Annotated in this window: 213 protein-coding genes (2 of these 213 cut by a window edge); 113 read left to right on the top strand and 100 right to left on the bottom strand. The window is 72.9% G+C overall.

Features of this window, described 5'->3' with window-relative positions; genetic code table 11:
• The 3 genes in view from AB0J46_RS27135 to AB0J46_RS27125 are tightly spaced (at most 26 nt apart) and all read right to left on the bottom strand, a layout consistent with a single transcriptional unit that may run on beyond the window.
• A protein-coding gene (locus tag AB0J46_RS27135) for a M56 family metallopeptidase (RefSeq protein WP_364336627.1) crosses the window boundary here: on the bottom strand, positions 1-103 show its 5' end (the start). 848 nt of this gene lie to the left of the window's left edge; 103 of the gene's 951 nt are visible here — the first part of the coding sequence; it begins with the start codon at positions 101-103; its stop codon lies off the left edge, out of view.
• Positions 100-474 carry a BlaI/MecI/CopY family transcriptional regulator gene (locus tag AB0J46_RS27130; RefSeq protein WP_357972372.1) on the bottom strand — a complete coding sequence of 125 codons (375 nt, stop codon included), beginning with the start codon at positions 472-474 and terminating at the stop codon, positions 100-102. Before AB0J46_RS27130 ends, AB0J46_RS27135 begins: the two co-directional genes overlap by 4 nt.
• 26 nt (positions 475-500) lie before the next feature.
• The gene (locus AB0J46_RS27125; protein WP_364336625.1) at positions 501-1,643 is read right to left on the bottom strand and encodes an FAD-dependent oxidoreductase; all 1,143 of its coding nucleotides are present in this window, start codon (positions 1,641-1,643) and stop codon (positions 501-503) included.
• 149 nt (positions 1,644-1,792) lie between these two features.
• Between AB0J46_RS27125 and AB0J46_RS27120 the strand changes: the two genes are divergently transcribed.
• The gene (locus tag AB0J46_RS27120; RefSeq protein ID WP_358301112.1) at positions 1,793-2,002 is read left to right on the top strand and encodes a heavy-metal-associated domain-containing protein; all 210 of its coding nucleotides are present in this window, start codon (positions 1,793-1,795) and stop codon (positions 2,000-2,002) included.
• A gap of 233 nt (positions 2,003-2,235) precedes the next feature.
• Here AB0J46_RS27120 and AB0J46_RS27115 read toward each other — a convergent pair whose 3' ends face one another.
• From AB0J46_RS27115 to AB0J46_RS27105, 3 genes are read right to left on the bottom strand one after another with little or no spacing between them, the layout of a single operon-like run.
• A complete protein-coding gene (locus tag AB0J46_RS27115; RefSeq protein ID WP_364336623.1) occupies positions 2,236-4,995 on the bottom strand; it encodes a hypothetical protein in 2,760 nt (919 codons plus the stop codon).
• Positions 4,992-8,153 (bottom strand): hypothetical protein, encoded by a 3,162-nt coding sequence (locus AB0J46_RS27110; protein ID WP_364336621.1) that lies wholly within the window; start codon positions 8,151-8,153, stop codon positions 4,992-4,994. Before AB0J46_RS27110 ends, AB0J46_RS27115 begins: the two co-directional genes overlap by 4 nt.
• Positions 8,150-9,478 (bottom strand): SWIM zinc finger family protein, encoded by a 1,329-nt coding sequence (locus tag AB0J46_RS27105; RefSeq protein ID WP_364336619.1) that lies wholly within the window; start codon positions 9,476-9,478, stop codon positions 8,150-8,152. Before AB0J46_RS27105 ends, AB0J46_RS27110 begins: the two co-directional genes overlap by 4 nt.
• A 298-nt stretch (positions 9,479-9,776) precedes the next feature.
• Here AB0J46_RS27105 and AB0J46_RS27100 point away from each other — a divergent pair, with 298 nt between their 5' ends.
• Positions 9,777-11,462 (top strand): tetratricopeptide repeat protein, encoded by a 1,686-nt coding sequence (locus AB0J46_RS27100; protein ID WP_364336617.1) that lies wholly within the window; start codon positions 9,777-9,779, stop codon positions 11,460-11,462.
• A 41-nt stretch (positions 11,463-11,503) separates the two neighbouring features.
• Here the strand turns inward: AB0J46_RS27100 and AB0J46_RS27095 are convergent, their stop codons facing one another.
• The gene (locus tag AB0J46_RS27095; protein WP_364336615.1) at positions 11,504-13,054 is read right to left on the bottom strand and encodes an alpha/beta hydrolase; all 1,551 of its coding nucleotides are present in this window, start codon (positions 13,052-13,054) and stop codon (positions 11,504-11,506) included.
• Positions 13,055-13,304: 250 nt separating this feature from the next.
• A complete protein-coding gene (locus AB0J46_RS27090; RefSeq protein WP_364336613.1) occupies positions 13,305-16,475 on the bottom strand; it encodes an amidohydrolase family protein in 3,171 nt (1,056 codons plus the stop codon).
• A gap of 305 nt (positions 16,476-16,780) precedes the next feature.
• Here AB0J46_RS27090 and AB0J46_RS27085 point away from each other — a divergent pair, with 305 nt between their 5' ends.
• Complete coding sequence (locus AB0J46_RS27085; RefSeq protein WP_364336611.1) at positions 16,781-17,221, top strand: hypothetical protein; 441 nt, start codon at positions 16,781-16,783, stop codon at positions 17,219-17,221.
• Positions 17,222-17,237: 16 nt separating this feature from the next.
• Here the strand turns inward: AB0J46_RS27085 and AB0J46_RS27080 are convergent, their stop codons facing one another.
• Positions 17,238-17,885: a TetR/AcrR family transcriptional regulator gene (locus AB0J46_RS27080; RefSeq protein WP_364336775.1), complete on the bottom strand. Its 648-nt coding sequence runs from the start codon at positions 17,883-17,885 to the stop codon at positions 17,238-17,240.
• 289 nt (positions 17,886-18,174) lie between these two features.
• Here AB0J46_RS27080 and AB0J46_RS27075 point away from each other — a divergent pair, with 289 nt between their 5' ends.
• The 4 genes from AB0J46_RS27075 to AB0J46_RS27060 all read left to right on the top strand — a co-directional run bounded on the left by AB0J46_RS27075 (position 18,175) and on the right by AB0J46_RS27060 (position 22,295).
• The gene (locus AB0J46_RS27075; RefSeq protein ID WP_364336609.1) at positions 18,175-19,398 is read left to right on the top strand and encodes an oxygenase MpaB family protein; all 1,224 of its coding nucleotides are present in this window, start codon (positions 18,175-18,177) and stop codon (positions 19,396-19,398) included.
• Between the two features lie 277 nt (positions 19,399-19,675).
• Positions 19,676-20,575 carry an aminoglycoside phosphotransferase family protein gene (locus AB0J46_RS27070; protein ID WP_364336607.1) on the top strand — a complete coding sequence of 300 codons (900 nt, stop codon included), beginning with the start codon at positions 19,676-19,678 and terminating at the stop codon, positions 20,573-20,575.
• Positions 20,576-20,670: 95 nt separating this feature from the next.
• Positions 20,671-21,210 carry an RNA polymerase sigma factor gene (locus tag AB0J46_RS27065; RefSeq protein ID WP_364336605.1) on the top strand — a complete coding sequence of 180 codons (540 nt, stop codon included), beginning with the start codon at positions 20,671-20,673 and terminating at the stop codon, positions 21,208-21,210.
• A complete protein-coding gene (locus AB0J46_RS27060) occupies positions 21,207-22,295 on the top strand; it encodes a CU044_5270 family protein (RefSeq protein WP_364336603.1) in 1,089 nt (362 codons plus the stop codon). Before AB0J46_RS27065 ends, AB0J46_RS27060 begins: the two co-directional genes overlap by 4 nt.
• Positions 22,296-22,355: 60 nt before the next feature.
• Here the strand turns inward: AB0J46_RS27060 and AB0J46_RS27055 are convergent, their stop codons facing one another.
• The 3 genes from AB0J46_RS27055 to AB0J46_RS27045 are packed head-to-tail and all read right to left on the bottom strand — an operon-like array spanning position 22,356 to position 25,284.
• On the bottom strand, positions 22,356-23,588 hold the full coding sequence (locus AB0J46_RS27055) for an epoxide hydrolase family protein (RefSeq protein WP_364336601.1): 1,233 nt from the start codon (positions 23,586-23,588) through the stop codon (positions 22,356-22,358).
• 13 nt (positions 23,589-23,601) lie between these two features.
• Entirely contained in the window at positions 23,602-24,060 is a 459-nt protein-coding gene (locus tag AB0J46_RS27050; protein ID WP_364336599.1) for a MarR family transcriptional regulator, read from the bottom strand.
• Between the two features lie 48 nt (positions 24,061-24,108).
• A complete protein-coding gene (locus tag AB0J46_RS27045) occupies positions 24,109-25,284 on the bottom strand; it encodes an ROK family protein (protein ID WP_364336597.1) in 1,176 nt (391 codons plus the stop codon).
• 131 nt (positions 25,285-25,415) lie between these two features.
• Here AB0J46_RS27045 and AB0J46_RS27040 point away from each other — a divergent pair, with 131 nt between their 5' ends.
• From AB0J46_RS27040 to AB0J46_RS27005, 8 genes are all read left to right on the top strand, one after another.
• Complete coding sequence (locus tag AB0J46_RS27040) at positions 25,416-27,125, top strand: beta-N-acetylhexosaminidase (RefSeq protein ID WP_364336595.1); 1,710 nt, start codon at positions 25,416-25,418, stop codon at positions 27,123-27,125.
• Positions 27,122-29,494 carry a phospholipase D-like domain-containing protein gene (locus tag AB0J46_RS27035; protein ID WP_364336593.1) on the top strand — a complete coding sequence of 791 codons (2,373 nt, stop codon included), beginning with the start codon at positions 27,122-27,124 and terminating at the stop codon, positions 29,492-29,494. Before AB0J46_RS27040 ends, AB0J46_RS27035 begins: the two co-directional genes overlap by 4 nt.
• A gap of 69 nt (positions 29,495-29,563) precedes the next feature.
• Entirely contained in the window at positions 29,564-30,811 is a 1,248-nt protein-coding gene (locus AB0J46_RS27030; RefSeq protein ID WP_364336591.1) for a sugar ABC transporter substrate-binding protein, read from the top strand.
• Between the two features lie 3 nt (positions 30,812-30,814).
• Complete coding sequence (locus AB0J46_RS27025) at positions 30,815-31,747, top strand: sugar ABC transporter permease (protein ID WP_358295034.1); 933 nt, start codon at positions 30,815-30,817, stop codon at positions 31,745-31,747.
• The gene (locus tag AB0J46_RS27020; RefSeq protein ID WP_364336589.1) at positions 31,740-32,549 is read left to right on the top strand and encodes a carbohydrate ABC transporter permease; all 810 of its coding nucleotides are present in this window, start codon (positions 31,740-31,742) and stop codon (positions 32,547-32,549) included. Before AB0J46_RS27025 ends, AB0J46_RS27020 begins: the two co-directional genes overlap by 8 nt.
• 46 nt (positions 32,550-32,595) lie before the next feature.
• Positions 32,596-34,344: a bifunctional metallophosphatase/5'-nucleotidase gene (locus AB0J46_RS27015; RefSeq protein WP_364336587.1), complete on the top strand. Its 1,749-nt coding sequence runs from the start codon at positions 32,596-32,598 to the stop codon at positions 34,342-34,344.
• Positions 34,345-34,595: 251 nt separating this feature from the next.
• A complete protein-coding gene (locus AB0J46_RS27010) occupies positions 34,596-35,342 on the top strand; it encodes an alpha/beta hydrolase (RefSeq protein ID WP_364336585.1) in 747 nt (248 codons plus the stop codon).
• Positions 35,343-35,366: 24 nt separating this feature from the next.
• On the top strand, positions 35,367-35,780 hold the full coding sequence (locus tag AB0J46_RS27005) for a cytidine deaminase (RefSeq protein ID WP_364336583.1): 414 nt from the start codon (positions 35,367-35,369) through the stop codon (positions 35,778-35,780).
• Between the two features lie 67 nt (positions 35,781-35,847).
• On the opposite strand, the gene gdhA is transcribed toward AB0J46_RS27005, so the two are convergent.
• The gene (gdhA, locus tag AB0J46_RS27000; protein WP_364336581.1) at positions 35,848-37,191 is read right to left on the bottom strand and encodes an NADP-specific glutamate dehydrogenase; all 1,344 of its coding nucleotides are present in this window, start codon (positions 37,189-37,191) and stop codon (positions 35,848-35,850) included.
• 168 nt (positions 37,192-37,359) lie between these two features.
• Between gdhA and AB0J46_RS26995 the strand changes: the two genes are divergently transcribed.
• Both AB0J46_RS26995 and AB0J46_RS26990 read left to right on the top strand, forming a co-directional pair.
• Positions 37,360-37,599 carry a DUF2945 domain-containing protein gene (locus tag AB0J46_RS26995; RefSeq protein ID WP_357972288.1) on the top strand — a complete coding sequence of 80 codons (240 nt, stop codon included), beginning with the start codon at positions 37,360-37,362 and terminating at the stop codon, positions 37,597-37,599.
• Positions 37,596-37,925: a DUF3140 domain-containing protein gene (locus AB0J46_RS26990; RefSeq protein ID WP_364336579.1), complete on the top strand. Its 330-nt coding sequence runs from the start codon at positions 37,596-37,598 to the stop codon at positions 37,923-37,925. The genes AB0J46_RS26995 and AB0J46_RS26990 overlap by 4 nt, the downstream gene beginning before the upstream one ends.
• A 30-nt stretch (positions 37,926-37,955) precedes the next feature.
• Here AB0J46_RS26990 and AB0J46_RS26985 read toward each other — a convergent pair whose 3' ends face one another.
• Together AB0J46_RS26985 and AB0J46_RS26980 are read right to left on the bottom strand one after the other, a co-directional pair.
• Positions 37,956-38,318 (bottom strand): hypothetical protein, encoded by a 363-nt coding sequence (locus AB0J46_RS26985; RefSeq protein ID WP_364336577.1) that lies wholly within the window; start codon positions 38,316-38,318, stop codon positions 37,956-37,958.
• Between the two features lie 240 nt (positions 38,319-38,558).
• Entirely contained in the window at positions 38,559-38,777 is a 219-nt protein-coding gene (locus AB0J46_RS26980; protein WP_364336575.1) for a hypothetical protein, read from the bottom strand.
• A gap of 80 nt (positions 38,778-38,857) precedes the next feature.
• On the opposite strand from AB0J46_RS26980, the gene AB0J46_RS26975 reads away from it, so the two are divergent.
• Positions 38,858-39,364: a helix-turn-helix domain-containing protein gene (locus AB0J46_RS26975; protein ID WP_364336573.1), complete on the top strand. Its 507-nt coding sequence runs from the start codon at positions 38,858-38,860 to the stop codon at positions 39,362-39,364.
• A 39-nt stretch (positions 39,365-39,403) separates the two neighbouring features.
• A complete protein-coding gene (locus tag AB0J46_RS26970; RefSeq protein ID WP_364336572.1) occupies positions 39,404-40,414 on the top strand; it encodes a saccharopine dehydrogenase NADP-binding domain-containing protein in 1,011 nt (336 codons plus the stop codon).
• A 17-nt stretch (positions 40,415-40,431) separates the two neighbouring features.
• On the opposite strand, the gene AB0J46_RS26965 is transcribed toward AB0J46_RS26970, so the two are convergent.
• The 4 genes from AB0J46_RS26965 to AB0J46_RS26950 form a co-directional block, all read right to left on the bottom strand.
• Positions 40,432-41,658 (bottom strand): MFS transporter, encoded by a 1,227-nt coding sequence (locus AB0J46_RS26965; protein ID WP_364336570.1) that lies wholly within the window; start codon positions 41,656-41,658, stop codon positions 40,432-40,434.
• A gap of 272 nt (positions 41,659-41,930) precedes the next feature.
• Positions 41,931-42,623, bottom strand: coding sequence for a GNAT family N-acetyltransferase (locus tag AB0J46_RS26960; RefSeq protein WP_364336568.1), 693 nt, complete (start codon positions 42,621-42,623; stop codon positions 41,931-41,933).
• A 181-nt stretch (positions 42,624-42,804) separates the two neighbouring features.
• Positions 42,805-43,218, bottom strand: a complete 414-nt coding sequence (locus AB0J46_RS26955; protein ID WP_364336566.1) for an SRPBCC family protein — start codon at positions 43,216-43,218, stop codon at positions 42,805-42,807.
• Between the two features lie 46 nt (positions 43,219-43,264).
• Positions 43,265-44,449, bottom strand: a complete 1,185-nt coding sequence (locus AB0J46_RS26950) for a hypothetical protein (RefSeq protein ID WP_364336564.1) — start codon at positions 44,447-44,449, stop codon at positions 43,265-43,267.
• Positions 44,450-44,574: 125 nt separating this feature from the next.
• Here AB0J46_RS26950 and AB0J46_RS26945 point away from each other — a divergent pair, with 125 nt between their 5' ends.
• Positions 44,575-45,564, top strand: a complete 990-nt coding sequence (locus AB0J46_RS26945) for a pyridoxal-phosphate dependent enzyme (protein ID WP_364336563.1) — start codon at positions 44,575-44,577, stop codon at positions 45,562-45,564.
• Between the two features lie 46 nt (positions 45,565-45,610).
• Here the strand turns inward: AB0J46_RS26945 and AB0J46_RS26940 are convergent, their stop codons facing one another.
• Positions 45,611-47,377, bottom strand: a complete 1,767-nt coding sequence (locus tag AB0J46_RS26940; RefSeq protein ID WP_364336561.1) for an AAA family ATPase — start codon at positions 47,375-47,377, stop codon at positions 45,611-45,613.
• Between the two features lie 59 nt (positions 47,378-47,436).
• Between AB0J46_RS26940 and AB0J46_RS26935 the strand changes: the two genes are divergently transcribed.
• Positions 47,437-48,732: an SDR family NAD(P)-dependent oxidoreductase gene (locus AB0J46_RS26935; protein WP_364336559.1), complete on the top strand. Its 1,296-nt coding sequence runs from the start codon at positions 47,437-47,439 to the stop codon at positions 48,730-48,732.
• A gap of 4 nt (positions 48,733-48,736) precedes the next feature.
• On the opposite strand, the gene AB0J46_RS26930 is transcribed toward AB0J46_RS26935, so the two are convergent.
• Genes AB0J46_RS26930 through AB0J46_RS26920 form a run of 3 tightly spaced genes read right to left on the bottom strand, consistent with a single transcriptional unit; the run spans position 48,737 to position 52,685 of the window.
• Positions 48,737-50,296, bottom strand: a complete 1,560-nt coding sequence (locus AB0J46_RS26930; RefSeq protein ID WP_364336557.1) for a hypothetical protein — start codon at positions 50,294-50,296, stop codon at positions 48,737-48,739.
• 11 nt (positions 50,297-50,307) lie between these two features.
• Positions 50,308-51,726, bottom strand: coding sequence for a hypothetical protein (locus tag AB0J46_RS26925; protein ID WP_364336555.1), 1,419 nt, complete (start codon positions 51,724-51,726; stop codon positions 50,308-50,310).
• Positions 51,727-51,785: 59 nt separating this feature from the next.
• Positions 51,786-52,685, bottom strand: a complete 900-nt coding sequence (locus AB0J46_RS26920; protein WP_364336553.1) for a LysR family transcriptional regulator — start codon at positions 52,683-52,685, stop codon at positions 51,786-51,788.
• Positions 52,686-52,790: 105 nt separating this feature from the next.
• Between AB0J46_RS26920 and AB0J46_RS26915 the strand changes: the two genes are divergently transcribed.
• The 3 genes from AB0J46_RS26915 to AB0J46_RS26905 all read left to right on the top strand — a co-directional run bounded on the left by AB0J46_RS26915 (position 52,791) and on the right by AB0J46_RS26905 (position 56,151).
• A complete protein-coding gene (locus AB0J46_RS26915; RefSeq protein WP_364336551.1) occupies positions 52,791-53,219 on the top strand; it encodes a hypothetical protein in 429 nt (142 codons plus the stop codon).
• Entirely contained in the window at positions 53,212-54,822 is a 1,611-nt protein-coding gene (locus AB0J46_RS26910) for a multicopper oxidase family protein (protein WP_364336549.1), read from the top strand. The genes AB0J46_RS26915 and AB0J46_RS26910 overlap by 8 nt, the downstream gene beginning before the upstream one ends.
• Positions 54,823-54,891: 69 nt before the next feature.
• Entirely contained in the window at positions 54,892-56,151 is a 1,260-nt protein-coding gene (locus AB0J46_RS26905) for an FAD-dependent oxidoreductase (RefSeq protein WP_364336547.1), read from the top strand.
• Positions 56,152-56,167: 16 nt separating this feature from the next.
• On the opposite strand, the gene AB0J46_RS26900 is transcribed toward AB0J46_RS26905, so the two are convergent.
• Positions 56,168-58,456 (bottom strand): polysaccharide lyase 8 family protein, encoded by a 2,289-nt coding sequence (locus AB0J46_RS26900; RefSeq protein ID WP_364336545.1) that lies wholly within the window; start codon positions 58,454-58,456, stop codon positions 56,168-56,170.
• 191 nt (positions 58,457-58,647) lie between these two features.
• On the opposite strand from AB0J46_RS26900, the gene AB0J46_RS26895 reads away from it, so the two are divergent.
• Positions 58,648-58,878, top strand: a complete 231-nt coding sequence (locus AB0J46_RS26895) for a DUF6289 family protein (RefSeq protein ID WP_364336543.1) — start codon at positions 58,648-58,650, stop codon at positions 58,876-58,878.
• Positions 58,879-58,952: 74 nt separating this feature from the next.
• Here the strand turns inward: AB0J46_RS26895 and AB0J46_RS26890 are convergent, their stop codons facing one another.
• Together AB0J46_RS26890 and AB0J46_RS26885 are read right to left on the bottom strand one after the other, a co-directional pair.
• Complete coding sequence (locus AB0J46_RS26890) at positions 58,953-59,957, bottom strand: NAD(P)-dependent alcohol dehydrogenase (protein ID WP_364336541.1); 1,005 nt, start codon at positions 59,955-59,957, stop codon at positions 58,953-58,955.
• An 8-nt stretch (positions 59,958-59,965) separates the two neighbouring features.
• Positions 59,966-60,349 carry a nuclear transport factor 2 family protein gene (locus AB0J46_RS26885; RefSeq protein ID WP_364336539.1) on the bottom strand — a complete coding sequence of 128 codons (384 nt, stop codon included), beginning with the start codon at positions 60,347-60,349 and terminating at the stop codon, positions 59,966-59,968.
• Between the two features lie 91 nt (positions 60,350-60,440).
• Here AB0J46_RS26885 and AB0J46_RS26880 point away from each other — a divergent pair, with 91 nt between their 5' ends.
• Entirely contained in the window at positions 60,441-61,004 is a 564-nt protein-coding gene (locus AB0J46_RS26880; RefSeq protein ID WP_364336537.1) for a TetR/AcrR family transcriptional regulator, read from the top strand.
• Between the two features lie 32 nt (positions 61,005-61,036).
• On the opposite strand, the gene AB0J46_RS26875 is transcribed toward AB0J46_RS26880, so the two are convergent.
• From AB0J46_RS26875 to AB0J46_RS26850, 6 genes are all read right to left on the bottom strand, one after another.
• Positions 61,037-61,309 (bottom strand): hypothetical protein, encoded by a 273-nt coding sequence (locus tag AB0J46_RS26875; RefSeq protein WP_364336535.1) that lies wholly within the window; start codon positions 61,307-61,309, stop codon positions 61,037-61,039.
• A gap of 151 nt (positions 61,310-61,460) precedes the next feature.
• Entirely contained in the window at positions 61,461-61,667 is a 207-nt protein-coding gene (locus AB0J46_RS26870; protein WP_364336533.1) for a hypothetical protein, read from the bottom strand.
• Between the two features lie 81 nt (positions 61,668-61,748).
• Entirely contained in the window at positions 61,749-63,749 is a 2,001-nt protein-coding gene (locus tag AB0J46_RS26865; RefSeq protein WP_364336531.1) for a sensor histidine kinase, read from the bottom strand.
• A gap of 96 nt (positions 63,750-63,845) precedes the next feature.
• Complete coding sequence (locus AB0J46_RS26860; protein WP_364336529.1) at positions 63,846-64,211, bottom strand: hypothetical protein; 366 nt, start codon at positions 64,209-64,211, stop codon at positions 63,846-63,848.
• 79 nt (positions 64,212-64,290) lie between these two features.
• Positions 64,291-65,193, bottom strand: coding sequence for a TIGR03620 family F420-dependent LLM class oxidoreductase (locus tag AB0J46_RS26855; RefSeq protein WP_364336527.1), 903 nt, complete (start codon positions 65,191-65,193; stop codon positions 64,291-64,293).
• A 103-nt stretch (positions 65,194-65,296) separates the two neighbouring features.
• Positions 65,297-65,611, bottom strand: a complete 315-nt coding sequence (locus AB0J46_RS26850; RefSeq protein WP_364336525.1) for a metalloregulator ArsR/SmtB family transcription factor — start codon at positions 65,609-65,611, stop codon at positions 65,297-65,299.
• 216 nt (positions 65,612-65,827) lie between these two features.
• Between AB0J46_RS26850 and AB0J46_RS26845 the strand changes: the two genes are divergently transcribed.
• Together AB0J46_RS26845 and AB0J46_RS26840 are read left to right on the top strand one after the other, a co-directional pair.
• A complete protein-coding gene (locus AB0J46_RS26845; protein ID WP_364336523.1) occupies positions 65,828-67,051 on the top strand; it encodes a cytochrome P450 in 1,224 nt (407 codons plus the stop codon).
• A 71-nt stretch (positions 67,052-67,122) separates the two neighbouring features.
• Positions 67,123-67,788 (top strand): helix-turn-helix domain-containing protein, encoded by a 666-nt coding sequence (locus AB0J46_RS26840; RefSeq protein WP_364336521.1) that lies wholly within the window; start codon positions 67,123-67,125, stop codon positions 67,786-67,788.
• On the opposite strand, the gene AB0J46_RS26835 is transcribed toward AB0J46_RS26840, so the two are convergent.
• Both AB0J46_RS26835 and AB0J46_RS26830 read right to left on the bottom strand, forming a co-directional pair.
• Positions 67,708-68,292 (bottom strand): phospholipase, encoded by a 585-nt coding sequence (locus AB0J46_RS26835; protein WP_364336519.1) that lies wholly within the window; start codon positions 68,290-68,292, stop codon positions 67,708-67,710. The two genes, AB0J46_RS26840 and AB0J46_RS26835, sit on opposite strands and share 81 nt — an antisense overlap.
• A 161-nt stretch (positions 68,293-68,453) precedes the next feature.
• A complete protein-coding gene (locus AB0J46_RS26830) occupies positions 68,454-68,978 on the bottom strand; it encodes a hypothetical protein (RefSeq protein WP_364336518.1) in 525 nt (174 codons plus the stop codon).
• Between the two features lie 350 nt (positions 68,979-69,328).
• Between AB0J46_RS26830 and AB0J46_RS26825 the strand changes: the two genes are divergently transcribed.
• Together AB0J46_RS26825 and AB0J46_RS26820 are read left to right on the top strand one after the other, a co-directional pair.
• Positions 69,329-69,634, top strand: a complete 306-nt coding sequence (locus AB0J46_RS26825) for a hypothetical protein (protein WP_364336516.1) — start codon at positions 69,329-69,331, stop codon at positions 69,632-69,634.
• Positions 69,631-70,125, top strand: a complete 495-nt coding sequence (locus AB0J46_RS26820; RefSeq protein WP_364336514.1) for a hypothetical protein — start codon at positions 69,631-69,633, stop codon at positions 70,123-70,125. The genes AB0J46_RS26825 and AB0J46_RS26820 overlap by 4 nt, the downstream gene beginning before the upstream one ends.
• Before the next feature lie 24 nt (positions 70,126-70,149).
• Here the strand turns inward: AB0J46_RS26820 and AB0J46_RS26815 are convergent, their stop codons facing one another.
• The 4 genes from AB0J46_RS26815 to AB0J46_RS26800 all read right to left on the bottom strand — a co-directional run bounded on the left by AB0J46_RS26815 (position 70,150) and on the right by AB0J46_RS26800 (position 74,569).
• Complete coding sequence (locus AB0J46_RS26815; protein ID WP_364336512.1) at positions 70,150-70,584, bottom strand: hypothetical protein; 435 nt, start codon at positions 70,582-70,584, stop codon at positions 70,150-70,152.
• A 53-nt stretch (positions 70,585-70,637) separates the two neighbouring features.
• Entirely contained in the window at positions 70,638-71,891 is a 1,254-nt protein-coding gene (locus tag AB0J46_RS26810) for an alpha/beta hydrolase-fold protein (RefSeq protein ID WP_364336510.1), read from the bottom strand.
• Positions 71,892-72,030: 139 nt separating this feature from the next.
• Positions 72,031-73,596: a sulfatase gene (locus tag AB0J46_RS26805; protein WP_364336508.1), complete on the bottom strand. Its 1,566-nt coding sequence runs from the start codon at positions 73,594-73,596 to the stop codon at positions 72,031-72,033.
• Positions 73,597-73,996: 400 nt separating this feature from the next.
• Positions 73,997-74,569 (bottom strand): TetR/AcrR family transcriptional regulator, encoded by a 573-nt coding sequence (locus AB0J46_RS26800; protein ID WP_364336506.1) that lies wholly within the window; start codon positions 74,567-74,569, stop codon positions 73,997-73,999.
• A gap of 94 nt (positions 74,570-74,663) precedes the next feature.
• Between AB0J46_RS26800 and AB0J46_RS26795 the strand changes: the two genes are divergently transcribed.
• The 11 genes from AB0J46_RS26795 to AB0J46_RS26745 all read left to right on the top strand — a co-directional run bounded on the left by AB0J46_RS26795 (position 74,664) and on the right by AB0J46_RS26745 (position 87,945).
• The gene (locus AB0J46_RS26795; protein ID WP_364336504.1) at positions 74,664-75,074 is read left to right on the top strand and encodes an organic hydroperoxide resistance protein; all 411 of its coding nucleotides are present in this window, start codon (positions 74,664-74,666) and stop codon (positions 75,072-75,074) included.
• Between the two features lie 68 nt (positions 75,075-75,142).
• Positions 75,143-77,380 (top strand): immune inhibitor A domain-containing protein, encoded by a 2,238-nt coding sequence (locus AB0J46_RS26790; protein WP_364336502.1) that lies wholly within the window; start codon positions 75,143-75,145, stop codon positions 77,378-77,380.
• 114 nt (positions 77,381-77,494) lie between these two features.
• Entirely contained in the window at positions 77,495-78,154 is a 660-nt protein-coding gene (locus tag AB0J46_RS26785) for a hypothetical protein (RefSeq protein WP_364336500.1), read from the top strand.
• 66 nt (positions 78,155-78,220) lie between these two features.
• Positions 78,221-78,751 carry a PadR family transcriptional regulator gene (locus AB0J46_RS26780; RefSeq protein WP_352355886.1) on the top strand — a complete coding sequence of 177 codons (531 nt, stop codon included), beginning with the start codon at positions 78,221-78,223 and terminating at the stop codon, positions 78,749-78,751.
• Positions 78,748-79,428, top strand: coding sequence for an ABC transporter ATP-binding protein (locus AB0J46_RS26775; protein WP_364336498.1), 681 nt, complete (start codon positions 78,748-78,750; stop codon positions 79,426-79,428). Before AB0J46_RS26780 ends, AB0J46_RS26775 begins: the two co-directional genes overlap by 4 nt.
• Positions 79,425-81,644, top strand: coding sequence for an FtsX-like permease family protein (locus tag AB0J46_RS26770; RefSeq protein ID WP_364336496.1), 2,220 nt, complete (start codon positions 79,425-79,427; stop codon positions 81,642-81,644). Before AB0J46_RS26775 ends, AB0J46_RS26770 begins: the two co-directional genes overlap by 4 nt.
• Positions 81,645-81,651: 7 nt before the next feature.
• On the top strand, positions 81,652-83,952 hold the full coding sequence (locus tag AB0J46_RS26765; RefSeq protein ID WP_364336494.1) for a penicillin acylase family protein: 2,301 nt from the start codon (positions 81,652-81,654) through the stop codon (positions 83,950-83,952).
• Positions 83,953-84,006: 54 nt separating this feature from the next.
• Positions 84,007-84,777 (top strand): hypothetical protein, encoded by a 771-nt coding sequence (locus AB0J46_RS26760; protein ID WP_364336492.1) that lies wholly within the window; start codon positions 84,007-84,009, stop codon positions 84,775-84,777.
• 19 nt (positions 84,778-84,796) lie between these two features.
• Complete coding sequence (locus tag AB0J46_RS26755; protein WP_364336490.1) at positions 84,797-86,197, top strand: GAF domain-containing SpoIIE family protein phosphatase; 1,401 nt, start codon at positions 84,797-84,799, stop codon at positions 86,195-86,197.
• Between the two features lie 83 nt (positions 86,198-86,280).
• On the top strand, positions 86,281-87,264 hold the full coding sequence (locus AB0J46_RS26750; protein WP_364336488.1) for a GlxA family transcriptional regulator: 984 nt from the start codon (positions 86,281-86,283) through the stop codon (positions 87,262-87,264).
• A 72-nt stretch (positions 87,265-87,336) separates the two neighbouring features.
• Positions 87,337-87,945, top strand: coding sequence for an isochorismatase family protein (locus tag AB0J46_RS26745; RefSeq protein ID WP_364336486.1), 609 nt, complete (start codon positions 87,337-87,339; stop codon positions 87,943-87,945).
• A gap of 65 nt (positions 87,946-88,010) precedes the next feature.
• Here the strand turns inward: AB0J46_RS26745 and AB0J46_RS26740 are convergent, their stop codons facing one another.
• Positions 88,011-88,445, bottom strand: a complete 435-nt coding sequence (locus AB0J46_RS26740; protein ID WP_364336484.1) for a hypothetical protein — start codon at positions 88,443-88,445, stop codon at positions 88,011-88,013.
• 250 nt (positions 88,446-88,695) lie between these two features.
• On the opposite strand from AB0J46_RS26740, the gene AB0J46_RS26735 reads away from it, so the two are divergent.
• On the top strand, positions 88,696-89,067 hold the full coding sequence (locus AB0J46_RS26735; RefSeq protein ID WP_364336482.1) for an STAS domain-containing protein: 372 nt from the start codon (positions 88,696-88,698) through the stop codon (positions 89,065-89,067).
• A 28-nt stretch (positions 89,068-89,095) separates the two neighbouring features.
• Here AB0J46_RS26735 and AB0J46_RS26730 read toward each other — a convergent pair whose 3' ends face one another.
• Positions 89,096-89,458, bottom strand: coding sequence for a cupin domain-containing protein (locus AB0J46_RS26730; RefSeq protein WP_364336480.1), 363 nt, complete (start codon positions 89,456-89,458; stop codon positions 89,096-89,098).
• A gap of 124 nt (positions 89,459-89,582) precedes the next feature.
• Entirely contained in the window at positions 89,583-91,103 is a 1,521-nt protein-coding gene (locus AB0J46_RS26725; RefSeq protein ID WP_364336478.1) for an alpha/beta fold hydrolase, read from the bottom strand.
• 252 nt (positions 91,104-91,355) lie between these two features.
• Here AB0J46_RS26725 and AB0J46_RS26720 point away from each other — a divergent pair, with 252 nt between their 5' ends.
• Positions 91,356-92,015, top strand: a complete 660-nt coding sequence (locus tag AB0J46_RS26720) for a transglutaminase family protein (RefSeq protein ID WP_364336476.1) — start codon at positions 91,356-91,358, stop codon at positions 92,013-92,015.
• A 52-nt stretch (positions 92,016-92,067) separates the two neighbouring features.
• Here the strand turns inward: AB0J46_RS26720 and AB0J46_RS26715 are convergent, their stop codons facing one another.
• From AB0J46_RS26715 to AB0J46_RS26705, 3 genes are all read right to left on the bottom strand, one after another.
• On the bottom strand, positions 92,068-93,156 hold the full coding sequence (locus AB0J46_RS26715) for a serine hydrolase domain-containing protein (RefSeq protein ID WP_364336474.1): 1,089 nt from the start codon (positions 93,154-93,156) through the stop codon (positions 92,068-92,070).
• A 124-nt stretch (positions 93,157-93,280) separates the two neighbouring features.
• Positions 93,281-94,018, bottom strand: a complete 738-nt coding sequence (locus tag AB0J46_RS26710; RefSeq protein WP_364336472.1) for a 3-keto-5-aminohexanoate cleavage protein — start codon at positions 94,016-94,018, stop codon at positions 93,281-93,283.
• An 89-nt stretch (positions 94,019-94,107) separates the two neighbouring features.
• Positions 94,108-95,094, bottom strand: a complete 987-nt coding sequence (locus AB0J46_RS26705) for an aldo/keto reductase (RefSeq protein ID WP_364336470.1) — start codon at positions 95,092-95,094, stop codon at positions 94,108-94,110.
• A gap of 141 nt (positions 95,095-95,235) precedes the next feature.
• Between AB0J46_RS26705 and AB0J46_RS26700 the strand changes: the two genes are divergently transcribed.
• The 6 genes from AB0J46_RS26700 (at position 95,236) to AB0J46_RS26675 (ending at position 100,317) form a co-directional block, all read left to right on the top strand.
• Positions 95,236-96,015 (top strand): SDR family NAD(P)-dependent oxidoreductase, encoded by a 780-nt coding sequence (locus tag AB0J46_RS26700; protein ID WP_364336773.1) that lies wholly within the window; start codon positions 95,236-95,238, stop codon positions 96,013-96,015.
• A complete protein-coding gene (locus AB0J46_RS26695) occupies positions 96,012-96,590 on the top strand; it encodes a TetR/AcrR family transcriptional regulator (RefSeq protein ID WP_364336468.1) in 579 nt (192 codons plus the stop codon). Before AB0J46_RS26700 ends, AB0J46_RS26695 begins: the two co-directional genes overlap by 4 nt.
• Before the next feature lie 203 nt (positions 96,591-96,793).
• Positions 96,794-97,564 carry a CrcB family protein gene (locus tag AB0J46_RS26690; RefSeq protein WP_364336466.1) on the top strand — a complete coding sequence of 257 codons (771 nt, stop codon included), beginning with the start codon at positions 96,794-96,796 and terminating at the stop codon, positions 97,562-97,564.
• On the top strand, positions 97,561-97,926 hold the full coding sequence (gene crcB / locus AB0J46_RS26685) for a fluoride efflux transporter CrcB (RefSeq protein WP_364336465.1): 366 nt from the start codon (positions 97,561-97,563) through the stop codon (positions 97,924-97,926). The genes AB0J46_RS26690 and crcB overlap by 4 nt, the downstream gene beginning before the upstream one ends.
• A gap of 110 nt (positions 97,927-98,036) precedes the next feature.
• Positions 98,037-98,492, top strand: a complete 456-nt coding sequence (locus tag AB0J46_RS26680) for an ATP-binding protein (protein WP_364336463.1) — start codon at positions 98,037-98,039, stop codon at positions 98,490-98,492.
• A gap of 76 nt (positions 98,493-98,568) precedes the next feature.
• Positions 98,569-100,317 carry a SpoIIE family protein phosphatase gene (locus AB0J46_RS26675; RefSeq protein WP_364336461.1) on the top strand — a complete coding sequence of 583 codons (1,749 nt, stop codon included), beginning with the start codon at positions 98,569-98,571 and terminating at the stop codon, positions 100,315-100,317.
• A gap of 27 nt (positions 100,318-100,344) precedes the next feature.
• Here AB0J46_RS26675 and AB0J46_RS26670 read toward each other — a convergent pair whose 3' ends face one another.
• From AB0J46_RS26670 to AB0J46_RS26640, 7 genes are all read right to left on the bottom strand, one after another.
• On the bottom strand, positions 100,345-101,193 hold the full coding sequence (locus tag AB0J46_RS26670; protein ID WP_364336459.1) for a phosphotransferase: 849 nt from the start codon (positions 101,191-101,193) through the stop codon (positions 100,345-100,347).
• Positions 101,190-103,085, bottom strand: a complete 1,896-nt coding sequence (locus AB0J46_RS26665) for an alpha/beta fold hydrolase (RefSeq protein WP_364336457.1) — start codon at positions 103,083-103,085, stop codon at positions 101,190-101,192. The genes AB0J46_RS26670 and AB0J46_RS26665 overlap by 4 nt, the downstream gene beginning before the upstream one ends.
• A 55-nt stretch (positions 103,086-103,140) precedes the next feature.
• On the bottom strand, positions 103,141-103,761 hold the full coding sequence (locus AB0J46_RS26660) for a TetR family transcriptional regulator (RefSeq protein ID WP_364336455.1): 621 nt from the start codon (positions 103,759-103,761) through the stop codon (positions 103,141-103,143).
• A 97-nt stretch (positions 103,762-103,858) separates the two neighbouring features.
• Complete coding sequence (locus AB0J46_RS26655; protein ID WP_364336453.1) at positions 103,859-104,185, bottom strand: TraR/DksA C4-type zinc finger protein; 327 nt, start codon at positions 104,183-104,185, stop codon at positions 103,859-103,861.
• 34 nt (positions 104,186-104,219) lie between these two features.
• Positions 104,220-104,978, bottom strand: coding sequence for a rod shape-determining protein (locus AB0J46_RS26650; protein ID WP_364336451.1), 759 nt, complete (start codon positions 104,976-104,978; stop codon positions 104,220-104,222).
• 284 nt (positions 104,979-105,262) lie between these two features.
• Positions 105,263-105,583, bottom strand: a complete 321-nt coding sequence (locus tag AB0J46_RS26645) for a hypothetical protein (protein WP_364336449.1) — start codon at positions 105,581-105,583, stop codon at positions 105,263-105,265.
• 410 nt (positions 105,584-105,993) lie between these two features.
• Positions 105,994-106,431, bottom strand: coding sequence for a hypothetical protein (locus AB0J46_RS26640; protein ID WP_364336447.1), 438 nt, complete (start codon positions 106,429-106,431; stop codon positions 105,994-105,996).
• Positions 106,432-106,791: 360 nt separating this feature from the next.
• Here AB0J46_RS26640 and AB0J46_RS26635 point away from each other — a divergent pair, with 360 nt between their 5' ends.
• The 3 genes from AB0J46_RS26635 to AB0J46_RS26625 all read left to right on the top strand — a co-directional run bounded on the left by AB0J46_RS26635 (position 106,792) and on the right by AB0J46_RS26625 (position 110,217).
• The gene (locus AB0J46_RS26635; RefSeq protein ID WP_364336445.1) at positions 106,792-107,322 is read left to right on the top strand and encodes a GNAT family N-acetyltransferase; all 531 of its coding nucleotides are present in this window, start codon (positions 106,792-106,794) and stop codon (positions 107,320-107,322) included.
• A gap of 684 nt (positions 107,323-108,006) precedes the next feature.
• Positions 108,007-108,432 (top strand): carboxymuconolactone decarboxylase family protein, encoded by a 426-nt coding sequence (locus AB0J46_RS26630; protein WP_364336443.1) that lies wholly within the window; start codon positions 108,007-108,009, stop codon positions 108,430-108,432.
• Between the two features lie 78 nt (positions 108,433-108,510).
• Positions 108,511-110,217 (top strand): serine/threonine-protein kinase, encoded by a 1,707-nt coding sequence (locus AB0J46_RS26625; protein WP_364336441.1) that lies wholly within the window; start codon positions 108,511-108,513, stop codon positions 110,215-110,217.
• A gap of 22 nt (positions 110,218-110,239) precedes the next feature.
• Here AB0J46_RS26625 and AB0J46_RS26620 read toward each other — a convergent pair whose 3' ends face one another.
• The 4 genes from AB0J46_RS26620 to AB0J46_RS26605 are packed head-to-tail and all read right to left on the bottom strand — an operon-like array spanning position 110,240 to position 112,364.
• The gene (locus AB0J46_RS26620; protein ID WP_364336439.1) at positions 110,240-110,374 is read right to left on the bottom strand and encodes a hypothetical protein; all 135 of its coding nucleotides are present in this window, start codon (positions 110,372-110,374) and stop codon (positions 110,240-110,242) included.
• The gene (locus tag AB0J46_RS26615) at positions 110,371-111,069 is read right to left on the bottom strand and encodes a hypothetical protein (protein ID WP_364336437.1); all 699 of its coding nucleotides are present in this window, start codon (positions 111,067-111,069) and stop codon (positions 110,371-110,373) included. Before AB0J46_RS26615 ends, AB0J46_RS26620 begins: the two co-directional genes overlap by 4 nt.
• A gap of 9 nt (positions 111,070-111,078) precedes the next feature.
• Complete coding sequence (locus tag AB0J46_RS26610; protein ID WP_364336435.1) at positions 111,079-111,795, bottom strand: hypothetical protein; 717 nt, start codon at positions 111,793-111,795, stop codon at positions 111,079-111,081.
• A 14-nt stretch (positions 111,796-111,809) separates the two neighbouring features.
• Positions 111,810-112,364 (bottom strand): papain-like cysteine protease family protein, encoded by a 555-nt coding sequence (locus AB0J46_RS26605; protein ID WP_364336433.1) that lies wholly within the window; start codon positions 112,362-112,364, stop codon positions 111,810-111,812.
• Positions 112,365-112,525: 161 nt separating this feature from the next.
• Between AB0J46_RS26605 and AB0J46_RS26600 the strand changes: the two genes are divergently transcribed.
• The 5 genes from AB0J46_RS26600 (at position 112,526) to AB0J46_RS26580 (ending at position 120,102) form a co-directional block, all read left to right on the top strand.
• Positions 112,526-113,434 carry a hypothetical protein gene (locus AB0J46_RS26600; protein ID WP_358294890.1) on the top strand — a complete coding sequence of 303 codons (909 nt, stop codon included), beginning with the start codon at positions 112,526-112,528 and terminating at the stop codon, positions 113,432-113,434.
• Between the two features lie 78 nt (positions 113,435-113,512).
• On the top strand, positions 113,513-114,421 hold the full coding sequence (locus tag AB0J46_RS26595; protein WP_364336431.1) for an NADP-dependent oxidoreductase: 909 nt from the start codon (positions 113,513-113,515) through the stop codon (positions 114,419-114,421).
• Between the two features lie 141 nt (positions 114,422-114,562).
• A complete protein-coding gene (locus AB0J46_RS26590) occupies positions 114,563-114,715 on the top strand; it encodes a hypothetical protein (protein ID WP_364336429.1) in 153 nt (50 codons plus the stop codon).
• 232 nt (positions 114,716-114,947) lie between these two features.
• Positions 114,948-118,901 carry a metallophosphoesterase gene (locus AB0J46_RS26585; protein WP_364336427.1) on the top strand — a complete coding sequence of 1,318 codons (3,954 nt, stop codon included), beginning with the start codon at positions 114,948-114,950 and terminating at the stop codon, positions 118,899-118,901.
• Positions 118,902-118,974: 73 nt separating this feature from the next.
• Entirely contained in the window at positions 118,975-120,102 is a 1,128-nt protein-coding gene (locus AB0J46_RS26580; RefSeq protein ID WP_364336425.1) for a HupE/UreJ family protein, read from the top strand.
• On the opposite strand, the gene AB0J46_RS26575 is transcribed toward AB0J46_RS26580, so the two are convergent.
• Positions 120,059-121,033 carry a hypothetical protein gene (locus AB0J46_RS26575; RefSeq protein ID WP_364336423.1) on the bottom strand — a complete coding sequence of 325 codons (975 nt, stop codon included), beginning with the start codon at positions 121,031-121,033 and terminating at the stop codon, positions 120,059-120,061. The two genes, AB0J46_RS26580 and AB0J46_RS26575, sit on opposite strands and share 44 nt — an antisense overlap.
• Positions 121,034-121,123: 90 nt before the next feature.
• Between AB0J46_RS26575 and AB0J46_RS26570 the strand changes: the two genes are divergently transcribed.
• Both AB0J46_RS26570 and AB0J46_RS26565 read left to right on the top strand, forming a co-directional pair.
• Positions 121,124-121,576, top strand: coding sequence for a MarR family transcriptional regulator (locus AB0J46_RS26570; RefSeq protein WP_358294878.1), 453 nt, complete (start codon positions 121,124-121,126; stop codon positions 121,574-121,576).
• Positions 121,573-122,322: an SDR family oxidoreductase gene (locus AB0J46_RS26565; RefSeq protein WP_364336421.1), complete on the top strand. Its 750-nt coding sequence runs from the start codon at positions 121,573-121,575 to the stop codon at positions 122,320-122,322. The genes AB0J46_RS26570 and AB0J46_RS26565 overlap by 4 nt, the downstream gene beginning before the upstream one ends.
• A 12-nt stretch (positions 122,323-122,334) precedes the next feature.
• Here the strand turns inward: AB0J46_RS26565 and AB0J46_RS26560 are convergent, their stop codons facing one another.
• Entirely contained in the window at positions 122,335-122,799 is a 465-nt protein-coding gene (locus AB0J46_RS26560; protein WP_364336419.1) for an AAA family ATPase, read from the bottom strand.
• An 84-nt stretch (positions 122,800-122,883) separates the two neighbouring features.
• Here AB0J46_RS26560 and AB0J46_RS26555 point away from each other — a divergent pair, with 84 nt between their 5' ends.
• Positions 122,884-123,222, top strand: coding sequence for a hypothetical protein (locus tag AB0J46_RS26555; RefSeq protein ID WP_364336417.1), 339 nt, complete (start codon positions 122,884-122,886; stop codon positions 123,220-123,222).
• Complete coding sequence (locus AB0J46_RS26550) at positions 123,215-123,742, top strand: TetR/AcrR family transcriptional regulator (RefSeq protein ID WP_364336416.1); 528 nt, start codon at positions 123,215-123,217, stop codon at positions 123,740-123,742. The genes AB0J46_RS26555 and AB0J46_RS26550 overlap by 8 nt, the downstream gene beginning before the upstream one ends.
• Before the next feature lie 15 nt (positions 123,743-123,757).
• Here AB0J46_RS26550 and AB0J46_RS26545 read toward each other — a convergent pair whose 3' ends face one another.
• Positions 123,758-124,303, bottom strand: coding sequence for a helix-turn-helix domain-containing protein (locus AB0J46_RS26545; protein ID WP_364336414.1), 546 nt, complete (start codon positions 124,301-124,303; stop codon positions 123,758-123,760).
• Between the two features lie 92 nt (positions 124,304-124,395).
• Between AB0J46_RS26545 and AB0J46_RS26540 the strand changes: the two genes are divergently transcribed.
• Positions 124,396-125,304, top strand: coding sequence for a TIGR03620 family F420-dependent LLM class oxidoreductase (locus tag AB0J46_RS26540; protein ID WP_364336412.1), 909 nt, complete (start codon positions 124,396-124,398; stop codon positions 125,302-125,304).
• Positions 125,305-125,344: 40 nt separating this feature from the next.
• On the opposite strand, the gene AB0J46_RS26535 is transcribed toward AB0J46_RS26540, so the two are convergent.
• Positions 125,345-126,226 (bottom strand): hypothetical protein, encoded by an 882-nt coding sequence (locus AB0J46_RS26535; protein WP_364336410.1) that lies wholly within the window; start codon positions 126,224-126,226, stop codon positions 125,345-125,347.
• A gap of 99 nt (positions 126,227-126,325) precedes the next feature.
• Between AB0J46_RS26535 and AB0J46_RS26530 the strand changes: the two genes are divergently transcribed.
• The gene (locus tag AB0J46_RS26530; RefSeq protein WP_364336408.1) at positions 126,326-126,490 is read left to right on the top strand and encodes a DUF6203 family protein; all 165 of its coding nucleotides are present in this window, start codon (positions 126,326-126,328) and stop codon (positions 126,488-126,490) included.
• Here AB0J46_RS26530 and AB0J46_RS26525 read toward each other — a convergent pair.
• Genes AB0J46_RS26525 through AB0J46_RS26515 form a run of 3 tightly spaced genes read right to left on the bottom strand, consistent with a single transcriptional unit; the run spans position 126,487 to position 129,456 of the window.
• A complete protein-coding gene (locus AB0J46_RS26525; protein ID WP_364336406.1) occupies positions 126,487-127,185 on the bottom strand; it encodes a phosphatase PAP2 family protein in 699 nt (232 codons plus the stop codon). The genes AB0J46_RS26530 and AB0J46_RS26525 overlap by 4 nt on opposite strands.
• Complete coding sequence (locus AB0J46_RS26520; RefSeq protein WP_357980818.1) at positions 127,172-127,897, bottom strand: phosphatase PAP2 family protein; 726 nt, start codon at positions 127,895-127,897, stop codon at positions 127,172-127,174. The genes AB0J46_RS26525 and AB0J46_RS26520 overlap by 14 nt, the downstream gene beginning before the upstream one ends.
• Positions 127,897-129,456 (bottom strand): phospholipase D family protein, encoded by a 1,560-nt coding sequence (locus tag AB0J46_RS26515; RefSeq protein WP_364336404.1) that lies wholly within the window; start codon positions 129,454-129,456, stop codon positions 127,897-127,899. Before AB0J46_RS26515 ends, AB0J46_RS26520 begins: the two co-directional genes overlap by 1 nt.
• Before the next feature lie 64 nt (positions 129,457-129,520).
• Here AB0J46_RS26515 and AB0J46_RS26510 point away from each other — a divergent pair, with 64 nt between their 5' ends.
• Positions 129,521-130,399: a diacylglycerol kinase family protein gene (locus tag AB0J46_RS26510; protein WP_364336402.1), complete on the top strand. Its 879-nt coding sequence runs from the start codon at positions 129,521-129,523 to the stop codon at positions 130,397-130,399.
• Here AB0J46_RS26510 and AB0J46_RS26505 read toward each other — a convergent pair.
• On the bottom strand, positions 130,396-131,724 hold the full coding sequence (locus AB0J46_RS26505; protein WP_364336400.1) for an MFS transporter: 1,329 nt from the start codon (positions 131,722-131,724) through the stop codon (positions 130,396-130,398). The two genes, AB0J46_RS26510 and AB0J46_RS26505, sit on opposite strands and share 4 nt — an antisense overlap.
• Positions 131,725-131,859: 135 nt before the next feature.
• Between AB0J46_RS26505 and AB0J46_RS26500 the strand changes: the two genes are divergently transcribed.
• Positions 131,860-133,359, top strand: a complete 1,500-nt coding sequence (locus AB0J46_RS26500) for a cobyric acid synthase (protein ID WP_364336398.1) — start codon at positions 131,860-131,862, stop codon at positions 133,357-133,359.
• Here the strand turns inward: AB0J46_RS26500 and AB0J46_RS26495 are convergent.
• Together AB0J46_RS26495 and AB0J46_RS26490 are read right to left on the bottom strand one after the other, a co-directional pair.
• Positions 133,329-134,378 carry a 1-acyl-sn-glycerol-3-phosphate acyltransferase gene (locus tag AB0J46_RS26495; RefSeq protein WP_364336396.1) on the bottom strand — a complete coding sequence of 350 codons (1,050 nt, stop codon included), beginning with the start codon at positions 134,376-134,378 and terminating at the stop codon, positions 133,329-133,331. The two genes, AB0J46_RS26500 and AB0J46_RS26495, sit on opposite strands and share 31 nt — an antisense overlap.
• 40 nt (positions 134,379-134,418) lie before the next feature.
• Positions 134,419-135,240 (bottom strand): patatin-like phospholipase family protein, encoded by an 822-nt coding sequence (locus AB0J46_RS26490; RefSeq protein WP_364336394.1) that lies wholly within the window; start codon positions 135,238-135,240, stop codon positions 134,419-134,421.
• A 99-nt stretch (positions 135,241-135,339) separates the two neighbouring features.
• Here AB0J46_RS26490 and AB0J46_RS26485 point away from each other — a divergent pair, with 99 nt between their 5' ends.
• Genes AB0J46_RS26485 through AB0J46_RS26475 form a run of 3 tightly spaced genes read left to right on the top strand, consistent with a single transcriptional unit; the run spans position 135,340 to position 138,033 of the window.
• Entirely contained in the window at positions 135,340-136,251 is a 912-nt protein-coding gene (locus AB0J46_RS26485) for an ABC transporter ATP-binding protein (RefSeq protein ID WP_364336392.1), read from the top strand.
• Complete coding sequence (locus AB0J46_RS26480) at positions 136,229-137,020, top strand: ABC transporter permease subunit (protein WP_364336390.1); 792 nt, start codon at positions 136,229-136,231, stop codon at positions 137,018-137,020. The genes AB0J46_RS26485 and AB0J46_RS26480 overlap by 23 nt, the downstream gene beginning before the upstream one ends.
• Positions 137,020-138,033: a helix-turn-helix domain-containing protein gene (locus AB0J46_RS26475; RefSeq protein ID WP_364336388.1), complete on the top strand. Its 1,014-nt coding sequence runs from the start codon at positions 137,020-137,022 to the stop codon at positions 138,031-138,033. The genes AB0J46_RS26480 and AB0J46_RS26475 overlap by 1 nt, the downstream gene beginning before the upstream one ends.
• Here the strand turns inward: AB0J46_RS26475 and AB0J46_RS26470 are convergent.
• The 4 genes from AB0J46_RS26470 to AB0J46_RS26455 form a co-directional block, all read right to left on the bottom strand.
• Complete coding sequence (locus tag AB0J46_RS26470; RefSeq protein ID WP_364336386.1) at positions 138,024-138,644, bottom strand: LysE family translocator; 621 nt, start codon at positions 138,642-138,644, stop codon at positions 138,024-138,026. The two genes, AB0J46_RS26475 and AB0J46_RS26470, sit on opposite strands and share 10 nt — an antisense overlap.
• A gap of 17 nt (positions 138,645-138,661) precedes the next feature.
• Entirely contained in the window at positions 138,662-139,609 is a 948-nt protein-coding gene (locus tag AB0J46_RS26465; protein ID WP_364336384.1) for a quinone oxidoreductase, read from the bottom strand.
• A gap of 420 nt (positions 139,610-140,029) precedes the next feature.
• Positions 140,030-140,959 carry a virginiamycin B lyase gene (locus AB0J46_RS26460; RefSeq protein ID WP_364336382.1) on the bottom strand — a complete coding sequence of 310 codons (930 nt, stop codon included), beginning with the start codon at positions 140,957-140,959 and terminating at the stop codon, positions 140,030-140,032.
• Complete coding sequence (locus AB0J46_RS26455) at positions 140,953-142,515, bottom strand: ABC-F family ATP-binding cassette domain-containing protein (protein WP_364336380.1); 1,563 nt, start codon at positions 142,513-142,515, stop codon at positions 140,953-140,955. The genes AB0J46_RS26460 and AB0J46_RS26455 overlap by 7 nt, the downstream gene beginning before the upstream one ends.
• 170 nt (positions 142,516-142,685) lie before the next feature.
• Between AB0J46_RS26455 and AB0J46_RS26450 the strand changes: the two genes are divergently transcribed.
• The gene (locus AB0J46_RS26450) at positions 142,686-143,222 is read left to right on the top strand and encodes a TetR/AcrR family transcriptional regulator (RefSeq protein WP_358294836.1); all 537 of its coding nucleotides are present in this window, start codon (positions 142,686-142,688) and stop codon (positions 143,220-143,222) included.
• A gap of 76 nt (positions 143,223-143,298) precedes the next feature.
• Here the strand turns inward: AB0J46_RS26450 and AB0J46_RS26445 are convergent, their stop codons facing one another.
• From AB0J46_RS26445 to AB0J46_RS26410, 8 genes are all read right to left on the bottom strand, one after another.
• The gene (locus AB0J46_RS26445; RefSeq protein WP_358294834.1) at positions 143,299-143,448 is read right to left on the bottom strand and encodes a hypothetical protein; all 150 of its coding nucleotides are present in this window, start codon (positions 143,446-143,448) and stop codon (positions 143,299-143,301) included.
• Between the two features lie 43 nt (positions 143,449-143,491).
• Positions 143,492-145,159, bottom strand: a complete 1,668-nt coding sequence (locus AB0J46_RS26440) for a serine/threonine-protein kinase (RefSeq protein ID WP_364336378.1) — start codon at positions 145,157-145,159, stop codon at positions 143,492-143,494.
• Between the two features lie 24 nt (positions 145,160-145,183).
• Positions 145,184-146,122 carry a hypothetical protein gene (locus tag AB0J46_RS26435; protein ID WP_364336376.1) on the bottom strand — a complete coding sequence of 313 codons (939 nt, stop codon included), beginning with the start codon at positions 146,120-146,122 and terminating at the stop codon, positions 145,184-145,186.
• Positions 146,123-146,188: 66 nt separating this feature from the next.
• Positions 146,189-146,857 (bottom strand): HAD family phosphatase, encoded by a 669-nt coding sequence (locus AB0J46_RS26430; RefSeq protein ID WP_364336374.1) that lies wholly within the window; start codon positions 146,855-146,857, stop codon positions 146,189-146,191.
• Complete coding sequence (locus tag AB0J46_RS26425; protein ID WP_364336372.1) at positions 146,850-147,920, bottom strand: ABC transporter ATP-binding protein; 1,071 nt, start codon at positions 147,918-147,920, stop codon at positions 146,850-146,852. The genes AB0J46_RS26430 and AB0J46_RS26425 overlap by 8 nt, the downstream gene beginning before the upstream one ends.
• On the bottom strand, positions 147,917-148,771 hold the full coding sequence (locus tag AB0J46_RS26420; protein ID WP_364336370.1) for an ABC transporter permease subunit: 855 nt from the start codon (positions 148,769-148,771) through the stop codon (positions 147,917-147,919). Before AB0J46_RS26420 ends, AB0J46_RS26425 begins: the two co-directional genes overlap by 4 nt.
• Positions 148,759-149,583 (bottom strand): ABC transporter permease subunit, encoded by an 825-nt coding sequence (locus AB0J46_RS26415; protein ID WP_352360635.1) that lies wholly within the window; start codon positions 149,581-149,583, stop codon positions 148,759-148,761. The genes AB0J46_RS26420 and AB0J46_RS26415 overlap by 13 nt, the downstream gene beginning before the upstream one ends.
• Positions 149,580-150,734 carry an ABC transporter substrate-binding protein gene (locus AB0J46_RS26410; protein WP_364336368.1) on the bottom strand — a complete coding sequence of 385 codons (1,155 nt, stop codon included), beginning with the start codon at positions 150,732-150,734 and terminating at the stop codon, positions 149,580-149,582. The genes AB0J46_RS26415 and AB0J46_RS26410 overlap by 4 nt, the downstream gene beginning before the upstream one ends.
• Positions 150,735-150,846: 112 nt before the next feature.
• On the opposite strand from AB0J46_RS26410, the gene AB0J46_RS26405 reads away from it, so the two are divergent.
• The 3 genes from AB0J46_RS26405 to dnaE all read left to right on the top strand — a co-directional run bounded on the left by AB0J46_RS26405 (position 150,847) and on the right by dnaE (position 155,580).
• Positions 150,847-151,593 carry a GntR family transcriptional regulator gene (locus AB0J46_RS26405; protein WP_358294820.1) on the top strand — a complete coding sequence of 249 codons (747 nt, stop codon included), beginning with the start codon at positions 150,847-150,849 and terminating at the stop codon, positions 151,591-151,593.
• 79 nt (positions 151,594-151,672) lie between these two features.
• Positions 151,673-151,939: a DUF6504 family protein gene (locus tag AB0J46_RS26400; RefSeq protein WP_352323492.1), complete on the top strand. Its 267-nt coding sequence runs from the start codon at positions 151,673-151,675 to the stop codon at positions 151,937-151,939.
• The gene (dnaE, locus tag AB0J46_RS26395) at positions 151,939-155,580 is read left to right on the top strand and encodes a DNA polymerase III subunit alpha (protein ID WP_364336365.1); all 3,642 of its coding nucleotides are present in this window, start codon (positions 151,939-151,941) and stop codon (positions 155,578-155,580) included. The genes AB0J46_RS26400 and dnaE overlap by 1 nt, the downstream gene beginning before the upstream one ends.
• Before the next feature lie 22 nt (positions 155,581-155,602).
• On the opposite strand, the gene AB0J46_RS26390 is transcribed toward dnaE, so the two are convergent.
• Together AB0J46_RS26390 and AB0J46_RS26385 are read right to left on the bottom strand one after the other, a co-directional pair.
• Positions 155,603-156,274, bottom strand: a complete 672-nt coding sequence (locus tag AB0J46_RS26390) for a DUF4328 domain-containing protein (protein ID WP_364336364.1) — start codon at positions 156,272-156,274, stop codon at positions 155,603-155,605.
• Between the two features lie 115 nt (positions 156,275-156,389).
• On the bottom strand, positions 156,390-157,037 hold the full coding sequence (locus AB0J46_RS26385; RefSeq protein ID WP_352323489.1) for a response regulator transcription factor: 648 nt from the start codon (positions 157,035-157,037) through the stop codon (positions 156,390-156,392).
• Positions 157,038-157,128: 91 nt separating this feature from the next.
• Here AB0J46_RS26385 and AB0J46_RS26380 point away from each other — a divergent pair, with 91 nt between their 5' ends.
• Together AB0J46_RS26380 and AB0J46_RS26375 are read left to right on the top strand one after the other, a co-directional pair.
• Positions 157,129-157,806, top strand: a complete 678-nt coding sequence (locus AB0J46_RS26380) for an ABC transporter ATP-binding protein (protein ID WP_364336362.1) — start codon at positions 157,129-157,131, stop codon at positions 157,804-157,806.
• On the top strand, positions 157,803-159,740 hold the full coding sequence (locus AB0J46_RS26375; RefSeq protein ID WP_364336360.1) for an FtsX-like permease family protein: 1,938 nt from the start codon (positions 157,803-157,805) through the stop codon (positions 159,738-159,740). The genes AB0J46_RS26380 and AB0J46_RS26375 overlap by 4 nt, the downstream gene beginning before the upstream one ends.
• Before the next feature lie 34 nt (positions 159,741-159,774).
• Here the strand turns inward: AB0J46_RS26375 and AB0J46_RS26370 are convergent, their stop codons facing one another.
• Positions 159,775-160,776 (bottom strand): LLM class F420-dependent oxidoreductase, encoded by a 1,002-nt coding sequence (locus tag AB0J46_RS26370; protein WP_364336358.1) that lies wholly within the window; start codon positions 160,774-160,776, stop codon positions 159,775-159,777.
• 74 nt (positions 160,777-160,850) lie between these two features.
• Between AB0J46_RS26370 and AB0J46_RS26365 the strand changes: the two genes are divergently transcribed.
• Positions 160,851-162,281, top strand: coding sequence for a sulfatase (locus AB0J46_RS26365; protein WP_364336356.1), 1,431 nt, complete (start codon positions 160,851-160,853; stop codon positions 162,279-162,281).
• On the opposite strand, the gene AB0J46_RS26360 is transcribed toward AB0J46_RS26365, so the two are convergent.
• On the bottom strand, positions 162,275-162,955 hold the full coding sequence (locus AB0J46_RS26360; RefSeq protein WP_364336354.1) for an FCD domain-containing protein: 681 nt from the start codon (positions 162,953-162,955) through the stop codon (positions 162,275-162,277). The two genes, AB0J46_RS26365 and AB0J46_RS26360, sit on opposite strands and share 7 nt — an antisense overlap.
• Before the next feature lie 84 nt (positions 162,956-163,039).
• Here AB0J46_RS26360 and AB0J46_RS26355 point away from each other — a divergent pair, with 84 nt between their 5' ends.
• The 3 genes from AB0J46_RS26355 to AB0J46_RS26345 are packed head-to-tail and all read left to right on the top strand — an operon-like array spanning position 163,040 to position 165,739.
• Positions 163,040-163,771, top strand: coding sequence for a (Fe-S)-binding protein (locus AB0J46_RS26355; protein WP_352322455.1), 732 nt, complete (start codon positions 163,040-163,042; stop codon positions 163,769-163,771).
• Entirely contained in the window at positions 163,768-165,165 is a 1,398-nt protein-coding gene (locus tag AB0J46_RS26350) for a lactate utilization protein B (protein WP_364336352.1), read from the top strand. The genes AB0J46_RS26355 and AB0J46_RS26350 overlap by 4 nt, the downstream gene beginning before the upstream one ends.
• Positions 165,152-165,739 (top strand): LUD domain-containing protein, encoded by a 588-nt coding sequence (locus AB0J46_RS26345; RefSeq protein WP_364336350.1) that lies wholly within the window; start codon positions 165,152-165,154, stop codon positions 165,737-165,739. The genes AB0J46_RS26350 and AB0J46_RS26345 overlap by 14 nt, the downstream gene beginning before the upstream one ends.
• Positions 165,740-165,831: 92 nt before the next feature.
• On the opposite strand, the gene AB0J46_RS26340 is transcribed toward AB0J46_RS26345, so the two are convergent.
• Positions 165,832-166,842, bottom strand: a complete 1,011-nt coding sequence (locus AB0J46_RS26340; RefSeq protein WP_364336348.1) for a Vms1/Ankzf1 family peptidyl-tRNA hydrolase — start codon at positions 166,840-166,842, stop codon at positions 165,832-165,834.
• A 3-nt stretch (positions 166,843-166,845) separates the two neighbouring features.
• Positions 166,846-167,253, bottom strand: coding sequence for a DUF2795 domain-containing protein (locus tag AB0J46_RS26335; RefSeq protein WP_358294801.1), 408 nt, complete (start codon positions 167,251-167,253; stop codon positions 166,846-166,848).
• 76 nt (positions 167,254-167,329) lie between these two features.
• On the opposite strand from AB0J46_RS26335, the gene AB0J46_RS26330 reads away from it, so the two are divergent.
• The 10 genes from AB0J46_RS26330 (at position 167,330) to AB0J46_RS26285 (ending at position 182,478) form a co-directional block, all read left to right on the top strand.
• Positions 167,330-168,418, top strand: coding sequence for a GNAT family N-acetyltransferase (locus tag AB0J46_RS26330; protein WP_364336346.1), 1,089 nt, complete (start codon positions 167,330-167,332; stop codon positions 168,416-168,418).
• A gap of 81 nt (positions 168,419-168,499) precedes the next feature.
• Complete coding sequence (locus AB0J46_RS26325) at positions 168,500-169,675, top strand: SAM-dependent methyltransferase (protein ID WP_364336345.1); 1,176 nt, start codon at positions 168,500-168,502, stop codon at positions 169,673-169,675.
• Between the two features lie 66 nt (positions 169,676-169,741).
• Positions 169,742-170,587 carry a sirohydrochlorin chelatase gene (locus AB0J46_RS26320; protein ID WP_364336343.1) on the top strand — a complete coding sequence of 282 codons (846 nt, stop codon included), beginning with the start codon at positions 169,742-169,744 and terminating at the stop codon, positions 170,585-170,587.
• Positions 170,588-170,623: 36 nt separating this feature from the next.
• Positions 170,624-171,697 carry a nicotinate-nucleotide--dimethylbenzimidazole phosphoribosyltransferase gene (cobT, locus tag AB0J46_RS26315; RefSeq protein ID WP_364336341.1) on the top strand — a complete coding sequence of 358 codons (1,074 nt, stop codon included), beginning with the start codon at positions 170,624-170,626 and terminating at the stop codon, positions 171,695-171,697.
• A 55-nt stretch (positions 171,698-171,752) separates the two neighbouring features.
• Positions 171,753-172,748 carry an agmatinase gene (gene speB, locus AB0J46_RS26310; protein WP_358294793.1) on the top strand — a complete coding sequence of 332 codons (996 nt, stop codon included), beginning with the start codon at positions 171,753-171,755 and terminating at the stop codon, positions 172,746-172,748.
• A gap of 79 nt (positions 172,749-172,827) precedes the next feature.
• A complete protein-coding gene (gene cobA / locus AB0J46_RS26305; RefSeq protein ID WP_352322447.1) occupies positions 172,828-174,060 on the top strand; it encodes a uroporphyrinogen-III C-methyltransferase in 1,233 nt (410 codons plus the stop codon).
• A gap of 794 nt (positions 174,061-174,854) precedes the next feature.
• Complete coding sequence (locus tag AB0J46_RS26300; protein ID WP_364336339.1) at positions 174,855-177,395, top strand: GTPase; 2,541 nt, start codon at positions 174,855-174,857, stop codon at positions 177,393-177,395.
• Positions 177,392-179,017 (top strand): YfjP family GTPase, encoded by a 1,626-nt coding sequence (locus tag AB0J46_RS26295; RefSeq protein ID WP_364336337.1) that lies wholly within the window; start codon positions 177,392-177,394, stop codon positions 179,015-179,017. Before AB0J46_RS26300 ends, AB0J46_RS26295 begins: the two co-directional genes overlap by 4 nt.
• Positions 179,018-179,183: 166 nt before the next feature.
• Positions 179,184-179,996: a single-stranded DNA-binding protein gene (locus tag AB0J46_RS26290; RefSeq protein WP_364336335.1), complete on the top strand. Its 813-nt coding sequence runs from the start codon at positions 179,184-179,186 to the stop codon at positions 179,994-179,996.
• Positions 179,997-181,362: 1,366 nt separating this feature from the next.
• A complete protein-coding gene (locus AB0J46_RS26285) occupies positions 181,363-182,478 on the top strand; it encodes a GGDEF domain-containing protein (RefSeq protein ID WP_364336333.1) in 1,116 nt (371 codons plus the stop codon).
• 131 nt (positions 182,479-182,609) lie between these two features.
• Here AB0J46_RS26285 and AB0J46_RS26280 read toward each other — a convergent pair whose 3' ends face one another.
• Both AB0J46_RS26280 and AB0J46_RS26275 read right to left on the bottom strand, forming a co-directional pair.
• Entirely contained in the window at positions 182,610-182,822 is a 213-nt protein-coding gene (locus AB0J46_RS26280; RefSeq protein ID WP_364336331.1) for a hypothetical protein, read from the bottom strand.
• Positions 182,819-183,298 carry a carboxymuconolactone decarboxylase family protein gene (locus AB0J46_RS26275; RefSeq protein ID WP_364336329.1) on the bottom strand — a complete coding sequence of 160 codons (480 nt, stop codon included), beginning with the start codon at positions 183,296-183,298 and terminating at the stop codon, positions 182,819-182,821. Before AB0J46_RS26275 ends, AB0J46_RS26280 begins: the two co-directional genes overlap by 4 nt.
• A 129-nt stretch (positions 183,299-183,427) precedes the next feature.
• Here AB0J46_RS26275 and AB0J46_RS26270 point away from each other — a divergent pair, with 129 nt between their 5' ends.
• The gene (locus AB0J46_RS26270; protein ID WP_364336327.1) at positions 183,428-184,009 is read left to right on the top strand and encodes a helix-turn-helix domain-containing protein; all 582 of its coding nucleotides are present in this window, start codon (positions 183,428-183,430) and stop codon (positions 184,007-184,009) included.
• A 298-nt stretch (positions 184,010-184,307) separates the two neighbouring features.
• Positions 184,308-185,972 (top strand): energy-dependent translational throttle protein EttA, encoded by a 1,665-nt coding sequence (gene ettA, locus AB0J46_RS26265; protein ID WP_364336325.1) that lies wholly within the window; start codon positions 184,308-184,310, stop codon positions 185,970-185,972.
• Positions 185,973-186,123: 151 nt separating this feature from the next.
• Here the strand turns inward: ettA and AB0J46_RS26260 are convergent, their stop codons facing one another.
• Positions 186,124-187,440: an MFS transporter gene (locus AB0J46_RS26260; RefSeq protein ID WP_364336323.1), complete on the bottom strand. Its 1,317-nt coding sequence runs from the start codon at positions 187,438-187,440 to the stop codon at positions 186,124-186,126.
• 168 nt (positions 187,441-187,608) lie between these two features.
• Between AB0J46_RS26260 and AB0J46_RS26255 the strand changes: the two genes are divergently transcribed.
• The 5 genes from AB0J46_RS26255 to AB0J46_RS26235 all read left to right on the top strand — a co-directional run bounded on the left by AB0J46_RS26255 (position 187,609) and on the right by AB0J46_RS26235 (position 190,738).
• A complete protein-coding gene (locus tag AB0J46_RS26255; RefSeq protein WP_364336321.1) occupies positions 187,609-188,121 on the top strand; it encodes a VOC family protein in 513 nt (170 codons plus the stop codon).
• A gap of 69 nt (positions 188,122-188,190) precedes the next feature.
• Positions 188,191-188,598 (top strand): Zn-ribbon domain-containing OB-fold protein, encoded by a 408-nt coding sequence (locus tag AB0J46_RS26250; protein WP_358294769.1) that lies wholly within the window; start codon positions 188,191-188,193, stop codon positions 188,596-188,598.
• Positions 188,595-189,722, top strand: coding sequence for a thiolase (locus AB0J46_RS26245; protein WP_364336319.1), 1,128 nt, complete (start codon positions 188,595-188,597; stop codon positions 189,720-189,722). The genes AB0J46_RS26250 and AB0J46_RS26245 overlap by 4 nt, the downstream gene beginning before the upstream one ends.
• A 114-nt stretch (positions 189,723-189,836) precedes the next feature.
• Complete coding sequence (locus AB0J46_RS26240) at positions 189,837-190,088, top strand: SCO4226 family nickel-binding protein (RefSeq protein ID WP_125636368.1); 252 nt, start codon at positions 189,837-189,839, stop codon at positions 190,086-190,088.
• Positions 190,089-190,258: 170 nt separating this feature from the next.
• A complete protein-coding gene (locus AB0J46_RS26235) occupies positions 190,259-190,738 on the top strand; it encodes a hypothetical protein (RefSeq protein ID WP_364336317.1) in 480 nt (159 codons plus the stop codon).
• A 30-nt stretch (positions 190,739-190,768) separates the two neighbouring features.
• On the opposite strand, the gene AB0J46_RS26230 is transcribed toward AB0J46_RS26235, so the two are convergent.
• Both AB0J46_RS26230 and AB0J46_RS26225 read right to left on the bottom strand, forming a co-directional pair.
• Positions 190,769-192,889: an acetate--CoA ligase family protein gene (locus tag AB0J46_RS26230; protein WP_364336315.1), complete on the bottom strand. Its 2,121-nt coding sequence runs from the start codon at positions 192,887-192,889 to the stop codon at positions 190,769-190,771.
• Positions 192,890-192,892: 3 nt separating this feature from the next.
• Positions 192,893-194,074, bottom strand: coding sequence for an acyl-CoA dehydrogenase family protein (locus AB0J46_RS26225; RefSeq protein WP_364336313.1), 1,182 nt, complete (start codon positions 194,072-194,074; stop codon positions 192,893-192,895).
• 80 nt (positions 194,075-194,154) lie between these two features.
• Here AB0J46_RS26225 and AB0J46_RS26220 point away from each other — a divergent pair, with 80 nt between their 5' ends.
• On the top strand, positions 194,155-194,766 hold the full coding sequence (locus tag AB0J46_RS26220) for a TetR/AcrR family transcriptional regulator (RefSeq protein ID WP_352322431.1): 612 nt from the start codon (positions 194,155-194,157) through the stop codon (positions 194,764-194,766).
• Here AB0J46_RS26220 and AB0J46_RS26215 read toward each other — a convergent pair.
• Both AB0J46_RS26215 and AB0J46_RS26210 read right to left on the bottom strand, forming a co-directional pair.
• Positions 194,753-195,577, bottom strand: a complete 825-nt coding sequence (locus AB0J46_RS26215; protein ID WP_364336311.1) for a MaoC/PaaZ C-terminal domain-containing protein — start codon at positions 195,575-195,577, stop codon at positions 194,753-194,755. The two genes, AB0J46_RS26220 and AB0J46_RS26215, sit on opposite strands and share 14 nt — an antisense overlap.
• Position 195,578: 1 nt before the next feature.
• On the bottom strand, positions 195,579-196,478 hold the full coding sequence (locus AB0J46_RS26210) for an SDR family oxidoreductase (RefSeq protein WP_364336309.1): 900 nt from the start codon (positions 196,476-196,478) through the stop codon (positions 195,579-195,581).
• Positions 196,479-196,554: 76 nt separating this feature from the next.
• Between AB0J46_RS26210 and AB0J46_RS26205 the strand changes: the two genes are divergently transcribed.
• The 3 genes from AB0J46_RS26205 to AB0J46_RS26195 all read left to right on the top strand — a co-directional run bounded on the left by AB0J46_RS26205 (position 196,555) and on the right by AB0J46_RS26195 (position 199,651).
• Positions 196,555-197,985 carry an MFS transporter gene (locus AB0J46_RS26205; RefSeq protein ID WP_364336307.1) on the top strand — a complete coding sequence of 477 codons (1,431 nt, stop codon included), beginning with the start codon at positions 196,555-196,557 and terminating at the stop codon, positions 197,983-197,985.
• A 77-nt stretch (positions 197,986-198,062) separates the two neighbouring features.
• Positions 198,063-198,446 (top strand): thioesterase family protein, encoded by a 384-nt coding sequence (locus tag AB0J46_RS26200; protein WP_364336771.1) that lies wholly within the window; start codon positions 198,063-198,065, stop codon positions 198,444-198,446.
• A 50-nt stretch (positions 198,447-198,496) separates the two neighbouring features.
• Positions 198,497-199,651: an MFS transporter gene (locus AB0J46_RS26195; protein ID WP_364336305.1), complete on the top strand. Its 1,155-nt coding sequence runs from the start codon at positions 198,497-198,499 to the stop codon at positions 199,649-199,651.
• Here the strand turns inward: AB0J46_RS26195 and AB0J46_RS26190 are convergent.
• The 4 genes from AB0J46_RS26190 to AB0J46_RS26175 all read right to left on the bottom strand — a co-directional run bounded on the left by AB0J46_RS26190 (position 199,646) and on the right by AB0J46_RS26175 (position 203,277).
• Complete coding sequence (locus tag AB0J46_RS26190; RefSeq protein WP_364336303.1) at positions 199,646-201,154, bottom strand: alpha-amylase family glycosyl hydrolase; 1,509 nt, start codon at positions 201,152-201,154, stop codon at positions 199,646-199,648. The genes AB0J46_RS26195 and AB0J46_RS26190 overlap by 6 nt on opposite strands.
• Before the next feature lie 16 nt (positions 201,155-201,170).
• The gene (locus AB0J46_RS26185) at positions 201,171-201,551 is read right to left on the bottom strand and encodes a globin (RefSeq protein WP_352360551.1); all 381 of its coding nucleotides are present in this window, start codon (positions 201,549-201,551) and stop codon (positions 201,171-201,173) included.
• A gap of 9 nt (positions 201,552-201,560) precedes the next feature.
• Positions 201,561-202,448 carry a mechanosensitive ion channel family protein gene (locus AB0J46_RS26180; protein WP_364336301.1) on the bottom strand — a complete coding sequence of 296 codons (888 nt, stop codon included), beginning with the start codon at positions 202,446-202,448 and terminating at the stop codon, positions 201,561-201,563.
• A gap of 544 nt (positions 202,449-202,992) precedes the next feature.
• Complete coding sequence (locus AB0J46_RS26175; RefSeq protein WP_352360547.1) at positions 202,993-203,277, bottom strand: hypothetical protein; 285 nt, start codon at positions 203,275-203,277, stop codon at positions 202,993-202,995.
• A gap of 272 nt (positions 203,278-203,549) precedes the next feature.
• On the opposite strand from AB0J46_RS26175, the gene AB0J46_RS26170 reads away from it, so the two are divergent.
• The 5 genes from AB0J46_RS26170 (at position 203,550) to AB0J46_RS26150 (ending at position 209,616) form a co-directional block, all read left to right on the top strand.
• Complete coding sequence (locus tag AB0J46_RS26170) at positions 203,550-205,106, top strand: XRE family transcriptional regulator (protein WP_364336299.1); 1,557 nt, start codon at positions 203,550-203,552, stop codon at positions 205,104-205,106.
• A complete protein-coding gene (locus AB0J46_RS26165; protein ID WP_364336297.1) occupies positions 205,103-205,591 on the top strand; it encodes a GNAT family N-acetyltransferase in 489 nt (162 codons plus the stop codon). Before AB0J46_RS26170 ends, AB0J46_RS26165 begins: the two co-directional genes overlap by 4 nt.
• A 223-nt stretch (positions 205,592-205,814) precedes the next feature.
• Positions 205,815-207,248 (top strand): DMT family transporter, encoded by a 1,434-nt coding sequence (locus AB0J46_RS26160; RefSeq protein ID WP_364336295.1) that lies wholly within the window; start codon positions 205,815-205,817, stop codon positions 207,246-207,248.
• 196 nt (positions 207,249-207,444) lie between these two features.
• On the top strand, positions 207,445-209,145 hold the full coding sequence (locus tag AB0J46_RS26155) for a tetratricopeptide repeat protein (protein ID WP_364336293.1): 1,701 nt from the start codon (positions 207,445-207,447) through the stop codon (positions 209,143-209,145).
• An 18-nt stretch (positions 209,146-209,163) separates the two neighbouring features.
• The gene (locus AB0J46_RS26150; protein WP_364336291.1) at positions 209,164-209,616 is read left to right on the top strand and encodes a hypothetical protein; all 453 of its coding nucleotides are present in this window, start codon (positions 209,164-209,166) and stop codon (positions 209,614-209,616) included.
• A gap of 35 nt (positions 209,617-209,651) precedes the next feature.
• Here AB0J46_RS26150 and AB0J46_RS26145 read toward each other — a convergent pair whose 3' ends face one another.
• From AB0J46_RS26145 to AB0J46_RS26130, 4 genes are read right to left on the bottom strand one after another with little or no spacing between them, the layout of a single operon-like run.
• Positions 209,652-210,671 (bottom strand): ABC transporter ATP-binding protein, encoded by a 1,020-nt coding sequence (locus AB0J46_RS26145; protein ID WP_364336289.1) that lies wholly within the window; start codon positions 210,669-210,671, stop codon positions 209,652-209,654.
• The gene (locus AB0J46_RS26140; RefSeq protein ID WP_364336287.1) at positions 210,668-211,492 is read right to left on the bottom strand and encodes an ABC transporter permease subunit; all 825 of its coding nucleotides are present in this window, start codon (positions 211,490-211,492) and stop codon (positions 210,668-210,670) included. Before AB0J46_RS26140 ends, AB0J46_RS26145 begins: the two co-directional genes overlap by 4 nt.
• Complete coding sequence (locus tag AB0J46_RS26135) at positions 211,489-212,391, bottom strand: ABC transporter permease subunit (RefSeq protein WP_364336285.1); 903 nt, start codon at positions 212,389-212,391, stop codon at positions 211,489-211,491. Before AB0J46_RS26135 ends, AB0J46_RS26140 begins: the two co-directional genes overlap by 4 nt.
• Positions 212,388-213,473, bottom strand: coding sequence for an extracellular solute-binding protein (locus AB0J46_RS26130; RefSeq protein ID WP_364336283.1), 1,086 nt, complete (start codon positions 213,471-213,473; stop codon positions 212,388-212,390). The genes AB0J46_RS26135 and AB0J46_RS26130 overlap by 4 nt, the downstream gene beginning before the upstream one ends.
• Positions 213,474-213,703: 230 nt before the next feature.
• Between AB0J46_RS26130 and AB0J46_RS26125 the strand changes: the two genes are divergently transcribed.
• The 5 genes from AB0J46_RS26125 to AB0J46_RS26105 all read left to right on the top strand — a co-directional run bounded on the left by AB0J46_RS26125 (position 213,704) and on the right by AB0J46_RS26105 (position 218,897).
• Positions 213,704-215,161 carry an aldehyde dehydrogenase family protein gene (locus AB0J46_RS26125; protein WP_364336281.1) on the top strand — a complete coding sequence of 486 codons (1,458 nt, stop codon included), beginning with the start codon at positions 213,704-213,706 and terminating at the stop codon, positions 215,159-215,161.
• Positions 215,146-216,042 (top strand): CoA-transferase, encoded by an 897-nt coding sequence (locus AB0J46_RS26120; protein WP_364336279.1) that lies wholly within the window; start codon positions 215,146-215,148, stop codon positions 216,040-216,042. The genes AB0J46_RS26125 and AB0J46_RS26120 overlap by 16 nt, the downstream gene beginning before the upstream one ends.
• On the top strand, positions 216,039-216,818 hold the full coding sequence (locus tag AB0J46_RS26115) for a CoA-transferase (RefSeq protein ID WP_364336277.1): 780 nt from the start codon (positions 216,039-216,041) through the stop codon (positions 216,816-216,818). The genes AB0J46_RS26120 and AB0J46_RS26115 overlap by 4 nt, the downstream gene beginning before the upstream one ends.
• The gene (locus tag AB0J46_RS26110; protein ID WP_364336275.1) at positions 216,815-217,633 is read left to right on the top strand and encodes a citrate/2-methylcitrate synthase; all 819 of its coding nucleotides are present in this window, start codon (positions 216,815-216,817) and stop codon (positions 217,631-217,633) included. The genes AB0J46_RS26115 and AB0J46_RS26110 overlap by 4 nt, the downstream gene beginning before the upstream one ends.
• 112 nt (positions 217,634-217,745) lie before the next feature.
• Entirely contained in the window at positions 217,746-218,897 is a 1,152-nt protein-coding gene (locus AB0J46_RS26105) for a pyridoxal phosphate-dependent aminotransferase (protein ID WP_364336273.1), read from the top strand.
• Positions 218,898-218,904: 7 nt separating this feature from the next.
• On the opposite strand, the gene AB0J46_RS26100 is transcribed toward AB0J46_RS26105, so the two are convergent.
• Positions 218,905-220,650, bottom strand: coding sequence for an NmrA family NAD(P)-binding protein (locus AB0J46_RS26100; RefSeq protein ID WP_364336271.1), 1,746 nt, complete (start codon positions 220,648-220,650; stop codon positions 218,905-218,907).
• Positions 220,651-220,731: 81 nt separating this feature from the next.
• Here AB0J46_RS26100 and AB0J46_RS26095 point away from each other — a divergent pair, with 81 nt between their 5' ends.
• From AB0J46_RS26095 to AB0J46_RS26085, 3 genes are read left to right on the top strand one after another with little or no spacing between them, the layout of a single operon-like run.
• Positions 220,732-221,358, top strand: a complete 627-nt coding sequence (locus tag AB0J46_RS26095) for a helix-turn-helix domain-containing protein (protein WP_364336269.1) — start codon at positions 220,732-220,734, stop codon at positions 221,356-221,358.
• Between the two features lie 15 nt (positions 221,359-221,373).
• On the top strand, positions 221,374-222,153 hold the full coding sequence (locus AB0J46_RS26090) for a hypothetical protein (protein ID WP_364336267.1): 780 nt from the start codon (positions 221,374-221,376) through the stop codon (positions 222,151-222,153).
• A 10-nt stretch (positions 222,154-222,163) separates the two neighbouring features.
• Positions 222,164-222,904, top strand: a complete 741-nt coding sequence (locus AB0J46_RS26085) for an MBL fold metallo-hydrolase (RefSeq protein WP_364336265.1) — start codon at positions 222,164-222,166, stop codon at positions 222,902-222,904.
• Positions 222,905-222,915: 11 nt separating this feature from the next.
• Here AB0J46_RS26085 and AB0J46_RS26080 read toward each other — a convergent pair whose 3' ends face one another.
• A complete protein-coding gene (locus AB0J46_RS26080) occupies positions 222,916-223,359 on the bottom strand; it encodes an NUDIX domain-containing protein (protein ID WP_364336263.1) in 444 nt (147 codons plus the stop codon).
• Positions 223,360-223,472: 113 nt separating this feature from the next.
• Here AB0J46_RS26080 and AB0J46_RS26075 point away from each other — a divergent pair, with 113 nt between their 5' ends.
• A protein-coding gene (locus tag AB0J46_RS26075) for an alkaline phosphatase family protein (protein ID WP_364336261.1) crosses the window boundary here: on the top strand, positions 223,473-224,893 show its 5' portion. Its footprint extends 157 nt past the window's final position; only the first 1,421 of its 1,578 coding nucleotides appear in the window; the start codon lies at positions 223,473-223,475; its stop codon lies beyond the right edge, outside the window.

The following is a 224,893-nucleotide window of genomic DNA, read 5'->3' as shown; positions in this document are numbered from 1 at the left end:
GCCGCGGCGCCCGGTCGGACCACTTGGCGGCCCGCTGCCCCAGCACGGGCAGCCAGACGGCCGCCACCACCGTGTAACAGGCCAGGACGACGGCGGCGATCATGCGGGACGGCCCCGGTGCGGGTAGACCTGAAGGGCCGCCTCCAGCGCCGCGGCCTCCTCGGGGGTGAGCCGTTCGAGGAAGTGCACGAGGGTGGCCGCCTGGTTGCCGCTGCCCGCGAGCGCGCGGCGCATCAGGTCGGCGGTGTACGCCTCCTTGGAGGCGACCGGTTCGTAGACGTAGGCGCGGCCGACGGCCTCGCGCCGGAGCATGCCCTTGGTGTGCAGCTTGTCCATCACGGTCATCACCGTGGTGTAGGCGATGGTCCGCCGCTGCTTGAGGTCTTCGAAGACGTCGCGGACCGAGGCGGGACGCCGCCTGGCCCACATCCAGTCCATGATCGTGGATTCGAGCTCGCCAAGGCCACGCATCATGCCGGTCATGCTACCCGCGGTCGTAGTCAGATCGCCTCGCCCGCGGCGATGGACCGCTTGAGCCTGATCAGGTCCTTCGGCGCGTTGACGGCGACCGCGCCGACCAGCACGCCGTCGCGGGCGAAGGCCACGGCGAAGCGGTCCTCGTCCGGGTCGCCGGCGACGACGCGCGCCTCGTCGGCCAGGTGCGGCAGGCCGGCCGTCTGGATGCGGGCGCCGTGCACGTGGGTGGCGAAGTTGGGCACGTCCGCGAACGGCTGCGCGTCGTCGGGCCCGGCCAGCAGGTTGCGGGCGGCCACCGCGCCCTGCTCGTTGGCGTTGGACCAGTGCTCGACGCGGATCAGGGCGTCGCCGTACAGGCGGTGCGGCCAGCGGGCCACGTCGCCCGCCGCGACGACGTTCACCGAGCCGGTGGCGTACAGCGTCGGCTCGCACAGCACGCCGTCGTCCACGGCCAGGCCGCTGCCCGCCAGCCATTCGGTGTTGGGCGTCACGCCCATGCCGCCCACGACCAGGTCGGCGGACAGCACGCGGCCGTCGCCGAGCCGCACCTGGCCGCCGGTCACCTCGGTGACGCGGACACCGGTGACGAGTTCGACGCCGTTGCGCTCGTGGTGCCCGGCCAGCCAGCGCGCCGCCTGCGCGCCGAGGCCCGCGTGCATGGGATGCGGGCCGGAGTCGACCAGGGTCACCTTGCGGCCGAGCTGCCTGGCCGTGGTCGCCACCTCACCGCCGATGAACCCGCCGCCGATGACCAGCACGTGCTCGTGGCCGGAGTCCAGTTCGGCGCGCAGGGCCAGGGCGTCCTCAAGGGTGCGCAGGGTGTGCACGCCGTCGAGCCGCCTGGGACGGGCGCCGCTCGCGACGACCAGGCCGTCGTAGCCGAGCTCGGCGCCGTCGTCGAGGACGACCGTGCGGTTGCCGGCGTCCAGGCGTACCGCCTGCCTGCCGCGCAGCCAGTCGTCGCCGAGCTCTTCGGCGCCGGGGAGCGTGACGTCCTCGTCGCCGCGCAGGACGCTCTTGGACAGCGGCGGCCGGTTGTACGGCACGTGCGCCTCGGCGCCGACCAGCGTGAGCTCGCCGTCGAAGCCCTCCCGGCGCAGGGTCTGGACGGCCCGCAGCCCCGCCAGCGAGGCGCCGACCACAACGATCTTGTCAAGGGTTCTCATGCGAGGCAACGATACCGGTAGGGGGTATGGGAGAGGCAATGTGACGCACGTCTCATATACCCCACCGGCGTATGGCTTGCCTTTCCTCAAGATCGGGCGTACGTTCTCTTCGGCATACCCGGCCGGGGTATCAAGGGAGGAGCGAGGCGATGAGCACGAAGACCTACACGGTGTCCGGAATGACCTGCGGCGGCTGCGCGGGCACCGTCAAGACCGAGATCGGCAAGGTCGCCGGGGTCTCCTCGGTCGACGTCGAGCTGGCCACGGGGCAGGTGACCGTCACCTCGACCGACGCCCTCGACGACACGAAGATCAGGGACGTCGTCGAAGAGGCGGGCTACGAGCTGGTGGCCGGCTGAGCCGTCGAGACCACCGAAGCGGGGCGCGGGGGGGCCGCCGGCCCCCCCGCGGGTGCCCGTCCCCGCCACCCCCCCCCCCCACTCCACTTTCAGCTGGTCGGCCTCCCCCGCGGGGGGGACGTCGGGGGGGGGCGGCTGCGCCGTCCTCACCACCGTGGCGGCCCCGGGCCCCCCCCGGCCCCGCTTCGGCATGCCCGGCGCTGATCCCAGCGCCGGGCCGGTTCAGGGCCGGTTCAGGGCTCGCGGGTCAGCGCCTGGTGCAGGCCCCGGCAGGCGCGGGTGAGCGCGGTCGAGCCGCGTCTGCCCGCGTGGGCGGCCACCTCCGGGATCTCGCCGCGCGCCCCGGCCCACATGGCGACGTCCGTGGCCAGCACGACGGCGTCGGTGTGCGCACGCCGGGCCCGCTCGCCCCCGCGCGGCAGGAAGACGGCCAGGAAGTGGCGCAGGATCGTCCACACCTCGGCGTGCGCGCCCTGCTGGGCGGCCAGTTCCAGCGACGGCAGGGCGAGGTCGGCCCGCACGCCGCCGCGACGGCTGAGCATGCCCAGCAGCCGGCCCGTCTCGGCGCCGGGAAGCGCGCCCTTGGCCGCCAGTTCGAGCAGCGGGGGCACCGCGCCGTCGCCCTCCGCGGTGAGCACGAAGGCCAACACCAGGGCCGTGGCCGGACCGGACTCCCCTCCGGCCAGCGCCAGGCCGCGCAGGTCGTGGACGCCGGGCGGGACCGAGTAGTCGAGCAGGCAGAGCGCCAGATGGGCCGCCGCGAGCTCCCGGTGGTGGGGCGTCATGCCCGGCCAGAAGTCACGTGACCCGCGCCGGGAGAAGCCTCTGCCGGAGGGCGCGGCCAGCAGGGCGTCGACGGGGGCGAGGCCGGTGGGCTCGGCAGGCGGCCAGCTCACGGCGGCGATCCCGCGCCGGTCGGGGACATGCTCGTGGGGCGCCGAGCCGAGGTCGGGGGTCCAGGTCACCTCGACCCGCGGCGGCGGGGGCGCGCCGCGCCCGAGCCGGCGGGCCACCGCGGCGGCGGCCTCCGAGCCGATGCCCCGCGCCCGTTCGGCCAGGTCGGGGGCCGGATCGGGCGGCAGCCGCAGCAGGGCCTGTGCCAGGTCGAACGGCAGCGGTTCGCGGCCGGAGCGCGCGCACCCGGCCAGGCGGGTGAGCAGGGGCTCGGGGTCGAGGTGGCCGTCGGCGCGGGTGGGCGTGGCCAGCAGGACCGGGGGCAGGGCTCCGGCCTTCGCGGCGCGCAGCAGCTCGTCGAGGCGGGACAGCAGGAAGGCGTAGAGGCCGGCGCGTCCCTCCGGGCGGGGGAGGCGGCACCACTCGGCGGGCGCCGGTCGGGCGCCGGGGTCGTAGAGATCGGTCTCGACGTCGTCCGTCCGCAGCAGCTGCTCCTGCACGTCGTCGGGCAGGTCGTGCAGCGGGAGCATCGTGCGCAGGCCGGGGAGCAGCCGGAAGGCCGTGGCCGCGAGGTTCACCATGCCGTCGTACAGGGCCTGCCCGACGTCGCCGGGCGTGCTCCGGTACGGCGGCCACTCCCGCGGCGGACGCGAGCCGGGCGGCCCCGGATCCTCGCCCGGGTTGACCAGCTCCCTGGCCAGCGCGGTGCACCAGTCGCGCGGCGACTCCCACACCGGCATGTCGTAGAGCACCGGCCGCAGCTCCTCGCCGAACCGCCGGGCCAGCGTCTCGCGCAGGGAGCCGGGGTCCGCGTGGGTCTCCCGCACCACCGCCGCCAGCCACGCCTCGACGGCGATCCAGCCTGCCTCCGCCGGCGGGCCGGCCTCCGGGCCGCGGACCGGGAACGGGCCGGGCACGGTGACCTCGGGCAGCCGGCCAGGGGTGAAGTCGCCGGTCCGGCCCGCGCCGAAGCGCTCGTGGAGTCGCCGGGCCGAGGCCGGGGGCAGCAGCTCGGCCCCCTCCAGGAGCGCTGTGGGGTCGGTGACGTGACCGGCGTGCTTGAGTGTGAGGGCGACCGCGCGGTCGCGCACCTCGTGTGAGGCGTGCCCGTACGCGTTGGTCAGCGCCCTGACGTGGTCGTTCACCCGTTCCGGGTGGGGGCCGAGGGCACGGTCGAGCCAGGTCAGGCCCTTCACCGCGAGCCCGGCCTCCGGGCGGAAGGTCATCGACTCGACGGCCTCGGCGACGTCCGCCGGGTCGAGCCGGGCCGCGCGCGCCTGCCGCCAGGCCAGCTCGGCCACCGGGCCCGGCGCGGTGGCCAGCAGCCGCAGGTAGTCGCGCAGCCGTCCGGCCGACTCCGCCGGCGTGGGCGCCACCAGCGTGTGCAGCCGGACGAAGAAGCGCAGGTCACGCGGGTCGCCGCCGAGCAGGAAACGGCGCACGCAGCCCGCGATGACCTGCTCGCGCGGCAGCGCGCGGCCGGTCAGGGCCAGCCAGTGGGACGGCTCGGGGGTGAGCTGCTCGTCGGCCAGCGCCCGGCCCGCGCCGGCCGCCTCGAAGATCCGCGGAAGCAGGTGGGGCGTCAGCGGGTCGTCGGCCACGGTCGCCGCCGACAACCAGGCCGCCACCAGCGGCTCGTGGTCGGGCGGGGGAACCGGGCCGGCGCGCAGCAGCGCCAGCGCCAGCGGCACGACCCGGTCGTCGGGACGGCGGACGCGGCGCGCGAGCCGGACCGCCAGATCGGCCCGCCAGGCCGCCGGGCGGCCGGAGACCGCCCTGACCAGCCGGTGCGGGCTCGGCGCGCCGGACGTTCCCGGGTCGAGGTCGCGCTTCATCAGCCAGGTGGCCGCCCCGGCCGGGCCGGGAACGGTCGCCGCGCCCACCATCATCAGCGCCTCGGCGGGACCGGTGAGCTGGTCGAAGGCGTTCCAGCGGGCGGCGAGCAGCCGCGGGCGCAGCTCGGCGAGCAGGCCCGGCAGCTCGGCGGCGACGGCGGCCCGCTCCGCGCCGGTGAGGTCCGGCAACCGTGCGGCCAGCCGCTCGGTGTCGCGGGCGAGCACGAGGCGCCTGATCTCGGCGCGGACGTCGTCGGCGGTCATGACGTGGCTCCGGTGAGCTGGGCGTGCAGGCGGCGGCAGGCGTGGGCGAAGCGGGTCGTCCGGCGGCTGCCGGCGAACTCGGCGACGACCGGGATCTCCCCGCGCGCGCCGGTCCAGAGGGCCACGTCGGTGGCGAGGGCGACGAGCCGGGAGTGGCTCACGGTGAGGCGCCGCCCCTCGCCGGGCGACATCACGGGCAGCAGGGCCCGCATGACGCGCCACACCTCGTGGTGGCCGCCGGCCTCGGCCAGCCGGGTCAGGGCCGCGATGGCGGGGGTGGTCTCCTGCCAGGTGCGGCGCAGCACCAGCGCGAGCTGACGGCCCATCGCCTCGGCGGGCAGTTCACCTCTGGCGGCCATGCGCAGGACCAGCGGGATCATGCCGGGCACGCCGCCGGTCAGGAGGAAGGCGAGGACCAGCGCCGTGGACTCGCCCATCGGCCCCTGGGCGAGCTCCAGGCCGATGATCTCCGCCGGAGCGCGCCAGACGCCCCAGTGGCCCTGCAGCAGGTAGGGCAGGAAGTTGACGGCCACGACCTCGCGGTGGGAGGGCAGAACGGCGGGCCACGCCCCCAGAGTGTGGCCGGACTCGCTGCCCGCCCGGTCGGACGGCTCGCGCAGCACCACCTCGTCGATCAGCCGATGGCCGGTCGGGGCCGTCACCCGCAGCACGGGCCGCAGCCTGACCTCGGTGAAGTGCTCCGGGTCGCCGTCGCCGAACTCGACCATGGACGCGTGGACCATGTGCCGCCACCCGTGGCCGCACTCGGGGTCGGCCATGCCGGCACCGGCGAGCCAGCGGGCGGCCGACCGCGCCGCCTCCGACTCGACCTTGGCGGCCCGCTCGGCCGCCGCCGGATGGCGGCCCCGCGGCAGGCGCAGCAGCGCCTGCGCCAGGTCGGCGGGGAGCGGTTCCACCCCGGCGGCGGCGCACGTCTCCAACCGGCCGACCAGCACGTCGGGGTCGAGGTGGCCGCTCGTCCAGGTCGGGGTGGCCAGCAGCGCCGGCGGGAGGGCGTCCTCGCGGAGGGCCGCGGCGAGCTCGGCGTAGCGGTGCAGCAGGAAGTCGTGGAGCGGGGCGACCCGGCCGGTGCGGGGCAGGCGGTTGCGCCGCCGCCACTCGTCCTGCTCGGACAGCGCCACGGGCAGGTACGAACGCCGCCGCGGCGGGACGAACACGACGGTCACCCGCGCGAGCGGCTCGTCCGGGCCCGGCGGGGGCACCGGTTCCCCCAGCCGCATCGCCGCGATCCGGGTGGAGTCCACGCCGAGCGCGGTCATCGCGTCGTAGGCGCGGTCGAGGAGGTGGTACGGCATGGCCTCCACGGAGTCGTCGTACAGGACGCCGGGCCTCTTCCGCGCCGGGCGATCATCGGGTTCGTTCAGCCGGATCCGGCCTCTGGCGAAGGGGATCTCCTGGTCGCCCTCGCGGACCACCGCCTTGGCGGGACCTTCGTCGCTGGTCCAGGTGATGGAGAAGGCGCGCAGCGGGGCGTCGTCGTCGAGGAAGCGGCCGGGCCGGTGGCCGCCGCTCACCATGATCCGCCCGGTCGGCGGCTCCTGGCCGGGCTCCTGCCCGCGGGGGATGACGCGCACTCCCACGGAGTGGGCGGCGCGCTCCCAGAACGTCTCCGGCTGGATCGGCGGGAGCTCCGGCACGCTGCCGGGCGTGACGAGCTCGGCGGCCAGCGCCGCCCGCCATTCGCCGGGATCGAGGCACACGTCCTTGATCCGCCGGCGACCGTGGGCCTGCTCGACGTGTGCCTGCTCTGCGTGTGCCTGCCCGACGTGGGGCGCGAGCCTGCGGCGCAGCTCCGCCCGGTCGTCGGCGACGCCGGTGACGAAGGCCGCCAGCCAGCGCTCCTCGTCGATCCAGGGCTCGTGCCCGCCGGGGAAGATCGACGGCTCGGGGAAGGGCAGCGCCTGCGCGGGCTCGGGCAGCGGCGGGAACTCCTTGGGCTCCAGCAGCTCCTCGACCGGGGTCTCCCCGCCGAACCGCCCGGCCAGCTTCGCGCCCAGGTCGGCGGGGAGGTCGCGGACGGCGTCGAGGATCGCCTCGGCGTGCTCGGTGAGCAGGCCGGCGTGTTTGAGGGTCAGCTCGACCGCGCGGTTGCGCACGTCGAAGGACGTGTGCGCGTACGCCGTGGTCAGCGCGGCGACGAAGTCGGCGGCGGTCTCCGGCCTGGCCCGGATCGCCTGGTCGAGCCAGCGCAGCCCGGTGGCGGCGAGCTTGGCCTCGGCCCGGAAGGTGAGCGCGTCGACCGCCTCGACCAGGTCGGCGTGGTCGAGCGGCATCGCGGCCCGCACCCGCGCGGCGGCCGACTCGGCGACCGTGCCCGGCGCGGACGGCAACAACCGCAGGTAGTCGCGCAGGCGGGCAGCCGACTCCGCGGGCGTGGGGTCGAGCAGCGTGTGCAGCCGGACGAAGAACCGCAGGTCCTGCTGCTCGCCGCCGCGCAGGAACCGGCTCACGCACCCGTCGAGGGCCTGCTCCCTGGGGATCTCGCGGACGACGGCGGCCAGCCAGCGGGAGGGCCGGGGCTGCAGCGACTCCTCCCGCAGGACGCGGCCGGCGCCGTCGGCGTCGAAGATCCGGGGCAGCAGCACGGGGGCCAGCGGGTCGTCGGGCACGGTCGGCTGGGACAGCCAGGCGGCCACCAGCGGGTCGTGGTCGGGCGGCACCGCGCCGGACTGGCGCAGCAGCTCCAGGGCCAGCGGCGCGATGCGGTCGGTGGGACGGCGCACCCGCCGGGCCAGCCGGACCGCGACGTCCCGGCGCCATTCCGGCGGACGGGCCGCCGCCACCCGGCACACCTGATCGACCCTGACGTCCGGCGCCCAGCGGCGGTTGACGTCGCGGCCGGTCATCCACGTCACCGCGGCGGCCGGGCCGGTGATGAGCCCGACGCCGGCCACCAGCAGCGCCCTGGCCATGCCGGTGAACAGCTTCTCGACCTCCCAGGAGACCATCTCCCCGAAGTCGCCGGGGTACTCGGCGCGCACCTGCTCGGTGCGGACCCGGCGCAGCTCCTTGACCAGGCCGGGCAGCTGCCCGGCCAGCTCGGCGCGCTCCTGCTCGGTCAGCGTGACCAGCCGGTCGGCCAGGCGGCCGGCCTCCTTGCGGACGACGAGGTCGCGGATCTCCGTCCAGGTGGTCATCGGGAGACCTCCACGGCGGCGCGGGCGACGATCCGGGCGGCCAGCACGTGCTTGCACGGGCCGCGGGAGCCGCGGTGGTCCCACCACCACTCGCAGGTGCAGGAGCCGTCGGCCAGCGAGACCTGACGCGTGCCGCCCGAGGTGCGGACGGTGGCCGACTCGCCGTCGAGCCGCACGGCGCCCGCCTCGACGAGCCTGCGCGCCTTGGCCAGCCGCGGGTTGAGCACGGTCACGTTGTCCTTGTCGTAGGGCAGCTCGCGGTGGAAGTGGGCGGCCTCGGCCAGGTCGTAGCCGACCCGGCCGGCGACGCCGAGCTGCGTCAGCGCGGCCCGCACCCGGTCGGCGGGGATGCCGGCGCGGTCGGCCAGCAGGCCGATCTCGACCTCGGGCTCGAAGTTGAGCAGCATGCCGACCAGGTCGGCGTCGTTCTCGGCCTCGTCGGTGGCCAGGTCGTCGAGCACCGCGCCCTCGCCGGAGAAGCCGCGCCAGCGCTCGGGCGACAGGGTGAGCGTGTAGCGCATGCCCGGCAGCTCCAGCTCCCAGGCGCTGGAGGCGGCGTCGGACGGGCCGTACACCTGCAGGGCCTTGGCGAAGCGGAGCAGCGGCAGCAGGGTGGCGAGCCGGTTGGGGCCGGCGAGCTGGACGGATCCGGGAACCGGGCGGTCGGAGACCTTCAGGTCGCGCCCCGCCTGGGCCACCCACACCGTGCCCTTCCTGGGCAGCCCGCGCAGGAAGCGCACCGCCGCCATGCCGGCCAGCTCGCCGCGCTGGTCCATGCCCGAGGCGATGACCTGAACCTCGGCGAACCCGCGCAGCCAGCGCTCGGGCAGCGGCACCTTCTTCTCCACCACCGCGCCGTCCGTGGTGGTCACGACCAGCTCGTCGAGGCCCACTCCCAGGTGCAGCGGGTCGCGCGCGCCGATGCGCGCCAGCGCCTCCCGCAGCGGGGCGTTCACGTCGACGTTGGTGGTGCCCCGGTCGAAGACCTCGCCGTCGAGCGCGCCCTGCAGCAGGTCGAGCCGGGCGTACACGCCGCCGCAGGCGGAGAACGACTCGAAGCGCAGGCGGTCGCCGTTGCACGTCACCACCGGGTCGCGCACCCAGCCGGGCCGCTCCTGCGGCTGGTGGTAGCGGGCCAGCGCCACGTCGGCGACGCCGAGCAGGGCCGCCGCGGCGGGGGCGGCCTGGGTCACCGCGCCGCTGAAGAAGCGGGGGGCCACGGCGGGGCCGGACAGGGCACGGCCGCCGGAGGTCGCGAGCCCGAGGCGACCGTCGATGAGCGAGGAGGGCGCGGCGTACGTGTACGCCTGCGTCGCTGAAGTCATGGCCGGGACGATAGATCGCGCCACCGACAAGATCGCCGCTACGCGTTCCGCCGGTTTGGAGGCCAGATCATGTTTGATTCCGGATGGTCTACTCATTTCGGACAAGCCGGTTTATGCTCTGGACATCCTGAAGTGGATCACCCCCCCTGGGAGGCGCCCATGAAGAAGATGACCATCCGCCGCAAGAGCACGCAGCGCCTGATGTCCGGGGCCCGCCGGCTCTGGATCGAGTGGTGCTGGTAGGTGCCGAGACGGCGGGCGCTCTCGGGTGCCCGCCCCTGCGGTTCCCGGTGCGGCCGTGAACCGCTACGACTGCCATCGCGGCCACGGGCCCTACGCCGGGGTCGCCGGATTCCTCGCCACGATCGCCGCCGACCGCCCCCGCCTGGCCGCCCGCCATCGGGTCGAGCTGTACGCGATCGCCCCCTGGCTCGACCGCACGGCGCGGCCGGCCGCAGAGGAGGAGCCGATCAGGTTCCACCCCGCCCGCCGCACCGCCTGCCTGGCGTACGGCGCCGCCGAGTTCGCCGCCGCCTGGGCCGGCGCCCTCCGCCGCCCGGTCACCGTCACCTTCGACCACGTCGCGAACGCCGACGAGACCACCGCCGAACTGCTGGACGTCCTGGTCCCGCGGACCGCCGCCACCCCGCTGCGCCTGGACCTGCGTGCCGACGGTCCCGCCGAGCCGCCGCCGCTCCCCACGGCCCCGGACGCCGTCCGCGCCGCCCTCGGCGACGGCCTGGCCCGCGGCTTCTACCACCATGCGGCCCGCGTCGCCGCCCACGGACGCGCCCTCGTCACCCCGGACGGCGACCTGCGGCAATGGTGGGCCTGCACCACCGGCCTGGCCACCGCGCTGGCGGCGCTGGAGCGCGCCGAGGAGGCGCTCGAACTCTACGACGAGGCCCGCGCCGCCACCGGCGACCCGAAGATCAACATGTCCGCCGCGTACGCCACCGCCATGTTGTACGCCCGTCACCTCCCGGCCGCCCGCCAGGACCCCGCGCAGGCCCGGCACTGGCTGGAACAGGCGCTCGACCTGGCGCAGAGCGTGGACGACCCGCGCCACCAGGTGATCTCCACCGTCTTCTACGAGCAGGGCCTGGCGTTGCTGGACGCCAAGGCCGGCGCGCCCGACCAGGCGCTGCGGCTGGTCGACGACGGGCTGGCCAGGCTGACCGCGGTGCTGGCGCCGGGCGAGCACCCGCAGCACCTGGCCCGCCTGCGGCACAACCGCGCCCAGGTGCACCTGGCACTCGGCGACCCGGAGCGGGCCCTGGCCGACCTGGACAGCGTGATCGCCCACGACCCGGACAACAGCGAGTACTACGTGGACCGGGCCGCCCTGCACCGGGCGGCCGGTCGCGTCCAGGCCGCGATCAAGGACTACGGCGCCGCCATCAGCCTGGGGCCGCACCTGCCGGAGGCGTACTACAACCGTGCCGTGCTGCACCTGGAACGCGGCCGCGACGACCGGGCCCGCGAGGACCTGGAGCACGCGCTCGCCATCGACCCCGGCCACCTGGACGCCCGCATCGCCCTGGTCAACGCCCACCTGGAGCGCGGCGCGCTCGACGCCGCCGAACGGGACGCGCTGGCCGGCCTCGAACTGGCCCCCAAGGACCCCGCGCTGCTGTGCACGCTCGGCCTGATCCGCTCCGAGCGCGGTGAACCGGCCGAGGACCTGTTCACCCAGGCTCTGGAGGGCGACGAGACGCTGGTCGAGGCGTGGACCAATCGCGCCGCCGTCCGCTTCGAACGCGGTGAGGTGACCGCCGCCGTGGCCGACCTGGACCGGGCGGTGGCCCTGTCGTCCGCGCCCGAGCCGCGCTACAACCGGGGCACCGCGCTGGCCCGGCTCGGCCGCTGGGAGGAGGCGGCCCGCGACTTCACCGACGCGCTCGCCCAGCCCGGCCTGGACCGGGCGCTCCGCCGCGACCTGCGCGCCGAGCTGGACCGCTGCCGGCGCGCCCGCTCCGGCTGACCCGCGGCGGGGTCAGCCCGCCGCTCGATCCGCGGCCGCGTTCACCCCCGGCCGGTCCTGTCGCAGGTGGTGTCCTCGGCGGGCAGGACGCCGTCCACCAGGTACCGGTTGACGGTGGCGTCCACGCAGGCGTCGCCCGCGGCGAGGTAGGCGCCGTGGCGGTAGGCGCCGCGCAGGGTGATCATGCGCGAGCCGGTCAGCGCCCGGTGCATGGACCGCTGGCCGGGGAAGGGCGTGACGGGGTCGCCCTCGGCCCCGACGACCAGCAGCGGGACGTCGTTGCCGAGCGCGGTGGGCGCCTCCACCGGCGCGGCCGGCCAGAAGGAGCAGGGGCCGAGGTTGCGGGTCATCGGCCCGAACAGCGGCTCGTCCGCGCGGTGGGCCTGGATGTCGCGGTAGTAGGACTCCAGGTCGCGGGAGGCGGCCCGGTCCGCGCAGAGGATCGGGGTGCCCGCCCGGTCCTCGGCCGACCCCGACCCGGTGAACAGGCCGTCGAGCGTCTCCTTCAACGACGCCGGGACGGTGACCGCGTCGCCGCGGGCGGCGCCGGCCAGCGTCCGCACCTCCGTGGCGAAGCTCGCGTACGCCTTGGCGCTGTCGTCGTAGAGGCGGATGAACAGCAGGTAGGGGACGTGGTGGGCGTCGAGCCGGTACCCGCCGACGCGCAGCGGACGACGGGCCGCGGCCCGGTTCACCCGCTCCACGGTGGCCAGGACGTCGGCCTCGGTGGCGCCCAGGCCGTACTCGGCGTCGCGGGCGGCGGCCCAGGAGGCCCAGTGCCTCAGCGCGGCGTCGATCGCCGGGCCGGTCGCGGACAGCAGGTCGGGGCCGTAGACGTCCGGGTCCACCGCGCTGTCCAGCACGAACCGGTCGGCGCGGCCGCCGAACAGCTGCGTGTAGACGGCGCCCAGGTACGTGCCGTAGGAGTAGCCGAGGTAGGACAATCTGGGCTCGCCGAGCGCGGCGCGGATGACGTCCATGTCGCGGGCGGTGTTGCGGGTGGAGGCGTGCGGCAGCAGGTCACGGTTGCCCTGGACGCATCCGGCGGCCAACTCCTTCATGAGCGTGGCGCTCTCGTCGAACGTGCGGCGGGTCGGGCCGGCCGACCGGGTGGGGGTGTCGGTCGTCCACCGGCAGCGGATGGGCGTGCTGCGGCCGACGAAGCGCGGATCCATCCCGATCAGGTCGTAACGGGCCGCGACGGCGGGCATGAGCCTGCCGAGCAGCGGCTGTCGCAGCCCGCTCCCGCCCGGACCGCCGGGATTGATCAGCAGGACGCCCCGGCGTGCGCCGGGATCGGCCGCCTTGATCCGTGAGATCGCCACCGACACGGTCCGCCCCCGGGGCCTGCGGTAGTCCAGCGGAACGGTCACCTCGGCGCACTGGGCGCCCGCCGCGTCCAGAGCCGCGCCGACGTCGTCGCCCGGACCGGTCGCGCAGCGGTGCCAGGCGAGCGCCTGGCGGTGGAACCCCGCCAGGGCGTGGGTCCCGTTGTCACGCCTGACGTCCGCCGACGCCTGGCCGGTGACCGCCATCCCCGCCATCAGGGTCGCGCTCGCGGCGACGGCTGTGACGATCTTTCGAGCACGCACAGAAAGCCCCCTTTTCTGATGATGTCGGCACCGACGCTAGGTGGCCGCGCGATCGACCTTGATCGGCCGAACGGCCGACCGAGATCGGCCGTACGGCCATTCCGGCGCCCTGATCCGGACGGCCTGACCCGCAGCAGGTACGCCCCCCGACATCCGCGCCGACCCCCCCTGGACGCGGCTGGATGCGCAAGGGACCGCCCGGCGCGACGCGATGTTCCGACCTACGCGGACATGAGCGGCCGGGGCTCGTTCAGTGGCCGTCGCAGCAGGCGGTGCGGGCTTCGGCGAGGTGGGCGGGGTCGTTCCACCAGTGGCCCGCCGTGCTGGGATGGACGGGGACGCGGGCCTTGACCCGCCCGGCGGGCGCGGCCGCCCCCTGGTCGGTGGTGGTGGCGGCGGACGGGTAGGGCGCGAGAAGCTGCTCGACGGTGTGGTGCCTGCCGCCGACGACGACGGCGGTGACGTTGGCCGCGTCCTCGATGCGGGACAGCGGGTCGCCGTCGACGATGGCCAGGTCGGCGTACATGCCCGTGGCGATCCGGCCCAGCGGGAGGCCCAGGTAGGCCCCGGACGTGCTGGTCGCGGCGGTGAGCGTCTCGCGCGGGGTCAGGCCGTACCGGACCATGGCCCGCAGGTTCATGTGCAGGCTGAGCCCGAGGTGGTCGATCGGCGCGTCGGTGCCGGCGGTGACCACGCCGCCGCCGCGGATCATCGCCGTGAGCTGGGCGACCTGGTTGGCGAGGTTCGTCCGGACCACCTGGACCGCCGCCGGGTCGGCGGTCTGCGCCGCGGTGACCGTCGCCCGGAGCGCGGCCATCCGCCAGTTCGGGTAGAGCCGGCGCACCCGTTCGTCGGTGACCAGCGAGGTGTCCTCCCGGTACAGGGTCGAGGAGGCGAACAGGGTGGGGGTCCTGGCCATCTTCGAGGCGTTGAACATGGAGATGACGTCGGAGTAGGCCGAGCCGACGTTCGTGACGGTGCGCGAGTAGCCGAACCGGTTGGTGGCGCCGACGTGCTCGGTCTGGTCGCCGCCCATGGCGATCGCCGGGTAGTGGTAATGCGAGCTGACCGGCTTGCCCTGGCGGTGGGCCCAGTCGATGACCTCCCGGTGCCAGACGACCGGCAGCCGCACGTAGCACTTCAGCAGGTCGTAGTCGAGGGCGGCGGCCCGCCGCAGTTCGAGCCGCAGCTGCTCGTGCGAGTACGTCGGGCGCATGAAGTTGTAGTAGACGCGCGCCCCGTCGATGGCCTCGCCGGTGCCCAGGTAGCGCGGCGCGAGCCGGGCGCCCGACTGCACCGACTCCCGTTCCTCGACCATGTGGTATGCGGGCGAGCCCGGCGAGCGGGTGGTGGTGACGCCCAGCGCCAGCCACAGCGGACCCTGCCGCGACCCGTAGGCGTAGCCCTGCATCTCGCGGTGGTGGTGGATGTCGATCAGGCCGGGCATGACGAACCTGTCGCGGGCGTCGACCAGGTCGCCGGGCCGTCCGTCCCGGTGCGGCTCGATCGCGGCGATGCGCTGGCCCCGTACGACGATGTCGACGTCACGGACGACGCGGCCGGAGACGCCGTCCCACATGCGGCCCGCGTGAATGACGACCTGGTCGGGGCCGGGGTCGTTGCGCCAGGTCAGCCGCACCGGGACCGGCCGGGCGGGTCTCCCGTCGAGGCTCGCCCGCTTGAGACGTCCCTCGTTCAGGTAGAGGAGGGTGGCCGAGTCGCCGGCCCAGACGGGGGCGTCGGAGACCTCGCGGGTGACCTGACGGGCCGCGCCGGTGGGCCGGCCGGTCCGGTCGACGGGCAGCACCCACAGGACCGACTCCATGGCGAAGGCGAGCATCGTGCCGTCGGGCGACCAGACGGGGCCGTCGTCGCCGCGGGTCTGCAGGGACCGGTGGGGCGCGGGATCGACGTACGTGCCGGCGCCGGTGGCCCGGTCCACGAGCAGGATCTTGGACAGCCCCTCCCGGTAGCGCCGCGAGTACGGCACCACCGCGGCCATCGCCAGCGTCCTGCCGTCGGGGGACCAGGTCGGGCGGCCCGGCTCGAAGGTCGCGTCGTAGATCTTCTGGCGGTCGCCGGTGGAGACCTCCACGACCCACAGGGCGCCGTCCTGGTCCAGGTAGGCGATCTCGCTGCCGTCCGGCGACCAGCGGACCGACAGGGCGGCGGAGTCGGTCAGCCGGGTCACCTGCCGGTCGGCGCCGGTGTCCAGCTCGCGGACCCAGACGTTGAGCGTGCCGGTGCGGTCGGTGACGAATGCCAGCCGCCGCCCGTCGGGGGAGAAATCCGGGTCGGCTTTCCACCAGCGGTCCCGGAAAAGCGGTTCCGGGATGCCGCCGGCGCGCATGAGATAGATGTCGTTGAGCGCGCGGAAGGCGATGAGGGAGCCGTCCGGTGAAACGGCCGGGCTGCCGATTCCGACGACCGGGAACGAGCCCGGCCGGTCGAATACCCGGACCTTTTTCCGGTACTTCGGAGTGGTCGTCGTCAGCGCGGCGGTGAAGCCGACCGTGCCCGCGGTGGGGGAGCCGAGGCGGCGGACCTTGATGGTGCCGGCGGAGGTGTAGTAATAGCGTCCGTCCGGGGCGAATCGGGCGCGGAACGGGAACACCTCCTCGCCGGTGACGAGCGCGCCCGCGGTGCCGGCCAGGTCGTTGGCGCCCGAGTGGAAGTGGTGGTAGGCGAGGTCGGCGCCGTTCGGCAGCCAGGACGGCTGGTGGACGACCTGCCCGGCGGGCACCGTGACCGCGGTGGCGCGCGTGCCGGTGGCGACCTCGACGACGTCGATCCTGGTGTCGGCGACGACGAAGGCGATCTTGCTGCCGTCGGGCGACCAGGCCGGCTCGTACTCCTCGGCGGAGCCGTCGGTCAGGACGCGGCTCGCGCCGGTGGCGACGTCGAGCAGGTGGATGCCGTAGCTGCCGCCCGCGTCGGAGGAGTAGGCGATGGTGCGGCCGTCGGGGCTGTAGCGGGGCTCGCGGTGGTCGTACGGGCCGGTGGTCAGCTTCCTGATCGCGGATCCGTCGGGCCGGATCGTCCACAGGTCGAAGACGCCGTCGCGGTACGACTGGAACACGATCGTCCTGCCGTCGGGGGACCAGTCGGGCTGGGCTATGTCGTACAGGTCGCTGGTGAGCCTGCGGGCGGCGCCGCCGGAGGCCGAGCAGACCCACAGGACGCCGAGCAGGTCGAGGGCGAGCAGGCGGCCGTCGGGCGAGGGCGCGACGGCGAAGTCGGTGCCGGAGGCGACGGCCGTCCGGCCGGCCTCCCGCGCCACGCGGGCCCGCGCCGGTGCGGCCGGGGCCAGCGCGGCGGCGAGCGCGGCGCCGCCACCCGCCAGGACGGCCCGCCGGGACGGCCCTGACATCGATCCGGACGGAGCGGCGGAGGCGTCGGAGGGAACCGGTGCGTGAGACATCGCGAATTTCCATTCCACTGTTCAGATGGTCGGCGAAAGGCTGAACGTGACGACGCGCGATTCATGGTCCCAGACGAATTGCCTAATCGCCTCGGAGTTCATCTGATCGGCCACCATTGCGTGGCTGGAATATGCCTTCAGGAAAGTAGATATGTCGGTCAAAAGAATAAGTCAAGAGGGACGGGCGGGACGGGATCGCCGGCAGAAGTGGGGCCAGCCCCACCCACCCGTACGGCCAGCCCCATGTTCCGGCCCGGCGGGTGCTTCCTAAGCTCGCTGCCACAACGACACGGAGGAGACAGATCATGACGAACACCGGCGGCATCCCGACCGCGACGACGGCCCTCGGCGACGCCCGTGCCCAGGAGGCCCTCGCCACGGTGAAGAAGTGCGTCACGCTCTTCGGGGCCGTCGGTGTCATCGTCCTCGGCGTGGTCGCGGTGATGGCGTTCACCGGCGGCGAGGCGTCCGGTTTCATGTGGGTCCGGGGGGTCGTGCTGGTCGTGATGGCTCCGCTGATCCACCGGATGACCGTCCGCGCCGCGGAGGGGTCGTACAAGGCGTTCGGCCGGGTGCGCACCCTGTCCACCGTCATGCCGATCGCGATCATCGGCGTGGACCTGATCCCCGGCCTCTGCCCGGCCTGGTACGCCGTGCTCCAGGGCCTGTCGGCGCTGGCCCTGGCCGGCGTCGCCGTCATCACCCGCGGCGCCGCGCTGCGCGCCGCCTTCCCCGGCGGGAAGTGAGGCCCGGCCCCGCGGGTCAGGCGGGCGGCTGGAGCATGGGCACCAGGAAGCGCCTGGCCACCTCGGCGAGTTGCCCGTCGTCGTCGAGGTCGATGACGGCGCTGGGGATCGCCAGGAAGGAGGTTGAGATGCGCACCATCATCTCCGCCACGAGGTCGGCGTCGAGGCCGTCGGACACGTTGCCCGCGCGCTGCTCCCGGCGGAGCTGGCCGGCGACGAACTGCCGCACCGTGGCGAGCGTCTGGCCGCCGTCGGTCATCAGGGACGGCACGAGAAGGTCGGGCTCGGTGGCGATGAGACCGCCGATCAGCGGGTTGCCGCGGATGGCCCGCAACGAGCTGACGAAGCCGAGGACCACCCGGTCGGCCGGCGTGCGCGCCTGCTCGATGTCGATGAGGAACCGGTCGAAGTAGCGGCGGAACTCCCGGCGCACCACGTGCTCGACCAGCGTGTCCTTGGTGTCGAAGCGCCGGTAGACGGTGATCCGTGACACCTTCGCCAGGCGTGCGACGTCCTCCATGGTGGAGCGCCTGATGCCCATCCGGCAGAACTGCTCGTAGGCCGCGTCGAGGATGCGCGTCCGCAGCTCGTCGGGGTCGCCGACGCGTTCGACGGCGTCGACGAAGGCGCGCTCCAGCAACGACTCCGAGCCCGACGGCGCCATGAAGCCGGACAGCACGGATTCCACGATCACCTCCTGGATCGATTCTGCCTCAGGGGCGGGTCTTGTGATGTCCATCACAACGTGCTCTCATGATGATACACAGACTCATGGTTTGTTTCTCAGTATCACCCACTTCTCGGCCCCGGGCGAGAAGGAGGAAGCGGCGTGGGAGAACTCAGCAGGCGTGATTCCGGCGACGGCGCCGACACGCGCTCCCTGTTCGGTGGATCTCCGGCGAGCCGATCGAGACTGCCCTGAGCGGGACCCCCATCTCGAAGGAGTGCAGAGCATGGCAGAGCTGAGCAGGCGCGAGGTACTGATCTCGGGCACCGCCCTGGGAGCCCTCGGCGCGCTGGGGATCACCTCCCCGGCCCAGGCCAAGGCCCTCGCCGACGGCTGGGAGTGGCCGGCCGCCGGCTCGGTCGCGGGCTCCGGCACCGGCGCCGACCCTCGCTGGGTGTGGGACGACGTCGCCGACCCGCTCCTCGCCTCGCTGTTCGACCGCGGGGTCATCCCCGAGGTCAACCGGCTGCTCCACGACTGGAACCGCAACGACCAGCCGCTGCCCGCCGGGCTGCCGGCCGACCTGCGGGCCTTCATCGAGCAGGCGCGTCAGCTCCCGTCCTGGGCCGACCAGGGCAAGCTGGACGCCGCGTCGCGGTTCCACGCGCTCAAGGGCAACTACATCGTCGTGCTCACCATCGTCGGGGCCGGCATGCTGGCCACCGCCATCCCCAAGGAGGCCCGCGCGGTCTACTACTCCGCGGGCGGCGCCGACCTGAAGGACCGGGTCGCCAAGACGAACGTCCTGGCGTACGCGGTCAGGCCCCAGAACGCCTGGGGGCCCGGTGGGACGGCCGTGGTCGAGGCCGTCAAGACCCGGCTGGTGCACGCGGCCGTGCGGCACCTGCTCAAGTCGTCCCCCCACTGGCCGGGGCCCATCCCGATCAGCCAGGAGGACATGCTGGTCACGTGGCACACCCTGGCGACCTACTCCATGCGCGGGATGCGCGAGTGGAAGGTGCGCATCTCCGCCGCCGAGTCCGCGGCGTACCTGCACTCGTTGCAGCTGCTGGCGCACATGCTCGGCATCAGGGACGAGTTCATCCCCGCCACCTGGGACACCTCCTACGCCCAGTCGGACATCGTCCTGCCCAGGAACATGGGGCCGACGCCGGAGGGCGTGGAACTGAACGACATCCTGCGCGACATGCTCGCGGAGCTGACCAGCCCGGGCAGCATCGACAAGCCGCTGGTCAACGCGTTCTCCAGGTACCTCACCGGCAACCAGGCGGCCGACTGGAACGGCATCCCGCGCGAGCCGCTGTGGGACCCGGTCGTCAAGACCGCCTGGCCGCTGCTGGTGGCGTTCAGGGAAGGGGTGATCGGGCTGCCGCTGGTGCCGGCCGCGGCCTGGCTGCTCGACGAGATGATCAAGAAGTGGACCACGTTCTACCTGACCAAGGGCGCGCAGACCAAGATCGTGATCCCGACCGGCAACCGCCCCGGCTGACCCCGGGGCTCCGCCGCAGGAACGCGTGCAGGACGCGGGCGACACCCGTGGGGCAGGCGCAACCTGCCCCACGGGCGTGCCGGGTTCGATCAGGCTCCGGGCGGCTGCACCTCTCACGGGGCGTGCCGGGTTCGATCGGGCTTCGGGCGGCTGCACGCGCTCGCGGCCTCGCGCCGGGCGGCGGGCCTTCGATGATCGGGTCGACACGCGGGCTCGCGGTGCACTGTGATGGTCCGGCCGCCCGCCGCACGGAGCGGGCCCGTCGCTGGAGTCGTCCTTGGCAGTCCCGGGAACCGCGCCCGCCCGCCCCACGATCGACGCCGCCCTGATCAGGAGGCTGGTCGACACGCAGTTCCCGCAGTGGGCCGCGTTGCCGCTGCGGCTGCTCGACCCGGCGGGCTCGGACCACGTGATCTACCGGCTGGGCGACGAGTTGTCCGTCCGGCTGCCCCGCCACGCCGACGCCGTCGGGCAGGCCGACAAGGAACACGAGTGGCTGCCCAGGCTCGCGCCGTGGCTGCCGCTGGCCGTACCGGTGCCGGTGGAAGTGGGGGAGCCCGGCTTCGGCTACCCGTGGCGGTGGGCGGTGTCCCGCTGGCTGGCGGGCGAGGTGGCCACCGTCGAGGCGCTGGCCGGCTCGTCCGTGGCCGCCGAGGGGCTGGCGGAGTTCCTGGTCGCCCTGCAGCGGTTCGCGCCCGAGTCCGTCGCGTCCTTGAAGACCCGTCCCGACCTCGCGCAGGAGCCGCTGGCGGGCCGGGATCGCGCGACGCGGGCCGCCATCGCGGCGCTCGGCGGCGTGTTCGACCGCGCCGCCATGACCAGGCTGTGGGACGCGGCCATGAGCGCCCCCGGCTGGGACCGCGCGCCTGTCTGGTTCCACGGCGACTTCCACACCGGCAACGTGCTGACCGTCGGCGGCCGCGTCAGCGCGGTCATCGACTTCGGCGGGCTCGGCATCGGCGACCCGGCCGCCGACCTGATGATCGCCTTCACCCTGATGTCGGCCGGCAGCCGGGCCGCCTTCCGCGCCGCGCTCGGCGTGGACGAGGCCACCTGGACCCGGGGCCGCGGCTGGGCCCTGGCCACCGGCCTGAACGCGTACACCGCCTACGCCGCCGTCAGCCCGAGGGTCGCCGCGCAGACCACCCGGCAGATCACCCAGGCCCTCGCCGGCTAGCCCGGTTCGCCGGAGATACGAACCGGGATGTAAGAAAACCGTCCTTCGGACCACATGTTCTACGAACGAGTCATCCGCGACCGAAGGACACGGTTTTGCCCGACCCACACGAGCGCTTCACCGTGCTCTACGACACCTACCGGCCGCGGGTGTACGCCTACGCGGCCGGCCGCGCCGGGCATCAGCTCGCGGAGGAAGTGGTCAGCGAGACCTTCCTGGTGGCCTGGCGGCGGCTGGACGACATTCCGGCCCACGCCGAGTTGCCGTGGCTCTTCCGCGTCGCCCGCAACGTCCTGCGCGACGACTTCCGGCAGACCGTACGGCGTCAGGCCCTGGAGGCCGAGCTGCGGACCTGGGTCGAGGAGGCCGCCCTCGACGCGGGCGAACAGGCCACCGAGCGGGTCGCCGTCCTGCGGGCGCTGGCCTCCTTGTCCGAGTCCGACAAGGAGCTGCTGACCCTGACCACCTGGCACGGCCTGTCCACCGCGGAGGCGGCCGAGGTGCTCGGCTGCACCAAGGCCGTCTTCTTCGTCCGGCTGCACCGGGCGCGTCGCCGGCTGCGGACGGCGATGGAGGCCGGCGGCTCCGCCACGTCTCCGCAGTCCGTCACCGTTCCAGGAAGGAGGCTCGCATGAGCCGCAAGCCCGACCCGTTGGACCTGCTCGCCGAGGCCCGCCCGGCCGCGCTGGACCGCGCGTCGCGGCTCTCCGCCGACGACGTGCTCGTCATGGCCGCCCTCAACTCGCCCGGAGAGCCCGGTCGCCGGCGCTCGCGCCCGAGACGGAGCCTGCCGGCCACCCTGCGGTTCACCGCCGTCGCGGCGGTCGCGGTGGCGGCCGTCGTGCTCGTGCGGAGCGCGGACCACCGGCCCGCGGCGCCTGCCCCGATGTCCGCCCGTACCGTGCTGCTCGCCGCCGCGGAGCGGATCGAGACCGCGAGCCCGGTGACCGGCCGCTACTGGCACACCGTCGGGCAGAGCATGGCGCTGCAGGAGGCGGGCCAGGGGCCCCCAGGCGGCGGGACCCCCAGGAGCGTCCGGTACCGGGTGACGTGCGCCCACGAGCTCTGGATGGCGAAGGCGGCGCGCGAGCCCAGCTGGCTGGTGGTCACCGCCCAGTCGGGCGCGCCGCTCACCCCGGCCGACGAGGAGACCTGGCGCGGGCAGGGCGCGTGGCGGCTCGGCGACTGCGCGGGAGCCGCCGTGCCCGGGGTGGGCGGGGCGGTGCCCGCGCCGCCGTTCGCCAGCCGGCTCGACGACAGGCGCAACCCGGAGGTGGCCTACCCCCAGGTCGGGGCCGCGCACGTCACCACGGAACAGGTGATGGGCCTGCCGGCCGATCCGGCGGCGCTCAAGAAGATCCTCCAGCAGTGGACCGGGCCCAGCGGTCAGCCGTCCGACGAGTCGTTGTTCGCGCAGGCCACCAGCCTGCTGTCCCAGCTGCCGACCACGCCCAAGGTGCGGGCCGGGCTCTACCGGATGCTCGCGGGCCTGTCGGGCGTGCGGAACCTCGGCGCGACCGGCGATCCTCTGGGACGCGTGGGGACGGGCATCGAGCTGCTGGGCGGATTGCGACGGATCATCATCGACGACGCGTCCGGCCGGCTGCTGGCCGTGGAGGAACGCCTCTCCGACGGCGACCGGGCCGAGGTCACCGCGTGGACCGCGCTGACGGCGTCCGGCTGGACCGACGCGACCCCGGTGCTGCCCAGGAAGCTCTGATCCCGACCTCGGCGTGAGCCGGCGCGGCGACGGCAGCCGGACGGCGGCCCCGGGGGGCCGTCAGCGGTGGGGGCGGAAGGTGCGGCGGAGATCTGTGACCCATTCGTCGGGGAGCTCCCACGGGATGAAGTGCCCGCCGCGCTCGTGGCAGGTGATGTCGGCGTGGTTGTACCAGGCGGCCCGGTCGCCGTCGAGGAAGCTCCGGATCCGCTGTTCGCCGGTCGTGACGCCAGGCGGGTTCTCGAAGTCGACGAACGTGATGCCCGTGGGCGCCTCGACGACCGGCCACCGGTCGTGCGACGGCGTCCAGGGGTAGCGGTTGTTGTTGGCGTAGGTGCGGATCGAGCTGTCGATCGTGTTGCCCGCCCAGAAGATCGTCGCGTGGGTGAGCAGGTCGTCCTTGGTGAAGACGTTCTCGACGTCGCCGTGGTTGTCGGACCACTTCGTCCAGCGTTCCAGGATCCAGGCCAGCATGCCGGTGGGGGAGTCGGCCAGGCCGTGGCCGAGCGTGGACGGCGCGAGCATGTGCGCCGCCAGATGCACCGCGAACCGCCGGTCCAGCTCGACGAACCGGGCGTGCACGTCGGCGGGCAGGCCGTCCGGGATGGGCATGCCGCCGCTCAGGTCCCAGGCGCGGTCGCCGTTGAAGAAGGTGAGCTTCTGCGCCGAGCCGATGTGGATCGCGTACAGCTCGCCGGCGTACTTGTGGCCGAGCTGCCCGGTGACCAGCGCCCCGACGTCGCATCCGGCGGCGGCGTACCGGTCATGGCCGAGGACGCCGGTCATCAGCTCGTGCCACACGTCGGCGATCTTCCAGAAGTTCATGTCCGGCCGGCCGTCCAGCAGGGCCGAGAACCCGAAACCCGGCAGTGAGGGCACGATCACGTCGAACGCCTCCGCCGGATCCCCGCCGTGGGCGCCGGGGTCGGCGAGCGGGTCGATGACCTTCGACCAGTGCCAGAACGTCCAGGGCCAGCCGTGGCTGAGGATCAGCGGCACGGGGGCGGGGCCGACGCCGGGCTTGCGCATGAAGTGCACCGGCACGCCGCCGACGTCCACCCGGTAGTGCTCGTAGGCGTTGATCGCCCGCTCCGCCGCCCGCCAGTCGAAGCCGTCGGCCCAGTAGGCGACCAGCTCGCGCAGGTACTCGCCGCGCACGCCGTAGAAGCCGTCGTCGTTCCCCGCGGACGGCGCCCATCGGGTCATGGTGAGCCTGCGGCGCAGGTCGTCGAGCACCTCGTCCGGTACGTGCAGCGGCTCGGGGCGCAACGGGAAGGGAGTCGAGCGAGTCAAGGGAACCGTCCTCCTAGTCTTCGACACGCGCGGCGATCTCGGTCAGGCGGCCGAGGACGCCCGCGTACCGGGCCAGCTCCGCGCGCTCGTCCTCGCTCAGGTGCGCCACCAGGCGGGCGACCCGCGCCACCCGGTCGGCGCGCCGGGAGCGGACGATGTCCCTGCCCTCCTCGGTGAGGGCCAGCAGGACGGCGCGGCCGTCGCGCGGGTCGGGGCGGCGCGAGACCAGCCCGTCCCGTTCGAGCTTGGCGACCAGGCTGGTGAGCGCGGGCTGCTTGAGCTGTTCCGTCGCCGTCAGGTCGGTGAGCCGCATCGGACCCTTGCCCGCCAGCGTGTGCAGCACGGACAGGGTCGAGAAGCTGAGCCGCCTGACCGAGGGCAGCCGGATGAAGTACGCGTTGAAGTCCTCGATCGCGCCGACCAGCGCGTCGAGGTCGAGGGCGGGGCCGGGGTCCGCCTGAGAGGATGCCACGCCGCCATTTATATCGAACTTCGATGTAAATGAGCTACATTCGGTGAGCTACACCATTAATGAGGGCGGAGGCGCCGCGACCGACAGGTCGATCTCCGGGTCGAAGAGCACCTTGGCCAGATGCTCGACGCCGTGGCACACCGCCCCGATGGCCACGCACTCGTCGCCGAGCACGGAGGCCCGCAGCTCGGGCGTGCGCAGGCACATCGTCTCCAGCTCGATCCGCAGCGGCTCCATCAGCACGTCGGCCGAGCGCGAGAACCCCCCGCCGAGCACCACCAGGTCGGGATCCACGGTGAGGGCCATCGCGGTGGTGGCCAGCGCCAGCACCTTGACGTAGCGCAGGACGGCCCGGCGCGCCTCGACGTCACCCTGCCTGGCGGCCTCGAACACCGCCCCCGCGACCGCCTCCGGCGGCGTGCCGGGCTCGACCGACGGGACGGCCTGCAGCAGCTCGCCCACGTGACCGAGGTTGAACAGCGGATGCACGCCGATCTCCCCGGCGGCGCCGCCGCTGCCGCGCAGGGGGACCCCGTCGAGCACGACGGCGGCGCCGGCCCGGCGTCCGACGTGCAGGAAGATCAGGTTCCGCGCGTCGCGGGCGATGCCCCTGCGGCACTCGGCCAGCGCGGCGAGCCTGCTGTCGTTCTCCACCAGGACGGGGCAGCGCAGCCGGTCGCCGAGATGGTCGGCCAGCGGCACGTCCGACCAGTCCTGGATGGCCCGCGAGAGCACGACGCGCCCCTGCAGGTCGACATAGCCCGTGCTGCCCGCGACCGCGAGCCAGACGTCGGCGGCGGCGGTGCCCGAGCCGGTCAGGCAGCCGTCGATGGCCCGGTCGACGGCGGCCAGCCGCTCGCCGCGCGGCTGCTCGGGAGTGACCGGCTCGCGCGTGGTGTGCAGGACGTTGCCGTCGAGGTCGGCCACGACCGCGAGCACCTTGTGCGCCCCTATGTCGAGGCCGAGCACCCGGCCCGCCTCCGCGTGGAACCGGTAGCGGCGCGCGGGCCTGCCCTTCTCGCCGCCGCTCGGATCCATCTGGACCACCCAGCCCAGCTCCATGAGGTCCTTGACCACCACCTTGATGGTGGCCCTGGCCAGGTCGGCGCGCTCGGCGAGCTGGGTCAGCGTCGCCGGCCCGCCGGCGCGCAGGGCCGAGAGCGCGGCGAGCGCGTTGAGCCGCCGGAGCCGCTGGAGGTCGCCGCCGGTCACGGAGAGCGTCACTGATGACCCTTCTTGACGAATCTTAATGGTGAGCTCCATCATAAATCCTGATCGAGGAGCTCACCCAGAAAAAAGAGGCCAGATCACGGGCATGGCCGCGGGCGGCTCGCGGCGACCGGAAGCCGAGCGCCATGCTACGACCCGCCGCCCGCCCTGTCACCGACCGACGATCCCGCCCCCGAACCCCCCAGGGACCTGTCTTGCTGCTGCCACGACCCGTCCATGTGACCCCAGACGGCGGGGAACCCTTCGCCTTCACCGCGACCACAGTGATCGCCGCCCCTCCCGGCCTGTCGCGGGTGGAGGGCTGGCTGCGGGCCGCGTTGTCGCCCGCGACCGGCCTGCCGCTGCCCGCCGGAGGGCCGGGGCCGGGGGCGATCGAGTTCGCCCTGACGGCCGGGCTCGGCCCGGAGGGTTACCGCCTGACCGTACGTCCCGACGGGGTGCGCGTCGAGGCGGGCGACGCGGCCGGGGCGTTCTACGGCGCGCAGACCCTGCGCCAGCTCCTCCCGCCCGCGGCCTTCCGCAGGGGCGCGGTCGGCGAGCAGGACTGGCTGCTCGCCCCGGTCACCGTCGCCGACCGGCCGCGCTTCCGGTGGCGCGGCTGCCTGATCGACGTGGCCAGGCACTTCCTGCCGAAGCCCGACCTGCTGCGGTACATCGACCTGCTGGCCGCCCACAAGCTCAACGTGCTGCATCTGCATCTCACCGACGACCAGGGCTGGCGGCTGGAGGTCAAGGGGTATCCGAAGCTCACCGAGGTCGGCGCCTGGCGCAGGGAGAGCCCGCTCGGCGACCGCCGGCACGGCGTGTTCGACGGCCGCCCGCACGGCGGCTTCTACACCCAGGACGACCTGCGCGAGATCGTCTCGTACGCGGCCGACCGGTTCGTCACCGTCGTGCCGGAGATCGAGCTGCCCGGCCATTCGCAGGCGGCCATCGCGGCCTATCCGGAGCTGGGCAACCTCGACGAACGGCTGGAGGTCGCCACCGGGTGGGGCGTCTCGCCCCACGTGCTCAACGTCGAGGACGCCACGCTCGCCTTCTACCGGGACGTGCTCGACCAGGTCATGGAGATCTTCCCCGGCGAGTACGTCTGCGTGGGCGGCGACGAGTGCCCCAAGGAGCAGTGGCGGCAGAGCCCGTCGGCCCAGCGCCGCATCGCCGAGCTCGGCCTGCGCGACGAGGAGGAGCTGCAGAGCTGGTTCATCGGCCAGTTCTCCGACCACCTGGCGGCGCGCGGCCGTCGCCTGCTCGGCTGGGACGAGATCATCGAGGGCGGCCTGCCGCCGGGGGCGACGGTGGCGTCCTGGCGCGGGACGTACGGCGCGGTCGCGGCGGCGCGGGCCGGGCACGACGTGGTCACCTGCCCCTTCACCGAGCTCTACCTGGACTTCCGGCAGTCCGACCGGCCCGACGAGCCGGTCCCGATCGGCAACGTGATCTCGCTGCGCGACGTCCACGGCTTCGAGCCGGTGCCGCCGGAGCTGACCGAGGCCGAGGCCGCCCGGGTCCTCGGCGCGCAGGCCAACCTCTGGACCGAGCACATCGACTCGCCCCGCGGGCTCGACTACATGGCCTTCCCGCGGCTGTCGGCCTTCGCCGAGGTCGTGTGGAGCCCCGCCGGAGGCGACTTCGACGACTTCCTGACGCGGCTGCGGCACCACGAGCGCCGGCTCGCCGCGCTGGGCGTGGAGTACCGCAAGGAGACCGGCCCCGAACCGTGGCAGACCAGGCCGGACGTCCGCGGCCGGCCCCGGGAGCGGGCGGAGACCGAGGCCGAGGTGGCCGCCTGGACCCGCGGACTGCGGCGCAACCTCAGCGAAGGGAAGCGAGCATGATCAAGCGTCTGTCCGTCGTCCTCGTCGGCCTGTCCTGCCTGCTCGGCCTGGTCACCCCGGCCCAGGCGGCGGCTCCGGAGCTGTCGGCGTACTTCAGCAGGCCGAGCGTGGACGGCACGCTCGCCGACCCCCTGCCCGCGAAGGTGCTGGAGCTGATCGGGCTGGCCGCCCCGGACTCCACGCTGCGCGTGGCGACCTTCGTGCTGGAGATCAAGGCCGTCAAGGACGCGCTGGTGGCGGCGCACGCCCGGCGGGTCGACGTACGGGTGGTGGCCGAGGGATCGGGGCACAACGCGCTCCTGGACGAGCTGGCCGCGGCCGGCGTGCCCGTCACGCTCTGCGACAGGGGCTGCAACGGGCCGGACACCGACATCAGCCACCACAAGTTCCTCGTGTTCAGCCGGCTCACGGACGGCAGGACCGACGTGGTCGTGCAGAGCTCGCAGAACCTCGCCCCCGACACCGGCCTGCACCAGAACATGCTGATCAGCTCGGGCGACGCCGCGCTGGCCGACGGCTACCGGCAGGCGTTCGACACGCTGGCCTCCCAGGTGCGCACCTCCTGGCGGGCGCCGTTCAGCTCGGCCGGCGGCAAGGTCACGGTCTGGATGGAGCCCCGTGACACCGCCTACGACCAGAGCGCCTACGGCAGCGCCGACCTGGTCGCGGCCATGATCCGGGACGTGGGCTGCCCCGGCGCGATCCGCGTGGTGCAGTCGCAGTTCGCCACGGACCGGCCGCTGGTCATCGCCGAGCTCAAGGCCAAGAAGCAGCAGGGCTGCGACGTCCAGGTGCTCGTGGCCGAGGGCAACCAGACGGCCGCCACCGCCGCCGAGCTCGCCAAGGGCGGGATCGTGGTGCACACCTTCCGGCCCGGCGGCTGCCACTACCCGGCCGGCGACACCTGCGCGCCGGACAGCATTCACTCCAAGATCATCCTGGTGGACGGGCCGTCGGCGGCGGCGGGCGGCGCACGGCGCAGCTACGTCTACACCGGCTCCCACAACCTCAACGGCGGCTCCCTGACCGCCTCGGACGACTCCTTCGTCCGCGTCGACGACCCGGCCGTCTACGCGGCGTACGACGCCGACTTCACCTCGATGAAGGACGAGGTCGTCAAGATCGTCCCCAGGGCCTTCCCCGGGGCCGGACTGCAGATGACCGCCAACGGCCCCGACGACCAGCGCGCGCCCAGGGCCGCCGCCATGCGGTCCGGCTACACGGCCGTGGCCTGGGAGGACGACCGCGACCGCGCCTCGGTGGAGGGCACCGAGGTCTACGCGCGCATCTACCGCGACGGGCAGCCGGTGACCGGCCCCGTCAAGGTCTCGATGGGCGGCGTCGGCTGCGCCACCGGCTGGAACCACGTGCAGCCGTCGGCCGGCGTCGACGACGCGGGCAACGCCTACGTCGCCTGGGCCGAGGACGGCGACTGCCGGGGCGAGCACAACATCGCGGTGCGCAGGCTCTCGCCGTCGGGCACGCTGAGCGCGACGATCTGGGCCAACGACCCGCAGTGGAGCGGCGACCAGACCCGGCCGAGGATCGCGGTCCGCGGCGCCGGCGGGTTCACGGTGGCCTGGGAGGACGGGCCGACCAGGACCGTCCGCGCGGCCGGCTACGCCTCGCTGACCGCCCGTTCCTTCGCGCCGCTCCAGGTGGGCACGGGGGACCGGCCCGACGTGGCCGTCGACGGCGCGGGCACCGCGACCGTGGTCTGGCAGCAGGCGCCCGACGTGTACGGCAGGCGGATCTCGGCGACCGGCGCGACCGTCGCCGCCGCCACCCGGATCAACGCCAACGCCGCCACCCAGCACCTGGCCCCCGCCGTGGCGACGACCCCCGGCGGTGACAGCGTCGTGGTCTGGAGCGACAACGTGGCGGTCACCGGCGGCGACGTGACGACCGTCTGGCGGGTGCGGACGCGCGGCCTGACGCCCTCCCTGGGGCAGAGGTTCGCGGAGATCCCCGTCGCGTTCGGCAGGTACGCGCCGAACACGCCCTCCGACGGCGGCAAGGAGTACCCGCCGCTCTGCGGAAAGGTGGACCAGACCGACCGGTGCGCCGTCCAGGGGTCGCCGTCCGTGGCCGTCGAGGACACCGGGCGGTTCGTGGTCGGCTGGACCGAGTCCGACCTGTGGAACGCCGGCCGCTCCCACGAGGTGTACGCCCGCGGGTTCAACACCGACGGGACGACGACCGGCCGCTTCCCCTGCGAGCGCATGAACCCGAACACCGCCGGCGACCAGTCGGGCACCGCCGTCGCCGCCGACGGCAGCGGCTTCCACCTCTTCTACGTCGAGGACTTCGACGCCAACGGATACGGCGACGTCGTGGCCAGGACCGGCTTCACCAACACCGGACTCTGAGCCCGCCCCGCCGCGATCGAGACCCTGATCATCAACCCCCTGACGCCTTCTAGAGAAAAGGAACTGCCCGTGCGCCTGCGTATGGCACTCGCCGCCGCCCTGGCGATGACACTGGCCGGTTGTGGCTCCGGCTCCGACACCACCGCCACCAAGCCAGGAAAAGTCACGATCAGCTACGCGATCTGGGAGAAGAACGACCAGCCCAGCACCCAGAAGATCATCGACGCCTTCCAGAAGCAGCACCCCGACGTCACCGTCAAGCTTGAGATCACCCCGTGGGACCAGTACTGGACCAAGCTCCAGACCGCGGCCACCGGCGGCGCGGCCCCCGACGTCTTCTGGATGAACAGCCTCAACGTGCGCATGTACGCCAAGGGCGGCGTCATCGCCCCCTTCGAGAACGCCGACGTCAGCGCCTTCCCGCAGGCCATCGTGGACGGCTACCGCTACGACGGCAAGCTGTACGGCATGCCGCGCGACGTCGGCGTCCCCGTGCTCTGGTACGACAAGGAGCTGTTCGACAAGGGCGGCGTCGCGTACCCGACCGCCGACTGGACCTGGGACGACCTCAAGGCCGCCGCCAAGAAGCTGACCGACCCGGCCAAGAAGCAGTACGGCCTGCTGGCCCCCCTGTGGGACCAGGGCGGCTTCTACCCCACGATGATCCAGGCCGGCGGCCACGTCATCTCCGCCGACGGCAAGAAGTCGGGCTTCGACGAGCCCGGCTCCATCCAGGGCCTGGAGTTCTGGACCGACATGATCAACAAGGACAAGGTGGCCCCGCCCGCCCAGGCGACCACCGACACCAGCCCCGTGCAGCTGTTCATGACCGGCAAGTACGCCATGTACTACGGCGGCTCGTGGCTGGCCAGCACGTTCAAGACCAACACCGAGCGCGGCGGCAAGGTCGACGTGGCGCCGCTGCCCAAGGGGCCGGCGCAGGAGGCCGTCATCCTGCTCGGCCTGGCCAACTCCGTCTCGGCCAAGAGCGAGCACCCGGCCGAGGCCGCGCAGTTCGCCACGTTCCTGTCCTCCGACGAGGCCGAGAAGATCCTCAGCGACTCCGGCGGCGCCTCGGTCTCCTCGCGGGCCGGCACCCAGGACGGCTGGTTCGCCGCCTTCCCGGACTACCACCTGAAGGAGACCTTCGACGCCTCGATCCCGAACGGCGTGCCGTACCCCGTCTCGCTCAACACCGCCAAGTGGCAGGACGTGCAGAACAAGCTCCTGGCCGAGGCGTGGGCGGGCAAGCGGCCGACCGCGGAGGCGGCCAAGGAGATCGCCGCGCAGATGAACGAGATCCTGGCCAAGGAGTAGCCGATGGTGCTGACCGAGGAACGGGCCGCCGCCGTCAAGGCGGCGGCCCCGCCGGGGCGGCGGTCGCGACGCGACTGGCTGTGGGGTTACGGGCTGATCGCGCCCATGGCCCTCGGGCTGGCCGTGTTCTACCTGTGGCCGATCGTCCAGACGCTCTACCTCAGCTTCACCGAGTCGGGCGTGTTCGGCGGGCAGACGTGGGTGGGCCTGGACAACTTCATCGCCCTCCTCGGCGACGAGGAGATGGCCGGCGCGCTGCGCAACACGCTGCTCTACTCCGTGCTCGTGCTGGTCGGGGTGCCGCTGTCGATCGTGATCGCGGCGCTGCTGAACGTGCCGGGGCTGCGCGGGCTCGGCTTCTACCGCACGCTGTACTTCCTGCCGGTGGTCACCATGCCCGCGGCCGTCGGCCTGACCTGGCGCTACCTGTACAACGGCGACTTCGGGCCGATCAACTACCTGCTCGGCCTGGTCGGGATCGACGGGCCGTACTGGGTGTCCGACCCCGAGTTCGCCATCTACGCGGTCGCGGTGGTCGGGATCTGGACCTCGCTCGGGTACAACGCGGTGTTGTTCCTGGCCGGGTTGCAGGGCATCCCCAAGCACTACTACGAGGCCGCCTCGATCGACGGCGCGGGCCGGGTGCGGCAGTTCTTCCGCATCACGCTGCCGCTGCTCACGCCCACCACGTTCTTCGTCGTGGTGATCACGTTGATCAACACGCTGCAGGTCTTCGACCTGGTCTACCTCATGATCGACACCAAGAGCCCGGCGCTGGCGGGGAGCCGCACGATCGTCTACCTCTTCTACGAGCAGGGCTTCGTGCAGAACAGCCGCGGCTACGCCGCCGCGATCGCGGTCGTGCTGCTGGCCCTGATCCTCATGCTGACCGCCGTCCAGTTCCGGCTGCAGAGGCGGTGGGTGCACTATGAGTAGGCGCTGGATCGTGCACGCGGTCCTGCTCGCCGGCGGCCTGATCATGGTCATGCCGTTCGTCTGGCAGCTCGTGGTCTCGCTGCAGACCATGACCGAGTCGATGCGGGTGCCGCCCACGGCGGTCCCCTCCTGGCAGTGGCACAACTTCGCCGACGTGTTCCGGACCGTGCCGCTCGGGCGGCAGTTCCTCAACACGGTGGTCGTGACGGCCGCGGTGACGGCCGGGCAGCTGCTGCTGTGCTCGCTGGCGGCCTTCGCCTTCGCGCGGCTGGACTTCCCCGGGCGCGGGCCGGTCTTCATGTTGTTCCTGGCCGTGCTGATGGTGCCGGGGGAGCTGTTCCTGCTGCCCCGGTACGAGATCATGCAGGGCCTCGGCTGGCTCAACACCCTCCAGGCGCTCATCGCCCCCGGCGTCTTCGGCGCCTTCGGCACGTTCCTGCTGCGGCAGTTCTTCAAGACCCTGCCCAAGGAGCTGGACGAGGCGGCGCGGCTGGACGGCGCCAACCCGCTGCAGATCTACTGGTGGATCATGTTGCCGCTGGTCCGGCCCGGCCTGCTGGCGCTCGGGCTGCTGACCGTCATGTGGTCCTGGAGCAGCCTGCTCTGGCCGCTGGTGGTCAACACCGATCCGGAGATGATGACGCTCTCCGCCGGGCTGGCCTCGCTGCGCGGCCAGTACCTGACGAACTACCCCATCCTCTTCGCCGGGTCCGTCGTGGCCTCGCTGCCGGTGATCGTTCTCTTCGTGGTCATGCAACGGCAGCTGATCGCCGGGATCGCGTTCACCGGCTCGAAGGGCTGATCCGCAAGTCTTTTCTCCTGCTATATCCCCTTATTTAGGAGTCTGCATGTCTTCGTTCCGTAAGTGGATCATTGTCGCCTTAGGCGTCACTCTGGCCTCGTCCGCCTCACCGGCACTGGCCGCGCCCAGGCCCGTGGACGTGCAGTTGTTGTCGCTCACCGACTTCCACGGCTACATCACCCCGCAGAGCAACGCCGCCGACGGCACGATCAAGGATCCGCAGGGGAACACGCTGGTGGTGGGCGGCGCGCCGTACCTGGCCGCGCATCTCGACCGGCTCCGGCAGGGGCACGAGAACACGGTCACCTTCTCCAGCGGCGACAACTTCAGCGGCTGGCCCACCGAGGTGTCGTACCACGCCGACGAGCCCACGATCGAGTTCCTGAACAAGATCAAGGTGGAGTTCACCACGGTCGGGAACCACGAGCTGGACCGGTCCCTGGAGTTCCTGCGCGACCACATGGGCAAGGGGGAGTGCTTCGGCGAGGTCGGGCTCGACAGCTGCTTCACCGACTCCGACGGGCAGCCCTTCCAGGGCGCCGACTTCGACATCTCCACGGCCAACATCACCATGAAGGGCGACACCCGCCCGGTGCTCCCGCCGTACGTGATCAAGCGGTTCCAGGGCATCCCCGTCGGGTTCATCAACCTGACCACGCCCACCACCGTGGACGGCTCCACCTCCTACCAGCCGTCGCTGGACAACCTGCCGCTGGTGGAGACGGCCAACAAGTACGCCGAGATCCTCAAGCGCCGCGGCGTCAAGGCCATCGTCGCCAACGTGCACGAGGGCGGCAAGGCCGGCGAGGACTACAGCGGCTGCGGTGACCAGAAGGCCGGGCCCATCTGGGACTTCGCCAAGAACGCCTCGCCCGACATCGACGCCATCGTCACGGGCCACTGGCACTGGTACTTCAACTGCTCGATCCCCGATCCCGCGGGCAACCCCCGCCCGGTCGTCGAGGCCGCCAACCACGGCCGCCTCATCAGCGAGATCAACCTCAAGCTCGACCGCCGCACCCGCGACGTCATCAGGACCGCGACCACCGCGGCCAACCACCCGGTGACCCGCGACATCGCGCCCGACCCCGCCATGGTGAAGCTGGTCGACCACTGGAACGCCATGCAGAAGGAGACCTACGCCAAGCCGTACGGGACCATCACCGGCGACCTCACCAGGAGCCGCGACGTGACCGGGCAGAGCACGCTCGGCAACACCGTGGCCGACGTCGAGTACTTCGACTCCCAGCAGACCGAGGGCGGCAAGGCCGACCTGGCCATGGTGGCCGTGGCGCCGACCAAGGGCTCGAACTCGCTGCGCGGCGACCTGAGGTTCGCCAAGGGCGCCAACGCCGCCGACGCCGACGGCAAGGTGCTCATGGGCGAGTCGTGGGCCGCCTGGGGTTACGCCAACCCGGTGGTCACGGTGTCGGTCAAGGGCTCGCAGCTTGAGCAGGCCCTGGAGCAGCAGTGGCAGACGCAGGCCGACGGCACGGTGAAGTTCGCCCCGCTGGCCGTGTCGAAGAACGTGCGCTTCTCCTACTCCCCGAACCGGCCCGTGGGCGACCGGATCAACCCCGCCGACGTGGTCATCAACGGCCGGCCGCTCGACACCGGCCGGACCTACCGGCTCGCGGCGCTGGCGTACACGCTGCTCGGCGCCGACGGCTACACCGCCTTCGCCGGGTACACCGACGCGGTGCGCGGCAGCCGCGACTACGAGGCCATGCGGGCCTACCTGCGACAGGGCCCGCTGACCCCGCCCGCCCTGGACCGCGCGGTGGTCCTGCCGTAGTGCTCGCGGCGCGGGGGGCCGCGCGGCCCCCCGCGCCCCGGAGTTGCGGCAGAGCTCCGGCAGTTCCTGCGCATCCTCACCTTGTGGGCGGGCTGCCCGGAGCCGGCCACCTGCTGAACGCGGTGTTGCTCGGGGTGCCGGCGGCCGTGGTGCTGGGCGTGACGGCCTGGATGGCCAGGGTCGCCGGAAAAGCCCCGGCGCCGTCTCGCGTGGGACAAACCGGTCAGCGAATGACTGGTAACGTCTGCGCGATGACGATTTCCTATGACGTGGCAGGCGACGGACCGGCGCTGCTCCTCCTGCACGCGGGGGTCTGCGACCGGCGCATGTGGGACCCCCAGTGGGAGGCCCTGGTCGCCGCCGGCTTCCGGGTGGTCCGGTGCGACCTGCGCGGTTTCGGGCAGAGCCCGCTGCCCACCGAGCCGTACAGCAACTCCGGCGACGTGCTGGGCCTCCTCGACAGCCTGGGCATCGACCGGTTCTTCCTGGCCGGCTGCTCCTACGGCGGGAAGGTGGCGCTGGAGGTCGCCGCGAGCAGCCCCGAGCGGGTGGAGGCGCTGATCCTGCTCTCCGCCGCCCTGCCGTGGCGGGAGCCGAGCGCCGAGCTGCGCGCGGTCGGCGAGCGCGAGGACGCGCTGGTCGAGGCGGGCGACCTGGCGGGCGCCGCACAGCTGATGGTCGACCGCTGGCTGGGCCCCGACGCCGACGACAAGGCCGGGCGGGCCGTGCACGAGATGCAGCTGCGCGCCTACGAGCTCCAGCTCGCCGAGGGGGTCGTCGGCCCGGTCAAGGTCCAGGTGGACCCGGCGGCCGTGACGATGCCGTGCCTGGCCGTGTCGGGCGCGCACGACGTCGCCGACTTCCGGCACACCGAGGCCGACCTGCCCGCCGCCCGCAACGTCGAGCTGCCCTGGGCGGCCCACCTGGCGAGCATGGAACGGCCGGACGAGGTCACCGAACTGATCGTCGGGTTCCTGCGCGAGCAGACCCGCGCCTGACGCGCCAGGTCACGAGGAGGAGCAGTGAGCCGGCACGTCGACAGCGAACTCGTCCAGGCCGCCGCGGAGGTCGCCCGCACTCGGTGCCGGGGTGACAACCACACCATGGCGGCCGCCGCGCGCGCCCGAGACGGCCGGATCGTGACGGCGGTGAACGCCTACCACTTCACCGGCGGGCCCTGCGCCGAGCTGGTCCTCATCGGCGCGGCGGCCGCCCAGGGCGCGTACGAGCTGGACACCATCGTGGCGGTGGGGGACCGGGAGCGCGGGGTCGTCCCGCCGTGCGGCCGTTGCCGTCAGGTGCTGCTGGACTACTTCCCGGCCCTCCAGGTCATCGTGGGCGACGGCGACCGTCTCCGTACGGTCCCCGTCATCGACCTGCTGCCCGAGACCTACGTCTGGGCCGACCACCAGCTGCCTCCCGGCGACCCGGCCTGACCTCTCGCGCAGGCCGCGCCGGCGAGGGCGGGCCGGGGCGGAAGGGCAGGCCGGGTCGCCGGCGCGGTCAGATGAGGCCCAGCGCCAGCATGGCGTCGGCGACCCGGCGGAAGCCGTCGATGTTGGCGCCGGCCACGTAGTTGCCCGGCATGCCGTACTCGTCGGCGGTCTGCAGGCAGCGGCCGTGGATGTCCTGCATGATCTCCTGGAGGCGGCGCTCGGAGAACTCGAACGTCCAGGAGTCGCGGCTGGCGTTCTGCTGCATCTCCAGCGCGCTGGTGGCCACCCCGCCCGCGTTGGCCGCCTTGCCCGGCCCGAACGCGACGCCCGCCTCCAGGAACACCTTGATGCCCTCCGGCGTGGTCGGCATGTTGGCCCCCTCGCCGACCGCGACCAGGCCGTTGTCCACCAGGAACGCGGCGTCCCGGCCGGTGATCTCGTTCTGCGTGGCGGACGGCATCGCCACCTCGCAGGGCACCTCCCACACGCTGCGGTCCGGGACGAAGACGGCCTGCTCGCCCCGGCGCTCGGCGTACGTCTCCAGGCGGCCCCGCTCGACCTGCTTGACCTGCTTGAGCAGGTCGAGGTCGATGCCCTTCTCGTCGAGCACGTAGCCGGAGGAGTCGGAGCAGGCCACCACGACGCCGCCGAGCTGCTCGATCTTCTCGATCGTGTAGACGGCCACGTTGCCGGAGCCCGACACGACGACCCGCTTGCCGTCGAAGGACGTGCCGCGGGCCTTGAGCATCTCGTCCACGAAGAACGTGCAGCCGTAGCCGGTGGCCTCGGTGCGTACCTGGGCGCCGCCGTACACCAGGCCCTTGCCGGTGATCACGCCGGATTCGTAGCGGTTGGTGATGCGCTTGTACTGGCCGAACAGGTAGCCGATCTCGCGCCCGCCGACGCCGATGTCACCGGCCGGGACGTCGGTGTACTCGCCGATGTGCCGGTAGAGCTCGGTCATGAAGCTCTGGCAGAAGTTCATCACCTCGCGGTCGGAGCGGCCCTTGGGGTCGAAGTCCGAGCCGCCCTTGCCGCCGCCGATGGGCAGGCCGGTCAGCCCGTTCTTGAAGATCTGCTCGAACCCGAGGAACTTCACGATGCCCAGGTAGACCGACGGGTGGAAGCGCAGCCCGCCCTTGTACGGCCCGAGCGCGCTGTTGAACTCCACCCGGAAGCCGCGGTTGATCTGCACCTCGCCCCGGTCGTCCAGCCACGGCACGCGGAAGATGATCTGCCGCTCGGGCTCGCAGATCCGCTCGATGATCTTCGATTCGGCGTACTCGGGATGCTTGCCGAGAACTGGGCCGATGCTTTCGAGCACCTCGCGCACCGCCTGGTGGAACTCGACCTCGCCGGGGTTCCGGCGCAGGACGTTGTCGTAGGTCGACGACAGTTTCTCGTGCAACAAGGGCTCCCTACATCACTGGTGCGATCCTGCTCACTTTACGATTCGGCCACGCGTGAGCAGCAGCCGCCCCGCCCCGAGGACGCCGGCCCCGGCCCCGGGACGGCGCCGGTAAAGGAAGGTTTGCCCGCCTGACCGAGTGCGGGAGGGCGGTGGGGTAGCGCGGATCCCATGACCGGCAAGCGCAAGGACGATCCGTCCGTGGGTGACGAGGTCTCCTGGAAGAGCCATGGGTCCACGGCCCGCGGCAAGGTGGAGAAGAAGATCACCAAGAGGACGAAGGAGGCCGGCCGTACCGTGGCGGCCTCGCCCGACGACCCGCAGTACGTCGTGCGCAGCGACAAGAGCGGGCGCGAGGCCGTGCACAAGCCGTCCGCCCTGCGTAAGGGCAAGGACAAGGGCGCGAAGTGAGCGACGACCGGGACGTGGCGGCCGAGTTCGGCCAGGCCGTCAACATGACCGCGCACGAACTGGAACGCTGGCTGGACACCGAGGAGTCGAAGGAGGTCGGCCAGAAGCAGGACGGCGGCGGCGAGTCGACCGGCCACGCCTCCGGCCGCGAGATCGTCCGGCTCCTGCGCAAGGGCAGGTCCTCCTGGACCGGCCACGACTACGAGCACATGACCAAGGTGATCGGCTACATCCACCGGCACCTGGCGCAACGCCCGTCCGGTGACGTCCGGGATACCCGGTGGCGCTACTCGCTGATGAACTGGGGACACGACCCGCTCAAGTGAGACGGCCGCCGCGGGAGAGCCGGTGGGCGATCAGCCCTGAGCCGGGCGGTGGCGGCTGATCGCGCGGGCGATGCGCCGTGCTTCGAGGGGGAGCAGCCGCAGGGTCCCTTCGATCGCGGGGCGGAAGCCGGTGAACCAGAGCCCGGGGGCGGGCGCGTCCCGGCGCGGACGGCCGGCGTCGTCGAGAACGCCGAGGTGCCCGACCAGCCCGGCGAGACCGGGCCGGTAACCGGTGGCGGCCAGGATCACGTCGGGGCGCAGCCGGGAGCCGTCCCGCAGCACGGCGTCGCGGTCGTCCAGACGGACGACGGCCGGCACGACGCTCAGCCGGCCGGCGGTGAGATGACCGACGAACCCCTGGTCGACGGCCACGGTGACCCCCGTGGTGCGCATGCGCTCGAACGGGCCCTGCCACGGCGCGGGCAGCCCATGGGCGCGCAGGTCGCCGAAGGCCGGCGATCTCGACGGCGGAGTTGCCCGCGCCGACGAGGAGCACCCGCGACTCGGCGAGGTCGGTGGCGCGGCGCAGGCCGGCGACGTGCATGACCGGCTGGCGGAAGCTCGACCGTCCGGGCCAGCGGGGCATCTCGGGCACGCGGTCGTGGCCGGTGGCGACGATCACGACGTCGGCTCTCACGCGCGACGCCCGCGGGCGGGACGCGGCAGGGCGAGGGCGAGCAGGCAGCCGAGGAACGCGATGGCGGCCGCGGCCCCGAAACCGGCCGGCTGACCGTTCTGCTGACCGTTCTGCTGACCGGTCGGCTGACCGGTCGGCTGGCCGGGCGGCTCCATGCCGGTGATCAGCAGCCGGGCGGCCGTGCCCCGGGTGGGGGTGGCGGTGTGGTGGATCACGAATGCTGCCTTTCGCTGAAGTGGCACTCCAACGAAGGCTGCACTAGAGTGTCGCTCCAGTCAAGACGGGAAGATCGCTGATGACACGACCCAGGCCCGGCGTGCGGGCGGCCAAGGCGGCCCAGGCCCGGTCCCGCATGCTCACCGCCGCCCGAGAGCTGTTCACCGAGCGCGGCTACACGGCGACGAGCATGCGGGCCATCGCCGGCCGCGCCGGGGTGGCCGTGCAGACGCTCTACTTCACCTTCGAGACGAAACGGTCGATCCTGAAGGAGCTGCTCGACGTCGAGGTGGCCGGCGACGACGCCCCGCTCGCCACGCTGGAGCGGCCGTGGGTCGCCGAGGCGCTCGCCGCGCCCCCGTCCGACCTGCTGCGCAAGCTCGCCGAGGCCAACGCGGGCATCCATGAACGGGTGGCGCCAGCTGCGGACCGGCCTCAGCGCGCTGCGCGCCGCCGACGCGGCGCTGGCCGTCCTGGCGCCGGAGAGTTACGTCCTGCTCGTCCGGCACCGCGGGGGGAGCGGGTCGGCGTGGGCCGATTGGGCGGCCGGAGCACTGACCGACACGTTGCTTGCCCGCGAAAGTAGCTAGAGTCTTACTATAGTCAAAAATGTGGAGGAGGCCGGATGTCGGGGATTCTGGTGATCGGTGGCTACGGCGCGGTGGGCGGCCAGGTCTCGGCCGTTCTGGACGAGTGGTTCCCGGGCCGGGTCACGGCCGCCGGGCGTGCTCCTGACCGCGCCCGGCTGCCCGCCGGTGTCCGCCGGGTCCGGCTCGACCTGGCCGACGTCGCCGCTCTGGAGCGGCTGCTCGACGCCGGGAGCATCGGGGTGGTCGTCCTGTGCGTCGAGCCGGCGGACGCCGCCGTCGCCGAGGTCTGCCTGTCGCGGGGCGTCCACCTGGTCGACGTCGGCGCGTCCGACCATTTGCTGCGCCAGGTGGAGGGGCTGGCGGACCGGGCCGTGGCGGGTGGGGCGACCGCCGTCCTCAGCGTCGGCGTGGCGCCCGGGCTGACGAATCTGCTGGCCCGGCGCGCGTACGAACGCGTCGGCGGCGCGCGGCGCGTCGACCTCACCGTGCTGCTCGGCGCGGGCGAGCGCCACGGCGCGGACGCGGTGGCCTGGACCGTGGGCAGACTCGCCCAGCCCGCCACCGGCCGCCCGCGCCGCTGCGACCTGCCCGGCCACGGCCGCCGCACCGCCCACCCGCTCGACTTCTCCGACCAGCACAGCCTGCGCCGCACGCTCGGCGGCGGCCCGGAGGTCGTCACCCGCGTCTGCTTCGACTCGGCGTTCGCCACCGGGTTGCTGTTCGGGCTGCGGCGGATCGGGGTGTTCCGCGCCGCCCGGTCGCCCCTGGCCCGCCGCCTCGTCGCGGCCACGCTGTCGCGGGTGCACGTCGGGAGCGACGACTTCGCCGTCCGGGCCGACGCCGCCGACGGCGAGCGGCACGCGGCGCTCGCGCTCACCGGCAACTCCCAGAGCCGGATCACCGCCGTCGTCGCCGCGCACGTCGTGCGGGCAGTCGTCGGCGGCGTGCTGCCCGCCGGGGTGCACCACATCGACCTGCTACCGGCCCTGGCCGGCCTGCCCGAGGAACTGGCGCCCCACGGCGTCCGCCTGTACGACCTGCTCTGAGCGCCGGCCGCCGCTGCTCAGTCGTCGTGGGCGATGAGCATGAGCTGCCGCCACAGCAGCACCACGAACACCGCAGAACCGGCGAAGGCGAACCAGAAGGGCGCCGCGACGCCGAACCGGGTGGCCAGCACGCCGCCGATCAGCGAGCCGACCACCAGGCCGGCGTAGACGCAGACGGTGTTGACGCTCCCCACCCGTCCCTGCAGCTCCTGCGGCACCGCGCGCTGGCGGACGGTGCCCGAGGTGGTGCCCCAGATGAAGGCGTGCGCGCCGAACACCAGGAAGATGGCTCCGGCGACCCACGGCGAACGGGTCAGGGCCAGGCCCAGGTGGGTGAACGTCTCGATGATGAGCCCGATCCGCATCAGGGCGCCGAGGCTGACCCGGCGGGTGATGGTCCCGTACAGGCCGGTGCCGATCAGGCCGCCGATCCCGCCGATGGTGGTCATCAGGCCGAACCCCATCGCGCCGAGGCCGAGCTGCTCCTGGGTGTAGAGGACGAGCACCGACCAGGCCGCGCCGAAGGTGAAGTTGAAGATCAGGATGGTGAGCGCCAGCGTGCGGACCGCCGGGTGCCGCACCGTCCAGCTGAACCCGGCGACGAGCTCGCGCACGGTGTTCGGACGCGGCGCGCCGTCCGGCCGGACCGGCGCCGGCAGCGTGATGCGGGAGACCAGGACCATCCCCGCCAGCACCAGGAGCAGCTGGCTCGCGAACGGCCAGGTCAGGCCCAGCCCGAACAGCGCCGCGCCGATCGGTGGCCCGGCGAGCTGGTTGAGCGTGATGAACCCGGTGCCGAGGCGGGCGTTGGCGACGATCAGGTCATCCCTGGAGACCATCATCGGCGTCAGCGTGGACGTCGCGTTGTCGGCGAACACCTCGGCGATGGACCGGAGCGTGAGCGCCGCCAGCGCCGTCGCCACGGTCACGGTGCCGGTCGCCATGAGCACGACGAGCGCCGCCAGCACCACGGCGCGCACGGCGTTCGCGACCAGCACGATCCTGCGGCGGTCGTACCGGTCGGACAGGACGCCGGCGTACAGGCTGAACGCCAGCGGCGGCGCCCAGCTCACCAGGGCGGACAGCGAGATCATCAGCGGGTCGCGGGTCAGCGTCGCGATCAGCAGCGGGCCGGCGGCGGCCGCGATCCCGTCACCGAGATTCGTCAGCCAGCTCGACGCCAGCAACCATCGGAACCCTGTCCCCAAGCGGGCCGGCAGGACCCGTTCCACGACTGTGACCACGAGCGCAAAACCATACGTTTCGCCGAGCGCCCGAGGCAACGCGTTTTCCACCAGGACCGCAGCGCCCGCCCCGGGCCACTCAGGCAGCCCCGGCCGTTCCGAGCCGTCCCGGGGTCCGGGAGCTTCGTGCCCGCTTCCCCTGGGCTGTCACGGGGTGTCCGCCTCGTGAGGGCGTCGCAGGGTGCCCGAACCCGGGCCGTCACGGCATGGCCGGCCCGGGGGCGTCACGGGGCTGTCGCGGGGTGCGGGACTCGGGGGTGTCGCCGGGGCCGTCAGGGGGTGCGGAAGCCTCGGAAGGTCACGGGTCTGCGGGTGCGGAAGCCGAGCCGCTCGTAGAGGGCGATCGCGCCGGTGTTCGCCTCGGCCACGTGCAGGAACGGGCGCTCGCCGCGGGCCATGATCCGCGACACGAGCGCGCCGACCAGGCGGCCCGCGTGACCCTGGCCGCGCGCCTCGGGCGCGGTGCACACGGCGCTGATCTCGGTCCAGCCCGGCGGCCGCAGCCGCTCGCCCGCCATCGCGACCAGCTTCCCGCCGTCGAAGACGCCGAGGTAGGCGCCCATCTCGCGGGTACGCGCCCAGAACGGCCCCGGTCGCGTCCTGGCGACGAGGTCGAGCATGTGCGGGACGTCGTCCGCGCCCAGCTCGGTGACGTCGCCGGGCGCGGCGGGGACGCGGTCGCCGCCGTCCCAGATCAGCTGGCGGCCGTCGAGGGCGAACACCGGCTCCCAGCCGGGCGGCGGGGTCGCCGGGGAGCTGAACAGGTCGGCGAGCTCGCCCGGCCCGAGCAGCCGGGCCAGGTCGGCCCACGCCCGCTCGTCCGGCTCGGCCGGGACGGAGGAGAAGGTCGCCACCTCTGCCTGGTACGTGGCCGCCGCGCCGAGCCGCCGGGCGAGGTGCGCATGACGGCCGCGCAGTGACGCGCCTACCGGGTCGTCGAGCGGGGTGGCGTCGCGGTCCGCCATCGTGGTGTGCGCCTCTCGGGTGGTACGGGGGAGCCGGCTGGAGGGACGGGGGTCATCCGGCGCCGGTCATCCTAGTGACCTCGCCACGGTGCCCCTGTGGCCGGGCCTTGTGCCGCCCCTGTGCCGGGCCTTTGTGGCGGCGCAGCGGTGGGTCGGCGGTGGCGGGTGGGGGCCGGGTCGGTTAGTGGCGGGACGTGGCTTCGATCGCCTGTTTCATCTCCGCCGCGCCGTACCGCATCCGCAGGCCGACCTCGGCGGCTCGCGCGTCGGGCAGCACGTCGGTGATCCAGATCAGCCGACCGGCCCCCTCGCCCTCCGGACGGACCTCGAAGGAGGCGTGATGATGGGCCAGCGGCGGCCTCGCCCCTTCCACGACCGCGTAGGCCAGACGGCGGGCGTCGTCGTCGATCGCCACGATCAGCTCGCGGATCACGTGCCCGTCGGGGAACGTCAGGAACCGCTGATCGCCGTCCAGCCTGGTGTCCTCGACGCGGCCCGGGAGCAGCCGTTCGTGCACGGCTCCGACGTCACGCAGGACGTCCCAGATGTGGTCGGGGGAGGCGTCGATGACGACTTCGTGCCGGATGGAGGCCATGGGGAACCCTTTGTTTACGTACTTCATTATGAAGTACTTCGCTATATTAGCGAACGTCCCAGTCCTCCTTTCGTGGCGGGTAGGCGAAGGTCTGGTGGTGGGCCCAGTCGCCGCGCACGACGCGATAGTCGTGCGCCGCCTCGCTGGCGGGGTGGTCGGGGCCCACGTCGACCCGGTCGGCGACCGACCAGACGCCGTTGATCCGGTGCTCCACGGTGTAGAGGAACTCGTTGAACCCCGTCTCGGACACGCACGTGTTGACGACGGTGAGCGCCCGCCGGCCCGCCGTCAGCCCCGGCGGAAGATCGACGATCTGGTTCCGCCACTTGTGGACGGCGTCCTCCAGCAGCGGCCGCCACCTCGCCGCGGGCACGCCGTCCACGGTGATGGTCGCGTCCTGCAGGCCGACGCCGGCGTCGAGCCGGCGGATCAGCCGTACGCCGGTGTTGGCCGGGCTGACGCTCACGGTGAACCGGCTCGACCCGCCGCGGGGGAACGCGCGCCCGTCGTCGGTGACGATCTGGCCGGGGTCCACGGCCTGGCCGGACGCACCTGCGGGCCGCGGCTCGGGCCGTCCCGTCAGCCGCAGGGCGACGACGACGGCCAGGACCAGCGCGGCGGCCACCGGCACGGCGATCCCGGCGAACAGGACGGCCCGCCGCGGCCCGCCACCGCCCACGACCGCCACCACCCCACCCGGCAGCACCGCTCCCGCCGAGCCGACCGCGTCCGGCGGCACGCCCCCGGCCGCCTGCGAGCTGCCAGCCGCCTGCGGGCTGCTGGACGTCTGCGGATCGTCGGACGTCTGCGGATCATCGGACGTCTGCGGGCCGTCGGACGTCCGCGGGCTGCCGAACGTCTGCAGGCCGTCGGACGTCGGCGAGCCGCGATCGTCCCAGGACCCGGCGGGCAGCCGGCTGATCCGCACCCGGTCCCAGGCCCGCTCCCATGCGGGCAGCTGGTGGTCGGGCACGCGGCACCCCCGCAGGAACGCCACCATGACCGCCTTCTTGGGAAAGCGCCGACCGGCCAGCATGTCCGCGCACGTGCTGCGCGGCAACCGGGCGCCGCCCGACCTGTCGGCCCGCGCCTGCAACTCCCGCAGCGACACGTCGGCCCGGGCGAACTGCTCGGCCAGCAGCCTCACCAGGTCCTCGTGACAGGTCACCGACTCCGGCCCGGCGGCCTCCGCGGCGCCCGGCGGCGGCCCGCCGCCGTGGACCTCGCTCATCGCTCCCCACCCCGCCCTCTCTTGACCGGGCCGTAAGGCCACGCAGACCAGCGACAGAAAGTGTACGGACGGTCGCGCCGCGTGTCCGGGTTCTCGCGGCCCGGCCGTTGCTACGCTCCTGTGCCGTGCGGGAGACGCGGCTCGACACTGCTCGGATCCGGGCGGCACGTCCGATGATCGACCCCATGTTCCTCGACACGCCGCTGTTCCCCTGCCCGGCGCTGGAGCCCCACCTCGGGTGCGCGGTGAGCGTCAAGCTGGAGACGGCGAACCCGGTGCGCAGCTTCAAGGCCCGCGGCACGGAGCTGGTCGCGAGCCTGCTCGCCGACGGCGGCGCGCGGGCCGTGGTGTGCGCCAGCGCGGGCAACCTCGGCCAGGCCCTCGCCTGGTCCGGCCGCCGGCGGGGCCTCGACGTCACCGTCGTGGCCCCCCGCTCCGCGCCCGCCGCCAAGCTCGACCGCATCCGCGCCCTGGACGCCGGGCTGGAGCTCGTGGACGGCGACTTCGACCTGGCCCGCGAGCGGGCGGCGGCCATGGCCCGGCACCACGGCATCCGGCTGGTCGAGGACAGCCTCGACGTCGAGACCTGCGAGGGCGCCGCGACCATCGGCCTGGAACTGGCCGGGGCCGTGCCGCCGTACGACAGCGTGCCGCCGTACGATGCCGTGTTGATCGCCCTCGGCGGCGGGGCGCTGGCCAGCGGCGTGGGGCACGTGCTGAAGGAGCTCGCGCCCGGCGTCGAGGTGATCTGCGTCCAGCCGCTGGGCGCGCCCGCGATGACCCTCTCGTGGCGACGGCGGCGTATCGTCACCACCGGCCCGACCCGCACCATCGCCGACGGCGTCGCGGGCCGGCGTCCGATCCCGGCCGTCCTGGACGACCTCCTCGTGGTCGCCGACGACGCCGTCCTGGTGCGGGAGGAGTCGATCGTGGCCGGCATGCGGTTGCTCCTCGACCACGCGGGCCTGGTGGTGGAGCCGTCGGCCGCGCTGGGCGTCGCGGCGATCCTCGAAGACCGCGACCGCTTCGCCGGCCGGCGCGTGGTCATCATCGTCTGCGGCGCCAACGTCGACATGCACGCCTACCGCCGCTGGATCGGCGCACCCCCGCCGTAGACCACGACCGCTTCCCGGCGCGGACGGCGCGGACGGCGCCTCGGGGTCAGGGCCGGCCGGTGAAGACATCGATCCAGAAACGCTGGCGCTCGCCGTCCACCCCCACCAGGTAGGTGGCCTTGAGCTTGGGCGGAAGCAGGGGCGCCAGACGGGCGGCGGTGCCCCGGTGGGCGCGCAGCTGCGACAGCTCGGCGTTGGCCAGGACGCGGTGCACGACGTCGCTCGCGTCCGTGCCCTCGGGGCCCTCGTCCGCCGCCCGGCGCAGTCGCTCGGCCCAGCCGTCGAGGTCGTCGGTCAGCTCGCGAAGCCCGGTCACCCGCCGGTCGGCAAGCCTGGCCTCCAGGTCGGTGAGCGGGACGGGCGCATACTCCCCGTCGCCCAGATAGATCTTCGCCATCTCCAGCGGCAGCCCGCGGCCGTGCAGTTTGATCAGGCGTTCCAGGGTGCGCTTGGTGAGCCAGGCGCGACCTTCGTCGTCGATGTCGTTCTTCCACCACTCCAGGACGGTCTCGGCGACCGCGCCGTACCGCGCGATCAGCCACTCGTTCGCCGGGATGTCGTCCGGGCCGATGTCCAGGGAGACGGTGAAGCGGGAGGCCTGCGCGATCGTGTTGCGCGCGACCAGCAGCCTGCGGCCCAGATGGTACGGCGGGTTCTGCAGCGCGACCTGCGCCTGAAGCCCTTCGATGCGCCGCCCGGCCAGCGACCATTCCTGGGTGACCTCCATAAGCCTGGCGAAGGCCGACCGGTCCTTGGGCCGGTTGTACTCGTCCCAGACGATCGCCTTGGGCTCGGGGCCGACGAAGATCCCGGCGAGCAGGTTGTCGAGCGTGCCGTCGGCGGTGGGGAGCGGCACGCAGAGGTCCTCGACGTTGGTGACTGGCAGCGAGAAGTAGATCGGGTCGCGGCCCAGCTCCTCCCGGACGACCTCCTTGACCACCTCGGTCTTGCCGCACCCCGGCGGGCCCTGGACCAGCACGGCCCAGCGCCGCCGCAGCGCCTCGCGGACCACCCTGCGGACCGCGTCGGGCAGATGGCCGGGCGCGGGCACGTCCGCGCCCGCCCGGCGCAGTTCCGTGACGATCCGCGCCAGGATCTCCGGCGCCTGGTCCGGGCCGGGTGTGCCGTCGGGCCGGGGCACCGCCAGACGCAGCCGCTCGCCGTTGAGCAGTGGCAGGCCCCAATGCGGCGGCAACCCGGCCAGCGCGCAGTCGAGCACGTGCTCCAGCGTGCGCGGGGAGAACCGGTGGCGCAGTTCGGCCGGCAGGGAGGCCCACACGCGGAAGACCCCGGACAGGTCGGTGCCGCGGAACCTGCGGGAGAGCGCCTGCCGCCAGGCCGTGTCCGCCGCGGTGATCCGCAGCGTCGTCATGCGGTCCAGGATCGCGAGGTCGGTACGGCGTGCGGCGGTCTCCTCCACCGACTCGTTGTCGGTGAGGAAGACGCCCACGCAGCCGAGCGCGCGCAGGTCGTGCTCGCCCAGCGTCCAGGAGGACGCGATCTGCATGAGCTGCGCCTGGATGAGGTCGCCGGCCTGCAACGAGTCGTCGATCAGCAGGACGAAGGGGCGACCGGGCTTGAGCCGGCTCATGATGAGCTGGCGCAGGACGAGCCGGCCGTCCTGTCGTACCGGGGCGTTGACGAGCAGGTCGTCGGGGGTCAGGTTGGCGGCCGGCACGTACACCAGGCGGTAACGGTCCCTGAGGTGGGAGAAGAACGTCGAGGTCTTGCCGATGCCGTGCGGGCCGAAGACCTGGCCGGTCATGCCCAGTTCGATCATCGCGTCGATGAAGTCGGCCAGCTTCGACGTCACCCGTGTTCCTCCCATGGATCTCAGTAGAGCGGGACAGACCCAGCAATATCATCTGATTTGTGCGCGACGACGACCTGCAGGCGTGCCTGAGAGTGCTCTCCGAGCTGGCCGAGGCGCCCGAGGATGATCCCGATCTCGTCCGCGTCCGGGAAGCGGCCCGGGCCTTCCTCAGCAGGACGCGGCACCACGAACGGGCCGGGAAGCGGCGGCGGCTCGTCGAGCGGGACGCGGCCGCGCTCGCCGGTGTCCCCGCTCCGGCCGTCATGACCGGCGTCCCCGGCCCGGCCGCCGGGGCCGTCGCCCGCACGGCCGAGCCGTCCTCGCGCATCGACGGCCTGACCAGGTGTTACGTCTGCAAGGCCCATTTCCGTGCGGCCGACGAGCGGTACGAACGGCTCTGCCCGGTGTGCGCCGAGGAGAACGCGCGGCGGCGCACGGCCCGTACGGACCTCACCGGCAGGCGTGCCGTCGTCACCGGCGGCCGGGTGAAGGCCGGGTTCGAGCTGGTGCTGAAGCTGCTGCGGGACGGGGCCGCGGTGACCGCGCTGACCCGGTTCCCGCAGGAGGCGCGCCGCCGCTTCGCCGCCGTGCCCGGTCACGAGAAGTGGGCCGACCGGCTCACGGTCACCGGCATGGACCTGCGGGACGTCCCGGCGGTGGTGCGGTGGTGCGACGAGCAGGTGACCGCGGGAGAGCCGCTGGACATCCTGGTGAACCTGGCCGCCCAGACCGTGCGTCCGCCCGCCGCCTCCTACGAGGCGCTGCTCGCGGGCGAGCGGACGGCCGAGCTGACCGCCGGGCAGACGCCTCCGCCGGAGGAGGGAACGCCGGACACCGCCGTGGACGTCGCGGGACTGCTCCCCGACCCCGCGCCGGACAACTCCTGGACCCGGCTGGTCCACGAGGTCGACCCGGTGGAGCTGCTGGAGGTGCAGCTCATCAACGTGACCGCGCCCTTCCTGCTGATCGGCAGGCTGCGCCCGCTGCTCGTGGGCTCGCCGCGCCCGCGCAGGTACGTGGTGAACGTCTCGGCCGCCGAGGGCCAGTTCGGCCGGGTGTACAAGGGGCCCGAGCACCCGCACACCAACATGGCCAAGGCCGCGCTGAACATGCTGACCCTCACCAGCGCCGCCGAGCTGGCCGCCGCCGGGGTCTACGTCACCAGCGTGGACCCGGGCTGGTTCTCCGACCAGCAGCCGGACCCGGACCGGCGCCGCCGGGCCGCCGCCGGGTTCCGCCCGCCGCTGGACGCGGTGGACGCCGCCGCCCGCGTGTACGACCCGATCCTGCGCGGCGAGGCCGGCGACCCGCCGTACGGATGCCTGCTGAAGGACTACCGCGTCGCACCCTGGTGAGGTGTCAGCCGGCGACCGCGCCCGCCGTGGCCAGCAGCTCGGGCAGGGTGCCGACGAAGCCCTCCGTGAGCAGACGCAGCGCCACCATCCATGCCTCGGGACTGCCACCGAGGTGCCGGTGGACCAGCTCGGCCAGCCGGCGCAGCACACGCGGATCCGGCAGCACGCCGGGCGGGGGCGCGAGCACCGCTTCGGGCCTGACCATGGACAGCACCTCGTCGGCGGTCAGCTCGCCGAGCCGCCGCAGCTCGGCGGCGGCCAACTGGCCGTAGAGGGTCTCGGCGTCCCAGTGGGCCCGTACGCCGGGGGTCCGCAGGTGGCGGCGCGGGCCGGAACCGGTCTCGTCCACGACGAACGGGCGCAGCGGCACGTCGCCGTCCCGGCCGAGCAGCGTGCGGACCGCCGCCGTGCCGCGCAGGCCGGGCAGCCACAGCGACTCCGCGTACCGGTCGAGCGCCTCGGGCGGCAGGCCGGCGACGATCGCCTCGGCGGTCAGCGTGCCGGCGACGTAGCCGTTCCCGGCGACCTTCGCCACCGCGCCCGCGCCGACCGCCGGAAAACGGTCGCGGACCAGGGCGAGCAGCGCGGGTGACGGGCTGGGGACGAGCGGCGCCAGCTCGGGATGGTCGGCGACGGCCAGGAGCAGCAGCTCCTCAGGGACGTCCGCGCGCTGCGCCATGAGCCTGGCCGCCCGGTAGGGCAGCGGGCCTTCGCGTCGCCGCCGCTCCGGCTCGCCGTCGAGCACGGCGGCCCAGTCCACCCGGGGGATCGACGGGTGCCGCCGGTGGACGACCGGGCGGGACCGCGCGCCGCCGTACGGCGCGCGGGCGGCGGCGTCGGCCAGCTCGGCGGCCGAGCGCAGCCGTTCGGGACGCCGCAGGCGCTCGCTCACCTCACGCAGCCGCGCCGCGCCCTCCTCGCTGGTCAGGGCGGCCCGCGCGTACGCGCTCACGCTCGGCTCCGCCTCCCCGGCGCCCCAGCGGACATCGGGCAGCATGTCGTGCTGCACCAGCTCGGCGAGCTCGGCGGTGCGCCCGGCGTCCAGCAGGGTGCGGCAGGCCTGGATCGCGCCGTGCGGGTCAGCGCCCCTGCCCAGGGTCCGCAGGGCGCGGGCCGCGAGGCCGGGGTCGGCGGCGTGCAGCAGGAACGACTGGTGCCTATCGGTAACCGCCGCCTCCAGCACGTCCTGGGGAAAAGGCAGCGGGGTGCGGCCGTCGTGGCGGGAGGTCTGGTGCGCGAGCTGCCTGAGGAGGTTGCGCGGCATCCCGGGGGAGAGGAACAACTGGCCGTTGACCTGGGGGTCGTCCAGGTCGAGCAGCCGGCCGGGCAGGCACGTCCCGGGGTCGAGGAGCACGTCCGCGGGCGGGAGCCGCTTCGGGCCGGGACGGCGCAGCAGCGCCTCGGCGACGACCCGGTTGAGCATGCCGTGGCTGACGAAGGCGCCCTGCGTGATCGGATCGCCAAGGAGGGAGTCCACCTCGTACGGGGCCGCGAAGCGCAGCAGACCGGCGGCGCACCCGTGGATGTCGAGGGCCCTGACGGAGGTGACGGTCGTGGCATTCACGATCCGACACGCTAGGGGCTGAGATCTTCCGGCGCCAACGGGCGTACGCGGTGGCAGGCCATCGGCGGCCGGTGCCGGTCCGGCCAGTCGTCGCCGCCCGGCGTGATCAGCCAGATCCATTTGTCAGGCTCGTCGGGCGTGATCGGCGCGGCGTGGCCGTCGGTGAGCACGATCACCGCGTCGGGAGGTTCCTCGACCCGTTCGCCGTTCACCGCGTGCCGGCCTTCGACGTAGTCGCGGACGAGGCCGAAGTCCGTCCCGCCGCCTCCGTGCACGCGCTCGCCGGGACGGAACGGCATGATGGCGCCGTCGAAGCTCAGCCAGCGCGCCTCCACGCCGTCCACCTGTCCGACCAGGTCGGTCACCCATCGCACCACCGGGTCCGGCATCGACCCCGACGTGTCCAGGGCGATGACCAGCCTCTTCACCCGCTCGGGGCCACGCCGCGCGAGGACGGGATCGTGGCCGAGCGCGGCCAGCAGCGCTCCGCGCTTCTTCGGGTAGACCAGCCGATCGCCGGGACGGAGCCTGGAGGCCAGCACGTCCACCAGCCACTGTTGCCACCAGTGCACCCGGCGGGTGGCGACGGTCCGGCCGCGCAGGGCGTGCGCGCCGAGATCGCCCCAGATCCGGTCGGCGCGGTCGCCGCCGCCCCGGGTGCGGTCGAGCAGGTCGAGCAGTTCGCCGCGGGCGAGCGCGCCGCCGCGCCTGGCCGCGATCAGCACGCTGCGCAGCACGTCGGAGCCGACGCTGTCCACCGTCTCCTGGTCGAGCCCGGCGCCCTCCAGCAGCAGGTGCACGCAGAGCGGCCCCGGTACGGGCGGGTGCCGCATCCTGCGCAGCTCCCGGTAGACGTCCATGTCCGTGGCCACGAAGTCGTCGTAGGGCAGCCAGTCGAGCCCCTGCGCCGTCAGGTCGTCGCGGTAGGCGCGGTGGATCAGCGCGGGATCGACGCCCACCGGCTCGCCGCCGATCTCCGGCAGCCCGGTCTGGCGCAGCCGGACCATGGCGACGTGGTTGATCGCCACCTCGCAGGCCAGTGTGAAGACCGGGTCGTCGCGCAGGACGGGATCGGCGAACAGATGCCGCTGCACCAGGTGCCGGGCCTCGTGGAACAGCACGAAGCGCACGCCCTCCAGCCCCAGGGCGACGAAGAAGCCGGGGTTGTACAGCAGCAGGCAGGTGCCGTGCCCGGAGGCGAGCACGGCCGCGGTGTCCACGGCCGTGGTCGGGATCTGGTGCGAGCACTTGCTGTAGATCCAGGACGCGATCGCGCTGTGCGTCATGCCGAGATCGAGCAGCGCCTGCTCCTTCAGCCGCCGGGCCCGCGCCACCGTCTCCTCGTCGGCCGGCCGCCATCGTTCCAGGGCCCGGCGGTCGCCCAGCTCCACCACCGGGAGCCTGATCCTGGCCCGTTTCCCGTACACCACGTGCCCAGCGTGGCGGAACCGGCCACCGGGGATCAACCGGCCGGATCACGCCGAGCCGGTCAGGAGCGTTTTTCCTGGGGTTCGCCGGCCAGCCAGTCCCAGCTGGTGATGGTGGTGCGCATCAGGCGGGCGGCGGTGGACAGGTGGCTGTCGGCGCCCCAGAACAGGGTGAGCGTGCGGCGGCAGTCGGGGTCGTCGACGTCCACCCAGGCCAGCGGGGCGCGGGTGGTGGAGCGGCGGGCGAGGGACGGGACCAGCCCGATGCCGAGCCCCGTGCTGATCAGGTCGGCGATGGCGCTGGACTCGTCGCCCTCGCAGACGATCCGCGGCGTGCGGCCCCTGGCGGCGAAGAGCCGGTCGAGCAGCCGGCGTTGCCAGTGTCCCTTGCGGGCGGTGACGAAGGGCTGGTCGGCCAGGTCGTCGATGGTCACCGACGTACGGCCGGCCAGCGGGTGGTCGAGCGCGGTGGCCAGCCCGACCGGCTCGTCCAGCAGCTCGGCCGCCTCCAGCCCGTCGGCGTGGATCGGCTGGGAGGCGACGCACAGGTCGAACTCCTGGGCGCGCAGGCGGCGGGTCATGTCGTCGGCGGGGGCCCAGTGGAGCTCGATCTCGGCGGCGGGGTGGGCGCGCTTGTAGGCCGCGAGCGGCCCGGTGAGGGTCAGGAAGGTCTCCGAGGCCAGGCGTACGGTGCCGAACCCCTCGGCGGCCTCGGCGACGGCTCGGCGTCCGGCGTCGAGCTCGCCGAGCGCCCGTTCGACGAAGCCGCGGAACAGCGTGCCGGCGCCGTTCAGGCGGAGCCGGCCGCCGCGGTCGAACAGCGGCGTGCCCAGTTCGCCCTCCAGGCGGGCGATCGTCCGGCTCAGGGACGGCTGCGCGACGCGCAGCTCCTCGGCGGCGGCGCTGAGGTGTTCGAGCCGGGCCACCACCAGGAACTGGCGGAGGGCGTTCAGATCCATCATGCCTCCCAACACATAACACCATAGCAATATAGATCTTGGACAAGATAACTCGGGAGCCATAGCGTCGGAGGCGTTTCACCAGGACGGACATGAGGAGGACCCTCGATGCTCAGCGTGCTCGACGGGCCGCGAGCCGATGCCACGCGCCGCACGGCACCCGTGGGCTGGACGTTGCGGGCGACGGTCAGCGCCCACATGGTGGCGATCGCCGGGCAGCCGGTGTTCGCCGGCGTCTACCTGACCGGCGACTACGACAGCCTGCGCTGGCACTCCCTCGGCGCCGACGCGGTCACCTCCATCGGTTACCTGCAGCTGATCGTGACGATCGTGCTGTGGGCGCGCCTGCGCCGCAGCGGGCCGTTCCTGGCCACGGCGGCGGTGGTGGCGGCCGAGACGGCGCAGTACTTCGCCGGGCTCGACGGCGCGTTGTGGCTGCACATCCCGCTGGGGGTGGCGACCGTCGCCGCGCTCACGGTGCAGTTCATCGACGTCTGGCGCCGCCCCTTCCCGCGTCGGGCGGCCCGCGATGCCTGAGCACGACCGGCCGGCCCGCGGCGTGACCAGGCGGCAGGCGCTCGGCATCGGCGGCGCACTCGGGCTGATGGCGGCCACCGGGCTCGGCGCCTCGGCCGCGATGGCCCGGCGGCCCTCGATCACCGGCGCCGAGCTGCGCAGCGACCTGCCGCTGCCGCCGCCGTTCCAGGTGCCGCTGCCGATCCCCGCCGTGCTGGCGCCGTCCGGCACCGCGGGCGGCGCCGACCGTTACGAGATCGTCCAGCGCGAGACGACCCTGGAGATCCTGCCCGGCGTGCGCACCCGGGCCTGGACGTACGGGGGCACCTTCCCCGGGCCGACGATCGAGGCCCGCCGGGGCCGGCCGATCACCGTGACGCACCGCAACGACCTGCCCGTGCCGACCGTCGTCCACCTGCACGGCGGGCGCACCCCGGCCGCCTCCGACGGCTACCCGACCGACCTCGTGCTGCCCGAGGGCTGGACGGAGCCCACCATGCACATGGCGCACGGCTCCGGCATGGGGAACATGCGCGACCCCCGGGCCGTGCTGAGCAGGCGGACCAGGGACTACACCTTCCCGCTGGACCAGCGGCCGACGCTGCTGTGGTACCACGATCACCGGATGGACTTCACCGCCCCCGCGATCTGGCGCGGCCTGGCCGGGCTGCAGATCGTCCGCGACGACGCCGAGCAGGCGCTCGGCCTGCCCGCGGGGCCGCGCGAGCTGCCGCTCATGATCGCCGACCGGGCGTTCACCGCCGAGGGCGAGCTCGCCTACCCCGCCCTCGACCCCACCCTGCGGGAGCGGCCGGGCGTGCTCGAACCGTACATGGCCGGGGTGCTCGGCGACGTGATCCTGGTCAACGGCGCCCCCTGGCCGGTCCACGAGGTGGACGCGGTCCGCTACCGGCTGCGCCTGCTGAACGCCTCCAACGCCCGCCACTACGAGCTCGAAGCCGTGCTCGACGACGGGCGGCGGCTCGACCTCGTGCAGATCGGCGCCGACCAGGGGCTGCTCGCCGCCCCCGTCACCCACCGGGTCCTGCCGATCGCGCCGGCCGAGCGCTACGACGTGGTGGTGGACTTCGCCCGCGTCCCGGTCGGCGGGCGGGTCCGGATCGTCAACCGGCTCGGCTCGGGCCGCACCCGGGACGTGATGGCCTTCCGGGTGGCGCGCGCCGCGGCCGACGACAGCCGGGTCCCGCGCGTGTTGTCCACCGACCTGCCGGAGTGGCGGCGGGAGGACGCCGTACGGGTGCGCGAGCTGTCCTTCCGCGCCGGCCGGATGAACGACGGCCGCGGCTGGCTGATCGGCGGGCTGCCGTTCGACCCCGACCGGTCCGACGTCACCGTGGGCCTCGGCGACGTCGAGGTGTGGCGGATGGTCGCCGACGTCCACCACCCCGTCCACCTGCACCTGGTCGGCTTCCGGGTGCTCGCGCGCAGCGGCCGGCCGCCGTTGCCCCATGACGCGGGCCTGAAGGACACCGTCTCCCTGCGTCCGGGCGAGTCGGTGGAGATCATCACCCGGTTCGACGGCTACCGCGGCCGCTACCTCTTCCACTGCCACAACGCCGAGCACGAGGACATGGCCATGATGGCCAACCTCCAGGTCGTCTGACCCCCGCGCCGGCCTCCAGGCCGCCTGACCCCTCGCGCCACCCCGGTCCCGTTCACAAGGAGCGTCCCCATGCCCGCCGATCCCGGCATCGTCATCATCGGCGCCAGCCTCGCCGGCGCCCAGGCCGCGCGGGCCCTGCGGCTCGACCACGGCTACGACGGGCCGCTCACGCTCGTCGGCGCCGAGCACCACCTGCCCTACCAGCGTCCCGCGCTGTCGAAGGGCTACCTGCTGGGCACCACCGGGGCCGCCGAGCTCGACGTCCTGGACCCGCGGTTCTACGCCGCCCAGGACGTCGCCCTCGCCCTCGGCGCCCCCGCCACCCTGCTCGACCTCGACGGCCGGCGGGTGAAGCTGGGGCGCAACGTGGAGCTGCCGTTCGGGCAGGTGCTGATCGCCACCGGCGCCCGCCCGCGCCGCCTCCGGGTGCCGGGCGCCGACCTCGACGGCGTCCACCACCTGCGCGACCGCGAGGACAGCGAACGCCTCGGCGCGGCCCTGCGCGCGGCCTCCGCCGTCGTCGTGGTCGGCGCCGGCTGGCTCGGCTGCGAGGTCGCCGCCGCCGCCCGCGCGCTCGGCGTGCGCACGACCGTCGTCGACCCGCTGCCCACGCCGCTCTACCACGTGCTGGGCGACCGGATCGGCGGCGCCGTCGCCCGCCGGCACCTCGACCACGGCGTCGAGCTGCTCACCGGCGACGGCGTCGAGGCCGTGCTCGGGACGCGCTCGGTCGAGGCGGTGCGCACGGTCGCCGGGCGGCGCGTCCCGGCCGACCTCGTCGTGGTCGCCGTGGGCGCCGTCCCCCGCACCGAGCTGGCCGGGGCGGCCGGGCTGCGCGTGGACGGCGGCATCGTCACCGACGGTCACCTGCGCACCTCGCACCCGGCCGCGCTGGCCGCCGGCGACGTGGCCCGCCACCGGCACCCGCGCTACCTCAAACCGGTCCGGATCGAGCACTGGGACAACGCCGTCGTCCACGGGACCGCCGCCGCGGCCACGCTGGTGGGCGAGCCGGTCGTCATCGACCACGTCCCGTACTTCTTCTCCACGCAGTACGGTTCCACCCTCGAATACGTCGGCCTGCCCACCACCTCCGACCGCGTCGTCACCAGGGGCGAGCCGGGGGAGCCCGGGTTCACCGCCTTCTGGCTCGACCGCGGCGTCCCGGTGGCCGCCCTGACCATGGACGGCCAGACGGACGGCCAAGACGCCGCCGGCCACCTCCGGGCCCTGGTCGCCGCCGGGCACACCGCCGATCCGCGCCGCCTGGCCGACCCCGGCGTCCCGATGGCGGAGCTCCTGCCGCACACCCCCACCGGCGTCTCCTGAACGGCGACGCCCCCGCTCAGACGCGCAGGACCGCCGTGCGGGTGTGCCCGCGGCTGCCGCCGACCTCGACCTTGACCGCCCGCTTGGACCGGCGCACCCCCCGGTCGCCCTCCTTGACCGACCTGACCGGCCACGGCAGCTTGATCCGCACCTCGTCGGCGGTCCTGGACGGGTCCGAGACGGCCAGCCGGACCCGATGACGGTCGTGGCGGAGCAGCACGGCGCACGGCCCGTCGGCGGCCAGCGGCCCGTGCGGGGTCTCGACGGCTCCCGCGCGCCAGAACACGGCGGCGATCAGGTCGTCCCGGCTGACGGCCTGCACCGTGCGGGAGTTGGCCAGGATCTCGACCCGCCCGCGGTAGGCCGCGGTCTGCTCGGAGGTGGCGTCGGGCAGCACGGCGTAGGCGTAGCGGGCCCGGCGCGGATCGACGCCGTGGTCCACCAGGATCGTCGTGTAGTGCCGGGTGACGGGGGTCCGGTCGCCGCCGGTGGTGGCGCCGGCGTCGATGTCGCGCCAGCGGCCGGTGCGCCGCTCGCGGATCACCTTGGCCTCGGCGCCGTCGAGCAGCGCGTACCCGGCCACGCCGGACAGGTGGATCCAGCCGTCGCCGCGGGTCAGCGGGGGATGGGCGCCGTGGGTGTTGCGGTTCTCCACGACGGTCTCGACGCGGCGGCCGTCGGAGGCGGTGATGCCGGCCCCGAGGGCGATCACGCCGTCGTCGAGCAGGAACCACGCCTTCCTGGCCCGCAGCGAGGAGCCGTCGGCGATCAGTCTCATCGCCGCCACGCCGTACTCGCCGTCGAGCGCCGCGCCGCCCGCCCACGGGGTGGGCGGCAGGCGGCGCGCGCCGTGCGGGAGGTCGGCGCGCCCGCGGGTGTCGACCGTGGTGCCCGGCAGCCGGTACGGGTCGATCGTCGGCCACAGGTCGTCGTTCCAGTGGGTCAGGTCGGCGGTGTAGAGGTACGTCATGCCGTCGCCGGTGTACCAGCCGTGCAGGTTCTCCTGGTTCATGCCCTCGGCCGCGCCGATGCGCTCCGAGCTCATCGCGATCGCGTACGCCCAGGTGGGACGCCGGTGCACGACCCGGTCCATGTCGGCGAAGACGTACGTGCCGGTGGTGCGGGGGCCGACCGGCACGGACGCGTCCGCCAGCAGCGCCTCCGCCCGCGCGACGCTCGCCAGCGGGGCGACCGCGGCGTACGGGACGGCCTGGTTGCGGGTGAGCCAGCCCTTCACCATCGGCCGCCAGCGCCGGGCGTGGCGCTCGGGCGCCGTCTCCAGCAGAGTCAGGATGGCCTCGACCGCCTTCTGCCCGGAGTGGTGGTCGCGGTGGCCCTGCACCGAGATCTGCCGGCCGCGCACGCAGTCCATCATCAGCCCGTCGAAGATGAACGGCGTGAACGAGCGGTCGACGATGTCGTAGACGTTCCCGATGTCGCGGATCTCCCACGGTGACCTGGCCAGCATGGCGATCAGCTTGGCCACGCTCTCCAGGTAGTCCACGCCGTAGCTGCCGTTGTAGGGGAACACGCCGTGCTGGATGAAGGAGCCGTCGCGGTAGAAGCCGTCGCCCGGCCCGCCGGTGCGGCGCAGCAGGTCGGAGACGGCCTTCCTGGCCCGTTTGAGCAGGCGGGCGTCGTGGGTGAGCAGCCCGCGCATCGCCACCGCCATGGCCTTGCTCGCCCGGTTGGCGCCGGTCTCGACCACGCCGGGGTGGCTGACGCGGCGCTCGGGGTCGGGGCACCAGTGGCGCAGCGGGCGCAGCCAGCGGCGCAGGTCGTCCTTGGGCAGGCCGTCGTAGAGCAGGGCGCAGGTGTCGGTCAGCGCGCGCGGGACGCCGATCTCCCACCAGTACCAGTTGCTGCCGCGGCGGTCGAGGCCCTCGCGGTAGGCGTGCTCGTACAGGAAGTCCAGGGCGCTGGCCGCGGTCTCGGCGACCCGCTGATCGCGGTGCATGTCGGTGCCCGGCGTGGCCCAGCCGAGCGCCAGCGTGCGCATGCGGTTGTAGGCGCGGTTGAAGTTACCCGTACGGGGGTCGTCGAGCGGCAGGTCGGGCCACAGGCTCGGCCGGCCGGGAGCGGGGTCCATCTTGCGCAGCACCGCGTTGGCCGAACCCTCGACGGCCTGCGTCTTGTCCAGGTACGCCGGGTCGTACGTGGCGCCGGCCAGCAGGCTCACCCATCGCTCCCGGGCCGCGTCGAACGCGGCGGCGCCGGTCGCCTCGGCCGGCTTCTCCCACAGGGCGATTCCGGCCACGGCCGCGGCCCCCAGCAGGGCGGACCGGCGGCTGAGGGGGTGGGTCATGGAAGCCTTTCGACAATCGGCCATCTACCAGATGAAAAGATCCTATGTCGGTGACAGGGGCGATCATTTCGCCTTCGCGACGGGGTACCCGGCATCGGGGGCATTGAACTGTGATGAACCGTATTGAACTGTTCGCTCCGGCGATCGATCATCAGGGGCAGTAGCGCTTCCTCGCTTCAGAGAGGATCTCCATGATTCGTCGCGCATCGCTCGCCGTCCTGCTCGCCCTCGGCACGCTCACCGTCTTCGGCTCGCCCGCCCAGGCCCGCGCCTGCCAGATCGACTACCACTGCGAGACGTACTACTACAGCGACTCCACCCGGACCACGCTGGTCGGCGTCAAGTACGAGAACTGCGTGGGCGACGTGACGTGGGTGGGCACCCGCGGCTCGTACCCGGAGTTCTACGAGACCCCCTGCTAGGGGGCCGGCTCGGCGAGGTGTTCCGCGGGCACGCCTCGCCCGCCGCGTCCGGCCGGCGCCCGGGGCCGACCGGCTCACACGGTGATCACGACCTTGCCGAACGGCCCGCCCGACGTGTAGTGGCGGTAGGCGTCGGGCGCCTGGTCGAAGGGGAAGACGCGGTCGATGACCGGGCGCAGCCGGTGGGCCTCGATGAGCCGGTTCATGGCCAGGAACTGCGCGCGGCTGCCGACGGCGATGCCCCGCAGCGTGGCTCCGGCGCTGAAGACCGCCCGCGCGTCGAGGGGCGGCGGGTCGCCGAGGACGAACCCGACACTGGCCACCTGGCCCCCGATCGCGGTGGCCGCCAGCGACAGCCCGAGGTCGCCGGCGACGTCGATGACGTGTTCCGCGCCCTCGCCCCCGGTCAGCTCGCGCACCCGGGCCGGCCAGTCGGGGGTGGCCCGGTAGTCGACGACCTCGTCGGCGCCCAGCGCGTGCAGGCGTTCGGCCTTGGCCGGGCTGCTGGTCGTGGCGATCACCCGGGCGCCCAGCGCCTTGGCGAACTGCAGCGCGAACAGCGACACCCCGCCGGTGCCCTGGGTGACGACGGTCCGGCCGGGCAGCGGGCCGGTGCCGTCGCCGGTCAGGGCGTTCCAGGCGGTGACCGCGGCGCAGGGGAGCGTCGCGGCCTCCTCGTAGGACAGGTGGGCCGGGATCGGCACGAGCGCGTGCTCGTCGAGCAGCGCGTACTCGGTGAGCATGCCGTCCAGCGAGCCGCCGAGCTGCGGCAGGTGCCGCAGCGCGAACGGGCCGTCCTGCCAGCTCGGGAACAGGGTGGCGGTGACCCGGTCGCCGACGCCGACCGACTCGACGCCGGGGCCGGTCGCGACGACCTCGCCGGCGCCGTCGGAGACCGGCACCACGTCCGGTTTGACGGGGAGCACGTAGTCGCCGCGCAGGATCATCAGCTCGCGGAAGCTGAGGGAGGTGGCCCGCACCGCGACCACCACCTGCCCGGGGCCGGGAGTGGGGACGGGGTGTTCCTTGATCGACAGGCCCTCGATGCCGGCTCCGCTGTCGACGTGGTAGCTGCGCATGACGTTCATCAGGCGGTCGCCAGGGGAACTTCGCCGGCGGTCTTGCTGAAGCCGAGCGCCTCGACGATCTGCCCGTCGCGGACGCGCATGAGGTTGACGCCGCTGACCCAGTCGGAGGGGCCGGTGCCGTAGCGGTAGTGCCAGTGGATGGTGGCGCGGTCACCGGCGACGATGACCTCCTGCGGCTCGAACGCGCTGGTCAGGTCGTCCACGAGCGCGCCCCACCAGTCCAGGCACGCCTGGCGGCCGGTGACGCGTTCCCCGGTGGGGGCCGGCTGGACGGACTCCATCACGCAGTCCTCGGCGACCAGGTCGTCGAGCAGGTGACGGTCACGCTCGACGAAGGCCCGGTTGAAGCGCTCCATGACGTCGGCGGTGGTGGGGAAGGACACGGTTCCTCCAGAAGGAAGCGGGTAGATCGATCGGTCTATCTATGTATATCGACCGGTTGATCTACTCGTCAACCCGTGGCAACCTGAACCCATGACTGTTCGTACGGGACCGGGCCCCCGGGAGCGCCTGCTGACCGCCGCTGACCAGCTGATCTACAGCCAGGGCGTCAATGTCGGCGTCGACGCGCTGCTCAAGGCGGCCAACGTGGCCCGGCGCTCGCTCTACGAGCACTTCGGCGGCAAGGACGGCCTGATCGTCGAGGTGCTCAGGTCGGCCGCCGACGCCGACGCCGCCGACTACCGCCGCACCATGGACGCCGCCGGCCACGATCCGCGCGAGCGCCTGCTGGCCGTCTTCGACCGGATCGGCGAGATCGTCGCCATGCCCGGCTTCCACGGCTGCCGCTACCTGGCCGCCGACCTCGGCCTGACCGACCCCGCCCATCCCGCGCACGAGATCACCCGGGACTATCGCCGGCAGGTGCACGAGCTGCTGGCGCGCGAGCTGACCGCGCTCGGCCACCCGCACCCCGACCACGCCGCCGACCAGCTCCTCATCCTCATCGACGGCACCCTCGCCGTCGGCGCGACCCGCCCCGGCACGAACCCGGCCACCGCCGCCCGCGAGCTCGCCGAACACGTCATCGCCCCCTGACGGGCCGTCACGGCGTAGCCCCCGAGCGGCGCCTACCGGGCCGTCGCGGTCAGGGTGGCGTGCGGGACGGTCGTCGCGCCCACCGGGCCGGTCAGGTCGAGTGCGAAGCCGTCCGCCGTCCCGCGGCCGACCAGCCGTCCCGACCGCCCGGACTTCTCGGTGACCGACTCCACCGTGCTCTGCCTGCGTACGGTCCCGCCCACCCGCAGGGGCCCGTGGAACACGACCTCGGCGAACATCCGCAGCAGCAGGCCGACGGGCGGCAGGAACGAGCCGCGTACGGGAGGCCCGTCGCCCCCCGGCACGGACGAGACGGGCCAGCGCGCCAACGCCGCCCAATGCCACAGCGGCGGCAGCTCCGCGCCCGGCCCCGGCACACCGTCGTCGAACGGGGCCGCGAGCGCGGCGACCGGGCCCGCAGGGCAGTGCGCGGTCGCCCCGGGGGGAGGGCGAGCGTCAGCGGGCGGAGATGATGCCGCCGGGCAGCAGGGCGCCGAGGGTGGACGTGTCGTTGACCATGTTGAACACGTCAAGCACCGGCTGGAGCAGCGCGCCGACGGGCCCGCCGGCGGCCAGCGAGTCGGCCGCGGCCGGGGTGGTGAACGCGACGGTCAGCAGCGCGCCACCGGCCACGGCGCAGGTGAGACGGCCCTTGAGCTTCATGGACACCTCCATGGGAGTTACCGAGAGTGATCGTCCAGCACTCTACGTGACAGGAGGGTGTCCGGCCGGTAAGGCGCACGGTCAGGGCTGGACGGGGAGCATGACCTCCACCGTGGTGCCCGTCCCCGGCGCGCCGCCGACCAGGCAGATGCCGCCCAGCTCGGCCGTGCGCTCGCGCATCGAGGTCAGGCCGACGCCGGAACGGTGCTCAGGAGGCAGGCCGCGGCCGTCGTCGGAGACCAGCAGGCGCAGCGCGCCGGGCTCGCGGCGCAGCTCGACCCGGACGCGGGTGGCCCGCGCGTGCCGCCGCACGTTCGTCAGCGCCTCCTGCGCGATCCGGTAGACGGCCACCTCGACGGCGGCCGGCAGGCCGGTCAGGTCGCCCTCGGCGATCACCTCCGCGGCCGGGCCGTCCGGCGCGGCCAGCGCCCGCACGGCGGCGGCCAGGCCCAGGTCGTCCAGGGCGGGCGGGCGCAGGCCGTAGACGAGCTGCCGTAGGTCGCCGGTGACGGCGTCCATGCCGGTACGCAGCTCGCGCAGCAGCCCGTCGGCCGCCTCCGGCGAGCTCTTCAGGCTGAGACGGGCCATGTTGACGGTCATCGCCAGCCCGCTGAGCGTCTGGCCGAGGCCGTCGTGCAGGTCACGGCGCAGCCGGCGGCGCTCCTCCTCGCGGGCGGCCAGCATGCGTTCGCGAGAACGTTGCAGGTCGGCGGCCAGGCGGACCGCGTGGGCCACGTCGGCCGCGTACGGGACCAGCGTGTCCAGCACCCGCTCGTCGTGCGCGGCGGGGAAGCGGCGCGCGGCGGGCGGGCCGACCAGCAGCCGGCCCACCCATTCGCCGTGCCAGATCAGGGGCACCTCGCGCGGGGAGTCGCCGACCTGCCCGCGGTCCGTGCTCGCCACGCTGACCGGATGGCCTGGCTCGCCGCTGGTCACCTCGACGGCGACGCCGCGTACCGCCAGGCCTTCGCGCAGCACGCCGATCACTGCCGCCAGCGCCTGCGCCGGATCGCCCCGGCGCACCTCCTGCGCCAGCCGCTCGGCCAGGACGCGCGGATCGCCCACCGGCCCGTAGAGCAGGCGGTCGACCGCGCGTTGCAGCGCCCGTCGCAACGGCTGGAAGAACGCGCCCGTGAGCAGCGCGGAGGCGAGCCCGGCGACCTGGTGGTACCCCGACACCAGCAGGCTCGACAGCGTGGCCACCCCGAAGTAGACCCCGCCGACCACGGCCAGCAGCCCGGCGGCGACGAACGTCCGGCTGACGACGGTGTCGATGCCGTAGAGCCGGTAGCGGGTCACCGAGATCACCATCGACACGGGGATGACCGCCGCCCACCCGATCGACAACCAGTACAGCCCGGGCACGACGACGCCGGCGAGCATGAAGACGATGTACCCGCCGAAGGAGAACAGCGGCCAGCCGATCTGCCGCCGCACGACCGGGTCGGCCCGGCGGAAGCGCAGCAACATCGACCACGCCGCCAGCGGCAGCGTCGAGAGGATCCCGGTCCAGGCCACCACCGTGACCACCGGCCAGATCGGCGCCAGCTCCGGGACCTGTAACGGGTTGGGGATGACCGCGGGCAGCGGATAACCCTCGGCCGGCGGGTCGGGACGTAGAAACATGTGGGCCAGCTCCACCGCGGTCGACACCGCGCCGAGCAGCACCACCAGACGCCAGCGCCGCGACGGCAGCCTGCCGTCGGGGGAGTACAGCGGCAGCAACATCTCCAGCAGCAGCCCGGACACCGCCCAGCCGACCTGCGCGGGGAACCTCAGCAGCCCCGCCAGCGGGAGGTCCCCGCCCGCCGCGGCGGCCAGCATCGCCGACTGGCAGAACGTGTTGACCGCGCCGCCGAGACCGCCCGCGCACATCAGCCACGCCAGCCTGAGCCGCGGCCGGTGCACGATGAGGAACGCGCTGAAGGCCGGAAAGGTGACCCCGGCCGCGGCCAGCGGGCTGAAGATCTCCGGCAGCCGCCACTCCGGCGGCAGCGCCGCGTACATCAGGACCGCCGCGAGCACCAGCACCGGCGAGACCACGGCCAGGACGACGGCGACCACCCGGGCTGCCCACGCCATCCGTCCCCGCCTTCCGGCTGCCGTTCCCGCCCGACCCTAGCGTGCCCGCGGAACGGTCCGCCATGAGCGGGCCGGCCGGCCGGATCGACCGGCGGGTCAGCGCAGCGACCGCAGCAGGGCGCCGCGGTCGAGGGCGTCCACGGGCCACGTGCGGGAGCGCAGGGTGCCCCGGTCGCGGTAGGCGCGCATGATCGCGACGTGTTCCGGCAACCGGACGAACCCCCGCAGATCCTCCTCGCTCCGCCACACCGACAGCGAGCCGACCCGGCGGCCGGCGAGATCCGCCCAGAGCCACATGCCCACCGCACCCGGCAGGCCGGGCCAGTGGCGGCTCAGGGACCGGCCGTGCCGGGCGATGCCGGGCAGGTCGAGCAGCCGCCGCATCCGGAAGTCCGTCAGGGCGGCGATCAGCGGCCCCGGCCGGTCGCTCTCGGGGCCGGGGATCCAGCGTGAGGTCAGCATGCGGCGTACGGACCGGTCTCGAACGTCATGCCGCCAAACTATATTAACGACCGATCGTTTGTATATCTGAGGGTGGCGGTCAGCCGCGGCCGGGGGAGAGGGCGGCGGCCAGCTCGCGCCAGTGGGGCATCGCCGTCCGGCCCGGCTCGATCCCGATCACCTGCACGGCGACGTGGTCGGCGCCGGCGTCCACGTGGGCGCGCAGCTTGCCGACGACGGTGTCCAGATCGCCCCAGAAGACGAAGTCGTCCACCAGGCGGTCGCCGCCGCCGCCGGTGATCTCCTCCTCCGCGTACCCGAGCCGCCGGAACTTCGCCACGTTGTACGGCGTGCTCAGGTAGGGGCGCAGGTGTTCGCGGGCGGTGGCGCGGGCCTTGGCGGGGTCGGTCTCGAACAGCACCGGATGCTCGACGGCCAGGAACGCGTCCGGGCCGAGGAGCTGCCGTGACTCGGCGGTGTGCGCGACGTTGACGTGGTAGGTCTGGGCGCCCGCCGCGCGGTCGCGGGCCAGTTCGAGCATCTTGGGCCCGTACGCGGCCAGCAGGCGGCGCACGCCTGACTTCGGAGCCGGGTTGACGGTCTCCAGCTCGTCCAGCTCGTCAAGGTAGGTCCGCATGGCGGTCAGCGGGGTCGTGCCGGGGCGGGGGGCGCCGCCGAAGCCCAGGCCGAGGACGTGCCGGTCGGGGTAGGCGTCGGCCAGCAGCAGGGCGGCGCCGTACGTCCACCTGGCCTCGCGGGCCCAGATCTGGGCGATGCCGTTCACGATGTGCATCCGCCGCGTGCACGACAGCAGGAAGCCGGCGTGCGTGAGCGCCTCGCGCCCGAGCAGCTCGGGCATCCAGAACGCCCGCCACCCCTGCTCCTCCAGCTCCTGGATCGACTCGCGCATCTGCGCGGCCGGCACGTGCTCGAAGTCGAACGTGTAGATCCCGAACGTGCCGAGATCCAGGCCGTCGATGCTGCCCATGGGACGTCCCCTCATCGTGTGTCGATCCTCAGAACATAGACATATCGCTAAATGTCGATATGTGGAAGCCGGCCGGCCTCTCTCGCGGGAGGGTGCCGCCTCTACGGCGTGCGGTCTTCTACAGCGTGCGGCCGAGGGTGGCGACGAGCTGGGCGATGCGCCGTTCGTCACGCTTGTAGTGCGTCCACTTGCCCACGCGGGTGGCGCGCACCAGCCCCGCGCGCTGCAGCTCGCTCAGGTACGCCGACACCGTGGACTGCGCCAGCCCCACCCTGGCCTGGATGTGCGTCACGCACACCCCGACCTCCACCGGGTCGGCGATCGCCCCCTCCAGCGAGAAGTGGCGCTCCGGTTCCCGCAACCACGTCAGCAGTTGCAGCCGGGTCGGGTTCGCCAGCGCCCGCAACGCGTCGGACAGCTCGGAATCGGTCAACAGTGGAGCTTCCGCCATGGATGCCAGCATAGTGAGCCATCGACGTATCGCGGTAATCCGATGCGTTCCAGCTCGGCGCCCGGATGGTTCCTCAAGGGGAGGCAACACCTCGGTAGATTTCCCGCACTCGAAGTAATCCATCCAGTCAAGACGATTGCCTCAAATAAGTCGATCGACTTATATTTCGAAGTGTCGGGCTTTCAAGCTGGAGGACGCATGACCGCTGACGCGATCCCCGATTTCCCCTTCGACCGCCCCACGGCGCTGGAACCGCCGCCACAACTCGCCGACCTGCGGGAGAAATGCCCCGTGGCCCACGTACGCCTCCCCAGCGGCGACGTGGCGGCCCTGGTGACCAGGTACGACGACGCCCGCGCCGTCATGGCCGACCCCCGCTTCAGCCGCAACCTCGCCCGCGAGGGCGCCGCCCGGCTGTCCACCACCGAGGACGGCGGCCTGTTCAACCGAAGCAAGGACGGCGCCGGCGACATCGGCGAGGGCGAGGGCCACATGCGGTGGCGACGCCTGCTGAGCCGCTGGTTCACGGCCCGCAAGATGGAGGTCTGGCGCCCCCGCGTCCAGGCCATGGCCGAGGAACTCCTCGACTCCATGCTGGCCAAGGGCTCCCCGGGCAACCTGTCGTCCGGCCTGGCCCTGCCCCTGCCGGTACGGGTCATCTGCGCCCTGGTCGGCGCGCCGAGCTCGGACCAGGACAAGTTCGCGCACTGGTCGCGCACGATGCTGACCCTGACGCGCAACACGCAGGAGGAGGTCGACACGGCCTACCGGGAGTTCAACGCGTACGTGTCGGACCTGATCGACCGCAACCGCGCCGACCCCGGCGACGACCTGCTCAGCGAGCTGACCCAGATCACCGACGCCGAGGACGGCAGGCTCAGCCAGGACGAGCTCATCGCCACCGTGCGCGGGCTCCTGCTGGCCGGCCACGAGACCACGTCCAACATGATCGCCATCATGACGGCGATGCTGCTGTCCGACCGGCAGCGCTACGAGGCCGTGATCGACGACCCCGACCTGATCCCGGGCACCGTGGAGGAGGTCCTGCGACTGGACAGCACGTTGTCGGCCATCGGCGGCGTGCCCCGGTTCATCACCGAGGACGTCGAGCTGAGCGAGATCACCGTGCCCGCCGGCAGCACGCTGATCCCCAACATCCCGGCCGCCAACCGCGACCCGGCCAAGTTCGCCGACCCCGACCGGTTCGACCCGCGCCGGGAGAACAGCAGCCAGCACCTCACCTTCGGCGCCGGCCGCCACTACTGCCTCGGCCAGCCGCTGGCCAGGGTGGAGCTGCAGGTCGTCCTGGGCCTGCTGACGCGCCGGCTGCCCGGCCTGCGGCTCCGCGACGACCCCCGCGAGCTGCGGTTGCGCACGGGCGGCCTGTCCGGCGGCCTCCAGGACGTGTGGGTCACCTGGTGACCCGCTGACCTCAGCCGGCGGCATGGGATAGCGTTCGGGGACGGTGGTGGAAACGAGATCGAGGACCGGTCATGGACGTCAGTACGGCGGTCGCCGCGCCGTCTCCCCGCTCGATCCGGGCCAAGGACAGGATCATGCAGACCGCGGAGCGGCTCTACGCCGAGCACGGCTTCGCGCACGTGTCGATCAGGATGATCCGCGAGGCCGCGGGCCAGCGGAACAAGTCCGCCGTCCAATACCACTTCAGCACCCGTGACGAGCTGATCCACGCGATCCTGTCCCGTCACGCGGCCGCCGTCGACCGGCACCGCCTGCCGATGGTGGCCGCGCTGGAGACCTCGGGCGAGGTGTCGCTGCGCGACTGGATCACGTGCGCGATCGCGCCGAGCATCGAGCACCACATCGAGCTGGGCACCCCGTCCTGGTACGGGCGGTTCCTCGCCCAGGCCGTCGTGGAGCCGTCCCTGCGCGAGTACGCGGCGCGGGCGACGTTGAGCACGCCCTCGTTCCGCCGGCTGGAGCTGCTGCGCCCGCCGTCGATGCGCGACCGGGAGCACGAGCTGTCCGAGCGGCAGGCGGCGATGATCCGGCTGCTCGTCGTGCACATGAGCGCCGAGCTGGAGGCCGACCTGGCGGCCGGCCACGCCGCCGCCGGTTCAGTCGAAGAATCCTGGCGAGCTCTGGGCGAACATCTTGTCGCCGCCGTCTGCGGACTCAGCGGCGCCCTGCTGCCTTAGAGAGTCCCTGTCCGGTACGCGCACGATCTCCCCGCCGATGCCGCGAGGGGCGCCGTAGTGGCGGACCGCCTGGTAGTACAGCTTGGCCAGCGCGTTGCAGCTCGGCTGACGGAAGATCGAGTACTGGGTGCACACCTGCTTGAGGTCGAAGAAGAACGCCTTGTCGATGTGCTCCTTGTTCGCCGGGAAGTCGCCGACGGCCTGGTAGTTCCGGTAGCCGAAGTCGTGCCGCCGGCACGGGATCGAGAAGTCGAAGCCGAGCGGCTGGTCGGGGCTGCTCGTGCAGCCGTCGCTCGACCAGTCGAAGTCGAAGTCGGACCACGACCCCCGGTCGGCCCAGGCGTCCCGCCAGGCCGCGGCGCTGGACGCGGTGGGTTGCGTGAACCCCGAGAGCGCGGCGAGCTTCTCCTCCAGCGTCACGGCCTGGGCCGGCGGCGCGACCGCGAGAACGGCGACCAGCGAGAGAGCGAGCGGGACCGGCGCCCCGAGAGCCCGTCTGACCATGGGAACCTGCCTGTTTCGACCGGGACGGGAACATGTCATGGTCAGGTTCGCCCGCCGGCCCGCCGCGACCTGGGAATTCCGGGAAAACCCGTGGCAAAGGTCGTGTCCGGTTTCCGACGAGAGACGCCGCCGGCGGACCGTCCGGCCTTCAGGCTCGGGCGTCAGCCCGGGCCGTCGGCGTGGTTCATCTCCTCGGCCTGGGCCAGCGCCTCGGCCAGGGGCGGGACGTCCCAGACCGTGCGTTCGGCGTCCGTGGTGACGGGGTCGACGCGGTAGAGGGACCAGCGGCCGCCGATGTCGACGTACTGGGTCCCGTACCGCTGGGGCAGGCCCATCTGCAACAGCCACCGGTCGAGGGCCGAGGCCGCCAGCCTGCGGGCGGGCCGGCAACCGGCGTCGGCCGCCCGCCGCGCCAGCTCGAAGGCCAGGTGGTAGTGCTCGGCCAGCCCGCCGTGCTGCATCACCGCGGCCAGGTGGTAGTAGTCGCCCGGCGAGCGCACCTCTCCGGCCGCGAACTTCTCCATGCAGCGCGCCCGCCGGGCCAGGCCGCGCTCGCCGCCGTCGCCGGGCACGCCGTCGCGCCGGTCGTCCTGGTCGCGGTCGAACAAGTCACGCAGCTCCGGATCGCCGGGCGCCTCGAGGTCGGGGTCGGCGAGCTTGGCGAGGATTTCCGGAAGGCTGAACATTTGGCTGCGCGGCGCGGCCGACCATCTGCGCGCCGCTCGCGCGCGGCCCTTTCCAGTACGGTTATCCGCCACGTCTGCCAGCGTGCCGGGACAACCCGGGACGCGCAAGACGGCGCCACGCCGCAATATAGGGAAAATGTAGGGCCGTCGCCCGTTGACGCTTTATTGGGCCGGGGCGATGATGGCCGCGAAAGGGGCGCTCGCGCCTCCGCCGGAAATGAGGGAATGCGTGACCCTGCTTAAGGATGCGAATACTCGACACCCCGGGGCGCCCGCCGGCGTGCCCGCCGAGCGCCGGGACACGGCCGTGAGCTGCGGGTTCTTGGCGGGTGGTGGCAGGGGCTGAGTAGATGAAGCCCACGCCCGGCGCCACGGCGCTGCTGCGCGCCGGCCGGCCCGAGTTCGCCGTCGATTTCCGGGCGCATGAATTCATGCCCTTCGGTCCGGAGGCCCGGTCCATTGACTCCGGGCGGTGCAGAATTCTAGAACGGTCATCGCCGGGAAGCGTTTCAGGGGCGGCCGGTGATAACGCGCGGCGGATGCGGATCGCGATATTACGCACAAGCTGCGAGTGCAAATGGCCCGGCCGCGCCGAGTGGGCGTACGAGGAAGCGCATGGCATTCCGGGCCCGCCGCTCACCGGCGGCGCGGCATGAGCGATCTCGTCGCCTCCGCCGCGGACGCCCTGCGCGCGCTCGACGAGGCGCTGCTCGGCCTGCTGAAGGCGCTCCCGCCCGAGGACCCCGGCGCGCGGGCGGAGCTCCGGGCCGAACTCGAACGGGCGGGCGTCACGGACGAGGTCGCCGGCCGCTGCCTGCGCGTCCTGCGGATGGTGTTGTCCGGCGAGCGCGCGCGCCCGAGCGACTGGATCGGGGTGACGGCGGTGTTCCAGTGCGGTTTCTGCGGCTCGGCGCCCGACCCCGCCGATCTCGTCGTCGGCAAGTCGGTCTCGATCTGCCTGGGCTGCGCGCTGCTGGCGACGGCCGGGGCGGTGCGGGGCGAGCGGGAGCCGGTGGAGCGGCCGTGCGCGTTCTGCGGCGCGCGGGCCGTGCCCGCCCACCTGGGCGCCGACGGCGACAGGACGGTCTGCCGCGCCTGCGGCGAGCTGGTGCTCTACATCATCGCCAGCAAGAAGCGCGCCGACTGACGCCCGGGGACGGCGGGACGGGTGTCAGCCGCCCTGGGTGTAGATCGTCCGCCACCGCGAGCACCGGCCGACGGGCCGCGCGCCGTTGCCGCGGCACACCTGCGCCCGGATCTGCAGCGCGCCGCCGACGTTCTTGCGGAAGGAGCCGGTGCCCGGCAGGCAGTTGTAGACGCCGTGCGTGCGCCAGCGGCCGTTGCTCGCGCTCTGGTACCTGATCAGGAGCCACGAGCAGCCCTTGCCGCGGTCGTCGTCGAGGGTGCCGGTCACGGCCAGCCCCGACTGGCCGGCCACGACCTTGCCGCGGGCGGTCGCCAGGCCGTCGGCCGAGTGCAGGGCGCCCCACCTCCAGCTCGCCGGATCGGCGGCGGTGTCGGCGGCGGCCGCCGTGCTCAGCGCGGTCAGCGTGAGGACGGCGGCGCCCAGGGCGGTCAGGACGCGGGTCGGAAGATGGTTCGTCACCGGTCCAGGATTTCGGCCGGTACTTGTGGCCGACTTGGAAGCGGGCTGAGGCGTCAGAGTGCGGGGCAGCGGGCGGGGGCGGTGCCGTAGGCGTACCGGAGGAAGTCGACCAGGTAGGCCGACCAGGCGTTCCAGTCGTGGCCGCCCCTGCTGTAGCAGTAGCGGTGGCCGACGCCGAGGCCGGTCAGCGTGGCGTCGAACTCGCTCGCGTACGCGCCGAGGATGGGCTCGCTGACGCTCGCGGCGTCGTCGCTCGCCCTGGTGTCGTAGCCGCACGCGGCGGGGGCGGGCTCGGCGCCGTCCGGGACGCTCGGGAGGCTCGCGCAGCCGCCGGCGTACAGGGCCAGCCGTCCGTCATAGGGGGCGTACCTGCCCTGGGTGACCAGGTCGGCGGGGTTGGCGGCGGGCCAGTCGTCGACCGTGCGGCCGTGGAAGACCGTGGTGGTGTGCGGGCCGAACAGGGTGTCCAGGCGGTAGCGGCGCTGCACCTCCTGGTCGAGGACGGGCAGCGGGCTGCCGTTGTCGTACTTGTTGACGCGGAACTCGCCGAGGTCGGTCAGCTCGATCGCCGCGCCCGACTGCCACATGGAGTCGGAGATCGTGCGCTGGGCGGGCCTGGCGCGCAGGTCGATGCCGGGCGAGAACGCGCCGATCACCGAGAAGACGCCGGGATGCGCGGCCGCGTACCGCAGGGTGCCGTAGCCGCCCATGGACAGGCCCGCCAGGCCGCGTCCTGACCGGTCGGCGACGGTGTTGAAGTTGGCGTCGATCCACGGGATGAGCTGCTCGACGTGGTACGTCTCCCACTTCGGTGCGAAATATCCGTCCGTACGGCCGGCCCAGTCCGCGTACCAGCCGGTCATCCCGCCGGTCGGCATCACCACGATGCCGTCGAAGGAGCCCGCGGTGCGGACGAGGGAGACGAGGTCGGCCTTGGCGGTCCACGAGTCGTAGTTGTCGCCGCCGCCGTTGAGCAGGTAGAGCGCCCGGTAGGGGGTGGCCCGCGAGGGGTCGTAGTCCTTCGGCAGGTAGACGCGGACGGTGATCGGGCGCGACAGCGGGTCGATGACCGGGGCGCCGCCGGACGCCTGGAAGATCGCCGTCGAGGTCATCGTGACGTCCCGCAGCTCCGAGCCGTCGCCCTGCGGGCGACGCCGTACGTCGAGGCAGGTGATGCCATGGCCGTCGGGGCGGGGCAGCACGGCCGCGCACCCGGCCGCCTGTGTGGGCGCCGCCTGGGCCACCCCCGGGCCTGCGAACGTGCCTGCGACCATCAGTAATCCGGCAAGGGCTGAGGTGAACCGCATCGTTCTCCTTCGGTTCGGGCTCCCGACCGCCCCAATGTACGGGGGGACCGGCGGCCGGGGCGTCAACCGCCGGACCGAAGGTGGTCAACTTCTGCCGTACGCCTCAGCTTCTGCCGCGCCCCAGCTTCTGCCGTACGACTCAGTGCAGGTGCGCGGCCGTCCAGCAGTCGGGCGCGCCGGGTCTTCCGCACGCCGTCAGCCCGCGCAGCACGCCGGCCAGGGACGCCGTCCGGGCGTTGCCCGGGTCGTTGGACTCCTGGCGGGGGTCGGTGACGGTGTTGTAGTACTCGGGCTTCGGGTCGTTCTCGTACTCGACGTACAGCTCTCCCGCGGTCCGCACGGCGTTGTAGGTGGGCGGCTGCGCGTTGCCCTGCCTCAGCCGGTCGGCGTCGGGGTCGGGCCTGCCGGGCGTCCGCGGGTCGGGCTTGACGTGCTCGACCAGCGCCGCCTGCCGCCAGTCCGCGACCTGCCGGCCCTGGACGAGGGGGAGCAGGCTGCGGCCGTCCCGGCTGTCGCGGATCGCCGGGGCGAGGCCGGCCATGTCGAGGAAGGTCGCGAACAGGTCCACGTTCTGGGCGATGGCGCCGGTCACCAGCCGGTCGCGCTCTCCGGTGACCGGCCGCCTGACCAGCAGCGGGACCCGGACGTCGTGGTCGTAGGCGGTGGACTTGCCGCGGACCAGGCGGTGCTGGCCGAGGTGGAAGCCGTTGTCGCTGGCGAACACGACGTAGGTGTTGCGGCGCTCCTGCTCGGTGAGCGTGGACAGCACCCGTCCCACCATGTCGTCTACCGACTGGACCATGCGGATCCGGTCACGGAAGTCCTCGCGCAGTTCCTCGGCGCGCTTCGCCTCGATCGGGGCCCGGCGCACCCAGGAGGGCTTGTCGGCGGTGTCCTCGTCGTAGGAGGGCAGGGTGGTCACGTCGATGCCGGCGCAGTCGGGGCCGCCGCAGTCGCCGTGCGGGAACTCGCCGTCCGGGAAGCGGTCCTTCGGACGGTCGCGCGGGGCGGGCGGGAAACGCGGCTCGGTGTCGCCGGGCCGGACGTCCACCCGGTTGTGCGGGGAGAAGGGCGAGACCTGGAGGAAGAACGGCCGGCCGGGGGCGTGCTCGCGGGAGCGCTCGATGAAGCCGGTCGCCCGCTGGGCCAGCTCGTCCACCAGGTAGTCGCCCTTGGAGGGGGCGATCGGGCGCCGGTCGCCCGACTCCTCCCTGATGTAGCGGGTGAGCTGGTACCTGAACTCGTTGTAGCCGCCGCCCGCGGAGACGTGCCACTCGTCCCAGCCGTCCGGCACCTGGTAGCCGGGGCGGGCGGGGTACTCGTTGATGTATTTGCCCAGGTAGCCCGTGCGGTACCCGGCCTGGTGGAGCGGGACGGCGTAGGTGCGGCCCTCGTGCCGGGCGAACGCCTCGTAGCCGCCGCGGTCGTAGCCCTGGTTGGTCCGTACGCCGGTGTTGTGGGGGAACTGGCCGGTGAACATCGAGGCGCGGGAGGGGCAGCAGAGCGAGTCGGACACGTAGTAGTCGGTGAACGTGGTGCCGCCCTCGGCCAGGCCGCGGACCGTGTCCATGTAGGGCAGCAGGTCGGCGGACAGGTCGTCCACCAGGAAGAAGATGATGTTGGGCCGGGTGGGGGTGGCGGCGGACGCCGGGGGCGCGGGGGAGGCGATGAGCAGAGCGAGGATCGCGGCCACCGCCGCAGCCAAGCTTCTCCTGATATTTCGGGACAACGACATGACTGCCTCGTAAGCGGTGGTAGGGGAGCAACGGCGCTGCCCACTAATACCAGACAAACTACCCACAAAGCACAAAACCTCCCACACCCACCCCACCCATCACCGCAGCTCAGCAGCCTCAGGCGCGAAGAGCGAAGGGGATGGAGGGGGAAGGGCGCGGAGCGCGCCAACGGCGCGAAGGGGGTGAAGAGGGGAAGGCGCGGAGGGCGCGGAGGGCGCAAAGGGAGCGGAATGGGTGAAGGGGGGAGGGGGCGAAGGGGGCGAAGGGGCAAGGGGTGGAGGGGCGCGGGAGGCGCAGAAGGCGGAGGGTGGGGAAGCCGAGGGTCGCCGAAGGCGAAGGGGACGCGTCTGTGGTCGCCGTTCCGGGGGGTCAGGGGGTGAGGACGCGGGTCAGGGTTTCCTGGACGGTGGCGCGGACGGTGGCCGGGTCGTCCAGGTCGAAGCCCACCACCAGGCCGTCCCTGACGAGGAGGAGGATGTCGGCGGTGCGTTCGGCGTCGGCGTGGCCGTCGGCGGCCAGCAGGTCGCGGTACAGGTCGCGGTGCCAGCGCCGGTGCTCGGCGATGGCCCGCCGTACGGGGTGCGCCGGATCCGGGTACTCGGCCGCTGTGTTGACGAACGGGCAGCCGCGGTAACCGGGGCCGGACCCGAACTCGCACATGAACGCGAAGACGGCCGCCAGTGTCTCCCGGGGTGAGTCCGCGCGCAGCGTGTCGACCATGGCCCGCTGCACCGCGCCCTGCTCGGCGATGTACGCCCGGACCAGCTCGTCCTTGCTGGGGAAGTGGTGGTAGAAGGTCGCCTTCGCGACGCCCGCCGCCGCGATGATCCGGTCGATCCCCACCGAGTGCACGCCCTCGGCGTAGAACAGCCGCGCCGCCGTCTCCAGGACCCGGGTGCGGGCCGGGCTCGGGCGGGGCTCCTTCACCGTCTCTGCACTCACCCCTTGACGCTACCAGACAGACCTGTCTAGTGTGAGGCCCAACGAACCAGACAGACAGGTCTGTCTAGTGAAGCGAAACGAAGGGCAACCGGTCATGAGCATGTACACCGCCATCGCCACCTCGGCGGGCCGCGACGGGCGCGCGGTCTCCTCCGACGGCAGGCTGGACGTCAAGCTGGCCCTGCAGAAGGAGCTGGGCGGCGACGGCGAGGGCACCAACCCCGAGCAGCTCTTCGCCGCCGGCTACGCCGCCTGCTTCGCCTCGGCCATGCGGCTGGTGGCCGGGCAGAAGCGGATCGACGTCTCCGACGCCTCCGTCACGGCGGAGATCGGCCTGTCGCCCAACGGCGCGGGCGGCTTCCAGCTCGACGCCACGCTGCGCGTCGAGCTGCCCGACGAGATCGCCCCCGAGGTCGCCCGCGAGCTGGTCGAGGCCACCCACCAGGTCTGCCCCTACTCCAACGCCACCCGCGGCAACATCCCGGTCAACCTGATCGTCGAGTGACGGGATCCGCGTCCCGGAAGATCGGCCGGAGGTAGAGACGAGACTTGAAGTGTGACATGTTACATGCCATGCGAACCACTCTCTCCGCGGCGGCCGCCCTCCTGGCGATCGCCGCGCTCGGCGTCCCTTCCGTCTCCGCCGCGGCGGCGGAGACCGCGGCGCCGCCCGCGAAGAAGATGAGCAGGGAGATCTCCCCGCTCAGTCCGCAGCAACGCGAGCAGGCGGCGCTGCGCAGGCAGGCCGTCGAAGGCGTCTTATCCCCGGACGCGGCGGCGGCCAAGGCGCGGCCCGGCCGCTCGGCCAAGGTCGGCCATCGCTACGTCGAGCTCGCCCAGGAGCGCAAGGACCAGGTCTTCGTCGTCCTGGCCGAGTTCGGCGACAAGGTGGACAACGAGACGAAGATCGACGGCCAGATCAAGTACGGCGGCGAGCCCGGCCCCCGCCACAACGCCATCCCCGACCCGCGCGGCACCGACGACAACCACACCCTCTGGCGCCCCGACTTCGACCGCGCCTCCTACGCGAAGTCCTACTTCGCGACCGGCGGCAACTCCCTGCGCGACTACTACCGCCTCCAGTCCTCCGGCCGCTACGACCTCGACGGCTACGTCAGCGACTGGGTGCGCGTGCCGTACAACGAGGCCCGCTACGGCAGCGACCGGTGCGCCCCCGAGGAGGGCGGCATCTGCTGGAACAACTGGGACCTGGTACGCGACTCGGCCAACGCCTGGTACGAGGCCGAGAAGGCCAAGGGCAGGACGGTGGAGCAGATCCGCGCCGAACTGGCCAAGTACGACGTCTGGGACCGCTACGACCACGACAACGACGGCGACTTCGACGAGCCCGACGGCTACCTGGACCACTACCAGGTCGTGCACGCCGGCGTGGACGAGACCTGGGGCGGCGGCGCGCAGGGCGCGGACGCCGTCTGGGCCCACCGCTACTTCGCCTACTGGCCCGAGCGTGGCCAGGCCGGCCCCGAGGGCAACCGCAACGGCGGCACCCAGATCGGCGACACCGGCATCTGGGTCGGCGACTACCTGACGGTCGGCGAGAACAGCGGCGTCGGCCTGACCGCCCACGAGTTCGGCCACGACCTCGGCCTGCCGGACCTGTACGCGGGCGGCGGGGACAACTCGGTCAACTTCTGGTCGCTGATGTCGTCCGGCTCCTACCTGAGCTCGCGGACCGGCCCGCTCGGCGAGTACGCCGGCGACCTGGACGCCTGGAGCAAGCTCCAGCTCGGCTGGCTGGCCTACGACCGGGCCCGCGCGGCCACCCCCTCCATGCACACCCTCGGCGTCGGCTCCTACAACACCCGCGATCCACAGGCGCTCGTGGTGGACCTGCCGGCGCGCGAGATCAGCACTCCGCTGGGCAGGCCGTACCAGGGGGAGTGGCAGTGGTGGAGCGGCAAGGGCGACAACCTTGAGCAGACGCTCACCCGCCAGATCGACCTCTCCCGGGCCACGGAGCCGACGCTCAAGGCGCACGCGGCCTACGCGATCGAGCAGGGCTACGACTTCCTGTACGCCGAGGTCTCCCGCGACGGCGCGGCCTGGACACCGGTCGGGCAGCCGCTCACCGGAAGCTCGGACTGGCGGGATATCGCCTACGACCTGAGCCCGTACGCGGGCGGCAAGGTCTGGTTCCGCTTCCGCTACTCGACCGACTCCAACACCTCCGAGTCCGGCTTCCGGCTGGACGACGTCCAGGTGCCCGGCGTGTTCGCCGACGACGTCGAGCAGGGCGAGGGCGAGTGGACGGCGGTGGGCTTCGCCCGCAGCGGCGAGGTGGGCGTGCAGCGCTTCTCCCGGGCCTACCTCGCCGAGAACCGGCGCTACACCGGGTACAACGCCTACCTGCGGACCGGGCCGTACAACTTCGGGTGGACCGGCAGCCAGCGGGTCGAGCACTACCCGTACCAGCAGGGAGTGCTCATCTGGCTCTGGGACGCCTGGTACGGCGACAACACCACCCGCGACCACCCCGGCGAGGGCATGATCCTGCCCGTCGACGCCCGGCCCGAGCCGCTGCGCTGGGCCAGTGGGGCGGCGGCCGGGGCCCGGCTGCAGGTGTTCGACGCGCCGTTCGGCAACGCGCGCACGGACCGGCTGCGGCTGCACTCGGCGGGCGTTCCCGCCGTGTTCCCGGCGCGTCCGGGCGTGCCGGTGTTCGACGACCACCGTGGCGTCTACTGGCACCCCGATCTGCCGCAGCTCGGGGTGAAGGTGCCCGACACCGGCACCCGGATCGCCGTCCTGCGTGACGGGGACCGCGCGCTGGTTCGCGTCTCCGCCTCCTAGCGGCACCTGCGGCCCGCATGCGGGGGCGCGGGCCGCAGGTCGGTGGGCGTTTACGACCGTTTTAGGTGGTTCTGGGCAGGGTTGTGGTGTTGTATTCCGTAGAGAGGAAAGATCATGACCTCTGGGCCTGACGGATTCGGCAAGGCGGAGACCCTGGAGAACGAACCGCCCAGGCGCCGATTCCCGCGCTCCGTACTGCTCGCCGCGACCACCGCGGTCGTCCTGGCCACCGGCGCCGGCGTGGCCGCCGCCTCGGCGCTCTCGCCGGCGCCGTCGCCCACCGGCACGCCCCCGTCCGCCGCGAGCCCGTCGGCCGTCCCGTCGGGCTCGCCGTCCGACAAGGGACGCGGCTGGGGACGCGGGTTCGGCGGCCCGCCCGTCCACGGCGAGTTCGTCGTCCCCGACGGGCAGGGCGCGTACGTGACGGTGGCCACCCAGTACGGCGACGTCACCGCCGTCGGCCAGGACTCCGTCACGGTCAAGAGCGAGGACGGCTACACCAGGCAGTACGCCGTCAACGCCGACACCCGGATCAACCGCGACCAGGGCATCGACGCGATCAAGACCGGCCAGAAGGTCATGGTCAGCGCCAAGGTCACCGGCGGCACGGCCACCGCCGTCACGGTCCACGACGTGACCGCCCGCGACGGCCGCGGCCGGCACCCCCACGGCGACGACCGCTGGGGCGACAGGAACGGCGGCAAGGACGGCGACAAGGGCGGCCCGCGGCACGGCGACCACCAGCCGACACCGTCACCCAGCGCCACCTCCTGAGGGACGCCGGCCGAAGTTCGCGCGATTATGCCCCCCGTATATACCCTCGGTATATAGTGCGGGGGCATGAGCGTTCCTCTTGCGCTGCTCGGCCTCCTTGAGCGGGAGCCGAGCCACGGCTACGACCTGAAGCGCGACTACGACACCTACTTCGGCCGCGGCAAGTCGCTGCCCTTCGGCCAGGTGTACTCCACCCTCGGCCGGCTGGCCAGGGACGGCAAGGTCACCGCCGGGGAGAGCGAGCCCGGCGACGGCCCCGAGCGCAAGCGCTACGCGATCACCCCCATCGGCGCGCGTGAGGTCGAGGCGTGGCTGAGCGAGCCGGTCGCGGCCGAGCCGTACCTGCAGACCGTGCTGTTCACCAAGGTCGTGCTGGCGCTGATGCTCGGCCGCGACGCGGCGGCCTACCTGGACCTCCAGCGCGCCACCCACCTGCGGCGCATGCGCGAGTTCGCGCAGATCAAGCGCGGGGACTCGCTGGCCGACGCGCTGCTCGCCGACCACGGCATGTTCCACCTGGAAGCCGACCTGCGCTGGATCGACGTCACCCAGGCGCGGCTGGACGCGCTGGCCGAGCTGGTGCGGGGGTCGTCGTGATCCTGGAGGCCCGCGGGATCAGCCGCTCCTTCGGCCGCACCCCGGCGCTGCGGGAGGCGAGCCTGGAGGTGGCGGCCGGGGAGATCGTGGCGGTCATGGGCCCCAGCGGCTCGGGCAAGTCGACGCTGCTGCACTGCCTGGCCGGGATCTTCACCCCCGACAGCGGCGAGGTGTGGTTCGACGGCAGCCGCCTGGACACCATGAGCGACGACCGGCGCACCCGGCTGCGGCGCACCGCGTTCGGCTTCGTGTTCCAGTTCGGGCAGCTCGTGCCGGAGCTGACCGCCGCCGACAACGTCGCCCTGCCGCTGCTGCTCGCCCGTACCGGGCGCAAGGAGGCGTACCGGCGGGCGGCGGGCTGGCTGGAGCGGCTGGAACTGGCCGAGCTGGGCGGGCGGCGCATCGGCGAGCTGTCCGGCGGGCAGGCGCAGCGGGTGGCGATCGCCAGGGCGCTGGTGACCGGGCCGCGGGTGCTGTTCGCCGACGAGCCGACCGGCTCGCTCGACTCGCTGACCGGCGAGCACGTCATGGAACTGCTGGTCGGCCTGGCGCGCGAGGAGGGCACGACCGTGCTCGTGGTGACCCACGACGCCCGCGTCGCCTCCTGCGCCGACCGGGAGGTCATCGTCCGCGACGGCCGGCTCACCGACCCCTTCGCCGGTCAGGTCGCACGGTGATCACCCTCGGCCTGCGGCTGTCGCTGGCCGGAGGCAGGGAGGCGGCCGCCCGGCTCGCGCTGGTCGTCGCCGGCGTGGCGGTCGGCGTGGCGGTGCTGCTGGCCACGCTCTCCCTGTTCAACGCCTTCCAGACGGCCGGCGGGCGCACCTGCTGGGAGTGCACCCGCGGCACCGCCCCCAGCGGCTGGGCCCTCGACGCCACCGCCACCGGCGCCCTGTGGAACTACCACGAGGACTACTACGCCGGACGCCCGATCAGGCGGCTCGACGCCGCCGCGCTCGGCGGACAGGCTCCCGTCGTCCCCGGGCTGTCCCGCATGCCCGCGCCCGGCCAGTACCACGTCTCCCCGGCGCTGGCCGACCTGCTGGACTCCGCGCCGCGCGCGCAGCTCGCCGACCGCTTCCCCGGCACGAGAGCCGGGACGATCGGCCGCGCCGCGCTCACCGGCCCCGACGACCTGACCATCGTGATCGGCCGCACGCCCGAGCAGGTCGCCGCCCTGCTCGGCACCCGGCAGGTCGACACGACGGCCGACGAGCCCGCCGTCGACGGCGACGCCGACATCTACCACTTCGGGTTCGCGATCGCGGCCGTCGGGCTGCTGCTGCCGCTGCTGGTGCTGGTCAACACCGCCACCCGGCTGGCCGCCGCCCGCCGCGAGGCCCGCTTCGCCGCGATCCGGCTGGTGGGCGGCACGTCCCGGCAGGTGAACCTGTTCGCCGCGGTGGACTCCGCGCTCGGCGCGCTGACCGGCACGCTCGCCGGGATCGTGCTCTTCCTCCTGGTGCGTCCGGCCGTCGCCGCCGTCCGGGTCACCGGCTTCCGGTTCTTCCCCGACACGGTGACCCCGGCCGCCTGGCAGTACGCGGCCGTGCTCGCCGGGGTCCCGCTGCTGGCCGGGACGAGCGCGCTGTGGTCGCTGCGCCGCGTCCGGATCTCGCCGCTGGGCGCGCTCAGGAAGGGCGCGCCACGGCCGCCGCGCGCCTGGCGGGCGATCCCGCTGCTGGCCGGGCTGGCGCTCTTCGCGGTGCCGATGTTCCAGACCGACGACCGCAAGCCGAACGCCGGGTCGGCCTCGGCGGGCCTGGCGCTGATCATGATCGGGCTGATCCTGGCCGGCCCCTGGCTGACGATGCTGGCCGCCCGCCTGGCCGCCCGGCTGACCGGCGGAGCGGCGACGCTGCTGGCCGCCCGGCGGCTGGCCGCCGACCCCAAGGCCGCCTTCAGGTCGGTGAGCGGGCTCGTCCTCGCGGTGTTCATCGGGACGGCGATCGCCGGGATCGTGCCCGCCGTGGTGGACGGCCAGCGGGCGGTGGCCGGTGGCACGCTGTCCGGCGTGCTGCGCGCCCCGCTCGGCGACCTCGGCGGCGGCGGGTTGTCGCCGCGGGCCGGGGCCGAGCTGGTGGCCCGGCTGCGCGCGTACCCGGGCGTCGGCGTGCTGCCGATCCACGCCGCGAAGGAGGAGGAGAACCGGGTGATCGACCCCGAGCGGCCGCCGCCGCCCCGGGCGGTCGTCGAGTGCGCCGACCTGGCCCGCTTCCCGGCGCTCGGGCAGTGCCCGCCGGGCGCGCGGGCGGTCGCCGGACGGTTCGACCGGGTGGTGGAGGCCGACAACCCGCTCACCATCGACAAGCTGATCCCCCTCGCCGGGCCGGACAGCGAGCCCGTCTCCGCCGACGGGCTCAACCTGTCCTCCGTGCTGGTCACCATGGCCGACCCGGCGACCCTGGAGGAGATCCGCACCCTGCTGGCCGGGCAGAGCACCGGCCCGCCGATGACGTTCGACGAGGTCGCCCAGGTCCGGGCGGCGCTCTACACGCAGGCCGAGAACATCGCGCTGGCCATGGTCGCGCTGACCCTGCTCGCCGGCGGCTGCAGCCTGCTGGTGGCAGTCGGCGGCGGGCTGGTGGAACGCCGTCAGCCGTTCACGCTGCTGCGGCTGGCCGGCACGCCCGGCCGCACCCTGGGCGCGGTCGTGCTGCTGGAGTCGGCGTTGCCGCTCGTCCTGGCGGCCGTCGTGGCGGCCGGGGCCGGGTTCGGGGTGGCGGCGCCGTTCATCGACGCCCTCGCCATGAAGGGGGCCTCCCTGGCGATGCCGGGGCCCGCCTACTTCGCCGGCGTCGGCGGCGGGCTGGTCGCGTCCCTGCTGGTGATCTCGACCGTCCTGCCGCTGCTGCGGCGCATGACCTCGCCCGACAACGCGCGTTTCGAATAGGAGCCACATGAAGTTGCGAAAGCCCTGCGCGGCGATCGTGCTCGCGCTGGTCGCCGGCCTGCTCACGGCCCCGCCGGCCGTGGCCGCCGACGGCCGCTACTCGGCCGAGATCCGGCGCACCGAGTACGGCATCCCGCACGTGTCCGCCAAGGACCACGGCGGCCTCGGCTTCGGCTACGGGTACGCCTTCGCCCAGGACAACCTGTGCGTGCTGGCCTCGTGGGTGGTGACGTTGCGCGGCGAACGATCCCGCCACTTCGGCCCGCAGGCCCGGTCCGACGACCCGGTGCGCCCGGTCGCCAACCTCACCAGCGACCTCTACCACCGCAGCGTCGCCGACTCCGGCGTCGTCCGGCGGCTGCTGGCCCGGCCCGCCCCCATCGGGCCGAGCGCGGAGCTGCGCGAACTGGTCGACGGGTACGTGGCCGGCTACAACCGCTACCTCGACGACACCGGCGTGGCCAACCTGCCCGACCCCACCTGCCGCGGCAAGTCGTGGGTCGGCCCGATCACCGCCGAGGACGTCTGGGCCAACCTCCTCGACCTCGGCCGCATGTCGGGCAGCTCGGCGCTCAAGGAGGCCATCGTCGGCGGCGACGACGGGGACGACGGCCCGCGCCGCGCCCCCGGCAGCAACGGCTGGGCGCTGGGCCGCGAGGCCACCCAGGACGGCCACGGCATGCTGCTGGCCGACCCGCACTTCCCGTGGAACGGCGTCCGCCGCTTCTACCAGGTGCAGCTCACCATCCCCGGCGTGCTCGACGTCGCCGGCGGCAGCCTGTACGGCACCCCCGTCGTGCAGATCGGCCACAACAGGACCGTCGCCTGGACCCACACCGTCTCCCACGCCCAGCGGTTCACCCTCTACCGGCTCGAACTGGCGCAGGGCGACCCCACCACCTACCTGGTCGACGGCCGGCCCGAGCCGATGGGCCGCCAGGAGGTCGTGGTGCCGCTCCAGGACGGCACCCTCGTCTCGCGCACCCTGTTCACCTCCCGCTACGGCCCGGTGCTGGCCGCCGGGCGCGGCGCCGAGTACGCGTACGCGCTGGCCGACGTCAACGCCGCCAACCTGCGGGCGGCCGACGAGTGGCTGGCGATGGCCAAGGCCGGCGACCTGCGCGGGCTGCGCGCCGCCCAGGACGCCCACCAGGGCCTGCCGTTCGTCTACACGCTGGCCACGGACGTCGGGGGGACGGCGTCCTTCGCCGACGCCTCCGTCGTCCCGCACGTCACCGACGCCCAGGCCCGCCGGTGCGCCAAGCCGTCGCCCGACCCGTCGATCGACGCGTTCGTCCTGGACGGCTCGACCTCGGCGTGCCTGTGGGGCAAGGACGCCGACGCGGTCGTGCCGGGCATCTTCGGCCCCCGCAACCAGCCCGGCCTGACCCGCGCCGACTACGTCGCCAACTCCAACAACAGCCCGTGGATGACGAACCCGGCCGCGCCGCTGACCGGCTACGACCAGGTCTGGGGCGCCGTACGGACCGACGTGGAGCTGCGGCCCCGGGTCAGCCTGGACATGATCGACCGGCGGCTCAAGGGCACCGACGGGCTCGGCGCCCCCGGCTTCACGCTGGAGACGCTCCAGGCCACCGCGCGGAGCAAGCGCAATTTCGGCTTCGAGCTCATGCGTCCGGACCTGAAGGCGTTGTGCCGGGAGCATCGCGAGCTGCGGGCCTCCTCCGGGGAGCGGGTCGACGTGCGGGACGCCTGCCGGACCCTGACCCGCTGGGACGGGCGCGCCACCCTGGACGGCGAGGGGGCCGTGCTGTGGCGGCGGTTCTTCGACGGACTCCAGGCCCCGGTCAAGCCCGGGGAGCCGCCGCAGAGCTGGTGGCGGGTGCCGTTCGACCCGGCTCAGCCCCTCACCACGCCCCGCGGCCTCAGGCGGGACGATCCCGGCGTGCGGCGCGCCCTGGCCGACGCCGTGCTGTTCTTCCGCGACAACCGCCTGCCCCTGACCCTGACCACCGGCCAGGCCCAGCACTACGCGTCGGTCCCGATCCCCGGCTGCACCGAGGGGGAGGGCTGCTTCGACCGCGTCCGCAACTCCGGCCCGCTCGGCAAGGACGGGCGCTACCCCGACGTGAACACCGGCTCCAGCTTCATGATGGCCGTCGAGCTCACCCCGGACGGGCCGCGCACCCGCACCGTCCTGACCTACTCCCTGTCCGCCAACCCGAACTCCCCCCACCACACCGACCAGACCACCCTGTTCTCCCGGGGAGGCTGGGTCACGGAACGCTTCACCGACGCCGAGATCCGCACCGCCCCGCAACTGAACGTCACCACCGTGAGCGGCTGACCGCCTTGTGGAGGCCGGGTTCTGCCCCTATTGTCACCCTTCGTGAAACCCCTCATGATCTTGACGATGGCGGGCGTGCTCACGGCCTCCCTGGCCGGCACGGCCGCCGCCGAGAGCGCGGCCTACCCGGTCAAGCACCCCAAGCTGATCGCCAACCCCCTCTACGAGGCGGGCCCGCTGCCCACCACGACCTGCGCCGAGCCGCCGGTGAAGCGCCGCAACCTCAAGCAGGCCCGCGCCTACGTGGACGCGGTCGTCGCCTGCCTGGAGACGACCTGGGAGCAGCACCTGACCGCGGCGGGGCTGCCGTACGAGCCGGTCAAGGTGCGGCACATGAACCGCATCCCCAAGAAGTACTGCGGCCTGGCCGTGGACGACGACGAGTCGCAGACGTGGTACTGCGAGAAGACCCGCACGCTGGTCTTCCAGATCGGCAAGGACTGGACCGACGACCCGAGCGACCTGTGGCTGTTCCACACGACGGCCGGGATGTACGCGTTCCACGTGCAGAGCCTCGTCGGGATCTCCGACGCCTACGACGTGATCCCGTACCCCACCAAGGCGGAGGGGCGTGAGCAGGACCGGCGTAGGAACCTCCAGACCGAGTGCCTGGGCGGCGCCTTCGTCAAGAGCGTCTGGCCCCTGGAGGGCAGGTCGAAGAAGGACTGGGACTATTTCCTCACCCTCCCCGTAGGGAGCAAGGAGGGCAGGTACAGCTCGTACGGCACGACCGCCGCCATGCGGTCCTGGATCAAGCGCGGATTCGCCACCGGCGACCCGGCCTCCTGCAACACCTGGGCGGCTGCCTCCTCCAAGGTGCTCTGAGCCGTCTTCCGTAGTGCCTGTGACCAGGTGTCATGCCGGTGGCCGGGGGCATGACCTGGGCAAGGGCATCTCGGGGGGTGGGGTGGGCGGACAGCGGCCGGAGGGCGGCGCGTACGGCGGGGACCTGGGGCCGTTCGGCGCCGAGAAGCTTCGGCGGCTGCAGGCGAGCCTGACGCAGATCGAGGATCTGCACGGCCGGATGGCGCGCCTGCTGGAGGCGGTCCTCGCGATCAGTTCCGAGCTGGAGCTGAACGCCGCCCTCCGCACGATCGTGGAGGTCTCGGCCGACCTGGTGGACGCCCGGTACGGCGCCCTCGGCGTGCTCAACGACGAGGGCGAGTTCGCCGACCTGTTCACCTACGGCGTCTCCGAAGACGTGTACGAGGCCATCGGCCGCCTGCCGACCAGCCACGGCCTGCTCCAGGAGCTGATGGCCCGGCCGAGGCCGCTGCGCGTGGACGACGTGCTCGCCCACCCCGGCTTCCGCGAATACCCTCCCGGCCATCCGGTGATGCGCACCCTGCTGGGCACGCCGATCCTGGTCCGCGGCACCGTGTACGGCAACCTGTACTTCGCCGACAAACGGTCGGGCCTGCCGTTCACCGGCGACGACGAGCGGATCGTCGCGGCGCTGGCCAGCGCGGCCGGCGTCGCCATCGAGAACGCCCGCCTCTACGAGCGCATCCGCCGCAACACCGAGGAGTTCCAGCGCAGCCTGCTCCCGTCGCTGCCCGACCTGAACGGCCTGTGGGCCTGCGCCCGCTACCTGCCCTCCAGCACCGTCCCGCGCATCGGCGGCGACTGGTACGACGCGATCGTCCTGCCCGACGGCGTGCCCTGCCTGATGGTCGGCGACGTGATGGGCCACGACCTGCGCTCGGCCACCGTCATGAGCCAGATCAGCAACATGCTGCGGGTGCTCGCCTACGAGCACTGCGAGCCGCCGTCCCGCATCCTGCGCCGCCTCGACGAGATCCTGCACGCCCTGCACGGCGGCCCGATGGCGACGGTGCTGCTGGCCCGCCTGGAGGAGTACGGCGGCACCGACTGGCGGCTGAGGTGGGCCACCGCCGGGCACCTGCCCCCGCTGCTGCTCCCCGTCGACGGCCCCGCCCGCTACCTGCGGGCCGAGGGCGGCCACCCGCTCGGCGTCACCCCCGACCTGCCCCGGCCCGACCACGAGCAGATCATCCCGGCCGGGTCCACGCTGCTGCTCTACACCGACGGGCTCGTCGAGGACCCCGCGCACGGCCTCGACCGGGGCATGGAGAGCCTGGTCCGCACCGCCTCCCGGCTGCGCCACCTGCCCCTGGAGGAGATGTGCGAGCTGCTGCTCGTGCACCGGGGCGACGGCTTCACCGACGACGTCGCCCTGCTGGCCCTGCGGCTCGGCGAACCGGCCGACCTGCACCCCGGCTGACCGGCCCCGTCACCTGCTCGATGGCCAGATGTGCCAGATAACTGTCGTTGCGGACATTCCGCCAGTTCGGTGAGAATCGGGTCATGCCCGCTGCCCACCGCGTCGTCATCGCGCTCTTCCCGGACGTCGACCTGCTCGACGTCACCGGCCCGGCCGAGGTGTTCGCCCTGGCCAACCGGGTCGCCGGTCGCGCTCTGTACGACGTGCGGCTGGCCGGGCCCCAGGGCGGCCAGGTCACCACGTCCGCCGGGGTGCGGCTGGTCGCCGATCTGACGTTCGAGCAGGTCGGCGACCAGGTGGACACCCTGGTGGTGCCCGGCGCGGTGACCGTCACGCCCGACGGGCCCCGCGCCCTGACGGACGCCGAGGTGGTCGCCTGGGTACGGCGGACCGCTCCGGGCGCCCGCCGGGTGGCCTCGGTGTGCGTCGGCGCGCACATCCTGGCCGAGGCCGGCCTCCTGGACGGCCTGACCGCCACCACCCACTGGTCCACCGCCGGGCAACTGGCCGCCGACCACCCCAAGGTCACCGTCGACCCCGACCCGATCTTCCTGCGTTCCAGCGGCCGGATCTGGACGGGTGCGGGCATCAGCGCCTGCCTCGACCTGACCCTCGCGCTGGTGGCCGAGGACCACGGCGAGGAGACGGCCCTCGCGGTGGCCCGCGAACTGGTCGTCTACCTCAAGCGTCAGGGCGGCCAGAGCCAGTTCAGCGTCCCGCTGACCCGGGCCGCCTCGGGCCGCCGCGACATCGACGACCTGCGCCTGTGGATCGCCGAGCACCTCGCCGAGGAGCTGACCACGGTCGAGCTGGCGGCGCGGATGGGGCTGAGCCAGCGCCAGTTCACCCGGGTGTTCCGGCAGCAGACCGGCTTCACCCCGGCCGCGTACGTCGAGTCGGCGCGTGTCGAGGTGGCGCGCCGGCTGCTGGAGACCACCGACCTGCCGCTGCCCCGGGTGGCCGCCGACAGCGGGCTCGGCTCGGTGGAGACCCTGCACCGGGCCTTCCGCCGCCGTCTGGGCACCGGTCCCGGCACCTACCGCCGCCGTTTCCACACGGTGGCCTGATCCCCTCTCTCCCCGCGTACGCCGTCCGAGCCGGGCGGCGTACGCGAGCCTGCCCGAAAGGAAACCCCTGCCATGAGCAGCACCGTCTCGCCCACCCTGCGCCAGGTCGTCGGCCTGCCGGCCGAGCCCGCCCGGCTGGCCGACTCGACCCTCGTGCTGATCGACTACCAGAACACCTACAGCACCGGCGTCATGGCCCTGCCGGACGCCGCACAGGCCCTCGCGGCCGGCGCCCGCCTGCTGGAGCGCGCCCGCGCCGCCGGGGCCCGTGTCGTGCACGTCGTCAACGACGGCGGCCCCGGCAGCCCGTACGACGTCCGCGCCGAGATCGGGGCGATCAGCGCGCCGGTCGCGCCGCGCGACGGGGAGCCGGTGGTGGTCAAGACGTTCCCCGACGCCTTCCACCAGACCGAGCTCCAGGACGTCCTGGCGGGCATGGAAGCCGGGCCCGACCTGGTCCTGGCGGGGTTCATGACCCACATGTGCGTCACCTTCACCGCCCAGGGGGCCTTCCGGCTGGGCTACCGGCCCACGGTCGTCGCCGACGCCTGCGCCACCCGCACACTGGCCGGCCCCGGCGGCGCGTCGCTGCCCGCCGACGTGCTGCACGAGGCCGCCCTGACGACCATCGGCGACCTGTTCGGCCTGGTGGTCCCCACGACCGACGCCCTGCCCGCCTGACCCCGACCCGTCCCCGCTTCGGACCGGTCCCCGGTAGGTCCGGGGCCGGTCAGGCGGTCGCGGGGTCAGCCGGTGGCCGGGCGGCGGCGGCCGGCGACCAGGCGGTCGGCCGGCGTCCGGTGACGCGCGGCGGAGGCGTCGGGCTGCCGGTCGGCGGTGCGCCCGGTGGCCACCAGACGGTCGGCAGGCCGGTCCGCCGTGCGGCGCTCGTCCTGGTCGGTGGCGGGCTGGTCGTCGGTGCGCTCGGCCAGCAGGCGGCGCAGTTCGCGGCGGCGGGCCAGCCTGCGGCCCGTCCCGGCGGCGATCAGGAAGGCGCCGAAGATGAACGCGGCCGCGGTGGCCGCCCCCGCGGCGAACAGCTCCAGGTCACCCACCCGGAAGGTGACGCCCATCAGCGTCAGCGCGGCGGTGGCGGTGGTCGTCGTCTGGGTGAACAGGACGACCACGGCGGCCGACCCGGCGACCATGAGCAGCAGGCCGAGCAGGACCATGGTTCTCACTCTCCTCGAACGTCGGCGATCACGTTTCATTGCCGCTGCCCAGCATTTCTTTACTTATGTATGGGCATGCGCCCGGCGTCGAAGAAATGGCCACGCATTCGCGCCGAGAATGGCCGCGCGGAGCACCGCTAATTGCTTCGCGAAAAAATCCGCATTGAGCAGCGGCGCTGCGTCCGGCGGGCAGGTCGCGGGGTTTGTCGGCCGATGGCCAGGGGAGAGCGGACCAAGAAGGGAAGTGATAGCAGTGAAAGTGGACACTTTCCGGCTCCTGGCCAACTCCGCAGGAGAAACGGTCGTGCTGCATCCGGCCGGGGACCTTGACCTGCACACCGCCGACGCCATCGAGGACTGGGCGACCGGCTATCTCGACGGCACGCCGGCCGCCGTCACTTTGATCGACCTGTCCGACGTCGGCTTCATGGATTCGGCCGGACTCGGCGCGCTGATCGGCGCCTGGAAACGCATCACCGCCACGGGACGGACGGTGATGGTCGCCGCGCCGACCCCGCAACCGGCCAGACTGATGCGCATCACCGGCCTGGAAGGACGTCTCGGCGTACGCGCCACCGTCGCCGAGGCGCTGGAGGAGATCATTCCCAGACGGACGCACGCGCCCGCCTAGGCGGCGCCCGTCCGGAGCGCGCGCGGCGTCAGCCGTTCCTCGCCTTGGCGTAGTCGGCGGCGCCGCCCGCGAAGTCGTACAGGACGACCTGTTCGTCCCCGACCACCCAGGCGTCGTGTCCGGGCGGGCAGACGAAGACCTCGCCCGGCCCCGCCTCGGCCTCGGTGCCGTCGTCCATGCGCAGGCGCATCCGGCCCGAGACCACGAACCCGTTGTGATGCACCTGGCAGGACGGCGTGCCGGCGATCGGCCTGACGGACTCCGACCAACGCCATCCCGGCTCGAACGTGGCGACCCCGAAGGTCAGGCCGCTCAGCTCGCAGATCTCCAGGTGGCCCTTGGGGAAGTCGCGCCGCTCGTCGGGCTTGTCGATGCTCTTGACCTCGATCATGGCTCACCCCCTCGTCAGCTACCTTCTTACGCTGAAATGTCCATACCGAGGGGTTGGCCAGGGCAAATATCCCTTTGTGGGGACGGGTACGGCCCGCGATGGGGCCGTACCCGTGACGTGCGGACTATCCGGCCCAGGGCAGCGAGTCGGACGGCCACGCCCGCTTCGTCTGCTTCTTGAGCGTCTCCTCAGGCGTGCCCACGGCGCAGCGGGTGCCCTGCGGCGGCACCTTCAGGTCGATGAGGTACTGGTCGATGATGTCGGTCTGGCACTTGTCCTTGCCGTAGATGCGGTGACCCCAGCCCTCGTACGTGAGCAGCACGGCCTTCGGGCCGAGCTGACGGGTGGCGTTGGCCGCCCAGATCCACGGCGTGGCCGGGTCGTGGATCGAGTTGCCGAGCAGCAGCGGGGCCTGGCCGGTGTACCGCAGCGAGTGCGGCGGGTTGACGGGGGCGCCCGAGTTGAGGCAGATGGGCAGGTCGTCGGTCGGGTACGGGTGGTACTTCGTGTCCGGCGCCAGCAGGCCGGCGGTACGCATGAGGTCGGCGTACTCGGCGTAGCTGTTCACCTTGAGGTTGTAGTCCTGGCAGAGGATCCGGGTCGGCAGTTCGGCGACGTCGCCCTCCACCGGGCCCCGGCCGGGCAGCGGCGGCACCCACTCGGGGGCCGGGCCGCCGTTCAGCCAGTTGATCACTTCGCTCAGCGTGCGCCAGTCGGGTCCCTCGTTGCCCAGCGCGGCGTTGTAGATGACCTGCAGCTCGGTCATCCGCTGACCGGTGCTGGGGTAGACCAGTTCGCCGCGGCGGGCCTTGTCCAGCAGGCTCTTCCAGATCGCGCGGATGTCGCGGCCGTTCAGCACGCAGCTGGTGTCCTGCTCGCACCAGCCGACGAACTGGTCGAAGCCGTCCTCGACGGCCAGGGCCTCGGTGGCGAAGAAGCCCTTCACGCCGAGGCTGTGGTCCATGTTGCTGTCGAGGGCGAGCGCCCGGATGCGGCCGGGGAACAGCTCGGCGTACATCTGGCCCATCAGGGTGCCGTACGAGATGCCGTAGTAGGTGAGCTTCTCCTCGCCGAGGGCGGCGCGGAGGGCGTCCATGTCACGGGCCACGGAGACGGAGTCCACGTGGTCGTAGAGCGGGCCGGTACGGGCCCGGCAGTCCGGGTGCAGCTTCTTGGTGAAGGCGTTCCAGGCGTCGAAGTCGGCCTGGCTGCGCATGACGGTCGGCGGCATCTGGTTGTAGACCGACGCCGAGCAGATGACCGGGTGGCTGCGGCCCACGCCGCGCGGGTCGAAACCGACGATGTCGAACCGCTGCTGCAGTTCCTCGGTGTAGGACCCGGGAGCGCCGTAGACGGCCTCCACGCCGGACCCGCCCGGACCGCCGGGGTTGATCACCAGCGAGCCGACCCTGGCGGCCGGGTCGGTGGCCTTGCGCCGCGCGACCGCGATGTCGATCGAGGGCCCGCTCGGCTGTGCCCAGTCGATGGGCACGGTCAGCTTGCCGCACTCGGCGCTGGGCTCCTCCTCGCAGGGCGCCCAGGTGATGGCGTTCGTCGTGGTGGTGGCGGGTTTCGCGGTCGTCGCCGCGTTCGCCGCCGGAACCGGGATCAACGCCGCCAGCGCCACGAAGGCGGTGGCGAACAATGGGAGTCTTCTCCGCAAAATGGGGCTCCAATCAACGGCCGGTGCGCCCCCCGTGGGCATCCGGCCGACCTAGATCATCGCGGTTTGTGGGTGGAAATGACGGCAAAATCGGAAATTTCCCCAAAGTCACCCGTACCGACGAGGACCCCCGCGCCCCGCCCCCGGCCCGGCCCGACCGGCGACATGAACCGCTGTCGCGCCCGCGACGGGGCGGCGGGACGGTGCCGGAAGGGGCGGGTTACCGTGGCAGGCATGAGCGAAGGTGGATTATCAGGCACCGCTGCCACACCCATCCTCGATTGGCGTCACCCCCGCGTCACCGCCCTGGCCGCGCGGCTCCCCGGCGAGGGGACGCCGCCGCGCGCCCTGGTGCGCGCCGCGCACAGCCTGGTCGGCCGGACCATCCGCCCGGTGTATGCGATGAACGACGAGCAGCCGGTCTCCGTGACCGTCGCCCGCGGCCGGGGCTCGTGCAGCCAGCGCATGGCCGTGCTGGAGGCGCTGGCCCGCGGACGGGGGATCGCCACCCGCGTCAGGGGCCGGGTGGTGGACGGCGCGTTCTGGCACTCGCGCTTCCCCCGGATGCGGGCGCTGGTTCCCGACGACGTCATCCTGGCCTGGCCGGAGTTCCTGCTCGACGGGGCCTGGGTGCCGATCTCGGAGCTGTTCGACGGCCTGTGCGCCACCTCCGGCTTCGGCAACGACGGCCCCGAGACCCTCTTCGACGCCGTCACCCGGACGGTCGTGGACTGGGACGGCACGTCCTCGCCTCAGTGCGACCTGTCCGCCCGGGTCCGCGCCGACCTGGGGTACTTCGGCTCCCGGGACGAGCTGTTCCGGGAGCACGGCCAGACGTTGTGCCCGGCGGCCCGGCTGATCGCCGACCCCGTGCTGAGCCGCAGGTCCGCCTGACGGGCGCGCGGGTCTGCCGGAACACCGGTCGGCGGGGCCGTCGGAACGCCGGTCAGCGGGTGCACAGAGCGGTGTCGAAGGCGGCGATCAGGAGGTCGCGGGCCTTGCCGCCGTTGGCCGAGCCCGTGGCGTAGACGGTGACCGTGCGGCCGTCGCGGTCGCGGCCGCTGAAGGTGGACACGCCCGGGACGTCGCCGCCGTGCCCCCACAACTTCCCGCCGCAGCTCAGGGGGATCTCCATGACGCCGTAGCCGTAGCGGGCGCCCTTGGGCCAGCCGGGCCGGTCGACGTCGACGTACGAACCGGATTTGACGGACTGCGCCCGCCAGAACGTGCTCAGGTCGCGCGGCGTCGAGACCAGCCCGCCGCTGGCGCCGAGCGCGTGGCCGGGCAGCCGGGTCACGTCGACGACGCCGTCCTTCGGGTGCAGCGGGTGCACGCCGTAGGTGTGCGCGTGCGGGCCGCGGATGCCGGTCTCGCCCTCGGCCGGCCAGTACGTGTCCCGCATGCCCAGCGGCTTCAGCACCAGGTCGCGGCTGACCACGCGGAAGTCGCGGCCGGTCACCGCCTGCGCGACCAGGCCGAGGACCATGTAGTTGGTGTTGGAGTAGGCGAACCGGCCGCGGGGCGTCGGTTCGAGGGAGAGGGCCAGCTTGAGCAGGTCCTGCTTGCCGATCTTCGACCAGTCGGCGACGGGGGTGAAGTCCGGCAGGCCGCTGGTCTGCTGCAGGAGCATCTTCACGGTGATGTCCCGTCCGTCGATGCCCTTGCCGCGGATGACCCCGGGCAGGTACGTCTCGACCGGCTCGTCCAGGTTCACCTTGCCCTGGTCGGCCAGCTTCAGCACGGTGGCCGCGATGATCGACTTGCTCACGCTGGCGATCCTGAACCGGCCGTCGGCGCCGGGCATGGGCTGCTTCGTGCCGCGTCGCGCGGTGCCGGAGACGACCGTCGTGGTCCGGCCGTCCGGGTGGCGGATGTAGGCCACGGCGCCGGGCACGTCGGGGGAGGCGGTGAGGGCGTCCAGCCGCGACTGCACCGACGGCGCCCGCTCGGCGGCGAACGCCGGAGCCATCGGTGCGAGCGCCAGCGGGACGATCACGAGCAGGGCGAGTGCGCGCCGGGCGGCGGAGGAAGGCATCGGGACTCCTTGTCGCGTCGATCAAGCTATGTCCCGACTGTGGCGAATCGGCGGCGTTGCCACAGTCACGGCACCACCCACCCTCATCCGGGGGTTGTCCCTACCGCCCGGCGCGCGCCGCCGTCTACCCGCCGGGGCGGGCGATGGCCAGGACGTGGCCGACTAGGGCGGCGTTGTCCTCGGCCGGGCCGCCGTCCGGATCGAGCAGCGTGTCCTCCAGGCCGATCCGGGTGGCGAGGCCCCGCCGTACGGCCTCCGCCACGAGCGGCCACGTCGCCGGCCCCTCGCCGTGCAGCAGGCGGGGGGCGGGCGACCCGTCCAGGCGGTCCAGAATGGCCGCAGCCCGGGGGACGGCCTCCTCGGACGGCGCGTCGATCACCTCGACGAGGATGCGCGTCATCCGCCCGGCCAGCCCCGAGGCGGTCAGCGTCGCGGCGTCGGCCGGCGTCCACACCCCCGCCTCGACCCCGATGCCCGCCGCCAGCAATGTCCGCGCTAGCTCGCCGAACCCCGGCTCCGACAGGTTCACCGAGGCGAAGTCCGGACGGGCGCCGGCGGGCAGCTCCGCCCAGGCGGTCACCGCGTCCAGGCGGGCCGCGGCGTCGCCGCCGGTGATCCACAGGCCGGTGGACACGCCCACGGGCAGCCCCGGCGCCGCCGCCCTGACGGCCGACGCCGCCGCCCCGACGTCGGCGGCGGCCAGGGACTCGCGCCCCGCCGCGTCCCGCGGATGGACGTGCACCGCCCCCGCCCCCGCCCGCCGCACGGCCACGGCGTCGGCGGCCAGCTCGGCGGGCGTCAGGGGCAGCCGGGGGTGCTCGCCCGCCGCCCGGCTTCCGTTCAGACATGCTTTGATGAACATGAGCCCCATCCTTACCCGGGCGAATCGGGCTCAGGCGCGGCGTCCCGGCCGCTGCCCCGAGCCTTTTGCGGCATCGGGCGGGCGGGGTTTCAGTGGGCGGCGTCCAGGCGGGCGCGCTGGTCGTCGGTCAGCTCCAGGTCCACGGCGGCCAGGCTCTCCTCAAGCTGGGCCACCGACGACGCCCCGACCAGCGGGATCACCGGGAACGCCGAGCCGATCTGCCAGGCCAGCACGACCTGGTTCAGGCTCGCCCCGCACTCCTTCGCGACCTCGCGCAGCACCGCCATGCGGGCCGGGGTGCCGGGGTGGTCGTAGTCCGGCGGCAGCTGCTTGTCCTGCCGGGTGTAGGCCCCGCCGAGCAGCGGCGAGTAGGCGACCAGGGTGAGGGCGGGCTCGGCGCGCAGGTAGCTCAGCAGTTCGGCTCCGGCATGGCCGAGGCTGCCGTCCTGGAAGATCGACTCCGGCACGTCGAAGCGCGGGCGTAGCAGGCTGTGCTGGTACTGCAGCACCTCGTACCCGGCCACCTCCGACGCGGCGGCCAGCGCGCGGGCCCGCTCCACCCGCCAGATCGCGTGGTTGCTCGCCCCGAGCAGGCCGACCGTGCCCTCGGCCACCAGGGCGCCGAAGCCCTCGACGGTCTCGGCCAGCTCCACCGTGCGGTCCTCGATGTGGGCGTAGAGCAGGTCGATGCGGTCCACGCCGAGGCGTTCGCGGCTGCGCTCGGCCGACTCCCTGATGACCTTGGCGGACAGGCCCTCGGCGTTGTCCACGTAGCTGGTGCCCGGCGCGAGCGGCCGCGCGCCCAGTTTGGTGGCGATCACGATCTCGTCCCCGGCGCCGCTGCCGCGCCGCCAGCGGCCGAGCAGCTCCTCGCTCTGCCCGCCCTGGCCGCCGTCCACCCAGAAGGCGTAGTTGTCGGACGTGTCGATGAACGTCCCGCCGGCCTCGGCGTAGCGGTCGAGGATGGCGAACGACGTCTTCTCGTCGGTCACCGAGCCGAACAACATCGCCCCGAGGGCGAGCGCGCTCACTTCGCGGCGGGTGTCCGGGTTCGTGCCGATCGTCCGGTACTTCATGCTCTCTCCCCAGTTCGTCACGTTCTGTACGAGGCCCCGGAACGGGAGTCTGGGGGCTGGAGCGAACTCCAGGTCAAGCTGGACCGGCCATCTTCTTGAAATTGGATCATTTCTCTAGAAAAATGCTCTGATGTGTCGATCATGGTGGTGACCGGCGGCAACCGGGGCATCGGGTACGCGGTCTGCGAACGGCTGGCCGGCGACGGGCACACGGTGCTGCTGGTCGCGCGGGACGCGGAGCGGGGCCGGCAGGCCGCCGCGCGGATCGGAGGCGACGTCCAGGCCGTGGCGGGCGACCTCGCCACGGCCGAGTCGGTCCGGCGGCTGGCCGGCGACCTGCTGGACCGCTGCCCCCGCATCGACGTGCTCGTCCACAACGCCGGACTCTGGCCCGCCCGCCGCGTCCTGACCGAGGACGGGCTGGAGGAGTCGTTCGCGGTCAACCACCTGGCGCCGTTCCTGCTCAACCACCTGCTGGAGGACCGGCTCGGACGCGTGGTGCAGGTCACCGCCGGCCTGTACGTCAAGGGCCGGGCCGAACCGGGACGCACGGCCGTGGGCGCCGCCTTCTCGCCGATGCGCACGTACGCCGACACCAAGCTGTGCAACCTGCTGACCGTGCCCCTGTTCGCCGAACGCTGGCGGACGGCCGGGATCACGATCGACGCCGTGCACCCCGGCGTCATCCGCACCGGGCTCGGCGATCGCCGCGGCCCGCTCGGCTGGCTGCTCAAGGCCGCCAAACGCGGCTGGGCCGCGCCCGAGGAAGGCGCGCGGCACGTCGTCTCCCTGGCCGGGTCTCCCGGCACCGGCCGGTACTTCGACCAGGACCGCCAGGTCCCGTTGCAGGGCCCCGCGCTGGACGCCGACCTGGCCCGGCACGTCTGGGACGAGGCCGAGGCGCTGGCCGCGGTGCGATGACCCGGCACCGGCGCAGCGAGGAGACCGTGCGCAGGCTCCTGGACACCGCCCTGGAGGTCTACCCCGCCGACTTCACCCTCCGGGCGGTGACCACGCGCAGCGGCGTCAGCATGGGCAGCGTCTACCACCACTTCGGCAGCCTGGAAGGGCTGGCCGCCGCGCTGTACGGCCGGTGCATGGACGAGCTGCTCGACACACTGGTCGCCGTCACCGAGCAGACCGCCGACGCCCGTGACGGCGTGCGCCGCGCCGTGACGGCCTACCTGGGCTTCACCGCTTCGCACCCGGACAAGGCCCGCTTCATCCACGCGGCGCCGTACGCGCTGGACCTCGGCCCGTACGCCGAGCGCATCGCCGCGGCCAAGGCGTCCCGGCTGGGCAGGCTGAACGCCTGGATCGGCGCGCGCATGGCGGAGGGGGCGGTCGCGCGGCTGCCGGCGGCGCAGGTGGAGATGCTGCTGATCGGGCCGGTGGCCGAGGTGAGCAGACGGTGGCTGGCGGGCGCGCCGGACATCGACCTGGACGAGGCGGCCCGCGTCCTGCCCGACCGCATCTGGTTGTCGCTCAGCGGTTGACGCCGGGGGCCGGTTGCCTGCCGGGGACACCTCGCGGCCGGTGGGGTGTGGGGTGGTCGCCGGTATGATGGGGGCGGCTTCCCGTGCCGGGAGCCGCGGCGGTGGGGCCCGCCGCCTCCCGCCGTCCGGGGGTAACCGCGGTGTCGCCGCCAACGGTCCCTGCCAGAGATGTGCCACGCTCATGTGCTGGTAGGAGATGCCTCATGACCCAAGCCCGTCCCCCCGAACCCGAACCCGGCCGCGCGCACGCCGCCGCCGAAGGGGCGGAGGCCGGATCCCCGAACGCCGCCGAAGGGGCGGAGGTCGGATCCCAGCACGCCGCCGAAGGGGCGGAGGTCGGTGGCGCGCATGCCGCCGGAGGCCCCGGCGCGCAGGTCGACCCGCGGGCCGCGGTCGATCCCGACGTCGACCTCCACGTGCCCGCCCAGCGCGGCGAGCTGGCCCGCGCCCCGGTCGCCACGCTGGCCGTCATCGCGGCGGGCGGCGTGCTGGGCGCGCTCGCCCGCTACGCCGTCCTGACCGCCTTCCCGGTGCCGCCCGGCGGGTTCGCCTGGCCGACGCTGGCCGTCAACGTCACCGGCTGCCTGCTGATCGGGCTGCTGATGGTGGCCATCACCGAGGTCTGGCAGGCCCATCCGCTGACCCGGCCGTTCCTGGGGGTGGGGGTGCTGGGCGGGTTCACCACGTTCTCCACCTCCATCGCCGACGCCCACGGGGCGCTGGCCGCGGGGCAGCCGCGCACGGCGCTCGCCTACCTGGCGGTCACGCTGGTCACGGCACTGGCCGCGGTCTTCCTGGGCCAGGTGCTCGGCCGCGGACTGTTCGGCCGGTTCGCCCCTCCCGCCGACACCACCCCCGCCGGAACCGGTTTCGCCGAAACCAGTCCCGCCGAGACCGCCCCCGACCAGGCCGCCTCCGACCAGGCCGCCCCCGACAGGGCCGCGCGGGCTCCGCGCGGCGGGAGGCGTTCGTGACGACGTTGCTGCTGGTGGTGCTGGGGGCCGCCGTGGGCGCGCCCGCCCGCTACCTGATCGACCGCGCCGTCCAGGCCCGGCACGACAGCCTGTTCCCGTGGGGCACCTTCACCGTGAACGTGACGGGGTCGGCGCTGCTGGGCTTCCTGCTGGCGCTGCCCGCGACCGGCGGGGCGCAGGCCCTGCTGGGCACGGGCCTGTGCGGGGCGCTGACCACGTACTCCACCTTCGGTTACGAGACCCTGCGGCTGCTGCAGAACGGCGCCCGCACCTACGCCGCGCTCAACGCCGTGGCCGGCATCGCGGCCGGCCTCGGAGCGGCCTGGTGCGGCATCGCCCTCGCCCAGGCCGTCATCCCGTGAACCGTCCCGGGAGCTCGACGGCGAGCGGCCGGCGCGTTTGACGATCGCTCGACGGGAAAGCTGAAAGGGGCCGGCGTACCCCTTCCCGACCTCCGACAGACGAGACGATCATGCTTGTGGAGTTCGAGCTGCGCTGTCCCATCAGCGCCGATCTGGCGTTCATCCGCGACCTGGTGCGCATCCACGGCCACCACAGCGGACTGTCCGGCGAGCGGCTGGAGGACCTGGTGCTCGCGGTGAACGAGGCCGTCACCAACGTCCTCGACCATGGCGGCTCGGCCGGCCTGGTCACCGCGACCCGGGACCCGATCGGCGTCTGGGTGGAGATCCTGGACACCGCGGGCCGCCTGACCCCCGACCACCTCGACACCGCGGGCGTCGACCCGACCGCGTCCCACGGCTTCGGCCTGTGGGTGATCCAGCAGCTGTGCGACTCGGTCGCGCTGGAGCGGACCGGCCTCGGCTCGCGGCTGCGGCTGCGCATGCTGGTGCCCTCGGAGACCCCTGGCGCCGCCGATCGCCGCCTCAGCAGCACCATGGCCGGCGGCGCCTTCCCCTGGTCCTAGCCCGGCTGGTGCCGGCCCGGCACGTTCCGGGGTACACGAAGTCGGCATGTCAGTAATCATCCGATAACGTAGTGTGATGATGGCTGATGGGGGCGACGTCGGACACCGGCCGAACGGCTCCGGTTCCGGCGCCCAGCCGGCGGAGTGGCTGCTGCGGGCGGCCTTCGACGGCACGGGCATGGGCATCTACCTCACCGATCTCGCCGGCCGCATCACGTGGGTCAACCCGGGGGCGACGGCCCTGCTCGGCTTTCCCGCCGACGAGCTGCGCGGCGCCGACGCGCACCAGAAGCTGCACCGCCGCCTCGACGGCGGCCTCCCGCCCCGCTCCGGCTGCGAGCTGGTGACGGTGTGCCGGCAGGACCGGACCGTACGCAGCGAGTTCGCCACCTTCGCCACCGCCGGCGGCCGGCTGCTCCCGGTCGCCTGGGTGGCCTCGCCCATCCACCACGACGGCGAGCCGGTCGGCGTCGTCGTGGTCTTCATCGACGTCGTCGAACGCCTCGACGCGGCCGGCCGGCAGGCCGAAGAGCTCGCCCGCGCCCAGAAGCTGACCGAGCAGTTCCGCCTGCTGACCGAGATCAGCACCGTCCTCACCCAGACGCTGGACGTGCGCGAGGCGATGACGCGGCTCGGCCGGCTGCTGGTGCCGCGCCTGGCCGACTGGGCGGCGGTGGACATGTTCCTCGGGCCGCGCGAGCTGCGCCGCCTGGCCATGGCCTGCGCCGGGGCCACGCCGGTGGACCCCTCGTGGTTCGCCGAGCTGCCGTCGTTGCCGAAGGGCCCGTCGCGGTCGGCGCTGGTCCGGGTGCTGCGCGGGGAGCAGGCCCTGCTGCTGGGGCCTGAGCAGATCGCCGCGCCGCCCGACGGGCCGCTGGCCGCCGCCCACGACTCCCTGTTCAACGTGCTGGGCGGCTCGTCGGCGATCGTGGCGCCGCTGCGCACGCCCCGCCGCGTGCTGGGCGCTCTGACGGTGGCGCGCACCGACCCGGCGCGGCCGTACACGGAGGCCGACGTGGAGCTGGTGGCCGACATCGCCCGCACCGCGGCGCTGGCCGCCGACAACGCCTGCCTGTTCGGCCAGCAGCGCGACATCGTCGACACCATGCAGCGCCACCTGCTGACCGCGCTGCCCCAGGTCGATCACCTGCAGCTCGCCGCCCGCTACCTGGCGGCCCCGGCCGGGTCCCAGGTGGGCGGCGACTGGTACGACGCGTTCGTGCTCCCCGACGGCGTCACCGCGCTGGCCATCGGCGACGTCGCCGGCCACGACCTGGAGGCCGCCGGGCAGATGGCCCAGCTCCGCAACATGCTGCGCGCCCTGGCCTGCGACCACAAGGAGTCGCCCAGCCTGATCCTCGACCGGCTCAACAAGGTCATGGCCGTGGCCAGCGACGCCCACACGGCCTCGGCCATCCTGGCCCGGATCGAGCCGCCCCGGCCGGAGAGCGACCCCGACACGCGGATCCTGCGCTGGACCAGCGCCGGCCACCTGCCGCCGCTGCTGGTCACCGCGCACGGGCAGGCCCGCTACCTGGAGGAGGGCCAGTCGCTGCTGCTGGGCGTGCATCTCGACGACGTGACCCGCCACGACGCCCTGGCGCCGCTGCCGCCGGGCAGCACGCTGCTGCTCTACACCGACGGGCTGGTCGAGGTGCCCGGCGTCAATCTGGACAACAGCCTGGCCCGGCTGCGCCGGCACGCCGCGACGCTGGCCCGGCGTCCGCTTCAGGACTTCTGCGAGCAGGTGCTCGCGCTCGCGCCGTCACCGCGTACCGACGACATCGCGCTGCTCGCCCTGCGCCTGCCGCCGCCTGGGCAGTAGGGCGGACGCCGCCTGAGGGGCAGGGCGTCAGGGGGCGGTGAGCGCGGCGTCGATCTCCGGGCCGTGGCGCTCCAGCCACGCCTCGCGCCGCTTGATCAGGTCGCCGACGCCCTCCTCCCACATCCGGGCCCAGCCGCCGCCCTGCTCCTCGGCGATCTGCCGCATCGAGAACCACGACCGCCGGGTACGCAGCACGGCCACCTCGACCAGGCGCGAACGGTCGACGCCGGACATCCCGTACGCGTCGGCGAGCAGGCGGCAGCGGCGCGGCACGTCCAGCCCGCGCAGGGGCGGGTCGGCGTCGGCCGGGTCGGCCAGCGGCGCCCAGTACAACATCGCGCTCATCAGCTCCTCGACCCGGGTGGCCGGCCTGGCGATGTCGAAGTCGATCAGCCCGGCCGCCACGCCGTCGCGGAACACGATGTTGTCCGGCGTGTAGTCCAGGTGCCCGACCAGCTCCGGCGGGTACGGCGGCGCGGGCGGCATGCCCGGCGGCTCGGTGAACCCGAAGTCCGCCCGCACGCCGTCGGGCGGGACGAACCCCGCCACCGCCTCGTGGTAGGCCCGGATCAGCCGGCCCACGGAGGCCAGCCGCTCCTCGTCGGCCAGCCACGCGGGCCGCGGCCGCCCGGCGACCTCACCGGGCACGAAGGTCAGCACCTCGCGGCTGGCGGCGTCGATGCCGAGGAACCGCGGCGCGCCAGCGAACCCGGCCTCCTCCAGGCGCCCCAGCAGCGCGTGGACCAGCGGGGAGTTGGGCCCGACGGGACGGCGTACGGTGTCGCCGACGCGTACGACGCCTTCGGTGACATCACCGCCGACGAGCGGGATCTCGGGTTGGGGCTCGGCGGGCTCGGTGTAGGTGACGGAGCTCATGATTCCCTGGGGTGGTGAGGACGTGGGCCGGTCATGATCTCAGGCGTGGTTGGCGGAGGGCAATCGTCCACGACGGGCCGGAGGAGGACCTGGCGCACGATCTCCGCGACGGCGGCCGGGTGGGTGAGGTGCGGGTGGTGCCCGGCCCCCGGGATGACCGTCGCTGGGACGGGGCTGTCGGTCAGCGGGTCCAGTTCGCCGGCCACGAGGTGCACGGGGACTGGGCCGCCGAGCAGCGTGCGGAGGGCGGCGCGCTCGGCGGGGCGGTGCGCGGCGCGCAGTGCGCGGGCGGTGCGCCGGGCGACCCCGGGACGGCGGAGCCCGGCCGCGGCGCTCGCGACCGCCCGCCGCGCGTCCTCGGACAGGGGCGCCGGGCCGAGGAGGGTGGATGCGAGCCGGTCGGGGCCCATCCTGCCGAGGGCGGGGGCTGCGAGCAGCAGGGTGAGCGCGGACGGCCGGCGCTGGAGGAAGTACGGCGACAGCAGGATCACGGCGGCGATCCGGCCAGGATGGGCGGCGGCGTACCGGAGCGCCGGAGCGGCGGCGGCCGAGTGCGCGACGATCACCGGACGGGTGCGCACAGGCTCCAGCAACTCGGCCAGCCAGTCCGCCGCCGCACCCCCGGCTGGCGAGGAACGCCCCAACCCCGGCAGATCGGCGACAAGCGCGGGAAACCGGTCCGCGGCGGTTTCGGGGTGGGGCGCGGGCGAGGTGCTGTCGAGTTCGCCGAGCACGCCGTGCCAGGAGTCGCCGTCGAGCGGAAGCCCGTGCAGCAGCACCAGCCGCGGCGACGTACGGTCACCCGCCACGTACGTACGCGACCCCGCCACACTGTGGAAACCACCGGGACGTGCGGCCGGAGCGGCCCCGAAGCGGTCGGCGACCAGCCGGTCGGCCCAGCGGCGCAACGCGTCCTCCACGGGTGGCCGCCGGAGCCCCGCGGACGCGGCGACCCGGTCGGCCGATCCCGTGTCGTACCGGTCCTCGGTCAGGAAGCCCAGCGTCTCGGGCTCGGCGCCGGTCAGCGCGGACGGCAGGCGCCTGATCACGCCCACCGGCACGCGAATGCGCGGCGCGGGTACGCCGAGGTGGTCCGCGAGCAGCCGGATCAGGTCGGGCAGGTCGGGCGTGGCGGGATCGAGCACCCAGTGCAGGCCGCCGGGCTCGGGGTCGTGCTCGGGCACGGCAGCCATGAACCGGGCGAAATGGTCCACCGTCACCACCGGGACGAACGTACGGGCGCCGCCCGGCAACGCGGGCAGCCGCCCCGTCCACAGGTCGCGGACCAGCGAGGCCAGCCCGAGGTACTGGCCTGCCTCGCCGGTCAGCGAATGGCCGATGACGCTGCTCGGGTTCACCACGGTCAGCGGCACGCCGAGCCGCGCCGCGGCGACCCGTACGGCGGCGTCCCCCTCGGCCTTGGAGCCCTCGTACGCCCCTTTGTTCCGGTACAGGGCCGCCAGCTCGGCCTCGGGGAGGGGGTGGCGCGGCCGCGGGTCGAGCCCGACGCGGTAGCCCGACACGTGCACCAGCCGGCGCAGCGCGGGACGGGCGGCGGCCCAGTTCAGCACGTTGAGCGCGCCTTCGACGTTGACCGTCCTGGCCTCCTCGCGTCCCATGCCGAAGCGGTAGACGCCGGCGGCGTTGAACACGTCCCGCACGTCCGCCGCCCTCTCGACGGAAGCGCTCAGCCCCAGGCCGGGCCCGGCGGTGACGTCGCCCTCGACGACGGTGAGCCGCGTGCCGGGCACGCCGCGCTCGCGCAGCCAGCGGCCCAGCCCGTCGTCCGCGCGGCGGACGACGGCCGTCACGGCGCGGCCCTGTTCCAGCAGGTGCAGGACCGTCCATCTGCCGATGAAGCCGGTCGCGCCGAACACCACGGCGTCTTCCATGACAATTCCTCTCTAGACCGATCTGCATATTCTGTGGGCACGAAAAACCGCCCGTTCAGGCCAGCAGCCTGACGACCTGGCGGCGGACCCGTTCGACCGGCAGCCGGGAACGGCTCGCCCGGGCCAGCACCAGCGCGCCCTCGATCAGCGCGAGCACGGTCGCCGCCAGCTCGTCGGCTGTGTCATTGCCCGTGTCGTCGGCCGCGTCGTGCTTCTCTGCGTGCAGGACGTCGGCCGCGGCGTGCCCGTCGGCGCGCAGGGCGTCGGCCAGCCTGCGCTGCCAGCCTTCGTAGATGCCGGCGCAGACGCGCCGCAGTTGCTCGTTGGAGGAGGCGACCTCCAGGGCCACGGTCGCCACCGGGCAGCCCTTGGCGTACCCGGCCGCCACCATCCTGTCGGCCAGCGCGTCGAGAACGGCCGGCACGAGGTCCCGGGCGCCCGGCAGCGTGCCGGCCAGATCGTCGATCATGGCGTCGACCTCGCGCCCGGCGGCGGCGAGCGCCTCGCCCACCAGTTGATCCTTGCCGCCGGGGAAGTGGTGGTAGAGCGATCCGCGAGGCGCGCCGGCCACCGCCAGCACCTCGTTCAGGCCGGTGCCGTGACTGCCCTGCGCCTCCACCAGTGCGCGGGCCGCCGCGATGATGCGCGCCCGTGTCTCGTCCCCCTTGACCGCCATGCGGCACACACTAGACCGGTCTGCATATTCCTGTCCATGCGGCCGTCGGCGGTGGACCGGCCGCCCGACGTCGTGAGGGGCGGCCGGTCCCGGGGGATCAGGCGGCTTCGTGCTGGCGCTGGCAGTTGATGCAGAACCGGGCCAGCGGCCGGATCTTGAGCCGTTCGAACGGGATGCCCGTCTCGCAGTGCGAGCAGCGTCCGTACGAGCCGGCCGTCAGCCGGTCGCGGGCCTGGGTGAGCTCGGCGATGGCCCGGTCGGCGGTGGCGAGGGAGGCCAGCAGCTCCTGCCAGGTGTCGTCCGCGCCGTTGCCGTCCTGGGCCGCGGCCTGCAGGCCAAGCAGGTGGCGGCTGCGCCGCTCCAGCTGCTCGTCGATGTCCTGGCGCAGGGACTGGAGCTGCACGGTGCTGAGGTGGTCGGTCATGGTGGTTTCCTTTCCGCGCTGTGATTGCGGGGGTTCAGAGGGCGATGACGGGCGCCGCGGGGCGCAGGCACAGCCGCAGCAGGCCGCGGACGGTGGCGTGCTGCGGCTCCGGCGCGGCGTTGATCCGCGCGCGAAGGGCGGTGTGCAGGCGGTCCAGCAGCCGCGTCTGGAGCGCGCCCCCGCCGGTGACGGTCAGGCCGTTGTCGCGGACGGCCGGACGGAGGTGGGCCGGCTGGCGGCGCAGCAGGCCCGCGGTCATCTCCACGACGCCGTCCAGCGCGTCCGGCAGCAGGCCCGTGCTCGTCGTGGCGCTGAGCTGGAGCGCCGCCGCGTCGCTGACCGCGCCGCCGCTGACGACGACGGCCTCGACGATGCCCGCCCCCACGTCCAGCAGCAGGTACGGCCCCGGCCCCGCGACGTCCAGACCGGCGCCCGCGGCGGCGGCCAGCGGCGCCTCGACCAGCGTCACCTGGCAGCCGGCCGCCTCGGCGACGGCCGCGCGCACCGCCTGACGGTCGCTGCCCGTCGCGGCCCTCGGCACCGCGGCCATCACGTGCTCCAGCGGCCGGCCGCCGGCCAGCCAGGCGTCCTGCAGCACGAGATGCACCAGCCGCAGGCAGGCGCCCGGGTCGACGACCATGCCCCGGCGGATCGGGCGGACCGGGATCCCGGCCGCGCTCTCCGGCGACGGGACGACGACCGCCGAGGGACGGTCGGCGATGGCGAACCCGTCCAGGGACAGCGAACGGGTGCGTGAGGTGCCCAGGTCGAGCACCACGTGGGCGCGGTGCACCGCGGATGTTCGCGGTGAGTGTTGGTGGACTGATCCGGCGTCGGACATGACGATGATCGGCTCCTTGCTCTGACGCGGAGAACTCGTACGCGAAAGACGAGAGAAAAGGGCGCATCCCGCACGCGGGCACGCCACGACGGCGACCTCCGGCCGTACGGGAACGCGCGGAACCCGCGGGCGACCGGGCGACGCGGGGACCCGGCCGTGCGAAGGCCGGGCGCGACGACCGGCCCCGCGGTGCGCTCGGCGGGCCGGGAGGCGGCGACTCGTGAAGAGGGAGAGAGCTAGATCAGCGGCGGGCTGCGCGAGCCCGCGGTGCGGTGCCCGACCTGTTGCGGGTCGCGGATCGCGGCCGCGTCGGAGCCGGGCGCCGGAAGCAGCGCGAGGTGGGCGGCCTCGGCGTGCCGCGCGCCGCGCAGCGGCGGCCACAACGACAGCACGTGGTGCTCACGGCCGCTGGACGCCTGGGGCGGCAGGCTCGGCATCCGGTCGCCGCTCTTGTCCGGGGTCCATTCGTGGCCGGCGGACAGGGGGCGCGGGATCGTCTGGTCGTCGGCGTAGGAAGGGCCGGCGACCAGCAGGGACAGCAGAACCAGGCCCACCACGCAACACAGCGCGATGGGGCCTCGTGGCGCTCTGCACGGTCCCGTCATAAGGCCGACCATAGCCCAGCCGGTGAGAAAAGGCATTACCGTCCGGTTCCCGTTCCGGCGGTATGGCGCGCGGTCGGCGGGGAGGCGGGGCAGGGGCGTCCGGAGGGGCTTCCGGTGCTGGTGGGGGGCGGGAGCGTGCGAGGCCGGGGCATGCAGAGACGGGGGCATGCAGAGGCGGGGATGTGCGGGGCGAGGGATGTGCGGGGCGAGGGCCGCAGGGCGGGGTTCGCCGGGACATGGGCGCGTGGCCGGTCGCCGGACCGGGAGCCGGTCTTCGTCCGGACGGCCGGTGTGCGCATGTCGCCGGGAACCCCGCCGTTCAGCGTGCTGGTGTGTCAGCGGGAACTTCGCCGCGGGTCAATTTAGAACCCGTCGAAGTTCTCGCCCCACTCGCCCCAGTCGTCGTCCTCGTTGTGGTCGTCGTGGCCATGGTCCTCGCGGCCGTGGTCGTCGTCGTCGTGGCGGTCCGGCTTGTGGACGGACCGGCCGGGAGGGCCTTCCGGACCACGCGGGCCCTGGGGACCACGCGGGCCTACGCGGTGGTGGTGGTCGCGGTCGTGGTCGTGGTCGTCGTGGTCGTGACCGCCGCCCCACCAGCCGCCCCAGCGCGGGCCCCACCAGCGAGGACCGCAGTGACGCCAGCCGCAGCCGCCCCGGAGGACCGGCTTCTCATCGGCTGGGCTCTGATACGACGCCGTGCCGGCCGTGCTGGCCTGGGCGGCCGGCATCTGGCCGCCACCCAGCAGCAGGCACGCGCTCGTGGCGAGCACGGCCGCCGGCTTCTTCATCATTGATTTCATCGCGCTTTCCGTTCAGAAGTTTCCAGAACCGCCGCGGGACTTCTCGACTGCCGTCGGTCTCCGGCATGAGCAGTCTTACCCGCGCATTGAGTTCGGAGTTCTGACAAGACAGGCATGAGCTGCTAAAGCTTGACCAGATTTACCAGGTCCTTACAGCCGACTTGTCCAGTTTTATTGCGACAAGGAGCGGTGGTGTCGCTTTACTGTGACTCGATCATTCCCTAGCACTGTCGCCCCGAAAATGCGGCCCTGCCGGGAACATGCGCTCCGGGTGGCCGGCGCCGCGGGCGCGGGGGTGCCGGTTTGGCCGGACGTCCGCTATCGTCACTGTCGTACCATGACTAGACAGTGAGGTTGAGAGTGACGGAACGTACCGACGTACGGCTGGAACTGCTGACCGGCGAGCAGGCGCTCGCGCGCCGGGCGGAGCTGATCGACCTCTACCGCGAGGTGTTCACCGGGCCGCCGTGGAACGAGGGGGAGGGCGAGGTCGCCGAGTTCGGCGTGCGGTTCGCCGCCGACGCGGCCCGTCCCGGCTTCCGCGCGGTGCTGGCCGTCGACGGCGCGGGTCCGTGCGGGTTCGGGACGGTCTGGCCGACCGTGACCCCGCTGCCGCGCACCCGCAGCTACGGCAAGGTGCTCGCGGCGCTCGGCCCGGACGGGGTGTCCCGGATGCTGGCCGGCGCGCTCCAGGTGGACGAGCTGGCGGTCGCGCCGCGCGCCCGCGGCCGCGGTCTGGCCGGGCGCATTCTGAACCTTCTGTGCGGCGAAAGCAGAAGCTGGCTGCTGACCTCCGTGAACGCCCCCGACGCCATTCGCCTGTACGAGCGCCTGGGGTGGCGACGTGCGGGGGAGAACGACGGAATTGTCATATTCATCAACCCCGAATAACCACGAACTCTCACGCAATATCTCGACTAGTATCGATATCTAGAATAGATTCCCGCGAATATCGATAAGCCAGACATTGCCCCCAGGAAACCGAAGACAAATCCCCCAAACCAACGACATAACCCACCAAACGCCCCCCGTGGCTGACCCCTCGCCCCGCCGGCTCGGCGCGCTGATGAGCCTGCGCGACGCGATGATGGCCGGCACCCCCGTGGCGCCCCCCGCGCTGCGTCCACGTGGGCGATCGCCCCGTGCCACGCCCCATGCTGAGTTTCCGGTGCTGCGCCCCAGCGTGCTGCGTCCCCACGCTGCGTCCGCGTGGGCGATCGCCCTGTGCCGCGTCCTCCGCGCCACGTCCCCGCGCTGCTCTCACGTGGGCGATCGCCCTGTGCTACGCCCATGCTGAGTTTCCGGTGCTGCGCCCTAGCGTGCTGCGTCCCCACGCTGCGTCCGCGTGGGCGATCGCCCCGTGCCGCGTCCTCCGCGCCACGTCCCCGTGCTGCTCTCGCCGTGCCGCGCTGCGCCCCAGCGGGCTGGGCCCCGCGCTGCGCCCCGTGCTACCCCTCATGGCGCTGCGCGCCGCCCCCCGCTGCCCCCGCCGTCGCGGCCGTCGCGGCGCGCCGCCCGTCGTCGCTGTGAGGGGGATTTGCGTTTGAGTGCGCTCGAAGTTCTACCGTTTCGGACATGACGAACATTGCTGAAGGATCCGACCGTGAACAGCGCTACGAGCATGGCCTGGAGGTGCTGCGGAAGGTCGACGGCGAGGCCGGGCAGCGGGTTGTGGACGCCCTTGCCGACATCTCGCCCGAACTGGCCCACCAGGTGGTCGCCTGGGCCTTCGGTGAGATCTACGACCGCCCCGGCCTGGCCCCCCGCGACCGCCAGTTGGTGACCCTGGGCGCGCTCACCGCGCTCGGCGGCTGCGAACCCCAGCTCGACGTGCACATCAACGCCGCCCTGAATGTCGGCCTGACGCCCGATGAGATCACGGAGTCGCTGTTGCACTCGGCCGTCTACTGCGGCATGCCACGCGCGCTCAACGCGACGTTCGTCGCCAAGAAGGTCTTCGCCGACCGTGGCCTGCTCCCCGTGCCGGACGGCACAGCCTGACCCCAGGCTCTCGCCCGCCCGATCCGGCCGTGGCTGGGGGCTGCCTCCCGAGCGCTTGGTCTGTCATGATCGACTGGGATGAGCGTGCAGGCGTTACAGGCGACGGACCCACCCGAGATCGGCGGCCACCGGCTGCTCGGGCGCCTCGGCGCGGGCGGCATGGGCGTGGTGTACCTGGCCAGGAGCCGCCGCCTGGGCCTGGTGGCCATCAAGGTCATCAAGCACGACCCGGCCGACCCCGAGGCCATGGAACGTTTCCGCCGCGAGGCGGCCACCCTGCGCGGCCTGCGCAGCCCGTACGTGGCGCCGCTGGTGGACGCCCGGGTGACGGCGCCGCCGTACTGGCTGGCGACGGCGTACGTGCAGGGGCCGACGCTGTTGCGGGCGGTGGCGGAACGGGGGCCGTTGCCGGCGGGGCTGTGCCGGCGGCTGCTCGCCGGGCTGGCCGCCGCCCTGGCCGACGTGCACCGGCACGGCGTGCAGCACCGCGACCTCAAGCCGCACAACGTCATCCTGTCGCCGCAGGGCCCGCGGCTGATCGACTTCGGCATCGCGCGAGCCCCGGGCCAGAGCACGATCACGACATCGGGGGAGATCGTCGGCACCCCCGGCTACATCGCTCCCGAGGCCGTACGCCAGGAGCCGGTCACGGCGGCGGCGGACGTCTTCGCGCTGGCCGGCACGATCGCCTACGCCGCCACCGGCCGTCCGCCGTTCGGGCGCGGCGAGCCGATGGCGGTGCTCTACAGCAGCCTGAACGCCGACATCGACGTGGACGGCGTCGAGCCCGCGCTCGCCGAGCTGATCCGCTCGTGCGCCGCGCGCGACCCGGCGGAGCGGCTCACGTCCGACCGCGCGGCGGCCCTCGCCGGGAGCGCCACGGGCCCGCTGTCCTGGGCCTCGGACGCGGAGTACCAGGCACTCATCGCCGAGACCGGCCCCACCGAGGACAACCCGGTCGAGGGCAAACCCGCCGAGGGCGTCCCAGCCAAGGACGATCCGTCCGAGGGCGGCCCCGCCGAGGACGGCCCACCCGACGACGGCCCCACCGGGACGACCCAGCCCGCGCGGACGTCCTGGCCGGGCCGGGCGCTGGCGGTCGGAGCCGTCCTGCTGGCCCTGGGCGCGACGGCCGCCGTCCTGTTCCCCCGGCTCACCACGCCCACGACGGGCCCCACGACGGGCCCCACGACGGGCCCCACAACGGGCCCCACGACGGGCCCCACGGCGGGCGGCCCGGCAACCGTCCGGGCGACGGTGGCGGACGATCCCGGGACCGTGGCGGTCACCCAGCCGCCGCCCGGCCCCACCCCCACGGGCCCCGTCCGGTGGCAGGCCGTGCACGGCCCCCGGTGCGCGGCCGAGTGGTTCTACGCCGACCCCGCCTGGCGTCCCGTCACCGGCGGGTGGAAGGGCGACGGCTGCGCGGGCGCGGCGCTGGCGCTGCGCGTCGGGGGCGTGCCGGCCCATTTCAACCAGGCGGTCAACTGGTACTTCGACACCCGCGGCGGCGCCCGCTGCACGATCGACGTGCACATCCCCGACGACCCCCGCTCGACCGGCCTGGCCTTCTACTACCTGGACGGCGACAACACGAACCCGCCGCACCTCGGCCCGCCGGTGACCGTGGACCAGCGCGCCTTCCGGGGACGCTGGGCCCCGCTCGGCACCTGGCGGGTGCCCGCCCCGGGCCGGCTCACCGTCCTGGTCGGCAACCAGCCCGTCACGGCCGACGACACCCACGAGGTGACGGTCTCCGCCGCCCGCGCGCGTTGCCGCTGGTGAGCCCGCGGCGCGGGCAAATGGGTCAGCGCAGGGTTCTGCCCAGGGTGCCCTGCTCGGGGTAGGAGTACCGGACGCGCAGCACGAGCCTGGCCTTGCGCGGCTGGCTGCCGGCGTAGGCCAGCAGGCCGGAGAAGAAGTCGAGGCCGTCGGCGTTCACCCCGACCTCGACGCAGCCGTGGCTGTACCCCTTGTGTGAGTTGTGCAGGTAGAAGCCGCCACGCCCGTACATGTTCCCCTGGATCGGGGTGAGCCGGACGCGGAAGGTGCCCCAGTCGGGGAAGACCGGGCCGTTGCCGCCCACAGGCAGGAACTGGATGCCCTCCCGGGGTTGGAGACGGCCTTGTCGCCCCGCTGGTTCGCCGCCTCGACGATGGTGGTGAACTCCTTCGAGGTGACCGACCACTCCTTGTGCGTGACCGCGGTCACCTCGCCGGGCGCGAGCGGGATGGTCGAGACGAGCTCGCCGCGCTGGATGCCGACCGGCGCCATCTCGATGCGTTCCAGGTTGAGCATGCCGATGGGCGGCGCCGCGGTGTTGACCGCCAGGCCGCGCAGGGCCACCGCGGCCGTGTTGAGCGCCTGCGCGGCCCGGCCGGCGGCCTCCCGGGCGCCCGCGCCCTCCGCCGCGCGCAGGCGTTCGGCGCGCAGCTCGACGAGCGTCCCGGCGAACAGCACCAGCTCGGCGGCCGGCACCCGCGCCAGCGCGGCGGGGTCGGGGCGCAGCGCCGCGACGGGCTGCTCCTCGAAGCGCCTGAGCAGGTCGAACGCCTCGCCGGAGACGCCGGGGCTACTCAGAAAAGGAGGCGGCCCGCGCCTCCGCCGAGATGGCCGTCGGAGGCGCGGGCCGTGCACCGGATCTTGTCAGGTGCGGCGCGCGCGCAGCAGGCGAATGGTGATCGCCGCGCCGAGCAGGACCACGGCGCCCACGACCCAGGGCAAGGGGGTGCTCCCCGGGCCGGGGACGCCGTAGCCGCCCGCGTAGCCGTCCCTGGCGTAGGAGCTGCCGGGGAGCTTGGCGGCGTAGCGCTGTTGCGCCAGCCGCCGGTAGTCGGCCACGGGGACGCCCGCCCGGCCCACCGACTGCGCTGCCTCGTCGTTGAGCGGCACGACCGTGCCGTCGCGCAGGGCGTACCAGGCGTTGAGCTGCGGCTCGCGGAACACGGTGCCGGTCTGGCCCGCGTACCGCTGTTCGTCGCCGCCGCTGGCGATGTTGCTGACCACCCACGTCCCCCGGCGGTCGCGGGTGGTCCAGACGGAGGCGGTCTGCCCGTCCGGCGCGGTGGCGCCGGTGGCGAGGAAGGCGAAGCGGGCGATCTCCGCCGACCGTCCGGCGACGAAGTCCGGGTTGAGGTCGTTGACGGCGACCGTGGGCCCGTCGACCCGCGCCGCCACCGGCGCCAGGCTGGTCTTCCTGCCCTGGCCGGCGAAGAAGCGGCCGACCGTGTCGCCGGCGCCCGCGGCGGCGGCCCTGGCGGCGTCGACGTCGGCCTGGGTGGGCCCGCCGGGGTCGGCCAGCGCCGGGCTCGGGACCCACAGGAACAGCGCGGTCAGGGCCGCGACCGCTGCGAAGAGCTTCATGTCGATGGCCTCCTTCACGCGCCGATGTAGTCGAGCGAGTGGGTCCAGAAGAACGAGGAGTTCGAGACGTAGTAGTTGTAGGTGGACCAGTTGTAGCGGGTGCTGGACGGCCACGGGTTGCTCCAGTACACGTACGACGAGCTCTGGTCGTAGCCGTAGATGACCTCCATGTGGCCGCCGCCGCTGGTCCACTGGATGCGGGCCATGATCGGGCGGTCGGCGTCGATCTCCCGGACGATGGCGGCGTAGGTCAGGTAGTCGTAGACGTACACGCCGGGGTTGATGCCGATCTGGCGGAAGGCGGTCTGGTCGTTGCCGAGCGTGGCCTGGTTGTTCGGGCAGCTGGTGTTGACGCCGCGGTTGAAGGCCAGGTTGCAGAACTGGTTCTGGCTGTAGGAGTACCCGTAGTAGGCGGCGACGGAGTTGCCGGTCGCGGCCCAGCACCAGTTGGAGTACTGCTGCGACTGCTGGGTGAAGTTCAGCTTGTACCAGGTCGCGGCCTCGGCCGGGGGACTGCTCGCGATCCAGGTGGCCGCCGCTAGGGCGAGGGCCACGGCCAGGCGGAACATAGGCGCTCCTTCTGCTGGGGGGTGCTGCGAAGGATGTTCGACCTGCGGAGATGGCCGTACAAGGGGGAGCGGATTTCCCTGACAGATCACTGTGGAAGGTGACATTTCATGACGTTCATGAAGTGATGACGAATCTGTGGAAATCTGTGAACATTCACAACGTGGCGGATGAGCTCCAGGCCGCGCTGCGCGCCGGCCCCTTTCACGTCGCCCTGCGGGCCGCGGTCGGAGCGCGGGGGCTGACCCTCGAACGGCTGCGCCACCGGCTGGCACAGCGCGGCCTCCACGTCGGGGTGAGCACGCTGAGCTACTGGCAGCAGGGCCTGCGCCGGCCGGAGCGCGAGGAGTCGTTGCGGGCCGTGGGGGCCCTGGAGGAGATTCTCGACCTGCCGCCGCGCTCGCTGATCGGGCTGCTCGGGCCGCCGAAGCCGCGTGGCCGCGCGCCCGGGGTGGCGTACTCGACCCTGTTCCGGCCCGCGCAGGTGGTCTCCGCCATGCTGGACGAGCTGGACGCGGTGGCCGACGACCGCCGCCTGCACATCGCCGTGATGTACGAGTCGCTGCGCATCGGCCCCGACCGCAGCCTCACCAGCCGCGAGACCACGCAGGTGGTGCAGGCCCACGAGGAGGGCGCCGACCGCTACATCATGATCTACCGCGGCGACGCCGGCTGCGACGTGGACCGGGTCACCGTCGCCGCCCTGGAGGACTGCCGCGTCGGCCGCGTCACCAGGGACGGCGAGACCGCCACGGTGGTCGCCGAGCTGCTGTTCGACCGGTCGCTGCGGGTCGGCGACACTCACGTGCTGCGGTACGAGATCGCCGACCTCAGCGGCGCCGAGTCCTGCTTCTACGAGCGCGGCTTCCGCTTCCCGGCCGGCCAGTACGTGCTGCGCGTCGCCTTCGACCCGGTCGAGCTGCCGGTGCGCATCCACCGCTTCGCCCGCCGCGGTCCGGGCGGCGGCGAGCTGACCGCCTCCGAGCTGACGCTGAACGCCCAGCACGCCGTCCACCTGATGGCCGCCGCCCTCCAGCCGGGCCTGGTCGGCATCCGGTGGGCCTGGCCCTGACCGGCGCGTCGCTGTCACACTCCGGGCCGCCGTCCCGTCCTGTCGCCGACAATGACGATGAGCGGAGAGGCGATGACCATGAGAGCGATACGCGTTCACCGGCCCGGCGGCGACCTGGTCCTGGAGGAGGTGCCCGTGCCGCGCCCGGCCACCGGCGACGTGGTGGTGCGCGTGCACGCGGCCGGTTTCGTCCCCGACGAGCTGGACTGGCCGGGCACCTGGACCGACCGGGCCGGGCGGGACCGGGCGCCGTCCGTGCCCGCCCACGAGGTGGCCGGCGTGGTGTCCGAGGTCGCCTACGGCACCACCGGCCTGTCCGTGGGCGACCGCGTCTTCGGCCTGACCGACTGGCATCGCGACGGCGGCGCGGCGGAGTACGTCGCAGTCGAGGCGCGCGACCTGGCCCCGATCCCCGCGAACGTCACCTTCACCGAGGCGGCCGCGCTGCCCCTCGCCGGGCTGACCGCCTGGCAGGGCCTGTTCACGCACGGCGGCCTGGAGGCGGGCGGGACGGTCGTGATCCACGGCGCGGGCGGCGGCACGGGCACGCTCGCCGTCCAGCTCGCCCGCCGGGCCGGCGCGCACGTCATCGCCACCGGACGGGGACGGGTCGCCGGCCTGGCGGTGGAGCTGGGGGCGCACGAGTTCGTCGACCTGGAGCGGCAGCCGTTCGAGGAGGCGGTCGAGCCGGTGGACCTGATCTTCGACACGATCGGCGGTGACCTGCTCGCCCGCTCGGCGGCCAAGGTCAGGCCGGGCGGCACGCTGGTTTCGATCACCGCGCCGCCGCCGGTCGTGCCGGCGGGCGGGCGGGCGGTGTTCTTCATCGTCGAGCCCGACCGCGCCCAGCTCGCCGAGCTGGCCGCGCGGGCCGGGGCGGGGCTGCTGCGCGCCCACGTCGGCGCGGTGTACCCGCTGGCCGAGACCGGTCGGGCGTTCCGTGACAAGCGTGGCAGCGTGCCGGGGAAGGCCGTGATCGAGATCTGACGACCGGCGGCACATGTATGGATATGTCGGCCTATTGAGGAAACCTTGACCGGCCTGCCGTATGACCGTCCGGGCCACGGGCACGCGCAGTTACGGAGCCAAGCGACCCGCTGACTCCGCGTACCGAAGGAAGGAACCGTCATGCCGCAGAGCAAGGCCCGCAAGACGAAGACGGGCGACAAGGACAAGGACAAGAGCCGGAGCTCCTCGACCCAGAGCCGCACCGGCGCCGACAAGAAGTCCTCCGGCAACAAGTCCCAGGAAGGCAAGAACCTCCCGGGGCACCAGAGCTGAGCCTGACCGGTACGACGGCGTGACACCCGGCCTTCGGGCCGCGGGTCACGCCGTCTCTCTTGTCGGGGTTGTTCCTGTCTGTGGACAGATGACCAGAATGAGGAGACAGTTCCCCGCCCCTTCAGTCTCTCCATGCACAACGTTCACCCGTGAGCTCCAACGTGTCCGCTCGAAGGGCACGCCGCCTCATCGGCTGCCCCGTGAACGTCATGGAAGGACCCCGATGCAGCCGATGGCAGCACGACAGTTATCAGGCGGTTCGAGGAGCAGGGGACGGGCCGCCGTCACCACCGCGCTCGCGGCGGTGCTGGTGGGCGGCTTCGTGACGGCGGCGTACGCCGACCCGGGTGAGCAGGGCCGCGGACGGCCGACCCCCACCCCGACGAGCACCCCCGCCCCGCCCGCGCTCACCCCCGCCACCGGCTCCTACCTGGAGGGCACCGCGAAGGTCGCCGCCGTCCCGGTCACGGCCGGCGACAGCGTCACGAAGCTCGACCTCGACGGCAACCCCGTCACCGCCACCGCGACGGTGGGCGTCTCCAAGCTGGCCTTCGACGTCGGCTCGAACTCCACCGAGGCGCAGTACCACAGCTACGTGCAGGTCAACGGCGCGTACAAGGCCGAGATCGGCAACTTCGCCAACCAGCGGGCCACCATCGAGATCCCGAACGAGCACCTGGTCAAGGGCGAGAACACGGTCGAGATCGTGGTCGGCACGATCCAGTCGTCCTGCGGCCAGAACCACGACGACTTCGTGCTCTCGGACGTGGGCCTCGAACTGCTCGGCGAGGTGGCCGACGGCGAGGACAACCCGTACACGCTCAGCTTCGGCGACGGCAACTGCGGCAGCAACACCACGCTGCTCAAGCGCGCCACCCTCAAGTTCTTCACCCAGTCCGACCCGCGGGGCACGACCGGCCTCGCCGCCGACCTGGACACCACCGAGCTGGCCAACGGCGAGCACGTCCTCAGCGCCGCCACCGCGGCGGGCGCGACCGTCCGGAACACCGTGACGGTGAACAACGCCCCGGCCGGCGCGCCGCGGCTGCTGCCCACCGACGGCACCCTCGTGGCCGGCGTCAAGACGGTGAACGCGACCGTCCCGGCGGCCGGCGCGGGCGGCGTCGAGTCGCTGACCGTGGACGGCGGCAAGCCGGTCACCAGGGCCACGCTCGGCAACGGCGCCGCCATGCTCTCCTTCGACGTCGGCGCGGACTCGATCGACGACAAGTACGACGACTTCCTGCTGGTCAACGGCAAGCGCATCGATCTGGGCGGCACCTGGGCGAGCCGGCGCGTGACCGTCGCGGTCCCGGCCAGGTTCCTGACGCCGGGCGAGAACACGATCAAGGTCGTCACCGGCGACTACAAGGACGCCTGCGGCGTCAACCGCGACGACTTCACGATCGCGAACCTCGCCCTGACCCTCGACGGCGCCACGGTGACCGGGACGGACGTCAAGCCCTCGTACGCGCTGGGCGACGGCGACTGCGGCAGCGACCAGGCCCTCCCGCGCGAGGCCGAGCTGCGCTACACGATCGACGCCCCCGCCGTGCACGTCATCGAGACGCTCGGCGCGGGCCAGGCGACGCTCGGGTTCACCGTGGGCAGCAACTCGATCGAGGCCCGCTACCAGAACTTCGTGCTGGTCAACGGCCAGAAGGTGGTGCTCGACGGCGACTTCGTGAGCCGCCGGGTGGACCTGCCGATCCCGAACGAGTACCTCGTGCCCGGCTGGAACACGATCGACTTCGTGGCCGGCACGTACCCCACGTCCTGCGGCGCCAACCGGGACGACTTCGCGATCTCGAACATCGTCCTCACCCCGGCGCAGGGCACCGCGGCCGGTCAGATGATCAAGCCGTCCTACGGCATGGGCGACGGCAACTGCGGCGACACGGCGAACCCGCTGACCGAGATCGACCTGGAGTTCCTGGTGGACGCCCCGGCTCGCGGCCTGCGCGCCGACCTGGACACCACCGCGATCAAGGACGGCCGGCACACCCTGGCGGCCAGGTCCACCTCCGGCCAGACCGCCGAACGCGTCCTGATCACCGACAACTCCGCGCCGAAGGTCGCGCGGAGCGTCCCCGCCGCGGACGAGAAGATCACCGCGACGGTCGTCCTGGACGTCAAGCTCGAAGACGCCTCCGGCGTGGTGTCCGGGCCGGACGTCAAGCTCGACGGCCAGGCCGTGGAGCTGGGCGCCCGGATCGGCCCCGGGCTGAAGGCGGGCCGGCACACGCTGTCGGTCACCGGCGCCGACGGGCTCGGCAACACCGCGGCCCGGGAGATCGTCTTCGAGTCGGCCGGCATCCCGGACGCCCCCGCCGAGCTCACCCCGGCCTCCGGGACGGCCGACGTGACCGACCCCGTCACGCTGTCGGCCAAGGTCGGCGAGCCCGGCGGCGGCCCGGTGACGGCCACCTTCTCCGAGGCCAGGATCCTCACCCCGGACGAGGCGTACCAGGGCACGGCCACGACGCTGCCCACGACGCTCAAGGTGCCGGGCGAGCAGCGGATCAGGGCCGACGGGCTCGAACCCGGCGACGGCCGCACGCTCGACGCCCCCACCGGCCGCGACCTCGTCTACCAGCGCTTCGACGTCAAGGTGCAGGGCCACGTGGACGCGCCCGTGCTGCGCTGGGAGGGCGTCGTCGACCCCGAGCGGCTGGCCTCGCTGCGGGCCTGGAACACCGAGGCCAAGGCGTGGGACCTGCTGACCAGCGCCCGTGGCGGGGCCGACGGCAGGACCGTCCTGACCGCCGTCGTCGGCCCCGAGTACGTGGACCGGCAGCAGGTGCACGTCATGGTGACCGGCGAGGACCCGTTCGCCGACGACATCGACCCCGGCGACCCGAACGGCTTCGCCGACCCCGCCACGTACGACTTCTCGATCGTGCACTTCACCGACACCCAGTACATCTCCGAGGGCGCGGTGGAGCAGGAGACCCCGCAGGAACGCGCGGTGTGGGAGTCGGCCTACGCCGGCATCGTCAACTGGATCACCGCCAACAAGGACCAGCGCAAGATCTCCTACGTCGCCCACACCGGCGACATCATCGAGAACAACATCCGCAAGCCCACCGACGAGGCCACGCAGCGCGAGGTCGTCGGCGAGTTCGAGGTGTCGTCGAAGCAGCAGCGCGTGCTCGACCAGGCGAACATCCCGAACGGCGTCATCGCCGGCAACCACGACAACCAGTCGGGCACCGAGGACGGCCCCGGCGCGATCTACAACAAGTACTACGGCCCGTCCCGCTACCAGGACGCCTCCCAGGGCTGGCGGCACGCCAAGTACGGCGGCCCGTGGAAGGAGGGCGACAACCAGAACCACTACGACCTGTTCTCCGCGGGCGGCCTGGACTTCGTGGTCGTCGGCCTGTCGTACGGCGTGACCAGGGAGGAGGCCGAGTGGGCCGACTCGGTCTTCAAGAAGTTCCCGGGCCGCAACGGCATCCTGCTCTCGCACGACTACCTCGTGCCGAGCACCAACCCCGACGGCCGCGGCGCCGCCTTCTCCGCCCCCGACGGCTCGATGCTCTACAAGACGGTGGTGGAGAAGAACCCGAACGTCTTCCTCATCCTGGCCGGTCACGAGCACGGCGTGGGCACCAACGTGAAGCCGAAGGTCGGCCAGGTCGGCAACGGCGTGGTCGAGCTGCTGGCCGACTACCAGTTCTACACGGTCTCGGCCGACCGGCTCGGGCTCACCGAGATCGGCGGTTACAAGCCGGAGGACCAGCTCCAGTTCGGGGCCAGCTACTTCCGGCTGCTGCAGTTCGACGTCAAGCGGGCCGAGCTGAGCGTGGACACCTACTCGCCGCTGCTCGGCGACTTCGGCGCCGGCGAGTTCGACCCGCTGCGCCGCTACGACGGGCGCGAGGACAACATGGTCCTGCCCGTCGACCTCACCACCCGCACGACGAGCCTCAGGACCGACTCCCTGGCGCTCTACAAGCCGACGAAGATCATCGGCAGGAGCACCGCGGCCTCCGGCCAGGTCGCCTCGGTGACGTGGAAGCACCTCAAGGACGACACGGCCTACGCCTGGTTCGTCACGGCCCGTTCCGCGGGCGGCGGCGTCACCGCGTCCGAGCCCAGTGTCTTCGTCACCAAGGACGAGCGCGGCCGTCCCGGCAAGTGGGACAAGGACTCGCCCATGTACCGCTGGTTCACCCGCTGATCCGTCCCCCCTCGCCGCCCCGGGCCCGCGCCCGGGGCGGCGCCCTTCCCCCCTGATCCTGGAGACCCGAGACATGCCTCGCTGGCGCTGGCCGTACGCCGTCGTCCTGGCCGTCATCCTCTGCGCGGCGCTGGCCGACCTGCTGCATCCCGCCCCCGCGGCGGCGCACGACGCGACCACGAAGGCCCACGCCGAGGTGACCGGCACGGCCACCGACGTCAGGGTCGTGCTCGACCTGGAGTACGACCTGCTGATGAAGTCCGCCTGGCTCTACGCCGAGGCGTACGACGCCAAGGAGCGGGCCGAGCAGCTGCAGCAGCTCGCGGCCAACCGCGACGCCGTGTTCGGCTACGTCACCCGCCGCTTCGCCGTCGCCCGCGCCGACCGGCCGTGCGTCCCCCGGCAGGTGGGCGGGGCGGACGTGCACCCGCGCGGCAAGGCCGCCTTCGCCACGCTGACCCTCGCCTACGCCTGCCCGGCGGTGGACGGGGGCGGGCACACGATCTCCAGCGCCCTGTTCCCCGACGCCGAGACGTTCGTCCACAGCACCCAGACGCTCCTGCGCTACGACCTCGCCGGCGAGCGGGGCTCGGCCGTCCTGACCGCCGCGAGCCCGGCCCTGCGTTTGGCCGAACGGGCGGCGGCCGGCCAGATCGGGGAGTTCTTCCTGCTCGGCGTCGAGCACCTCGTGCTCGGGCTGGACCACGTCTTCTTCCTGCTCACCCTGATCATCGGCGCCCGCGGCGCGCGTGACGTCGTGGTCACCGCCTCGGCCTTCACGGTCGCCCACAGCATCACGTTCCTGCTGGCCGCCATGGGCGTGGTGGCCGTGCCGGCGGCGGTGGTCGAGCCGGTCATCGCCGCCTCGATCGTCGTCGTCGCGCTGGCGAACCTGCTGGGCCGCGACCGGCCGGGCGCCTGGCGGCTGCCCGTCGTCTTCGCCTTCGGCCTGATGCACGGGCTGGGGTTCGCGGGCGCGCTCGACATCCGCGAGAGCGGGTCGTGGGAGCTGCTGCTGTCGCTGCTGAGTTTCAACGTCGGGATCGAGGTGACCCAGCTCGCGATCATCGCCGTGCTCTTCCCGCTGCTGGTGCTGCTGCGGCGGACGGCCGCGGCCCGCTGGACGGTGGCCGCGGTGTCGCTGTCCATCGTGGCGGTCAGCCTGTACTGGTTCCTCGACCGGATCCCGCTCCCGCTCTGAGCGCCCACAGGCGGCCGGCTCCCCAGGCGAGCAGGGCCAGCACGCCGACCAGCAGGTATTCGATGGCCGGGATCCTGATCGCCTCGTTCGTGCCGGCCAGGTCGCCGCGCAGGGCGTACACGGCGAGCAGGGCCGCCGCGTAGCAGCCGGTCAGCGCCCAGCGGACGGCGCGGGACAGGCCCAGGCCGTGCATCTGGGTGATCACGAAGACGCCGAGGAAGCCGAACAGGAACATCGGCCACAATCCGTCCGGGCCCGAGGTCATGACGGCCACCAGGGTGCCGTGGACCACGACGGCCAGCTCCAGCGTCACCGTCCAGTAGCGGTTGGTGTGCGCCCTGGTGAGGAAGAGGCTGCCCTGGAGCAGCAGCAGGAACATGTAGAAGAAGCCGATCAGGTGGCCGGGCGTGGACTCGGCCGGGTGGTACCAGAAGGTGTAGACCGCCGCCCAGCTGAACAGGTAGCCGTGGTACCGGCGGGCGAAGTCGACGATCTCCCGCCTGATGGGCGCGGGCCGGCCGAGGAACAGGCCGCGCCGCCGGTTCTCCATGATCAGGACGACGACCAGCAGGAGGACGACCGAGCCCTGGGAGCTGTAGATCGACACGTCCTGGGCCAGGCCGTCGTAGAACAGGTGGGTCTGCACGGTGTGCAGGGCGACGAACCCGGCGTTCACCGCCAGCGCGACGACGTTGACCGGGTGGAGGCCGGCGGAGTAGCGGCGGACCCGGGTCTGGGCGTGGTGGATGAGCCACCAGAACACGAGCTGGTGGGCGGCGTAGCCGGCCCAGGCCGACAGCCTGGTCCACACGGTGGGCTCGGGCAGCTTCCAGTAGTACCAGGACGCGCCCTGGTCGGGCAGCAGCACGACGTCGTCCAGCCACCGGCCCAGGAACCAGATCAGCCCGGTCAGGACGGCGCTGGCGACCACCCCCGCGACGAGTACCGTCTCAGGACGGATCGCGGCTAACGTTTTCTTTCCACGATGGAATACTTCCACGATAGAAATATAAGGGGTGACATGACGGCCTATGACCTGATGGTCCTCATCCGCCGGCTCAACGTGGAGAGCGACCGGTTCGTGGAGGGCTTTGCGGTCGGGCACCGGCTGCACAGGACGGACATGAACGCCCTGGTGGTCATCCTCGACGCCCACCTCGCCGGCCGGCCGCTCTCGCCCGGGGGGCTGGGGGCCGCGCTGAACCTCTCCGCCCCCGCCACGACCGCCCTCCTCGGCCGGCTGGAGCAGGCCGGCCACGTCGTGCGGCGGCGCGACGAGGGCGACCGCCGCAAGGTCGAGGTCGTTCTGAACGAGCAGGCCGTCGAGCTGGCGGGCGCCTTCTTCGCGCCGCTCGTCCGGCGGCTCACCGCGGCGATCGACGCGTTCACCCCGGCGGAGCGGGAGGTCGTCGGCAGGTTCCTCGCGGACGCGATCGAGGCGACCGTGGCGGCCAGGAAGGAGCACGAGGCGTGAGCGCGTCCCGTTCGATCGTGATCACCGGCGGTACCCGCGGCCTCGGCTTCGGCCTCGCCCGCTCGCTGACCGCCCGCGGCCACCGGGTCACCGTGTGCGGCACCGACCCGGACCGCGTGGCCGCGGCGGGGGCCGAGCTCGGCGTGCCGGCCGTCGTGGCCGACGTCGCCGACCGCGCCCGCCTCCAGGACCTGTGGGACGAGGCCGTACGGCGGCACGGCCGGGTGGACATCTGGGTCAACAACGCCGGGATCTCCCACGGCCGCCTCCCGCTGTGGCGGCTGCCCGCCGCCGAGGCCCGCGCGGTGACCGAGGTCAACCTGCTGGGCACGGTCAACGGCTGCGCTGTGGCGGTGGCGGGCATGGCGGCGCAGGACGGCGGCGGCCACGTCTGGAACATGGAGGGGCTCGGCGGCGACGGCCGGACGGTGCCCGGACTCGCCGTCTACGGCGCCACCAAGCGGGCCGTGACGTACCTGACCAGGGCGCTGGCCAAGGAGGCCCCCGAAGGGGTGACGGCGGGCCTGCTCAGCCCCGGCATGGTGGTCACCGACCTGCTGACGCACGGCTACTCGGCGGCCGAGCGGGAACGGTCGGCCCGCATCTTCGCGATTCTGGCCGACCCGGTGGAGACGGTGGCGCCGTGGCTGGCCGAACGGCTGGTCAGCCGGGCACGGAACGGCGCCCACGTACGCTGGCTGACCCCCGCCAAGATCGCCTACCGCTTCGCCACCCGCCGCCCCTGACGCGGCTTCGGCTCAGCCGTCCTGCCTGCGGACGAGGAAGCCGCCGCGGCCGTCGAACTCCACCGCGTACACCGCGTCGAAGCCGTCGGAGGCGCGTGGCCGGCGCAGCCGTCTGAGGGTGGCGAAGACGCCCACCTCGGGGACCCGGGCCCGGCCCGTGCGCTCGGCGTTGCGCTGGAGGGAGCCCTTGACGTTGGGCGGGAACCAGTAGGCCACCACCCGCGCGCCGTGCTCCCGGCCGGCCACGATGAGCGGCTGCCACTCCTCGGGCGAGGCGTTGGTGTTGTCCACGGCCACGTTCCGGTCCTCCTCCAGCGCCTCGCGGATCAGCCGGAGCTGGCGGTGCTGACGGCGGCGCGCGTTGGGGAAGTCGTCCTTGCTCACGTGCGCGTGCGTGGTGGCCAGGCAGCGCCGGTAGAAGGTGGACTTGCCGGAGGCCTGCAGGCCGATGAGCACGGCCACCTCCCGATCGATCATGGTTCCACCCTATTTGGTGCTGGACAGGCTAACGTCGTTAGCTTAGAGTTTGGCTAACAGCGTTAGCTTCTGAAGGAGGTCATCATGACCGCGGTGACCGTCAGGCGGGTGGCCGGCCGTTCCGGGTGGGCTGTGCTCGCCGCCTTCTGCCTGGCGTTCCTCGTCTTCGAGGTGGTCAAGCACGGGGGCGCCACGCCGGTCAGCTCGGCGTTGTTCGTGCTGGCGCCGTACGCGACCAGGTTCGGCGGGCCTGCGGTGGTGCACGACCTCGCCCACCGTCCGTGGATCCCGCTGGCCGTCCTGGTCGGATGCTCGGTCTCGCCGCTGGGCCGGGTGCCGGTCTTCACGGCGGGGCTGGCCTGGCTGACGTACGTCGCCGTCGCCCGGCTCCTCGGTCACGGCCCGAGGAGCGCGCGTGGCTGAGCTGTCGCCGCGCGCGGGGCAGATCGTCGCGGCGGCGCGGGAGCTGGTCGAGGCGGGCGGGGCGGACGCGCTGACCATGCGCGCGCTGGCCGCGCGGCTGGGGATCCGCGCGCCGTCGCTCTACAAGCACTTTCCCGACAAGTCCGCCGTGGAGGCCGAACTCATCGCCATCGCCCTCGCCGAGCTGGCCACCGCCCTGGAACGCGCCGAGCACGACGGCCGCGGGGGCGGGCTGGCGGCGCTCGGGCGGGCCTACCGGGCGTACGCGCTGGGTCATCCGCATCTGTACCGGCTGATGAGCGCGGGGCCGCTGCCGCGTGACCTGCTGCCCGCCGGGGTGGAGGAGCGGGCGGCGCTGCCGCTGGTCCGGATCGTGCGGGGCGAGGCCGCCGCCCGCGCGGTCTGGGGGCTGGCCCACGGCCTGGTCATGCTCGAACTCGACGGCCGCTTCCCGCCCGGCGCCGACATCGAGGCCGCCTGGACCGCCGGGATGTCCGCGTTCACGACGGCGGCCCGCTGAGGGTTCGCATGAGGTTCAGGGGCGGGGGTGAAGGCCGTCCAGGGTCAGGGTGAGGAGGCGGTCGGCGCGGGCCGGGTCGGGGGTGGCCTGGGCGATGCCCGCCGCCAGCTCGACCAGGTCGGCGACCTCGACGTCCGCGCGCACGGCCCCCGCCTCCTGGGCGGGCAGCAGCAGCCGGGTGGCGGCGGCGCGCAACATCGCCCAGCAGTCGACCCCCGCGCCGTCCTGGGTGAGCATCATCCGCGCCCCGAGCCCCCGGTCGGTCATGGCGTGCGCGACCAGCGACCGCAGCCAGGCCACCAGCGCCTCGCCGGGCGGCAGCTCCTCGCCCGCCTCCTCCGCCCGCGCGCACAAGCGGGTCAGCCGCCCCTCGAACACGGCCGCGAGCAGCGCCTCGCGGGTGGGGAAGTGCCGGTAGAGCGTGCCCGCCCCGACGCCGGCCCGTCTGGCGATCTCGTTGAGCGAGGCGTCGGGCCCCTCCTCGGCGACCACGGCGATGGCCGCCGCCACCAGTTGCTCGTAGTTGCGGCGCGCGTCGGCGCGCATGGTCCGTGCCGGCACTGGTCACTCCCGCGGGTTGAATCGGAGAACGTCTCCGATTATAGTCCCCGACGTAACCGGAGAAGTTCTCCGAATAGACGGGACGGTGACCCATGACCGACGACGGACCCCGCCTGGGCAAGGTGGGCCTGTGGACGTTCGCCCTCGAGGCCCACCCCGCCGGGGAGGCGCGCGAGGCCGCGGCCGAGATCGAGGAGCTGGGGTACGGCGCCCTGTGGTTCGGCGAGGGGTTCGGCCGCGACTCGGTGAGCCAGTCGTGGCTGCTGCTCTCGGCGACCAGCCGGATCACGGTGGCCGCCGGCATCGCCAACATCGCCCTGCGCGACCCGATCGCCATGGCCGCCGCCGAACGGTCGCTCAACGAGGCCCACCCCGGCCGGTACGTCCTCGGCCTCGGCGGCCACCGCATCAGCGACGGGCCGATCCAGATGGACGGCTACGCGATCCCGAGCCTGGGCCGGGCGGTGAGCACGATGGGCGGCTACCTCGACGCCATGGACGCCGTCCCGCTGGAATCGGCGGCCCCGGCGCACGCGCCGCGCCGCATGCTGGCCGCGCTCGGCCCGAAGATGCTGGACCTGGCGGCCCGGCGTACGCTCGGCGCCCACACGTACTTCGTGCCCGTCGAGCACACCGCGCGGGCCAGGGAGGCGATGGGGCCGGGCGCGTTGCTGGCCGTCGAGCAGGCCGTCGTCCTGCACCGCGACCCGGCCAGGGCCCGCGAGGTGGCCACGGAGCACGTCTCCTTCTACCGGACGGCGGCGCCCCACCAGGCCGCCAGCCTGCGCAGGCTCGGCTTCGGCGAGGACGAGATCGAGCACGGCAGCGACAGGCTGGTGGACGCGATCGTGGCCCACGGCGACGCGGCGGCGATCGAGAAGCGCGTACGGGCCCACCTGGACGCGGGCGCCGACCACGTGTGCCTCCAGGTCCTCACCGACCGCCCCGGCGACGTGCCCCTCCCGGAGTGGCGCGAACTGGCCGCCCTGACCTCCCTGTGACGACCACGCCCAGGCGGGCGCGGGCCATGCGCGTGCGGGCTCAGTCTGCGGCGGCCCGGTAGCCGGTGGCGCGGAACAGGAACGACGCCCACGACCGGTAGGGCCGCCACGATTCGGCGAGCTTGCGGTAGGCGCTCGCGGGGGCGTCCTCGGGCAGCCCGTACGCCTCGCGCAGGATGCCGAACAGCCGGGGTTCGTCGCCGGGGAACGCGTCGGGCGCGCCGGCGCCGCGGATCAGGATCAGCCCGGCCGAGAACGGTCCCACGCCGGGCAGCGCGCGCAGTTCGGCCAGGGCGTCCTCGGGGGTGAGCGAGCGCAGGTGCTCGGTGGTGAGCACGCCGTCGAGCGCCGCCTGCGCCAGGCCGCGCAGCCACTCCTCCTTCTGCGCGGGCAGGCCGAGACCGCCCGCGTCCACCAGGCTCACGGGCGGCGGGAACGCCTGGTACGCCTGCCCGTCCACGGTGACGGCGGCGCCGTACCGGTCGGCGATGCGCTGCTTGACGCGCGAGGCAATCAGCATCGAAGAGCGCTGCACGATCACCGCCCAGCAGGCCGCCTCCCACGGGCTCCAGAAGCACACCGGCCGCAGCCCGGGGCGGTCCCGCTGCACGTCGCCGAGCACCGGGTCGGCCGCGCCGAGCTCGGCGAAGCCGGTGGCGTCCACGTCGAGGGAGAGGATGCGCGCGATCTCGCCGCGGATCGCCGGGCCGGGGGCGCGGGTGGTGGTGACGGCGACGCCGCCGGGGGCGCCGGTGACGCTCACCCCGATCGGCAGCCAGTCGGACTCGGCGCAGTAGGCGAAGCGCAGCGTCCGGCCGTCGGAGGGCAGCGCGCTGGTGGCCGGCCAGTCCTCGACGAAGCGCAGCGCGGCGCCGAAGTCGAACGGGCCCTTCGCGGTGAGCGTGAATCCGTGCGTGGTCATGGGCCGTATGGTAGGCGCCGCGGCGGCATGGTCCCTGGTGGGGCCGGGCCTTCGCATCACGCGGCCTGGCGGGGGCAGCGGGCGGGCATGAGGAAGTTCATGAAGATCTTCGTGGCGCGCTGGCTGGCCCGTACCCCCTGGGGGCTGGCGATCATGGCCGCCCTCTACCTGCTCGGACGGCGGAGGAGGCAGGCCGGGCGGCCCGCCGGACGGCCGACCGGCCGCCGGCGGGCGCGCCGCGGGCCCGCCCACCACCGCCGCTAGTCCCCGACGGAGGCGGGACGCCGGCGGTCGCCCTCCGCGGCCGCCGGCCGTCTGTCCCAGGTCCGGTAGAGGACGGACCGCGCGGCCACCACCACGCAGAACACCCCGAGTAGCAGCCCCCACGTCACGTCCGAGAAGAAGTGCATGCCGCGGTAGAGCCGGGAGAAGGCGACGATCAGCGGGGCGGCGATCCCGATCGTCCAGATCACCACCTGCAGCGCCCGGTTGCGCACGTGCGTCGTCAGCACCAGCGCCAGCCCGCAGTAGAACGCGACGGCGGCGCTGACGTGCCCCGAGGGGAAGCTGGAGGTGGGCGGCGCGGGGTCGAGGTGGGGCACCGGCGGACGGCTGCGGCCGACGGGCTCGGTGGTGGCCAGGAAGACCAGCGACTGGCCCCAGACCGCCGCGATCATGAAGATCGACTCCCGCCAGCGCTTGTAGACCAGCCGGAACAGGATCACCGCCACCGCCGTGAAAGCCACGACGTAGGGCGTGTCCGACAGGCTGGTGCCGTAGTCGGTGAGCGTGTTCCACAACGACGTGCGGATGGAGGCGAAGTCCTTGCTCACGGCCACGTCGCCGGGCTGCGGGACGCCGACGATGAGCAGCCCCATGCCGTACGTGACGGCGCCCATCAGCACCAGAGGTAACACCAGCGACAGCGCGTAGTACCGGACATGCTCAGCTTTGCTCATCGGGCACCTTCACCGGTTCGGGTTCCATACCTTCGGTCAGCGGCGCGGTGGGCCGGCGGCCCGTGTCGCGCCGCCACGTCTCGAACGCCGCCGCGGTCGCGGCGATCACCGCCACGCCCAGCACGACCCCCGCCACGACGTCGCTCACCCAGTGCACGCCGAGGGCGATCCTGGTGAAGCCCACCGAGACCACCACGAAACAGGCCAGCACCCAGGCGAGCCGGCGCCCCCACCGGGGCAACATCGGCAGCAGGAGCAGGGTGACGACCCCGGCCCCGAGCGTCACGTTGACCGCGTGGCCGGAGGGAAAGGAGTCGCCGGGCGCCAGCGCGACGGGGTCGGGCAGGTGCGGCCGCACCCGGGCGACGAGGATCTTCAGGCCGAGCCCGATCAGGCCGCCCGCGGTCACGGTCGTGATCGCCCACAGGGCCAGCCGGCGCCTGCCGTGCATCAGCAGCCAGACGGTGAACGCCGCCACCGCGACGCGCCACGGCCACGGCCCGAACAGGTCGGTCCAGACGATGAGCACCCTGGTCACGCCGGGATGGGCGAGCGCGTACTCGTGCAGTTCATGGGCCACCCCGGCGTCCAGCCGGTTGAGCGGCATCTTGGCCACGACGAGCAGCAGGGAGAACGGGATCATGATGAGCGCGACGGCGAACGCCGCGACCGTCATCCGTGGTCCCAGCCTGTCGAGCAGGAATGTCTTCATCAGAACCTCCGCGATCTCCGCAGCTCCGGCGGCCGGCCGTCGGGGTCGACGGCGAACCGGTAGAGCGGCATGGCCATCGCCCTGCGCACCCGGGACAGCGTGGGGGCCGGGTGCGGGCGTAACCGGCCGGACGGGCGCGGGCCCCGGCAGCCGGCCGAGTGCCAAGCCTCCAGCCGGGCCGCCGACCCGGCGAACGCGTCGAACGCGGCGACCGGGTCGCACAGCTCGTCCCGGCCGGACTCCGACTCCTCGTCCAGGTGCTCGGCCATGAGCGCCAGCCGCAGGTCGCGGGCGAACCGCAGGGCGCCGTGCGGCGGCCTCGGGTCCTCCCGCTCGTCCAGGACGGCGCAGCTCAGCTCCGAGTCGTAGGTCCACGAGCGCAGGTTGACGTTGTCCGACCCGACCGACGCCCACACGTCGTCCACCACGCACACCTTGGCGTGCACGTAGACGGGGGTGCCCTGGTGGTTCTCCAGGTCGTAGATCGCGACCCGGTCGCCGCCGGCCCTCATCAACCGGTCCAGCGCCTCGACCCGGCCGATCAGGCTCGCCGGGCCGGCCAGCCAGCCGTCCTGGTCGGGGTGGCGGGGCACCACGATGATCATGCGCAGCTCCGGCTCGCGCTCCAGCGCCTGGGCGAACGGCTCGATCACGTCCGTGGACCACAGGTACTGGTCCTCCAGGTACACCAGCGACCGGGCCCTGCCGAGCACCTTGTGGTAGGCGTGCGCGATGCTGCGCTCGCCGTCCGGCGCGAACGGGTACGCGCTGTGCCGGGCGGGATAGGTGCGCAGGAGCTGGACGTGGTGCGTGCCCGCCCGCGGGGGCGGCGGGCCCGGGTCGGGCAGCGGGGGAGCGTTGTCCAGCTTGCTGAAGTGGTCGCGCAGGCGGCGCAGCGGGTCCCTGGTCTCGGGGGCCGGGTCCTCCCAGCGCTCGCAGAAGGTCTTCTCCACCTCGGCGACCGCCGGTCCGTGGATGGCGAGCTGGATGTCGTGCCAGGGCGGGCGGGGGCCGTACACGTCGGGCATCGGGCAGGACTGCGGGTCGCCCAGGTGCTCGGCGTCGTCGCGGCGGCTGTGGCACAGGTCGATGCCGCCGACGAAGGCCACGTCCGCCGAGGGGTCGCGGTCGTGGCGGAGGATGACGAACTTCTGGTGGTGCGAGCCGCCCGGTTTGGTCCGGGTGTCCAGCAGCGCCTGCCCGTGCGCGTTCTCGATCTTCTCGCCCAGGTGCCGGTTCTCGGCCGCGCTGAACCGCAGGCGGTCCAGGTGGGAGCGCCAGATGAGGCCCCTGACGACGGCGCCGCGCTCGGCCGCTGCCCCGAGGGCGGCGCTCACCGTGGGGCCGTCGTCGGTCAGCCGCTCGTCGGGGTCGCCCCGCCAGTCGGCGAACAGCAGCAGGTCGTCCTTGCGCAGTGCTTCCAGACAGCTCTTCAGCTCGGCGAAGTACGTGGCGCCGTGGATCAGCGGCCGTACGTCGTTCCCGCTGGACCACGCGTCGAGGCCGGTCGCCCGGTTGTCGCGTTCCTCCTCGGTGAGGAACCAGTCCTGGATGCGCATTCGGCCACCGCTACCCGCACAAAAGCCATTAATAACCCGGCAAAGCCCGGGTAGTGCGGGAGGAGTGTCCCCCACTATCGCGGTTGTCGCACATCAGAAGAAGATCCTCGGCGCCGGCCTGGACCGGCTGCGCGTGCTGCTCACCGAGCGGGACGTCGGCGAGCTGATCTGGCACGAGGTGCCCAAGAGCAAGAAGGCGCCCAAGAAGGTGCGCAAGGCGCTCAAGGCGGGCGCGGAGCTGGTGTTCGTCTGGGGCGGTGACGGCATGGTGCAACGCTGCGCCGACGCCATGGCCGGCTCCGGCGTGCCGATGGCGATCCTGCCCGCCGGGACGGCCAACCTGTTCGCCGGCAACCTGGGCATCCCCAACGACCTGGAGGAGTCCGTACGGATCGGCTTCGAGGGCCGCCGTGCCGAGCTGGACCTCGGGGTGCTCAACGGCGAGCACTTCGCGGTCATGGCCGGGGCCGGGTTCGAGGCCGAGATGATCGCCGAGGCCGACGGCAAGGCCAAGCGGAAGTTCGGCAAGCTGAGCTACGTCAAGGCCGCCGTCCGGCACGTCGGCGGGCCCCTGGTGCCGATGACGGTCAAGGTCGACGGGGCCACCTGGTTCGAGGGGGAGGCGAGCTGCCTGCTGCTCGGGAACGTGGGCACGATCGCCGGCGGGGTCGAGGCGTTCGACGACGCCCGGCCCGACGACGGCTGGCTGGAGGTCGGGCTGTCCACGGCCAAGGGGCCGATCCAGTGGGCCCGGGTGATGGGCAAGATGGCCGCCGGACGGTCGGAGGACTCGCCGTTCGTGCGCATCACCCGGGCGCGCAAGGTGTCGGCCCGGTTCGGCTCGCCGATGACGTACGAGCTGGACGGCGGCGACCGCGAGGCCACCACCAAGATCAAGGCGAAGGTGGCCCCGGGCGCGCTGACCGTCTGCCTGCCGTCCTAGCCGGCGCGGGCGGCGTCCATGACCCGCCCGGCGTCGCGCTCGAAGGAGGCGCGGGCGCCGAGCGTCAGGAGGCCGCCCACGATCATGGGGACGACCAGCAGGTACATGCCGCCGATCAGCGAGCCGAACCGGTCGGAGGCGATGCCGACGACGAGCGAGCCGAACGCCCCGGCCGCCGTGATGAGCAGTTGCAGGACGGCGAAGCCGAGACCGCGCGCGGCGGCCGGGACGACGTCGGCCAGGCAGGCCGTCATGTTCGGGATCGCGATCGACATGAGCGAGCAGGCCAGCAGGACCAGCGCGGTCATCGGGCCGATCGAGTCCATGGCCAGCGCGCCGGCCAGGACGGCCGCGCCCGCCGTGATGCCGCCGCCGCCGGCCAGCAGCCTGCCGCCCTTGCGGGTGCCGTGCCACCTGCGGCCCAGCCAGGAGCCGACCAGGGTGCCGGCCAGCGTCCCGGCGATGGTGATCAGGCCGCTCAGCGAGCCGGCGGCGCCGACGCCGACGCCGTACTCGCGGACCATGAGGGTGGGCAGCCAGTAGAAGATCCCGGCCAGGCCGAGGGTGAGCAGGCCCAGCCCGACGCAGACGAACAGCAGCGTCGGGATGCGGATGACCTGCCCGAACTGCTGCCAGAAGGGCGCCTTGGGCGCCGCGCTGCCCTCAGGCGACCCTGCGGTTTCTGCGGGGGCTCCGGCGACCATCCGGTCCAGGTGGCCGCGGCCCGGCTCGCGCAGGAACCACACGAGCACCGCCGTGAGCACGCCGGGCACCACCATCACCAGGAACGCGGTGCGCCAGGAGAACACCTCGGCCAGCACGCCGCCCAGCAGCGTGCCGATGCCGCCGAGGTAGGTCGTGACGCGGGTCAGCCCGTACGCCTTGGCCCGGCTGACCGGCGGGTAGTAGTCGGCGAGCAGGCTGCCGGCCGCCGGGTTGTCGATGTTCTCGGCCGCCGCGAGCAGCACCCGCATCAGGTAGAACATCACGAAGCCGGTGGCCAGGCCCGAGCCGAGCGTGGCGACGGCCCACAGCAGCACGACCACCGCGATGATCCGCGTGCGGCTGAACCGGTCGGCCAGGAAGCCCGCGGGCAGGGAGACGATCGCGGCGGCCAGCGCCGCGGCGGTCGGGATCGAGCCCGCGGCGGTGTCGCTGAAGCCCCACTCCTTCTGGACGAGCGGCAGCACCCCCGACAGCAGGTTGTACTCCATGCGGTCCACGAGCCCGACGATGAAGAGCACGACCAGCGGCGCCCAGCCGAACGGCGCCCTGGTCCGCGCGTCGATGACGCCGGCACGCGGCGAACCCAACGTCCTGACCATGCCCACCCTTCCCGTAGGAAAATCTAGAATGCTGTTCTAGGCGAACGTTCTAGCCAGAGTGGCAGAAGTCACACGATTCGTAAATGGGCGGTTTCTGGGAAATTTCGCAGTTTGGGGCTCATGTACGGTGATCGCATGAATCCTGGGCAGGTCACGGGCGCGATGCTGGTCGCCGGCACCACCTCCGACGCGGGCAAGAGCGTGGTCACCGCCGGGATCTGCCGCTGGCTGGCCCGCCAGGGCGTGCGCGTGGCGCCCTTCAAGGCCCAGAACATGTCGCTCAACTCCTACGTCACCGCCGGCGGCGCCGAGATCGGCCGCGCCCAGGCCATGCAGGCCCAGGCCGCCGGGCTGGAACCGGTCGCCGACATGAACCCCGTCCTGCTCAAGCCGGGCAGCGACCGCCGCAGCCAGGTCGTGCTCCTGGGCGAGCCCGTCGCGGACGTGGACGCCATGGAGTACGGCGCGCTGAAGGACCTCCTGCGGACCACCGCCCTGGCCTCCCTGGACCGGCTGCGCGCCCAGTACGACGTGGTGATCTGCGAGGGCGCCGGCAGCCCCGCCGAGATCAACCTGCGCCGCGGCGACATCGCCAACATGGGCCTGGCCAGGGCCGCCGGGCTGCCCGTCGTCGTGGTCGGCGACATCGACAGGGGCGGCGTGTTCGCCGCCTTCCACGGCACGGTGGCGCTGCTGGACGCGGCCGACCAGGCCCTCGTCTCAGGGTTCGTGGTGAACAAGTTCCGGGGCGCCCGCGAGCTGCTCGAACCCGGCCTCGACATGATCAGGAAGCTCACCGGCCGGTCGGTGTACGGCGTGCTGCCCTGGCTCGACGGCCTCTGGCTGGACGTCGAGGACTCCCTCGCGCTGGACAACCGCCGGGTCGCGACCGGCCGGCCGCTGGGCAGGCAGACGTTGCGCGTGGCGGTCGTCCGGCTGCCCCGGATCTCCAACTTCACCGACCTGGACGCCCTGGCCGCCGAGCCCGGCGTGGTGGTGCGCTTCGTGACCGACCCGGTCGAGCTGGACGACGCCGACCTGGTGGTGCTGCCGGGCTCGCGGGCCACGGTCGAGGACCTGGCCTGGCTGCGGCGCACCGGCCTGGCCGACGCCCTGCTCGCGCGGCGCGGGCCCGTCCTCGGGATCTGCGGCGGGTTCCAGATGCTCGGCCGGGAGATCGTGGACGAGGTCGAGTCGCGGGCGGGCCGGGTGGACGGGCTCGGGCTGCTGCCGGTGCGCGTCGAGTTCGCCCCGGACAAGCGGCTCGCCCGGCCGGCCGGGCAGGCCTACGGGCAGCCGGTCAGCGCGTACGAGATCCACCACGGGCGGGTGACGGTCGAGGGCGGCGAACCCTTCCTGGACGGCTGCCGCGCCGGCGACGTGTGGGGCACCACCTGGCACGGCGCCCTGGAGAACGACGCCTTCCGCCGGGCCTTCCTGGCCGACGTGGCCGAACGGGCCGGGCGCGCCTTCGTCCCCGCCCCGGACACCGACTTCGGCCGCCTGCGCGAGGCCCGCCTGGACGCCCTGGGCGACCTCATCGAGCAGCACCTGGACACCGACGCCCTGCTCGGCCTGCTTCGGGACGGCCCGGCCCCCGTGCCCTACCTGCCGCCGGGCGCCCCCTTGGCCTGATCCCGCCGGGCACGCTCGCCCTGGGCGGTGATCCAGGCGTCGATCTCCTCCCAGTGGGAGTAGAGCCAGCGGACCTGGCTCTCCCGGTCGTCCCTGGGCACCTCGGCCGCCGGCACCCGCCACCACCTGGCCGTGATCCGCGCGGCGTACGGCAGCCTGCGCCACACGTCGCCGATCGTGACGAGGTCGTCCAGGCCGGTGTGCGCGACGAAGACCACGTCGGCCTCCGGGCAGGCGGTGATCGCGGCGATGGCCCCGTTCGGGCGCGGCGGCAGCAGGTGGGTCATGCCGCGCGCCCGCTCCGCCTCCTCGGCCAGCCCCTTGTCCTCCAACCGGCGGATCGCCAGCCGCCGCCGGCGCGGGGTGAAGTTGCCGCCCTCGGGGAAGATCACCAGCGCGTCGCGGTCGTCCATGGTCGCCGACAGCCGCCGGATCTCCTCGATCACCCGCTCGCGTCCGGACCGCCGCGGCACGAAGGCGTTCGGCAGGCGGTTGACCACGACGTCGAGCGACGGGTCGTACTGGAGGGCGGCCTTCATGACGATCCGCGGGTGCCGTCCGTACACCGCCAGCAGGTGATAGATCAGCAGGAAGGAGTCGCCCGGCCCGGCGTGCCGGGAGAGCACCACGACCGGGCGGCTCAGCCGGGCGGCGCGCTCCTGCGGGGTCGGCGCGGGCTCCTCGACGTCCACGGTCAGCCGGAAGATCCGCACCGCCGCCGCGTACACCTTGGCCAGGAACCAGCGGATCAGCGCGTAGTGCCGCTCCTGGCGCCGGGCCCGCCCGAACGCCCCCGACAGCCACAGCCCGAGGCACGCGATGAGCACCGCCGACTCCAGCGTCAGCCAGGCCGCGCCGAACCAGACGAACCGCAACCCCCTGCGCTGCGGCGGCGGCAGCCGCAAGGACGCCCCGAACGTGACCAGCAACCACAGCGGCAACGTCACCAGCACCACCACGGTGACCACGATGACGAGCGGAGCCAGCACGATCCGGCGCACGATACGCGGTGGGATCAACGGCGCCTCCCTGAGGTCTACCTGCCCTGAGGCCCTACCTTCATCCTCCTCTTGTCCGCAGATAGTGCGAAGAAGCCTGGTACGCCCGCTCGATGTAGGTGGAGATCTGGGACAGGTCGCGGTAACGCAGGGTGGACAGCGGCGCGGCGACCCCGGCGGGCAGCACGTGCACCTCCACCCCCGGCGGCAACGAGGCCATCTCCTCGGCGAACCGGTAGCGCCGCGCGATCTCGAACGCCACCATCCCCACCTCCCAGAACCGACGGGGCGCGGTCAGCGGGCGCTCGATCCGGCCGACGTGCAGCACGTAGACCCGCCTGGCCCCGAGCTGCACGGCCCGCCCGACGGGGATGCTGTGCACCAGCCCGCCGTCGAAGAAGTGCTCCCCGCCGATCTTCACCGGCGGCAGCAGCCCCGGCACCGCGCACGACGCCAGCACCGCCTCCACCAGCGGCCCGCTGGCGAACCAGTGGGCCGCGGCCCGCTCCACCGAGGCCGCCACGCACTGGAACGGCACCGCCAGCTCCTCGATCAGCTCCGTGCGCACCGTCCCGGCCAGCACCTCCCGCAGGGGACCGTTGGGATGCAGGTGGGTGCCGGTCCTGGCCAGCGTGGACAGCCGCGTCACCCACGACCCGGCGAACGCCGTGCGCACGACGTCGGACCGCCACAACGAGGTCAGCCGGTCGACCGCCCGCGCGGGGTCGGCGGCGATGAGCGCGCCGTTGAGCGCGCCCACCGACGTGCCGACGACCACGTCGGGCCGGATGCCGAAGTCGTCGAGCGCCTGGAGCATGCCCACCTCGTGAGCACCCAGCACGCCACCGCCACCGAGCACGAACGCCGTCTCCACGTTCCTCACCCTGCCCATTCTCGTTGCCGTGTCCCGGCAGAAAACCGGCCATGACGCTGCCGACTTCGGCCAGTGACCCCACCGCCGCCCCGGCGGGACGATTCCGGCATGACAGCAGTGGTACAGGCCGAAGGGCTGACCAAGTACTACGGCGGGCGGCGCGGCCTCGAAGACCTCACGCTGGAGATCCGGCCCGGCGAGATCTTCGGCTACCTCGGGCCCAACGGCGCCGGCAAGACCACCACGATCAGGTTGCTGCTCGACGTGATCAGGCCCACCCGCGGCACGGTCCGCGTGTTCGGCCACGACCCGCGCACCGCCGCCACCCGCGCCCGCATCGGCTACCTGCCCGGCGAGCTGGCGCTCGAAGGCCGCGACCGGGCCCGCGACTACCTGGGCTTCCTCGGCCGCGTGCGCGGCGGGGTGCCGGGCAGCCGCATCGAGGAACTGGCCGAACGGTTCGACGCCGACCTGTCGGTGCCGATGCGCAAGCTCTCCAAGGGCAACAGGCAGAAGGTCGGGCTGATCCAGGCGTTCATGCACGAGCCGGAGTTCCTCATCCTCGACGAGCCGACCAGCGGGCTCGACCCGCTCGTCCAGCAGGAGTTCCTGGCCATGGTCCGGGAGGTGCGGGCGGCCGGCCGGACCGTGCTCATGTCCTCGCACGTGCTGGCCGAGGTGGAGAGCGTCTCCGACCGGGTCGGCATCGTCCGCGCGGGCCGCCTGGTGACCGTGGAGAACGTGGCCGCGCTGCGCGAGAAGGCCGTGCGCCGGATGGAGCTGCACTTCGACGCCCCGGTGCCGGCGTCGGCGTTCGAGGGCCTGCCGGGGGTGCGCGACCTGCGCGTGGAGGGCGCCAGCGTCCGGTGCACGATCGACGGCCGCCCGGACGCCCTGGTCAAGGCCGCCGCCCGGTTCACCGTCGTCCACCTGGTCAGCGCCGAGCCCGACCTGGAAGAGATCTTCCTGACCTACTACAGCGAGGAGGACCGCCACCATGATCGCCAAGAGTCTGCGTGACCACCGCCGGGCCCTGATCTGGTGGACCGTCGGCATCAGCGCGTTCATGGCCCTCTACATCAGCATCTTCCGCAGCGTCAGCCAGGACCCGAGAACGTTCAACCAGCAGGCCCTGGCCAAGTACCCCGGTCCGCTCAGGGACCTCATGGGCGGCATGCCCGACCTGGCGCTCGGCGTCAACTTCCTGCAGACGGTCGTCTACCAGCTCTTCGTCCCGATGTTGTTCGTCGTGCTCGCCACCATGCTGGCCAACCGGGCGATCGCCCAGCCGGAGGAGGCCGGGACGCTGGAGCTCGTCGTCACGCTGCCGGTGGACCGCAAGCGGCTGGTGCTCCAGCGGTTCTGCGCGCTGGCGCTGGCGCTGCTGGCGGTGTTCGCCGTGACGCTGGCCGTGGCGTGGGCGGCCGGGGACGCGGCCGAGCTCGGGGTGCCGTTCGACCGCGTCCTGGCCGCGCACGTCGGGGTGCTGCTGCTCGCGCTGTTCTTCGGCACCGTGGCCCTGACCGTGGGGGCGGTGACCGGCCGCAGGATGATCGCCTCGTCCGTCGTCGGCGTGTGGGTGGCGGCCGGGTACATCGTCGTCACGCTCGGCCGCGGCGTGGCGGCCATCGCCTGGCTGAAGTGGCTCTCGCCGTTCCACTACTACGCCGAGGGGCGGCCGCTCTATGAGGGCCTGCCGGTCGGGGACTACCTTGTGCTGGCGGGAGCGACGGCAGTGCTCGCGCTCACCGCGATCCTGTCCTTCGACAGGCGTGACGTAGGAGTGTGATGGTGCTCTCCAGGATGCCCGCCGACCTGCTCGGCGGGCATCGCCAGGTGCTGGCCGGGGCGGCCGCCGGGCGTCCGCCCTCGCGGGCGGCGCTCGACGCCTGCCGCGCCGACGGCACGCGCGCCGCCGAGCAGGGCGTCCCGCTGCGGACGCTGGTCGACGGCGCGCTCGCCGCCGCCGAGGGACTGCCGGACGTGCTGCCCGCGCTGCGCAGGGCCGTCTCGGCGCTCATGGAGGGGTACGAGCTGGCCCAGCTCGCCGCCCTCAGAGGCGAGGAGACGGCCCGCAGGGAGTTCGTGGACGACCTGCTCCAGGGACGGGCCGAGCGGCTGGCCGAACGGGCCGAGCACTTCGGCCTCCGGCTGGCCGAGTCGTACGTGGTGGCCGCCGCCCGCGGGCTGCGCGACGGGGACGAGGACCGCATCGAGCGCGACCTGATCGCCCGGTTCGGCTCGCACAACGTGCTGGTGGCGGTGCGCGAAGGGCTGCTGGTGTGCGTCGTCCCCGCCACGCTGCCCGCCGCCGTGGGGGAGTTCACCCATCACGTACGCGCCCGCTTCCCGGCCGGGTGGCGGGTCGGCGTCGGACGGCCGCACCGCGGGCCGGGCGGCGTCGTGACCTCCTTCAGGGAGGCGGCCGGGGCGCTGGAGCTGGCCGACGCGCTGCGGCTCACGCTCGACGTGGTCAAGGCCGCCGACCTGCTGGTCTTCCCCGTGCTGCTGCGCGACCGCGGCGCGATCGAGGACCTGGTGACCAGCGTGCTGAGCCCGCTGCTGCACGCCAGGGGCGGGCACGAGCCGCTGGTCGAGACGCTGGAGGCGGTCTTCGCCGCGCACGGCAACCAGGCGGCGGCCGCCCGCAGGCTGCGGATCAGCCCGCGGGCGGTGACGTACCGGCTGGAACGCATCCGCCGGCTGACCGGCTTCTCGCCCGACGACCCCACCCAGCGCTTCACCCTGGAGACCGCGGTCCTGGGCGCGCGGCTGCTGGACTGGCCGTGGGATCAGTCGTGAAGGGCGAGCCGGAGCCCGAACCCGACGATGACCACGCCGGTCACCCGGTCGAGGATCCGCCGTACGCGGGCCGACCGCAGGACGTCGCTCATCAGCGAGGCGAACCCGATCAGCACCGCGCTCCAGGCCAGCCCCTCGGCCACGTGCACCCCGGCCAGCAGCAGCCCCATCGCCGCGTGCGGCGCGCCGGCCGGGATGAAGTGCGGCAACATCGCCACGTAGAACGCCCCCACCTTGGGGTTGAGCAGGTTCGTGAGCAGGCCGCGCCGGAACCCCTTGCCGAACCCGAACGCGCGCTGCCCGTCCTCCTCCTCGCCCGCCCGCGCCTTGGCGAGGAGCATGCGCACCCCCATCCACACCAGGTACGCCGCGCCCGCCCAGCGCAGGACGTCGTAGGCGAAGCGCGAGGCCGCCAGCAGCGCCGACAGCCCCGCCGCGGTGAGCACGCCCCAGACCAGCGTGCCGAGCTGGATGCCCAGCACCACCCCCCAGGCCGCGCGCCTGCCGGTGAGCAGCGACGTGCGCAGGGTGAGAGCCGTGTCGAGCCCCGGCGTGATCGTCAGGAGCGCGACGACGGCAGCGAACGACCAGACTGCCGCATTGATGTCCACAAGGGGCGAGCGTAGCGCTAGGGAATCAACAGCAACTTTCCGGTCGTACGCCGGGCGGCCAGGTCCTCCTGGGCCCGTCGCGCCTCGGCCAGCGGGTAGCGCTCGGACACGTTGATCCTGAGCTGCCCCGAGGAGATCCAGCCGAACAGGTCGGCGGCCCGCCAGAGCAGCTCCTCGCGCTCGGCGACGTAATGGACCAGCGTGGGCCTGGTCAGGAAGAGCGAGCCGGCGCGGTTGAGCACCTGCGGATCGAACGGCGGGACCGGGCCGCTGGCCGCGCCGTAGAGGGCCATGAGCCCGCGCGGGCGCAGCGCCTCCAGGCCGCCGTCGAACGTCGTCCTGCCGACGCCGTCGTAGACGACGTGGATCCGGCCGCGCAACGCGTCGGCGAAGTCGTCGTAGCCCAGCACCTCGTCGGCGCCGGCCGCGCGGGCCAGCTTCTCCTTCTCCGGCGTGGAGACCGTGCTGTAGACCTTGGCGCCGCGCAGCTTGGCGACCTGGATCAGCAGCTGGCCCATGCCGCCGGCGCCGGCGTGCACCAGCACCTGGTCGCCCTCTTTGACGTCGTACGTCGAGTGGGTGAGGTAGTGGGCCGTCATGCCCTGGAGCATCGCCGCCGCCGCCAGCTCGGCGGACACGCCGTCGGGCACCGGCACCAGCCGGTCGGCCGGCACCACCGCCTTCTCCGCGTAGCTGCCCAGCACGCCGGCCCAGGCCACGGTGTCGCCGACGGCCGGCCCGTCGACCCCCGGGCCGACGGCCGAGACCACGCCGGCCCCCTCGGACCCGATCGGGGTCGGCACCGGGAGCGGGTAGGCGCCGGAACGGTGGTAGATGTCGATGAAGTTGACCCCGCTGGCCGCGACGTCGACCACGACCTCCCCGTCACCCGGCACCGGATCGGGACGCTCGACGTATTCGAGAACCTCTGGACCGCCCTGGGCGGAGACGATGATGGCATGCATCCCCCCAGTCAACCCCGCCCCACCCCCCACCGCCACCCCAGCCCCACCGCACCACCGGGGGGATCCGGGGGCAACACCTGCCACGATCGCCGGGGCCAGGCCGCCACCTGGACCCACGCCACCCCGGACCCGCCGCGCCGCCAGGGGGGCCGGGGCCGTCAGCACCTGCCACGATCGCCGGGGCCAGGCCGCCACCCGCACCCACCGCCACCCGCACCCACCGCCACCCGCACCCACCGCCACCAGGACCCGCCGCGCCGCCTGGGGGATCCGGAGGCCGTTTGTACCCGCCATGGTCGCCGGGGCCACACCGCCCGCGGCTCACCGGCTGGGCGCAACCGTCACTGGTCGGGCGCAACCGTCACCGGCTGGGCGCGGCCGTCATGGGTCAGGTGGGGTGGTCACCAGTTGGGTGTGTCGTCACTGGTCGGGGGTGGGCGAGGGGGGCGGGATGCGGGCCAGGGCGCCGGCTTCCAGGGCTACCCAGATCGCTCCGTCGGCGCCGACCGTCAGCCCGTGCGGCTCGCTGCCGACGGCGGCGCCCGGCTCGCCCTGCCCGGCGGTCGCGGACGACGGCACCGGCACCGGCACCGTGGGCAGCGGGTGCTCCTCGATCGCGCCGTCGACCGTGATGCGGCCGAGACGCCCGGCGGCCCACTCGGTGAACCAGAGCGCGCCGTCGGGACCGGCCACGATGGCGTGCGGACGGCAGGCCCGATCGGGCAGCGGGAACTCGGTGATCTTCCCGGCCGGATCGATCCGGCCGACCTGCCCCGCGCCGATCTCCACGAACCACACGGCCCCGTCGGGCCCGAGCGTGATGCCCACGGGGGCGGCACCCTCGGTGGGCAGCGGATGCACGGTGACCTCCCCGGACAGCGAGATCCGGCCGACGGCGTGGCCCTGGTTGATCGAGAACCAGAGCGCGTCGTCGCCGCCCACCGTGATGAAGGCGGGCATACCGCCCTCCACCGGCACGTCGAAGTCGGAGCGCTCGCCGTCGGCGCCGATACGCCCGATGCGTCCGCTGCTCATCTGGGTGAACCACATCGCCCCGTCGGGCCCGGCGACGATCCCGTACGGCGAGTCGGCCGCGTACGCGGTGAGCTGGCCGTCGCCGGTGATGCGGCAGACCCGGCCGCCCTTGCCCTCGGTGAACCACATCGCGCCGTCGTGGCCGGGCACGATCACGCCGGGCTGCCCGTCGGCCGGGTCGAGCTGGTGGATCACCGGCTCGTGCCCCGGCACCAGCCTGCCGACACAGCCCTGATGGACGAGCGTGAACCAGAGCGCGCCGTCGGCGGCGGTGGCCACGCCGTAGGGCGAGCCCGCGGAAATCATGGTCAACATACGTGTCCCCCTGTCAGTCGGATCTCGGTGCCCGTGAAACGGCGCCTCAGCGCCCGGTCGTGCGTGACCATGACCACCGCCCCCTGGTAGGCGGCGAGCGCGTGGTCGAGCTCGTCGGCCAGGACGGGCGACAGATGGTTGGTCGGCTCGTCGAGCAGCAGCAGGTCGTGCTCCCTGATGAGTAGCCTGGCCAGCGACAGCCGGCGCCGCTGGCCGACCGAGAGCTCGCCCACCCGCCGGTCGAGCGCGTGCGCAGGGAAGAGGCCGGTGTCCAGCAGGGCCGCGCGCCGCTCGTCGGCGTAGCCGTCGTGCCCGAACGCGGCGAGCACGGCCAGGCCGGGGTTGAGGTCGTCGTCCTGGGGGAGGTGGCCGGCCCGGCACCCGGCGCGCTCGGCCAGGACCCGCAGCAACGTGGACTTGCCCGCCCCGTTGGGCCCGCTCACCAGCACCCGCTCGCCCGCCCGGACGGTCAGCGACCCGACGTGGAGCCGGTCGCCGACGTGCACGTCACGCAGCTCCACCAGGGGCACGGACGCATCCGGACCGTCGCCCGCCGGACCGTCGCCCGCCGGACCGTTGCCCGCCGGACCGTTGCCCGCCGGAGCGGGAGCGCGGAAGGCGGCCCGGAAGCGGAGCGGGGCCGGTGGGCGGGGGACCGGGTCGTCCTCCAGGCGGCGCAGCCGCTCGTGGGCGTTGCGCACCCGGGCGGCCACCGAGCTCTGGACGCGGCCCGCGTTGCGGTCGTAGGCCATCTTGTTGTTGTCCCTCATGGCCCGCCCGGCCGCCACGCGATGGGCGGTGGTGGCGGCGTGCTCGCGCACCTGCCGGACCTCCTCGCACCAGGCCGCGTACGCCTGCTCCCACCGCGCCCGTGCCGCCGCCTTGGCGGCCAGGTAGCCGCTGTACCCGCCGCCGAACCGGGTGACGGCCCCCTCCTCGACCTCCAGGACGGCGGTGGCCACCCGGTCGAGGAAGACCCGGTCGTGGGAGACCACGACCACCGGCCCCCGGTGACCGCGCAGCCGCTCTTCGAGCCAGGCCAGCGCCGGCTCGTCGAGGTGGTTGGTCGGCTCGTCGAGCAGCAGCGTGGCCGGGTCGGCGGCCAGCACGCAGGCCAGACCCAGCCGGGCGCGCTCACCGCCGGACAGGCTCGACAGCACCCGGTCACGGGCGACGTGCGCCAGGCCGAGGCCGTGGAGGGCCCTGTCGATGCGCGCGTCGGCCGCGTAGCCGCCGCGGGCCTCGTAGGCGGTCAGCAGCTCGCCGTACTCGCCCATGACGTCGTCGGTGAGCGCCGACTCCAGCTCGCGCAGCCTTCGCTCCATGGCCCGCAGACCGGCGAGCGCGTGGTCGACCGCCTGCTGGACGGTGTGATCGGGCGGCAGGCCGAGCGTCTGGCCGAGATGGCCGACATCGCCGGTGATGATGATCTCACCGTCGTCGGGCTGTTCGACGCCGGCCAGCAGTCGGAGCAGGGTGGACTTGCCGGAGCCGTTCTCGCCGACGACGGCCAGGCGCTCGCCGGGGCCCACGGACAGGGACACATCGGTGAGCACGACGCGGTCGCCGTACGACTTGCCGAGCCTTCGGACGTTGATCAGGATGGAACTCCAATCGCAACTGTTGTAGCTTTAGTTTGGCACACGTGAAGCCGCAAACGCAACTGGAGTAGGTTTTGGAACCGAGCAGACGTCCTGGAGGGCGCAGCGCGCGAGTTCGCGACGCCGTGCGCCAGGCGACCCTGGCCGAGCTGGCGGCCCATGGCTTCCGCGGCCTGACGGTCGAGAACGTGGCCGAGCGGTCGGGCGTGCACAAGACCACCGTCTACCGGCGGTGGGGCAACGTGGAGGGCCTCATCTCCGACGCCCTGGAGCTGGCCAAGGACGAGCCGTGGCCGATCCCCGACACCGGCTGCGTCGAGGGCGACCTGCGGGCGGTCGTCCAGCTCGTCCGCGGCGGGTTCGCCGACCCGGAGCTGGGGCCGGTGTCGTCGGCGTTCGTGGCGGCGGCCGTCCAGAGCCCGGAGGCGGCGCGGGCCCTGCACGAGTTCTTCGCCGCCCGGCACGACCAGTCGGCCGAGGTGGTGCGGCGCGCGATCGCCCGTGGCGAGCTGCCCGACGTCGTCGACGTCCGGGAGGTGATCAGGGTGGCCGTCGCCCCGGTCTACTACCGGCTGTTCGTCGCGCACGAGCCGGTGAGCGAGCGGGACGCCGACCGCGCCGCCGACGCCGCCCTGGCCGCCGCCCGCGCCGGGATCCTCTGAGAACCCCGATCAGAGCGGCGGCCGGAACGAGCAGCCGATGGAAGCGGCCGCCCGGGAGAGGTGGCCGGGGGGATGGTCAGTGGCGACGGGGGCGGAGCCGGTCGAGGAAGCGCCGGGCCTTCTCCTGGTTCTGCGGGTCTCGGGCCATGCGCTTGGCCTTCTCGACGGTCTGCCTGCCTTCAGGGCTGCGCAGGTACGCGCGCACCCGGTCCATGAGCTTCGCCATCCACACCCCCTACCCCGATGGCCGCCGGGAAAGCGGGACTGGCCTAGGGCTCCTTCTGCCCCCGCAGCTCGAAGTCGTCGAACGTCATCTTCAGCGACGACTCGCTGTCCTTGGGCGTACGCGCGAACAGCCCGACGTACCCGTTGCCGAGCCCGTTGGGGTCGTCGGCCTGCTGCACCCGTTTGTCGTTCACCCACATCGTCAGCCGCACCCCGGCGCCGCGCTGCTCGCACGAGGCCACGATGCGGATCCGGCCCTCCGGCTTGGCCACCTTGGCGGGCTGGGTCAGCGTGCCGCCCGCGCCGTCGTACACACGGCGGATCCGCGCGTTCCCCTCGGTGTCGAGGCCGAACTCGTAGTAGGTGTCGTCGTCGTCGGAGTTGTGGCAGTAGATGCCGTACTCGCCGCTGCCGGCGTACTCCCGGATCTCGGCGGTGACGCCGACGACCACCGACGACGGCAACATCGGCGTGGGCGTGGCCGAGGGGTCGGGGGTGTTCGTGGGCGTGGCGACGAGGAAGGGGATGGGGGCCTTCGCCCACTGCTCCTCGCGGCCGTCCCCCACGTCGAGCCCGTACGTGCCGTCCGTGCGGTAGCCCTTGCTGCCCGTGGCGTCGGGGTCGTAGGTGCCGAGCCAGCCACCGGAGGTCTGCGTGAAGTCCTCGCGGTACAGGACGCCCAGGTCGTCGGGCGGTCCGCTCGGAGTGAGCACCGCCCAGGCCGTCGCCGCGGCGGCCACCAGCACCGCCGCGGCGGCCGCGCCGATCCCGAGCAGCCTGCCGCGCCGCTTCGCCGCCGTGTCGGCCGTGTCGGCCGTGTCGGCCGCAGTGTTGGCCGCAGTGGGCGCGGCCTCGGTGAACGGCGTGGTGGCGTGCTGCCAGGCCACCTGCACGGTGTGCGCCGCCTGCTCGGGCGCCGCCGAGCGGCCCACGAGGTGGTCGAGCAGCTGCTGCGCGGTGGGCCGCGCGGCGGGGTCCTTGCGCAGCGCGGCCCCGACCAGCTCGCGCAGGCCGGGATCGACGTCGTCGAGGCGGGGCTCGGTGTTGAGCACCTGGTAGACGATGGAGGGCAGCGTGTCGCCGCCGAACGGCGCCCGTCCGCTCGCCGCGTACGCGATCAGGCAGCCCCACGAGAACACGTCGCAGGCGGGCGAGACCGGCTCGCCGCGCAGCACCTCGGGGGCCATGTACCGGGGCGTGCCGACCAGCTCGCCGGTGCCGGTGACGCCGCCCAGCGTGTCGAGCGCCCGCGCGATGCCGAAGTCGATCACGCGCGGCCCGACGGGGGACAGCAGCACGTTCGACGGCTTGAGGTCGCGGTGGACCACCCCGGCGCCGTGGATGGCGGTCAGCGCGGTGGCCACGCTGACGGCCAGCGCGTCGAGGCTGGACCCGCGCAGCGGCCCCGACTGGCGTACGGCCTCCTCCAGATTGGGGCCCGGCACGTACTCGGTGACCACGTAGAGCAGGTCGCCGTCGAGCGCGGCCTCGATCACCGCGGCGGTGCAGAACCTGCGGACGCGGCGAGCGGCGTCGGCCTCCCGGCGGAAGCGCATCCGGAACTGCTCGTGCTGGCTCAGCTCCGGATTGATCACCTTGATGGCGACCCGCTGCCCAGTGGGATCCTCGGCGAGGTGGACCGTGCCCATGCCGCCCCGCCCGAGCACGCTCAGCAGCCGGTAGCGCCCGATCTGGGATATATCACCGCTCACGGCGGCCCAGCTTACCGATCGCGGCTATCCGCCGCAGGACGCGCACGCGATGCGCGTACGCCGCGCGTACGACCAGGCCGCCACGGCCATCCCGGCGCCCCACACCACGTACCCGGGCACGGCCACCCAGAAGAACGCCTCGGGCAGATCGCCCCCGGAGAACGGCACGCCCCCGCTGAGCCGTTCGGCGGCCATCTGCCCCAGCGCCACCCCGAAGTAGGCCAGCAGCCCGCCGGACACCCCCGCCCCCGGCCACAACACCAGCCGGCGCGGCACCGGACGCCCGGCCAGCCACGGCACCCATCCCGGCCACACCCGCCCGAACCGGTGGACGAGCGCCAGCGGCAGCAGCGTCCCGGCGAGCAGGAACTCGATCTCGAACGCCACCGCCCCGGCACGGTACGGCACGACGTCGAACCCGACGGCCGCCTGCGCCGCGATCCGCGCCAGGCAGCCGGCCACGGAGACGTAGGCCGCGGCGAAGGCCCACCCCGGCGTACGCGCGAGCACCCGGGACGAACGCCGCCCGCACGCCCCGCACGCCCCCGCCGACCGCCGCCGGTAGGCCGCGGCGGACCGCCAGAGCAGCACCCCCGAGCCCACGCAGGCCGCCTTGCTGAGCGCCCCCGCCCACGAGAACGGCATGCCGAGCCCCGGGACGACCACCGACACCACGTCGAGCAGCAGCAGCGCCCCCGACACGATGAGCGCGCCGCCCACCGCCCACGCCAGCGCCGGCGGCGCCCATCCCAGCGGGCCGTCCGGGCGCGCGGCCATCAGGACGACCAGCGCCGCCGCGGCCGCCGCGCACAGGCCCACCGCCGCCCAGCCGGTGAACACGATCAGGTCGGACCCGATCGGCGACATCCGCTCCGGCATGTGGCCGAGCTCCCAGTAGACGCGCAGGCCGCCGTAGAGGACGACCAGCGCCAGCGCGACGGCGGGCGTCCTGACAGTTCTCACGTCGGGGATCATGCACGAGATCCTGCCGACGCCCGCGGGCCCGTCCCTCCCCTGCGGGAGGCGGGCTCATCCCCCGTGCGGGGGAGCGCCGCGCAGCCCGGCCCGCACCTGGGCCAGCCCGCGCGCGGGGTCCACCACCAGCACGCGGCAGCCCGCGGCGGTGGCCGCGGCCACGCCCGCCGGGCTGTCCTCGACGGCCACGCACCGCGCCGGGGCCACCCGCAGCCTGCGGGCCGCCTCCAGGTACGGGTCCGGGTGCGGTTTGCCCCGGTCGGTGTCCTCGTCGGCGATCACCAGGTCGAACGCGTGCCCGAGCCGGGGCAGCACCAGCTCCGCGATGCTGCGGGGGGAGGCGGTCACCAGTGCGGTCGGGACGTCCGCCGCGGCCAGCTCGGCCAGCAGCTCCGGCGCCCCCGGCACGACCGTCAGCCCGGTCCTGACGCGCTCGGCGAACGCCTCGGTGAGCGCGCCCGCGACCCCCTCCACGCTCACCCCGCCGACCCCGTCCACCAGGTACGCGGCCGTGTCGCCCACCGTGCGGCCCGTCACGTGCGGCGCGTCGGCGGCCGTCAGCGCGCGGCCCAGCGACCGGGCCACCGACGCCGCGGCCTGCCACCAGAGCCCTTCGGTGTCCACCAGCGTGCCGTCCATGTCGAACAGGACCGCGTCCGGCATGCCGTCCACAGAGGACGGGACCGCGTCGGACACGATCGCGTCGGCCGGTCTGTCAGGCATCGGCCGACAACACCGGCGCGGGCGCCGTCACCGTACGGGCGGCCACCAGCACCGGACGCTCCACCAGCCGGACCGTGACGCGCGCCCCCGCCCCCAGCCGGGCCGCCTCGTGCCCCGGCACGTCGGCCAGCACCTCGCCGCCCTCCAGCGACAGCCGCAGCCGCACCGAGGCCCCCCGGAAGGACGCGGCCAGCACCTCGGCGGCGCCGTCCGGGTCGGGCGTGACCCGGACGGCCTCGGGCCGGATCAGCACGTCCACGTCGGGCTCGGCGGGCGCCGGGCCGTCCACGGGCAGGAGCTGGCCGAGCACGGTGACGCCGTCCCCGGACAGCCGCCCGGCCAGGTGGTTCATGGCACCGACGAACTCGGCGACGAACGGCGTGGCCGGCCGGTCGTAGACCTCGGCGGGCGGCCCGCACTGCTCCAGCCGTCCCTCGCGCAGCACCGCGACCCGGTCGGCGATCGACAGGGCCTCCTCCTGGTCGTGGGTGACGAAGACGGTGGTGATGCCGAGGTCGAGCTGCAACCGGCGGATCTCCTCGCGCAACGTCACCCGCACCTTGGCGTCGAGCGCCGACAGCGGCTCGTCGAGCAGCAGCACGCGCGGTTCGAGCGCGAGCGCGCGGGCCAGGGCGACGCGCTGCTGCTGGCCGCCGGAGAGCTGGTGCGGGAAACGGTCGGCGTGCGCGGGGAGGCCGACGAGTTCGAGCAGCTCGGCGGCCCTGGCGTGCCGGACGGCCGCGGGCGCCTTGCGGACGCGCAGGCCGAAGGCCACGTTGTCGCGGGCGTTGAGGTTGGGGAAGAGCGAGTAGGACTGGAAGACCATCCCGGCGTCGCGCTTGTTGGCGGGCACGTTCGTGATGTCCTTGCCGTCCAGCAGCACCGCGCCGGAGTCGGGCCGCTCGAACCCGGCCACGCAGCGCAGCGCCGTCGTCTTGCCGCAGCCCGACGGCCCCAGCAGGGCGACGAACTCGCCGGGGGCGATGGTCAGGTCGAACCCGTCGAGCGCGACCGTCCTGCCGAACACCCGGCGCAGCCCGCGGAACTCCACCGCAGCGGTCATGATTTCTTCCTTCCACTGAAGACGGTGGAGACGGCGAGCAGCAACGCCCAGATGAGCAGCAGGCTGAGGATGGAGACCGCGACGGACAGCTGACCCTTGGAGCCGGAGACGGTCACGATCCAGACCGCGAACGGCTCGTAGCCGAGCAGGCTGGCCACCGTGTACTCGCCCAGCACCAGCGCGAGCGTCAGGAACGACGCGCTGGCCAGGGCCGAGCGCAGGTTCGGCACCACGACCCGCAGCAGCACGTGCGGCCAGGACGCGCCCAGGTTCCGGGCGGCCTCGACCAGCGTGCGCACGTCCATGGTGCGCAGCCCGGCGTCCAGCGAGCGGTAGACGAACGGCAGCACCAGCACGACGTAGGCGAGCACGAGCACGACGGGGAACCCCGGGTCCTGGATCGCGATCAGCGTGCCCCAGAACGGCGTCGGCGCCAGGATGTCGGCCCCGTCACGCAACGACGTCGTCAGCCCGGCCACGAACGTGATCGGCGGCACCACCAGCGGCAGCGTGCACAGCACCTCCATCACCGGCCGCAGCCGCGGCGCGAACAGCCGTACGGCCAGCATCGCGGGCAGCGCCAGCAGCAGGACCAGCACGATCGTCGCGGCGGCCAGCGACAACGACAGCAGCAGCGAGCGCGCGAAGCCCTCGGCCGTCAGCAGCTCGCCGTAGGCGGAGAACGACACCCCGGTGGCCGGGTTGTGCACCGTGTACCAGAGCGAGGCGCCGAGCGGGATCAGGAAGTAGGCCGCGGCCAGGGCGAACACCAGGCCGCGCCACCAGCGGGGCCGGGCGGGCGGTTTCGCCGCCGCCGCGGCGACGGGCTCCAGCCCGGTCAGCGCAGCCATCGGGAGCTCCTCCTCTGCAGCGGCAGGTAGATCGCCATCACCAGCCCGGCCACCACGATCATGTCCAGGCTGAGCGCCAGCGCGATGTTCTCGTAGCCGACCAGCACGTCACCGGTCAGCGCGCTGGCGATCTTCAGGGTGACCAGCGGCACGACGGTGCCCACCATGGCGTTGGCGGTCGCGTACGCCGAGAACGCCGACCCGAACAGCAGCACCACGCCGCCCAGCATCGCGGGCGCGAGCACCGGCAGCGCGACGAAGCGCCAGTAGTGCCAGGCGGTCGCGCCGCTGTTGGCGGCGGCCTCGCGCCACTGGGGCTTCAGCCCGTCCAGCGCGGGCGCCATGACCAGCACCATCAGCGGGATCGCGAAGTACAGGTAGACGATCGCCAGCCCCCAGAACGTGTACAACGACCCGGAGGGCAGCCCCACCAGGCCGCTGATCACGCCCGAGTTGCCCAGCGTGGCGATCCAGAAGAACGCCAGCGGCACCCCGCCGAAGTTGGCCAGCACGCCCGAGGCGGTCAGCACGGCCTCGCGCAGCAGCGTGAAGCGCGAGGTCACCACGGCGTAGGCGAGGAACGTGCCGAGGACGGCCCCGGCCAGCGCCACCACGGCCGACAGCTTGACGCTCCCGGCCATGGCGACGAGGTAGCCGCCCTGGAGGCTCTGCGCGAGGTTGGCCAGACTCGGCCGTCCCTGGACGGTGAAGGCCCCCGCGACCAGCGCGACCGCCGGGACCCCGAAGACGAGGGCGAAGAAGGCCAGCAGGGGCAGGGCGCCGGCCCAGCCCCTGGAACGCGGGCGGGTCATCCCGAGATCGCGGCGTCCCAGCCGCTGGCCAGCTTGGCCTTGGCCGCGTCGACCTGCTCGGGCGTGGGGAACTCGGGCGTGCCCTCGACCTGGGGCAGCTTCGCGGCCAGCGCCTTGTCCACCGTGCCGTCGGAGGTCATGGACGGCAGCAGCACCGGACGGGCGAAGCCCTTGAGGTAGAGGTTCTGGCCCTCGGCGCTGTAGAGGTACTCCTGCCACAGCCTGGCCGCCGCCGGGTGCGGGGCGTCCTTGTTGACGGCCTGGGCGTACATCTGGAAGTACTTGCCGTCGGTCGGCACGTTCACCTTCCAGTCGAGGCCCTTGGCGGCCATCTGGGGGGCGTAGGCGGCGTTGTTGTAGTCCCAGTCGATGCTGATCTGGGTCTCGCCCTTCTCGATGGTCGCCGGGGTCGTCTCGACCGGGTTGTAGTTGCCGGCGTCCTTGAGCTTCTTGAAGAAGTCGATGCCGGGCTGGATGTCGTCGAAGGAGCCGCCGTTCGCGATCGCGGCGGCGTACACGCCGGCGAAGGCCGAGCCGGACTTGGTCGGGTTGCCGTTCATCGCGACCTTGCCCTTGTACTCGGGCTTGAGCAGGTCGGCGTAGCTGGTCGGGCAGTTGGCGATCTTCTTGGCGTCGCAGCCGATCGAGACGTAGCCGCCGTAGTCGTTGGTCCAGAGCCCGGTCGGCTCCTTCTGACCCTCGGGGATCTTGTCGAACGACTGCACCTTGTACGGCGCGAACAGCCCTTCCTTGGCGCCGCTGATCGCGAACGACTGGCCGAGGTCGAGCACGTCGGGGGCGCGGTCCTGGCCCTTGCGGGTCTTGACGGCGTTGATCTCGTCCGCGCTGGCCGCGTCGGGCGTCTCGCTCTCGATCTTGATGCCGTACTTGGCCTCGAACGACTTGATGATCTCGCCGTAGTTGGCCCAGTCGGGCGGGAGCGCGATGACGTGGAGGTTGCCCTCCTTCTTGGCGGCCTCGACGAGCTTGTCGAAGCCGCCGAAGTCGGCGGCGGAGGCGGCGGTCGCCGCGTTCGCCCCGCCTTCGGCCGTCTTGGTGGTCTGCTGGCTGCTCGGGGCGGCGCCACACGCCGCGGTGACAACGGTAAGGGCCGCGATGACGCCGGCCGTACGGGCGCGAGGTGTGAACACGTCGCCTCCACTCTCCGGGGGGTGTGGAAAGAACCTAAGGGAACTTGTACAAACAAGCGAGCACCAGTAAGTCGCATAAACATTGCTCTTTCGTGAATGGAGAAGGTCGCGAATGGTTGCGCGCTATGAACGGATAGCCGCTGAGCTGCGTGATGACATCCTGGCGGGCGCGTACCCGGTCGGTTCCCAGCTTCCGAGCGAGGCCGAGCTGGCCACCCGGCACCGGGCGGCGCGCGGGACCGTGCGGCAGGCGGTGGCCGTGCTGGTCGCCGAGGGGCTGGTGGGGTCGAGGCAGGGCGCCAGGCGCATCGTGCTCGGCAACGCGCGCAGCCAGAGCTTCGCCGAGCTGCACAGCTTCGCCCAGTGGGCCAGGGCCAACGGCTACCGCATCGGCGGCCAGGTGATCTCCCAGCGCCGCCGGGCCGCCACCGCGCCCGAGTCCGCCAGGTTCGGCGGGGGCGAGGTGCTGGAGGTGCTGCGCCTGCGCTCGCTGGAGGGCGAGCCCGTCCTGGTCGAGCGGACCGTCTACGCCGAGTGGGTGGCCCCCGCCGTCGAGGCGCTGCCCGCCGACTGCGCGTCCGTCACCGAGGCCCTGTACGAGTCCGTCGGCCTGATCTTCGCCTACGGCGAGCACCTCATCGACGCCGTGCCCGCCGGCGCGGGGGATGCCCGGCTGCTGGGCGTGCGGCGCGGCAGCCCGCTCCTGCGCCAGCGCCGCGTCACCACCACGCACGAGGGCCGCCCGGTGGAGTCCTCCGACGACCGCTACCGGGCGGGCAGCGTCACCTTCAGCATCCGCAACTCGATCGGCGCCAACCCTCTGACGCGGCGGGCGGGCGACTTGCGCTTCGGGCCGTAAGAACATATGTTCGATACATAAGCGCCCGTCTTCCCCCGGGTGGCTCAGCAAAGGAACCAGAGCCGCGGGGAGAAGCGTCTTGAGCAGACTCTATGGCGATCCGATAGAGGTGTGGACCAGAGACGGTGAGCCGACCCAGTTCGTCTGGCGCGACCGGCTCTACCTCGTCCGCAACGTGCTCGACCACTGGGTCGTGGCGCGCGAGTGGTGGAAGACCGGCGAGGGCGACCCCGGCGAGCGCCGCTTCTGGCGGGTGGAGGCGAGCCCGGGGCGCGAGGTCGGCTCGTACGAGCTGCGCTACGACACCGCCGGTGACGGCTGGCTGCTGCTGCGGGCGTGGGACTGATGGCGCCCCCGTTCCCGCACCTCGACGTGGCCTCGGCCTACTCCATGAGGTACGGCACCGCCTTCCCGCACGCCCTGGTGGAACGGGCCGTCGAACACGGCATGGACATCCTCGCGCTGACCGACCGCGACGGGCTCTACGGCGCGGTCAAGCACGTCCAGGCGTGCGCGGACGCCGGGATCGCCCCCGTGGTCGGCGTCAACCTGGCGCTGGACGTCCCGGCCGTCCCGGCGGCGCCCGGCATGCGCGCGCCGCGGCCCAGGACCGGGCCGGACGCCGAGGACCGGGTCACCGTGCTGGCCCGCTCCGGCGGCTGGTCGCGGCTGTGCCGCCTGGTCACCGCCGCGCACGCCGCCGGCGAGCGCGGCGCGCCCAAGGTGACCCGCGAGCTGGTCGGCGCCTGGGCCGGGCCGGCGGGCGGCGACCACGGGTTCGGCGCCGAGGACGGGCTCGTGGTGCTGCTCGGGCCGCGCTCCGACGTCGGCCGGGCGATCGCCGAACGCCGCGACGAGCAGGCCAGGACGCTGCTCGGCCGGTGGCGCGCCGCCGTCCCCGGCGTGGTGATCGAACTGGTCGACCAGTACGGCTTCCGCGACGCCATCACGGCCGTCCGCATGCTCGGCCTGGCCGAGTCCGCCGGCGTGCCGGCCGTGCTGACCAATGCCGCCCGCTACCTCGACCCGGCCGACCACCAGGTCGGCGACGTGCTCGACGCGGCCCGCCGGCTCGTCCCGCTGCACCCCAGGCACCTGGAGAGCACCACCTCGCACGCCTATCTCAAGAGCACCAAGGAGATGTGGCAGGTGGCGGCCAAGGTCTGCGGCGCCGACCGGGAGCGGGTGGCCCGGCTGCTGTTCACCACCAGGCGCCTGGCCGAGGCATGCTCGATGGACCCGCTGCGGCTGCTCGCGCTCAGGAACGACCCGCCCGACCTCAACCTGCCCGAGGTCGGCCGCGACCCGGTGCCGCTGCTGCGCAACCGCGTCGAGGACGGCCTGGTCAGGCGCGGCCTCGACCGTTCGGCGGAGGCCAGGGAACGCCTGCGGGCCGAGCTGGACGTCATCGAGCGCAAGCGCCTGTCGGGGTACTTCATCGCCGTGGCCGGCATCACCGACATGATCCGCGGCATGGACATCCGCTGCGCCATCCGCGGCTCGGGCGCCGGCAGCCTGGTCAACTACCTCATCGGCATCGGCGAGGTGAACCCGCTCGAACACGGCCTGCTCATGGAGCGTTTCCTGTCGGAGGGCCGCGTCGGCCTGCCCGACATCGACGTGGACGTGGAGTCGGCCCGCCGGCTCGACTGCTACAAGGCCATCTTCGAACGCTACGGCGAGGCCCGCGTGGCCTGCGTGTCCATGATGGAGACCTACCGCGCGCGCAGCGCCATCAGGGACGTCGCCGGCGCGATGGGCCTGCCGCCGCACGAGATCGACGCCATCGCCAAGGCGTTCCCGCACATCAGGGCCAGGCAGATCACCGCGTCCCTGGCCGACCTGCCCGAGCTGCGCGAGAGCCGGCTCGGCGAGGCCGGGCTCGACCGGGTGTTCCGGCTGGCCGAGAAGCTCGACGGCCTGCCCAGGCACATCGCGCTGCACCCGTGCGGCGTGCTGGTCGGCAACTCGGGCCTGCGCGACAGGACGCCGGTGGAACGCAGCCTGCTGGAGTTCCCGATGTCCCAGTTCGACAAGGACGACGTGGAGGAGGCCGGCCTGCTCAAGCTGGACGTGCTGGGCGTGCGGATGCAGTCGGCCATGGCGTACACGCTGAGCGAGATCAAACGCGTGGACGACATCGAGGTCAGGCTGGACGAGCAGGCCGGCGACGACCCCGGCGTCGAGTACGTCCCGCACGACGACCAGGAGACCTACGACATGATCTGCGCCAGCCGCACGCTCGGCTGCTTCCAGATCGAGTCGCCGGGCCAGCGGGAGCTGGTGGCCAAGCTGGAGCCGCGCCGGATGCACGACCTGATCGTGGACATCTCCCTGTTCCGGCCGGGGCCGGTCAACTCCGACATGGTCACCCCCTACCTGGAGGCCAGGCACGGGTGGCGGCAGCCGTACTACCCGCACGCCCGGCTGCGCGAGGCGCTGAAGGAGACGCACGGCGTGGTCGTCTTCCACGAGCAGGTGCTGAAGATCATCTCGGTGATGACGGGACGCGACCTGTCCTTCGCCGAGACCCTGCGGCGCACCCTCGGCACGCCGGAGGGCCGGGAGCGGGTGCGCAAGGCGTTCGTGCCGCTGGCCAGGGCCAACGGGTTCGGCGACGCGGCGGTGGAACGGGCCTGGAAGGTCCTCGACGCGTTCGGCGCCTTCGGGTTCTGCAAGGCGCACGCGGCGGCGTTCGCGCTGCCCACCTACCAGTCGGCCTGGCTCAAGCGGCACCACGCGGCGGCGTTCTTCGCCGGGGTGCTCACCCACGAGCCCGGCATGTACCCGTCGCGCGTCATCATCGACGAGGCCCGGCAGTGCGGGGTGGAGATCCTGCCGCTCGACGTCAACGGGTCCGGCAAGGACTGGCGGGTGGAACGGCTCGGCCCGCGCCCGCCGCTGCGGCTCCGGGTGAGCCCGTCGGAGCTGGGGGAGGAGCGGCGTCCGGTGCGGCAGGAGTTCAGGATCGGGGAGATCGGCCGCGGTTACGCGCTGCGGGTGCCGTTCTCGGCGATCAAGGGGGTGAGCGAGGCCGAGGTCGAACGCATGGTGGCCGGGCAGCCGTACACGTCGCTGGCCGACTTCTGGGACCGGGCCAGGCCCTCGCGCCCGACCATCGAGCGCATCGTCCAGGTCGGCGGCCTCGACGCGCTGCACGGCCTGCGTCCCGGCGGCCCCCGCTGGCGTCCGGGCGAGCTGACCCGGCGCGACCTGATCGCCCAGGTGGGGGCGCTGGAGCGGGCGTCGTCGATCGGCGTGCGCTCGGCCGCGCCCCGGTCCAGGCGCTACACCGCGGCGCCGCCGCGTCCCCGGGCCGAGCCGCCGTCCACGCAGCTGCCGCTCGGCTTCGGCGAGCACCTGCCGCCCGGCGAGCTGCCCGAGATGACGGAGACGGAGATGGTCGAGGCCGAGCTGGAGATCCTCGGCATCGACGTCAGCCGGCACGTCATCAGCTTCCACGACGAGCTGCTCGACGCGCTCGGGGTGGTGCGCTCCAAGGACCTGCTCGCCCAGCGCAACGGCGCGGAGGTGCTGGTCGCAGGGGTGAAGGTGGCCACCCAGACGCCCGCCGTGCGCTCGGGGCAGCGGGTCATCTTCACCACCCTCGACGACTCGACGGGGCCGGTCGACCTGACCTTCTTCGAGTCGGTGCAGGGCAGGTGCGCGGCGACGGTGTTCGGCTCGTGGCTCATGCTGGCCAGGGGGGTGGTCCGCCGTACGGGGGCCCGCGCGGTCTCCATGCGCGCCGTCGACTGCTGGAACCTGACCGACCTGGACGCGCTGTGGCGGGCGGAGGGCGTGGAGGCCGTCCGCGCGCTGCTCGACCGGGCTCCCGAAGAGCGGCCCGGCGTCGGCGGACGCAGGATCGAGTACGCCAACGGCTTCCGGCTCTCGCCCTACTCCGACCTCGGCCCCGCCATCGCCGCCCCGCCCCGGCAGCTCTGGCACGCCAGCCCCGGCAGCTCCGGCCCGACGGCGGCCTGACCCCGCACCCGGCCGGCGGTCGTCAGCCGGTGTGGCCGAACGGGGCCGAGCCCTGCGCGGGCCGGGTGGTCAGCCGGGTCACGACCTCGGGGCCGGGCGCGGACTCGGCGACCGCCGCGCGCAGCCGTCCGGCCACGTCGAGCCGCTGGACGCGGGTGACCTCGCGGACGGTGGCGGCGCACAGCAGAGCCGCCACCATCGCGCCGCCCAGCTCCAGCAACCCCACCCCGGTCAGCCCGTCGGAGGCGGACTCCAGCGGGAGGCGGACCGTGACCAGCGTCAGCATGCCCAGCCAGCTCAGCCACCACGCCGTCAGCAGCACCAGCCACCGCCCGCGCCGCCCGGACGGCGGCTTGGCCCGCCGCCAGATGTCGTCGACCAGCAACGCGGGCGCGACCAGGTTGACGACGGGGATCAGCCACGCGGCCGCGACCGGGCCGGTGGGGCTGGAACGGTCCTTCACCTGACGGGCGCGCACCAGCCAGGTGACGTAGGCGGCCCCGGCGGCGACGGAGGTGCCCGCGACCAGCATCATCAGCACCGCGAACATCGTCACCGCCCCCACGACCGCCTCCGCCTGCGCCCCGTGGGGACGGCCGCCGAACGCGGCGAGCTGGACGGCGAGATGACGGCCGCGGGACCGCTCGAAGACCACGAGGGCGCCCAGGGAGAGGACCTGCGCGGCAAGCGTCACATATACGGCGGAAGCAGCTTTGGTAGGCGGTGCCTGGGCGTAGCGCACGATGTTCTCCCCCCGGGCCATGCGCTGAGGTTCTGACTCACTTGTATCCCGTGAGCACCGCTGTTAATCAGCTCACCACGCCGGATTCCCACGCCCAAGCTGCGATTCCCACCCGATTGCGGACACCGAGTTTCGCCTGGATGCTGCCCAGGTGCGTCTTCACCGTCGACAGCGACACGAACAGCTCGGCGGCCACCTCCTGGTTGGTGCGTCCTCTGGCCACCAGGCGCACGACGTCGAGCTCGCGGTCGGTCAGCGGGCCGTTCGGCGGCTCGGCCGCCCGCCTGGGCTGGGTCAGGTGCTGCAGCAGCCGTACGGTGACCGACGGCGAGACCAGCGCGTCGCCCCCGGCGGCGGCCCTGACCGCCTCGATGAGCAGCGTGGGGCCGCTGTCCTTGAGCAGGAAGCCGGTGGCCCCGGCGCGCAGCGCGCCGTAGACGTACTCGTCGAGGTCGAAGGTGGTGACGATGACCACCCGCATCGGGTTCTCCACGCCCGGCCCGGCCAGCACGCGGGTCACCTCCAGCCCGTCGAGCTTGGGCATCCTGATGTCGAGCAGGCACACGTCCGGCCGCAGCCGCCTGGCCTCGGCCACGGCCTCGGCGCCGTCGGCCACGGCGGCCACGACCTCCATGTCCGGTTGAGCGTCCAAGATCATTTGGAAGCCGGTGCGCACCAGCTGCTGGTCGTCGGCGATGAGAACCCGAATAGTCACGGCTCAACTCTAAGGATCAGCCGTTCGGCCGAGGCCGAAATGGACGCACGGCCGATCCGCCGCCACCCCCCGCCGCGGAAGGGTTGGGGCCATGAACGACGTGCTTGTTGGACGAGCCCTGGCCAAGCGGTTCGGGCAGACGGTCGCCCTGGGCGGCGTGGACATCACGGTACGGGCGGGAGAGGCCGTGGCCATCATGGGCCCGAGCGGTTCCGGCAAGTCGACCCTCCTCCACTGCCTGGCCGGCATCATGAAGCCGGACGACGGCGAGGTCCACCTGCTGGGCCAGCGCATCGACGCCATGGGCGAGCGTCAGCGCAGCGCCCTGCGCCGCACCCGCTTCGGCTTCGTCTTCCAGTTCGGCCAGCTCCTGCCGGAGCTGCCCGCCGAGGAGAACGTGGCGCTCCCGCTCATGCTGGGCGGCGTGCCGCGGGCCCAGGCCGTACGGCAGGCCCGCGAGTGGTTCCCGCTGCTCGGCCTGCACCAGATGGAGACCCGGCGGCCCGGCGAGCTGTCCGGCGGCCAGGCCCAGCGCGTGGCCATCGCCAGGGCGCTGGTGAGCAAGCCCGCCGTGGTCTTCGCCGACGAGCCGACCGGCGCGCTCGACCAGCAGACCGGCCAGGACACCATGCGCCTGCTCACCGAGGCGACCAGGCACAACGACGCCTGCCTGATCGTCGTCACGCACGACCCCAACGTGGCCGCCTGGTGCGACCGCACGGTCGAGGTCCGCGACGGCCGCCTGCTCGCCCACGGGGTGACCGCGTGAACCTCGACCTGACCTGGCGGCTGCTCAAGGGCGGCGGCCGCAGGGGCATGCTGGGCACCTGGCTCACCTTCGGCGCGGTCGCGGTGGCCACGGCGCTGCTGCTGTTCGCCGTCGCCGCGAACGTCGCCTTCGGCGCCAGGGCCGACCGCAGCGCCTGGCGCAACCCCGTGGCGGCGGCCCAGAAGGACGCGGTGGCCGTCGAGGCCTCCCGCTTCGACTACGTGGACGGCAAGACGATCACCGTCGTCGACCTGGCCGCGCTCAAGCCGGGGGCGCCCGCCCCGCCCGGCATGCCGCGCTTCCCGGCCCCCGGCGAGGTGTGGCTGTCGCCCGCCCTGTCCGAGCTGGCCGCGAAACTGCCCGCCGACCGGCTGGCCAAGCGCTACCCGGCGGTGAAGGGCGTGCTGGGCGACGAGGCGCTGGTCCAGCCCGAGGAGCTGGTCGCGGTGGTCGGCCACGCGCCGGACGCGCCCGCGATGACCGCCGAGCGCAGCGACGACTGGATCCTCGGCAAGCCGCCGGTCAAGGTCGCGACCCTGGCGGGCACGCCCAGCGAGGACGCCGAGGCGTACCAGGTGCTGGCGCTGATCGCCAGCGTGCTCATGGTGGTGCCGCTGCTGGTGTTCGGCGGCGCGGCGGCCAGGCTCACCGTCGCCCGGCGCGACCAGCGGCTGGCCGCGCTCAGGCTGATCGGCGCGACGCCGGGCCAGGTGGTCGGCATGACGGTGGCCGAGGCCGTGCTGGTGGCCTTCGCCGGGGCCCTGGCCGGGGCCGTCGCGTTCGGGGCGGCCGTGCCGCTGCTGGCGCGCATCCCGATCCAGGGCGGCACCTGGTTCGTCGCCGACCTGTTCCCGAACCTGCTGATCCTGGCCGGCGTGCTGGTCGCGGTGCCGCTGCTGGTGGGGCTGTCGGCGGTGGTCGGGCTGCGCCGGGTCGTGGTCAGTCCGCTCGGCGTGGCCAAGCGGGAGACGCCGCCCGGCATGCGGTTCGTCCGCGTGCTCGCGCTGCTCGCGGTGCTGGCCGCGTTCCCGCTGCTCACCAGGGGGACCAGCGTGGCGATCGTGGCCGTGGCGCTCGGGCTGGCGTTCCTGTGCCTGAACCTGGCCGGACCGTGGGTGGTCGGCCTCATCGGCAAGGTCGCCGCCAGGACCGCGCGCCGGCCCGCGCGGCTGCTGGCGGCCCGCAGGCTGGTGGACGATCCGCGCTCGGCCTGGCGGACCGTCAGCGGCGTGGCCCTGACCGGCTTCGTGGCCGGGTTCCTCGGCCTGCTCAGCCCCGGCGCGTTCGGCGGTGACACCGGGCCCGCCCAGCTCAGCGTCGTGGCGCCGATGGGGGAGACGGCGAAGGTGGCTGACCAGGCCCGCGACCGGCTCGCGCGGGCGGGCATCACGGCCACGGTGAAGACCGTCAAGCACACCGTGGTCGCGGCCCTCGGCAGCGGCGCCGACGACGTCGTGGTCGACCGGGCGCGCACCGCGCTGAGCGACCTCGTGCCGGGGCGCACCCCGACGACGAAGGCCGACGACCAGCGCTTCGGCCTGCTGCTCCTGGCCGACGTGCGGGTGGGCACGATCGTGGTGCTGTCGGTGTCGTTCCTGGTGGCGATCGCCAGCGCGGGCATCACCGCGGCGTCCTCGGTGCTGGACCGGCGGCAGACGTACGCGCTGCTGCGGCTGGCGGGCACGCCCCTGGAGGTCCTGGACCGGGCCCGGCGGGCCGAGACGCTGATCCCGATGGCCGTGATGGGCGGCGGCGCGATCCTGGTGGGCGCGTTCTGCGCGGTGCCGTTCATGATCGGCGGAGTGAGCACGAGCGGCGTGGTCACGCTGCTGGTCTGCGTGGGCGTCGGCTTCGCGGGCGTGATCGGCGCGGGCGCGCTGAGCAGGCCGCTGCTGCGCTCGGTGACCGAAGACCCGGCGCCCCGGCCGGACTGACCGCCCGGCCCGGCACGGGTCAGCTCAGCACGGATCAGCCGAGCACGAGGTCGCGGACCGTGCGCAGCGACTGCTCGTCGCGCGGTCCCATCACCAGCAGGCTGGTGACCGGGCTCTTGTGCCACAGTTCGAGCCGTTCCCTGATCCGGCCGGGCGGGCCGACGAGCGAGATGCCGTCGGCCAGCTCGTCGGGGATCGCCCGGAACGCCTCGTCCTTGCGGCCGGCCAGGTAGAGCGCCTGGATGTGCTCGGCCGCCGCGGCGAAGCCCATGCGGCCGATGATGTCGGCGTGGAAGTTGCGCTGCTTGGCGCCCATGCCGCCGATGTAGAGCGTGAGCATCATCTTGACGCCGTCGAGGGCGGCCCTGACGTCGTCGGAGATGACGACCATCACCATGGCGGCGATCTCGAAGCCGGGGTCGCGGCCCGCCAGCGCGTCGCCGTACATCTCCTCGATCTTGCCGGGGAAGGCGAACAGCGGCAGCCAGCCCTGCGCGACCTCGGCGGCCAGGGCGACGTTCTTCGGGCCCTCAGCGCCGAGGTAGACGGGGATGTCGCGGCGCAGCGGGTGGGTGATGAGCTTGAGCGGCTTGCCCAGGCCGCCCGCCAGGGGCAGCGGGTAGTGCTCGCCGTCGCTGGTCACGGGCTCCTCGCGGCGCCACACGCGGCGCATGATCTCGACGTACTCGCGGGTCCTGGCCAGGGGCCTGGCGAACGGCTGCCCGTACCAGCCCTCCACGACCTGCGGGCCGGAGGCGCCGATGCCGAGCAGCAGCCGGCCGCCGGTCAGGTGGTCGAGCGTCATCGCGGTCATCGCGGTCGTGACCGGCGGGCGGGCCGAGATCTGCGCCACCGACGTGCCCAGCTTGATCCGGCTCGTACGCGCCCCGTACCAGGCCAGCGGGGTGAAGACGTCACTGCCGTACGCCTCGGCGGTCCACACCGAGTCGTAGCCGAGGCGTTCGGCGGCGAGGACGGTCTCCGTGGCGTCGTCGGCGTCGCGCTGCCAGTAACCGAGGTTCAGGCCGAGCTTCATACGCACCTCCGGAATAAAGTTCCATTACCGAGGGCGCAGTGTCAATGCGTGATCAGCCGGGGAGATCAGACATTGTGCTCAAGAGTCTCTGCCGTCTCTTCTGCCTGCTGCTCCTGCTGTCGCCGGCGGCCGAGCCGACGATGGCCGTGAGCGCCTCGCGGCCGAACATCGTGTTCGTGATGGCCGACGACCTGGAGAGCGGCACGCTGCCCCACTTCCCGGCCATCAACTCGGAGCTGGTGGCGAAGGGCACCTCCTTCAGCCGGTTCTTCGTGACGAACTCCTGGTGCTGCCCCTCGCGCACGTCGATCCTGCGCTCCCAGTACGTCCACAGCCACGGCGTCCTGACCAACACCGCCCCCGAAGGGGGGTTCGACCGCTTCCATTCCCTCGATCTGGAACGTTCCACGATCGGCACCTGGATGCAGCAGGCCGGCTACCGCACCGCGCTGATGGGCAAGTTCCTCAACCACTATCCCGGCGCCACCGCCGACGCCGCCTACGTGCCGCCCGGCTGGGACGAATGGGACGTCCCGGTCCGCAAGCTCTACGAGGAGTACGGCTACCGCCTCAACGAGAACGGCGACCTGTACGACTACGGCTGGTCGGAGGAGGACTACCTGTCCGACGTGCTGGCCGACAAGGCCCGCGACTTCATCACCGGGGCCGACGAGCCGTTCTTCCTCTACCTGACGCCCATCGGCCCGCACAACCCGGCCAACCCGGCGGTCCGGCACGTCGCCGACCTCCCCGAGGTCACCGCGCCGCGCACGCCGTCGTTCAACCAGGCCGAAGTGAGCAAGGAGCCGCTGTGGCTGCGCTCCCTGCCCTCGCTGACGCAGGAGGACATCGACCGGGTCGACGAGCGCCACCGCAGGCGGCTGCGGTCGATGCTGGGGGTCGACGACCTGGTCCGGTCGGTGATCGAGGCGCTGCAGGCGTCCGGCAAGCTCGACAACACCTACATCATCTTCACCTCCGACAACGGCTTCCATCTCGGCACGCATCGGCTTCCCCAGGGCAAGACGACGCCGTTCGAGGAGGCGATCAAGGTTCCGTTCGTGGTGCGCGGGCCGGGGATCCGGGCGGGGGCCACGATCGGGCAGCTCGGCGCGACCGTGGACATCGCGCCGACGATCGCCGAGCTGGGCGGGGCCGCCGTGCCGGCGTTCAGCGAGGGGCGCTCGCTGGTGCCGCTGCTGCGCGGCAGCCCGCCCGCCCAGTGGCGCAAGAACGTGCTGGTCGAGTTCAACAGGCCGGTCAACCGGTCGTCGGCGGCCCAGACCCCGGTGCCCTCCTACCAGGCGCTGCGCACCGAGCGTTACACCTACGTCAGGTACGACACGGGGGAGCGGCAGCTCTACGACCTGGCCGCCGACCCGTACCAGCTCGACAACCTCGCGGCCACCGCCGAGCCGGCGCTGCTGGCCGACCTCGACGCCCGGCTCCAGGCGATGCGAGCCTGCTCGGGGGCGGGGTGCCGGGAGGCCGACGCGCGTCAGTGACCGGGGAACAGGGCGGGGTAGGCGTGCGCCAGGTGGTCGGTCACCGCCCGCTGGGCCTCCTCCGGGTCGCCCGCCGCGATGGCCGCGCGGATGCGCTCGTGGTCGGCGCGCAGCACGGACGGGTCGCCGAGGCGTTCGACCGCTTCGATGGCATTCCTGCGCATCGCGTCCCGGAGTGAGCGCATGATGGCGGCGATGAGCCGGTTGCCCGAGGCGTCCGCGATCGCGCAGTGGAAGGCGGTGTCGTGCTCCACGAACTCCTCGGCCGTGGCCGCCCGGTCCATGCCCTCGATCGCGGCGGCCAGCTCCGCCGTGCCGGCTCGGGTCGCCGCCGCGTGCGCGGCCGACCAGCGTTCGATCATCAGCCGGGCGTCCACGACCTCGCGCTGCTCCAGGGTGGCCAGGCCGAGGTTGAGCCGGAGCAGGTCGGTGAGCGCCGTGTCGGGCCGCGAGGTCAGCACGGCTCCCGCGTCCGGACCCCGTCCCACCTGCGAGGACACCACGCCCAGGGTCTCCAGGACGCGCAGCGCCTCCCGCACGGACGAGCGGCCGACGCCCAGTTGCTCGGCGAGCTGGCGTTCGCCGGGCAGCCGGTCGCCCACGGTCAGGCCGTCCTCGGCGATGCGCCGTTCGATCTGGGCGAGCACGTCCTCGAACGCCCGTGTGCGTTTCACCGATGCCTCCCCGGTGCTGGCCCGGAACAGTGTGGTTGGGTATGGTCTGACCATACAGTGGTCGGACCATTCGTTGGGAGAGTCGTGCGAGTCGCCCTGTTCATCACGTGCGTGAACGACACGCTCTTCCCGGGCACCGGCAAGGCCGTCGTGTCGCTGCTGCGCAGGCTGGGCTGCGACGTGGACTTCCCCGTCGCCCAGACGTGCTGCGGGCAGATGCACGTCAACACCGGTTACCGGGCGGAGGGCGTGCGGCTGGCCAGGAAGTTCACCGAGGTGTTCGCCGGGTACGACGCCGTCGTGGCGCCGTCCGGGTCGTGCGCGGCCATGGTGCGCGAGCAGTACCCGAAGCTGGTGCGGCCGGGCAGCAGGGGCGCGGCGGCCGTGGCCGAGGTCGTGCCCAAGGTGTACGAGCTGAGCGAGTTCCTGCTGGACGTCCTGAAAGTCGACGACGTTGGAGCATATTTCCCGCACCGGGTGACATATCACCCGACGTGCCATTCGCTGCGCGGGCTGCACCTGGGCGACCGGCCCACCCGGCTGCTGCGGAAGGTCCGAGGTCTGGAGCTCGTGCCGCTGCCCGGCGCGGAGGAGTGCTGCGGCTTCGGCGGCACGTTCGCGGTCAAGAACCCGGCGGTGTCGGCCGCCATGGGGGCCGACAAGGTGCGCGGCATCCTCGACACGGGCGCCGAGGTCATCTGCGCGGCCGACAACTCGTGCCTGATGCACATCGGCGGCACCCTGAGCCGTCAGAAGACGGGGGTCAGGACGATGCACCTGGCGGAGATCCTCGCAGCCACGGAGGAGACCCGATGAGCGCGACTTTCCTCGGCATGCCCGGAAATTTCCCGAAAAATGCGGCGAAAGCCGTGGAGGACTCGCAACTGCGGTTCAACCTCCGGAAAGCCACTCACACCATTCGCGGCAAGCGCGCCGGCGTCGTCGGCGAGCTGCCCGACTGGGCCGAGCTGCGCGCGGCCGGCAAGGCCGTCAAGGATCACACGCTCCGCCACCTCGACCGCTACCTGCTCCAGCTGGAGGAGGCCGTCCGGCGGGCGGGCGGCACCGTCCACTGGGCCAGGGACGCCGAGGAGGCCAACCGCATCGTCGGCGACCTGGTCGCGGCCACCGGCGAGACCGAGGTGGTCAAGGTCAAGTCGATGGCCACCCAGGAGATCGGGCTCAACGAGGCGCTGGCCCGGCGTGGCATCACCGCGTACGAGACGGACCTGGCCGAGCTGATCGTGCAGCTCGGGGACGACTTCCCCAGCCACATCCTGGTCCCCGCGATCCACCGCAACCGCTCGGAGATCCGCGAGATCTTCCTCGACCGCATGCCCGGCGTGCCCGACGGCCTCACCGACGAGCCGCCCGCCCTGGCCGAGGCCGCCCGGCTCCACCTGCGCGAACGTTTCCTCCGGAGCAAGGTCGCCGTCTCCGGGGCGAACTTCATGATCGCCGAGACCGGCACGCTGGTCGTGCTGGAGTCGGAGGGCAACGGCCGCATGTGCCTGACCCTCCCCGAGACGCTCATCAGCGTCGTCGGCATCGAGAAGCTGCTGCCGACCTGGCGGGATCTGGAGGTCTTCCTCCAGCTTCTTCCGCGCAGCTCCACAGGTGAGCGGATGAATCCGTACACCAGCACGTGGACCGGCGCCACCGAGGGCCAGGACTTCCACCTGGTGCTGCTCGACAACGGCCGCACCGACGTGCTCGCCGACGAGGTGGGCCGCCAGGCACTGCGCTGCATCCGCTGCTCGGCCTGCCTGAACGTGTGCCCGGTCTACGAACGCGCGGGCGGCCACGCGTACGGCTCGGTCTATCCCGGGCCGATCGGGGCCATCCTCACCCCGCAGCTCAGGGGCATGTCCTCGGACCTGGACGCCTCGCTGCCGTTCGCCTCCAGCCTGTGCGGGGCCTGCCTGGAGGTCTGCCCGGTGGCCATCGACATCCCCGAGGTGCTGGTGGACCTGCGGGCCAGGGCGCCGCACGCGGCGGCCGAGCGCGCGGGCATGAAGGCCGCCGGCTGGGTGCTGAACGACCAGGCCCGGCTGGCCAGGGCGCAGCGGCTGGCCGCCCGGCTGCGCAGGCTGGTGCCCAAGCGGCGGCTGCCCGGCCCGCTGGCGGCCTGGACCGACACCCGGGACGTGCCCGACATCCCGGAAGAATCCTTCAGAGACTGGTGGGAGCGGAACGATGGGCGCGCGTGAGGAGATCCTGGCCAAGGTCAGGAAGGCGGTCGCGGACGCGCCCGAGACGGAGGTCGCCCGGCACTACCGCATCCGCCCGGACGTGGACGACGTGGTGGGCCTGTTCGCCGAGCGGGTGCGCGACTACCGGGCCGTCGTGCACGTGCTGCCCGACGCGGACGTGCCCGGCAAGCTGGCCGAGCTGGCCGCCGGCCGCCGCATGATCGTCCCGGACGGCTTCGCCTGGGCGGCCCCGAGCAGCCCGGACGCCGGCACCGACCGGCGCTGGGACACCCTCGACGCCGCCGACGGGGTGATCACCGGCTGCGCGGTGGCCATAGCCGAGACCGGGACCATCGTCCTCGACCACGGGCCCGGTCAGGGCGCCAGGGCGCAGACGCTGATCCCCGACCACCACGTGTGCGTGGTGCGCGCCGGCCAGATCGTCGCGGGCGTGCCCGAGGGGGTGGCCAGGCTCGACCCGGCCCGCCCGCTCACCTGGATCAGCGGCCCGTCGGCGACCAGCGACATCGAGCTGAACCGGGTCGAGGGCGTGCACGGCCCCCGGACCCTCGAAGTGATCATCAGCACCTGAGCGCCGGCGCCGCGTGGCGGGCCGTCGGCACCCGGCGCCGCAGCGACGGCGCGGGTCGTCAGTACCTGGCGCCGCAGCGACGGCGTGGGTCGTCAGTACCTGAGCACGGCCGCCACGTCCTGCACGTCGTCGGTGAACCACAGTTCGGCGTCCGTCATGGCGGCGGCCCTGACCACGGCCGAGTCCGCGCGCTCCTCGACGGGCTGCTCGACGCCCCAGCGCCGCAGCTCGCCCTGGTCGGTGGAGAGCTGGGTGCCGCCCTCGCCGGTCCACACGGTCCGGTCGAGCTGGGCGGGCATGAGCACCGCGTGCACCCTGCCCTCGCGCAGGGCGTGCGCGACCTGGGACAGGCCGGCCGGGCCCGAGGACTCGCGGTGGCGGTCGAGCAGCTCGGCGCGGCGGCGTTCGAGCCAGTCGTCCAGCGCGCGCTCGACGTCGGCCTCGAACTGGCCGTGGTCGGAGCGGCTGCCGTGCTCGACCATCATCACCCGGTCGGCGGACTTGGTGCTGAGGTGTTGCAGCAGGTAGGAGCGTGACTTCGGCTCGCCGGCCACGATGATCAGCTCGGCGCCGATCCTGCGGACCTGCTCGTCGATCTCGCGGGCGACGGCGACTGCGTTCTTCTCCCACGTCTCCTCGGCGCCCCGCTCGTACCGCTTCTGCGACCAGCCGCCCTGGGCGGTCTTCTGCAGCGGCCAGTCGGCCGCCGCCACGGTGGTCGTGCGCGGCGCGCCGCCGCCGAACACCGACAGCTCGGCCCCGGCGTGGTCCACGATGACGCGCAGGTGCGGCACGTTCTCGCCGCGCTGCCTCAGCATCGGCGTGACGTGCGGCAGCGGCGACACGGTCGCCATCTCGTACGGCGCCCGCGACAGCGGCTCGGCCAGCACCACCGCGCCGTGCGTGGCGAACAGCGCCTGGCCGGGCGACGGCCGGTTGGCGGCCACCTCCAGGGCGTCGATGGTCTCGGGGTCGGTCCCGTCGAGCTGGTCACGCACGCTGTGCCAGTGCGTCTCCCGCTGCGGCTCGGTGAGCGCGCCCAGATAGACCGACGCGTACGGGCCCCGCCGCTCGTACAGCGGCCTGATGAAGTCGAGACGCACAGGTCACCACCTCCGCTCTTCGATGCCGAGGCCGAGCGCCTTGGCCACGTCGGCGATGTTCACAAAACGGCGGTCGGGAAGGGATCGCACCATGTCGGCCACCTGGTCGGGAGCGTCCACGTCCTCGGCGTGCTGGAGCAGGTCGTCCTTGGAGGCGGGCCAAGGGGTGTCGCTGAGCCATTTGGCCAGGTCGCTGCGGATGTCGACGCCGCGCTGGGTGATGCCTTGGGGGGTGCCGGGCTCGTGTCCCGGGGGGTACGACTGCCCTGACTCCTCGCCGGGGCCGGGCATGGACTCGGTCTCCTTCCACTCCTCGGCGTGCGTGCTGCCGCCGCCGCGGACCATGCCCTCGGTCTCGTGCTTCTGCTGATCGTCCAGGCGCGGACCGTGTTTGTCGCTCCCACGTTCCATAGTTCCCTCACTCCTCTCGAATCGGCCCCTACCCCCGCTTTCGTGGGCAAACATCGTGAGTGTGTAGGGTGCGCACGTGTTCGATCCCGATGCGCGCATCGCCGCCGGACGGCTCGTGCTCCGGCCGTTCGACCCCCGTGACGCCGCCCGCGTGCGGTCGGTGGTGGAGACGGTGGAGCCCGGGGACCGCTTCCTCCCGCCGGGCGCGCCCGTCCACGCCTCCGGCGTCGGCCAGTGGCTCGCGCACGGCGTGCACGAGCTGTACCGCTCGCAGCAGGGCCTGCACCTGGCCATGACCGAGGCCGACGACCGCATCGTGGGCGCCATCAGCCTGTTCAGGACGTCGTGGACGGCGGGCACCACCGAGGTCGGCTACGGCGTCCACCCGACGTACCGGGGCCGCGGCTACGCCACCGAGGCCGTGCGCGCCCTGACCGCCTGGGTGTTCGCCACCACCGCCCTGCGCAGGGTGGACCTCACCGCGAACCTGGACAACCCGGCCTCCCTGCGCGTCGCGCTGAAAGCCGGCTTCACCTGGGAAGGCGTGCTGCGCGCCGCCGTGCTGGAGGAGGACGGCCCGCACGACCTGGTCGTCCTCGGCCTGCTGCGCGAGGACTCCGGCGAGCCCGCGCCCGCCCTGCCGAAGACCGAGCTGCGCACGCCCCGGCTGCTGCTGCGGCAGCCCGTCCTCGCCGACGTGCCCGGCCTGGCCGCCACCGGCGCCGACCCGCTCACCCAGGCCAGGACCGGCGTCCCCCGCGACTACACCGAGGAGCACGCCCGCGCGTTCGTCGGCATCTGCGAACGGATGCGGATGAGGGGCGCGGGCATCGCGTTCACCGTGGAGGAGTTCACCACCACCCGTTTCGTGGCCAACGTGGACCTCAGGGACCTCGACTGGCACAACCGTACGGCCGAGGTCGGCTACATGACCGCGCCCTGGGCCCGCGGCCGGGGCTACGCGGGCGAGGCCGTGACCGCGATCGCCCGCTGGCTGTTCGAGCGCCACGGCTTCCGCCGGCTGCAACTGCGGGCCGCGGTGGCGAACCCGGCCTCGCAACGCGTGGCGGAGAAGGCCGGCTTCACCCGCGAGGGCGTGGCCCGGGCCGCGCTCGACGGCGAGGACCTGGTCGTCTACAGCCTGGTCCCGTCCGACCTGGCCTGAGGACACAGCGGACTGGCCTGCCCGGCCCATGGTGAAACCCGGCCGGAACCGTCACCCTGGGGATGAGGACGGTGAGGCTGAATGATCACGGTTGTCGGCTGGGACGGGATCGAGCTGCCGGCCGGGGCCGCGGGCAGGCTGCGTGAGGCGGAGCTCGTCGTGGGCCCCGCCGCCATTCTCGGCCGGCTCGGGCTCGACGGACGCGCCGCGGACGACGGCGACGTGCTCCAGGCCCTCGACGGCCATCTCGGGCCGGACCGGGGCCCGGCCGTCGTGGTCGCCGAGGGCGATCCCGGCTTCTTCGGAGTCGTCCGCACATTACGGGCGCATGGCCTGCGGCCGGACGTCCTGCCGGCCACCTCGCTGATCAGCCGCGCCTTCGCCTGCGCCGGGCTCAACTGGGAGGACGCCCTCGTCGTCGCCCCCTCCGGCCCCGGCCGGCTCGCCCGCGTGGTGAACGCCTGCCGCGCCCATCCCAAGGTCGCGCTGCTCGTCGCGCCCGGCGTCGGCCCCGCCGAGATCGCCAGGGAGCTGGCGCCGACCACGCCGCGCGCCCTGATCGTCTGCGAGGACCTGGGCGGCCCGGGACAGCGCGTCACGCACAGCCGCATGGGCGAGGCCACCACCCGGCCGTGGAAGGACCCCGACGTGGTCCTCGTCATCGACCCGCTGCACCGGCCCGGGCAGCCGGGCTGGGTGGCCGGGGCGCAACCCGGCCCGGCGGAGTGGGCGCTGCCGTGGGAGAGCGGGCTGCCCGCCGAGGTGCGGGCGTTCGTCCTGGCCAAGCTGGGTCCCCGGCTCGGCGACCTGGTCTGGGACGTCGGCGCGGGCGAGGGCGGGATCGCCGTCGAGTGCGCCAGGCTGGGCGCGGCCGTCGTGGCGGTCGAACGCGACGAGTCAGCCTGCGCGCGGCTGCGTGCCAACGTGCTGGCCCACGGCGTCAAGGTCGCCCTGACCAGGGGGCACGCGCCCGCCGCGCTCGAACCGCTGCCCGACCCCGACGCCGTCTTCGTCGGCGGGGGCGGCGACGACGTGGTCGCGGCGTGCGCCGCCCGCGGCCCCCGCGCGCTGGTGTGCCCGCTCGGCACGGCCGAGCGGGCGGTGGCCGTGCTGGAGCTGCTGCGCGAGCTCGGCTACCGTGGCGAGGGCACGCGGATCCAGGCGTCCGCGCTGACGCCCGGCGCCGGCGGTTCCCACCGTCTGACCGCGGCCGATGCCGTCTTCGTCGTGCACGCCAGGCCCGCGCACGCAGCGTGACCTGTCCCCCACGGGCACGTATCGGTTATCCTCGCGTGACTTTGTCTACGCACCGGAGATCCCTCAATGAAGCCGCCGCTCCTGCTGATCGGGCAGGGCTCGAACGATGACGCCTACGCCGCGGAGTTCGGCAGGTTCGTCCACCGGCTGCGCTGCCGCCTCGACCACACGGCCGTCGACGTCTCCGGCGGCTATCTGGAACGCGCCACGCCGCGCCTGAGCGACTCCGTGGCGTCCCTGATGGCGCGCGGCCACCACCGTCTCGTCGCGCTGCCGCTCAGTCTCAGCAAGGTGGATGCGGAGTTCCCCGCCGCGATGGCGCTCGAACAGCAGCGCCACCCCACCCTCATGTACGACTACGGCCGCCCCCTCGGCCCCGACCCGCGCGTGCTGGCGCTGCTGGCCGACCGGCTCGGCGAGGCCGCCGCCGAGATGGCCAGGCCGCGCCCCCTGGAGCTGGTCGGCGCCCGGCCCCGGCTGCGCGCCGTCGACACCCCGGCCTTCGACGACGTCCCCGGCCAGATCGAGCCGGGTGAGACGGCGGTCGTGCTGGTCGGCGAGGGCTCGACCGACGCCGCCGCCAACGCCGAGGTCCACCGGGTGTCGCGGCTGTTCTGGGAGACGCACGCCTACGACTACATGACGGTCGAGACCGCGTTCGTCTCGGTGACGCCGCCCGGCGTGCCCGGCGGGCTCGAACGCTGCCGCCGGCTGGGCGCCAAGCGGGTGATCGTGGTGCCGTACCTGCTGTTCGCGGGCGGCCTGCTGGAGCGCGTGTGGGCCCAGGCCCTGGCGTACGGCGCGGGCCACCCCGACCTCGACATCCGCTGCGCCGAGGTGATCGGCGACTGCGAGACGCTGGCCGACGTCGTGATCGACCGGTACGAGGAAGCGCTCCAGCTCGTCCACTGACGCTCCAGTTCGTTCACTACGTGTCACCAAGTGGAGGTGTCCGTGCTCGCCGAGACCCTGGCGGCCATCCGTCCCGCCGACCCCGAGGCGCTCGCCGAGGCCCGCGCCCACCAGGACCGGCTCACCAAGCCGCGCGGCGCGCTCGGGGCTCTGGAGGAGGTGGCCGTACGCCTGGCGGGCGCGTCCGGCGTCTGCCCGCCGCCCATGCCCGAGCCGGCCGCCCTGGCCATCTTCGCGGCCGACCACGGCGTGCACGCGCGCGGCGTCAGCCCGTGGCCGCAGGAGGTCACGACGCAGATGGTCGCCAACTTCCTGGCCGGCGGAGCGGTCGCCAACGCCTTCGCCGCCCAGGTGGGCGCGTCCGTGACGGTGGTGGACGTCGGCGTCGCCACCGACCTGCCCGACGCTCCCGACCTGGTCAAGCGCAAGGTCGCGTACGGCACCGCCGACCTGTCGCGCGGCCCTGCCATGAGCGTCGACCAGGCCGTCAGGGCGCTGGAGGCGGGCATCGCCGTGGCACAGGAGCTGATCGACGGGGGCGCCCGCTGCCTGATCACCGGCGACATGGGCATCGCCAACACCACCGCCTCGGCCGCGCTGATCGCGGTGTTCACCGGCAAGGACCCGGCCGAGGTGACCGGCAGGGGCACCGGGATCGACGACGCGACCTACGACCACAAGGTGGAGGTCGTCCGGGCGGCGTTGCGGGTGAACGGCCTGCCCGGCGGCACCGGGCCGAGCGACGCCCTGCGCGCGCTGGCCGCCGTGGGCGGCTTCGAGCACGCGGCCATCGCGGGCTTCGTGCTGTGCGGCGCGGCGAACCGGGTGCCGGTGATCCTCGACGGCGTCATCGCCGGCTCGGCCGCCCTGGTCGCCGCCGCCCTCGACCCCCACGTCAGCGGTCACTGCGTGGCCGGCCACCGCTCGGCCGAGCCCGGCCACGCCGCCGCGCTCGACCACCTCGGGCTGCGCCCGCTGGTGGACCTGGAGCTGCGGCTCGGCGAGGGCACCGGTGGCCTGCTCGCGCACCCGCTGGTGTGCGCGGCCGTACGGGTGATGCACGAGGTCGCGACGTTCGACTCGGCGGGGGTCACGGAAAAGCCCGTGTGATGATGGGGGACACTCGAAACAGCACGTGAGGTGAGCAGTGTCCCGGTACGGTCCCATGTTCGGCCCTGACATCACGTTCCTCGGCGTGGACCGCTGCGACGTCGCGGACCCGGCCAGTTACGCCGGCGCCGACGTGGTGATCATCGGTGCACCCTTCGACGGGGGCACCTCCAACCGGCCGGGCGCCAGGTTCGGGCCGATGGCGCTGCGCCAGACCTGCTACCTGCCGCACAACGGGTCCCGTCCGAGCCTGGCCCTGCGCGTCGACGCCCTGCGCGACCTGCGGGTGCTCGACGCGGGCGACGTCGAGTGCTACTCCGGCGATGTCGAGGGCTCGCTGGCCGCCATCGAGGACGCGGTGCACCGGATCGCCTCCTCCGGCGCCGTGCCGGTGGTGCTCGGCGGCGACCACACCGTCGCGCTGCCGGACGCGCGGGGCACCGCCAGGGCGTACGAGCCGGGCCGCACCTCGATGATCCACTTCGACGCGCACGCCGACACCGGCGACATCGAGTTCGGCCACCTGCACGGGCACGGCCAGCCGATGCGGCGGCTCATCGAGTCCGGCGCCATCCGGGGCGACCGGTTCCTGCAGATCGGGCTGCGCGGCTACTGGCCCGAGCCCGAGACGCTCGACTGGATGGCGGCGCAGCGCATGCGCTCGTACGAGATGACCGAGATCGTGACGCGCGGGCTGGAGGAGTGCCTGACGGAGTCGTTCGGGATCGCGCTCGACGAGTGCGACCAGGTCTTCCTGTCCGTGGACATCGACGTCTGCGACCCCGGGCACGCCCCCGGCACCGGCACGCCCGAGCCCGGCGGCCTGTCGGCCAGGCAGCTCCTCGACGCCGTGCGCCGGATCTGCTACGAACTGCCCGTGGCCGGGATGGAGGTGGTCGAGGTGTCGCCGCCGTACGACCACGCCGACATCACCGCGTTCCTCGGGAACCGCGTTATTCTTGAGGCACTCTCGGCCATGGCCAGACGCCGCAAAGACGCTCAGGGCGGGCCACGCTGGGACCCGTCGCAGCCTCTTCTTGACGGCCGTTGAGCCATGCGCAGCGAACGACGCACGGTGAGCCGGTAGGTTTACCTCCAAACACATCCTTCGCGAACGGGAGATTCCCCCCATGGGTCCCTACCTCCTCGGCCTGCGGCTTTCCGGCCGCCGGGTGCTCGTCGTGGGCGGCGGCCGCGTCGCGCAGCGGCGCGTCCCCGCGCTGCTCGAGGCCGGTGCGGAGGTCACCGTGGTGTCCCCGGCCGTCACCCCGGCCCTCGACGACCTGATCGCGACGGGCCGGGTCACCTGGCACGCGCGGCCGTACGAGGTGGGCGACTGCGACGGCGCCTGGCTCGTGCAGGCGTGCACCGACGTCAGGTCCGTCAACGCCGCGGTCGCCGCCGAGGCCGAGGCCAAGCGGGTGTGGTGCGTGCGCGCCGACGACCGCGACGCCTCCGCCGCCTGGACCCCGGCCTCCGGCCGGGTCGACGAGATCAGCGTCGCCGTCACCGCGGGCGGCGACCCGCGCCGGGCCGCGGGCATCCGCGACGCGGTCGTCGGCGCGCTGCGCGACGGCACGGTCGACGCCCGCCGCAACCGCACCAAGCCCGTCGGCGTGGCCCTGGTCGGCGGCGGCCCCGGCGACCCCGGCCTGATCACCGTGCGCGGGCGGCAGCTCCTCGCCCAGGCCGACGTGGTGGTGGCCGACCGGCTCGCGCCCCGGGCGCTGCTCGACGAGCTCGCCCCCGACGTCGAGCTGATCGACGCCGCCAAGGTGCCCTACGGCAGGTCGCTGTCCCAGGAGAAGATCAACGAGCTGCTGGTCGACCGGGCCAGGCAGGGCAAGTTCGTCGTCCGGCTCAAGGGCGGCGACCCGTTCGTGTTCGGGCGCGGCGGCGAGGAGATGATCGCCTGCGCCCAGGCCGGCATCCCCGTGCTCGTCGTCCCCGGCATCACCAGCGCCGTCGCGGTCCCGGCCGCGGCCGGGGTGCCGGTGACGCATCGCGGGGTGAGCCAGGAGTTCCACGTCGTCTCCGTGCACGTCGCGCCCGACCACCCGGCCTCCACCGTCGACTGGCCCGCCCTGGCCCGATCCCAGGGCACGCTGGTGCTCATGATGGCCGTCGAACGGCTGCCGAAGGTGGCCGAGGCGCTGCTTCGAGACGGACGTGCGCCGGAGACTCCCGTAATGGTGGTACAGGACGGTACCCTTCCGACCCAGCGGGCGGTAATCGCACCGCTTTCCACCGTGGCCGACCGCGTGTCCGCGGCTGGGATACGGCCTCCGGCGATCGTCATCGTCGGCGACGTCGTGCGGGTCGGCCAGGAGGTCGAGATGGTTCGAGCGGAGCGCTTGCCGTGAACACCGCCATGGATGACGGGCGGCACGAGTCGCTGGGGGAGCAGACGTTGAGCTTCCGCCCGGTGACGGACGACGACCTGCCCGATTCCCGGCCCCCCGCACCCTCACCACCTGCCGCCCCCCCAGGCCCGCCACCCGTCACCCCCTCCGGCTCGCCGCCCGCGGCTCCCGCAGGCTCGCCGTCCGTGGCTTCCTCGGGTCCGCCGTCTGCGGCTTCCGGGGGGCCGTCGTCCTCGGGAGAGCCGTCGACCTCGGCTGCCCGGCCATCGCTCTTCCAGCCGACGGCGCGCGCCGACGAGCCCGTCCTCCCTCGGCGGCCCACCGCCCCGCGGCTCCCGGCTGCTTCGCAGGAGCCCTCCGCCGGCACGGACGAGCCCGGCCCGTCCACGGGGCCCAGCCTCTTCACGCCGTCCCGTCCGGCCGACCGTCCGAGCCTGTTCACCCCGGCCCGCGCCGCCGACCCGCGTGAGGGGAACGAGACACGTCCGAGGCCCGCTGCCTTCTGGGAACGAGCCCCCCAGGAACCGGACACCGCCCCGTCCCCGGAGACCGAGCCGACGCCCGCGACCCCGAACACCACCGCCGCCGACAGCGGAGAGGCGCCTTCCGACGCCGGGCACGCGCCGCCCCCGGCAACCGCCGCCCCTGACGCCGACGCCGACGCCGACGCCGGGAACTCTGCTCATGCCGATGCCGGCTCGGAGGGCGACGACACTCCCCGGCCTGATGACGATCCCGCTCCTGAAGCCGAGGCGGCGCTCTCCGCGGAAGGCGACGGCGACCCCAGCGAGGCGATGGACGCTGACGACAACCGCACCGTCGCCGACACTGACGCTGACGCCGACCCCAGCGACATCGCCACCTCCGTGGCCACCGAAGACGCCATCGGCTTCGACGCCTTCTCCCCGGTCGCCGATGTCCCCGCCGGCGCCGACGTCCGGAACCGTGCTCATGCCGATGCCGACTTGGAGGGCGACGACACTCCCCGGCCTGATGACGATCCCGCTCCTGAAGCCGAAGCGGCGCTCCTAGCGGAAGGCGACGGCGACCCCAGCGAGGCGATGGACGCTGACGACAGCCGCGCCGACGCTGACGCCGCCCCCAACGACACCGCCGCCTCCGTGGCCACCGATGACAGCACCGGCTTCGACGCCTTCTCTCCGGCCTCCGATGTCCCCGCCGGCGCTGACTACCCCACCGACCCGGGAGACCTGACGGAGGAGGAACCCGACTCCGAGGCCGACGCCGAGGAGTTCGCGTCCACCGTTGAGACCGATGACGCCGACCGGGCCGCCGACGATCGCTCCGACGCCGTAGACAACAGCGGCGAGACCGTCCCCAACGTCGACCCGAACACCGAGGCGGACACCGACACGGGTGCCACCGCCCAGATCGACGACGAATCCGACGACCCCACCGACACCGCCCCGGACACCGAAGTCGGTCAGGACATCCACCCCGATGCGGATGCCGCCGTCCAGGCGAACGCCGAAACCGAAGCCGAAACCGACGACCACTCCGACGCGGACACCGACAGCGACGCCGACGCGAACGCCGACGCCGAGGGCGACGCGGACACCGACACCGACACCGACACCGACGGCGACGCTGACGCTGACGCTGAGGACGATGCGGAGACCGACGCCGTAGCGGAGCTGGAAGGCGCGTCAGAGGAAGGGCCGCGGGTCGAGGAGTTGCCGGCCGAGGTCGTCGAGGCGATGACGTCGGCGCTGAGCGCGTTGCGCGAAAGCGTGTCCGACCTGCGCTTCAGCCTCGACCTGCCGGGAGCCGACGAGGCCAGGCAGGCGCGGGCCGACCTGCTGGCCCAGCTGGAGAACTACGTCCTGCCCAGGGTGCGTACCAACACGGCCCCCGCGCTGATCGTGATCGCCGGCTCCACCGGCGCGGGCAAGTCCACCCTGGTCAACTCCCTGGCCGAGCGGAACATCTCCCGCACCGGAGTGCGCCGCCCGACCACCGGCACGCCCATCCTGGCCTGCCACCCCGACGACCGGAAGTGGTTCGCGGAGGGCGAGCTGCTCGGCGGCCTCGAACGGCTGGACCGGCCCTCGCCCGACAGCGAGACGAGCGGCCTGGTCGTCGTGACGACCGAGAAGCTTCCGCAGGGCGTCGCGCTGCTGGACACCCCCGACATCGACTCGGTCGTCGAGGAGCACCACGAGATCGCCCACCGCATGCTCGACGCCGCCGACCTGTGGATCTTCGTGACCACGGCCGCCCGCTACGCCGACGCGCCCGCGTGGAGCCTCCTGCGCCTGGCCAAGGAGCGCGGCGCCCGTCTGGCCATCGTGTTGTCGCGGGTGCAGCCCCGGTCGGCCGACGTCGTGCTCAAGCATTTCGTCCGCATGCTGACCGAATACGGCCTGGGCGACATCGACCGGTTCGTGATCCACGAGGCGACGGTGACCGACGGCAGGCTGCCCGACAGCGAGGTCACCGACCTGCGCATGTGGCTGGCCGAGCTCTCGGTCGACGAGGCGCGCCGCGCGCAGGCCGTGCAGGAGACCCTGAACGGGGTGCTCAACAGCTTCCGCACCCGCGTGCCCGCGCTGGCCAGGCATCTGGAGGGCCAGGCGGCGTTCCGCGCCGAGCTGCGCAGCGACGTCGAGGCCGCCTACCTGGGCGCGCTGGCCGAGATCGACAAGGCGTCCAAGAACGGCTCGCTGCTGCACGGCGAGGTGCTGGCCCGCTGGCAGGACTTCGCGGGCTCCGGCGACCTCATGCGCTCGCTGCAGTTCGGCAAGAGCGGCAAGGCGGGCAGGCAGACGCCCGAGCGGGTGACGGCGTTCAAGGCGGCGATCCGGGCCGGGCTGGAGTCGGTGATCGTCGCCGCGGCCAACCGCGCCGCCGAGGAGGTGGTCGCGCGCTGGCGGCACCGCTCGGAGCTGGGCGCCAAGCTCGCCGACGGGCTCGACCGCCCGTCGGACAACCTGCTGCGGCACGCCGGGCGCGCCATCGCGTCCTGGCAGGACCACCTGAACGAGCTCGTACGCACCGAGGGCGTGACCAAGCGCTCGGTGTCCAAGCTCGTCTCGTTCGATCCCGACGCGCTATCCCTGATCTTCACGGTCGCCATGTTCAGCGGCGGCGACGGGTCGGGCGTGCCGCACCGGCTCGTCAACGCGCTGCTCGGCGCGGAGTCGCTGCGCGGCATCGGCGCCAAGGCGCTCAGTGACCTGCGAGCCAGGATCGGCATGCTGTTCGACGAGGAATCCATGCGTTACGTACACGCTCTCGACTCGGCGGGCATCCCGGACGAGTCCGTCGCGACCCGCCTCTACCAGGCGACGTACAACCTTGAGGTCGCCCGATGACGACGACCACGCCCCCGAGGGCGGGCCTCGCGCCCAGGTTGTCCGCGCTCAACAAGGTGGTGGAGCTCGGTCCCGGGCGGCTCGACCAGAAACTGCTCACCGAGGCCGGCGCGCTGCTGACGCGGGCCGGCGACCGGCTCAAGCTGTCGTCCGAGCACACCGTGGTCGCTCTCGCGGGCGGCACCGGCAGCGGCAAGTCGTCCCTGTTCAACGCCATTTCGGGGCTTGAGCTGTCGCCCACCGGCGTACGCCGTCCGACGACGGCCCGTACCCACGCCTGTGTGTGGGGGCTGGAGGGCTCGGCGCCGCTGCTCGACTGGCTGCAGATCCAGCCGCGCCACCGCTTCTCCCGTACCAGCGCGCTCGACAAGGGCGACAGCCAGCTCCACGGGCTGATCCTGCTCGACCTGCCCGACCACGACTCGATCCGGGCGCTCAGCGACAACGAGGCCGACCGGCTCATCGGGCTGGCCGACCTGGTGGTGTGGGTGCTCGACCCGCAGAAGTACGCCGACGCCTCCACCCACCGGCGCTACGTGACCGAGCTGGCCGGGCACGACGCGGTGACCGTGTTCGCGCTCAACCAGGCCGACAGGCTCTCCGCCGCGGAGCTGGCCGAGCTGGTCATCGACCTCAACGACCTGCTGCGCCGGGAAGGCGTCGAGCATCCCAGCGTCGTACCCACCTCGGCCGTCACCGGGCGCGGCGTAGAGAGCCTCAAGAGCGTGATCGCGACCGCCGTCGGCCGCCGCCGCGCCGCCATCCAGAAGCTGGAGGCCGACCTCCAGCGGATGGAGCAGCGGCTCGGCGAGGCCATGCCGCTCGGCGACGCGCTGCTCGTGCCGTCGTCGGTCGACGAGGCGCGCAGGATGGGGCTCACCGATGCGCTCTGCGACGCGATCGGCGTCCCGGCCGTCGGCGAGGCCATGGAGAACGTCTACGCCGAGCGTTCCAGCCAGTGGGTCGGCTGGCCGTATCCGCGGTGGTTCGCCAAGTTCCGTCCGGATCCGTTGAAGAGCCTGCGTCTCGAAGACGTCGGCGACGAGATCCGGGGCATCACGACCGGCTCGGTGAGCGCGCACTCCGCCGAGGTGGCCAACGCCGTGCAGGCGCTCACCGACGGGCTGTCGGCCGGGATGGACCCGGTGTGGCGGACCGCGGTGCAACAGGCCGCGCGCTCGCACGCGTCCCGGCTGCCGAAGGCGCTGACCGAGGAGCTCACGGAGGTGGCGCCGCGCCTCGACCGGGTGCCCGGCTGGTGGCGGCTGCTCAAGGTCTGGCAGTACCTGCTGGTGGTGGCGTTCGTGGCCGGGGTGGTGTGGCTGGTGGCCGGGCTGACCGTGCCCGCGCAACTGCCCGCGACCCTGCAACTGGTCGGCGACGGCGCGGCGCTGCCGTGGGTGGCGCTCATGATGGCCTCCGTACTGGGGTTGGGCGCGTTGTCGGGCATCGCCTCGCGCAACTTCGTGGAGCTGGGGGCCTCGCGGGAGCGGGAACGTCTGGAGCGGGAGATGCGCCGCAGGGTGTCGACGGTGTCGGCGAAGATGGTGGTGGAGCCGGTCGAACGCGAGCTCGGCCGCCACCACGCCTTCTACACGGCCCTGCGCGACCTCTCGGGCTGATCCCCCCTCTTCTCGTACGCCTCCTGCACGACCGGCCTTCGTCCACAGCCGCCCTGCCTCGCCGTCCCTTGACCACAGAACGGCGTTCGCCCCCGCCCCACCCCGCCTGCTTCAGGCACCGTGTTCCCAGGTCGCGGGCAGTCCGCCCGCCGCATGGGAGGCACGGATGAACGACATCTACATCACGCTCACCGGAAACGTCGCAGCAGAGCCACGGCAGTACAGCTTCGACGACGGCACCAGGGTCACGTCGCTGAAGGTGTTCACCTCACACCGCTACTTCGACAGGAAGACAGGGCAATGGACCGACGGTGAGCGCGTCTGCTTCACGGTCCGCTGCTGGCGTGCGCTGGGCGACAACGTCGCCGACTGCGTACGGGCGGGGCAGCCCGTCGTCGTGTCCGGCAAGCTCCGCATCCGCGAGTTCGGCGCGGAAGGCGACCGCCGGTTCATGCCGGAGATCGAGGCCAGCGCGGTCGGGCACGACCTGCGCTGGGGCACCGGCGTCTTCACCAAGCCGGAGCGCGGGGGCGGCCTGGGCTCGATGACCAAGGAGATGCGCGAACGCCTCGACGAGGAGACCCAGGACTGGGCGATGGGCACCAAGCCCGTCCGCCCGTCTTCCCCCCACCCGTCCGCCGACCCGTCGGTCCCCGCGACCGCCGACCCGTCGATCCCCGCGACCGCCGACGCCCCCCGAAGCGCACCCGCGCAGTCTCACGACGACGACGCCGGGCCGGACGCCGACCACACGATGCTGGCCATAGCAGCCACCGACCCCGACGCCGTCACCCCGCAACCGAGCGCACGTCCCGAGCCCCAGCCCGACACCGCCGTGGAGGACGACACCACTCCTGGCACGGTCACACCAGAGCAGCCGGGCCGCGGCTCGTCAGCCAAGGCCGCCACGGTCCGCGTCCTGAGCGCGTCCAGCAAGCCCCGGACGAGGACACAGACACCGGAGAAGGCCGCAGCCTGACACCACCGTCACCTGGCGGCTGAGCACCTACACCAGTGGATGCTTCCGCCGTGACGGACACGTCGGCCGCTGTCCACGAAAGCGGGTGTCTTCATGCCGACCTACGCAACCCGCCATGAAGACACCCGCCCCAACCCGACCAGCCCGCTCGCCTCGACGTCCCCACAACCACCCCCGCCAGATGCCCCCATGTCGAGGACGCAGGGATCGGGCGATCAAGCGAAAAGCCCCCCGGCACAGTGCCCAACCCGCCGGCTGCGCACCAACCTGCACGGACCACCTGCGCGCTGCGCAGGGTACCCACCCGTCTGGACGGGTTGCCCGTTGTCTGTATGGGCTCCTGAACCGCCTGAACGGGGCACCCACGCGAATGCCAATCCACCTAAAGGGGCGTGTGCATGCAGAGGCGCAGTGGCCGGGTTCGCCTCACGGTGATCCATCGCAGGGGTAACCACGCCCGGAGACGCGCTGCCCAGTTGAGGGCCGGGGCGCGTGTCCAGTCGCCTGCTGGGCCGCCTGCTGGCAGGCGTCGCCCACGGGAGTCGTCTACCGGTGAGGCCCAACTGTGCGGGCGGCCAGTGCGGGGCGGGCACAACGGTGAGGCGGGATCCTATCCCCGGTGCTTGCCTCCCTGGCGGTGCTCGGGTTCGGGCGCGCGCAGGCGTCGGGGTGGACGACATCGCGTAGAGGACATACAGCGTCCTCAGGCGGTGACGCGACGCGCATGCGGGCAACGGCGGGCAAGCGCCATGTGACGGCAGTCGTATGTGGGGTGCACTCCTTGATTGCGTAGGCCCAGACGCGCTGGTCATCGAGGTCCTCGACGGACCGGATGAAGGAGTGGGACGACCGGTGGTTCACCGGCCATCGGTCAGGGGAAAGCGATCGGGGCGGAGGGCAGCAGCCGATGGGTCGGCGCCCCGCGCAGGGGACGGCCAAGGGGGAGGGGGAGGGGCATCGGCTGATGGCCCCGATGTCACCCCGAAGGGGGCCGATGGGGTGTTTGTCCGTGTCAGATACCTAGAGCATCGGTCATGTCCAGGTCACGCCCCGCACCATGGTTGCTCCTTTCCGGCACTGCCCGCTCGCGGAGTGAGCGGGCGTGGTCGTTTCAACGTAGCGGTTCCCATCGCATAACGCACACTCCGCAATTATTGTGTTACACATCGTTAGTCAGGGAGGAGACGAGATGGCGGCGACCAGTCACGCCACGATCAAGTCTCGCGACGGTGTGTCAAGAATGGCCGGTCGTTGGCCATTGCTCGGGCAACGGCGCCCGCTTGTGGCGTATCTGTGCGCCATTGTCGCCCTAGATGCCGTCGCGATCACCTTGTTCACGAGATCTACCGATTTCCACTGGCCGGATTTGCTGACCTTTGCCGCTCTCATGGCGTGCGGCGCGGTCTGCATCGAGGCCAGCAGGCGCCTGGGCATGCCCGCCGGAGTCTCGCGTGACCTGTTGTCGGCCTGGTGGCTGCCGGTCGCCCTGCTCCTGCCGCCGGTCTACGCCCTCTTTGCGCCGATCGTGCTGCAGATCCTTCTCCAGGTGCGCGTGCGCGCCACAGTTCTCTACCGGCGGGTGTTCAGCTCGGCGGCCATCGGCCTGGCCGGCTGCACAGCGTCGGTCGCCTTCCACTGGGTCGTCCCCGATCCCTGGGTGCTGACGCGGGGGAGTGGGCCGCCGATCGCTTACGCGGTTGCGGCCGCCGTGCTGTTCTCCTTGCTCAACATCGGTCTCATCGCGGTCGCGGCGCACACGTCCGATCCTGAGGGGTCGTGGCAGGAGGTGTTGTGGAACCGGGAGAGCGTCCTGTTGGACGTCGTCGAGCTGTGTCTCGGGGTCACGGTCTCGATCGGGTGCGGGCTCAACCTGGCTCTGCTGGTGCTCGCGTTGCCGCCGGTCGTCCTGCTGCAACGCAGTCTGTTGCATGCGCAGTTGCAGGCCGCCGCCCGTACCGACTCCAAGACCGGGCTGCTCAACGCGGCCGCCTGGCAGCGGGAGGCCGACACCGAGATCCTGCGGGCGCGCCGCAGCGGTGACACGCTGGCGTTGCTGATCATCGACATCGACCACTTCAAGCGGGTGAACGACGCCCACGGACATCTGGTCGGCGACGAGGTGCTGGCCGGGGTGGCGGCCATGTTGCGCAGGGAACTGCGGGAGTCCGACGTGGTGGGGCGGTTCGGGGGCGAGGAGTTCGTCGTCCTGCTGCCGGGGGCGGACGTCGACGAGGCGCGGCAGGTCGCCGAGCGACTTCGTACGCACATCGGGCACATGGCCATCCCGGTGGACGATGCTCTGATCCGGATCACGATCTCGGTCGGGGTCGCGTTGATGTGCGTGCACGGCGACGATCTGATCGACCTGCTGGCCGCCGCCGACCTGGCTCTCTATCGGGCCAAGGAGCTGGGCCGGGACCGTGTCTGCATCCCCGTCGTCCAGCCGCCGCAACCGCCGTCGCCCGAGGAGCAAGCCGTGTGACGTGCCGTGACGCACGCCCTGTGATGCGTCGTGACAGGCGCGGTGTGATGTGCGGGGAATGCGGGCAGGCGCCTGAGAGGCGGGTGGGTCAGGGGCCTGCCCTCGGGTTGTGGCCCTGTGCGCCTCGGGCGTCAGGCCGTGGTGACGCCGTCGCAGGTGACGAGGCGGACAGCGGGAGCCGAGACGATCTGGATGTGGGGTACGCCGGGGACCTCGACGTTGAGATACCCGCCCTCGATGGCGAACCGCACTCCTTCCACGGTCGACACCCGGCGGCCCTCGGAGTTCGTCAGCGTGTAGCCGTCGAGGAGTTCGACGGTGCCGTTTCTCCAGGTCGGGTTCATGCCTGCACCTCCGGGAAGTCCAGCTCGGGCTGGGCGAGGTGGTTGAAGTAGTTGGACAAGGTGTTCAGGGCGATGTGGCCCACGATCTCGGCGAGTTCCGCGTCCGAGACGCCGGCGGCCCGTGCGGCGTCCAGGTCCGCGTCGCTCACCGCGCCGCCCGTGTGCATGATCGCCTGAGTGATCGCCAGGACGGCGGCCGCGTGCGGCTCGTCGTCCGCGCCCTGGCGGGTCTTGAGAAGTTCCTCGTCGGACATGCCCATACGGCGTCCGCGCATGGTGTGGGCGCTCACGCAGTACGTGCAGTGGTTCTCCTGGGCGACCAGCAGGGCGATCTGCTCCCTCAGCCTCGGGGTGAGGACGCCCGAGCCGAGGTGTTCGCGCATCGCGAGGTAGCCGGCCAGGGCGGCTGGGCCGTTGGCGAGGGCGGCGTACAGGTTGGGGACCTTGCCGAGCTGGCGGCGGGTCTGGTCCAGCAAACCGTCATTGTCTTCTGTCAGTTGTGGAAGGCGGGGCATGAGGTCTCCAAAACGGTACTGGTCGGTTCCATCTGGGCGAGACGATACCGAACGGTTCCGTTTTAGGGAAGTTCGGGATAGCTTGGCGGTATGCCCACACGTGCACGTGAACGACTGCTCGACGCCGCCGAGGACCTCTTCTACGCGGAGGGGATCAGGGCGGTGGGCGTCGAGCGGATCCTGAGTGTCTCGGGGGTGGGCCGCGCCTCCTTCTACCGGCATTTCCCGAGCAAGGACGACCTGGTCGTGGCCGTACTGCGGCGGCGGGACGAGCGGTGGCGGGCCTGGCTGGCCGAACGCGTGGAGGCCCTGGGCGGCCATCCGCTGGACGTGTTCGACGCCCTGGCCGAACGGTTCGCACGGGCGGATTTCCGTGGATGCGCCTTCATCAACACCATGATCGAGACGGCGGATCCGGACAGTGCGGCGCATCGGGTGGCGGCCGAGCACAAGGAGCGCGTGCGGGCGTACGTCTCGGGGTTGATCGAGCGCGACGGCCGGGCTGATGCCGCCGAGCTGGCGCACCTGTTCGTCCTGCTGGTGGACGGAGCCATCGTCACGGCGGTACGTGAGCGCTCGACCCACCCGGCGCAACGGGCACGAACCGCAGCCGCCGCCCTCCTCGCAACGGCGCGGACCACCACGGAGACCACCACAGGGGCTGCGACTTAGGAACCGCGGTGGAGGCGGCCGTGGCGAGAGAGGCCGTGACCGGGGGACCAAGGAGGGCGTGATGGGGGGCCTGGTCGGCTGAGGTGGGGGGGGGCGAACGGCGTCCCGCCCAAAGGTGGGCTCGGGGCGTCAGGGGCGGTTCAGTGCGCGAGGACGGCAAGGGGCGGCCTCGGGACGTCATGGCGTTCGGGGGAGATGGGGTTGGAGGGGGTGGGGGTGCAGGGGCGAGCGGGGACGGGCGGAGGTGAAAGGGGCTGGGCGGCGGAAGCCTGCGTGTGCAGCCTCTAAGCTAGGGAGCATGCCGGAGTACATCTACACGCTGCAGCGCGTGCGCAAGGCGCACGGCGACAAGGTTGTCCTTGACGACGTCACGCTGTCGTTCCTGCCCGGAGCCAAGATCGGTGTCCTGGGGCCGAACGGCACCGGGAAGTCGACGCTGCTCCGGATGATGGCCGGCCTGGAGCAGCCGTCCAATGGCGACGCCAAGCTGATGCCGGGCTTCACGGTCGGCATGCTCCAGCAGGAGCCGCCGCTCAACGAGGAAAAGACCGTTCTGGGCAACGTGCAGGAGGGTGTCGCCGAGACGATGGCGATGCTCGAGCGCTACAACCAGATCGCCGAGCAGATGGCCACCGACTACAGCGACGAACTGCTGGAGGAGATGGGCAAGCTCCAGGACCAGCTGGAGCACCGCAACGCGTGGGACCTCGACAGCCAGCTGGAGCAGGCGATGGACGCCCTGCGCTGCCCGCCGCCCGACGCCGAGGTGAGCAAGCTGTCCGGTGGTGAGCGCCGCCGCGTGGCGCTGTGCAAGCTGCTGCTTGAGGCCCCCGACCTGCTGCTGCTCGACGAGCCCACCAACCACCTCGACGCCGAGAGCGTGCAGTGGCTGGAGTCGCACCTGGAGAAGTACGCCGGCACGGTGCTGGCCGTCACCCACGACCGGTACTTCCTGGACAACGTGGCCAACTGGATCCTTGAGCTCGACCGCGGTCGCTGCTACCCCTACGAGGGCAACTACTCCACCTACCTCGACATGAAGGCCCAGCGCCTCAAGGTCGAGGGCCAGAAGGACGTCAAGCGCAAGAAGCGCCTGGAGGACGAGCTGGAGTGGGTGCGCTCCAACCCCAAGGCCCGCCAGACCAAGAGCAAGGCCCGTCTCCAGCGGTACGAGGAGATGGCCGCCGAGGCCGACAAGTTCCGCAAGCTGGACTTCGAGGAGATCCAGATCCCGCCGGGCCCGCGTCTGGGCACCACGGTGATCAGGTCGGACCAGCTCACCAAGGGCTTCGGCGACCGCCTGCTGATGGAGAGCCTGACGTTCGACCTGCCGCGTAACGGCATCGTCGGCGTCATCGGCCCCAACGGCGTCGGCAAGACCACGCTGTTCCGCATGATCACGGGTGGGGAGACGCCGGACACGGGGTCGATCACGGTCGGCGACACCGTGAAGATCTCCTACGCCGACCAGAGCCGGGGCGGCATCGACCCGAACAAGAACGTCTGGGAGGTCGTCTCCGACGGGCTCGACCACATCAAGGTCGGCAACGTCGAGATGCCGTCGCGGGCCTACATCGCGGCATTCGGGTTCAAGGGCCCCGACCAGCAGAAGAAGGCGGGCGTGCTGTCGGGCGGCGAGCGTAACCGGCTCAACCTGGCGCTCACCCTCAAGCAGGGCGGCAACGTGCTGCTGCTCGACGAGCCGACCAACGACCTCGACACCGAGACGCTGTCGTCGCTGGAGAACGCGCTGCTCGACTTCCCGGGCTGCGCCGTGATCACCTCGCACGACCGGTGGTTCCTCGACCGCATCGCCACCCACATCCTCGCGTGGGAGGAAGGCTCGAACTGGTTCTGGTTCGAGGGCAACTTCGCCGACTACGAGAAGAACAAGATCGAGCGTCTCGGCGCTGACGCGGCCCGTCCCCACCGGGTGACGTACCGGAAGCTGCACCGGGACTGACGTCTCGTCCCGGTGCCGGGACGAGCGTCTCATTCCTGCGACGAGCGGCGGGCCCCTTCGGGGGCGCGCCGCTTTTCGCGTTTTCCGGCAGGGCCGATCACCGTGCGGCCGTGGTGAGGACGGTTCGGCGTTCGGGTTCGGGCGGGATGGGTCAGCTTTCGGCCTCGGTGAGGGCCACCTGGACGGGGGTGGGGACGGTGCGGCGCCATGGACCGTTGAACAGCAGGATCGCGGGGACGAACAGCACGAGGCAGCCCAGTGCCACGAACAGCCACGTCTGCCAGCTCGTGGCCGCCACGACGTGCGGGATGACCAGCAGCCCGACCACCGCGATCGCCTTGCTCAGGAAGCCGAACAGCCCCCAGGCCGTGCCCTGCAGGCGCGGGTCGGCGTCCTCGGCGTCCTCGGAGTAGTTGGCCATCCAGGGGGCGTAGGCGACGCCGAGCGAGCCGCCGAGCAGGGCGCCGACCGCCATGAGCGTGCCGGTGGAGACGCCCTCCTGGCCGAGCGCGACGGCGAGGTAGGCGGTGACCAGGACCGCGGCGATCGTCCCGGCGAGCGAGAACGGCTTGCGCAGCTGCAGGCGGTCCGACAGGCGGCCGGTGACGATCAGCGTGACCAGGTTGAGGCTCCAGAACGCGGCCATGATCGTGGACGCCTGCGCGCTGCTGATGCCGAGCGCGCCCACCAGCATCGTCTGGCCGAACAGCGACAGCGTGATGTAGAGGACCAGCCAGAGCGAGATGCCGACGACGTGGGCCCAGATGTTGCGCCGGGCGAACAACGACCGGACGGTGGGCGGACGCCGCAGGTCGACGACCTCCTCGGCGGCCCGTTCGGTGTGCTGGATCCTGGCCCGCAGCTCGGGGGACAGGTCGGCGATGTTGAGCGCGATGACCACGGAGATCACCAGCGAGAAGCAGCCCATGATGACGAACTGCGACCGCCACGAATCGTCGAAGATCGGCAGCGTCCAGCCGGCGACGGCAGCGGCCAGGAAGTTCGCGCCCACCGGGCCCCACGTCCAGAACCCGAACGCCTGCGCCCGTCCGAGCCGTGGCGAGAAGTCGCGGATCAGCGGCGCGGTGGAGGCCATGGCGACGCCGTCCACGAAGGCCAGCAGGATGCGGGCGATCAGCAGGTCGCGCGGGCTGTGCACGAGCGTCATGGCGAAGCAGCACACGGCGGTGAGGGCCATGAGCGGGATGAGCAGGCGGACCCGGCCGACCCGGTCGGTGAGCCGCCCGCCCAGGATGGAGGCCACGGCCCCGGCCACCGCCGCCGCCCCCGAGACCGCGCCGTACGTGGCCAGGGACATGTTCAGGTCTTTGAGCAGCAGGGGTACGACGGGCGCGATCTGCCCTTCGTAGGAGCCGATGAGGATGGCCAGGACGGCCATGGTGAGGATCTTCATCCGGCGGGCGCCGGTCGGGTACTCGTCGAGCTCGCGGACGTAGGACAGCCTCATGACAAGCCTTTCTGTCGAGCCTAGGCCCCCCGCCATGAGTTCTAGAAGCTAGCTCTAGAATCCATTTCTGAGATGCTGCTCCTCGCATCGGCCGGCGTCAAGAGTGCGTACCCGGTATCAGATGATTAGAATCAAATTCTAGGATTCGTTCGTAGTGAGGAGCCGGGCGTGGACCTGGAACTTGACGGCCTCGACGTGACCTTCGACCACACGGCCGTGGCCGCTCCCCGGATCAGGGACCTGCTGCCGATCTATCGCGACCTGCTCGGCGGTCGCCATCTGGGCGGCGGCGGGGACAACCGGATCAGCGGGTACCGCACGCTGCAGCTCACCTACTCCAACGGGAGCAAGATCGAGCTCATGGAGCCGCTGACCGGGTCCGCGTTCTTCGACAGCTTCTTCGAGCTGACGCGGGGGCGGGGCGGCGTCCATCATCTGAACTTCCACGTCGGGGACATGGACGCGGCCGTCGCCCGGCTCACCGGGCGCGGCTACCGGCTGCACGGGCTCAACCGGGCCGACGTGCGCTGGCAGGAAGTGTTCCTGCACCCCAAGGAGGCGCACGGCGTGCTCATCCAGCTCGCCTGCCCGGGGTTCCGTGACCCGGACGAGGCCCGCCCGACGCTGGAGGAGGTGCTGGCGGGACGCGGCCGCAACGGCGACGGCATCCCCAGCCCCTGAGCCGCGGAGGCTTCCCCGGAACCGAACCTAGCTCTAGAGTGCAATTCTAGAACTAGAGTGGGGAGGCCCATGAAACCGGCACCGAAGCCAACGCCCGAGACCCAGCCGTTCTGGGACGGCACGGCCGCGGGGGAGCTCAGGATCCAGCGCTGCCAGACGTGCGCGCGGCACTACTTCTACCCCCGGCCGAGCTGCCCCCACTGCGGCGGCGGCGACGTGGAGTGGGTGCGCGCGACGGGCCGCGCGACCCTGTACTCGTACGTGATCAACCATCGCCCCGCGCCCGGTTTCGAGGCCGGCGGGCCCTACGCCATCGCGGTCGTGGAGCTGGAGGAGGGCGTGCGGATGATGACCAACATCGTCGGCGTGCCCAACACCCCCGAGAACCTGCCGCTGGACATGGAGCTGAGGGTGGTGTTCGAGCGGCGCGGCGACGTGCACGTGCCGCTCTTCGAGCCCGCGGAGGGCGCCCGATGAACATCGTGATCGCCGGGGCGGCCGAGACCGACGAGATCGGCCGCCTGCCGGACCGGTCCACCTTCCAGCTTCACCTGGAGGCCGCGCGCAACGCCCTCGCCGACGCGGGCATGACGAAACACGACATCGACGGCATCGCCACGGTCGGCACGCCGGGCCCGATCCAGGTCGCCCACGCCCTCGGCATCACGCCCTCCTGGCTCGACGGCACGGGCGTGGGCGGGTCGTCGTTCCTGTTCCACGTACGGCACGCCGCCGCCGCCATCCGGGCCGGGCTGTGCCGTACCGTGCTGATCACGCACGGCGAGTCGGGACGGTCGCGCGTCGGCGCCGGCCGGTGGGGGCTGGGCGCGGACTCGCTGCTCGGGCAGTTCGAGCTGCCGTACGGGGTGGTCGGGCCGCCGACGTCGTTCACCGTCACGGCGCTGCGCCACATGAAGGAGACCGGCCTCACCCACGAGCAGCTGGCCGAGGTGGCGGTCGCGCAGCGCCGCTGGGCCTCCCGGAACCCGCGGGCCATGTACCGCGACCTGATCACGGTCGAGGACGTGTTCGCGTCCAAGCTCGTCGCCTACCCCTTCCACCTGCTGGAATGCTGCCTGGTGACGGACGGCGGGGGCGCGCTGGTCGTCACCTCCGAGGAGCTGTCGCGCCGCTCGCCGGTGTACCTGCTCGGCTCCGGCGAGGCCATGGACGCGCCGATGGTCTCGCAGATGGAGGACTTCACCACCTCCAAGGGCTTCCGCCTGTCCGGCCGGGCCGCCTTCGCCGAGGCCGGGATCTCCCACGACGACGTCGACCACCTGATGGTGTACGACGCCTTCGCCCACGTGCCCGTCTACGGCCTGGAGGATCTGGGCTTCGTCGGCCGGGGCGAGGCGGGGGCGTTCATCGCCGAGGGGCACACCTCGCCCGGCGGCCGGTTGCCGATGAACACCAACGGCGGCGGCCTGTCCTACACGCACACCGGCATGTACGGCATGTTCGCCATCCAGGAGTCGGTGCGGCAGCTCCGGGGCGAGGCCGCGGCGCAGGTGCCGGACGTGGAGGTGAGCGTGGTGCTGGGCAACGGCGGCATGTTCGCCTCCGCCGCCACCCTCGTCCTGGCCTCCCGGTTGCCCTAGGTTCCGCATCCGGCCCGCCGGGCAGGCGAGCCCGGACGGGCCGATGGAACGGGATGGAACGGAATGGAACGCCTCTCCATCGGAAGCGGAAGATCCTGAGAAGAGGAGACGGCGATGCCGAAGTTCATGGACGTGCACAGTGGTTTCGTCGGTGTCACCGAGGAGCAGTTGCGCGAGGCCCACGAGCGGGACCTGGCGGTCGAGGGGGCCGAGGGTGTGCACTTCGAGCGGGCCTGGCTCGATCCGGACTCAGGCAAGGTGTTCTGCCTGTCGTCGGGGCCGTCGAAGGAGGCGGTGATGCGGGTGCACGAGAAGGCCGGCCATCCCACGACGGAGGTCTACGAGCTGCCCATCGAGGTCGAGTAGCCACGACCCGGCCACCGGACCGGTGACGGCCGCCCGCGCTGCTGCGGACGCGGGCGGCCGCCACCGAGACGCCCCGACCCACGAGGTCCGGGGAGGACGAGGCGTCAAAGGTCTCCAGGCGGGCGCGTCGGGCGCCGGGGAGCGCGCGAGGGCCGTACTAGATTCGTCGGGTGAGCACGGGAGCCGCGCGCGGGGTGGGGCGGTTCGTCAACGGCGAGTCGGTCTACGGGACCATCCTGACGGCCGGCGTCGTCTCCGGGCTCTCGCACTGGATCGCCGACCCGGCCGAGCTGCTGGCCACCGCGATCGGCACGGTCATCGTGTTCTGGATCGCGCACGCGTTCGCCGAGATCGTCGGCGACCGGTCGCCGGACGTGCGCAAGGCGGTGCGGGGCGCGGTGACGCGGTCCACGGGCATGTTGTGGGGGCTGGTCCCGCTCACGGTGATCCTGTGCGTGGCGATGACCGGCGTGATGTCCCTGGACGCGTCGGTGTACCTGGAGATCGGCGTGTCGGTCGTCCTGCTCACCGTGCTCGGCTTCTTCGCGGCGGCGCCCAAGACCGACCGGCTCTGGATCCGGCTGCTCTGCGGAGCCGGCTCGGGCGCCCTGGGAGCCGTGATGATCCTGCTGAAGAGCCTTGAGCATTGAGCAAAAGGGCGCCCGAGCAGCCGGGACAGGTCAGGAGGGCGGCGGGCGCCAGGTGATGAGGGCGTCCAGGGCCTCGACGCGGGAGCCGGTGACCAGGAGCGGGTTGATCTCCAGGGACTCCAGGTCGTCGCCCAGGCTCTCGGCGAACGCGGCGATCCCGGCCACCACGTCGGCCACCGCGTCCAGGTCGGCGGGCTCGGTGCCCCTGGCGCCGTCCAGCAGGGCCGCGCCGCGCAGCTCGGACAGGGCCCGGCGGACCTCGCCGGCGTCCACCGGCAGCACGCGCAGGGCCGCGTCCCGCAGCACCTCCACCCAGACGCCGCCGAGCCCGACCGCCAGGGTGAGCCCCCAGGCAGGGTCGCGCACCACGCCGGCCAGCAGCTCGATCCCGCCGCCGCGCTGCGGCTGGACCAGCACGCCCGCGTCGGGGGCGTGCGCCCGCGCCGCGGCCACCACCTCCCGGTACGCCTGCCGCACCTCCTCCGGGCCGGACAGCCCCAGCCGTACCCCGCCGATGTCGCTCTTGTGCCCGAGCCCTTCGGCGGCGGCCTTGAGCACCACGGGGTAGCCGAACCGCTCGGCCGCGGCCACCGCCGCCGCCTCATCCGCCGCGGTCTCGGACGGCACCACGGGCAACCCCGCGGCGGCGAGCAGGGCGGCGGCCCGGTGCTCGGCCCACACGCCCTGCGCACCCTCGGGCGCACCCCCGGATACGCCGGTGACCGCCGCCCGCCCGGCCGGGCCGCCGCCGGTCAGGGCCCTGCGGTGGGCCTCCGACCAGCGCACCGCCGCGCCGAGCGCGGTCAGGCCGTGCTCGATCCCGCCCATGACGTACGGGAACCCGGTCTCCCGCTGCACCTGCCGCCCGAACTCCGTGACGTCGGTCAGCACGTTGCTCACCACCACGACCGGCACCGGCGACTCGGCGATGCGCCGCGCGCTGGCCTGGTACATGGCCAGGACGGGCGCGGGGTCCGCAGGGGCGATCCTGGGCGGTTCGGACAGCAGCATGACCAGGTCGATGCCGGGATCGGTGGTCACCGTCTCCAGCGCGCGGCCGAGCAGGGTGCGGTCGACGAGGACGTAGCCGGTGACGTCCAGCGGGTTCTGCACGGTGCCGAACGACGGCACGATCCCGGCCAGCTTCTCGACCGTGGCCGCGGAGAAGGGCGGCAGCTCCAGGCCCTCGTCCTCGGCCCGGTCCGCGATGATCTCGGACGCGCCGCCGGACGGGGTGACGACGCCCACCCGGCGGCCGGGCAGCGGGCCGGTGGCGGCCAGCAGCCCGGAGGTGATGATGAGGTCCTCCAGCGAGCGCACCCTGATCACGCCGAGCTGGCGCATCGCGGCGTCGATGACGTCGTCGTCGCCCACGAGCGCGCCCGTGTGGGCCTGCGCGGTGTGCGAGGCGAGCCGGCTGCGGCCGATCTTGAGCGCGACGATCGGCTTGCCCGCCTCCAGTGCCCGGCGGGCGACCCGGGAGAACTCGGCCGGGTTCCTGATCGTCTCCAGGAACAGGGCGATGACCCGGGTGGCCGGGTCGTCCACGAGGTAGTCGACGACGTCGGTGACCGTGACGACCGACTCGTTGCCCATCGAGGTCAGCAGGCTGACGCCGACGTTGCGGGCCTGGGCGAAGCCGAGCACCGAGCTGGCCAGCGCGCCGCTCTGCAGCACCACGCCGACCGACCCGCGCAGCAGCGGCTCGGGGATGGGCAGCCCGTACGGGGTCACGTCGGCGGCGGCGTTGATGTAGCCGTTGCCGTTCGGCCCGAGGATCGTCAGGCCGTTCTCGCGGGCGAACCCGGCGATCTCCGCCTCCAGCCGCGCGCCCTCCGCGCCGGCCTCCCCGAACCCCGCCGTGAGGATCACGTAACAGCCGATGCCCAGCTTGGCGCCCTCCTTCAGCACGCCGAGCACGGCGGTCGTCGGCACCATGACGTAGGCCAGGTCGACGGGGGAGGGGATCTCGGTCAGACTGCGGAAGGCCGGCGACCCGTGCACCACGCCGCCCCTGGGGTTGACCAGGTGGACGGGCCCGGAGAAGCCGTGGGTGCGCAGGTTCAGCAGCGTGCTGACCGACCAGCCCGACTTGTCCGTGGCCCCCACCAGGGCGATCGAGCGCGGGTTGAACAGTGCCTCGACCGACATGGACTACTCTCCGATCAGGCCGAGCCTGGCGTGGCCCTTGATGAGGTTGCGGGCGATCGTGCGGCGCTGGATCTCGTCGGTGCCCTCGAAGATGCGCAGCAGGCGCAGCTCCCGGTACCATCGCTCGACCGGCAGCTCCTTGGTGTATCCCATGCCGCCGTGGATCTGCAGCACCCGGTCCACGACCTGGTTGGCCATCACGGCGCCGTTGAGCTTGGCGATGGAGGAGGCGTGCCGGGCGTCCATGCCCTGCTGCACCTGCCAGGCCGCGTGGAGGGTGAGCCACTTGGCCGCCTCGATCTCCACCTGGGAGTCGGCGATCATCCACTGGATGGCCTGGTACTCCGAGATGGTCTGGCCCATCGACTTGCGGATCTTGGCGTAGTCGATGGCCATCTGGAGCATGCGCTCGGCGGAGCCGATGGCACGGGCCGGGATCATGTACCGTCCTTGCCCGATCCACTGCATGGCAAGCTCGAAGCCCTTGCCGAGCTCGCCCAGGATGTTCTCCTCGGGCACCCGCACGTCCTGGAACACCAGCGCCGCCGGACCCCACTCGCCCATGGTCGGGATGGGCTCGGACTTCCAGCCCATGTCCCGGTCGACCAGGAAGCACGTCACGCCGTGGCCCTCGGCCACCGCGAACACCATGACGAAGTCGGCCTCGCTGCCGCCGGTGATGAACGTCTTCTCGCCGTTGATCACCCACTCGGCGCCGTCGCGGGTGGCGCGGGTGCGGATGTTGCGGGCGTCGGAGCCGGCGCCCGGCTCGGTGATCGCGAAGCAGGACCGCCGTTCGCCCTCGATGGTGGGGACGAGGTAGCGCTGCTTCTGCTCGTCGGTTCCGGCGTAGAGGATGTTGTCGGCGCTGCCGCCGAAGGAGAAGGGCACGAACGTGCGGCCCATCTCCATGGCGATGATCGCGGACATGATCGGGCCGAGCGCCGCGCCGCCGTACTCCTCGGGGGTGTTGATGCCCCAGAAGCCCGACTTCCTGGCCTTGGCGCGCAGATCGCGCACGACCTCGGGATCGAGCCCCGGACGCCCTTCGCGCTCGTTGCGCAGGACCTCCGGCTCCAGCGGCATGACCTCTTTCTCGATGAAGGCACGCACGGTGTCGCGGATCTGCCGTTCCTCCGGGCTGAGCGAGAAGTCCACGGCCGCCTCCTGAATTTCTAGAATCATTCTCTAGTACGCGATTCTAACCCCCGGGCGGCACTGGTCAAGAATCAGATTCTAGAATTCGGCGGGATAGAATGCCTGGCATGGCACGCAAGTCCTCGTGGGAGTGGAGCCGTACGGCTCAGACGCGCAAGAGCATGTTGCAGGCGGCCCGTGAGGTCTTCAGCGAGCACGGCTTCGCCGACTCCAACGTCTCTGAGGTCGTGGCCCGCGCCGGCTCCAGCGTCGGCAGCCTCTACCACCACTTCGGCGGCAAGACCGAGCTGTTCCTCGCCCTCTACGAGGACCACCAGGCGGCCCACGAGCAGGCGTCGGCCGCCAGTGTCGCCAAGGCCAAGAAGGAGGGCGTCAGCGACCCCGTCGAGCTGCTGATCGCCGGGGCCCGCGCCTACCTCGACGGCGCCTGGGACCGGCGCGACCTGGTCCGGCTCTTCATCGACGGCGACGGCCCGCCCGGCTTCGAGCTGATCCGCCGCACCCGCGGGCGCGAGTGGGTGCGCCAGAACGCCGTCCTGCTCGGCGCCGGGGGAGACCCGCTCGACCGGTTCACGGTGGCGGTGCTGACCAGCATCATCGGCGAGGCCGCCCGCGAGGTGGCCACCTCCGACACCGAGGAGGAGGCCAGGGAGATCATCGAGGCGGCGATGAAGCTCATCCACCGCCTCGATCCCCTCAGGGGGCTCAGCGACGACTGATCGTCGCCCGGCCGCGGTCGATCACCACCGTCCCGTCGTCCTTGGCGGTGCGGAACAGCACGTCGTCGCCGTCGGCCCAGATGGAGACGGTCAGCGGCTCGCCGGGGAACACCGGGCTGCTGAACCGGCCGGACATCGCCCGGAACTGCGACGGGTCCGACCCGGCGAGCGTGTGCAGCAGCGCCCGCCCGGTCACCCCGTACGTGCACAGCCCGTGCAGGATCGGCCGGTCGAACCCGGCCCTGGCGGCGAACTCCGGATCGCTGTGCAGCGGGTTGCGGTCGCCGGACAGCCGGTAGAGCAGCGCCTGGTCCGGCCGGGTCGGGTAGGTCACCTTGTGGTCGGGCGCCCGGTCCGGGACCGCCCACTCGTCGCGGGGCCCCCGGTCGCCGCCGAAGCCGCCCTCGCCCCGGATGAACACCGAGCTGCGCGAGGCGATCACCAGCTCGCCCGTCTCCAGGTCCACGGCCCTGGCCTCGGTGGTCACCAGCGCGCCCGAGCCCTTGTCGTAGATGCCGGTCACCTTCGACGTCGTCCGTACGGCGCCCGCGGGCGGCAGCTCGCGGTGCAGTTCGAAGCCCTGCTCGGCGTGGACCAGCAGGGCCGGGTCGAAGTCGCCCAGCCGCCGCCCCGGCGACTGCGCCGCCAGCACCGCGAACGTCGGCAGCACCCGCTGCCCCTTCTCGGTGGCGAACTCCAGCTCGTCGAGGCCTGAACCGACGCCGAGCGCGTACAGCATGGTGTCCTCGGCGGTCCAGGCGCGCTCGTGGGCCGGGCCCTCGACGCCGATCAGCGAGTGGTCGAGCGGCATGTCAGTCCTCCCGTCCGGGGACGCGGCCGTTGGTCAGGGCGTTGGGGGCGGCCTTGTCCACCAGGGCGGGGATGACCGCGCCCAGCTCGGCCGGGTCCCAGCGGCCGCCCTTGTCCACCCCGGGGCCGGCGTGCCAGCCCTCGGCCACGCTGATCATGCCGCCGCGCACGTTGAACACCCGCCCGGTGACGCCGCGCGCCTCCGCGCCGGCCAGCCAGACCACCAGCGGCGCGATGTCGTCGGGGTCGGCGCCGGTCGCCCCGGCCGGGATCAGGTTCTCCGTCATGCGGGTGAGCGCGGCGGGCGCGATGGCGTTGACGGTCACGCCGTAGCGCTCCAGCTCCCTGGCGGCGATCACGGTCAGCCCGGCGATGCCCGCCTTGGCCGCGCCGTAGTTCCCCTGGCCCGGATTGCCGTAGATGCCGGAGGACGACGTCGTGTTGATGATCCGGGCGTCGACCCGCTCGCCGGACTTGGCCCTGGCCCGCCAGTAGGCGGCGGCGTGCCGCAGGGGCGCGAACGTGCCGCGCAGGTGCACCCTGATCACCGCGTCCCACTCGTCGGCGGTCATGTTGACCAGCATGCGGTCGCGCAGGATCCCGGCGTTGTTGACCAGCACGTGCAGGTCGCCGAAATGCTCGACGGCCGCTCCGATCAGGCGCTCGGCGCCGTCGAAGTCGGAGACGTCCTCGCCGTTGACGATCGCCTGGCCGCCCATGGCCTCGATCTCGGCCACCACCTCGGCGGCGGCCCCGGATGAGCCGGTGCCGTCCACCTCCGCGCCCAGGTCGTTGACCACCACCTTCGCGCCCTGTCTGGCGAACTCCAGGGCGTGCCCGCGCCCGATGCCCCTGGCCGCACCCGTGACGATCACCACGCGACCTTCGACGATCCCGCTCATCCGACACCTCGATCCTTGACCGGCCGATGACTTGAACTGGATTCTAGTATCAAAATCTAGAAAGGACAGGCCCTTGGTGACGACGACCACCGCTCCCGTCGGCCATGCCTGGCGCACGCTCTCGGTCGTGAGCCTGGCCAGCGTGCTGACCGGGCTGGGCGGCAGCGCGATCAACGTCGCGCTGCCCGAGATCGCCCGGCACACCGGGGCCGACGCCACGGCCGCGGGCTGGATCCTGCTGGGCTTCCAGTTGACCACGACCGTCCTCATGGTGGTGTTCGGCCGGTTGGCGGACATGTTCGGCAGGCGCAGGATGTACCTGATCGGGCTGGCCGTCTACACCGCGGCCGCCCTGCTCGCCGGGCTGGCTCCCGGCGCATGGGTGATCGTGGCCATGCGGGTCGTGCAGGCCGCCGGCGCCGCGATGTTGCTCACCAACAGCGCCGCCCTGGTCAGCGACGCCTTCCCGCGCGAGCGGCTGGGCGAGGGCATGGGCGTCTACGTGGCCTCCTTCTCCATCGCCGGGCTGATCGGCCCGACGCTCGGCGGCGTGCTCGCCTCGAACCTGGGCTGGCGCTGGGTGTTCTGGTTCAACGTGCCCATCGGGGTGGTCTGCCTGGTGTGGGGCGCACTCACGCTGCGGCGGGTCGAACCGGCCGGGCGCGAACGCGGGCTGGACCTGCCGGGCAGCATGCTCGTGCTGGTCACGCTCGGCGGGCTGCTGCTGGCGCTGTCGGAGTTCGGCAGGCTGGGGTGGGGGCATCCGGTGGTGGCCACCGGGCTCGCCGCGTTCGCCGTGGGGCTGCCGCTGTTCGTGGCCAGGGAGCGGCGGGCCGCCCATCCCGTGGTGGACCTGCGGCTGTTCCACGACCGGGCCTTCGCCTTCGGCACGCTCGCCTCCCTACTCAACGCCGTCGCGCGGATGGGCATGGTCTTCCTCGTCGCGCTCTACTTCCAGGCCGTGCGGGGGGACGATCCCGTACAGGCCGGGCTGAAGGTGCTGCCGCTGGCGGTGGCGGCCATGGTCGCGTCGGTGACATCGGGCTTCCTCCAACGGCTGACCAGCGCGCGCACCCTCGCCGTGGCCGGGGCCGCCACCACGACCTGCGGCCTGCTCGCGCTGCTCGGCACGATGTCGGCGACCACCCCGTACCCGGCGGTGGCCGCCGGGCTCGTGCTCATCGGCCTCGGCTCGGGCGTCTTCCTGCCCTCCAACACCACCGCCATCCTGGACGGCCTGCCCTCCGAACGCCTCGGCATCGTCAACGCCATGCGCCTCATGCTCCAGAACACCGGCAACGTGGTCGGCACCGGCCTGGTGTTGTCGATCATCACCGCGCCGCTGCCGGCCGCGCTGCACCGGCGCGTCTTCGCCGGGACGCTGTCGCAGCTCTCCGGCGACGCGGTCGGCCTGCTCGTGACCGGATACCGCTGGGCGCTCACCTGCATGGCCGCGATCTCGGTGCTGACCGTGCTGGCCTGCCTGGCCCGCCGCAAGGCCCGGTGACCAGCGGGCCGGACGGTACGGGTACCGTGGCGGACGTGGCAGAACCCTCCCCGGCGCACCGGCATGTCTTCCTCCGCATGGTCAGATTCGCCGACATCGACTCCCAGGGGCATGTGAACAACGTGCGCTTCCTCGACTACCTGGAGGACGCCCGCTTCGGCATGTTCGCGATCGATCCGGTCAGGGCGGGCGAGGCGCCCTTCGGAGGGCTCGTGGTCACCCGCCACGAGATCGACTACCGCCGCCCGCTGGGCCTGCGCCCCGACCCGGTCAGGGTCGAGACCTGGGTCACCCAGATCAGGCCGGTCCGCTTCACCCTGGCCTACGAGATCCGCGACGACGACGAGGTCTACGCGACCGCCACCTCGGTGATCGTGGCCTACGACGTCGAGCGGGCCGCGCCGCGCCGGCTCAGCGAGGACGAGCTCGTCCTGCTCAAGCGCTACTCGGCCCAGGGCTGACCGCCCTGGAACCGCAGCCGTCCTCCGGTCCGGGCAGGAAGCGCTGGCTGATGCTCGCACTGGGAGTCAACGCCCATGCGAGCGTCACCTTAGGACTCTTCGGCCTGCCTCTCGTCATGCCGGAAATTGAGCGACATTTCGGTGTTCCGCTGGCAGTGGCCGGAGTCATTGGAAATGCCCCGGGAATCGGCGTTCTGGTGGCGCTCGTCGCCTGGGGCGCGCTGGCCGACCGGCACGGCGAGCGCCTGGTGCTCGGCATCGGCGTGAGCCTGGCGGCCGTGCTGCTCGCCGCCGTCGCCTTCGCCGGGCCCGCGTGGGCGGTGATCGCGCTGCTCGCGCTGGCGGGCGCGGCCGGGTCGGCGGCCATGGTCGGCGGCGGCCGGATCGTCCTGCGCTGGTTCCAGCCGCCCGAGCGCGGGGTCGCCATGGGCCTGCGCCAGGTGTCCTACACCCTCGGCATGGCCGTCGCGGCGTTCGTGCTGCCGCCGGTCGCGCGGGCGCACGGGCTGCCCGGCGTGCTGCTCGTCTGCTCCGCCGTGAGCCTGCTGGCCGCCGTCCTGGCCGCGCTGTTCCTGGCCGAGCCGCCGCACTCGATCGCCGGGGGGAGCGCGGGGCCGGCGCGGTCGCCGTACCGGCAGCCGGCGCTGTGGCGGGTGCACGCGACCAGCGGGCTGCACGCGGTGCCGCAGATCGTGGTCAGCACGTACGGCGTCACCTGCCTGGTCGGCCTGTACGGCTGGGACGCCGTGGCCGCCGGCCAGCTCTTCGGCCTGTCGGCCGTCGCCGGGGCCGTGGTCCGGGTGGCCGTCGGCCGCTGGTCCGACCGGGTCGGCCTGCGGATGCGTCCCCTGCTGCTGCTCACCTGCGCCTGCCTGGCCGTGCTCGCCCTGCTGGTCGTGGGCACGGCGACGGACAGCCTGCTCGGCCCGGTGGCGCTCGCCACGGCCTCGGTGCTCACCGTGTCCGGCAACGGGCTGGCCTACCTGAGGGCGGGCGAGCTGGCCGGTCCCGCCTGGGCGGGCAAGGTGCTCGGCACCCACAACACCGTCCAGAACGTCGTCGCCCTGGGCGTGACGCCGCTGGCCGGAGCGCTGATCACCGGGACGGGGTACTGGGCGGCGTACGCGGCCGGCCTGGCCTGCGCGCTGGTGTCGCTGCCCGTCATCCCCGTCCGCGGCGAGCAGCGGGCCGGCTCTCGGTCATGACGCCCGGCGCAGCCACACGGCGGTGTCCGGCGGCAGCGTCCCGGCCTGGACAGGACCGCTGGACAGCAGCACCGCGTCGTGCGCCGGCAGCCGTACGGGCTCCATCCCGCAGTTGATCGCGCAGACCAGCGGGCCCCGGGAGAAGAAAAGCGCTCCTTCGGGGGAGTCCAGCCACTCCAGGGTGTAAGGAATCACACCCGCCAGCTCGCGGCGGCAGGCCAGGGCCCGGCGGTAGAACTCCAGCGTCGAGTCCGCGTCGCCCTCCTGCTTCTCGGCCGTCAGCTCGGCGAAGGCGGCCGGCTGCGGCAGCCAGGGCCGCACGCCGGGCGGCGAGAACCCGTAGGAGGGCGACTCCGCCGACCACGGCAGCGGCACCCGGCAACCGTCGCGGCCCGGCAGCTTGCCCTCCGACTGGAAGAACACCGGGTCCTGCCTGGCCTCGGCCGGCAGGTCGGTCACCTCCGGCAGGCCCAGCTCCTCGCCCTGGTAGAGGTAGGCCGAGCCGGGCAGCGCCAGCATCGTGAGCAGCGCCGCCCTGGCCCGCGCCAGGCCCGTGCCGGGATCGGCGGTCTCGTAGCGGGTGCGATGGCGTACGACGTCGTGGTTGGACAGCACCCAGGTGGCGTACGGGACCGAGGCCAGGGTGTCGTCGATCACCTTCTTGAACGCGGTCGGCGACCACGGCGCCTGCAGCCAGGCGAAGTTGAAGCTCTGGTGCAGCTCGTCCGGGCGTACGTAGAGGGCGAGGTCCTCGGCGCTGTCGGTCCAGACCTCGCCGACGGCCATGCGCTCGCCGGGGTAGGCGTCCAGCACCTTGCGCCAGTCGCGGTAGACGCCGTGCACCTCCGGCTGCCCCCAGACCGGCGAGACCGACTTGAACGACTGGTCGCCGACGTCGGGCAGCCCCTCGGCCTTGTACAGGCCCATCGCCACGTCGATGCGGAACCCGTCCACGCCCTTGTCCAGCCAGAAGCGCAGGACGTCGAGGAACTCCGCGTGCACCTCGGGGTTGCGCCAGTTGAAGTCGGGCTGTTCGGGGGCGAACAGGTGCAGGTACCACTGCCCGTCGGGGACCTGGGTCCAGGCCGGGCCGCTGAACGTGGACTGCCAGTTGTTGGTCGTGTCGCGGAAGATGTACCGGTCGCGTTTCTCGCCCCGCAGCGCGGCCTGGAACCAGGGGTGCTGGGAGGAGCTGTGGTTGGGGACGATGTCCACCAGCACCTTCAGTCCGTGCTCGTGGGCCTCGGCCACCAGCGCGTCGAAGTCGGCCAGCGTGCCGAACAGCGGGTCGACGCCGCGGTAGTCCGCCACGTCGTAACCGCCGTCGGCCATCGGAGAGGGGTAGAACGGCGTCAGCCAGATGGCGTCGACCCCCAGCCTCCTCAGGTACGGAATCCGCTCCCGCACCCCGGCCAGGTCGCCGACGCCGTCTCCGGAGGCGTCGGCGAAGCTGCGAACGTAGATCTCGTAGACGACGGCATCACGCCACCAGGGGATATCCATGTGGGCGTCATGCCCGTTATGTCGGCGAGTTCACCAAGCTGTGGGCCGCGTAGACCAGATAGTCCCAAAGCCTGCTCGCCTGATCGTCGGGCAGGCCGAGCGAGTCGACCGCGTCACGCATGTGCCGCAGCCAGGCGTCGCGCTCGGCCTCCCCGATCACGAACGGCACGTGCCGCATGCGCAGCCGGGGATGGCCGCGCTCCTGGCTGTAGGTGTTGGGGCCGCCCCAGTACTGGATCAGGAATCCGCGCAGCCGGTCCTCGGCGCCCGTCAGGTCGGGCTCGGGGTAGAGCGGCCGCAGCAGGGGGTCTTCCGCGACACCTTCGTAGAAACGGTGGACGAGGCGGCGGAAGGTCTCCTCGCCGCCTACGGCGTCGTAGAAGGAGGTCTCTGTCACGTTCTCACCTTATGCAATGGCGACCATGGGGATTCCGGCGGAGTCCAGGGCGGCCTTCACCCTGAGCCGGATCTCCCGGGCGACCTCGGCCTGGCGGGAGGGCAGCGTCTTGGCGGTGATGCGGAACACCAGCGCGCTGTCGGAGAGCTGCTCCACGCCGTACACCTGGGGCTCCTCCACGATCACGCTCTCGCGGAACTCGGGGTCGGCCCAGATCTCCTCGGCCACGATCTCCAGCGCCGCGCGCACGGCGGTGATGTCGGCGTCGTAGGCCACCGGGACGTCGAAGTAGGCCCGCGACCAGCCCTGCGACTCGTTGCCGACGCGGGTGATCGTGCCGTTGCGCACGTACCAGACGCGGCCGTCGGCGTCGCGCAGCCGGGTGACCCGCAGGGTGACCGCCTCGACGGTGCCGACGGCGGCGCCCGCGTCGATCACGTCGCCCACGCCGTACTGGTCCTCCAGCAGCATGAACATGCCGGCGATGAAGTCCTTCACCAGCTCCTGCGCGCCGAAGCCGATCGCGACGCCCAGGATGCCGACGCTGGTCAGCAGGGGAGCGATGGGGATCGTCAGCCGGTCGAGCACGGTCAGGATGGCGGTGCCGAGGACGACGATGGAGGCGATGTGCTTGAGCACCGACCCCATGGTCTCGGCCCGCTGCTTGCGGCGCTCGTGCAGCAGCGCGTCGATGCCGTCGGTGGCCGCGTTACGGCGGAACCTGGTGGCGAGCGAGCCGCCGGTGGCCGCGCGGTTCACCACCTTGGTGATCAGCCGGTGCGAGACGTTCCGCACGACGAACCCGAACACCAGGATCAGGACGATGGTGATCAAGCTGGCCAGCAACGGCGCCCATGACACGTTGCCCAGCCAGTCGACCAGGGGACCACAGATCACCGTGTCACCTTGACAGGCTTGCGCCATCTGCGAGCTCACTTTGTCCAAGTCCTGCACGAGCGACGAATCCGCCGGCGTGGGCGTAGGCGATGGCCCTGGTGTCACCAACAGGAACACTGGGTGGATTCCCCCTCAGGAAGCGGTTCGGTCAGCGGCAAATCAGTCCAATTGGATCTAAAAATACCGCTGACCGAACCGGCCGCCGTCACATCACGCCGGGGAAGACGGGGTCGCCCGGTCTCTGGGCCGCGGAGGGAGAGACCGGACGCTCCGATGACGGTCGGCTCGGACGGGCCACACACCCGGAAGCATGGCCCGTTCCGGTTCCACGGGGGGAGGTGATCCCCCCGGCACCCGGCGGGCGCACCCGCCGGGCTGATCTGCGCGCACGGGCGTGGGCCCGCGCGAAGGGGCCGGAACCGGCGGGACGATCAGGGGCCCGGGAACCCGGACGCCCTCCGCACCGATCGTCCCGCCGGCCCCGCGGGGCCGCCGTGGGGGCGGTGACCCGTGGTGGCTGCGCTCCACCCGGATCACCGCGTGGTCACTCTCCCACCGCGGCGAGCACGCGTGCGACCTTGGTCGCGGCACCGGCCGGGTCGTCGGCCGTGTGCATGGGTTCGCCCCAGGACCAGCAGTACCACCAGTCGGGAAGGTCCGAGGCGTTCGCCGGCCGGCAGGTGACGTTCTCGGACAGGCTCGTCGCCTTCGGGTTGATGACGCGTACGAACTGCCGGCCGCTCTGGGTCTGGACCACTCGTGCGAGCAGACCGCGAGCGCCGAGCTCGGATACGAGGCGCTGCAGATGTCCGATCTTGTCGTCCGTCACCTTCTCGTCCTCCTTGGGAATCGTTGCTGGTGGGCCAAACATGGCTCAAGTCAACAGCACACGCAACGCCACTCTGCTGATCACAGGGAGTGGCTATTCCCTCATGGGTTGTAAGAAACAGTCCCTCGGAGGACGATCCTTAACCGTAGGCTTGATGAGCACGTTTCCAAACAGCTCTCACTGCTTCATAGTCATCTCTAGGCGAAGAGCTACCTGAGGGCTACGCTGAGTCACCAGTCTTGACGGGTCGAGACATCGGGAGAGGGGCCGGGATGTCCGGCAGGCAGCACAGGGAAACGGAGATCGCCCGGCGGATCAGGGCCAAGGGCCTTGCCACGGGGCGCACCTCCGCCCAGATAGCTGAAGAGATCCACGAGGCGTGCTCGCCGCAGTTCAGCACGACCCGCATCAAAGCGCACCGCCTGTCCTACGGCATCGCGCTGGCGGACGTGATCGAGCAGGTGCGCGCGTTGTTCGAGCGCGACGCCAAGGCGCCGCCGGGCATCGGCGAGACGTTGCTGTCGGCGTACGAGAGCGGGCTCAAGCGGCCGGGCCCCGAATACCTCCACTACCTGTGCTCGGTCTACCGGGTCGAGCCCATCGAGCTCGGCTTCGACGGGCCCTGCATCTGCGGCCACGGCCACCGGATGCCCGGCGTGCTCGGCGAGCCCGCCAATCGCGTGGCGGGGTCGGCGTCGCTCCCGCGCGACCTGGTGATCCATCCGATGACCGTCGAGGCCGACGCCCAGGAGGACGAGAACATCCTGCGGCGCACGTTGTTAAACCTCCTCGACACCGACGTCTCGTTCAAGCAGCAGTTCGACGGGCCGGTGCTGGGGGCGTGCGAGGGCATCCGGCGGCGGATGGACGAGACGCTGGTCTCGGCCACCGTGTCGGGCGGCATGCTCGACCAGTGGGAGGAGGCGACGGTGGCCTTCGGCCGCCAGTACACCACGACGCCCCCGCTGCGGTTGTTGTGCGACGTGCTGCTGGAGCTGAGCGCGGTCCGCACGGCGTTGTCCAGGCGTCAGCCGATCGACCTCCAGGACCGGCTGTGCCGCATGGCCGCGCAGCTGGCCGGCCTGAGCGGCATGGTGATGATCAATCTGGGCGACCACCGGCTGGCGCGGTCGTTCTTCCGCACCGGCCGCATCGCCGCCGACGAGACCGGCGACCGCGCGCTGCGGGCCTGGATCACGGCCAGGGAGTCGCTCGTCCCCCTCTACTACGGCGACGCCCGCGAGGCGCTCAACCTGGCCAAGAAGAGCCGCGACCTGGCGGGCGCCACGCCGTGCGTGGCCCAGGCCATGGCGCCGGTCGTCGAGGCGCGGGCCCTGGCCATGCTCTCGGGCACCGACAGCAAGAAGGAGGTCGTCGACCAGGCCAAGCGCGCCCTGGCCCGGGCCAGGAGCGCCTTCTCGCACATGAAGAGCGAGGAGCAGGAGGACATGGCCTTCGGCTACACCGAGAAGCAGCTCTACTTCTACCAGGGCGACGTGCTCACCAAGCTCGGCCAGACCATCGAGGCCGAGGTGGTGCTCGACCAGGCGCTCGGCAAGTACGAGGACCACGTCCTCGACCAGACCCTGATCAGGCTCGACCAGGCCCAGTGCCGCCTCCTGGAGGGTGACATCGACGAAGCCCTACAAATTGGTACGAACGCCTTGCGCAATCTGGGGGATGAATACCTTACGGACCTCATCATCCGCCCAGCGCTCGCGCTGGAGCAGCAGATCATGAAAAAGAACGACAAACATCAGATGCTGGCTGAATTCAGCGCCCAGCTGCGGCGTCGGAAGTTGGCCCAGAAGGAAGGGAGCGGTGGATGACGTTGAAGATCCGGCGGTACCGCTGGTCCGATCTCGACACCATCCTCGCGCTGCACCGGATCTGCCTCGCCGAGGTGGGTCTCCAACCCGGCGACGGCGTCTACTACGACGACGACTTCCCCCGCATCCAGGAGATCTACCTGGCCTGCGGCGGTGACTTCATCGTGGGCGAGGCCGGCTCGCGGGTGGTCGCCATGGGCGGCCTGAAGCCCGTCGACCGGGAGACCGCCGAGGTGTGCAGGCTCAGGGTCCATCCCGAGTTCCAGCGGCGCGGCTACGGCGGCGTCATGCTCTCGGCCCTCGAAGACCGCGCCCTGGAGCTCGGCTTCAGCAGCCTGCGCGGTGACACCACGCTCAACCAGGGCGCGGCCCTCGCACTGTACGCCCGTCAGGGGTGGCGTGAGCTGTCGCGCTGCCAGGTGGGCGACCTCGTCGTCGTCTACGGCGAGAAACGGCTGGCGCGCACGCCGGCCATGGAGCTCTAGCTCCGCGACGACGCCGCGGTCCGACGCTTCCGGATCCGGCGGCCACGCCCCATCCCCTCCTGGGGCCATGGCTTGTTTCCCCTTTCCGCCCCCGCGGCGCTCCTGCGACCTCTACGCTCAGGCGTGACCACACCGCCGCGCGTTGATCGCAGAGAGTGACGATCTCCGGGGTGAGGCATCGGCCCGTTCGCACGGTACGCGCACGCGTCCGTACACAGTGCGAATGTGGAGAGCTCGGCCGTACCGGGCAGTAACCGCAGGAAAGAGCTGTTTTCGCCGCCACCGGTATGGATGTTTCGGGCCTGGAGTGAGGGTCTTAACTCCAAGTGGAACAGTAACCTCACCGGCTTCGCCGCGTGCTCTGGTGAATGCATTTAGTAGTGGCATGCTCTGCTCCATGGCAGGCGTGCCCGCTCCCCGACCCCTCTTGGGAGCCGTGCTTCTGTTGTTCGTCAGCGCCGCTTGGGGGTCGGCGTTCCCGCTGATGAAGGATCTCATTCTCCGGTTACCGGTCGAGGATCTGTTGGCCGAGCGCTATCTCATCGCCGCGGTGACGCTGCTCGTCATCCGGCCGGGCTCGCTGCGGGGGCTGTCGCGCCGGACGTGGGTCAACGGGCTCGTGCTGGGGCTGCTGTTCGGCGTCGGGCAGACCGCCCAGGCGCTGGCGCTGCACAGCCTGCCCTCGGCGGTGTCGGGGTTCGCCGTCGGGTGCAGCGTGGTGATCACTCCGGTCCTGGCGCTGGTGATGTTCAGGAGCCGGGCGCCGCGGCGGGTGTGGGCCGGGGTGGTGCTCGCCATGGCGGGGATGACCGTGTTCACGCTGCTGCGCGGGGTCGAGGACCACGAGGTCTCGCTGCTCGCGCTCGGCGTCACGCTCACGGCCGCGGCGCTCTACTCGGCCCACACGCTCATGCTCGCCGAGCTGTCCAAGAAGGGCGAACGTTTCCACGCGTACGCGCTGACCACGATCCAGCTGTTCACGATCGGCATCCTCACCGGAGGCTTCGCGCTGCGCGGCGGGATCACGCTGCCGTCCAGCCTGCCCGACTGGGCGATCCTGGCGCACCTGGCCGTGGTGTCGTGCGCGCTGGGGTTCCTGGCCCGCTCGTACGGGCAGAAGCACGTGCCGGCCGTGCCCAGCGCGATCATGATGTCCTCGCAGCCCCTCTGGGTGGCCGCCATCGCGGTGATCTGGTTCCACGAGCAGGTGGGCTGGAGCATGGTGATGGGCGGCGGACTGATGGCCGCGGCGATGCTGCTGGCCCTGCCCGAACGGGCGGCCGGGGGAAAAGAGAGCCGGCCGGGCAGGCGCGACCTGCTGGAGGTCTCCCGCCGTGCCGCGCTGGTGCTGGCCGACCTGCGGATCAAGCGTGAGGACCGGCTGCGGTTCGAGCCGGGGCCGGCGCCGTTCATCGCCAGGAGCGCGTGCAAGGACGTCGAGGCGTGCCCGTGGAACGCCCACGCGCTCAAGGGCGGCGGGGAGCCGAGCCTGGAGCGGCTCATCGAGCGGGCGACCGCGATCGTGCGCGCCAAGAAACTGCCCGGGCCGGGCTGCTGCCAGTCCGTCACGCTGGTCGGTCGGTGCCTGTGCACGTTGATGGAGGAATCGGAACAGGCGCGGGTCGCGGCGGTCGATCATTGGTTTCGGTCTCAATAGGCTGCGGGACGCACCCAAATGCCAGGTGCTTCTTATTCGTTAAACCGCCACTTACCCACCATAAATCTTGATATCCGGTTGGGTGTCCGAATAATGGATAGTCACACCCATCGGAGAGGCACGTCATGAAGCGCATCGTCGTCCGTAAGCCAGGCACCGCGAGGCTCGCAGGGACCGCAGGCGTCATTCACAAGGGGTGACCGAGGACAGGTCCCACCTCAGCGTCCAGGGCGGCCCACCCGCCCGATGGGGGGCCGTGCGGCTGCTGATGCCGGTCATCGACGCGCATCGCCGGCCGCGTGGCCCCTACACCGTGGGCGCCGCGCTGCTGCGGCACCTGGTGCCGGACGCCCCGCGCGAGCTGGTCGCGGCCTATGACATCGAGATCCGGGCGGTCGCGCCCGAGCTGGCCGGGCAGGTGCCCGTCCGGCGGACGACCATCGACGCCGGGCTGCCGGACGAGGAGCGCATCCTGGTGCCGGCGCCCCGCCGTACGCTGAGGCTGGCCAACGGGATCGCCGAGTTCGTCCGCGCGGCCGTGCGGCCGGGCGCGACGCTGGCGGTGTGCAACGGCGCGCACGCCGACCCCACCGACACCGAGCTTCTCGACGTCCTGACCCGGCGGATCCCGGCCGGCACGCTGGCCGTCACGGTCTACGCCGAGGGCCCCGAGCCGCCGGCCGACGAGCGGAGCGCCGACGAGCTTTGGGCCCTGGTGGACCGCTGCATGCGCGAGGGCTTCCTGCACGCCGCGGCCGAGCTGGGAGAGCTCGGCCTGGCCCGGACGGAGCCGGGGGAGCCTCCGTGGTGGCGCTTCGCCCAGCGCACCGCCACCGCGCTCGGCGGGCTCGGCCGCGTCCAGGAGGCGCGGGAGCTGTGGGACCGGGCCCGCGCGGCCAGCCAGGACCCGGTCGTGCACGCCGCCGCCGCGTACGGGACGGCCATGCTCGACGCCCGCCACCCCGACCCGGCGCAGCGCGACCTGGGCAGGGCCCGCCGCTGGCTCAACGAGGCCATCGCCATCTCCGGGCTGCTGCCCGACCCCCTGGAACGGGCCTTCAAACTCGGCTTCGACCGCAACGGCCTGGCCCTGGTCGAGCTGCGGCACGGACGGCTGCAAGCCGCGCTGTCGCTGGTGGAGTCGGCCGTCGAGCTGGCCGGCGAGCTGGGCGACCGGCACCCGCTGCACCGGATGGTGCTGCTGACCAACCGCGCCCAGCTGCTCGGCGCGCTCGGCCACACCAAGGAGGCCCTGGAGGACTACACCGCCGCCATCGCCCTCGACCCCGGCTTCCCCGACACCTACCTGGAACGCGGCAACCTGCTGTTCCGCCTGGGGGAGCCGGAGGAGGCGCTGGCCGACTACGAACGGGCCATGCGGGCCGGGCCGCCGCTGCCGGAGGCGTACTACAACCGGGCGGAGCTGCGTACTGTGCGGGGCGACGTGGAGGGGGCGCTCGCCGACCTCGGCACGGTGATCGAGCTGGACCCCGGCTACCTGGACGCCTACGTCAACCGCGCCGGGCTGCTGGCGGCGGCGGAGCGGGACGAGGAGGCCAGGGCCGACGTCACGGCCGGGCTCGCCCGCGCGCCGGAGAACCCGCACCTGCTCACCGTGCTCGGCCAGCTGGAGACGGCGGCGGGCCGCTTCGACGAGGCCGCGGCGGCCCTCGACCTGGCCCTGGAGCACGCCCCTGAGCTGGCCGCCGCCTGGGGCAACCGGGGAGTCCTGCGTTACGCCACGGGCGACGCCGAAGGCGCGCTCGCCGACCTGACCCGGGCCGTCGAGCTGGACCGGCAGCCCGACCTGTACGCCAACCGCGCCGTCGCCCTGCGCGCCCTGGGCAGGACCGCCGAGGCGGAGGCCGACGAGCTCCGCGCGGCCGCCTCCTCCTGACAGTGGGACGATTAATGCATGACGGGGCGTATTGGGCGAGCCGCGGGGGTGTGCGGGGCGCTGGGGGTGTTGTGGTGGGCCACCGCCCGGCTGGCGTGGGCGGGCGTCGGCTGCGCCGACTGGGACTGCCTGGCCCCGGCCCTCGGCACGCTCCTGGCGATCAGCCTGGTCATGCTCGCCGGAGCCGCGTACGTGCTGGAACGCGTGGACGTGCGGCCCGCGCGGCGCGCCGCCCTGGTGGCCGCCGGGGCGGCGGTGGCGTTCTGGGCGGCCGGGAAGCTGCTGCCGTCGGTGCCGTACACCGCCGCGCAGGCCGTGGGCGCCGCGGTCGTGTTCGCCGGGGCGGGGGCCGTCGCGGCGTTCGTGACCCGGCCGGGGCTCGCGTTGCGGTGGCGGGTGCTGATCGCGCTGGCGCTGGCCGGCGTGCCGTGCGGGGTGTTCGCCGTGCTCTGGTTCGGGCTCGGCGGCTGACGCCCCGGCCCCGGGACCGGCGGCCCCGGGCCGGGTCAGGCGGGGAACACCTGGACGTGGTCGGCGGCGACCCGCAGGCGTACCTCGTCTCCTGGCGACAGGCCGGCGGCGGCCCTGGACGGCACGTCGGCGAAGATCACCGAGGGGCCCGCCTGGGCGTACACGCGGGTGGTGGCGCCGAGGAACACCGTCACGTCGACGACCGCCCGCGCGCCGGGGCCGTCTGCGGCCAGCTCGACGTCCTCGGGGCGGAACATGCACAGGACGCGCGGCGCGGGCGCCTCGACGTCGAACGCGCCGCCCGCGGTGACCCGGCCGTTCACCGCGTCGAGTTCGAGGGTGTTGCGGTTGCCGACAAAGCCGGCGGCGAAGCGGGTGGAGGGCGCGGTGTAGATCTCCGCGGGCGGCCCGCACTGCTCGATGTCGCCGGCGTTCATCACCGCGACCCGGTCGGAGATGGCCAGGGCCTCGGCCTGGTCGTGGGTGACGAAGACGGTGGTGATGCCGACCTGGTGCTGGATGCGGCGCACCTCGTCGCGCAGGCGGTGGCGTACCTGGGCGTCCAGGGCGGACAGGGGCTCGTCCAGCAGCAGCACCTCGGGGCGGGGGGAGAGCGCGCGGGCCAGCGCGACGCGCTGCTGCTGGCCGCCGGAGAGCTGGTTCGGCAGGCGGTCGGCGAGGTGGTCGAGGCCGACGAGGTCGAGCATCTCGGCCACGCGGTCCCTGACCTCCTCCTTCGGCCGCTTCCTGACGGTCAGCGGGAAGGCGACGTTGCCGCCCACGGTGAGGTTCGGGAACAGCGCGTAGGACTGGAAGACCATGCCGATGGGCCGCTTGCGCACCGGCACGCCGGCCATGTCGGCGCCGCCGATCGTCAGCCGGCCGCCGTCGAACCCGGTCAGGCCCGCGATGCAGCGCAGCAGCGTGGTCTTGCCGCAGCCCGACGGGCCGAGCAGGGCCAGCAGCTCACCCTGCTCGACGCTGACGCTCACGCCGTTCAGCGCGGTGTGCCCGGCGTAGCGCTTGGTGATGCGGTCGAGTACGACGTGGCTCATGGAGTGGTGCCCTTCTGGACCGGAGCGGTGGCCATGGACGCGCTCACCCGGCCGCGGCCGAGCCAGACGACCAGCGCGGACAGCGCGAACAGCAGGCCGAAGGTGAAGATGGTGACGACGGCCAGCGCGTTGGGGTCGCCGAGCGTCCGGGAGACGAACTGCCTGGCCGACCAGAGCGGCAGCGTCTCGTAGCTGACGCCGGTGAGGATCTTGGCGAGCGCGAACTCGTTCATGGCGGTCGCGATGACCAGCAGCGCGCCGGAGACGACGCCGCCGCGGATCGCCGGCAGGATCACGCTGACCAGTGTGCGGGCGGGCCCGGCGCCGCACGTGGCGGCGGCCTCGCTGAGCTGGACGGCCCCCGCCGCCAGCAGCGAGCTCTCCACCGCCCGGTACATGAACGGGAACGCGATCGCCGCGGTGGCCGCCGCCAGCAGCCAGAACGTGCCGAACAGCTCGGGCGCGACCGACTTGGTGACGAGCTGGAGCCCCGCCCCGACGACCACCCAAGGGACGGCGAACGGGATCACCGCGATCGTCTGGACGATCGACCCGATGCGCGGGTTGTGCACGACCGACCAGTACGCGGCCGGCACCACCAGCACGACCTCGATCACCACGACGACCGCCGAGAGCACGAGCGAGCGGCCGAGCGCGGCCATGACGTCCGGCTCGGCGAAGACGCCGGCCCAGTGGGCCAGGGTGTAGCCGTCGGGCAGCGGGGTGTCGGTCCAGCGGGTGGCCACCGAGTACAGCAGGGCGGCCAGCAGCGGCAGCCCGAAGTAGACCGCCAGCAGGCCGAGGAAGACACGCCGTCTCACAGCCACCTCGCAGCGCGCCTGAGCGAGAGCCGGTAGAGCAGAGTCGCCCCGATGGCCAGGATCATGAGCAGCACCGACAGCACGGCGGCCCGGCCGAGGCCGAACACCGAGGACTCCAGGGTGCTGCCGATCTGCAGGGTGATGAGCTTGGTCGCGCTGGGGGAGGAGCCGATGGCGTACGCGACGGCGTAGACGCCGATCGTCCAGGTGAAGACCAGCAGCCAGCCCGCGATGACGAACGGCGCGAGCACCGGCAGGCCGACGTGGCGCCAGAACTGCCATCGGGTGGCGTGGCAGACCGCGGCGGCCTCCTGCCAGTCGTCCTTGAGCACGCTGAGCGCGGGCAGCGTGAGCAGCACGAACATCGGGACGTTGAAGTACAGGTAGACGACGTTCATGCCGTTGAAGGAGCCGAGTGAGGGGAACGGGTTGTCCTCGATCCCGAACAGGCCCTTGAGCACGAGCGTCAGCATGCCGGTCGAGCCGATCAGCGCGACGAAGCCGAAGGCCAGGCCGATGCCGGCGAAGTTCGAGGCGACGTTCATCAGCGACAGCCAGAAGGCCCGGCCGCCGAGGCGCATCCGGGTGATCAGCCAGGCGGCGGGCGCGCCGAGCGCGGTGGCCAGCGTGGCCTGGGTCAGGCCGAGCGCGAGCGAGCCGCCGATGGCCTGGCGGTCCACCGGGTTCCGCGCCACCTTGACGATGTGGTCGAAGCCGTAGCCGCCGTCGGGCAGGGCGAAGGTGTCGTGCAGCAGCCGCAGCGCCGGCAGCACCAGCGTGGCCAGCGTGAACAGCAGCAGCGGCAGGGCCGGGCCCCAGGCGGTGAACAGCCTGCCCGGGGCCCTGCGGCGCGCGGCGGCCGGGGGAGCCGCCACGGACTCCGTGATGTGGGACGTCACGCGAGGACCTTCGCCTCCCAGTCGGCGACGATCTGCTCGGGATTGACCTTCGTGATCTCGATCTCCTTGACCGGCGCGTACGACTCCTCGGGCAGCCAGTTGGCCTTGGCGTCGGCCGGCAGCTGCAGGTCGCCGTTGAGCGCGCGGACGGGCCGGGCGCCGAACTTGGCGAACAGCGTCTGGGCCTCGTCGGAGAGCACGTAGTCGAGCAGGCCCTTGAGGAAGTCGCCCTTGGCCGTGTTGTACTTGTTGATCATCATTCCGGACGGCGACCAGACCGAGCCGTCGGAGGGGATGATCACCTCCACGTTGACGTTCTTGGCCTTCAGCGCGGCCTTCTGGGCCAGGCCGTTGAAGTCGTAGTTGATCTGGATGGGGGCCTCGCCCTTCTCCAGGGTCTCCTCGCTCATCTTGACGTCGCTGAGGTTGCCGGCGTCCTTGAGCTTCTTGAAGTAGGTGTAGGCGGGGGTCAGGTCGTCCACCGAGCCGCCGCCCGCGACCGCGGCGGCGACGACCATGGCCTGGCCGGTGCCGGAGGAGGCCGGGTTCTTGATGGCGATCTGGCCCTTGTACTCGGGCTTGAGCAGGTCCTGCCAGCTCTTGGGCGGGTTGCTCACCTTGTCGGTGTTGACGACGAACGCGGGCGCGCCGACGAACGTGGCGACCCAGCCGCCCTTGCCCTTCTGCCAGTCCTTCAGCTTGGCCGCCGACGGCGGCAGGTACGCCGGCACCACGCCCTTGGCCTCGGCCACCGGCCCCCACATGAGGCCGATGTCGCTGGCCGTGCCGATCGGGTTGTCCTTCTCGGCGTCGAACTTGACGATCTCCTCCGAGGAGGACATGTCGGTGTCCTTGTGGGCGCAGGTGCCCTGGTACTTGGCGCAGAACGTCTTGACGACCTCGCCGTAGTTGGCCCAGTCGGGGGCCAGGCCGTAGGTCGGCAGGTCCTTGCCCTGGGCGGCGATCTTGCCGGTGTCCGGGGCGGCGGACCAGTCGTATTCACCGGCGCCGGCCGAACTGCCGCACGCGGTGAGGGCGAAAAGGGATGAGGCGGCAATTACCGCCCATGTGCGATGCTTCATCTGGACCCTCGGTTAATTCCGGGTGAATTCGACAAGTGCCGTGAGCAGGTCTTTTCCCCGGCATGTCTAGTGCAGCGGAACGGTCCGGCCAATGCGTGATTTGCCTATCGCCGCTATAGGCGGAGCCATATAACGGCTGCCTATCGGGGGCATCGGTCTAATCCCCCTTGTCCGGAACATCCCAGGCCGTGAGGCTTTGCCGTATCAGAAGTTGACCGGAAAGGAACCCGATGGCGACGATCCCGAGTCGCTACCTGCTCAACCACATCGGCGGCGAATGGCGTGCCCCCGAGAGCGGGCAGACCCGGCCGAACATCAACCCCGGCGACCTCTCCGACCACATCGGGGACTTCGCCGAGTCCGGTGGCGCGGACGTCGAGCTGGCCGTGGAGGCCGCCGCGGCGGCGATGCCGGAGTGGAGGGGACTCGGGCCGATCAAGCGCGCCGAGTACCTGCGCGCCGCCGAGCGCCTGATCGAGGAGCGGGCCGAGGACTTCGCCCAGGCGATCACGCGTGAGCAGGGCAAGCTCGTCAAGGAGGCGCGCGGCGAGGTCAGGCGGGCCCTGGCCATCCTCGACTTCACCGCGGGCGAGGGGCGCAGGCTGAAGGGCGAGACGCTGCCCGCCGAGGAGCCGCGCACGTTCTCCTACACCTTCCGCGCGCCCATCGGCGTGGTCGGCCTGGTGACGCCGTGGAACTTCCCGCTCGCCATCCCCATGTGGAAGGTCGCCCCGGCGCTGCTGGCCGGGTGCGGGGCGGTGCTCAAGCCGTCGCCGTTCACGCCGCTGACCTCCGCGCTGCTGGTGGAGGCGTTCGTGGACGCGGGCGTCCCGGCCGGGGTGCTCAACCTCGTGCAGGGCGACATCGCGGCGGGCGAGGCACTGGTGACGCACCCGCGCGTGGCCGGGATCAGCTTCACCGGCTCGCTGCCCGTGGGCCTGGCCATCCACCAGGCCGGCGCGCCGCGGCTGCTGCGCACCCAGCTCGAACTGGGCGGCAAGAACGCGGTCCTGGTGCTCGCGGACGCCGACCTGGACAAGGCGGTCAAGGCCACCGTGTTCGGCGCGTTCGGGCAGTCGGGGCAGCGGTGCAGCGCCACCTCCCGGGTGATCGTCGACCGGGCCGTCAAGGAGGAGTTCCTGTCGCGGCTGGTCGCCGAGGTGGCCCGGCTCAAGGTGGGGCCGGGCCTGTCGGAGGAGGCCACGATCGGCCCGGTCGTGAACGAGACCCGCATGCGCGCCTGCCTGGACGCGGTCAAGGCCGCGCAGGAGGCCGGGGCCAAGATCGCCGTCGGCGGCGAGCGGCACACCGAGGGCGTGCCCGAGGGCTGCTACGTGCAGCCGACCGTGCTGCGCGACGTGACCTGGGACAGCGAGATCGCCCAGGAGGAGATCTTCGGCCCGGTGTTGTCCGTGGTGGACTGCGACGGCTTCGACGACGCCATGCGCATCTCCAACTCGGTCAAGTACGGCATGAGCGGCACGATCTTCACCCAGGACCCGGCGACCATCTTCGAGGCCCTGGACCGCTTCGAGGCGGGCATGCTGCACGTCAACCGGCCAGGCGTCGGCGCGTACGCGCACCTGCCGCACATGGGCGCCAAGCTGTCGCAGTTCGGCCCGCCCGAGTGCTCGCCGCAGGTCTGGGACTTCTACACCGAGTGGCGGTCGGCGTGCATAAGTTACTGACGGCCGCCGAGGCCGTCGCCCGGCACGTCCCCGCCGGGGCCGTCGTCGGGATGGGCGGCCAGAACATCAACCGGTGCCCGATGGCGCTGGTGCACGAGGTGATCAGGCAGGGGATCGGCGGGCTGACCGTGGTCGGCTGCAACCTGTCACTGCCGCTCGACATGCTGGTGGCCGCGGGCCTGGTGGCCCGCACCGAACAGGGCACCGGCAACCTGGAACGTTACGGCACGCTGTTCGCCTGGCGCCGGGCCGTCGAGCGCGGCGAGGTCGGCGTCGGCGACCACTCGCACCTGGCGATGGCCACCCGCTTCGCGGCGGGGGCCGTCGGGGTGCCCTTCCTGCCGACGCGCAGCCTGCTCGGCACCGACCTGCTGGCCGACCTGGTCTCGGACGGGGTGGCGGTGGAGTCGGCCGATCCGTGGACGGGGCAGCCGGTCGTGCTGCTGCGGGCGATGACTCCGGACGTGGCGATCATCCACGCGAACCGCGCCGACCTGGCCGGGAACGTGGTGATCGAGGGGGTCACCTCCCACGAGGTGGACATGGTCAGGGCCGCCCGCGCCACGATCGTGTCGGCCGAGGAGGTGCTGCCCGCCGGGGCGTTCGCCGACCGGCCCGAGCGGGTCACCATCCCGGAGGCGTACGTGACGGCGGTCGTCCACCAGCCCTTCGGCGCCTTCCCGACGTCCGTCTACCGCGCGTACGACTTCGCCGAGGCGGAGATCAAGGAGTACCAGGCGCTGGGCCGGGCCGGGGACGCCGAGCTGCGCGAGTGGATCGGGGCCAACCTGGGCGCGTCCTTCGACGACCACCTCAGGGCCCGCGACCCGGCGGGCACGCTCAGGGCCGGGCTGACCGAGCAGATGGGGAGGCTGGTGTGAGCGCGGAGTGGACCGCCCTGCCGCGGGAACTGCTGGTCGTCGAGGGCGCCCGGCAGATCCGCGACGGCGACCTGGTGATCGTCGGCACCGGCCTGCCGCTGCTGGCCGCCACGCTCGCCCAGCGCACCCACGCGCCGGAGGCCAAGCTCGTCATCGAGTCGGGGGTGATGTTCCCGAAGGTCGTGCCGACGCCGGTGTCGGTGGTCGATCCGCGGCTGATGCGCGGCGCCGCGCGGCACGGGTCGCTGTTCGAGGCCCTGGGCGGCCTGGTGCAGCGCGGGCTGGTCCGTACGGGGTTCCTCGGCGGGGCCCAGGTGGACGAGTACGCCAACATCAACTCCACCTGGGTCCCCAGACCGGACGGCTCGCGGGTGCGGCTGCCCGGCAGCGGCGGCGCCAACGACATCGCCAGCCACTGCCGGCAGGTGGTGATCCTGACCGACCACGAGAAGCGGCGCTTCCCCGCCCGCTGTGACTACGTCACCAGCCCGGGGTTCCTGGGCGGGCCGGGGGAGCGGGCCAAGGCCGGGCTCGGGCCGTTGCGCGTCAAGGTCGTCACCGACCTGTGCGTGATGGAGGCCGAGGACTCGGCGCTGACCGTGACGGCGCTCATGCCGGGGGCGAGCGTCACGGACGTACAGAACAACACCGGCTTTACCCCGAAATTTCGGGATTCGTTGGAAATTGTGGTGCCGCCGGACCCCGAGGACCTTCGCCTGCTGCGCGAGGAGATCGACCCGGCGTGCGTGTACTTCCCTGAAAGGAAAGCCCGTTGACCGACAAGAAGCCGTTCGCCTGGGAGACGGCGATCGCCTGGAAGAACAAGGACCGGATCGTCGTGCGCGGGTACGACGTGAACGAGCTGACCGGCAACATCTCCTTCGCCGAGCACTTCCACCTGGTGCTGCGCGGCGAGCTGCCGAGCCCCGAGGTGGGCCGGATGACCGAGGCGATCCTGGTGAACATGGCCGAGCACGCCATGTCGCCCTCCTCGGCCACCGTGCGCTTCGCCACCTCCGGCGGCGCCGAGCTGAACGCGGCCGTCGCGGCGGGCGTCGCCGGCATCGGCCGGCTGCACGGCACCGCCGACCGGCCCGCCGAGCTGTTCCTCGCGGTCGGTGAGCGGGCCGAGCGCGACGGGCTGAGCGACGAGGAGGCCGCCGCCAAGGTCGTCGCCGAGATGCGCGAACGCCGCGAGCGCATGCCCGGGTTCCACCACGCCCAGCACATCCGCGACCCGCGAACCGTCCGCCTGCTGGGGCTCTCGGACGAGCTGGGTGTCACCGGCCGGTACGTCCGCATCGCCCGCGCGATGGAGGACGCCACCGAGGGCGTCTTCGGCCGCCGCATCTGGCTCAACGGTCCCGGCTCGATGGGCTGTGTCGGCCTCGACATGGGGTACGAGCCGCTGCAGCTCAAGGCCATGTTCATCGTGTGCCGGTCGTTGTCGCTGTGCGCGCACTCGATCGAGGAGATGACCAGGGAGAAGGGCTGGCGGGCCTCCGCCAACTCCGACATGGTCCAGCCGCTGGACCTGTCGATGCAGGGGCCGGACCACTACGACGGCCCGGCCGACCGCACCCTGACCTGACCCGGCTGTCGTCGGCGCCTCCGTGCCGCCCCTTGACACCCGCGTCCCCACTGGAGGAGCGTGGGTGCACCCAAGGTGTTCCATATACGGAACAAGGCACGGAGGTGCGGTCATGCGGCCCAATTCCCGGTTCGCGCAGGTGCAGCCGTTCGACATCGACAAGGTGGCCGCGGCCGCCGGGGCGGACGCCGACGTCCTGCGCCTGGAGAACCTCGACACCGACGTCCCGCCCCCGCCGTCCGCCGTGGCCGCGACCAGGCGGTCACTGGAGGAGGGGACGGGCAACAGCTGGCTGCCGTTCACCGGGCTGCCGGTGTTGTGCCAGGCGGTCGCCGCCGAGCTGCGGGCGCGTACCGGGCTCGACTACGACCCCTTGCGGCAGGTGTGCATCACCTCCGGCGGGACGTCGGCGGTGATGCCCGTGCTGCTGGCCACGACCGAGCCGGGCGAGCCCGTGCTGCTCACCGACCCCACCTACGCCGGCCTGCTGCAGCGGGTGCGGCTGTCGGGCGCGCGTCCGCACCTGGTGCCGCTGCTGGTGCAGGACGGGCGCTGGCGGCTGGACCGCGAGGCGCTCGCCCGGGTGCCCGCCGCGGCGGCGCTGCTGCTGATGAGCCCGTCGATGCCGTCGGGCGTGGTCTTCGACCGGGAGGACTGGCAGGCGGTCGCGCGGGTGTGCGAGCGCACGGGCGCGTACCTGATCTACGACGCCGCCATGGAGCGCATCGTCTTCGACGGACACCCGAGGATCAACCCCTGCCAGGTGGACGGCCTGGCCGAACGCACGATCATCATCGGGTCGATGTCCAAGGAGTACCGGATGATCGGCTGGCGGATCGGCTGGGTCGCCGGCCCGGCCGACATCATGTCCCGGATCATGGTCGCCACCATCTACAACACCACCGTGGCCAGCGGATACCACCAGTACGGCGCCGCCGCCGCACTCACCGACCCGGCGGGCGCGGGGGTGGCGGAGGCGGCGGCCGAGTACCAGGCCCGCCACGACACCGTGCTCGCCCAGCTCGACGGGCTGCCGCTGGTCCGGGCGGGCGGCGGCTGGTCCGTCCTGGTGGACGCCGAAGCCATGGGGCTGACCGCCGAGGACCTGTCGGCCCGCCTGCTGGACCGCGGACGCGTGGCGGCCACCCCCATGACGGCCTGGGGCGAGAGCGTGGCCCCCCGGTACGTCCGCCTCGTGTACAGCGCCGAGCCGGTCGGCCGCCTGTCGGAGCTGCGGGCCCGCTTCGAGGCGGCGCTGTCCTGACCCGGAATCAGCGGGGGAGCCGGTCGCGCAGGAAGGACTCGAACGTGCGCAGGCCGGGGTGGCGGGCGCGGAGCGCGGCGATGTCGGCCTGGTAGCCGCTCTCCAGGAACCACTCGTACATGCGCTCCCCGCCGGGCGCGGTCTGCTCGAACCGGGTGGGCGTGCCGGTGACCCGCTGGTAGACCGCGGCGATCTCGGCGCCGGTGAGCTCCTCGCTCGCGATCTCCAGCGCCCGGCCCGCGTACTCCGCCGGACGCTCGAACGCCTCCGCCGCGAAGTGGGCGATGTCCTCGGGCGCGACGAGCTGCATGCGCCGGAACGGCAGCGCGATGACCCGCTCGGCCCCGGCGGGCTCGGCGTAGTACAGCAGGTTCGTCATGAAGAACGCCGGGCGCAGCACCGTCGCCCGCAGGCCCAGCCCGGCGACGTGCCGCTCGATCGCCCACTTGCTCGCGAAGTGCTCGATGCCGGTGTCGCGCTCGGCGCCGCCGACCGAGCTGTAGACCAGGTGCGCCAGGCCCAGCCCGGCGGCCAGGTCGGCGACCGCGACGCCCTGGCGCACCTCGCGGGCCAGCTCCTCCTCCGTCACGGCCAGGGCCTGCACGCTGAACACGCCGTGCACGCCGGTCATGGCCGTCCGGAGCGAGACGGGGTCGTCCAGGTCGCCCTTGGCCAGGGTGGCGCCGAGCGCGGCCAGGGCCTGGGCGGCGTCCGAGGCGGGGTCCCTGACCAGGGCGCGGACCGTCCAGCCGCGGGCCAGCAGGGCCCGGGCCACCGCGCCGCCCTGGTTGCCGGTGGCGCCGATGACCAGGACCGTCCTGGCCCGCGCGGGCAGCAGCAGGGTCTTCCCGGTGACCGCGCGGGCCTCGACGGCGGCGTGCGCCTCGGCCGCCGACTCCAGGGGGAGCACATTGCCGACCGCGGGGCTCAGGCGGCCGGCCGCGGCCAGCTCCAGGGCCTCGCGGGCCAGCTCGCGCGGGTCGGCCGCGGGCCAGGCGACGGCGGTCACCCGGGGATCGGGGGTGGTCATGGGGCCGCCGGCCATGCCGTACACGCTGAGCCGGCCGCCGTCCTTCAGCAGGTCCTGCGCGTGGGCGCCGATCTCGCCGCCCACGCCGTCGAAGACGACGTCCAGGCCGCCGGTCGCGGCGCGCACCTCGTCGGCCCAGCCCGGGGCGGTGTAGTCGACCGTCACCTCGGCGCCGAGGCGCGCGGCCAGCTCGCGTTTGGCGGCGCTGCCGGCCGCGCCGACCACGCGCGCCCCAGCGGCGCGGGCGAGCTGCACCAGCAGGCTGCCCACCCCGCCGCCGGCCGCCTCCACCAGCACCCACTCGCCGGGCCGCGGCGCGGCGGCGCGGACCAGCCCCACGGCGGTGCGCCCGTCGGCCAGCAACGCCACGGCCTCGCGCGCCGACAGTCCGGCGGGCACCGGGATCAGGTCCTCGGCGGCGGCCACCGCCAGCTCGGCGTAGCCGCCGTACCCGCCGAGCGTGGTGACCACCAGGGAGCCCGTCAGCGCCGCGGCCACGCCCTCGCCCACCGCCAGGACGGTGCCCGCCACCCCGTTGCCCAGGACCGCGGGCAGCTCGGCCGCGCGTGGCCCCCGTCCGGCGCGCACCTGCGTCTCCACGAACGTGACGCCCGCGACCGCCACCTCGACCAGCACCTGACCCGGCCCCGGGACGGGGTCGGGCACCTCCTCCACCACGAGCGACCCCGGGCCGCCGAGCTCCCGCAACACCACCGCACGCATGACAGACCTCCTTATTCGGAGCGCTTCGCTCCGAAAAGAACCGTATATCGGAGCGCAACGCTCCGCAATATCCTGTACGGCATGGCAGGACGCGGCAGGCAGGCCGAGGCGGCGCGGAACGATCTGCGGCTGCTCCAGGCGGCCCACGAGGTGTTCACGACCCAGGGGTTCGACGCGCCGGTCTCGGCCATCGCCAGGCAGGCGGGCGTCGGCATGGGCAGCCTCTACCGGCGCTACCGCACCAAGGAGGAGCTGCTCCAGCGGCTGTGCCTGATCGCCATGGAACGCGTGGTCGACGCCCTGGAGTCGGCCCTGGCCGAGCCCGACCCGTGGACCGGGCTGGAGGCGTACGTGCGCGCCTGCGTCGCCGGCCGCTCCGGCGCGCTGGCCCCGGTGGCGGGCACGATCGAGGTCACCGACGAGATGTGGCGCACCTCCCGCCGGGCCACCGAGCTGGCCGGCGCCCTCGTCGCCAGGGCCCGCGAGGCCGGCGCACTGCGGCCCGACGTGACCACGCTCGACCTCTCGCTGCTCATCGAGCAGTTCAGCAGGCCCGCCCCCGGCCCGCCGAGCGAGGAGCACCAGCGCGTCAAGGAGCGCCTGCTGGCCATCGCGCTCGACGGCCTGCGCGCCCCCGGCGCGACCCCGCTGCCCGGCGAGCCACCGAGCGCGGAGTGGTACGAAGGGCGCTGGCGGACCTCCCCGTAGGTCTACGGTGGGACGGTGGCCTTCAATGACCTGCTGAAAGACCTTCAAGACAGCGCCGGAGCACAGGCCGCGGGCATCAGGCGCGGCTACGGCGGCCCGCCCGCCCGGACGATGAGCGTGCGCTCCGGCCCGGCCCGGTTGCGCTGCGCCTCGCTGCTCAAGCCGCTCTACGCCTGGGTGGCCGCCGACCACGTCGGCGACGCCGACCGCTGGCGCCGCCACGCCGAGCCCGCCGTGGTCCTCTCCTCCAACGCCGACACGCTCAGCCTCTGGCTGTCCATCGGCCCCCGCGTGCTGCTGGACGACCTCTACCGGCGCACCGGCGTACGGTGGGCCCAGCCGGGCGGCGACCCGTCGCGCTTCGGCTCGGTGGAGGTCTCGGCCGAGGAGGTCGCCGCCGCCTACACCGTGTTCGCGCAGGCCGCGGCGGCGGGCGACCCGGTGGCGGCCACCGTCCTGGCGTGGATGCGGCAGGTGGCGGGCGAGCAGACGTTCGGCGCCCGCGAGGCGCTCGGCTCGCCCGAGGCCGGCGTCAAGTGCGGCTGGTACGGCGCCCCCGACGAGACCTGCCTGCGCACCCACGCCGTCGCCGTCCTGCCGCGCGGCGGCACCCGGGCCACCGTGGTCGTGGCGATGACCGCGCTGCCCTACACCGGCGAGCGCGACCGCGAGTCCTACCACGCCCGCATCGCCCAGGGGCTGCCGGTCGAGTCCGTGCACGAGGGCCTGGCCGGGCCGCTGCTGCGGGGCCTGATGTCCACCACGCTGGCCGAGCTGGGGCACAAGCCCCGATAAGGTCGTGATCGTGCTGATCACAGTGCTGGGCGGATGCGGGGCGTGGCCGGCGGCGGGCCAGGCGTGCAGCGGTTACCTCATCGAGCACGACGGGTTCCGCGTGCTCGTCGATCCCGGCTACGCCACGCTGCCGCGGCTGCTCGAGACGACGCCGGCCGAGCGGGTCGACGCCGTCCTGGTCAGCCACGGCCATCCCGACCACTGCTCCGACCTCAACCCGCTGCTGCGCGCCCGCGCCCTGGGCGACGCCCCGCCGGCCGCGCTGCCCGTGCACGCGCCGCCCGGCGCGCTCGACGCCGTGCTCGCGCTCGACCGGCGCGGCATGCTGGCCGGCAGCTTCGAGCTGCACGACATGGAGCCGGGCACGCCGCGTGAGATCGGCCCCTTCCGGCTCGACGCCTTCTCGCTGCCGCACCACGTGCCCAACGCCGGGCTGCGGCTGAGCGCGGGCGGCCGGGTGATCGCCTACACCGGCGACACCGGCCCGTCCGCCGACCTCGTCACGCTGGCCGCCGGCGCCGACCTGCTGGTGGCCGAGGCCACCTATCCCGAGCAGGTGCCCGGCGAGGACGCCCCCTACCTGTCCAGCGCCGCCGACGCGGGCCGCACCGCCGCGGCGGCCGGGGTCGCCCGGCTGCTGCTCACCCACCTGTGGCCCGGCACCCTGCCCGAGCCTGCGCTGGCGGCGGCGGCCAGGTCCTACCAGGGCGACCTCGCGGTGGCCACGGCGGGCCGCACGATCGAGGTGTAGCGGCGGCGGGTTCAGCGGCGCGCGGCGGCGCGCAGGGCGGCCACCACGTCGGCCAGTTCCGGCGGCTCGACGCCGTACGGCATCTCCTCGGCCCAGGTGTGACCGCGGTAGACGCCGAGCTCCTCCTCGGTGAGCGCGGCGGGGGTCACCCGCGGGCGCGCCTCGTCGAAGGTGGCCAGGAAGAACGGCTCGGTCTTCACGTAGCGCACGCCCAGCCAGGAGAAGTCGCGCTCGACGTCGACCCGGTGCTCGCCGACGGCCGAGCCGGGCAGCCCGGTCTCCTCGGCCAGCTCGCGCCGGGCGGCCTCCAGCGGCGTCTCGCCCGGATCGAGGCCGCCGCCCGGCGGTTCCCACACGTCCGTGCCGCTGACCGGGTCGTACCAGTGCATGAGCAGGACGCGCCCGTCGCGGTCGAGGCAGACGACGCGGGCGGCGGGACGTTGGCTACTGCCCATTTGGGCCCCCTTTTCCCTCTATGGCGTCCATCGGAAAGACGCTATTCACGCACCCGCCTGACGCTGGAGATCCTTCAGCCGGATCACCCCAGCACTCAGCGAGGAGTACGTCCATGCAACGATGGCGCATCCTGCCCGCTCTCGTGGCCGCGGCCGTGTCGGTACCCGCGCCGGCGGCCCTGGCGCATCAGGCGGCCGATCCCGCACCCGCTCCCGAGGGCAAGGTCCTCAACGGCGCGACCGCCCTGGCCGCGCCCGTGCCCGTCCCCGACGTCCCGAACGGCATCAGCAGCGACAAGGTCCTGGTCATCGGCCTCGACGGGTTACGCCACGACCGCATCGCCCCCGCCGACGCCCCCAACCTCGACGCCCTGATCAGCGGCGGCACGTTCGGCACGAGCCTGCTCTACACCAGCCCGATGGCCGCCACCTCCAGCGGCCCCGGCTGGTCCACGATCGCCACCGGCGTCTGGCCCGACCTGCACGGCGTCAAGGACAACACCTTCGCCGGCAAGCGCTACGACCGCCACCCCGACTTCCTGACCCGGCTGGAGAACGCCGGCGCCGGCCACTCCACCTACGCCGCCCTCGACTGGAAGCCGCTCGCCGACCAGGGCACGTTCGGCCCCCGGATCGACGCCAGGGTGGTCCTGGACGGCGACGCCGACGGCTACCCGGCCGAGGACGAGCGCCTCACGCAGGTCAGCGAGACCGTCCTGCGCACGAAGAACCCGGACGCCGCCTTCGTCTACCTGGGCGCGATCGACATCGCCGGGCACGGCAGCGGCGCAGGCTCGGCCGCCTACCTGGCCGCCATCCACGACGCCGACGCCCGGATCGGCCGGCTGCTGGCCGCGGTCAGGGCCAGGCCGACGTACGGGAGCGAACGCTGGACGGTGATCGTGGCCACCGACCACGGGCACACCGACGCGGGCGGGCACGGCGGGTCCTCGATCGAGGAGCGACGCACGTTCGTCCTGGCCGCCGGGCCGGGCATCGCCGCCGGGGCGCGGCCGGCCGACACGCGGCTGGTGGACGTGACGGCCGCGGTCTTCACCGGGCTGGGGCTGGCCGTGCCGGGCGGGATCGACGGCCGGCGCGTCGACACCAGGACCGGCGACCCGTTCGAGGGCGTCGCGCTGTCCGGCAGGACCGACGAGACCGGCATCCCGGCCGGCGTGCTCGGCTACTCGCACACGCCGCCCGCGGGCTGGTCGGTGGACGCGTCCAGGATGCCGTCGGGGGGCGTTCAGGAGTGGCGCGGCTGGGCGTTCACCATCGACGAGTTCTGGTCGCGGGCGGCCCGTGACCAGCAGCGGGAGCTGAACGTCCGGTCCAGGGGCACCTTCGCGGTGGCCGACTCCGACGAATGGGACGACAAGTCGCACGGAACCGGGACGTTCGACTCGACGCTCGTCTCGCCCGCCTACACCGTGACCGGCCGGACGTCCGTCACCCTCGCCTACGCCACCCACTACCGCGTGGACGGCGCGCAGAAGGCGCAGGTGCTCGTGTCGTTCGACGGCGGCGCGGA

The organism is Nonomuraea sp. NPDC049758, assembly GCF_040674635.1.
Classification (GTDB): domain Bacteria; phylum Actinomycetota; class Actinomycetes; order Streptosporangiales; family Streptosporangiaceae; genus Nonomuraea.
Note: the sequence above shows the minus strand (reverse complement) of the source record. Positions and strands in the feature narration are given on the sequence as shown.

Coding starts and splice junctions, on each gene's coding strand:
- AB0J46_RS27130 (WP_357972372.1), bottom strand. CDS start 474: ATGATGCGTGGCCTTGGCGAGCTCGAATCCACGATCATGGACTGGATG.
- AB0J46_RS27125 (WP_364336625.1), bottom strand. CDS start 1,643: ATGAGAACCCTTGACAAGATCGTTGTGGTCGGCGCCTCGCTGGCGGGG.
- AB0J46_RS27120 (WP_358301112.1), top strand. CDS start 1,793: ATGAGCACGAAGACCTACACGGTGTCCGGAATGACCTGCGGCGGCTGC.
- AB0J46_RS27115 (WP_364336623.1), bottom strand. CDS start 4,995: ATGACCGCCGACGACGTCCGCGCCGAGATCAGGCGCCTCGTGCTCGCC.
- AB0J46_RS27110 (WP_364336621.1), bottom strand. CDS start 8,153: ATGACCACCTGGACGGAGATCCGCGACCTCGTCGTCCGCAAGGAGGCC.
- AB0J46_RS27105 (WP_364336619.1), bottom strand. CDS start 9,478: ATGACTTCAGCGACGCAGGCGTACACGTACGCCGCGCCCTCCTCGCTC.
- AB0J46_RS27090 (WP_364336613.1), bottom strand. CDS start 16,475: ATGTCTCACGCACCGGTTCCCTCCGACGCCTCCGCCGCTCCGTCCGGA.
- AB0J46_RS27085 (WP_364336611.1), top strand. CDS start 16,781: ATGACGAACACCGGCGGCATCCCGACCGCGACGACGGCCCTCGGCGAC.
- AB0J46_RS27080 (WP_364336775.1), bottom strand. CDS start 17,885: ATGGCGCCGTCGGGCTCGGAGTCGTTGCTGGAGCGCGCCTTCGTCGAC.
- AB0J46_RS27075 (WP_364336609.1), top strand. CDS start 18,175: ATGGCAGAGCTGAGCAGGCGCGAGGTACTGATCTCGGGCACCGCCCTG.
- AB0J46_RS27060 (WP_364336603.1), top strand. CDS start 21,207: ATGAGCCGCAAGCCCGACCCGTTGGACCTGCTCGCCGAGGCCCGCCCG.
- AB0J46_RS27040 (WP_364336595.1), top strand. CDS start 25,416: ATGCTACGACCCGCCGCCCGCCCTGTCACCGACCGACGATCCCGCCCC.
- AB0J46_RS27035 (WP_364336593.1), top strand. CDS start 27,122: ATGATCAAGCGTCTGTCCGTCGTCCTCGTCGGCCTGTCCTGCCTGCTC.
- AB0J46_RS27025 (WP_358295034.1), top strand. CDS start 30,815: ATGGTGCTGACCGAGGAACGGGCCGCCGCCGTCAAGGCGGCGGCCCCG.
- AB0J46_RS27020 (WP_364336589.1), top strand. CDS start 31,740: ATGAGTAGGCGCTGGATCGTGCACGCGGTCCTGCTCGCCGGCGGCCTG.
- AB0J46_RS27015 (WP_364336587.1), top strand. CDS start 32,596: ATGTCTTCGTTCCGTAAGTGGATCATTGTCGCCTTAGGCGTCACTCTG.
- AB0J46_RS27010 (WP_364336585.1), top strand. CDS start 34,596: ATGACGATTTCCTATGACGTGGCAGGCGACGGACCGGCGCTGCTCCTC.
- AB0J46_RS26995 (WP_357972288.1), top strand. CDS start 37,360: ATGACCGGCAAGCGCAAGGACGATCCGTCCGTGGGTGACGAGGTCTCC.
- AB0J46_RS26985 (WP_364336577.1), bottom strand. CDS start 38,318: ATGCGCACCACGGGGGTCACCGTGGCCGTCGACCAGGGGTTCGTCGGT.
- AB0J46_RS26975 (WP_364336573.1), top strand. CDS start 38,858: ATGACACGACCCAGGCCCGGCGTGCGGGCGGCCAAGGCGGCCCAGGCC.
- AB0J46_RS26970 (WP_364336572.1), top strand. CDS start 39,404: ATGTCGGGGATTCTGGTGATCGGTGGCTACGGCGCGGTGGGCGGCCAG.
- AB0J46_RS26960 (WP_364336568.1), bottom strand. CDS start 42,623: ATGGCGGACCGCGACGCCACCCCGCTCGACGACCCGGTAGGCGCGTCA.
- AB0J46_RS26955 (WP_364336566.1), bottom strand. CDS start 43,218: ATGGCCTCCATCCGGCACGAAGTCGTCATCGACGCCTCCCCCGACCAC.
- AB0J46_RS26950 (WP_364336564.1), bottom strand. CDS start 44,449: ATGAGCGAGGTCCACGGCGGCGGGCCGCCGCCGGGCGCCGCGGAGGCC.
- AB0J46_RS26920 (WP_364336553.1), bottom strand. CDS start 52,685: ATGATGGATCTGAACGCCCTCCGCCAGTTCCTGGTGGTGGCCCGGCTC.
- AB0J46_RS26915 (WP_364336551.1), top strand. CDS start 52,791: ATGCTCAGCGTGCTCGACGGGCCGCGAGCCGATGCCACGCGCCGCACG.
- AB0J46_RS26910 (WP_364336549.1), top strand. CDS start 53,212: ATGCCTGAGCACGACCGGCCGGCCCGCGGCGTGACCAGGCGGCAGGCG.
- AB0J46_RS26905 (WP_364336547.1), top strand. CDS start 54,892: ATGCCCGCCGATCCCGGCATCGTCATCATCGGCGCCAGCCTCGCCGGC.
- AB0J46_RS26900 (WP_364336545.1), bottom strand. CDS start 58,456: ATGACCCACCCCCTCAGCCGCCGGTCCGCCCTGCTGGGGGCCGCGGCC.
- AB0J46_RS26895 (WP_364336543.1), top strand. CDS start 58,648: ATGATTCGTCGCGCATCGCTCGCCGTCCTGCTCGCCCTCGGCACGCTC.
- AB0J46_RS26890 (WP_364336541.1), bottom strand. CDS start 59,957: ATGCGCAGCTACCACGTCGACAGCGGAGCCGGCATCGAGGGCCTGTCG.
- AB0J46_RS26880 (WP_364336537.1), top strand. CDS start 60,441: ATGACTGTTCGTACGGGACCGGGCCCCCGGGAGCGCCTGCTGACCGCC.
- AB0J46_RS26870 (WP_364336533.1), bottom strand. CDS start 61,667: ATGAAGCTCAAGGGCCGTCTCACCTGCGCCGTGGCCGGTGGCGCGCTG.
- AB0J46_RS26865 (WP_364336531.1), bottom strand. CDS start 63,749: ATGGCGTGGGCAGCCCGGGTGGTCGCCGTCGTCCTGGCCGTGGTCTCG.
- AB0J46_RS26860 (WP_364336529.1), bottom strand. CDS start 64,211: ATGCTGACCTCACGCTGGATCCCCGGCCCCGAGAGCGACCGGCCGGGG.
- AB0J46_RS26855 (WP_364336527.1), bottom strand. CDS start 65,193: ATGAGGGGACGTCCCATGGGCAGCATCGACGGCCTGGATCTCGGCACG.
- AB0J46_RS26845 (WP_364336523.1), top strand. CDS start 65,828: ATGACCGCTGACGCGATCCCCGATTTCCCCTTCGACCGCCCCACGGCG.
- AB0J46_RS26840 (WP_364336521.1), top strand. CDS start 67,123: ATGGACGTCAGTACGGCGGTCGCCGCGCCGTCTCCCCGCTCGATCCGG.
- AB0J46_RS26835 (WP_364336519.1), bottom strand. CDS start 68,292: ATGGTCAGACGGGCTCTCGGGGCGCCGGTCCCGCTCGCTCTCTCGCTG.
- AB0J46_RS26830 (WP_364336518.1), bottom strand. CDS start 68,978: ATGTTCAGCCTTCCGGAAATCCTCGCCAAGCTCGCCGACCCCGACCTC.
- AB0J46_RS26825 (WP_364336516.1), top strand. CDS start 69,329: ATGAAGCCCACGCCCGGCGCCACGGCGCTGCTGCGCGCCGGCCGGCCC.
- AB0J46_RS26820 (WP_364336514.1), top strand. CDS start 69,631: ATGAGCGATCTCGTCGCCTCCGCCGCGGACGCCCTGCGCGCGCTCGAC.
- AB0J46_RS26810 (WP_364336510.1), bottom strand. CDS start 71,891: ATGCGGTTCACCTCAGCCCTTGCCGGATTACTGATGGTCGCAGGCACG.
- AB0J46_RS26795 (WP_364336504.1), top strand. CDS start 74,664: ATGAGCATGTACACCGCCATCGCCACCTCGGCGGGCCGCGACGGGCGC.
- AB0J46_RS26790 (WP_364336502.1), top strand. CDS start 75,143: ATGCGAACCACTCTCTCCGCGGCGGCCGCCCTCCTGGCGATCGCCGCG.
- AB0J46_RS26785 (WP_364336500.1), top strand. CDS start 77,495: ATGACCTCTGGGCCTGACGGATTCGGCAAGGCGGAGACCCTGGAGAAC.
- AB0J46_RS26780 (WP_352355886.1), top strand. CDS start 78,221: ATGAGCGTTCCTCTTGCGCTGCTCGGCCTCCTTGAGCGGGAGCCGAGC.
- AB0J46_RS26765 (WP_364336494.1), top strand. CDS start 81,652: ATGAAGTTGCGAAAGCCCTGCGCGGCGATCGTGCTCGCGCTGGTCGCC.
- AB0J46_RS26760 (WP_364336492.1), top strand. CDS start 84,007: ATGATCTTGACGATGGCGGGCGTGCTCACGGCCTCCCTGGCCGGCACG.
- AB0J46_RS26750 (WP_364336488.1), top strand. CDS start 86,281: ATGCCCGCTGCCCACCGCGTCGTCATCGCGCTCTTCCCGGACGTCGAC.
- AB0J46_RS26745 (WP_364336486.1), top strand. CDS start 87,337: ATGAGCAGCACCGTCTCGCCCACCCTGCGCCAGGTCGTCGGCCTGCCG.
- AB0J46_RS26730 (WP_364336480.1), bottom strand. CDS start 89,458: ATGATCGAGGTCAAGAGCATCGACAAGCCCGACGAGCGGCGCGACTTC.
- AB0J46_RS26720 (WP_364336476.1), top strand. CDS start 91,356: ATGAGCGAAGGTGGATTATCAGGCACCGCTGCCACACCCATCCTCGAT.
- AB0J46_RS26715 (WP_364336474.1), bottom strand. CDS start 93,156: ATGCCTTCCTCCGCCGCCCGGCGCGCACTCGCCCTGCTCGTGATCGTC.
- AB0J46_RS26710 (WP_364336472.1), bottom strand. CDS start 94,018: ATGTTCATCAAAGCATGTCTGAACGGAAGCCGGGCGGCGGGCGAGCAC.
- AB0J46_RS26705 (WP_364336470.1), bottom strand. CDS start 95,094: ATGAAGTACCGGACGATCGGCACGAACCCGGACACCCGCCGCGAAGTG.
- AB0J46_RS26700 (WP_364336773.1), top strand. CDS start 95,236: ATGGTGGTGACCGGCGGCAACCGGGGCATCGGGTACGCGGTCTGCGAA.
- AB0J46_RS26695 (WP_364336468.1), top strand. CDS start 96,012: ATGACCCGGCACCGGCGCAGCGAGGAGACCGTGCGCAGGCTCCTGGAC.
- AB0J46_RS26690 (WP_364336466.1), top strand. CDS start 96,794: ATGACCCAAGCCCGTCCCCCCGAACCCGAACCCGGCCGCGCGCACGCC.
- AB0J46_RS26680 (WP_364336463.1), top strand. CDS start 98,037: ATGCTTGTGGAGTTCGAGCTGCGCTGTCCCATCAGCGCCGATCTGGCG.
- AB0J46_RS26675 (WP_364336461.1), top strand. CDS start 98,569: ATGATGGCTGATGGGGGCGACGTCGGACACCGGCCGAACGGCTCCGGT.
- AB0J46_RS26670 (WP_364336459.1), bottom strand. CDS start 101,193: ATGAGCTCCGTCACCTACACCGAGCCCGCCGAGCCCCAACCCGAGATC.
- AB0J46_RS26665 (WP_364336457.1), bottom strand. CDS start 103,085: ATGGAAGACGCCGTGGTGTTCGGCGCGACCGGCTTCATCGGCAGATGG.
- AB0J46_RS26660 (WP_364336455.1), bottom strand. CDS start 103,761: ATGGCGGTCAAGGGGGACGAGACACGGGCGCGCATCATCGCGGCGGCC.
- AB0J46_RS26655 (WP_364336453.1), bottom strand. CDS start 104,185: ATGACCGACCACCTCAGCACCGTGCAGCTCCAGTCCCTGCGCCAGGAC.
- AB0J46_RS26640 (WP_364336447.1), bottom strand. CDS start 106,431: ATGAAATCAATGATGAAGAAGCCGGCGGCCGTGCTCGCCACGAGCGCG.
- AB0J46_RS26630 (WP_364336443.1), top strand. CDS start 108,007: ATGACGAACATTGCTGAAGGATCCGACCGTGAACAGCGCTACGAGCAT.
- AB0J46_RS26625 (WP_364336441.1), top strand. CDS start 108,511: ATGAGCGTGCAGGCGTTACAGGCGACGGACCCACCCGAGATCGGCGGC.
- AB0J46_RS26610 (WP_364336435.1), bottom strand. CDS start 111,795: ATGAAGCTCTTCGCAGCGGTCGCGGCCCTGACCGCGCTGTTCCTGTGG.
- AB0J46_RS26605 (WP_364336433.1), bottom strand. CDS start 112,364: ATGTTCCGCCTGGCCGTGGCCCTCGCCCTAGCGGCGGCCACCTGGATC.
- AB0J46_RS26595 (WP_364336431.1), top strand. CDS start 113,513: ATGAGAGCGATACGCGTTCACCGGCCCGGCGGCGACCTGGTCCTGGAG.
- AB0J46_RS26590 (WP_364336429.1), top strand. CDS start 114,563: ATGCCGCAGAGCAAGGCCCGCAAGACGAAGACGGGCGACAAGGACAAG.
- AB0J46_RS26585 (WP_364336427.1), top strand. CDS start 114,948: ATGGCAGCACGACAGTTATCAGGCGGTTCGAGGAGCAGGGGACGGGCC.
- AB0J46_RS26580 (WP_364336425.1), top strand. CDS start 118,975: ATGCCTCGCTGGCGCTGGCCGTACGCCGTCGTCCTGGCCGTCATCCTC.
- AB0J46_RS26570 (WP_358294878.1), top strand. CDS start 121,124: ATGACGGCCTATGACCTGATGGTCCTCATCCGCCGGCTCAACGTGGAG.
- AB0J46_RS26560 (WP_364336419.1), bottom strand. CDS start 122,799: ATGATCGATCGGGAGGTGGCCGTGCTCATCGGCCTGCAGGCCTCCGGC.
- AB0J46_RS26555 (WP_364336417.1), top strand. CDS start 122,884: ATGACCGCGGTGACCGTCAGGCGGGTGGCCGGCCGTTCCGGGTGGGCT.
- AB0J46_RS26540 (WP_364336412.1), top strand. CDS start 124,396: ATGACCGACGACGGACCCCGCCTGGGCAAGGTGGGCCTGTGGACGTTC.
- AB0J46_RS26535 (WP_364336410.1), bottom strand. CDS start 126,226: ATGACCACGCACGGATTCACGCTCACCGCGAAGGGCCCGTTCGACTTC.
- AB0J46_RS26530 (WP_364336408.1), top strand. CDS start 126,326: ATGAAGATCTTCGTGGCGCGCTGGCTGGCCCGTACCCCCTGGGGGCTG.
- AB0J46_RS26525 (WP_364336406.1), bottom strand. CDS start 127,185: ATGAGCAAAGCTGAGCATGTCCGGTACTACGCGCTGTCGCTGGTGTTA.
- AB0J46_RS26520 (WP_357980818.1), bottom strand. CDS start 127,897: ATGAAGACATTCCTGCTCGACAGGCTGGGACCACGGATGACGGTCGCG.
- AB0J46_RS26515 (WP_364336404.1), bottom strand. CDS start 129,456: ATGCGCATCCAGGACTGGTTCCTCACCGAGGAGGAACGCGACAACCGG.
- AB0J46_RS26505 (WP_364336400.1), bottom strand. CDS start 131,724: ATGGTCAGGACGTTGGGTTCGCCGCGTGCCGGCGTCATCGACGCGCGG.
- AB0J46_RS26500 (WP_364336398.1), top strand. CDS start 131,860: ATGAATCCTGGGCAGGTCACGGGCGCGATGCTGGTCGCCGGCACCACC.
- AB0J46_RS26485 (WP_364336392.1), top strand. CDS start 135,340: ATGACAGCAGTGGTACAGGCCGAAGGGCTGACCAAGTACTACGGCGGG.
- AB0J46_RS26480 (WP_364336390.1), top strand. CDS start 136,229: ATGATCGCCAAGAGTCTGCGTGACCACCGCCGGGCCCTGATCTGGTGG.
- AB0J46_RS26475 (WP_364336388.1), top strand. CDS start 137,020: ATGGTGCTCTCCAGGATGCCCGCCGACCTGCTCGGCGGGCATCGCCAG.
- AB0J46_RS26465 (WP_364336384.1), bottom strand. CDS start 139,609: ATGCATGCCATCATCGTCTCCGCCCAGGGCGGTCCAGAGGTTCTCGAA.
- AB0J46_RS26460 (WP_364336382.1), bottom strand. CDS start 140,959: ATGTTGACCATGATTTCCGCGGGCTCGCCCTACGGCGTGGCCACCGCC.
- AB0J46_RS26445 (WP_358294834.1), bottom strand. CDS start 143,448: ATGGCGAAGCTCATGGACCGGGTGCGCGCGTACCTGCGCAGCCCTGAA.
- AB0J46_RS26430 (WP_364336374.1), bottom strand. CDS start 146,857: ATGCCTGACAGACCGGCCGACGCGATCGTGTCCGACGCGGTCCCGTCC.
- AB0J46_RS26425 (WP_364336372.1), bottom strand. CDS start 147,920: ATGACCGCTGCGGTGGAGTTCCGCGGGCTGCGCCGGGTGTTCGGCAGG.
- AB0J46_RS26420 (WP_364336370.1), bottom strand. CDS start 148,771: ATGGCTGCGCTGACCGGGCTGGAGCCCGTCGCCGCGGCGGCGGCGAAA.
- AB0J46_RS26415 (WP_352360635.1), bottom strand. CDS start 149,583: ATGACCCGCCCGCGTTCCAGGGGCTGGGCCGGCGCCCTGCCCCTGCTG.
- AB0J46_RS26405 (WP_358294820.1), top strand. CDS start 150,847: ATGGTTGCGCGCTATGAACGGATAGCCGCTGAGCTGCGTGATGACATC.
- dnaE (WP_364336365.1), top strand. CDS start 151,939: ATGGCGCCCCCGTTCCCGCACCTCGACGTGGCCTCGGCCTACTCCATG.
- AB0J46_RS26380 (WP_364336362.1), top strand. CDS start 157,129: ATGAACGACGTGCTTGTTGGACGAGCCCTGGCCAAGCGGTTCGGGCAG.
- AB0J46_RS26370 (WP_364336358.1), bottom strand. CDS start 160,776: ATGAAGCTCGGCCTGAACCTCGGTTACTGGCAGCGCGACGCCGACGAC.
- AB0J46_RS26350 (WP_364336352.1), top strand. CDS start 163,768: ATGAGCGCGACTTTCCTCGGCATGCCCGGAAATTTCCCGAAAAATGCG.
- AB0J46_RS26345 (WP_364336350.1), top strand. CDS start 165,152: ATGGGCGCGCGTGAGGAGATCCTGGCCAAGGTCAGGAAGGCGGTCGCG.
- AB0J46_RS26335 (WP_358294801.1), bottom strand. CDS start 167,253: ATGGAACGTGGGAGCGACAAACACGGTCCGCGCCTGGACGATCAGCAG.
- AB0J46_RS26325 (WP_364336345.1), top strand. CDS start 168,500: ATGATCACGGTTGTCGGCTGGGACGGGATCGAGCTGCCGGCCGGGGCC.
- AB0J46_RS26320 (WP_364336343.1), top strand. CDS start 169,742: ATGAAGCCGCCGCTCCTGCTGATCGGGCAGGGCTCGAACGATGACGCC.
- speB (WP_358294793.1), top strand. CDS start 171,753: ATGTTCGGCCCTGACATCACGTTCCTCGGCGTGGACCGCTGCGACGTC.
- cobA (WP_352322447.1), top strand. CDS start 172,828: ATGGGTCCCTACCTCCTCGGCCTGCGGCTTTCCGGCCGCCGGGTGCTC.
- AB0J46_RS26300 (WP_364336339.1), top strand. CDS start 174,855: ATGGACGCTGACGACAACCGCACCGTCGCCGACACTGACGCTGACGCC.
- AB0J46_RS26295 (WP_364336337.1), top strand. CDS start 177,392: ATGACGACGACCACGCCCCCGAGGGCGGGCCTCGCGCCCAGGTTGTCC.
- AB0J46_RS26290 (WP_364336335.1), top strand. CDS start 179,184: ATGAACGACATCTACATCACGCTCACCGGAAACGTCGCAGCAGAGCCA.
- AB0J46_RS26280 (WP_364336331.1), bottom strand. CDS start 182,822: ATGAACCCGACCTGGAGAAACGGCACCGTCGAACTCCTCGACGGCTAC.
- AB0J46_RS26270 (WP_364336327.1), top strand. CDS start 183,428: ATGCCCACACGTGCACGTGAACGACTGCTCGACGCCGCCGAGGACCTC.
- ettA (WP_364336325.1), top strand. CDS start 184,308: ATGCCGGAGTACATCTACACGCTGCAGCGCGTGCGCAAGGCGCACGGC.
- AB0J46_RS26260 (WP_364336323.1), bottom strand. CDS start 187,440: ATGAGGCTGTCCTACGTCCGCGAGCTCGACGAGTACCCGACCGGCGCC.
- AB0J46_RS26250 (WP_358294769.1), top strand. CDS start 188,191: ATGAAACCGGCACCGAAGCCAACGCCCGAGACCCAGCCGTTCTGGGAC.
- AB0J46_RS26245 (WP_364336319.1), top strand. CDS start 188,595: ATGAACATCGTGATCGCCGGGGCGGCCGAGACCGACGAGATCGGCCGC.
- AB0J46_RS26240 (WP_125636368.1), top strand. CDS start 189,837: ATGCCGAAGTTCATGGACGTGCACAGTGGTTTCGTCGGTGTCACCGAG.
- AB0J46_RS26230 (WP_364336315.1), bottom strand. CDS start 192,889: ATGTCGGTCGAGGCACTGTTCAACCCGCGCTCGATCGCCCTGGTGGGG.
- AB0J46_RS26225 (WP_364336313.1), bottom strand. CDS start 194,074: ATGATTCTAGAAATTCAGGAGGCGGCCGTGGACTTCTCGCTCAGCCCG.
- AB0J46_RS26220 (WP_352322431.1), top strand. CDS start 194,155: ATGGCACGCAAGTCCTCGTGGGAGTGGAGCCGTACGGCTCAGACGCGC.
- AB0J46_RS26215 (WP_364336311.1), bottom strand. CDS start 195,577: ATGCCGCTCGACCACTCGCTGATCGGCGTCGAGGGCCCGGCCCACGAG.
- AB0J46_RS26210 (WP_364336309.1), bottom strand. CDS start 196,478: ATGAGCGGGATCGTCGAAGGTCGCGTGGTGATCGTCACGGGTGCGGCC.
- AB0J46_RS26200 (WP_364336771.1), top strand. CDS start 198,063: ATGGTCAGATTCGCCGACATCGACTCCCAGGGGCATGTGAACAACGTG.
- AB0J46_RS26195 (WP_364336305.1), top strand. CDS start 198,497: ATGCTCGCACTGGGAGTCAACGCCCATGCGAGCGTCACCTTAGGACTC.
- AB0J46_RS26190 (WP_364336303.1), bottom strand. CDS start 201,154: ATGGATATCCCCTGGTGGCGTGATGCCGTCGTCTACGAGATCTACGTT.
- AB0J46_RS26170 (WP_364336299.1), top strand. CDS start 203,550: ATGTCCGGCAGGCAGCACAGGGAAACGGAGATCGCCCGGCGGATCAGG.
- AB0J46_RS26165 (WP_364336297.1), top strand. CDS start 205,103: ATGACGTTGAAGATCCGGCGGTACCGCTGGTCCGATCTCGACACCATC.
- AB0J46_RS26160 (WP_364336295.1), top strand. CDS start 205,815: ATGTGGAGAGCTCGGCCGTACCGGGCAGTAACCGCAGGAAAGAGCTGT.
- AB0J46_RS26150 (WP_364336291.1), top strand. CDS start 209,164: ATGACGGGGCGTATTGGGCGAGCCGCGGGGGTGTGCGGGGCGCTGGGG.
- AB0J46_RS26145 (WP_364336289.1), bottom strand. CDS start 210,671: ATGAGCCACGTCGTACTCGACCGCATCACCAAGCGCTACGCCGGGCAC.
- AB0J46_RS26130 (WP_364336283.1), bottom strand. CDS start 213,473: ATGAAGCATCGCACATGGGCGGTAATTGCCGCCTCATCCCTTTTCGCC.
- AB0J46_RS26125 (WP_364336281.1), top strand. CDS start 213,704: ATGGCGACGATCCCGAGTCGCTACCTGCTCAACCACATCGGCGGCGAA.
- AB0J46_RS26105 (WP_364336273.1), top strand. CDS start 217,746: ATGCGGCCCAATTCCCGGTTCGCGCAGGTGCAGCCGTTCGACATCGAC.
- AB0J46_RS26100 (WP_364336271.1), bottom strand. CDS start 220,650: ATGCGTGCGGTGGTGTTGCGGGAGCTCGGCGGCCCGGGGTCGCTCGTG.
- AB0J46_RS26095 (WP_364336269.1), top strand. CDS start 220,732: ATGGCAGGACGCGGCAGGCAGGCCGAGGCGGCGCGGAACGATCTGCGG.
- AB0J46_RS26080 (WP_364336263.1), bottom strand. CDS start 223,359: ATGGGCAGTAGCCAACGTCCCGCCGCCCGCGTCGTCTGCCTCGACCGC.